186 protein-coding genes, 1 tRNA gene, 2 rRNA genes and 1 pseudogene are annotated in these 191,030 nt (G+C 43.5%); 108 read left to right on the top strand and 82 right to left on the bottom strand.

Annotated elements, in window-relative coordinates; genetic code table 11:
- Positions 1-283 (top strand): 23S ribosomal RNA (locus Q4519_RS02030); the annotation flags it as partial.
- 122 nt (positions 284-405) lie between these two features.
- Positions 406-521 (top strand): 5S ribosomal RNA (rrf, locus tag Q4519_RS02025).
- 128 nt (positions 522-649) lie between these two features.
- On the opposite strand, the gene Q4519_RS02020 is transcribed toward rrf, so the two are convergent.
- The gene (locus Q4519_RS02020) at positions 650-1,201 is read right to left on the bottom strand and encodes a DUF4124 domain-containing protein (RefSeq protein ID WP_232801538.1); all 552 of its coding nucleotides are present in this window, start codon (positions 1,199-1,201) and stop codon (positions 650-652) included.
- A gap of 55 nt (positions 1,202-1,256) precedes the next feature.
- Here Q4519_RS02020 and Q4519_RS02015 point away from each other — a divergent pair, with 55 nt between their 5' ends.
- Positions 1,257-1,499, top strand: a complete 243-nt coding sequence (locus tag Q4519_RS02015; RefSeq protein ID WP_232801537.1) for a DUF3624 domain-containing protein — start codon at positions 1,257-1,259, stop codon at positions 1,497-1,499.
- On the opposite strand, the gene Q4519_RS02010 is transcribed toward Q4519_RS02015, so the two are convergent.
- The 3 genes from Q4519_RS02010 to Q4519_RS02000 are packed head-to-tail and all read right to left on the bottom strand — an operon-like array spanning position 1,496 to position 4,685.
- Positions 1,496-2,608, bottom strand: coding sequence for an anhydro-N-acetylmuramic acid kinase (locus Q4519_RS02010; RefSeq protein WP_303508937.1), 1,113 nt, complete (start codon positions 2,606-2,608; stop codon positions 1,496-1,498). The genes Q4519_RS02015 and Q4519_RS02010 overlap by 4 nt on opposite strands.
- Positions 2,608-3,231 carry a response regulator transcription factor gene (locus Q4519_RS02005; RefSeq protein ID WP_232801535.1) on the bottom strand — a complete coding sequence of 208 codons (624 nt, stop codon included), beginning with the start codon at positions 3,229-3,231 and terminating at the stop codon, positions 2,608-2,610. The genes Q4519_RS02010 and Q4519_RS02005 overlap by 1 nt, the downstream gene beginning before the upstream one ends.
- Entirely contained in the window at positions 3,231-4,685 is a 1,455-nt protein-coding gene (locus Q4519_RS02000; protein WP_303508934.1) for an ATP-binding protein, read from the bottom strand. The genes Q4519_RS02005 and Q4519_RS02000 overlap by 1 nt, the downstream gene beginning before the upstream one ends.
- A 101-nt stretch (positions 4,686-4,786) precedes the next feature.
- Here Q4519_RS02000 and Q4519_RS01995 point away from each other — a divergent pair, with 101 nt between their 5' ends.
- Positions 4,787-5,143: a hypothetical protein gene (locus Q4519_RS01995; RefSeq protein ID WP_232801533.1), complete on the top strand. Its 357-nt coding sequence runs from the start codon at positions 4,787-4,789 to the stop codon at positions 5,141-5,143.
- Between the two features lie 91 nt (positions 5,144-5,234).
- Positions 5,235-6,890: a DUF2813 domain-containing protein gene (locus Q4519_RS01990; RefSeq protein ID WP_303508931.1), complete on the top strand. Its 1,656-nt coding sequence runs from the start codon at positions 5,235-5,237 to the stop codon at positions 6,888-6,890.
- Between the two features lie 37 nt (positions 6,891-6,927).
- On the opposite strand, the gene Q4519_RS01985 is transcribed toward Q4519_RS01990, so the two are convergent.
- Both Q4519_RS01985 and Q4519_RS01980 read right to left on the bottom strand, forming a co-directional pair.
- Entirely contained in the window at positions 6,928-7,347 is a 420-nt protein-coding gene (locus Q4519_RS01985; protein ID WP_303508929.1) for an META domain-containing protein, read from the bottom strand.
- A 97-nt stretch (positions 7,348-7,444) separates the two neighbouring features.
- Positions 7,445-8,338: a patatin-like phospholipase family protein gene (locus tag Q4519_RS01980; RefSeq protein WP_232801530.1), complete on the bottom strand. Its 894-nt coding sequence runs from the start codon at positions 8,336-8,338 to the stop codon at positions 7,445-7,447.
- Positions 8,339-8,448: 110 nt separating this feature from the next.
- Between Q4519_RS01980 and Q4519_RS01975 the strand changes: the two genes are divergently transcribed.
- Positions 8,449-9,204, top strand: coding sequence for a S1C family serine protease (locus Q4519_RS01975; RefSeq protein ID WP_303508926.1), 756 nt, complete (start codon positions 8,449-8,451; stop codon positions 9,202-9,204).
- A 124-nt stretch (positions 9,205-9,328) separates the two neighbouring features.
- Here Q4519_RS01975 and hslU read toward each other — a convergent pair whose 3' ends face one another.
- From hslU to priA, 5 genes are all read right to left on the bottom strand, one after another.
- Complete coding sequence (gene hslU / locus Q4519_RS01970; RefSeq protein WP_232801528.1) at positions 9,329-10,663, bottom strand: HslU--HslV peptidase ATPase subunit; 1,335 nt, start codon at positions 10,661-10,663, stop codon at positions 9,329-9,331.
- A 42-nt stretch (positions 10,664-10,705) separates the two neighbouring features.
- Entirely contained in the window at positions 10,706-11,230 is a 525-nt protein-coding gene (gene hslV, locus Q4519_RS01965) for an ATP-dependent protease subunit HslV (RefSeq protein ID WP_232801527.1), read from the bottom strand.
- A 140-nt stretch (positions 11,231-11,370) separates the two neighbouring features.
- Positions 11,371-11,949, bottom strand: coding sequence for an SPOR domain-containing protein (locus Q4519_RS01960; RefSeq protein WP_232801526.1), 579 nt, complete (start codon positions 11,947-11,949; stop codon positions 11,371-11,373).
- Complete coding sequence (gene argS, locus Q4519_RS01955; protein WP_303508921.1) at positions 11,949-13,697, bottom strand: arginine--tRNA ligase; 1,749 nt, start codon at positions 13,695-13,697, stop codon at positions 11,949-11,951. Before argS ends, Q4519_RS01960 begins: the two co-directional genes overlap by 1 nt.
- Before the next feature lie 120 nt (positions 13,698-13,817).
- Positions 13,818-16,013: a primosomal protein N' gene (gene priA / locus Q4519_RS01950; protein WP_303508919.1), complete on the bottom strand. Its 2,196-nt coding sequence runs from the start codon at positions 16,011-16,013 to the stop codon at positions 13,818-13,820.
- Between the two features lie 211 nt (positions 16,014-16,224).
- Between priA and rpmE the strand changes: the two genes are divergently transcribed.
- The gene (gene rpmE, locus Q4519_RS01945) at positions 16,225-16,437 is read left to right on the top strand and encodes a 50S ribosomal protein L31 (RefSeq protein WP_232801523.1); all 213 of its coding nucleotides are present in this window, start codon (positions 16,225-16,227) and stop codon (positions 16,435-16,437) included.
- Between the two features lie 212 nt (positions 16,438-16,649).
- A complete protein-coding gene (locus Q4519_RS01940) occupies positions 16,650-17,891 on the top strand; it encodes a malic enzyme-like NAD(P)-binding protein (RefSeq protein WP_233052501.1) in 1,242 nt (413 codons plus the stop codon).
- An 80-nt stretch (positions 17,892-17,971) separates the two neighbouring features.
- Here the strand turns inward: Q4519_RS01940 and Q4519_RS01935 are convergent, their stop codons facing one another.
- Positions 17,972-18,592, bottom strand: a complete 621-nt coding sequence (locus tag Q4519_RS01935; RefSeq protein ID WP_303508914.1) for a DUF1566 domain-containing protein — start codon at positions 18,590-18,592, stop codon at positions 17,972-17,974.
- A gap of 17 nt (positions 18,593-18,609) precedes the next feature.
- The gene (locus Q4519_RS01930; protein WP_303508911.1) at positions 18,610-20,049 is read right to left on the bottom strand and encodes a DUF1566 domain-containing protein; all 1,440 of its coding nucleotides are present in this window, start codon (positions 20,047-20,049) and stop codon (positions 18,610-18,612) included.
- A gap of 195 nt (positions 20,050-20,244) precedes the next feature.
- Here Q4519_RS01930 and oxyR point away from each other — a divergent pair, with 195 nt between their 5' ends.
- Positions 20,245-21,141, top strand: coding sequence for a DNA-binding transcriptional regulator OxyR (oxyR, locus tag Q4519_RS01925; RefSeq protein ID WP_232801519.1), 897 nt, complete (start codon positions 20,245-20,247; stop codon positions 21,139-21,141).
- 32 nt (positions 21,142-21,173) lie between these two features.
- Here oxyR and Q4519_RS01920 read toward each other — a convergent pair whose 3' ends face one another.
- Entirely contained in the window at positions 21,174-23,777 is a 2,604-nt protein-coding gene (locus Q4519_RS01920) for a penicillin-binding protein 1A (RefSeq protein WP_303508904.1), read from the bottom strand.
- Between the two features lie 176 nt (positions 23,778-23,953).
- On the opposite strand from Q4519_RS01920, the gene Q4519_RS01915 reads away from it, so the two are divergent.
- From Q4519_RS01915 to Q4519_RS01875, 9 genes are all read left to right on the top strand, one after another.
- Positions 23,954-25,024 (top strand): pilus assembly protein PilM, encoded by a 1,071-nt coding sequence (locus tag Q4519_RS01915; RefSeq protein ID WP_238481378.1) that lies wholly within the window; start codon positions 23,954-23,956, stop codon positions 25,022-25,024.
- Entirely contained in the window at positions 25,012-25,587 is a 576-nt protein-coding gene (locus Q4519_RS01910) for a PilN domain-containing protein (protein WP_303508895.1), read from the top strand. Before Q4519_RS01915 ends, Q4519_RS01910 begins: the two co-directional genes overlap by 13 nt.
- Positions 25,587-26,159, top strand: a complete 573-nt coding sequence (locus Q4519_RS01905) for a type 4a pilus biogenesis protein PilO (protein WP_303508893.1) — start codon at positions 25,587-25,589, stop codon at positions 26,157-26,159. Before Q4519_RS01910 ends, Q4519_RS01905 begins: the two co-directional genes overlap by 1 nt.
- Positions 26,156-26,677 (top strand): pilus assembly protein PilP, encoded by a 522-nt coding sequence (locus Q4519_RS01900; RefSeq protein WP_303508890.1) that lies wholly within the window; start codon positions 26,156-26,158, stop codon positions 26,675-26,677. The genes Q4519_RS01905 and Q4519_RS01900 overlap by 4 nt, the downstream gene beginning before the upstream one ends.
- Before the next feature lie 20 nt (positions 26,678-26,697).
- Positions 26,698-29,022, top strand: a complete 2,325-nt coding sequence (gene pilQ / locus Q4519_RS01895) for a type IV pilus secretin PilQ family protein (protein ID WP_303508887.1) — start codon at positions 26,698-26,700, stop codon at positions 29,020-29,022.
- A 175-nt stretch (positions 29,023-29,197) separates the two neighbouring features.
- Positions 29,198-29,713, top strand: a complete 516-nt coding sequence (gene aroK / locus Q4519_RS01890; RefSeq protein WP_232801512.1) for a shikimate kinase AroK — start codon at positions 29,198-29,200, stop codon at positions 29,711-29,713.
- A 6-nt stretch (positions 29,714-29,719) separates the two neighbouring features.
- Entirely contained in the window at positions 29,720-30,793 is a 1,074-nt protein-coding gene (gene aroB, locus Q4519_RS01885) for a 3-dehydroquinate synthase (RefSeq protein ID WP_303508883.1), read from the top strand.
- A 7-nt stretch (positions 30,794-30,800) separates the two neighbouring features.
- A complete protein-coding gene (locus Q4519_RS01880) occupies positions 30,801-32,417 on the top strand; it encodes an AAA family ATPase (protein WP_303508880.1) in 1,617 nt (538 codons plus the stop codon).
- Between the two features lie 12 nt (positions 32,418-32,429).
- The gene (locus tag Q4519_RS01875) at positions 32,430-33,239 is read left to right on the top strand and encodes a Dam family site-specific DNA-(adenine-N6)-methyltransferase (RefSeq protein WP_232801546.1); all 810 of its coding nucleotides are present in this window, start codon (positions 32,430-32,432) and stop codon (positions 33,237-33,239) included.
- A gap of 20 nt (positions 33,240-33,259) precedes the next feature.
- Here the strand turns inward: Q4519_RS01875 and Q4519_RS01870 are convergent, their stop codons facing one another.
- Entirely contained in the window at positions 33,260-33,460 is a 201-nt protein-coding gene (locus Q4519_RS01870) for a DUF2970 domain-containing protein (protein ID WP_232801509.1), read from the bottom strand.
- A 129-nt stretch (positions 33,461-33,589) separates the two neighbouring features.
- Between Q4519_RS01870 and rpe the strand changes: the two genes are divergently transcribed.
- The 4 genes from rpe (at position 33,590) to Q4519_RS01850 (ending at position 38,524) form a co-directional block, all read left to right on the top strand.
- Positions 33,590-34,282 (top strand): ribulose-phosphate 3-epimerase, encoded by a 693-nt coding sequence (rpe, locus tag Q4519_RS01865; RefSeq protein WP_303508877.1) that lies wholly within the window; start codon positions 33,590-33,592, stop codon positions 34,280-34,282.
- Positions 34,279-34,974, top strand: coding sequence for a phosphoglycolate phosphatase (locus Q4519_RS01860; RefSeq protein WP_303508874.1), 696 nt, complete (start codon positions 34,279-34,281; stop codon positions 34,972-34,974). The genes rpe and Q4519_RS01860 overlap by 4 nt, the downstream gene beginning before the upstream one ends.
- A gap of 46 nt (positions 34,975-35,020) precedes the next feature.
- On the top strand, positions 35,021-36,025 hold the full coding sequence (gene trpS / locus Q4519_RS01855; RefSeq protein WP_232801506.1) for a tryptophan--tRNA ligase: 1,005 nt from the start codon (positions 35,021-35,023) through the stop codon (positions 36,023-36,025).
- Between the two features lie 282 nt (positions 36,026-36,307).
- Positions 36,308-38,524 carry a patatin-like phospholipase family protein gene (locus Q4519_RS01850; protein WP_303508870.1) on the top strand — a complete coding sequence of 739 codons (2,217 nt, stop codon included), beginning with the start codon at positions 36,308-36,310 and terminating at the stop codon, positions 38,522-38,524.
- Positions 38,525-38,572: 48 nt separating this feature from the next.
- Here the strand turns inward: Q4519_RS01850 and Q4519_RS01845 are convergent, their stop codons facing one another.
- Positions 38,573-40,030: an NAD-dependent succinate-semialdehyde dehydrogenase gene (locus Q4519_RS01845; protein WP_303508866.1), complete on the bottom strand. Its 1,458-nt coding sequence runs from the start codon at positions 40,028-40,030 to the stop codon at positions 38,573-38,575.
- A 253-nt stretch (positions 40,031-40,283) separates the two neighbouring features.
- On the opposite strand from Q4519_RS01845, the gene acnB reads away from it, so the two are divergent.
- The 3 genes from acnB (at position 40,284) to Q4519_RS01830 (ending at position 44,452) form a co-directional block, all read left to right on the top strand.
- Positions 40,284-42,881 (top strand): bifunctional aconitate hydratase 2/2-methylisocitrate dehydratase, encoded by a 2,598-nt coding sequence (gene acnB / locus Q4519_RS01840; protein ID WP_303508863.1) that lies wholly within the window; start codon positions 40,284-40,286, stop codon positions 42,879-42,881.
- A 213-nt stretch (positions 42,882-43,094) separates the two neighbouring features.
- Positions 43,095-43,916 carry a winged helix-turn-helix domain-containing protein gene (locus Q4519_RS01835; RefSeq protein ID WP_233052519.1) on the top strand — a complete coding sequence of 274 codons (822 nt, stop codon included), beginning with the start codon at positions 43,095-43,097 and terminating at the stop codon, positions 43,914-43,916.
- Positions 43,917-44,080: 164 nt separating this feature from the next.
- Positions 44,081-44,452: a YacL family protein gene (locus Q4519_RS01830; RefSeq protein ID WP_303508859.1), complete on the top strand. Its 372-nt coding sequence runs from the start codon at positions 44,081-44,083 to the stop codon at positions 44,450-44,452.
- Positions 44,453-44,607: 155 nt separating this feature from the next.
- Here the strand turns inward: Q4519_RS01830 and arfB are convergent, their stop codons facing one another.
- Positions 44,608-45,030, bottom strand: a complete 423-nt coding sequence (gene arfB / locus Q4519_RS01825) for an alternative ribosome rescue aminoacyl-tRNA hydrolase ArfB (protein WP_303508857.1) — start codon at positions 45,028-45,030, stop codon at positions 44,608-44,610.
- Positions 45,031-45,278: 248 nt separating this feature from the next.
- Between arfB and glnK the strand changes: the two genes are divergently transcribed.
- From glnK to Q4519_RS01800, 5 genes are all read left to right on the top strand, one after another.
- Positions 45,279-45,617: a P-II family nitrogen regulator gene (glnK, locus tag Q4519_RS01820; protein ID WP_232801499.1), complete on the top strand. Its 339-nt coding sequence runs from the start codon at positions 45,279-45,281 to the stop codon at positions 45,615-45,617.
- 13 nt (positions 45,618-45,630) lie between these two features.
- Positions 45,631-46,863 (top strand): ammonium transporter, encoded by a 1,233-nt coding sequence (locus Q4519_RS01815; RefSeq protein WP_232801498.1) that lies wholly within the window; start codon positions 45,631-45,633, stop codon positions 46,861-46,863.
- Positions 46,864-47,059: 196 nt separating this feature from the next.
- On the top strand, positions 47,060-48,079 hold the full coding sequence (locus Q4519_RS01810; RefSeq protein ID WP_303508852.1) for a Fe(3+) ABC transporter substrate-binding protein: 1,020 nt from the start codon (positions 47,060-47,062) through the stop codon (positions 48,077-48,079).
- A gap of 24 nt (positions 48,080-48,103) precedes the next feature.
- Entirely contained in the window at positions 48,104-49,732 is a 1,629-nt protein-coding gene (locus Q4519_RS01805; protein WP_303508850.1) for an iron ABC transporter permease, read from the top strand.
- A 52-nt stretch (positions 49,733-49,784) separates the two neighbouring features.
- Positions 49,785-50,825, top strand: coding sequence for an ABC transporter ATP-binding protein (locus Q4519_RS01800; protein WP_232801495.1), 1,041 nt, complete (start codon positions 49,785-49,787; stop codon positions 50,823-50,825).
- 6 nt (positions 50,826-50,831) lie between these two features.
- Here Q4519_RS01800 and argR read toward each other — a convergent pair whose 3' ends face one another.
- Positions 50,832-51,299: a transcriptional regulator ArgR gene (gene argR, locus Q4519_RS01795; protein ID WP_232801545.1), complete on the bottom strand. Its 468-nt coding sequence runs from the start codon at positions 51,297-51,299 to the stop codon at positions 50,832-50,834.
- 302 nt (positions 51,300-51,601) lie between these two features.
- On the opposite strand from argR, the gene Q4519_RS01790 reads away from it, so the two are divergent.
- The 12 genes from Q4519_RS01790 (at position 51,602) to Q4519_RS01735 (ending at position 62,884) form a co-directional block, all read left to right on the top strand.
- Positions 51,602-52,333, top strand: a complete 732-nt coding sequence (locus tag Q4519_RS01790; protein WP_303508844.1) for a transporter substrate-binding domain-containing protein — start codon at positions 51,602-51,604, stop codon at positions 52,331-52,333.
- A 207-nt stretch (positions 52,334-52,540) separates the two neighbouring features.
- Positions 52,541-53,473, top strand: a complete 933-nt coding sequence (mdh, locus tag Q4519_RS01785) for a malate dehydrogenase (protein ID WP_233052527.1) — start codon at positions 52,541-52,543, stop codon at positions 53,471-53,473.
- Between the two features lie 247 nt (positions 53,474-53,720).
- On the top strand, positions 53,721-54,491 hold the full coding sequence (gene agaR, locus Q4519_RS01780; RefSeq protein ID WP_303508838.1) for a transcriptional repressor AgaR: 771 nt from the start codon (positions 53,721-53,723) through the stop codon (positions 54,489-54,491).
- A 444-nt stretch (positions 54,492-54,935) separates the two neighbouring features.
- Positions 54,936-55,712 (top strand): transcriptional repressor AgaR, encoded by a 777-nt coding sequence (agaR, locus tag Q4519_RS01775; protein WP_303508835.1) that lies wholly within the window; start codon positions 54,936-54,938, stop codon positions 55,710-55,712.
- A gap of 8 nt (positions 55,713-55,720) precedes the next feature.
- The gene (locus Q4519_RS01770; RefSeq protein WP_303508833.1) at positions 55,721-57,028 is read left to right on the top strand and encodes a D-tagatose-bisphosphate aldolase, class II, non-catalytic subunit; all 1,308 of its coding nucleotides are present in this window, start codon (positions 55,721-55,723) and stop codon (positions 57,026-57,028) included.
- Entirely contained in the window at positions 57,029-58,195 is a 1,167-nt protein-coding gene (locus Q4519_RS01765; protein ID WP_303508831.1) for an SIS domain-containing protein, read from the top strand.
- A gap of 12 nt (positions 58,196-58,207) precedes the next feature.
- A complete protein-coding gene (gene agaV, locus Q4519_RS01760) occupies positions 58,208-58,681 on the top strand; it encodes a PTS N-acetylgalactosamine transporter subunit IIB (RefSeq protein ID WP_303508829.1) in 474 nt (157 codons plus the stop codon).
- Positions 58,682-58,695: 14 nt separating this feature from the next.
- Complete coding sequence (agaW, locus tag Q4519_RS01755; RefSeq protein ID WP_303508828.1) at positions 58,696-59,475, top strand: PTS N-acetylgalactosamine transporter subunit IIC; 780 nt, start codon at positions 58,696-58,698, stop codon at positions 59,473-59,475.
- Positions 59,465-60,349 carry a PTS N-acetylgalactosamine transporter subunit IID gene (gene agaE, locus Q4519_RS01750; protein WP_303508827.1) on the top strand — a complete coding sequence of 295 codons (885 nt, stop codon included), beginning with the start codon at positions 59,465-59,467 and terminating at the stop codon, positions 60,347-60,349. Before agaW ends, agaE begins: the two co-directional genes overlap by 11 nt.
- A 66-nt stretch (positions 60,350-60,415) precedes the next feature.
- Positions 60,416-60,856 carry a PTS galactosamine/N-acetylgalactosamine transporter subunit IIA gene (agaF, locus tag Q4519_RS01745; protein ID WP_303508825.1) on the top strand — a complete coding sequence of 147 codons (441 nt, stop codon included), beginning with the start codon at positions 60,416-60,418 and terminating at the stop codon, positions 60,854-60,856.
- Positions 60,846-62,039, top strand: coding sequence for an N-acetylglucosamine-6-phosphate deacetylase (gene nagA, locus Q4519_RS01740; protein WP_303508824.1), 1,194 nt, complete (start codon positions 60,846-60,848; stop codon positions 62,037-62,039). Before agaF ends, nagA begins: the two co-directional genes overlap by 11 nt.
- The gene (locus Q4519_RS01735; RefSeq protein WP_303508823.1) at positions 62,030-62,884 is read left to right on the top strand and encodes a tagatose bisphosphate family class II aldolase; all 855 of its coding nucleotides are present in this window, start codon (positions 62,030-62,032) and stop codon (positions 62,882-62,884) included. The genes nagA and Q4519_RS01735 overlap by 10 nt, the downstream gene beginning before the upstream one ends.
- A gap of 149 nt (positions 62,885-63,033) precedes the next feature.
- Here the strand turns inward: Q4519_RS01735 and Q4519_RS01730 are convergent, their stop codons facing one another.
- From Q4519_RS01730 to Q4519_RS01720, 3 genes are all read right to left on the bottom strand, one after another.
- On the bottom strand, positions 63,034-63,864 hold the full coding sequence (locus Q4519_RS01730) for a DMT family transporter (RefSeq protein WP_303508946.1): 831 nt from the start codon (positions 63,862-63,864) through the stop codon (positions 63,034-63,036).
- 141 nt (positions 63,865-64,005) lie between these two features.
- Positions 64,006-64,488 carry a C40 family peptidase gene (locus Q4519_RS01725; protein ID WP_232801491.1) on the bottom strand — a complete coding sequence of 161 codons (483 nt, stop codon included), beginning with the start codon at positions 64,486-64,488 and terminating at the stop codon, positions 64,006-64,008.
- A 152-nt stretch (positions 64,489-64,640) separates the two neighbouring features.
- The gene (locus Q4519_RS01720; RefSeq protein WP_303508822.1) at positions 64,641-66,188 is read right to left on the bottom strand and encodes an FAD-dependent oxidoreductase; all 1,548 of its coding nucleotides are present in this window, start codon (positions 66,186-66,188) and stop codon (positions 64,641-64,643) included.
- Between the two features lie 347 nt (positions 66,189-66,535).
- Between Q4519_RS01720 and Q4519_RS01715 the strand changes: the two genes are divergently transcribed.
- The 7 genes from Q4519_RS01715 (at position 66,536) to Q4519_RS01685 (ending at position 76,270) form a co-directional block, all read left to right on the top strand.
- Positions 66,536-70,987, top strand: a complete 4,452-nt coding sequence (locus Q4519_RS01715; RefSeq protein WP_303508820.1) for a DUF2339 domain-containing protein — start codon at positions 66,536-66,538, stop codon at positions 70,985-70,987.
- 125 nt (positions 70,988-71,112) lie between these two features.
- Positions 71,113-71,940 carry a DUF3450 domain-containing protein gene (locus tag Q4519_RS01710; protein ID WP_303508818.1) on the top strand — a complete coding sequence of 276 codons (828 nt, stop codon included), beginning with the start codon at positions 71,113-71,115 and terminating at the stop codon, positions 71,938-71,940.
- Positions 71,937-73,325, top strand: coding sequence for a MotA/TolQ/ExbB proton channel family protein (locus Q4519_RS01705; RefSeq protein ID WP_303508815.1), 1,389 nt, complete (start codon positions 71,937-71,939; stop codon positions 73,323-73,325). Before Q4519_RS01710 ends, Q4519_RS01705 begins: the two co-directional genes overlap by 4 nt.
- A 1-nt stretch (position 73,326) precedes the next feature.
- Positions 73,327-73,857 carry a MotA/TolQ/ExbB proton channel family protein gene (locus tag Q4519_RS01700; RefSeq protein WP_232801486.1) on the top strand — a complete coding sequence of 177 codons (531 nt, stop codon included), beginning with the start codon at positions 73,327-73,329 and terminating at the stop codon, positions 73,855-73,857.
- A 3-nt stretch (positions 73,858-73,860) separates the two neighbouring features.
- Positions 73,861-74,262, top strand: coding sequence for a biopolymer transporter ExbD (locus Q4519_RS01695; protein ID WP_232801485.1), 402 nt, complete (start codon positions 73,861-73,863; stop codon positions 74,260-74,262).
- A complete protein-coding gene (locus Q4519_RS01690; RefSeq protein ID WP_303508810.1) occupies positions 74,263-74,922 on the top strand; it encodes an energy transducer TonB in 660 nt (219 codons plus the stop codon).
- Between the two features lie 142 nt (positions 74,923-75,064).
- Complete coding sequence (locus Q4519_RS01685) at positions 75,065-76,270, top strand: lipopolysaccharide assembly protein LapB (protein ID WP_303508808.1); 1,206 nt, start codon at positions 75,065-75,067, stop codon at positions 76,268-76,270.
- A 23-nt stretch (positions 76,271-76,293) separates the two neighbouring features.
- Here Q4519_RS01685 and Q4519_RS01680 read toward each other — a convergent pair whose 3' ends face one another.
- Positions 76,294-76,953, bottom strand: a complete 660-nt coding sequence (locus Q4519_RS01680) for a hypothetical protein (RefSeq protein WP_303508806.1) — start codon at positions 76,951-76,953, stop codon at positions 76,294-76,296.
- A 143-nt stretch (positions 76,954-77,096) separates the two neighbouring features.
- On the opposite strand from Q4519_RS01680, the gene Q4519_RS01675 reads away from it, so the two are divergent.
- A complete protein-coding gene (locus Q4519_RS01675) occupies positions 77,097-78,359 on the top strand; it encodes a prolyl oligopeptidase family serine peptidase (RefSeq protein ID WP_303508804.1) in 1,263 nt (420 codons plus the stop codon).
- A gap of 97 nt (positions 78,360-78,456) precedes the next feature.
- Here the strand turns inward: Q4519_RS01675 and Q4519_RS01670 are convergent, their stop codons facing one another.
- The 3 genes from Q4519_RS01670 to Q4519_RS01660 are packed head-to-tail and all read right to left on the bottom strand — an operon-like array spanning position 78,457 to position 81,102.
- The gene (locus Q4519_RS01670) at positions 78,457-79,377 is read right to left on the bottom strand and encodes a lipopolysaccharide assembly protein LapB (RefSeq protein WP_232801480.1); all 921 of its coding nucleotides are present in this window, start codon (positions 79,375-79,377) and stop codon (positions 78,457-78,459) included.
- Positions 79,370-79,786 carry a hypothetical protein gene (locus Q4519_RS01665; RefSeq protein ID WP_233052549.1) on the bottom strand — a complete coding sequence of 139 codons (417 nt, stop codon included), beginning with the start codon at positions 79,784-79,786 and terminating at the stop codon, positions 79,370-79,372. The genes Q4519_RS01670 and Q4519_RS01665 overlap by 8 nt, the downstream gene beginning before the upstream one ends.
- Positions 79,787-79,794: 8 nt before the next feature.
- Complete coding sequence (locus Q4519_RS01660; RefSeq protein ID WP_303508799.1) at positions 79,795-81,102, bottom strand: 26S protease regulatory subunit; 1,308 nt, start codon at positions 81,100-81,102, stop codon at positions 79,795-79,797.
- A gap of 415 nt (positions 81,103-81,517) precedes the next feature.
- On the opposite strand from Q4519_RS01660, the gene yeiP reads away from it, so the two are divergent.
- Positions 81,518-82,084: an elongation factor P-like protein YeiP gene (gene yeiP, locus Q4519_RS01655; protein WP_232801477.1), complete on the top strand. Its 567-nt coding sequence runs from the start codon at positions 81,518-81,520 to the stop codon at positions 82,082-82,084.
- Between the two features lie 57 nt (positions 82,085-82,141).
- Here the strand turns inward: yeiP and ykgO are convergent, their stop codons facing one another.
- Positions 82,142-82,288 (bottom strand): type B 50S ribosomal protein L36, encoded by a 147-nt coding sequence (gene ykgO, locus Q4519_RS01650; RefSeq protein ID WP_232801476.1) that lies wholly within the window; start codon positions 82,286-82,288, stop codon positions 82,142-82,144.
- The gene (locus Q4519_RS01645) at positions 82,288-82,554 is read right to left on the bottom strand and encodes a type B 50S ribosomal protein L31 (protein ID WP_232801475.1); all 267 of its coding nucleotides are present in this window, start codon (positions 82,552-82,554) and stop codon (positions 82,288-82,290) included. Before Q4519_RS01645 ends, ykgO begins: the two co-directional genes overlap by 1 nt.
- 206 nt (positions 82,555-82,760) lie before the next feature.
- On the opposite strand from Q4519_RS01645, the gene Q4519_RS01640 reads away from it, so the two are divergent.
- The 4 genes from Q4519_RS01640 (at position 82,761) to Q4519_RS01625 (ending at position 87,357) form a co-directional block, all read left to right on the top strand.
- The gene (locus Q4519_RS01640) at positions 82,761-83,375 is read left to right on the top strand and encodes a tetratricopeptide repeat protein (RefSeq protein ID WP_232801474.1); all 615 of its coding nucleotides are present in this window, start codon (positions 82,761-82,763) and stop codon (positions 83,373-83,375) included.
- Between the two features lie 230 nt (positions 83,376-83,605).
- Positions 83,606-86,104, top strand: coding sequence for a ribonuclease R (gene rnr / locus Q4519_RS01635; protein WP_303508795.1), 2,499 nt, complete (start codon positions 83,606-83,608; stop codon positions 86,102-86,104).
- The gene (gene rlmB / locus Q4519_RS01630; RefSeq protein WP_232801472.1) at positions 86,101-86,856 is read left to right on the top strand and encodes a 23S rRNA (guanosine(2251)-2'-O)-methyltransferase RlmB; all 756 of its coding nucleotides are present in this window, start codon (positions 86,101-86,103) and stop codon (positions 86,854-86,856) included. Before rnr ends, rlmB begins: the two co-directional genes overlap by 4 nt.
- Positions 86,857-86,865: 9 nt before the next feature.
- Complete coding sequence (locus Q4519_RS01625; RefSeq protein ID WP_303508788.1) at positions 86,866-87,357, top strand: GNAT family N-acetyltransferase; 492 nt, start codon at positions 86,866-86,868, stop codon at positions 87,355-87,357.
- A gap of 18 nt (positions 87,358-87,375) precedes the next feature.
- Here the strand turns inward: Q4519_RS01625 and Q4519_RS01620 are convergent, their stop codons facing one another.
- A complete protein-coding gene (locus Q4519_RS01620; protein WP_303508786.1) occupies positions 87,376-88,062 on the bottom strand; it encodes an MOSC domain-containing protein in 687 nt (228 codons plus the stop codon).
- A gap of 177 nt (positions 88,063-88,239) precedes the next feature.
- Here Q4519_RS01620 and Q4519_RS01615 point away from each other — a divergent pair, with 177 nt between their 5' ends.
- Positions 88,240-88,827, top strand: coding sequence for a MarR family winged helix-turn-helix transcriptional regulator (locus Q4519_RS01615; RefSeq protein ID WP_232801469.1), 588 nt, complete (start codon positions 88,240-88,242; stop codon positions 88,825-88,827).
- Between the two features lie 48 nt (positions 88,828-88,875).
- Here the strand turns inward: Q4519_RS01615 and Q4519_RS01610 are convergent, their stop codons facing one another.
- The 4 genes from Q4519_RS01610 to Q4519_RS01595 form a co-directional block, all read right to left on the bottom strand.
- Positions 88,876-89,136 (bottom strand): DUF2024 family protein, encoded by a 261-nt coding sequence (locus Q4519_RS01610; RefSeq protein WP_232801468.1) that lies wholly within the window; start codon positions 89,134-89,136, stop codon positions 88,876-88,878.
- A gap of 10 nt (positions 89,137-89,146) precedes the next feature.
- Positions 89,147-89,887 carry a hypothetical protein gene (locus Q4519_RS01605; protein ID WP_303508782.1) on the bottom strand — a complete coding sequence of 247 codons (741 nt, stop codon included), beginning with the start codon at positions 89,885-89,887 and terminating at the stop codon, positions 89,147-89,149.
- A 55-nt stretch (positions 89,888-89,942) separates the two neighbouring features.
- Positions 89,943-90,164: a hypothetical protein gene (locus Q4519_RS01600; RefSeq protein WP_233052565.1), complete on the bottom strand. Its 222-nt coding sequence runs from the start codon at positions 90,162-90,164 to the stop codon at positions 89,943-89,945.
- Between the two features lie 370 nt (positions 90,165-90,534).
- Entirely contained in the window at positions 90,535-91,266 is a 732-nt protein-coding gene (locus Q4519_RS01595) for a YdiY family protein (protein ID WP_232801465.1), read from the bottom strand.
- 213 nt (positions 91,267-91,479) lie between these two features.
- On the opposite strand from Q4519_RS01595, the gene rpsF reads away from it, so the two are divergent.
- Genes rpsF through rplI form a run of 4 tightly spaced genes read left to right on the top strand, consistent with a single transcriptional unit; the run spans position 91,480 to position 92,913 of the window.
- Positions 91,480-91,896 carry a 30S ribosomal protein S6 gene (rpsF, locus tag Q4519_RS01590; RefSeq protein ID WP_232801464.1) on the top strand — a complete coding sequence of 139 codons (417 nt, stop codon included), beginning with the start codon at positions 91,480-91,482 and terminating at the stop codon, positions 91,894-91,896.
- 3 nt (positions 91,897-91,899) lie between these two features.
- Positions 91,900-92,208 carry a primosomal replication protein N gene (gene priB / locus Q4519_RS01585; protein WP_232801463.1) on the top strand — a complete coding sequence of 103 codons (309 nt, stop codon included), beginning with the start codon at positions 91,900-91,902 and terminating at the stop codon, positions 92,206-92,208.
- An 11-nt stretch (positions 92,209-92,219) separates the two neighbouring features.
- Positions 92,220-92,447: a 30S ribosomal protein S18 gene (rpsR, locus tag Q4519_RS01580; RefSeq protein ID WP_119910532.1), complete on the top strand. Its 228-nt coding sequence runs from the start codon at positions 92,220-92,222 to the stop codon at positions 92,445-92,447.
- 13 nt (positions 92,448-92,460) lie between these two features.
- Positions 92,461-92,913 (top strand): 50S ribosomal protein L9, encoded by a 453-nt coding sequence (rplI, locus tag Q4519_RS01575; RefSeq protein WP_232801462.1) that lies wholly within the window; start codon positions 92,461-92,463, stop codon positions 92,911-92,913.
- 162 nt (positions 92,914-93,075) lie between these two features.
- Here rplI and crp read toward each other — a convergent pair whose 3' ends face one another.
- A complete protein-coding gene (gene crp, locus Q4519_RS01570; protein WP_232801461.1) occupies positions 93,076-93,714 on the bottom strand; it encodes a cAMP-activated global transcriptional regulator CRP in 639 nt (212 codons plus the stop codon).
- A gap of 267 nt (positions 93,715-93,981) precedes the next feature.
- Between crp and Q4519_RS01565 the strand changes: the two genes are divergently transcribed.
- Entirely contained in the window at positions 93,982-94,386 is a 405-nt protein-coding gene (locus Q4519_RS01565) for an OsmC family protein (protein WP_303508775.1), read from the top strand.
- 36 nt (positions 94,387-94,422) lie between these two features.
- Here the strand turns inward: Q4519_RS01565 and Q4519_RS01560 are convergent, their stop codons facing one another.
- The 5 genes from Q4519_RS01560 to Q4519_RS01540 form a co-directional block, all read right to left on the bottom strand.
- Positions 94,423-95,292 carry a phosphoribulokinase gene (locus Q4519_RS01560; protein ID WP_232801459.1) on the bottom strand — a complete coding sequence of 290 codons (870 nt, stop codon included), beginning with the start codon at positions 95,290-95,292 and terminating at the stop codon, positions 94,423-94,425.
- Positions 95,293-95,365: 73 nt separating this feature from the next.
- Positions 95,366-95,605, bottom strand: coding sequence for a YheU family protein (locus tag Q4519_RS01555; protein ID WP_232801458.1), 240 nt, complete (start codon positions 95,603-95,605; stop codon positions 95,366-95,368).
- On the bottom strand, positions 95,602-96,576 hold the full coding sequence (locus Q4519_RS01550; RefSeq protein ID WP_303508773.1) for a hydrolase: 975 nt from the start codon (positions 96,574-96,576) through the stop codon (positions 95,602-95,604). Before Q4519_RS01550 ends, Q4519_RS01555 begins: the two co-directional genes overlap by 4 nt.
- A 4-nt stretch (positions 96,577-96,580) precedes the next feature.
- Complete coding sequence (locus tag Q4519_RS01545; protein WP_303508771.1) at positions 96,581-96,850, bottom strand: GrxA family glutaredoxin; 270 nt, start codon at positions 96,848-96,850, stop codon at positions 96,581-96,583.
- Positions 96,851-96,971: 121 nt separating this feature from the next.
- Positions 96,972-97,913, bottom strand: a complete 942-nt coding sequence (locus tag Q4519_RS01540; protein ID WP_232801455.1) for a hypothetical protein — start codon at positions 97,911-97,913, stop codon at positions 96,972-96,974.
- Between the two features lie 157 nt (positions 97,914-98,070).
- On the opposite strand from Q4519_RS01540, the gene Q4519_RS01535 reads away from it, so the two are divergent.
- The 5 genes from Q4519_RS01535 (at position 98,071) to Q4519_RS01515 (ending at position 100,757) form a co-directional block, all read left to right on the top strand.
- Positions 98,071-98,271, top strand: a complete 201-nt coding sequence (locus Q4519_RS01535; RefSeq protein ID WP_232801454.1) for a hypothetical protein — start codon at positions 98,071-98,073, stop codon at positions 98,269-98,271.
- A gap of 81 nt (positions 98,272-98,352) precedes the next feature.
- Complete coding sequence (gene can, locus Q4519_RS01530; RefSeq protein WP_303508943.1) at positions 98,353-98,988, top strand: carbonate dehydratase; 636 nt, start codon at positions 98,353-98,355, stop codon at positions 98,986-98,988.
- Positions 98,989-99,232: 244 nt separating this feature from the next.
- Positions 99,233-99,541: a cytochrome c gene (locus Q4519_RS01525; RefSeq protein ID WP_232801453.1), complete on the top strand. Its 309-nt coding sequence runs from the start codon at positions 99,233-99,235 to the stop codon at positions 99,539-99,541.
- Between the two features lie 89 nt (positions 99,542-99,630).
- The gene (locus Q4519_RS01520) at positions 99,631-100,488 is read left to right on the top strand and encodes a DMT family transporter (RefSeq protein WP_232801452.1); all 858 of its coding nucleotides are present in this window, start codon (positions 99,631-99,633) and stop codon (positions 100,486-100,488) included.
- A 74-nt stretch (positions 100,489-100,562) separates the two neighbouring features.
- Entirely contained in the window at positions 100,563-100,757 is a 195-nt protein-coding gene (locus Q4519_RS01515) for a DUF4250 domain-containing protein (protein WP_232801451.1), read from the top strand.
- A 64-nt stretch (positions 100,758-100,821) separates the two neighbouring features.
- Here the strand turns inward: Q4519_RS01515 and Q4519_RS01510 are convergent, their stop codons facing one another.
- Both Q4519_RS01510 and Q4519_RS01505 read right to left on the bottom strand, forming a co-directional pair.
- Complete coding sequence (locus Q4519_RS01510) at positions 100,822-101,472, bottom strand: DsbA family protein (protein ID WP_232801450.1); 651 nt, start codon at positions 101,470-101,472, stop codon at positions 100,822-100,824.
- A 69-nt stretch (positions 101,473-101,541) separates the two neighbouring features.
- A complete protein-coding gene (locus tag Q4519_RS01505) occupies positions 101,542-101,736 on the bottom strand; it encodes a hypothetical protein (protein ID WP_232801449.1) in 195 nt (64 codons plus the stop codon).
- A gap of 258 nt (positions 101,737-101,994) precedes the next feature.
- On the opposite strand from Q4519_RS01505, the gene Q4519_RS01500 reads away from it, so the two are divergent.
- The 4 genes from Q4519_RS01500 (at position 101,995) to Q4519_RS01485 (ending at position 105,679) form a co-directional block, all read left to right on the top strand.
- On the top strand, positions 101,995-102,327 hold the full coding sequence (locus tag Q4519_RS01500) for an HI1450 family dsDNA-mimic protein (protein ID WP_232801448.1): 333 nt from the start codon (positions 101,995-101,997) through the stop codon (positions 102,325-102,327).
- A 288-nt stretch (positions 102,328-102,615) separates the two neighbouring features.
- Positions 102,616-104,736 (top strand): anaerobic ribonucleoside-triphosphate reductase, encoded by a 2,121-nt coding sequence (gene nrdD / locus Q4519_RS01495; RefSeq protein ID WP_303508763.1) that lies wholly within the window; start codon positions 102,616-102,618, stop codon positions 104,734-104,736.
- Between the two features lie 9 nt (positions 104,737-104,745).
- On the top strand, positions 104,746-105,213 hold the full coding sequence (gene nrdG, locus Q4519_RS01490; protein ID WP_303508760.1) for an anaerobic ribonucleoside-triphosphate reductase-activating protein: 468 nt from the start codon (positions 104,746-104,748) through the stop codon (positions 105,211-105,213).
- Between the two features lie 181 nt (positions 105,214-105,394).
- A complete protein-coding gene (locus Q4519_RS01485) occupies positions 105,395-105,679 on the top strand; it encodes a GFA family protein (protein WP_303508942.1) in 285 nt (94 codons plus the stop codon).
- Between the two features lie 67 nt (positions 105,680-105,746).
- Here the strand turns inward: Q4519_RS01485 and Q4519_RS01480 are convergent, their stop codons facing one another.
- Entirely contained in the window at positions 105,747-106,391 is a 645-nt protein-coding gene (locus Q4519_RS01480) for a hypothetical protein (protein WP_303508755.1), read from the bottom strand.
- A 223-nt stretch (positions 106,392-106,614) separates the two neighbouring features.
- Positions 106,615-106,977 carry a cupin domain-containing protein gene (locus Q4519_RS01475; RefSeq protein WP_303508752.1) on the bottom strand — a complete coding sequence of 121 codons (363 nt, stop codon included), beginning with the start codon at positions 106,975-106,977 and terminating at the stop codon, positions 106,615-106,617.
- Positions 106,978-107,063: 86 nt separating this feature from the next.
- On the opposite strand from Q4519_RS01475, the pseudogene Q4519_RS22385 reads away from it, so the two are divergent.
- The 3 genes and pseudogenes from Q4519_RS22385 to Q4519_RS01455 all read left to right on the top strand — a co-directional run.
- A pseudogene (locus Q4519_RS22385) lies at positions 107,064-107,287 on the top strand (DUF4202 family protein); the annotation flags it as partial.
- A 212-nt stretch (positions 107,288-107,499) separates the two neighbouring features.
- Positions 107,500-107,946 (top strand): MerR family transcriptional regulator, encoded by a 447-nt coding sequence (locus tag Q4519_RS01460; protein WP_303508744.1) that lies wholly within the window; start codon positions 107,500-107,502, stop codon positions 107,944-107,946.
- Positions 107,936-110,722, top strand: coding sequence for a copper-translocating P-type ATPase (locus Q4519_RS01455; RefSeq protein ID WP_303508741.1), 2,787 nt, complete (start codon positions 107,936-107,938; stop codon positions 110,720-110,722). Before Q4519_RS01460 ends, Q4519_RS01455 begins: the two co-directional genes overlap by 11 nt.
- 326 nt (positions 110,723-111,048) lie before the next feature.
- Here the strand turns inward: Q4519_RS01455 and Q4519_RS01450 are convergent, their stop codons facing one another.
- Positions 111,049-111,369, bottom strand: a complete 321-nt coding sequence (locus Q4519_RS01450; RefSeq protein WP_303508737.1) for a hypothetical protein — start codon at positions 111,367-111,369, stop codon at positions 111,049-111,051.
- Positions 111,370-112,211: 842 nt separating this feature from the next.
- Between Q4519_RS01450 and Q4519_RS01445 the strand changes: the two genes are divergently transcribed.
- A complete protein-coding gene (locus Q4519_RS01445; RefSeq protein ID WP_232801439.1) occupies positions 112,212-113,186 on the top strand; it encodes a DUF1852 domain-containing protein in 975 nt (324 codons plus the stop codon).
- Between the two features lie 28 nt (positions 113,187-113,214).
- The gene (locus Q4519_RS01440) at positions 113,215-114,246 is read left to right on the top strand and encodes a methionine synthase (RefSeq protein WP_303508734.1); all 1,032 of its coding nucleotides are present in this window, start codon (positions 113,215-113,217) and stop codon (positions 114,244-114,246) included.
- A gap of 108 nt (positions 114,247-114,354) precedes the next feature.
- Here the strand turns inward: Q4519_RS01440 and Q4519_RS01435 are convergent, their stop codons facing one another.
- Positions 114,355-115,185 (bottom strand): sulfite exporter TauE/SafE family protein, encoded by an 831-nt coding sequence (locus Q4519_RS01435; protein ID WP_303508731.1) that lies wholly within the window; start codon positions 115,183-115,185, stop codon positions 114,355-114,357.
- 402 nt (positions 115,186-115,587) lie between these two features.
- Here Q4519_RS01435 and Q4519_RS01430 point away from each other — a divergent pair, with 402 nt between their 5' ends.
- Together Q4519_RS01430 and chrA are read left to right on the top strand one after the other, a co-directional pair.
- Complete coding sequence (locus Q4519_RS01430; protein ID WP_232801436.1) at positions 115,588-116,181, top strand: DUF4202 domain-containing protein; 594 nt, start codon at positions 115,588-115,590, stop codon at positions 116,179-116,181.
- Positions 116,182-116,544: 363 nt separating this feature from the next.
- Entirely contained in the window at positions 116,545-117,696 is a 1,152-nt protein-coding gene (gene chrA, locus Q4519_RS01425) for a chromate efflux transporter (RefSeq protein ID WP_303508940.1), read from the top strand.
- 56 nt (positions 117,697-117,752) lie between these two features.
- Here the strand turns inward: chrA and ilvN are convergent, their stop codons facing one another.
- The 5 genes from ilvN to Q4519_RS01400 form a co-directional block, all read right to left on the bottom strand.
- Positions 117,753-118,040 carry an acetolactate synthase small subunit gene (ilvN, locus tag Q4519_RS01420; RefSeq protein ID WP_232801435.1) on the bottom strand — a complete coding sequence of 96 codons (288 nt, stop codon included), beginning with the start codon at positions 118,038-118,040 and terminating at the stop codon, positions 117,753-117,755.
- Positions 118,037-119,707, bottom strand: coding sequence for a biosynthetic-type acetolactate synthase large subunit (gene ilvB, locus Q4519_RS01415; RefSeq protein ID WP_303508724.1), 1,671 nt, complete (start codon positions 119,705-119,707; stop codon positions 118,037-118,039). The genes ilvN and ilvB overlap by 4 nt, the downstream gene beginning before the upstream one ends.
- A gap of 417 nt (positions 119,708-120,124) precedes the next feature.
- Positions 120,125-120,772 (bottom strand): hypothetical protein, encoded by a 648-nt coding sequence (locus Q4519_RS01410; protein WP_303508721.1) that lies wholly within the window; start codon positions 120,770-120,772, stop codon positions 120,125-120,127.
- A gap of 86 nt (positions 120,773-120,858) precedes the next feature.
- Positions 120,859-121,419, bottom strand: a complete 561-nt coding sequence (locus Q4519_RS01405) for a GNAT family N-acetyltransferase (protein ID WP_303508718.1) — start codon at positions 121,417-121,419, stop codon at positions 120,859-120,861.
- Positions 121,420-121,490: 71 nt separating this feature from the next.
- Positions 121,491-122,384, bottom strand: coding sequence for a LysR substrate-binding domain-containing protein (locus tag Q4519_RS01400; RefSeq protein WP_232801431.1), 894 nt, complete (start codon positions 122,382-122,384; stop codon positions 121,491-121,493).
- Between the two features lie 277 nt (positions 122,385-122,661).
- Here Q4519_RS01400 and dnaB point away from each other — a divergent pair, with 277 nt between their 5' ends.
- The 3 genes from dnaB (at position 122,662) to Q4519_RS01385 (ending at position 126,045) form a co-directional block, all read left to right on the top strand.
- Positions 122,662-124,086: a replicative DNA helicase gene (dnaB, locus tag Q4519_RS01395; RefSeq protein WP_232801430.1), complete on the top strand. Its 1,425-nt coding sequence runs from the start codon at positions 122,662-122,664 to the stop codon at positions 124,084-124,086.
- Positions 124,087-124,144: 58 nt separating this feature from the next.
- The gene (alr, locus tag Q4519_RS01390) at positions 124,145-125,221 is read left to right on the top strand and encodes an alanine racemase (RefSeq protein WP_232801429.1); all 1,077 of its coding nucleotides are present in this window, start codon (positions 124,145-124,147) and stop codon (positions 125,219-125,221) included.
- A gap of 221 nt (positions 125,222-125,442) precedes the next feature.
- Positions 125,443-126,045, top strand: a complete 603-nt coding sequence (locus Q4519_RS01385) for a peroxiredoxin C (RefSeq protein ID WP_232801428.1) — start codon at positions 125,443-125,445, stop codon at positions 126,043-126,045.
- 106 nt (positions 126,046-126,151) lie between these two features.
- Here Q4519_RS01385 and Q4519_RS01380 read toward each other — a convergent pair whose 3' ends face one another.
- The 3 genes from Q4519_RS01380 to Q4519_RS01370 all read right to left on the bottom strand — a co-directional run bounded on the left by Q4519_RS01380 (position 126,152) and on the right by Q4519_RS01370 (position 129,639).
- Positions 126,152-126,616 carry a chemotaxis protein CheX gene (locus Q4519_RS01380; RefSeq protein ID WP_232801427.1) on the bottom strand — a complete coding sequence of 155 codons (465 nt, stop codon included), beginning with the start codon at positions 126,614-126,616 and terminating at the stop codon, positions 126,152-126,154.
- Positions 126,617-126,646: 30 nt separating this feature from the next.
- On the bottom strand, positions 126,647-127,099 hold the full coding sequence (gene zur, locus Q4519_RS01375; protein WP_232801426.1) for a zinc uptake transcriptional repressor Zur: 453 nt from the start codon (positions 127,097-127,099) through the stop codon (positions 126,647-126,649).
- Between the two features lie 629 nt (positions 127,100-127,728).
- Positions 127,729-129,639 carry an EAL domain-containing protein gene (locus Q4519_RS01370; protein ID WP_232801425.1) on the bottom strand — a complete coding sequence of 637 codons (1,911 nt, stop codon included), beginning with the start codon at positions 129,637-129,639 and terminating at the stop codon, positions 127,729-127,731.
- A 981-nt stretch (positions 129,640-130,620) separates the two neighbouring features.
- On the opposite strand from Q4519_RS01370, the gene Q4519_RS01365 reads away from it, so the two are divergent.
- The 6 genes from Q4519_RS01365 (at position 130,621) to Q4519_RS01340 (ending at position 138,112) form a co-directional block, all read left to right on the top strand.
- Entirely contained in the window at positions 130,621-132,021 is a 1,401-nt protein-coding gene (locus Q4519_RS01365) for an undecaprenyl-phosphate glucose phosphotransferase (protein WP_232801424.1), read from the top strand.
- 79 nt (positions 132,022-132,100) lie between these two features.
- The gene (locus tag Q4519_RS01360) at positions 132,101-133,234 is read left to right on the top strand and encodes an outer membrane beta-barrel protein (RefSeq protein ID WP_303508707.1); all 1,134 of its coding nucleotides are present in this window, start codon (positions 132,101-132,103) and stop codon (positions 133,232-133,234) included.
- A gap of 44 nt (positions 133,235-133,278) precedes the next feature.
- Positions 133,279-133,776, top strand: a complete 498-nt coding sequence (locus Q4519_RS01355) for a polysaccharide biosynthesis/export family protein (RefSeq protein WP_303508705.1) — start codon at positions 133,279-133,281, stop codon at positions 133,774-133,776.
- A 20-nt stretch (positions 133,777-133,796) separates the two neighbouring features.
- On the top strand, positions 133,797-136,046 hold the full coding sequence (locus tag Q4519_RS01350) for a polysaccharide biosynthesis tyrosine autokinase (RefSeq protein WP_303508703.1): 2,250 nt from the start codon (positions 133,797-133,799) through the stop codon (positions 136,044-136,046).
- Positions 136,047-136,117: 71 nt separating this feature from the next.
- Positions 136,118-136,951 (top strand): UTP--glucose-1-phosphate uridylyltransferase GalU, encoded by an 834-nt coding sequence (galU, locus tag Q4519_RS01345; protein ID WP_232801420.1) that lies wholly within the window; start codon positions 136,118-136,120, stop codon positions 136,949-136,951.
- Between the two features lie 456 nt (positions 136,952-137,407).
- A complete protein-coding gene (locus Q4519_RS01340) occupies positions 137,408-138,112 on the top strand; it encodes a tyrosine-protein phosphatase (RefSeq protein WP_303508701.1) in 705 nt (234 codons plus the stop codon).
- Here the strand turns inward: Q4519_RS01340 and Q4519_RS01335 are convergent.
- The gene (locus Q4519_RS01335; protein WP_232801418.1) at positions 138,107-139,015 is read right to left on the bottom strand and encodes a chemotaxis protein; all 909 of its coding nucleotides are present in this window, start codon (positions 139,013-139,015) and stop codon (positions 138,107-138,109) included. The two genes, Q4519_RS01340 and Q4519_RS01335, sit on opposite strands and share 6 nt — an antisense overlap.
- A 345-nt stretch (positions 139,016-139,360) precedes the next feature.
- On the opposite strand from Q4519_RS01335, the gene Q4519_RS01330 reads away from it, so the two are divergent.
- Complete coding sequence (locus Q4519_RS01330; protein ID WP_303508696.1) at positions 139,361-140,071, top strand: DUF3581 domain-containing protein; 711 nt, start codon at positions 139,361-139,363, stop codon at positions 140,069-140,071.
- 249 nt (positions 140,072-140,320) lie between these two features.
- The gene (locus tag Q4519_RS01325; RefSeq protein WP_232801416.1) at positions 140,321-141,502 is read left to right on the top strand and encodes a cystathionine beta-lyase; all 1,182 of its coding nucleotides are present in this window, start codon (positions 140,321-140,323) and stop codon (positions 141,500-141,502) included.
- Positions 141,503-141,826: 324 nt separating this feature from the next.
- Here Q4519_RS01325 and aroG read toward each other — a convergent pair whose 3' ends face one another.
- Both aroG and Q4519_RS01315 read right to left on the bottom strand, forming a co-directional pair.
- The gene (gene aroG, locus Q4519_RS01320) at positions 141,827-142,882 is read right to left on the bottom strand and encodes a 3-deoxy-7-phosphoheptulonate synthase AroG (protein ID WP_303508692.1); all 1,056 of its coding nucleotides are present in this window, start codon (positions 142,880-142,882) and stop codon (positions 141,827-141,829) included.
- Between the two features lie 143 nt (positions 142,883-143,025).
- Positions 143,026-143,511: a hypothetical protein gene (locus tag Q4519_RS01315; protein WP_232801414.1), complete on the bottom strand. Its 486-nt coding sequence runs from the start codon at positions 143,509-143,511 to the stop codon at positions 143,026-143,028.
- Positions 143,512-143,775: 264 nt separating this feature from the next.
- Here Q4519_RS01315 and Q4519_RS01310 point away from each other — a divergent pair, with 264 nt between their 5' ends.
- Entirely contained in the window at positions 143,776-144,234 is a 459-nt protein-coding gene (locus tag Q4519_RS01310; RefSeq protein WP_232801413.1) for a methylglyoxal synthase, read from the top strand.
- Between the two features lie 68 nt (positions 144,235-144,302).
- A complete protein-coding gene (locus Q4519_RS01305; protein ID WP_303508687.1) occupies positions 144,303-146,231 on the top strand; it encodes a hybrid-cluster NAD(P)-dependent oxidoreductase in 1,929 nt (642 codons plus the stop codon).
- Positions 146,232-146,363: 132 nt separating this feature from the next.
- Here Q4519_RS01305 and Q4519_RS01300 read toward each other — a convergent pair whose 3' ends face one another.
- The 3 genes from Q4519_RS01300 to Q4519_RS01290 all read right to left on the bottom strand — a co-directional run bounded on the left by Q4519_RS01300 (position 146,364) and on the right by Q4519_RS01290 (position 149,382).
- Complete coding sequence (locus tag Q4519_RS01300; protein WP_232801411.1) at positions 146,364-146,957, bottom strand: superinfection exclusion B family protein; 594 nt, start codon at positions 146,955-146,957, stop codon at positions 146,364-146,366.
- 428 nt (positions 146,958-147,385) lie between these two features.
- Positions 147,386-148,321, bottom strand: coding sequence for a formimidoylglutamase (gene hutG, locus Q4519_RS01295; RefSeq protein WP_232801410.1), 936 nt, complete (start codon positions 148,319-148,321; stop codon positions 147,386-147,388).
- Between the two features lie 128 nt (positions 148,322-148,449).
- Positions 148,450-149,382 (bottom strand): DNA/RNA non-specific endonuclease, encoded by a 933-nt coding sequence (locus Q4519_RS01290; RefSeq protein WP_303508685.1) that lies wholly within the window; start codon positions 149,380-149,382, stop codon positions 148,450-148,452.
- A 149-nt stretch (positions 149,383-149,531) separates the two neighbouring features.
- On the opposite strand from Q4519_RS01290, the gene Q4519_RS01285 reads away from it, so the two are divergent.
- Both Q4519_RS01285 and Q4519_RS01280 read left to right on the top strand, forming a co-directional pair.
- The gene (locus Q4519_RS01285) at positions 149,532-150,611 is read left to right on the top strand and encodes a beta-N-acetylglucosaminidase domain-containing protein (protein ID WP_303508683.1); all 1,080 of its coding nucleotides are present in this window, start codon (positions 149,532-149,534) and stop codon (positions 150,609-150,611) included.
- A gap of 179 nt (positions 150,612-150,790) precedes the next feature.
- Entirely contained in the window at positions 150,791-150,961 is a 171-nt protein-coding gene (locus tag Q4519_RS01280; RefSeq protein ID WP_232801407.1) for a hypothetical protein, read from the top strand.
- 43 nt (positions 150,962-151,004) lie between these two features.
- Here Q4519_RS01280 and Q4519_RS01275 read toward each other — a convergent pair whose 3' ends face one another.
- The 4 genes from Q4519_RS01275 to rluA form a co-directional block, all read right to left on the bottom strand.
- Positions 151,005-151,367: a DUF2799 domain-containing protein gene (locus tag Q4519_RS01275; protein ID WP_303508680.1), complete on the bottom strand. Its 363-nt coding sequence runs from the start codon at positions 151,365-151,367 to the stop codon at positions 151,005-151,007.
- Positions 151,368-151,625: 258 nt separating this feature from the next.
- Positions 151,626-152,276, bottom strand: a complete 651-nt coding sequence (locus Q4519_RS01270) for a YkgJ family cysteine cluster protein (RefSeq protein WP_303508678.1) — start codon at positions 152,274-152,276, stop codon at positions 151,626-151,628.
- Between the two features lie 98 nt (positions 152,277-152,374).
- On the bottom strand, positions 152,375-153,154 hold the full coding sequence (locus Q4519_RS01265) for an ABC transporter substrate-binding protein (protein ID WP_303508677.1): 780 nt from the start codon (positions 153,152-153,154) through the stop codon (positions 152,375-152,377).
- Positions 153,155-153,541: 387 nt separating this feature from the next.
- Positions 153,542-154,198 (bottom strand): bifunctional tRNA pseudouridine(32) synthase/23S rRNA pseudouridine(746) synthase RluA, encoded by a 657-nt coding sequence (gene rluA, locus Q4519_RS01260; RefSeq protein ID WP_232801403.1) that lies wholly within the window; start codon positions 154,196-154,198, stop codon positions 153,542-153,544.
- A gap of 284 nt (positions 154,199-154,482) precedes the next feature.
- On the opposite strand from rluA, the gene Q4519_RS01255 reads away from it, so the two are divergent.
- Both Q4519_RS01255 and Q4519_RS01250 read left to right on the top strand, forming a co-directional pair.
- Complete coding sequence (locus Q4519_RS01255; protein ID WP_303508672.1) at positions 154,483-154,989, top strand: DUF3087 family protein; 507 nt, start codon at positions 154,483-154,485, stop codon at positions 154,987-154,989.
- 23 nt (positions 154,990-155,012) lie between these two features.
- Positions 155,013-155,669, top strand: a complete 657-nt coding sequence (locus tag Q4519_RS01250) for a flagellar brake protein (protein ID WP_303508670.1) — start codon at positions 155,013-155,015, stop codon at positions 155,667-155,669.
- A gap of 51 nt (positions 155,670-155,720) precedes the next feature.
- On the opposite strand, the gene Q4519_RS01245 is transcribed toward Q4519_RS01250, so the two are convergent.
- Positions 155,721-156,041, bottom strand: a complete 321-nt coding sequence (locus Q4519_RS01245) for a hypothetical protein (protein WP_232801400.1) — start codon at positions 156,039-156,041, stop codon at positions 155,721-155,723.
- Between the two features lie 147 nt (positions 156,042-156,188).
- On the opposite strand from Q4519_RS01245, the gene Q4519_RS01240 reads away from it, so the two are divergent.
- Entirely contained in the window at positions 156,189-156,377 is a 189-nt protein-coding gene (locus tag Q4519_RS01240) for a hypothetical protein (RefSeq protein WP_232801399.1), read from the top strand.
- A gap of 85 nt (positions 156,378-156,462) precedes the next feature.
- Here Q4519_RS01240 and epmB read toward each other — a convergent pair whose 3' ends face one another.
- Positions 156,463-157,485, bottom strand: a complete 1,023-nt coding sequence (epmB, locus tag Q4519_RS01235; protein WP_232801398.1) for an EF-P beta-lysylation protein EpmB — start codon at positions 157,483-157,485, stop codon at positions 156,463-156,465.
- Positions 157,486-157,516: 31 nt separating this feature from the next.
- Here epmB and efp point away from each other — a divergent pair, with 31 nt between their 5' ends.
- Positions 157,517-158,083, top strand: a complete 567-nt coding sequence (gene efp / locus Q4519_RS01230) for an elongation factor P (protein ID WP_232801397.1) — start codon at positions 157,517-157,519, stop codon at positions 158,081-158,083.
- A gap of 73 nt (positions 158,084-158,156) precedes the next feature.
- Here efp and Q4519_RS01225 read toward each other — a convergent pair whose 3' ends face one another.
- The 5 genes from Q4519_RS01225 to frdA all read right to left on the bottom strand — a co-directional run bounded on the left by Q4519_RS01225 (position 158,157) and on the right by frdA (position 162,729).
- Positions 158,157-158,903 carry a GAF domain-containing protein gene (locus Q4519_RS01225; RefSeq protein WP_232801396.1) on the bottom strand — a complete coding sequence of 249 codons (747 nt, stop codon included), beginning with the start codon at positions 158,901-158,903 and terminating at the stop codon, positions 158,157-158,159.
- Between the two features lie 228 nt (positions 158,904-159,131).
- Positions 159,132-159,509, bottom strand: a complete 378-nt coding sequence (gene frdD, locus Q4519_RS01220; RefSeq protein WP_303508661.1) for a fumarate reductase subunit FrdD — start codon at positions 159,507-159,509, stop codon at positions 159,132-159,134.
- Between the two features lie 8 nt (positions 159,510-159,517).
- On the bottom strand, positions 159,518-159,919 hold the full coding sequence (locus Q4519_RS01215) for a fumarate reductase subunit C (RefSeq protein WP_232801394.1): 402 nt from the start codon (positions 159,917-159,919) through the stop codon (positions 159,518-159,520).
- 283 nt (positions 159,920-160,202) lie between these two features.
- Positions 160,203-160,940, bottom strand: coding sequence for a succinate dehydrogenase/fumarate reductase iron-sulfur subunit (locus Q4519_RS01210; protein ID WP_232801392.1), 738 nt, complete (start codon positions 160,938-160,940; stop codon positions 160,203-160,205).
- On the bottom strand, positions 160,933-162,729 hold the full coding sequence (gene frdA, locus Q4519_RS01205; RefSeq protein WP_232801391.1) for a fumarate reductase (quinol) flavoprotein subunit: 1,797 nt from the start codon (positions 162,727-162,729) through the stop codon (positions 160,933-160,935). The genes Q4519_RS01210 and frdA overlap by 8 nt, the downstream gene beginning before the upstream one ends.
- Positions 162,730-163,186: 457 nt before the next feature.
- On the opposite strand from frdA, the gene Q4519_RS01200 reads away from it, so the two are divergent.
- Complete coding sequence (locus tag Q4519_RS01200) at positions 163,187-164,161, top strand: ABC transporter substrate-binding protein (RefSeq protein ID WP_303508655.1); 975 nt, start codon at positions 163,187-163,189, stop codon at positions 164,159-164,161.
- Positions 164,158-165,477, top strand: coding sequence for a diguanylate cyclase (locus tag Q4519_RS01195; RefSeq protein ID WP_303508653.1), 1,320 nt, complete (start codon positions 164,158-164,160; stop codon positions 165,475-165,477). Before Q4519_RS01200 ends, Q4519_RS01195 begins: the two co-directional genes overlap by 4 nt.
- A gap of 17 nt (positions 165,478-165,494) precedes the next feature.
- On the opposite strand, the gene cra is transcribed toward Q4519_RS01195, so the two are convergent.
- The gene (gene cra / locus Q4519_RS01190; RefSeq protein WP_303508650.1) at positions 165,495-166,505 is read right to left on the bottom strand and encodes a catabolite repressor/activator; all 1,011 of its coding nucleotides are present in this window, start codon (positions 166,503-166,505) and stop codon (positions 165,495-165,497) included.
- A 200-nt stretch (positions 166,506-166,705) separates the two neighbouring features.
- On the opposite strand from cra, the gene fruB reads away from it, so the two are divergent.
- The 7 genes from fruB (at position 166,706) to Q4519_RS01155 (ending at position 173,516) form a co-directional block, all read left to right on the top strand.
- Positions 166,706-167,833 carry a fused PTS fructose transporter subunit IIA/HPr protein gene (fruB, locus tag Q4519_RS01185; protein ID WP_251073230.1) on the top strand — a complete coding sequence of 376 codons (1,128 nt, stop codon included), beginning with the start codon at positions 166,706-166,708 and terminating at the stop codon, positions 167,831-167,833.
- On the top strand, positions 167,823-168,785 hold the full coding sequence (gene pfkB, locus Q4519_RS01180) for a 1-phosphofructokinase (RefSeq protein ID WP_303508646.1): 963 nt from the start codon (positions 167,823-167,825) through the stop codon (positions 168,783-168,785). Before fruB ends, pfkB begins: the two co-directional genes overlap by 11 nt.
- Positions 168,786-168,790: 5 nt before the next feature.
- A complete protein-coding gene (fruA, locus tag Q4519_RS01175) occupies positions 168,791-170,527 on the top strand; it encodes a PTS fructose transporter subunit IIBC (protein ID WP_303508643.1) in 1,737 nt (578 codons plus the stop codon).
- A 123-nt stretch (positions 170,528-170,650) separates the two neighbouring features.
- Positions 170,651-171,763, top strand: a complete 1,113-nt coding sequence (locus Q4519_RS01170) for a J domain-containing protein (protein ID WP_303508641.1) — start codon at positions 170,651-170,653, stop codon at positions 171,761-171,763.
- Positions 171,764-171,777: 14 nt separating this feature from the next.
- Positions 171,778-172,275: a hypothetical protein gene (locus Q4519_RS01165; protein WP_303508638.1), complete on the top strand. Its 498-nt coding sequence runs from the start codon at positions 171,778-171,780 to the stop codon at positions 172,273-172,275.
- A gap of 44 nt (positions 172,276-172,319) precedes the next feature.
- Positions 172,320-173,285, top strand: coding sequence for an elongation factor P--(R)-beta-lysine ligase (gene epmA, locus Q4519_RS01160; RefSeq protein ID WP_303508635.1), 966 nt, complete (start codon positions 172,320-172,322; stop codon positions 173,283-173,285).
- A gap of 9 nt (positions 173,286-173,294) precedes the next feature.
- The gene (locus tag Q4519_RS01155; protein ID WP_232801382.1) at positions 173,295-173,516 is read left to right on the top strand and encodes a hypothetical protein; all 222 of its coding nucleotides are present in this window, start codon (positions 173,295-173,297) and stop codon (positions 173,514-173,516) included.
- A 31-nt stretch (positions 173,517-173,547) separates the two neighbouring features.
- Here the strand turns inward: Q4519_RS01155 and Q4519_RS01150 are convergent, their stop codons facing one another.
- Positions 173,548-175,500, bottom strand: coding sequence for a GGDEF domain-containing protein (locus Q4519_RS01150; protein WP_303508631.1), 1,953 nt, complete (start codon positions 175,498-175,500; stop codon positions 173,548-173,550).
- Positions 175,501-175,839: 339 nt separating this feature from the next.
- Here Q4519_RS01150 and Q4519_RS01145 point away from each other — a divergent pair, with 339 nt between their 5' ends.
- Positions 175,840-176,097 carry a DUF4404 family protein gene (locus tag Q4519_RS01145; protein ID WP_232801380.1) on the top strand — a complete coding sequence of 86 codons (258 nt, stop codon included), beginning with the start codon at positions 175,840-175,842 and terminating at the stop codon, positions 176,095-176,097.
- On the opposite strand, the gene Q4519_RS01140 is transcribed toward Q4519_RS01145, so the two are convergent.
- The 11 genes from Q4519_RS01140 to rsgA form a co-directional block, all read right to left on the bottom strand.
- Positions 176,094-176,939, bottom strand: a complete 846-nt coding sequence (locus tag Q4519_RS01140) for a hypothetical protein (protein ID WP_303508627.1) — start codon at positions 176,937-176,939, stop codon at positions 176,094-176,096. The two genes, Q4519_RS01145 and Q4519_RS01140, sit on opposite strands and share 4 nt — an antisense overlap.
- Before the next feature lie 128 nt (positions 176,940-177,067).
- A complete protein-coding gene (locus Q4519_RS01135) occupies positions 177,068-177,559 on the bottom strand; it encodes a response regulator (protein WP_303508624.1) in 492 nt (163 codons plus the stop codon).
- Positions 177,559-179,481 (bottom strand): ATP-binding protein, encoded by a 1,923-nt coding sequence (locus Q4519_RS01130; RefSeq protein ID WP_303508621.1) that lies wholly within the window; start codon positions 179,479-179,481, stop codon positions 177,559-177,561. Before Q4519_RS01130 ends, Q4519_RS01135 begins: the two co-directional genes overlap by 1 nt.
- A 131-nt stretch (positions 179,482-179,612) precedes the next feature.
- Complete coding sequence (locus tag Q4519_RS01125) at positions 179,613-181,481, bottom strand: methyl-accepting chemotaxis protein (protein WP_303508619.1); 1,869 nt, start codon at positions 181,479-181,481, stop codon at positions 179,613-179,615.
- Positions 181,482-181,653: 172 nt separating this feature from the next.
- Positions 181,654-181,788, bottom strand: coding sequence for a hypothetical protein (locus Q4519_RS01120; protein ID WP_303508617.1), 135 nt, complete (start codon positions 181,786-181,788; stop codon positions 181,654-181,656).
- A gap of 248 nt (positions 181,789-182,036) precedes the next feature.
- The gene (locus Q4519_RS01115; protein ID WP_303508615.1) at positions 182,037-182,216 is read right to left on the bottom strand and encodes a hypothetical protein; all 180 of its coding nucleotides are present in this window, start codon (positions 182,214-182,216) and stop codon (positions 182,037-182,039) included.
- Between the two features lie 93 nt (positions 182,217-182,309).
- Positions 182,310-183,716, bottom strand: coding sequence for a DASS family sodium-coupled anion symporter (locus Q4519_RS01110; protein ID WP_232801375.1), 1,407 nt, complete (start codon positions 183,714-183,716; stop codon positions 182,310-182,312).
- A gap of 81 nt (positions 183,717-183,797) precedes the next feature.
- Complete coding sequence (gene mscM / locus Q4519_RS01105) at positions 183,798-187,121, bottom strand: miniconductance mechanosensitive channel MscM (protein ID WP_303508610.1); 3,324 nt, start codon at positions 187,119-187,121, stop codon at positions 183,798-183,800.
- 70 nt (positions 187,122-187,191) lie between these two features.
- Entirely contained in the window at positions 187,192-188,103 is a 912-nt protein-coding gene (locus tag Q4519_RS01100) for a DMT family transporter (RefSeq protein WP_303508607.1), read from the bottom strand.
- Positions 188,087-188,938: an archaetidylserine decarboxylase gene (asd, locus tag Q4519_RS01095; protein ID WP_303508606.1), complete on the bottom strand. Its 852-nt coding sequence runs from the start codon at positions 188,936-188,938 to the stop codon at positions 188,087-188,089. The genes Q4519_RS01100 and asd overlap by 17 nt, the downstream gene beginning before the upstream one ends.
- Before the next feature lie 71 nt (positions 188,939-189,009).
- On the bottom strand, positions 189,010-190,053 hold the full coding sequence (gene rsgA / locus Q4519_RS01090) for a small ribosomal subunit biogenesis GTPase RsgA (RefSeq protein ID WP_232801371.1): 1,044 nt from the start codon (positions 190,051-190,053) through the stop codon (positions 189,010-189,012).
- A gap of 87 nt (positions 190,054-190,140) precedes the next feature.
- Here rsgA and orn point away from each other — a divergent pair, with 87 nt between their 5' ends.
- Both orn and Q4519_RS01080 read left to right on the top strand, forming a co-directional pair.
- Positions 190,141-190,686, top strand: coding sequence for an oligoribonuclease (gene orn, locus Q4519_RS01085; protein ID WP_232801539.1), 546 nt, complete (start codon positions 190,141-190,143; stop codon positions 190,684-190,686).
- Positions 190,687-190,961: 275 nt separating this feature from the next.
- Positions 190,962-191,030 (top strand) — tRNA-Gly (locus Q4519_RS01080).

Here is a 191,030-nt window from a genome sequence, read left to right as displayed (position 1 = left end):
TGGGCGTTTGAGAATTGAGATGGGCTGCTCCTAGTACGAGAGGACCGGAGTGGACGAACCGCTGGTGTTCGGGTTGTCATGCCAATAGCATTGCCCGGTAGCTAAGTTCGGAATCGATAACCGCTGAAAGCATCTAAGCGGGAAGCGAGCATCAAGATGAGTTCTCACTGACCCCTTGAGGGTCCTAAAGGGCCGTTGGAGACTACAACGTTGATAGGCAGGGTGTGTAAGTGCTGTAAGGCATTGAGCTAACCTGTACTAATGACCCGTGAGGCTTAACCATACAACACCTAAGCGGTGTTGTGCCAGATAAGTACGAAAGTACAAAGCAACAAGAATACTTGTGAACAAAGTAAAACAGATTTGCTGAAGAACAACCTATCGCTTTCCAGATTACAATTTATGCTTGGCGGCAATAGCGCTGTGGAACCACCTGAATCCATGCCGAACTCAGAAGTGAAACGCAGCAGCGCCGATGGTAGTGTGGGGTTTCCCCATGTGAGAGTAGGACACCGCCAAGCGCCAAATAAGCTCATAGTGAGCAGTAGAAGCCCGATTCGAAAGAGTCGGGCTTTTTTACGTTTGAAGAAAAAACTCACATCAAACAAAAAACCTCTCGAAAGTGGTTTATCGTTAGTTGGATGATTTTTTAGAAGCGTGATAGGTGTAAATGTTCATCTTCAATAATAATATTCATCTTATTATTGTCTAGTTGAAGAACCTGGGCATCGATATCTCGATTGTTATAGCTTTCAGATTTTTTTCCACGTCGCGTGATCACTTTCTTGTTAACCTTTAATTGCAAAAAGCCTTCTTCGTAATGCCAAGTACCAATAAGATCGACGGCATTTTTAGGGTCATTTAGGGATTGGTAGCTAAATTGTTTATTTGGTTTAAGGATCAATGTTGATTTTCTAATTGATTCTGTCCCAGTAATCCAGTTTCCTGAAATTAAATTATTGGACTTATTATCTGAAATAATAGTTGTAGCTGTTGAGTTATTTTTCGAGTTTGTTATTGGTGGTAAATCTTTCACCGGCGGTGGCGCGACAAACTTGACTTGCTTGGCGTCAACATTCTTTGGCTTATCTTGAGAAAAATGAGCTACACCATTATCATCAACCCAAGTATAAACTTTCTCAGCTTGGGCGCCGCCACTTAAGCAGGCGAGTAATATCCATAGGTTGTGATTCAATTTCATGCCTTGATTCTTTCCTTGAAAATAATTAATTCAATAATAGGATAAAGTTTTTCTTATGAGTTGTCAGCGTTGTAATGACTGGTTTTTAAAGAAGTTAGGCCGATGTCATGCCTGTATGGTACAAACTGCGTTGATATTTTTGTTAAGTTTCGCGACTTGGCTATGGCTTGATGACAAACGTTCTGTTGAAGCCATTGCTGCCACATTTTTTGCTGTGGCAGGAGGAGGGTTATTTATTCTACACATCGTTATTTGGTTGATAACCAAAGGCAAAGGATTAACCATTAAAGATGGTTAAGGCTGATAAACTGCTCCTAAGCACACTTTTTTTTGTGCGCCTGTGACTATGGGGAGATTTCCTGGCTTACCTTCAATTCTTTGTTTCGCTAGCCATGCAAAAGCAATTGCTTCGACAAAGTCTGGGTCAATATTAACTGCTTGAGTTGAGTGAACTACATGCTCAGGTAACAATGTCTTCAAGGTGTTGATGAGAGCGGTGTTATGTACTCCACCACCACATATCAATAGCTCTTTTGCTTTTTCAAAACGTTTAACTTGTTCTGCCACTGAGTGCGCAGTTAGCATTAATAATGTTTGCTGAATATCCTCACTTCTATATTCAGGCTTTAGCTGTAACTTTAACCAAGCTAGATTAAACAACTCTCGGCCCGTGCTCTTAGGTGGTTCAATATTGAAATAGGGTTCAGCTAAAAATGTATCAAGTAATTCCGGTATGATATTCCCAGATGCGGCCCAATCCCCACCACTGTCATATTCTTGCTTAAGTTGTGTTGATATCCAGGCATTTAGTAGCATATTACCGGGGCCTGTATCGTAGCCAAGAGTCGGTTCGTTTGGGAGTAAAACCGTCAGATTAGCAATGCCGCCAATATTAAGCACTATTCGCCCTTGCTTAGGGTGACTAAATAATGCTTGATGAAAGGCGGGCACTAGTGGCGCACCTTGGCCACCATAGGCCATATCCATTCGTCTAAAGTCTGCTACCGTGACTACATCTGTTATTGCCGCGATCAGGTTAGCATCACCAATTTGCATGGTAAATGGATGTTCAGAGTCTGGTTGGTGATAAACGGTCTGGCCGTGGCTGCCAATGGCTTTAATGTCATTTGAGGACAACCCGGCTTCTTGTAGAGCTTGATTGACGCAATTACCGTGAAACAGACCGATTTTATGGTCAAGCTGGCCAAGTTGCGCCAAGGTTAATGATTGCCCTTGGCATATTCCTAAAATATCTTCTTTCATCCAGGTGGGAATAGGAAAGGTTTTGCCATAAAGGGAGTTCACCTTTTGGTCGCTAAAATCAACGATGCAGATATCAAGTCCATCCAAACTGGTACCAGACATAAGACCTATGTAATATTGCTGACTAGTAATTGAGCTAGGCATTATTCATCATCTTGCAATTCGCCGGCGGCCATTAACATCCGCATTAACTGTGCTAAGCTTCGAGCTTTCATTTTACTCATGATGCGCGAGCGATGAATTTCCACCGTTCCTTGGGCAATATTTAAATCGATAGCTATCACTTTATTCGCATGTCCTTGTGCGACTAATTGCATGATCTCTCGCTCGCGTTTTGTGAGTGATTCGATACGCTCTTGGATCTCATGTCGCTTAGTTAAATCTATGCGTTGCTCTTTGTCTTGAGCAATGGCTTTGGTGATTTTTTCTAGGAGCTCAAATTCACGGAATGGCTTTTCCATGAAATCAAATGCACCATTCTGCATTGCCTCCACGGCCATAGCGATATCACCGTGTCCGGTGATGAAAATAATGGGCAGCATCGCATTAAGCTCATTAAGCTTTTCTTGCACTACCATGCCAGACATGCCTGGCATGCGTATATCTAATAAGATACAACCATGTCGCTCTTCAAACTGTTCCAGAAACTCAGCGCCAGTGGCGAAGCTTTTATATTCATGACCGACACTGGCGACCATCATTTCAAGCATCTCTCTAATCGATTCATCATCATCGATGATATATATAATTGGGCAATCTTGGCTCATTAGAGTGAAATTTCCTTGTTTTGGCTTGTGGGTAGTTGAATAGTGAAGCAAGCACCTTGATTGGGCTTACTCGTTACCGTTATCTGACCGCCATGAGCTTCAATAATACTGTGGCAAATAGATAAACCTACACCCATGCCGCTCTCTTTGGTACTTATAAATGGTTTGAATAAGTTTTGCATGACTTTGTCAGCAAGTCCTGGGCCGTTATCAGCAATGTGAAGCAACGCCATATTTTCTTTAACCTCTTGGCTGATAATAATATGGCCATCTGTTTGCTGGCTTAGGGCTTCAATAGCATTACGAATCAAGTTAATAAGTACTTGTTCAAGTTGCACTTTGTCGACTTCAACTTGGGCTGATTCGGTTATGGGTTGATAGCTTACCTGAACTTGATTTTTGCTCGCCATGTCTTGCAGCATGGCAATAGACTCCAGAACCAATGGGCAAATGTTATAGCAACCTCGTTGAGGGGTTCTATCACGTACAAATTCTCTTGTTCGCCTAATGATCTCTGATGCTCTAATGGCTTCACTGGATACCTTTTCCAATGTTTTCTCAACCATTTCATGGTTTATTTTGTCTTGGCTGACTAAGCGTTTACAAATATCTGCAAAGCCAGTAATGCTGGCGAGGGGTTGGTTGAGTTCATGGGCGAGAGAAGTCGCCATTTCGCCCATAGTAAATACGCGATCTAGCTGTGCGAGTTGTTGATTTTGATTGATAATTTTTTCTTGTAGTTCCGCCTTTTCTTGGCTGGCTATCAAGCGGGCATGGTGTGCGTCATGGATCCTTTGTTGCATCGCATTAATGGCTTCGGCTAATTTATCCATGTCGTCTGGAAGATGCTTTGTTGGACGACCTAGCTCTATACTGGTCAGTGATTGTTCAGGGTCTATCTTATCTAAACTTGAAACAATACGGAGTAAATGCCTACCGATTAAACGTTCAATCAGAAACAACATAAACATCACCACGCCAAATGTCTTAATCGCATTAAACAATAATGTCAGAGCCGCAGAGTTAATTAATTGCTGATAAATACTGTGTAAGTCTGCTGTTACTGTAAGGGTACCCAGTTCGCGTCGCTTGCCCTTTTGTTCATGAATAATCGGGAATACGTATGTCTTGGTCCAATCATGCTCTAAAGAGCCAGAATGAAAAGTTTGACCGTCCTTTAATTCTAAATAGGTCTGCTCAATATAAGGCTGGCTAAGCACGCCCTCTAACTGCAGCTGAATAAGCTTATTATCGTAGTCCCACACACTTTCACTTAAGCTATTAAGCAGTGAGTTTTGAATGATTTTTTCTGACTGGCTAAGCTGATCTATATCGCGAGCATACTGAGTATAAAGATGAAAGCTGGTGAGTAATAGCGTGATAATCGAACTACAAAGTACGGTGCCAACAATAAGTTTCTTAGCTAACACGCTGTCTCTATAGTATTTTTTCAAGTTAATGATCCTATTGTGGTATGGGTTATCCCTAATTTTTTGAACCAGCTCCCCTCGTTAAAATACCTGCATCACTTAATAATGAAGTTTCGATATCAACCATGAATCTAGGTTTGCTTGGTTACCAGCATCTGCCTGATGAATTCTCCCATTGGTTAGAGCAATCAAAAATACAGATTAGACATTATAAAACGGCAGACGACTTTCTACTAGACGAACAAAATGCTCAGTTGTCTATGTTGCTATCAACTTATCACTTAGGCGGTAAATCCATCATCGATCTATTAAGAAAAAATCAGGGATTGAAACATAATATCAACGTGGTGGTTACTGAATGTCAAGGGGTCAATGAGGCAGTCCAAGTGATGCAAGCGGGAGCTAAAGTTGCTTTACCAGGTAAAGTTCAAAGTACTAAGCTGATTTCATTGGTTAATCAATATGGTATCGAGCGACCTTAAGTCTTTCGTATCGCAGATTCTGATTTAAAGTGTTACGGTCGAGGGCATTTTCAGCTATAAGAAACATATAAAATACTGAATTGAGGTGCGCTTGCTCAAACATATTGAAATTGTTGGTTTCAGAGGGATTGCACGTCTGTCGCTCGACTTGTCACAAACCCGCGTGTTAATTGGCGAGAATGCATGGGGTAAATCCAGTTTATTGGATGTTTTAAGTTTACTTTTAAACAGCGCCCAGCGCTTATACAAGTTTCACTTAGAAGATTTTCATATTTCTCCTGAAACGGAGTTTCTTAGCCGGCAAATTACCATTGTCCTTACCTTTGAAGAAACTTGCATTGGTCAGCATCAACGGGCTCGTTTTCGTTCAATCGCTCCTCTTTGGATTGGGGGGGGGAAATATAAGAAACGTATTTATTATCAGATTGAAGGGATACTCGATCCCGACAATCAAGTTTCAACCCAGCGAAATTTTCTGAATAGCCAAGGTGAAATTTTACCCCTTGATAATGTGAATGAGCTCGCTAAACAGCTCATGTCGTTTTACCCCGTGCTGCGCATCAGTCAAGAATCCAGTCTACAGCCTTGGATGGTAGATTTACCTGAAACTTCAGAGCGGGTTCAGTCAGAAATGATGATTGAAAAAACAGTACTAAGGTTACACTCCTCTTCGCAACAATTGCCCGAACGTGAATTAAAGCAAGCCGTGATGGCGACTCGTTTTCTATTTGAGCATTATCTTACGCCACGTTTTACGTATGCGGAGCGCCCCACTCAGCCGAGAAAAGTGCGGGAAATGGGACTTAAACCGATCTCTTTTCGCGCTATAGATGATTTTAGTGAGTTATTAAAGGTGACCGCGGGTAAGCACAATCGGGCTGCACTACTGGTGATGTTAGGGGCTTTTTTACGTGCCCGAGGCCCTAGTTTATTGCGCCGAGGTAGCAGCCCAATTTTGTTATTGGAAGATCCAGAAGCCCGCCTTCATCCTATTAACTTACTGACCAGTTGGGCTTTTCTTGAGCAATTACCGGTGCAAAAGTTGGTTACTACTAATTCATCTGATTTGCTCGGTACGTTTAAGCTCAATGATATTGTGCGATTAGTGCGTAATGTTGATAAAACACATGTTTATATTCTTAATGAAAATCACTTTCTCAGTGATGATTTTCGACGCATTGCTTTTCACGTCCGTATTAATCGCCCGGCTAGTTTGTTAGCACGTTGCTGGCTGCTCGTTGAGGGGGAAACAGAGTTATGGTTGCTGACTGAGCTTGCGCGTGTTTGTGGCTATAGCTTTGCTGCTGAAGGTGTGCGCATTGTTGAATTTGCACAGTGCGGTTTAGCGCCATTAATTAAGGTGGCAAAAGATTTTGGTATTGAATGGCATTTGTTAACCGATGGTGATGATGCGGGTAAAAAATACAGTAGCCAGGCAAAGGCTTTATTGGAGCAAGAAGGGCTCCGTGAACGGCTGACCTTTTTACCGGACAAAGACATTGAGCACTTCCTATTTAATAATGGCTTTAGTGACGTTTATTTACGTCAAGCCAAATTAAAAGCCAGTGATCTGGATAAATTGGGCATCACCAAAGTGATAGATAAAGCGATAGGGCGCTCTTCTAAGCCTCGTTTGGCGCTAGCGATAGCAGAAGTTGTTGAGTTAAATGGCCCTGAGTCGGTGCCTTTGTTATTACGTCGTATGTTAAATCGTTTGATTGCGATGGCGAGAAGCCAAGCAGGCTAGGTTTGCCAAACCTTGAGCCTGCAGGTCGAAACATGGGTTATTCTGCTTGCTGATAAACAAGGGTGTGCTCTGCGCCTTGTAAAATAAGTGTATTTTTATCTAATGTTACAGCACTCCAATCGCTGAGTGTTGCTGTTATGTCTTGCTCTATCTCATCCAGTGGTGGTGGACACATCATCATCGTCATGCCCATTTTTTCAATACGTAATTGACCGTCTTGCCATTGGGCCTGACCAAAGAAGTTGTTACAGCCCGCCACGCCAGTTGCTTTGAGGGTGCTATCAATATGGATTTTCGGCAACTTATTCCCCATTGGAGTAACCGCTTGATTGTCAACACTGACTAGTTGCCATTGCTTATTCACTACATCAGCGGTGGTTACTTTCGTGGCTTGGGTATTAGCGCATGCCGTTAATAGCAGTCCTGCGACAGAGAGGCTTACTAGACGTAATTTCATTTATTGCTCCAAAATTCATTTCTGTAAATACAAATATTTCAACACGGTAAGCCTGTATGATGGCTGAACCAAGTGCAATTATGATTATTGTTTTACCTTAAATGGTGTAGGGAATATTATTTGAATCAAGGCCATGGTTTAGTTTTCCTGCTTCTTGCCAAACTTTTATCGGTACGACACTGAGCGCAGTTTCATAGCCAATAGCATAAAGTTTGGTTTTATCTTCCATCGACATACGAAAGTCGACCGGAGAAGTATTACCCGTGTTGACTACTATAGTGCGATGCCAAAACTTTTCATTCACATACTCGCGCGAAATGGTGGTCATAAAGGTGCGTATCAAGAGTGAGATATAGGATGCCAATGGGAAAATTTTATTGGTATTAATTGGTTGGTTATCACCATCGCCGCGCAATCGAAAGCAAATCACAGGCGTGCCATTGTCATCCCAATCTTGATGTAGGGCATCTTCAGACAAAATACTGCCATCGACCATTAGGTGGTTTTCATAAGGTTTAAAAGCAAATATCAGTGGAATAGACATCGAGAACCTAACTGCACGAGACACCTTTTCATTCGGCGTATTAATGGCATCAAATACCACAGGTGTGCCCGAGCGAACATCGGTTGCGACCACATGCAGCTTGATCGGCAGATCTTTAAAGCATTTTCCTTGCAGCTTTTCATCTAACCAAGCCTCAAACTTGTCGCCAGAACAAAGGCCACCATTTCTCAGCAAACTAAGAATAGAAAAACCTTTAAATTGTTCAAAGTCGGTTTCAAGAGCAATTTTCTTGATTGCTGTTAGTGAAAGGCCACTGGCGTAGAGTGAGCTGATAATACTGCCACCCGATACTCCGACGAGATGATCAAAGCGCACATTAAGATCGGTTAATGCTTGAAGTATCCCGATATGAGCGGGCAAGCGTGTACCGCCACCGGCAAAGATAGGCACAAGATAATGTTGATCGCGTAGCTTTGGTTGTTCCATGTGCATAATACTCCTGATACTGCATGATAAAAGTATGGAGTAAATTTCAATTCTTGCTCAGGGCAATCAACTAAACTTAGTCTATTATGTTGGGTAAGCGGGTTATTAGGATGAACATTTTTATCAATGGTAGGCTACTTTTGGCTTTGGTTTTAGCTTGCTATAGTGCGTTTTCTTGGGCAGGTCTTGTCACTACCATTGCCAAAATTAAACCTTCTATTGTGGCTGTCGGTAGCTATCATCCTACTGGTAGTCCGCGTTCGGTGTTTAGTGGTACAGGATTTGTTGTCGGTGACGGATCTCTAGTGGTGACCAACTATCATGTCGTCCCGAGCGATCTCAATCCAACTAAGCGTGAACAACTGGTTATTTTTGTTGGCAAGGGCAGTCAACCTAAAGTTTATGATGCTAAGGTCATTGCCTCAGATCGAGTTCATGATTTAGCGGTGCTTAAAATTGAGGGGATCAAGCTAACGCCATTACGTTTAGGTAATGATAAAGCAATACAAGAAGGACAGAGCATAGCGTTTACTGGCTATCCCATTGGGGCAGTATTAGGGCTATATGCAGCGACACATACTGGGATTATTTCAGCTATTACCCCGATAGCAACGCCACAAATTAGCAGCGCGCAATTAACGCCACAAATGCTGAAGCAGCTGCGCAAGCCCTATCAGGTGTTTCAATTGGACGCGACGGCCTATCCTGGCAACAGTGGCAGCCCTGTATATAATACGGATACGGGGCAGGTGATCGGTGTGATTAACAAAGTGTTTATTCAAGGTTCGCGGGAGGCGGCGATCACTAACCCGAGTGGTATTTCTTACGCGATTCCAATTCGTTATGTCAAGGCGCTGTTGAAGTAGGGGCTGTGTTAATGCTGAATACCCCAGATTCTAGATAAATGAAATAATATGCTGTGGGCGGCTTAAACTGAGTTGGGGTTAACAAATAAGGCGGCAAAGCAGCCTTATTTGTTATGGTTGTTAGTTAGAGAATAAAGCGACTTAAGTCTTCGTTTTCAACTAGATCGTCTAGAGCATTAAATACGTAATCTTTATCGATTACGATACTGTCACCATCACGCTCTGAAGCTTCATACGATAAACTTTCCATTAAGCGTTCCATTACAGTATGTAAGCGACGAGCGCCGATGTTTTCGGTTTTTTCATTAACGCGCCAAGCGGCATCAGCAATGTGGTGAATACCTTCTTCGGTGAACTCTACTTTTACCCCCTCCGTTGCCATTAATGCAACATATTGCGCGGTTAGTGAGGCATGAGGCTCAGTTAAAATGCGGACAAAGTCATTTGCTTTCAAAGCCTCTAACTCAACACGAATCGGTAGTCGGCCTTGTAGCTCAGGAATTAAATCAGACGGTTTAGCCACTTGGAAAGCCCCAGAAGCAATAAACAGAATGTGGTCGGTGCGGATCATACCGTGTTTAGTGCTTACTGTTGAGCCTTCCACTAATGGTAATAAATCGCGCTGCACACCTTCACGTGATACATCTGGGCCAGAGCTTTCACCGCGCTTACAAATTTTGTCGATCTCGTCGATAAACACAATGCCGTTATTCTCGGCGGCATAAATCGCCTTTTCTTTTAGTTCTTCAGGATTAATCAGCTTAGCGGCTTCTTCTTCCACTAGCGCTTTTAATGCTTCTTTCACTTTAAGCTTACGCTTTTTAGTGGTGTTATTGCCTGATAGGTTTTGGAACATGCCTTGTAGCTGATTGGTCATTTCTTCCATGCCAGGAGGTGCCATGATCTCAACACCCACTTGTGGCGCGGTCACATCAATTTCAATTTCTTTATCGTCCAGTTGGCCTTCGCGTAATTTTTTACGGAATACTTGGCGTGCATGGCTATCTTCGGCCTTCTTGTCAGTTTCATCCCACGTGGTTTTAGCGGGCGGCAGCAAGGCATCTAGCACGCGCTCTTCAGCTTGCTCTTGCGCGCGAAATTTTACTTTTTCCATTTCTTGTTCGCGAGTGATCTTGAGTGCCACATCGGCTAAGTCGCGAATAATGGTTTCAACTTCTTTACCTACATAGCCCACTTCGGTGAACTTAGTGGCTTCAACCTTTATAAAGGGAGCGTTTGCTAATTTAGCCAAGCGACGAGCAATCTCGGTTTTACCCACACCGGTGGGGCCGATCATTAAAATATTCTTTGGTGTAACTTCTTGGCGGATATCCGCGTCTAATTGCATACGACGCCAGCGATTACGAAGAGCGATAGAAACGGCGCGCTTAGCTTTATCTTGACCAATAATATGAGCGTCTAGCTCACTCACAATTTCTCTTGGGGTCATTTCAGACATAATATTAATCCTGTCTAGGTGTCAGAGAGCTGACAAAATGGGTTAGTAATCCAGCACTTCAACGGTCTGGTTAGTATTAGTGAAGACGCAGATGTTACCAGCAATAGTAAGGGCTTTTTCTACAATCACATCAGCATCTAACTCGGTATTTTCTAATAAAGCAAGGGCCGCTGATTGTGCGAATGCGCCGCCCGAGCCAATCGCAATTAGGTCATGCTCAGGCTGCACCACGTCGCCATTACCGGTAATGATATAGGATTTGTCTTTATCGGCTACGGCTAGTAGGGCTTCTAACTTACGCAGCATGCGGTCGGTGCGCCAGTCTTTGGCTAGCTCTACCGCGGCGCGCTCTAAATGACCTTGGTGGGCTTGTAGTTTGGCTTCAAAACGTTCTAAAAGCGTGAATGCATCTGCAGTGCCACCGGCGAAGCCAGCCAGTACTTGGCCATTATATAAACGGTGAACTTTACGTGCGTTGCCTTTCATTACGGTATTACCAAGGGATACTTGGCCATCGCCACCTATTACAACTTTATTACCACGGCGAACTGAAACTATCGTAGTCACGGGATACCTCATCAGTATTCAAGCGCAAGTTAACTTGCAAGATAAAACTAAGATGGGGGAGAGGATCACGCTTTTCAAGCACGATGGCTGTTTTTCGGGCTAAAAAAACTAAACCTCACACAAGGTGAGGTTTGTTGGGGTTATTTTGGCAGGGGCCCTTGCCATTGCCAAATTTGACAGTTGCGAATTTTGGCCCGGGTAAGCTTATGAGAGTCGGTTTGCGCTAAGCGTTTGCGTTCATAGGGTCCTAAAACAACTTTATACCAGGTACCGCTGCTGCCTTCTGATTTCCGCACTCGACTTTCTAAACCTTGAAAAGCAATTTGTGCTTTCAATGATTCGGCTTGGTTGAGGGATCTAAATGAGCCACATTGCATTTGATAAGGAATAGCTGGTGGCGGATCGGCGGGCACATCAACCTCTACTTCTTTATTTTCTAGTTGTTCGATGTAATCCCATTTTTCTTTGGGTTTTTCTGGTAGCGGTTTTTCAGCTGGTGTTTTTGCTTTTGGAGCTGGCGTTGCAATCACTTCTATTATCTCTGCATTATCAGCCGAGCCACTAATAGTATAAAGAAAGTAGCCAAAACCTGATAAAGCGATTACAGCGATAACGATTGCCACGATAGGCAAGCGGCTCGTTGGCGCCGATTTTGCGGGACTACGCTTAGCGTTAGTTTTCCGTTTTTGCGGTTGATTGCGCACGTAGTCCCTTGCCATTACATACGCTCCAGCGTGTTAATGCCTAATAAACTTAAACCTTGTTTTAACGTTCTTGCAGTTAGCCAAGCCAATTTCAAACGGCTTTGCTTTTGTGCTTCAGTTTCTGCTTTCAGGATTGGACACGCTTCGTAGAAACTTGAGAATAAACCTGCGAGTTCGTATAGGTAGTTACACAGTAAATGCGGGTAACCTAAACGTGCAACGCTAGTGATCACCTCATTAAACTGCGCCAGCTTACTGGCTAGATCGAGCTCTTTTTCGTGCTCTAATAGGACACTGCCAGTTAGTTCACTTGCGTTCACCTCTGCTTTTTCAAACACACTAGCAACACGGGTGTAAGCGTATAGCAAGTAAGGGGCAGTGTTACCTTCAAAGCTAAGCATTTGGTCAAAGCTGAACATGTAATCACTGGTGCGATTTTTGGATAGATCGGCGTATTTCACCGAGGCGATCCCCACTACGTCAGCAATATTACGCAGATCTTGTTCAGCCATGTCTGGGTTTTTCGACTTCACCAAATCGTAAGCACGGTTTTGCGCTTCGGTCAGCAAATCAGCCAGTTTCGCTACTGTGCCCGAACGAGTTTTAAACGGCTTGCCGTCTTCGCCCATAACAGTACCAAATGGCATATGCTCTAAGCTGGTTGCTGGTTTTACAAAACCGGCGTTACGCGCGACGGTAAAGACTTGTTGGAAGTGTAAGCCTTGGCGCGCATCAACAAAGTACAATACACGGTCAGCATTGAGTTCGCGCTGACGGTAGCGCATCGCGGCTAAATCGGTGGTGGCATATAAAAAGCCGCCATCTTTCTTTTGAATGATGACTGGTAGCGGATCACCGTCTTTATTTTTGAATTCGTCAAGGAACACACATTTGGCGCCTTGGTCTTCTTTTAATAAGCCAGCTTGGTCTAAATCGGCGACTACTTGGTTAAGGTCGTCATTGTAAGCACTTTCACCACGTACATCTGCGCGGGTTAGGCTTACACCTAAACGGTCGTACGTTTCTTGACAGTGTGACAGGCTGACCTCGTTAAACTCGCGCCAAAGCTGGTTACAGTGCTCATCACCGCTTTGCAGCTCAACCACTAAGTTACGTGCACGGGTAGCGAATGCTTCTGATTCATCAAAACGTTGCTTGGCGGCGCGGTAAAACACCTCTAAATTAGATAGGTTTGAATTAATCTCTTGGCCTTTGGCTTGTAGCTCTTCCATGTAGGCTAGCAACATGCCAAATTGTGTGCCCCAGTCGCCAACGTGGTTTTGGCGTACTAGCTTATGGCCTTGGAATTCTAAAGTGCGCGTTACGGCATCGCCAATGATCGATGAACGCAAATGACCTACGTGCATCTCTTTGGCGAGGTTGGGCGATGAATAATCGACCACGATGGTTTGGGGATCAGCTATTGGCTCGATGCCTAAACGTGGGTCGATTAACGCAGCTTCAACTTGTTCAACCAGCCATAGCGGATTAAGAAAAAAGTTGATAAAACCCGGGCCAGCGATGTCGACTTTAGTCACTAAGCTAGACTCAGGTAAATTATCAATAATCAGTTGCGCCAGTTCACGTGGGTTTTTCCCTGCCGATTTTGACAACATCATGGCCAGGTTAGTGGCCAAATCACCGTGAGATTTATCTTTGGTTCGGTCTACTTGAACGCGTGGCTGTGCATCTGCAGGGATTATGCCTTGTTGCTTTAAGGATGCGACTGTTTGCTCGAGTAGTTGTTGAAGTTGCACTTTCATTCAGTATGACCGCCGATATATCTGAGACTATTAAAAATTGAGAGTCAGATTTTAACGTGTCTCGGCCATGAAAACCAGAACGGAAATGGGCTTAGCACGCCGATAACCTCGCCTAACGAACTAAATAAAATCAGTGGGGTCGATATCTAATGACCAGCGCACTTTAATGCCCGATTTTAATTTCTCAACTTGCTCCATACATGAGCTGAGCAGGCCGGCGATTAAGGCGCGATTGGGCGCTTGAATTAACAGTTGAAAGCGATATTTGCCAGCGCGACGCTCCATGATTGCTGGCATTGGGCCGATTAATTCTATTTGCTTATACTGCTCGGTATAGCCACTAAATATTTGCTTCACTTGTTGTAAGAATGTTTCCGGCATATTGGCGTAAGTCGCTTCGGCGCGAAACAAAGCTTGAAATGAAAAGGGCGGTAAGAGTGCATCTTGACGCTCGGAAAGGGCGCTGCGAGCAAAGTCTTGATAGCCATTATTCACTAGATCTTGCAGTAAATAATGATCGGGATGGTGGCTTTGCAAGACTACTTGGCCGGGTTTACTGGCGCGACCCGCTCGTCCTGCCACTTGAGTGAATAATTGCGCGAGTTTTTCTGCGGCGCGAAAATCAGAGCTAAACAGCGAGCTATCCACGTCTAAAATACCGACTAGGGTAACATCAGGAAAGTGATGGCCCTTGGCTAACATCTGCGTGCCGATGAGAATCTGATATTCGCCACTTTGAATGCCATCGAGGTAGTTTTCTAAACTGCCTTTGCGTCTGGTGCTATCACGATCAATTCGCACCGCTTTATATTGGCTAAATACTTCCGCTAAGGTTTCTTCAAGTTGCTCGGTGCCAACGCCTGCGCCAAGTAATTGCGTTGAGCCGCAATCTTCACATTGGTGCGGCACTGGGCGATGGCTATTGCAGTGGTGACAAATCATTGCATTATCACTTTGATGCCAAGTGTAAAAAGCATCGCAGCGCTGACATTTTGCCAGCCAACCACATTCATGGCATAGCAGGGCAGGGGCGTAGCCGCGACGATTTAAAAACAGCATCACTTGATTGCCTTGTTTGAGATGCTTATGCATTAACTCAATCAATTGCGGCGATAGGCCGGAATTTAATCGTACGTTTTTAATATCCTGTAAATAATGCCGGGCATGCTGGGCATTACCCGCCCGCTCTTTTAAGCTCAGGTGATGATATTTATTGCTTAAGGCGTTGTTTAAGCTCTCAAGGGAAGGGGTAGCAGAGCCGAGCACGATGGGAATTTGTTCGCGCATGGCGCGCATCACCGCTAAGTCGCGAGCGTGGTAACGAAAAAAATCTTGTTGTTTAAACGAGGTATCATGCTCTTCATCAATAATGATAATGCCGGGTTTCAGCATGGGGGTAAAAATGGCGCTACGAGTACCAATCACAATGGCGGCACTACCGGCGCGGCCGTGAAGCCAAGTATCAAGGCGCTCGCGATCGGTCAGCTCGGAATGCACCATAAAAATGGGCACATTAAAGCGCGCTTTAAAACGTGAAACCGTTTGTGGTGTCAGCCCTATCTCAGGCACCAGCACTAATGCTTGTTTGCCTTGTTTAAGCACATGCTCTATTAGGTTAAGGTAAACCTCGGTTTTACCACTGCCGGTGACTCCTTCTAACAAATAGCAGCCAAATGCCGATTTATTATTGATGGCGGCCACGGCGATGGCTTGTTCGGTATTGAGTTCAGGTTTTTGTTGCTGCAGGGCAAATTGCTCAGGCCAGTTATTTTGATACTGCGGTTGTTGAGTGATTTTCTCGGCAAAGTTCTTCTTCGCTAATGCATTGAGCGTGGCGGACGTGACGTCTGCTGCGGTGAGCTCTGCGCTGGTAAGAGGTTTACCCTTAAGCAAGGCCCATGCGGCTAATTGCTTTGGGCTGCGGCTAAAGTCTTGTTGTTTTGCCTTCTCTCCTGCAGCCGTGAGTTGCCATGCCGATAACGGTTTAAGGCTATCGGGCTCGCCTTGCTTTAATAAGGTAGGGATAGCTTGAGCAATAACGTCGCCAATGGGGTGATGATAGTAAGCACTGGCCCATTGAAATAATTGCAATAATTGCGGCGTGATGATTGGCGCATCATCCAAAATCCCACTCACCGCTTTGAGCTTGTTTAAATCAAACTCGCTGGTGGTCTTAACGTCAATGATTAAGCCTATTTTGTCGCCACTGCGAAACGGCACTTTAACTCGACAGCCTGTTTGGGTTTGTTGGCCTTCTGGCAGTAAATAGTCAAAGCTGCGACGCAGTGGAACGGGTAAGGCAATAGTACAAATCATGATTAACCAGCCTGAACAACATAAAGGCTTAGTGTAACGGTAAGCGGGATAAAATAAGAGTGTAAATATCGCAAAGCAATGCTTGCTCGTGTGTAACTGATGGATTATTATTCGCCCCCTAAAATTCGCGTGCACTAAATGCACTTTATCCATAACGTGTGGTATCTGAAAAATAGATCAGATGGCGACACGGCCTAAAGAGGTTATCCCTATGAAAGCTGGTATCCACCCAGAATACAAAGAAATTTCTGCAACTTGTTCTTGCGGCAACGTGATCAAAACTAAATCTACAGTTGGTAAAGATCTAACACTAGACGTGTGTGGTGCATGTCACCCATTCTACACTGGTACTCAACGTGTTGTTGATACTGGTGGCCGTGTTGACAAGTTCAAAAAACGTTTTGCAGTACTTGGCAAAAAATAAGCCTGCAAAAAGTTTGATTAAAGGCGCCGATGGCGCCTTTTTTTATGGCCAAAATTTATTTGGCTCGATTATTTTTTAACAATTGTTCACTATTTTAGCGTTTGCTTCACTCGGCATTGTTTTTGCTGGGAATTGGGTCAATACTTGACTATCATCACACTTTCTTCATCAAACTCTTTATTTTTTAAAAATAGGATATTGGACCTATCATCATGACAGATGCGCGCCAGCAAGCTCTTGATTACCACGCTTTGCCAACACCAGGCAAAATCAGTATTGAATTAACTAAGCCCGCTGAAACAGCAAAAGACCTCGCACTGGCTTATAGCCCAGGTGTGGCTGAGCCGGTAAAAGAAATTGCCATGAACCCAGATGAGGTTTATCGCTATACCGGCAAGGGCAATTTAGTGGCGGTAATCACTAACGGCAGTGCTATTTTGGGCTTAGGCAATTTAGGCCCCTTAGCTTCTAAACCAGTAATGGAAGGTAAGGCGCTATTGTTTAAGCGCTTTGCCGGTATCGACTCGATAGATATTGAAGTGAAGCATCGCACCGCAGAAGAGTTTGTGAATACCGTTGCTAATATTGCTGACACCTTTGGTGGTATCAATTTAGAAGATATTAAAGCACCTGAGTGTTTTGAGATTGAAAAAGCGCTGATCCAACGTTGCAGTATCCCAGTATTTCATGACGACCAACATGGCACGGCAATTGTAACTGCGGCGGGGATGATTAACGCGCTTGAAATTCAAGGCAAAGATATTTCGGAATCGACCATAGTGTGTATGGGCGCCGGCGCGGCTGCGATAGCTTGTATGGAATTACTGATTAAATGCGGCGCGGTGCGCGAAAAAATCTACATGCTTGATCGTAAAGGCGTGATCCACACTCGCCGTGAAGATCTCAACGAATATAAAAAACTATTTGCTAATAACACAGATAAACGCACCTTAGAAGACGTGATTGCGGATGCTGATGTGTTTGTGGGTGTATCGGGTCCAGATGTGCTACCTGCTGAGGCGGTGGCATTAATGGCGCCTAACCCGGTGATCTTTGCTTGTTCAAACCCTGATCCTGAAATTAAACCTGAGCTAGCCCACAGCGTACGTGATGATTTAATTATGGCAACAGGTCGCAGTGACTTTCCTAACCAAGTGAATAACGTGCTGTGCTTTCCTTTCATTTTCCGTGGTGCATTGGATGTGCGTGCTAAAGCCATCACCGATGAAATGAAAGTTGCCGCCGTCCATGCTATTCGCGAGCTAGCCAAAGAGCCAGTGCCGCAAGCGGTATTGGACGCCAGTGGTGTTTCTGAATTGAGCTTTGGCCGCGAATATATTATCCCTAAGCCGATGGATGCGAGGTTGTTACCTAAGGTCGCAAGAGCGGTAGCAGAAGCTGCTGTGGCGTCGGGTGTGGCGCAGATTGAATTGCCTGAAAATTATATGCTTTAAGTATTGTAAATCTGTATGTAACGAGGGGGATTTCTTTACCCCGTATTAAAAAAGCCCTTCGGTTGAAGGGCTTTGACGTTTTATTTAGCTTTACAGGCGTCGGTAACTGGCCACTCTCCGCAGCGAACTAGTCTAAGTGAGTATGATTCACGAGTCTGTCCTTCTGGACGAATTGGATTTTCTAGTCCCGTTCTAAAACTAATTATGCGTGATGTGATATGGTCATAATTACTACCGGCAACACTATCATCAGAGCCTTTATATGGCGTGCTTGAATAGTAATTAACAGGATAAGTATTAGGGAATATATCTTGATTAATTGATGGGTTGTAGCAACTTCTATCTACAATCGAGTCTAGCTCTTTGATATTGGGCATGCGCCAATCATTAACCGTCCAAGTTGGATTGGCATTTTCAGCTACCACAGCATCCAGCGCGTTCTTCCATGTTGGGAAAGACGTGGGGGCGTTCTTGCAGATTTCTCTACCGTTTTGATCTAAAGTCCATGTTTGACCAACGCTGCATAAAGACCAAACTAACCCGGTGCGCGTATCTTTGATTGTGCCATTATTCAATGAAACAAAATGCGCCGGCACATAGTCTTTTTTGATGCTGCTATTACAGTAAGTGTCCGCTGCAAAAGATGAGGCGCTTATTGCTGTTACACCTGCAAGCAGGAAGGTATTAATTAAATATTTCATCTGTTTTACTCCTCCTATTAAGGTGCCGGCGTTGGTTCAGCGCTAGGTGTTGGGTTGTTATTGACCAGTGATTTGTCATCTCGCCTGACTAGTAACATTTTATGTGCTTCCTGCTTACTACATATTTGAAGAGCGCCACTTGAAATATCAAAACAAAGCGCGCTAGCAGGTTGTTCCGCTGACGTAGTCGATGTCCAATAAGTGGCATCACCAGAGGTGGTAACACAGTCATTAGATGCACAGTCAAAAAATGTTGGGTCTAGGACATGGGCATTGACACCAGCATTACCGTAATTGAAGATACTTCTTAGTTGTTCAACAGTGGGTAGCGTCCAATCTTTAAAACCGCAAACGCCTTGAAAATTAGCTTCCTCAATATATTGCTCAGTTGAACAATATAACTCAAAGTCTCTGGGGCGCCTTTCGTATGCACAGCTTAAACTCGCAGGTTGATATCCTTCCTCATTTTTAAGCGCGCCGCCATTGATATCTCCCATTTTCCAGCCTGGAAAACCGCCATTTTGGTTAGCATCACTGTTAAGCCAAGCATACTTGAAATTAGATGCATGGAAATTATCTGGTGTTGCAGAAATTACAGTTTGCTTTGTTGGATCATTAGGGTCGGGGACAACTGATAAGTTATTTACTGCGGCTCTACGCTCCCAAACCATACCCGTTATTTCGTCTTTTACGCAGCGCCAATCTGTCGCATTTGCATTAAGTTCTTTTCCAGCAAAGTTCATTTTGCTGTATCTAAAGCCTGCTTGCCCTAAGTAATAAGGGTTACCAGCGCTACGCTCTGAGCCATCTTTATAGTAAGGCGCATCAGCCTTGGCATCATCGACGTTTACGACGTCAAAACCGCGGCTTGCATCTTGTCCTGGGTGTGAGGCTGGTTCAGTAGGCAGGTTGTAATCTGTTTCATCAGAATAGCTGGCCATGCCGGTGTCATTAAGACGTACATCGCCAGATATGATGAAGGTTTGGGTCGCTTCTTGACCTTCGTCGTTAGAGAAACGGATTTTTAGGGTGCGACCGCCTCTTGGCTGGGAAGATTGGTAAGTGGTTAAATTAAGTGTGGCAGTTTTAGACCCGGCAGAAAATATGAGTTCTTGTTTAGGATCAATATCGTAATCTTCCCCCATGACTGCGGTGCCAGTAATTTCCATACTATATTTCGCATCAAAAGAAGGAATTAAGTCCAACGTATATGGAAAAGGAATGGTATTGTTTTTTCTATCTAACTCTAACACTTCCCCTGGGATAGTAAGAGTAACTTTGTTACTTGGAGCATCTGATGGCGATACGGTTGGCTCCGTGCTAGGCCCTGGACTAGGCTCTGTACTTGGAGTTGTTCCACCATCACTACCGCCACCACTTAGATCGGTGCTGCCACCGCCGCCACAGGCACTTAAAAGTATTGCAGATGTTAAAATAGCTAATTTACGCCAACACATCATCTTCTCCCTCAATGTGTTAAAACGTGATGGTCACGTTTTTATAAAAAAAATAATATGGCAGCATGTTACCCACTAAATAAATATTTATAAAGAGATTCGGGTATGTGTACACTGATGAATTGGCAATTTATGCGAGGTCGGTGGGTTTTTTAACGATAAACTCGTCAATGTCTGGCGCTTGGAGTGGGTGAAATGAATATTAGAGATTTAGAGTATCTGGTTGCATTGGAGGAGTTGAAGCATTTTCGTAAAGCGGCAGAGAAGTGTTTTGTTAGTCAGCCAACGCTGAGCGGGCAAATTCGCAAGCTCGAAGATGAGTTGGGCGTGCTACTAATGGAGCGTTCGTCGCGTAAGGTTTTATTCACTCAAGCGGGGTTAGATATTGCAGCTAAAGCGCGTAAAGTACTACTGGAAGTAAAACAAATTAAAGAAGCGGCACGCTCTTATAGTGAGCCCATGAATGGGCCGCTTCATGTGGGATTAATCCCGACGGTGGCGCCCTATTTGTTACCCGCGATTGTGCCGCCAATGCGTCAGGCATTTCCAGATTTAGATGTCTACTTGTATGAAAATCAAACCCATGTATTGTTGCGTCAACTTGAGGAAGGAGAGCTTGATTGTCTTATCCTTGCCTTGCTGCCGGATATGGAAGGCTATGGCCATATTAGCTTGTATCAAGAGTCATTAGAGTTGGTTGTGCCTGCGGGGCATAAATGGCAAGACGCTGAGCAGGTTGATATTGCTGACTTAAAAGGTGAGCGGGTGCTGATGCTTGAAGATGGGCATTGTTTGCGCGATCAAGCAATGGGTTTTTGTTTTGCCGCAGGGGCAGATGAAGATTCAACGTTTAAAGCGACGAGTTTGGAAACGTTAAGACATATGGTGAGCTCCGGTATTGGTATCACGTTATTGCCACGCTTGGCTGTGCCTAAAGGTCGCAGCAAAGATGGACTGTTTTATATACCATTCTTTGACCCGAAACCCGCTCGTGAAATCGTACTTCTATATCGTAAAAACAGTGTCAGAAGACCTTGTTTTAATGAACTAGGTAAGCTTATTAAACAAAAAATAAATAAAAAAGCGCAGTAGGACTGCGCTTTCTAATCTTGAACTAAGTGATATTAGAACAATTCGCTTTCTTCATCGGGATTAGTGAAAATATCATTTTGATTTTCAGGTACGTAACGGGTTGGCTCGGTCCCTTTTTCAAAATATTCCCTACGAGTATTCGTGCCTCCTGAACGACTGAGTAATCCTGTTTCTAGATCAATAGTTTTTGTTACAATATCTTGCGGTACGCGTTTCTTTTGCTCGGGGTGGTCTTCTAAAAACGTTGCCATGTAACTTATCCAAGCTGGCATCGCTGTACGCCCGCCAAACTCGCCACCAGTGACTTGTTGGTTGCCTAAATTGGCATTGTAAGAGGCATAGCCAAGCACGCGGCTATGGTTATCAAAGCCAACCCATGCCGTTGCGACTGAGTAAGGGGTCATGCCGGAAAACCAGGCGTCACGAGATTCGTTGGTGGTACCGGTTTTACCGGCGATATCCCGTCTATTCAAGGCTCTCCCTGCGCGCCAGCCTGTGCCATTCCAGTGTTCACCGTTTTGCGTTCCACCCCAAATTGCACTGCTGAGGGCTTCACGGATCAAAAATGCATTTGCTCCGCTTATCACGCGCTTGGCCATTTTTGATGTGGGGGCCTGGTAAGGTTCAGATGAATTGGCTGTAAGGTTAATTTTTTCAGATTTGTTAGCCGTTCCTTCAGTTTCATTGAGCGTCAGAATTTGTTCGTCAAAAGTAGCTAGCCCTTGGTCTTCATTTAGTGTTTGTTGCTCTGCCCCGCCTTCTATCGCTACTTCTGGGCCACAGGAGCTACATGCCAAATCAGGAGCAGCTTGATAAATTAAATTGCCGTATGCATCTTCTATTCGAGCGATAACATAAGGTGACACTTTAAAACCGCCGTTGGCGATGATGGCGTAAGCTGTTGCTACCTCAAGTGGCGTTAATTCTGCAGCACCTAATGCTAAGGTTTCGTATGGCGGTAAATCTTCTTTGTGAAAGCCAAACTTGCTGAGGTGTTCTATCACAGGTTCAATGCCAACGCTGCGGATCAAACGTACTGATACGACGTTTTTAGATTTAGCTAACGCAACACGAATTCGTATTGGACCATCGTAAACAGCTGGTGAGTTTTTCGGCCGCCAAGCTTTACCCAAGCTAGCGTCCCAGTGATTGATTGGTGAATCGTTGACTAAGGTCGAAAGGGTATAATCATTCTCTAAGGCGGCAGAATAAAGGAAAGGCTTGATATTTGAACCTACTTGGCGCTTGGCCATAGTGGCACGGTTAAATTTGCTTTGTTTGAAGTCGAATCCCCCGACTAACGCTTGAATAGCCCCGTCTTGAGGGTTTAACGCAACTAAAGCGCCTGATGTGTCAGGAAGCTGGGATAATATTAGCTCATCCTCTTCAGTTCTCACCCAAACCATGTCGCCAGCACTAACGATGTCGCTGGCGCGTTTAGGTGGTGGGCCTTGACGTTTGTCATTGACAAAACGACGAGCCCATTTCAATCCATCCCAATTAATAGTGCCAGCTTTGCCGCCTTGAACAAGAACTTCGATTTCTTTTTCATTTACTTGGGTGACGACCGCAGGGCGAAGAACATTATAAAAAGGCTGTTCAGCTAAGTGTTCAAAGATCTTTTGCATTGGCCAAGCGGCTTCGCCTTTACTCTGGTCCCATAGTTTTTCGATAGGGCCTCGAAAGCCGTGACGCAAATCATAATTAATCAAGTTGTTGATCAGGGCATCATTGGCGGCTAATTGGGGCTTTTTCGTTATCGTCGTATAAACATTTAAGCCTTGATTGTAAGCTTGATCTTCACCAAACATAGCCACCAGTTCTTGGCGCGCCATTTCGGCAACAAAAGCAGCATCAAGCTCAATTTCTGCACCATGATAAGAGGCGGTAATAGGTTCAGCATTAGCCTCGTCATATTCAGATCGAGTGATGTACCCTTCTTCTAGCATTCGCATTAATACCACGGCACGCCTCGAACGTGCGTTTTCTGGCGAATAGATAGGGTTTAATTTAGATGGGGCTTTAGGCAAACCGGCAATCACAGCTGTTTGTGCCAAGGTTAGCTCTGCCACTGATTTACCGTAATAGACCTGTGCTGCAGCGCCAACGCCATAAGAGCGGTAGCCCAGAGATATTTTATTTAAATACAGCGCTAAAATTTCTTCTTTTGTAAGTAGTTGCTCAATGTGAAGAGCGATGAAAACTTCTTTAATTTTACGTATTAATGTTTTTTCTCGGGTTAAAAAATAGTTGCGTGCAACTTGCTGAGTAATGGTACTTGCGCCTTGTTTGGCATGGCCACTGGCTATATATACGGTAGCCGCTCGGACGATACCAATAGGATCTATGCCAGGATGCTGATAAAAGCGGCTATCTTCGGTAGCGAGAAAGGCGTCTATCATTTGTTGAGGAATATCTTCAATAGCGAGTGGGATACGGCGTTTTTCACCAAACTGTGAAATGAGTAAACCATCTGCACTGTATACTTTCATGGGAGTTTGCAGCTGAACCTCGGTAATGGTTTTTACGTCAGGGAGCTCTGGCTTGATGTAATAATACATACCCACAATTGCAGCGACGCCAGCAAACCCAAAAAATAGCGTGAGAAGGAGAAGTCGCTTAAACCATTTCCACATGAAAATTCCTACCTAGTTAACAAAAAACACAAAAGAGTGGCTAGTATATCCTGTATATCTTGCAGTTAAACAGTGATTTGTGATTTAAAGCATTGGAACAATATTATATTTGCGCTTATTATAACGGCGAAAATACGCTACTTTTCACTTAGTTATCAAGATAGAACTGGGACGTTATGTTATCAGGATTAAGGAAAAAGCAAACCTACGCTATGATCGGAATCGATTTAGGGTCGCATTCTGTGAAAGCTATTGCACTGTCAAAATCAGGCAAAAGCTATAAAGTTGAAGGTGTTGCAGAAATGAATGTGCCTAAAGGTGCAATGTCTGAACGTCAACTTATTGAAGTTGATAAAGTGGCGCAGGTGATCAAACAGGTCAAACGTAACTTTCCTGCCAAATATAAATTTGCTGCCTCGGCGGTCTCTGGGGCCGATGTTTATACTCGTGTCGTTCAGATGGATGCCGATTTAAATGAAATGGAGCTGGAAGGGCAAATTGAACTTGAGGCTGAACACCTTATTCCATTTCCAATTGATGAGATAAGCATTGATTTTGAAGTATTAAATAAGAATCTAGCTGACCCTTCACGAAATGACGTTCTAATTAGCGCTGCTCGTACCGATACTATTATTACTAAGGCCTCTTGTTTAGAAGATGCGGGCTTAGAGCCAAAAGTGATGGACATCGAGTCCCATGCCTTAGGTCGTGCTTGCCAGTTAGTATTAACGGAAGATGAGCAAGAAAAAGTTGTAGCTGCAATTGACATAGGTGCGTCGATGATGACGTTTGCTATGATGAACAAAGGCGAAACGGTTTACGCGCGGGTACAAAACTATGGCGGTCAAAATTATACTCAAGCCATTGCGAACTTTTACAGCATGAGCTTAGAGCAGGCAGAGAAAGATAAACTCGCTAATACTCTACCTGCCGACTACGATTCAGATGTGTTGGCTCCGTTTATAACTTCTGCAATTCAGCATATACGTCGTAACGTTCAGCTGTTTTGTAGTTCAAGTGGATTTTCTAAAGTTGACAAGCTAGTGCTGACGGGGGGCGGTAGTTTATTACCTGAATTAGTGAGTCAAATAGAATCAGAATTAGAGATACCTTTGATTTTGGCAAATCCTTTTACAGAGTTTAGCTTTGCTAATTCAGCGGATGAAAAACTAATGGCCATGAATGGGCCTAAATACATGATGGCCTTAGGTCTTGCCTTAAGGAGTTTTACACCATGTCAAATATAAATTTATTGCCTTGGCGCGAAGAGCAGCGAAAACGCAAAGAAAAAGATTTTTATGGTTTACTATTTTTAGTCTGCTTGGTCACCGGCGCATTAATGTTTGGCGGTAAAATCTATTTAGACGGTGAAATTGATACCCAAAACCAACGTAATGCTTTTTTAAATAATGAAATATCTGTACTTGATCGACAAATTGAAGAAATAAAAAATATCAAAGAAAAAAAAGCCGCGGTAGAGAAGCGCATCAATTTGATTCAACAATTACAAGAGCGACGTAACTGGCCTACGGACCTATTTAATTCATTGCCTGACATTACACCTAACGGTGTTTTTCTTGAAAGCTTATCTTTTAATGACGTTAAAATTGCTATTAGTGGAAAGGGCGAGTCGCAATCGCGTATTTCACGTATGTTTAGGAATATTGAAGAATCGAGTCGTTTAGGTAACGAATCTTTAGGCGGTATCTATGCTGCAGAAAGTAAACCAATTAAGCTGTTTAAATTTGACATGAACTTTGAAGTGTTGAGCCAAGTAGCCAAGGAACCAGTAGCAGGAGGCACTCAATAATGAATGTCAATGAACTCGACTTTGAAAATATTGGCAGTTGGCCAGCCTTATTCAAAGGTATTTTTTTAGTGATTATTGCGGGGCTTATCGTTGGTGGCTTTTATTATTTTATGTTTAGCGACCAGCTTAAAACCTTGGAGCAAGCTCAACATAAAGAGGTCGAAATTAAACGCCAGTTTGAAGCCAAAGCAGCCCTAGCCTCTAACCTAGAGGCTTATCGTAAGCAAATGGTTGAGATTGAAGGTTTACTAGCAGAGCTAGTTAAAAAGCTACCAAGTAAAAGCGAGGTGTCCACCTTACTTGATAATGTGAACTTTATAGGTAGCGATAATGGCCTGCAATTTAAACGTTTTAAACCATCAGCTGAGATTGAACGGGAGTTTTCGGTTGAGGTGCCTTATGGCATCGAAATGATCGGTACTTATGACCAAATTGGTCAGTTTTCAGCAGATATAGCTAAGTTACCGCGAATTATTATATTGGATAATATCAATATTAAAAAAATTGATAATGAAACCCTTAATGTTGAATTAACGGCTAAGACCTATACTTACAAGGAGGCGAAAAAATGAAGCGCATCCTGTTAGTGGTTCTCGGTGTTTCATTGCTTGGTTGTCAAGCTAATGATGAAGACCTCAATTCCTATGTAGCAAATATTAAGTCAAAAAGTTATCCTATTAATGACAAAATACCAGAAATTAAAGAAATAGAGATAGAGCCTTATGTTGGCGCAGCCAAACGTAAGCCATTCTCTATTCCTAAACCAGAAACAGCATCGGGCAATCCCGGTGCGCCAAGTAGCTGTCCTCAACCCAACCTGTCAAGACAGAAGCAGCCGCTAGAATATTTTTCTGCGGATAACTTATTTATGCGCGGCACGATAGAATTAGATAAGGAGCTTTGGGCGCTGGTACAAGTGAGTGGCGGAGAGTTACATAGAGTGAAAGCGGGTTATTACATGGGTCAAAATCACGGTCGTATTCTATCTGTGAAAAAAGATCAAATTAACTTGTTAGAGTTGGTACCAGATGGTGAAGGTTGTTGGGGTGAACGTGCCACGCAACTCACACTGGTTGGCGAAGAAGAATAAGAGAGAGCAGGGAAGTCTTAATGAGCACCAATAAATTAAAATTTAATATGGCCAAGCTAAGTGCCGCCATTTTAGGGGCTACGCTGTTTTCTGGCCTAAGCTACGCTGAGCCACAATTAAACAAGCTTAACGTAAACTCGTTGATGGCAGGCAAGGTTGAACTTGAACTTGAGTTTAGTGAGCCTGTATTACGCTATACAGATAAATTGCATTATCGGCCTAACCAGTTAGTCATTGATGTAAAAGATGCTTCTTCTGTGTTGAAGCTCAACCCTGTGCCCGTTGATAAAGATGGTGTCGAGTTGGTTAAAGCAGAGCGTACAGCTGATGGCCTTAAGGTCGTTATCGGCTTACGTCAGTTGATGCCTTACCGTTTACAACATGACAACAATAAACTCACCGTACGCTTTGGTGATGTGTCGTCGGCGAAGAAAAAATCAACTACTGTTCAGCAAGATGCTGTGGTTGCAGCCGTTAGCCAAAATGAAACCAAAGCAGCAACGGCTTCAGCTCTAGCTGCTAGTGCAAAATTAGCCAGTGTTACTCCGGCACCTAAATCAGCTGTTGACGTGCCAGCGAGCGCGTCGAATAAAATAGTGGCCGTTAAGCCAACTCCTGCTCCAATTAAAGTTGAACCGGTTAAGCAAACCAAGCCCGCGGCAAAACCGATTGTTCCCGTTGCTAAACCGACGCTGGTGACATCTACCGCAGTAAAAGGAACACCAAAAGGGTTCGTCAACAGTGTTGAATCGATCGACTTTAAACGTGGCGAGGCGGGTAACGGCCAGTTATTAGTTAAGTTAGATAACTCAACCATTGCAGTAGATATCCGTAAGCGTGGTACTAAGTTACTTGCTGAGTTCCAAAGTACTCATATTGGTGATGACTTACTTTACGTGATGGATGTTCTTGACTTTGCTACTCCTGTTAAAACTGTTGAAACCTTTACCGCAAATGGTAAAACGCGTTTTGAAATGGATATCGCGGGTGATTTTGAATACCGTTACGATCAGCTTGATAGCTTGTTTGTCATTGATGTTAAGAAAAAAGAGCGTGATAAGAAGAAAACAGTTTATCAAGGCAAGTTAATTTCATTTAATTTCCAAGACATTTCAGTGCGTACTGTATTACAGATCCTTGCTGATACTAATGGCTTCAACTTAGTAACGACTGATTCAGTTCAAGGCAACATTACCTTACGCTTAGACGAGGTACCTTGGGAGCAGGCGTTAGATATTATCCTAAAAGTGAAAGGCTTAGGTAAGCGCATGGAAGGCAATGTATTAATGGTTGCCTCTGCTACTGAACTTGCCGCGAAGGAAAAAGCGCAACTTGAAAGCCAGAAAGAAGTGAGTGAATTAGCACCGCTTTACTCTGAGTTTTTGCAAATTAATTACGCTAAAGCGGGCGATATCTCACGCATGCTATCGAGTAGCGATGCCAGTTTGTTATCAAGTCGTGGTAGTGTGTCAATTGATGAGCGTACTAATACCTTGTTGATTAAAGACACCGCAGATGTTATCGACAGCGTGAAACGAATGATTGAAATTCTGGATATTCCAGTTAAGCAAGTGCTAATCGAATCACGTATGGTGACGGTGACTGATGGTGTACAGCAGGATCTTGGAGTCCGTTGGGGCTTTACAAAAGCCACTACAAATGGCAGTACGTCTGGTAGCTTAGAAGGAACAGGCTCGGCATCTGGAGTAAATGGTACTCCTTCCGCTCCGAGCTTAGCTGAACGTTTAAATGTGAACCTACCTGTAGCAAGTACCAGTGCAGGTTCAATAGCATTTCAGGTGGCTAAGTTAGCTGATGGTAAGATTTTGGACTTAGAACTTTCCGCATTAGAAAGTGAGAATAAGGCTGAAATTATTGCAAGCCCGCGTATTACTACAGCGAACCAAAAAACGGCTTATATCGAACAAGGTACTGAGATCCCATACGTTGAATCAGCATCAAGTGGTGCAACATCAGTAGCTTTCAAAAAAGCGGTATTAAGCCTAAATGTAACGCCACATATTACGCCTGATAACAAAATTATTTTGGATTTGGTTATTACCCAAGATAGTAAGGGTGAGGTGGTTGCAACAGCAGTAGGACAAGCGGTTTCTATTGACACGCAAGAGATTGGCACACAGGTGTTAGTTGATAATGGTGAAACAATCGTTCTTGGTGGTATCTATCAGCAACAAATTAAAGATACAGTTACAAAAGTACCATTGTTAGGTGACATTCCTTGGGCCGGTGCTCTGTTTAGAAATACGATCCAAGAAAACTCTAAACGAGAATTACTGATTTTCGTGACACCAAAAATTATTACTCAAGACGCATTCTCTGAGTAATATAAGCACTTAAGTGGGGCCACATGATAAAATGTGGCCTCATTTTTTTTCAATGGTTGCAAACCCCCCCCGACAATTGAGATAATCACCGTCTTAATCACAGATTTACAGGTTATACGGGTCAGTCGAATCGTGCTGACGTTTAAACAGCTATATATAGAAAAAACGTAGGACCATGGCAGAGAAACGAAATATTTTTCTGGTCGGCCCAATGGGTGCCGGCAAAAGTACAATTGGCAGACATCTAGCACAGATGTTACATCTTGAATTCTTCGATTCAGACACAGAAATTGAAAAACGTACAGGCGCAGATGTTGCTTGGGTTTTTGATGTGGAAGGCGAAGAAGGATTTCGTAAGCGCGAAGAGGAAGCGATTGACGACCTATCTCAGAGACAAGGCATTGTTCTTGCAACTGGTGGTGGTTCAGTAAAAAATAAAGATAATCGTAACCGTTTATCAGCGCGTGGCATAGTTGTTTACCTAGAAACTACGGTTGATAAACAGTTAGCTCGTACTCAAAGAGATAAACGTAGACCTTTATTACAAGTAGATGACCCACGCGACGTGCTAGAAAACCTAGCTGACGAGCGTAATGCTCTCTATGAAGAAATTGCGGATTACACCGTGAAAACTGACGAGCAAAGCGCCAAAATTGTGGCAAATCAAATTATCAAACTATTGGACTTTTGAGTAGATATGGAAATCCTTAACGTTGATTTAGGCGAACGTAGTTACCCGATTTATATCGGTGCAGGTTTGTTAGCACAAGCGCAATTATTTACTCCTGCTATAAAAGCCAAAAAAGTAATGATTGTGACTAATGACGTGGTAGCGCCCCTTTACTTACAGCAGCTTAAGCAAACGTTAGCTGAGTATTCGATCGATGAAGTTATTTTGCCCGATGGTGAGCAATTTAAAACTTTAGCTTCATTTGAATTGATACTCAATGGGTTACTGTCTAAGCGTCATGCGCGTGATACTAGTGTGATAGCGCTTGGTGGTGGCGTAGTGGGTGATATGGCCGGTTTTGCTGCCGCTTGTTACCAGCGTGGCGTTGGCTTTATCCAAGTTCCAACCACTTTATTGTCCCAAGTTGATTCTTCTGTTGGTGGTAAAACCGCAGTGAATCACCCTTTGGGCAAAAATATGATAGGGGCTTTTTATCAGCCGTCAGTTGTTACCATTGATATTGATTGTTTGAAAACCTTACCTGCCCGTGAATTTGCGGCTGGTATGGCTGAAGTGATCAAATACGGTATTATTTATGACGATGAGTTATTCGCTTGGCTGGAACAAAATCAAGCACAACTGAAAGCATTGGACGCAAATGCTTTAGTGCATGTGATTAAACGATGCTGTGAAATAAAAGCCGAAATTGTGAGTCAAGATGAGCAAGAAAGAGGGGCGAGAGCCTTGCTCAATCTTGGTCACACCTTTGGCCATGCGATTGAAGCTGAACAAGGTTATGGTAATTGGTTACATGGTGAAGCCGTGGCTGCGGGGATGGTTTTAGCCGCAGAGACATCATTAGCACTAGGCTTGCTCAATCAAGACCAAGTGCTGCGTATGCGCAATTTAATTGCAGCCTTTGATTTACCTGTATCAGCGCCTGTTGATATGACCTTTGATACTTTTATGCATCATATGCAGATTGATAAAAAAGTATTAAATGGTCAATTACGTTTAATTTTACCTACTGATATAGGTAAATCAGATATCTTCGCAGATGTTACTGAAGATGTACTGAGAAACGTTATTACAGGTAAATAGATAGCCCATGCTGGATCAACATATCCAACTGGCTGACATCCCCTCTCAGTTGCAGTTGTTAGAGCGACTGCAACATCTTATTCGTTTTAATTCAAACATCACCTTTATATCGGGTGAAAATGGATCTGGAAAAACAATTCTGATCCAACGTTTATTGAGCCTTGATATCGAATCGAATCAGAGTTTACTCTCTTGCTCTCCCGGCATCAGAGCTAACAAAGCACGTGATGGTTTGCTATCACAACTGGTATCTAAGCCGCTCTTTAATCCTGAAGATAATTTAGGTGAAAGCCTATTTCGCATGTTGGGCGATGCGAGCTCCGATATACTGCTGGTCATTGATGATGCACACTTTCTGCCGCAAGATTTGATTAGTGAATTATGGTTACTGTTGTTAGAAAACCGCTTTCAAGGCTTTAATCATAAAATTAACGTGCTGTTGTTTGCTGACCCAACTTGGTGTGAACAGCAAGCTGCACTATTAGTTGGTAAAACAGACACGCCACCGATTGAAATAGATATCCCGTCCTTATCTGAGCAAGAAAGCCACCAATTTGTACGCAGTATACTGCAGCGAGCTGATTATCAAGCTAAAGTTGAAAATAATGCGGCAATCCATCGACAGATTGAAGCATGTGGTGGGCTTCCAGCAAATTTACAACGCTTGGTTGACGTCATTGTTAACGAAACGCCAGTAGAGGTAGGAAAAATGAAAAGTAACTCTCAGTTACTTCTTATTGCGTTAATGATATTGGCGGCGCTACTGATGTCTGGGGCTTTTTATTATTTTATTGTGCCAAGCGCTGGCGACGAAGTTGCAGGTACGCCTTCGGATAATGAATCTTTAGCAATGGCGTTGCTTGATGAGCCGGTCAATTCAATCACGGCTGGTGAGCGAACTGAGCCATCACCTGAGCCAAGTACACCTCCTTTAACGCCTGATGAACTCGTTACCTCTTGGCAAGATGATGCTCCGCTGCCGAGTGAAGTGGAACATTCCGAGTTAGAGTTGGAAAGTCTGGAGGATCCTCGCAAGCGCGTGACAGTACCAGAACAAGTGATTGAAAAGTTAGGTGCCAATAGCATCAGCGATGAGGCTGAGTTGCAACAACAAAGCGCTTTGACTGATGAGCAGATAAGTGCTGATGAGGTGACCGTGCAATCTGTTGAACAGTTAGAGCAAGTGCTGACTCAACCTGCTGAAGACGTGGTGATTACACCCGAAACAGAATTAGCTGCACAATCTAAGCAGGAAACGCCAATAGTGACCGTTGCGCCGCTACCATCAACAACGGTGGCGCCTACCGCTGCGATTAAATCAGGCTTTCGTTTAACTACAACGGCCGAACTTAAAAAAATTCCCAGCCAACATTATAGTTTACAACTGGCTGCGGTTAGTTCACTGCCGGTGTTAAAAGCTTTTGTTAAAGAACATAATATTGAACAAACCGCGACCTATTTTAAAATTAGCCGTAAGGGTAAAACCGCCTATTTAGTGGTTCATGGTGATTATAAGACACGCCGTGCGGCGATGAATGACATTGCTTCATTACCCACTAATTTACGCACTCTCAAGCCTTGGGCCAAAGGCTACAAACAGATCCAGCAAGAAGCGATTGATTAAAGGTCGACCATAATAATGAAAAAAAACCGGGCCTTTTTAAAATGGGCAGGGGGCAAGTTTGGCTTAATTGAAGACATTAAGCGCCACCTCCCACAAGAAGAGCGATTAATAGAACCTTTTGTAGGGGCTGGGTCAGTATTTTTAAATACGGACTACAAGCAGTACCTACTCAATGATATCAACCCAGATCTGATTCACTTGTATCAAATTTTGCAGCAGCAACCAGACGATTATATTAAAGAGTCTGAAAAATTTTTTTCTGCTGACTTTAATGATTCCGATCGTTATTACGATTTGCGCAACCAATTTAACCTATGTTCTGATAAATTCGAACGGGCGTTAATGTTCCTTTACTTTAATCGGCATGGTTACAACGGTTTGTGCCGCTATAACAAAAAGGGCGGTTTTAATGTGCCGTTTGGCCGTTATAAAAAGCCGTATTTTCCTGCTGCTGAATTGTGGTTTTTTGCTGAGAAAGCGCAGCAAGCTGAGTTTGTCTGTGAGTCATACAGTGATACCTTTGCTCGAGCATCATCAGGCGATGTTATTTATTGCGATCCGCCTTATGCGCCTTTGAGTACTAGTGCTAGCTTCACTTCATATGCGGCTAATGGCTTTACCTTGGATGATCAAGCTGTACTCGGGCGATTAAGTCGTGAAACCGCGGCGCGTAATATTCCCGTACTAGTGAGCAATCATGATATTGAATTAACGCGCGAGCTGTATCATGGTGCGCAATTGAATGTTGTCCACGTTAAGCGAACCATCAGTAGCAAAGCTAGTCTGCGTAATAAAGTGGCTGAACTATTGGCGTTGTTTTAATAGAAATGACTTCACCTACATTAACTTAGTACCCACTGCACCACGAGTAATAGCGTACCGAGTAATAAGGCAATCGCAATAACACCCGCCAAAACAAAACGCCAAGGAGAGTGAGACTTAAAGTCTTGCTCGCGTTGCTTGCTGCTTTGAATGCCAAATAACGCGGCCAAAGCACTTTTAAAGCTCTGTTTGATACTGGTTTTTTGTTCGTCAGATGCCATCTTTTTTATTCCTCATTGTGATGATTGGTGGCTAAATCCAGTCAGATTACCTTGCACAAATAATCCGCACTAGCTTGAATCGGCTGCCTTAGGTAAAATGCCCGCGAGCCCTACCATGAGAATAATAAAATGAAAGACTTTTTGATCGCCCCTTCAATTTTATCTGCAAACTTTGCCCGTCTCGGCGAAGAGGTAGACAATGTATTAGCCGCTGGTGCCGACGTTGTTCACTTTGATGTGATGGACAATCACTATGTACCTAATTTAACGATAGGCCCGATGGTGTGCCAAGCGTTACGTGACCACGGTATTACGGCGCCAATCGATGTGCATTTAATGGTTAAGCCAGTTGACCGTATTATCCCTGATTTTGCTAAAGCTGGCGCGTCTATTATAACTTTTCATCCAGAAACGTCAGAGCATATCGATCGCAGTATTCAACTTATTAAAGATCATGGCTGTCAGGCCGGCTTAGTGTTTAACCCTGCGACGCCACTGCATTATCTTGATTATGTGATGGATAAATTAGACGTGATCTTACTGATGTCGGTTAACCCTGGTTTCGGTGGTCAGTCTTTCATTCCTGGCACCCTCGATAAACTGCGCCAAGTACGCGCAAAAATTGATGCCAGTGGTTACGACATTCGCCTTGAAGTTGATGGTGGTGTTAACGTTAACAATATTGGCGAAATCGCCGCAGCAGGCGCAGACATGTTTGTGGCTGGCTCTGCCATTTTCAATCAACCCGATTACAAAGCAGTCATTGATGAAATGCGTGGCGAACTCGCTAAGGTTGGCGAACTCGCTAAGGTTGGTGCATGAGCGCTTATCAAAAAATAAATACCGTATTGTTCGATTTGGATGGCACGCTGCTTGATAGCGCACCAGATCTGGCGCAAGCCGTTAACCAAACCCTAACGGCAATGGGCAAAGCAACCTTCCCTGAAGATCAAGTGAAAGGCTGGGTCGGCAATGGCGCGAACGTGCTACTCAAGCGCGCACTGTCTGGCTCGACTGAACTCACTGCAAACATTTGTGCTGAAGAGTTACAACAAGCACATCAACTTTTTAAGCAGTATTATGCGGCTTGTTTAAGTGAAAAATCGGTATTATACCCCGATGTACGCATGACCTTAATCAGCTTAAAGCAAGTGGGCTACAAACTGGCCATCGTGACCAACAAGCCGGGCCAATACATGGCGCCGATTTTGTCTGCATATGGCTTAACCGGGTTGTTTGAGTTGGTTGTCGCGGGCGACTGTTTGGCGGTGCGTAAGCCTGATCCAGCGCCGCTACTTCATGCCTGTGAAGTGCTAGGTAGCAAGATTGAAGAAACCTTGATGGTAGGTGATTCAAAAAATGATATTCTCGCTGCAAAGGCCGCCAACATGGCAGTGGCAGGCTTAACCTACGGGTATAACTACGGTGAAGATATTCGCATATCTGAGCCTGATTTAGTATTAGATAATATTTCAGAGTTATTGAATTCATTAGCTTGCAAAGTTAACGCTTAATTTAAGCGATGCATCAGCAAGAACAGTAAAAATAAAGGAACGTTTTATGGCAAACCCAGTTGTATTAAGTGGCATTCAGCCAACCGGTGGCATGACAATAGGAAACTATATAGGTGCTATCAACCAGTGGCGAACGTTACAGCAGGACCATGACTGTTTCTTTATGCTTGCCGACTTGCATGCTATCACGGTGCGCCAAGATCCTCAGGCGCTACGCGATCGCGTATTAGATGGCGTTGCCCTTTATACCGCTTGTGGTATTGATCCTGAAAAATCAGCATTATTTGTCCAGTCGCAAGTGCGTGAGCACGCGCAATTGGCTTGGGTGCTTAACTGTTACACCCAAATGGGTGAACTAAGCCGGATGACGCAGTTTAAAGATAAATCAGATAAACATTCTAACAACGTGAATGTGGGCCTATTTAGCTACCCTGTGCTACAAGCTGCAGATATCTTGATTTATCAAGCGGATAAAGTGCCTGTAGGGGAAGACCAAAAGCAGCATCTTGAGCTGACTCGCGATATTGCAACCCGCTTTAACAACCTCTATGGTGAGGTGTTTAAAGTGCCTGATCCGTTTATTCCACAAGTGGGGGCGCGGGTGATGAGCTTACAAGAGCCGACTAAAAAGATGTCGAAGTCGGATGAGAATCCGGGGGGTTACATCATGCTACTTGACGAGCCAAAGCAAATTGAGAAAAAGCTAAAGCGCGCGGTAACGGATTCTGATGAGCAAGCGCGAATCTACTTTGATACTACTGAAAAGCCGGGTGTGTCTAACTTACTCACGCTGCTTTCTGTTGCAACAGGGCGCACTATTGCGGATTTAGTGCCGGACTACGAAGACAAAATGTACGGTCATCTCAAGAAAGATACCGCCGAGGCGATGGTGGCGATGATCGAGCCGATTCAAGCGCGTTTTCATCAAATACGAGAAGATCAAACTGAGCTAGATCGTATTATGAAGCAAGGAGCGGAAAAAGCTTCGGCGCGCACTGAAGTGACCCTAAAAGCCGTATACGACGCAGTAGGGTTTATCCCTCGCCCGTAGTGCCAAGCGTTGATTAAATATAGGCCCGATATAGCTTGCTGTATCGGGCTTTTTAATATTTAAGGCATTTGAAACGTTAACTCTGCAGAGTGCTTAAGCCATTCTTAGTTGGTCGCTAATAGGCTTTATTTTTTGGCCTTGGCCAGTTTAGATAAGCTAAGTGTATCGGGATATATTTAAGGCGTTTTTGTAGGAAAAATAATCACATTGGTTAGGGCATTAATATAGCTGATAGGTATAATTGCCATCGCTCTTTGAACACCATTTCACTTAAGGAAAATCATGCTTCGGTTATTATTTATTTTACTGCTGTCTGGCTCTAGTGCTGTGGTGCTCGCATCTGAGCGGCCAAAAGTAGGTTTGGCATTGGGTGGTGGTGGTGCCAAGGGGGCTGCTCATGTCGGTGTGCTTAAAGTGTTGGAAGAGCTTAATATTCCGGTGGACTATATCGCGGGCACATCAATGGGGGCTTATGTGGCGGGTATGTATGCATCAGGGTTAAGTGCCGCCGAAATAGAACAGCGCATGTTTGCAACCGATTGGAATCAAGGCTTTTCTGACAAGGTTGCTCGCGAAAACTTAAGTTATCGCAAAAAAAAGCAAAATGAGCAGTTTTTACTGCAATCAGACATTGGCTTTGATGGCAGCGGTATCGCGTTACCTCATGGCGTGATCCAAGGTGAAACCATGGCACGCCTGCTGCGAGAGTCGACGTTAAACTTAACTAATATTGATAGTTTCGATGATATGCCCATTCCTTATCGCGCTTTGGCGGTTGACTTGGAAAAAATGGAACCCTATGTACTCAAGCAAGGCAATCTAGTGAATGCGATGCAAGCCAGTATGTCGGTGCCTGGCGTACTAAGACCGATGGAAATAGATGGCCACTACCTTGCAGATGGCGGCATAGTGAATAATTTACCTATCGATGTACTAAAAGAGATGGGGGCTGACATTGTTATTGCGGTAGATATTGGTTCTCCTTTAGTTGGTAAAGTTAAGTTGGATTCTTACCTCACTATTTTAGATCAGCTCAGCAATTACATGACGCAGTCAAGTACTCGAAAGCAGATTGCCTTAATGTCTGACCAAGATATTTTACTCAAACCAGCTATTAGTGAAATTGGAACGGGTGAATTTGAACGTATGGCGGAGATTTTACCATTAGGCGTTGCAGCTGCGCAGGCTAAATTGGGGCAGTTGCAAAGGCTTTCTGTATCGGCGGATGATTATGCTTTATACACTGCTAGAAAGTTGAATATCAGAGCGGGTTTACCGTCAGGTGATATGTTTATTGTTGATCGCGTTGATATTGAAACCGATGCCCAATTATCGGAAGCCACTATTCGGGCACGGTTAAAAGTAAAACCAAATCAGCCTTATGATCAGCTGCGACTAGAAAAAAATATTCAAGGTCTTTATGCCGAAGGTATTTTTGAGCGGGTCGATTATGAGTTTGTAACCGACCAAGGTCAGCGGGTGCTTAAAGTGACGGCAAAAGAGAAGCCTTGGGGACCGGGTTATTTCGATATGTTATTGGGGATAGAGGAAACACAAGCAGAAAACTCAAAAATTGCCTTTGGTCTTTCTTATACCTTAACGGATTTGACTTCACATGGCGCAGAGTGGCGCAACCGCGTCATTATGGGAACGCAAACTTGGCTATCGAGCGAAGTGCATGTTCCGCTAAATGTAACCCAAACTTACTACTGGGATGCTGAGGTTGTGTACCAGCAGGATCAGCGAAACTATTTTTTTCCTGATGCTAATACTAGCGGTGGCACCATCAAATACTGGCAAACGGAATATAGCTCCCTTGGCTTTGATACGTCCCTTGGTCTAAATATCTCACCGCGCTCTATTTTAGAAGCTGGCTGGTCGGTTGAGGAGGGAGATATGGAGTTTATCGGCTCTAGTCTGGACAGTGATTTTACCTTCTATGGCCCTTATATTTTGCTCGGATATGATAGTTTAGATAACGCTTTTTTCCCAAGCCAAGGGAGTGTGTTAGAGACCAAACTGCAATGGATCACCGAGCGTAGCGATGGCGAAAAAGATGACGGTTGGCTAGGACAAATAGATTGGATGAATGTACAAAGTTGGGAACGCCATGTACTAGAGCTAAACGCTATATATGGTGGCGTAAACACTAAGCTTGAGACTCCCGCGGTGATGCAGGATCTAGGTGGTTTTCAAAATCTATCAGGCCTGTTACGCAACGAAATTTCTGGACGTTATAAAGTCTTTGGCTCTGTGGTGTATCGCTATCGCATTCTAGATAATAATTTTGGTGCAGTGCGGTTGCCCATGTATTTCTCGGCTTCGATTGAGCAGGGTAATGTTTGGCAAAGCAGTCGCGACATACGCTTTGACAACATGATTACGGCAGGGAGTTTAGGCGTGTCGGTTGATACGGGTCTTGGGCCTATCACCTTAGCGACAGGGCTTGCTGAAGGTGGTAATAGTAGTATTTATTTCTTCTTAGGTTCGAAAATATAACCTCATCTTAACAGTTTAGCCCCCATGAACAGGGGGCTTTTGACTATATCAACTTAACTGGCCATAACAATGGGCTTTAATATATTGATATTCAGCTAAGCCAGTGTGGCCTCCCTCTCGGCCTAAGCCTGATTGTTTGATGCCGCCAAACGGGCTAACGGCATTTGAAACCATGCCATCGTTTATCCCTATCATGCCGTAATCTAATGCGCCAGCAACCCGCTGACAACGGTGGATATTGTCACTGAAAAAGTAAGCTGCCAGCCCTGCATCGGTGCTGTTAGCACGTGTAATCACCTCGGTCTCTTCATCAAACCATTGCACAGCTAACACCGGACCAAAAATTTCTTTCTGGGCAATAGGCATATTGGGGGTTATGTCGACCAGCAAGGTGACAGGAAAGAAGGGGCTGTTTGATTCATTTAAGTCAGCTTGGTATTCAAGTTTAGCGCCGGCACTGATAGCGCTTGCCACTAAGTCATGTACTTTATCGACAGCGGCTTGGTTTATCAGCGGACCGAGCTGCACATTTTTATCCATGCCATTACCGACAGTGAGCGATGGCAACTTTGCCTTTAGCTTAGTTAAAAATGCCTGCTGTAAATTTTGAGCGACATAAATACGGTTAGCGGCGACGCAAGTTTGACCGTTGTTTCTAAATTTACTGATCATTAAGGCGTCAACAGCAGCGTCAAGATCAGCATCAGCAAAAATAATAAAGGGCGCATTGCCGCCAAGCTCAAGTGATAAACGCTTTAAGCTAGTAGCACTTTGCGCAAATAGCTTTTGTCCAACAGGCGTTGAACCTGTAAAAGAAAGCTTTTTGACTCGTTGATCGTGACACAGTGCATCGCCAATCATAGGTGCGTTTCCGGTAACAAGATTGATAACACCTTTTGGAAAACCGGCACGGTGGGCTAACTCGACTAAGGCGATGGCGGTAAACGGCGTGAGTTCGGAAGGCTTGATAATAATGCTACAGCCTGCGGCAAGAGCGGCAGCGGCTTTGCGGGTGATCATCGCGGCGGGAAAATTCCATGGCGTAATCAATGCCGCCACGCCAATGGCTTGCTTGTGAGTGTGAAACTGCTTGTTATCCACGGGTGAGTTTAAGGTTAAGCCGTAGTCGGCATTGATTTGCTCGGCAAACCACTTAATAAACGAGGCTGCATAAAGTATTTCACCTTTAGCTTCAGCTAATGGCTTGCCTTGCTCTTGAGTCAGTATTTTGGCTAAGTCATCCTGCGCGGAAAGTATCAAATCATACCATTTGAGTAACCACTCACTTCGTTTGTAACTATTTGTTTTTGAATAGGTATCAAATGCTTCTTGTGCCGCTGTAATGGTTTGTTCAAGGGCGAGCTTATCAATCACTGGTATGGTGCCTAGTTCTACCCCGTTAGCTGGGTTGCTAACTGTTATGGATTTGTTACTAACTTGCCACCTCCCATTAAGGTAGTTTGCTTGCTTTATCAATTGATTATCGTTTAATTGCAAAAAATTCATGGAGACATACCTGAGTGGGTTTAAGTTCGCATTTTAATAACTTGATAACATAAATGAAATAATTTACTGACGTATTAAATTTTAATTTTTACTTGAATCTTATATACTCTTGCTGCTTCGAAATGGTCATATTGCCTGCATTTTTGCTTTTAAATCGTTGTTTAAGTCGATCTATCGCATTAACAGCAATGTACCCGTCAAAGGATAAAAATCACCGCAAATAGGTGATATACATTAAAAAGAGGAACGAGTCGTGCTTGAAGCTTATCGTAAACACGTCGCAGAGCGTGCTGCCCAAGGAGTGGTTCCTAAGCCGTTAGATGCTGAACAAACCGCTGCCCTAATCGAACTAATCAAAACGCCACCTGCTGGCGAAGAAGAGTTTATTCTTGAATTACTAGCCGATCGTATACCCCCTGGCGTAGATGAAGCGGCATACGTAAAAGCAGGCTTTTTAGCTGCTGTTGCTAATGGCGAAGCCAACTCTCCTATTTTATCAGCTGCCCGTGCTACTGAGTTACTCGGTACCATGCAAGGGGGCTATAATATTGAGCCTTTGATTGCTCAGCTAGATAATGACGAGTTAGCCCCAATTGCGGCTAAAGCGTTATCTCATACATTACTGATGTTTGATGCTTTCTTCGACGTAGAAGAAAAAGCCAAAGCAGGTAATGCGTATGCACAACAAGTCATGCAGTCTTGGGCGGATGCCGAGTGGTATTTAAAGAAACCGCAAGTGGCAGAAAAAATTACCGGTACCGTATTTAAGGTAACTGGCGAAACCAATACTGATGACTTGTCTCCTGCGCCTGATGCATGGTCTCGTCCAGACATCCCATTACATGCACTTGCGATGTTGAAAAATGCGCGCGAAGGTATTGAACCCGATCAAGCGGGCGAAGTGGGTCCAATTAAGCAAATTGATGCACTTAAAGCTAAAGGTCATCCGTTAATTTATGTGGGTGACGTAGTGGGAACCGGTTCCTCTCGTAAATCAGCCACTAACTCTGTACTTTGGTTTATGGGTGATGACATTCCACACGTGCCTAACAAGCGTGCGGGTGGTGTTTGTATCGGTGGTAAAATTGCCCCTATCTTCTTTAATACTATGGAAGATTCTGGCGCACTACCGATTGAAATGGATGTAAGCGACTTAAACATGGGTGATGTAATTGATATTTACCCACACCTTGGCGTGGTTAAAAATGCCGAAACCGGTGAAGAAATTGCTAAGTTTGAGCTAAAGACCACTATTATTCTTGATGAAGTACGTGCTGGTGGCCGTATTCCATTAATTATTGGCCGCGGCTTAACGGATCGTGCGCGTCAATCTTTAGGTTTAGGCCCAACAGATATCTTCAAGCTACCTGAAGATGTTGCCGCTTCCACTAAGGGCTACACCTTAGCGCAGAAGATGGTTGGTAAAGCCTGTAATGTTGCTGGCGTACGCCCAGGTCAATACTGTGAGCCTAAGATGACCACAGTAGGCTCGCAAGATACTACCGGCCCAATGACGCGTGATGAGCTAAAAGATTTAGCGTGTTTAGGTTTCTCTGCAGATCTAACCATGCAGTCTTTCTGTCACACCGCGGCATACCCGAAACCAATCGATGTAAACACTCATCATACTCTACCTGATTTCATCATGAACCGTGGCGGTGTATCACTGCGTCCGGGTGATGGTGTTATCCACTCTTGGTTAAACCGTATGCTATTACCAGATACCGTTGGTACTGGTGGCGACTCTCATACTCGTTTCCCATTAGGTATTTCTTTCCCTGCTGGTTCTGGCTTAGTGGCGTTTGCTGCTGCAACAGGCGTAATGCCATTGGATATGCCTGAATCAGTATTGGTCCGCTTTAAAGGTGAAATGCAACCAGGTATCACCTTGCGTGACCTAGTTAATGCTATCCCTTATTACGCGATCAAAGATGGTCTATTAACGGTTGCGAAGAAAGGTAAAGTAAACATCTTCTCTGGTCGTGTACTAGAAATTGAAGGTTTACCTGATCTGAAAGTTGAACAAGCATTTGAACTGTCAGATGCATCTGCTGAGCGTAGTGCTGCGGGTTGTTCTATCAAGCTAAATGAAGCGCCGATTATTGAGTATTTAAACTCTAACATCGTGATGCTGAAGTGGATGCTAGCCGAAGGTTACGGTGATGTGCGCACTATCGAGCGTCGTATTACTGCGATGCAAGAGTGGATTGCTAATCCAGAACTAATGGAAGCTGACGCTGACGCTGAATACGCTGCTGTTATCGAAATCGACATGAACGAAGTGAAAGAGCCAATCTTAGCTTGTCCTAACGATCCAGATGACGTGAAACTGTTAAGCGAGCTTTCAGGCACGGATATCGATGAAGTGTTTATCGGTTCATGTATGACTAACATTGGTCATTTCCGCGCCGCAGGTAAACTGCTTAATAACTTCTCTGGTCAATTACCAACTCGTCTTTGGGTAGCTCCGCCAACTAAGATGGATGAAGCACAACTAACCGAAGAAGGTTACTACAGCATCTTTGGTAAAGTAGGCGCACGTACTGAAATGCCAGGTTGTTCTTTATGTATGGGTAACCAAGCGCGTGTGGCTGACAACTCAACGGTTGTATCGACTTCAACTCGTAACTTCCCTAACCGTTTGGGAACCGGTGCCAATGTTTACCTCAGTTCAGCAGAGCTGGCAGCGGTTGCAGCGATTATTGGAAAATTACCAACAGTTGATGAATATATGACATATGCCAAACAATTAGATGCTACTTCGGCAGATACGTATAGATATCTAAACTTTGATCAGCTTCCAAGTTATACTAAGAAGGCTGAGAAGGTAATTTTTACACAAGCCGTTTAAATCGCTTAAAAAGTAAAAAACACCAAAAAAAACCCTCTCAGGAGGGTTTTTTATTGGATAAATATAAGATAGCGATACAAATTAGTTAGATTGCAGGGATTTGATTAAATTAAAGTCAATTAATTTGCATACACGGCTGGATTTTTTTACAAAGTCTTGATAAAACTATGTTGTCAGTCACAATTTTATTTTTTTAATTATATGGGTGTCATTATGCTAGAAAAAAGCCTTGTTGTGGGTGAATACCACATAGATACGAGTCAGAACAGCCTGATCCATAGTAATCGTAAAGTTTACTTAGGACCACTACGTACATCGCTATTGCACTTCTTGTGTAAGAATTTAAACACGGTAGTAACACGTGAAGATCTAGCGCAGCATGTATGGGGCCGTCTGGTAACCGACCACACGATCAACCAACACATTTCACAATTGCGTAAAAGCATTGGTAACCTAAGCATTCATGGCTTGAACATTTCAACCATTCCTAAGCGTGGCTACATTGCTCGTTTAGAAGGCGCTGAAGTTGGTCAACCTACGCCGCTAGTGAATAAACCAGAAGCTGTTACAACTAACCTAAAAGTATTGGTAGTTGAAGGTAATAACGGCGACCGTGATGCTATGGTTGCACAGCTTGAAAACCTAAATGTTGCTTACGTTGAAAGTGCAGCAACTGTTGAAGCTGCAGAGCAGGCTTTTGCTTTACAGGACTTTGACCTACTAGTGATTGACGCATTGTTGAATGACACTGCAGGTATCGAACTAGTAAAACGTATCCGTATGGGGGAAACCTCAGCCGTTGCAGATATTCGTGTTCTAGTGACGCACTTTGATGTTCAACGTGAGCTACTTGGCATTAACAGCTTACTTGATATTCAAGGTCTATTACTAAAACCATTAGAAGACAGTCGCTTGAAGCAAATGTTAATGGTTGCTAGCAAATCAGCTGTGGTACTTAAGCCACAAGCCGCTTATGAGTTGGTTCCAACTCATGTATTAAGCAAAGAAGCAGCATTAAAAACAGCGACAAACTAAAATAAACGCTGACAAAACTTAGACAGTTTTAAATATAATAAATAACACCAGAGCTGACTTAGGACGAGACTTTCTGGTTTACCAGTAGTTAAAAGTTGAGTACTAAGTTCAAGCTCTAAGGTAGAATCCATCATCGAGCACGACTGACAATATGAGGTTCGATTTTGGAGTTTGAATTTAAACGCGACATGTTACATAACACAATAAAAAGTCATTTTTCTATGGGCCATGAAGCCTTGGGAGTTTGGCTAGAGCAAGAGATAAATATGGATCTTGCCTGCATATCTCGTTTACTAAACCAAATTCAGCTGCTCCAAACCCAAGGGGTGGAGCAGTTTGAATTATTAGGAGCGGAGTTTTCCTTGTTTCTTAATCAAGAAGAAGCCAAGGTTGTCGCCAACATCCTGCTATCCGATAACGACGAATTACCCGATGATATGAGCTTTTATGATGAGGAAAGTTTAGCTTTGTGTGGTTTAGAAGATTTCGAGCAGGTATTAATTTCCTATCAAAGATTTATTCAAACTGGCTACTAAGCGTTTTTGATTAGCCTTAATTCGAAAAACTAAACACTCAACCTTTCGTAAAAAACTGGGTGAACTGCCCGCAATAAGCAACTCAATTAACTCAGAAACTAGGTTCTTTTCCCTACTACTCTGTTTTGTAAAATCGAGCCGGTTAAACATGGCCATTAAAAAGTGACCTTAGCGCGCAGTTTCTTCACGTTTCCTTTCACGGTTTTTCCTTGTAAACGGCGGGTCTTGGAGCCTTTCGTAGGTTTAGTGGCAATGCGGCGCTTTTGCACTACGTTGGCGCTTTTAATTAATTCCACTAGCCGTTCTATCGCGTCTTGTTTGTTGAAGTCTTGGCTGCGACTGTTTTGCGCCTTGATAATGATGTCACCACCCTTAGTGATACGATGATCGCTAACTTGTTGCAGACGCTCTTTATAACTATTAGGAAGGGCATTGGACGCTAAGAAGTTAAATCTTAGTTGCACCGCGGTGCTAACTTTATTTACATTTTGTCCACCTGCTCCTTGGGCGCGAACAAAGGTAAATTCTATTTCTTTAAATGGAATAAATACGCGCTCTGATATTTTTATCGTATCCAAACTTAGTCTCTCTAACCTGTCCAAACCTGCAATATTGTAACCTTTTCCAACTTTGATGTCCTTGAATCCTCATTTTGCCCCGATAGAGCGCATTGTTAAAACTATGTTGCTTTAATTTGGTGCGTAAAGGTCAGTTGAATTTATCAATTATATTTAAGCTGTTGAAATTGTTTGGCTTTAATTTCTGGCACGGAGTTTGTAATACCTAGTATAAGAAAATTAAAAATACATGCTTAGGGAGAGTTGTTATGAAAATGATCAGTGCGATTATCAAGCCATTCAAATTGGATGATGTCAGAGAAGCTGTGGCAGAAGTTGGCGTAGATGGTTTGACCGTGACAGAAGTAAAAGGGTTTGGCCGTCAGAAGGGGCATACCGAGCTGTATCGTGGCGCAGAATACAATGTCGATTTTTTGCCTAAGGTGAAGCTTGATATTGCGACGAGTGAAGAAAATGTCGATCGCCTTATTGAGGCTATTACTGGCGCAGCCTATACCGGAAAAATCGGTGACGGCAAAATTTTTGTTTATGAGCTAACTCAAGTGGTACGTATTCGTACTGGTGAGTTAGACAACGAAGCACTGTAAGGGAGATAGGATCATGGAAAACACAGTGATTGAATTGCGCTTTGCGCTAGATACTTTTTATTTTTTAATGTCAGGTGTATTGGTGATGTGGATGGCCGCGGGTTTCGCGATGCTCGAAGCAGGCTTAGTACGTTCAAAAAACACCACCGAAATTTTAACTAAGAACGTCGCGTTATACGCCATTGCTTGTACCATGTACTTGCTAGTGGGTTACAACATTATGTATGTCGATAATGTTGAGGGTGGCATCATTCCTTCTTTTGGTGCCTTGATTGGTGGTCAAGCAGATGGCGCCGACCATTCGCTAGAATCGGATTTCTTTTTCCAAGTGGTATTCGTTGCTACGGCCATGTCGATTGTATCGGGCGCAGTAGCAGAGCGTATGAAACTTTGGTCTTTCCTTGCCTTTAGCGTAGTACTAACAGGTGTTATTTACCCAATTGAAGGTTACTGGACGTGGGGTGGTGGTTTCCTATCTGCTGCGGGTTTCTCTGACTTTGCTGGCTCTGGTATTGTGCATATGGCTGGTGCGGCAGCGGCATTGTCAGCCGTACTACTACTTGGTGCTCGTCGTGGTAAATACGGCAAAAATGGTGAAGTTCATCCGATCCCTGGTTCAAATATGCCACTGGCTACCTTAGGTACATTTATCCTTTGGATGGGTTGGTTCGGTTTTAATGGTGGTTCGCAGTTAATGATTTCTGATGCTGAGAATGCAACAGCAGTAGGCAAAATTTTTGTGAATACCAATGCTGCAGCAGCAACAGGTGCCATCTTTGCGCTAGTAGTAACAAAAATAAAATGGGGTAAGGCTGATTTAACAATGATGTTGAACGGTGCTTTAGCCGGTCTTGTTGCTATCACAGCTGATCCTCTATCGCCAAGCCCATTATTTGCCGCTCTTATTGGTGTGTTTGCTGGAGGCCTTGTGGTGTTTAGTATCGTTGCTTTTGACAAAGTTAAAATTGACGATCCAGTTGGCGCTATCTCTGTTCATGGTGTATGTGGCCTGTTTGGTCTGATGGTTGTGCCTTTCTCAAATGCAGAAACGTCGTTTACTGCCCAGTTATTTGGTGCAGCAGTTATCTTTGGTTTTGTATTTATCGCCTCATTCATTGTTTGGGCTATCTTGAAGCAAACCATGGGTATCCGTGTCACAGAAGACGAAGAAATGACGGGTATGGATATTCATGATTGTGGCGTTGATGCTTACCCAGAATTTGTAACGGTACGTCCAAGCCGTTAATTTGTAGCTTCCGTTGTGTGTTGTCTACCTTTGCCCCGATGATTCGGGGCTTTTTTGTTTTTATTATCTATGCTTATTCCTAAAAGATATTCTAAATAGAAATGATTACTATCCAAATCAGGTGACAGGGATTAAAATTTGTTTATAATAACCTTGATAGTAATCGTTATCATTACACTCAGTTAGGAGTTATCAAGTGAAAAAAAGCTTTATTCTTGCTTCAGTCGTTTTAAGCAGTGTTTTAGCATCAGCCTCTTCTTGGGCAGCAAAAGAAGAAGTGAATGTTTATTCTTACCGCCAATCGTTTTTAATTGAGCCAATTATGGCAAAATTTACCGAAGAAACAGGGGTAAAAGTAAACATAGTATTTGCTAAAGATGGCCTAATTGAGCGTTTAGAGCGTGAGGGCAAGTTAAGCCCTGCTGATTTAGTGTTAACGACCGACATTAGCCGTTCAGTTGAGCTTGTAGAAAAAGACTTAGTTCAACCCGTGCAAAGTGAAGCTCTAGAAGGTAATATTCCTGCCCAATATCGCGACCCAGCTGATCAGTGGTTTGCTTTAACTACTCGTGTTCGTAACGTTTACTCTTCTAAAGATCGCTTAGGTAAACAGCCTGAGTTGAATTACGAAGATTTAGCCGATGCAAAGTTTAAAGGCAAAATTTGTACTCGTAGCGGTAAGCATCCATACAACGTGGCACTGATTTCTTCGATGATAGTTGCTAACGGTGAAGCGGAAACTAAAAAATGGTTAGAAGGGGTTAAGGCTAACTTAGCACGTAAACCACAAGGTAACGATCGCGATCAAGTAAAAGCAATTAAAGAAGGCTTTTGTGATGTTTCACTGGGTAATAACTACTACCTAGGCAAAATGTTAAATGATGAGAAGCAAGTGGCTTGGGCAAATGCCGTTGAAATTAACTTTCCTAACCAAGCTAATCGCGGTACTCATGTAAATATCAGTGGTGTTTCACTGACTAAGTTTGCGCCAAACAAAGACAATGCAGTTAAACTGATGGAGTTTTTGTCTAATGATACTGCACAAAAAATATACGCAGAAGTTAACTTTGAATACCCAGTTAAGCCGGGTGTGGCGGTTTCTGAATTAGTATCTTCTTGGGGTGAATTTAAATCGGACACTATTCCACTGGCTGAAATTGCTAAGCAGCGTCCAGTAGCACTAAAATTATTAGACGAAGTTAAATTCGATTTATAAGGGTTTTGTCCCTTGAGTGAATAGATGTACTCAAGATTATCATTATTTTGGATCACCAGTAGTTGGGCCATTGGCCTGCTACTGGTTTTTCCTGTTATAGCCATTATTTATCAAGGCTTACAACCCGCTGGAGATTTGTTTCAGCATTTGATGGACACCGTGATGTGGGATTATATCCACAACACGGTTTTGTTGATCTTAGGGGTTGGTGTTTTAAGCTTTATGATGGCTATCCCTGCGGCATGGTTTATGGCCATGTGTGATATTCCTGGACGTAAATATTTGCAATGGGCGCTGATGTTGCCCTTGGCGATGCCCGCTTATATTGTGGCCGGTATTTATACCGAGTTACTTGATTTTGCAGGCCCCGTGCAAAGTGTGTTGCGCGATGTTTTTGGTTGGCAAACCGCGCGTGATTATTGGTTTCCTAATATCCGTAGCTTAGGTGGCGCCATTGTTATTATTGCAAGTGTGCTTTTCCCCTATCTTTATTTACTCGCACGGACTTCTTTTTTAGAGCAATCTGTTACCTTAATGCAGTCGGCTCAGCTGCTAGGCAAAACGCCGTTGCAAGCTTTTTGCCGTATTAGTTTACCGTTGGCAAGACCTGCCATTGCAGTCGGGCTATCTTTAATTGCGATGGAAACCTTAGCCGATTTTGCAACCGTGAACTTTTTTGCTGTTAATACGTTAACTCGTGCTGTGTTTGATACTTGGCAAGGTTACGGTAGCCTTCATGCAGCAGCCAAAATATCGACGCTAATGTTAGTAGTAGTGGTAATGTTATTAGCATTGGAACGTTTTAGTCGACGCAAACAAAAAGTTTTTCAAAAAAATATGGGGCAAGAGAGCGCGCATTTGTTGCTTATGAAACCATGGCAGCAGTGGTTGGCGGCATTGTTTTGTTGGTCTTTAGTTACACTCGGCTTTATATTTCCATTTTCGATGTTAGTTTACTTTGCTACGCAATATTTTACTGATTCTTGGACCGCTGAATTTATTGAATTTAGCTTAAATACTTTTTTCATTGCCGGAGTGGTTGCTGTACTTGCTTGTATCATCGCTATTCTGGTCGGTTTATTTCGCCGTTTACATATGCAACGAGGCTCAGATATTCCCGCTCGCTTGAGCTCAATGGGATATGCCGTTCCGGGCACAGTGTTGGCCATTGGTATATTGATCCCTTTTGGTTGGCTTGATCATAGTTTAAATGACTTGGTTGAGCATTTTGGTGGACAAGGGCCTGGGCTATTATTTAGTGGCACTATGCTGGCGTTGATTGCTGGTTATTTGGTGCGTTTTACTGCTATCGCGGTGGGGGCGGTAGAAAGTAGCATCAATAAAATTCCACCTTCACTTGATATGGTGTCGCGTACTTTAGGGCACTCTCCGGTAAAAATGGTGCGAAAAGTTCATATTCCATTGATTAGTAAAGGCTGTTTTACAGCTGTGTTGTTGGTATTTATTGAATCAATGAAAGAATTACCGGCGGCGCTTATTTTGCGGCCATTTAACTTTGAAACATTAGCGACATATGTTTATCAGTTTGTTTCTGATGAGATGATCGAGCATGGCGCATTGGCTGCGATAGTGATTATCTTAGTGGGTTTAGTGCCATTGATCATATTGAGTCGCTCTATTGAGCGGCATTAATAGAGTTTATCACCCCTCTTTTTTAAAAGTTTTTAAAAGGACACCCTTAGCTATGTCAGCATTGGTTATCTCAAACGTTCATTGTAGCTACAACGGCCTCGATATTTTGTCGGATATGAGTGTCACGCTAGAAGAGAATGAGATCCTCTGTCTATTGGGCTCAAGTGGTTGTGGTAAAACCACGTTACTTAAAGCCATCGCCGGATTGCTACCATTGAAATCGGGTGAGGTAATGATCAATGGCAAAGTGGTTAATAAAACAGGTTTCCACTTACCTCCTGAGCAACGCAAAATTGGCATGATTTTCCAAGATTACGCCTTATTTCCGCACATGACGGTGATGGATAACGTGGTGTTTGGTATTGATGAGTTGCCGAAAAAAGAACAGCAGCAGCGTGCCAAGCAAGTACTGGATTTGGTGAACCTTAGCGAATTGAGTGAACGTTATCCACATCAACTTTCAGGTGGTCAGCAACAGCGTGTCGCGATTGCACGAGCGCTAGCATATCAGCCGGATTTAATGCTGCTGGATGAGCCTTTTTCTAATATTGACAGCCAGGTGCGATTGAAACTGATTGCTGAAATTCGACAGATTCTAAAAAAAGCTGGGGTAAGTGCGGTATTTGTTACTCACTCAAAAGAAGAAGCATTTGCTTTTGCTGATAAACTGGCGGTACTAGACCAAGGTAAAATTGTGCAAGTAGGAACGCCGGATCAGTTGTATCTTCGTCCGGCTACTCGTTTTGTTGCTGATTTCCTTGGTGGTGGCAACTATTTACCCGCCACTGTGATTGATGAGCACCACGTCAATACACCTTTGGGTAGAGTGTGTAGTACTGTTGCTCACCATAAATCAGATGCGACCAGCTACGATATTTTTATCAGGCCGCAACAAATAAGCTTAACGGCTAATGATACGGGAGCGGGCGTGGTGAGTGATGTGCAGTTTCTTGGCGCCAGTTCAAAAGTATATGTAAAACTCGCACAGCAAGAGTTTGAGTGTCAGGTTGCGCAGCATTTTACTGCACAGCAAGCTGTGGATTTAGCGGTTATGCCTCATGAGCTTATTTTATTCGATAAGCAAAGCGCCTAATGGTTCTTAGCGCATATCAAACAAGCTTTTGACAGTAAGCACAGTGCGTTGAATTTCTTTCGTATTAGTGGGAGTGATGAAGATTGTATCATCGCCTGCAATGGTCCCTAAAATCCCGTCTGCTTTACTGAGTGAGTCGAGCAATCTTGCAATTAGCTGCGCGGCGCCTGGGCTGGTACGGATCACAACCAATGCGTCATTGTAATCGATGTCACTGACTAAGTTCTTCAACGGGCTACTGGTAGCCGGTACGCCTAATTCAGCTGGTAGACAATAAACCATCTCAGATTTAGCATTGCGAGTGCGCACTGCGCCAAAGCGGTTTAGCATCCGAGATACTTTTGATTGATTGATATTATCAAAGCCTTGCGCTTGCAATGCGCTGACAATTTCACCTTGTGAGCCGAACGTTTCTTCTTTTAAAAGAGATTTAAATGCTTCAATAAGGCGATCTTGCTTGTCGTTGTTTTTCATTAGAAATACATAATCAGTCAAAAATAAACCAATATCTTGCATAAAAAATCATTTTCTAGCAAGTGATATGGTTAGTTGGAAAGGCTAAAAGAGAGCGGTATCACCAAATAAACTTAAAAGACTCAATAGATAGGTTGTTGCAGTTCATATTAAGGCTGAAAAATACATTTAACAGGTAATTGTTCGAAAATTTAGTAATATGTCGAGTTTGATTCTGTTTAAAGTCACCGCTGACTAAAAAACGGGATTCTAAACTAGAATAGAGTCAGGCGCTAGTGGATTTGAAGAAAGGGTGAAGTGTTATGTGGCGAGTGTTGTTATTGTGTTGTTTAAGTTTTCAGAGTGTTGCTGCTAGTCGGATTCAATTTGCTACTGAGGCCAGTTACCCACCTTTCGAATATTTAGATGATGCAGGGCAATTCGCCGGCTTAGATATCGATTTAGCTAACGCGCTTTGCCGCCACTTAAAAGCTGAGTGTGTATTTCATAATAAAGCATTTGATAGTTTGATACCGGCTTTGCAATTTCGTAATTATGATGCCGTAATTGCGGCACTTAATGTCACCGAAGCGCGCAGTGCTTTAGTGGCATTTACGGATATTTATTACGATAGTAGTGCGGTGTTTGTTGCCAAAAAAGGCACATATGACGGAGCGGTTAACGTTAAAAATCAAGCCATTGGTGTACAAAATGGTAGCCAACAACAGCGCTATCTTGTTGAAGAGCCATCCATGCAAGGGGCGCTGACAGTGCCTTATGCCACTTATGCAAAAGCTTTTGCTGACCTTCGCTTGGGTGATATTGATGCAGTATTAGTGGATTTTGCTGTCGCCGATGCTTGGTTACAAGCGCCAACAAATAGCGAGTTTGAGATAGTTGGGAAAAAGATCACTGATGTGGAATATTTTGGTCTTGGTTATGGGATTGCGGTCAACAAGTCGAATAAGCGCCTGCTTAGGGATTTAAATAAAGCATTAAAGCAAATCAAGGCTACAGGGGAATACGATCGGATTATTATGAAGTACTTTCGCTAGCAGAGAAGGCTGGATTGGTTGTTAAAATGGGCTTAAATGCTAACGAGATGTTAAAAAAGCTGTAAGTTATGGTTGGGTTTTTTCTATTTGCTCACAACTTAGGGTTTCAGCTCTGTTAACAGATTGTGTTTTTTAGGTGGATCTCATAGACTTTGCTCGCATAATAAAAGGAATGAATCCTCACCTACACATAACGGAGACAACCACATGAAAGTAGCTGTTTTAGGCGCTGCGGGCGGTATCGGTCAAGCCCTTTCTCTTTTGCTAAAAAATGATTTACCAGCTGGCTCAGAATTATCATTATATGATATTGCACCTGTTACCCCAGGTGTTGCAAAAGACCTTAGCCATATCCCAACTGATGTTGCGATTGAAGGCTTTGCTGGCGAAGATCCAACACCGGCACTTGTTGGTGCTGATTTAGTGCTTATTTCTGCTGGTGTAGCACGTAAGCCTGGTATGGATCGCGCGGACTTATTTAATGTAAACGCGGGTATCGTTAAAAACCTGATTGAAAAAGTAGCGGCTGCTTGTCCAAAAGCATGTATCGGTATCATCACTAACCCTGTTAACACGACCGTTGCGATTGCGCGTGAAGTGCTAAAAAATGCTGGCGTTTACGATAAAAACAAATTATTTGGTATCACTACTTTAGATGTTATCCGCTCTGAAACCTTCATCGCTGAAGCGAAAGGCTTAAAAGCAACGGATATTAAAGTTAACGTTATCGGTGGTCACTCAGGTGTTACTATCCTTCCGCTACTTTCACAAGTTCAAGGTGTTGAATTCTCTGATGAAGAAATCGCTAGCCTAACCACACGCATTCAAAACGCGGGTACTGAAGTAGTTGAAGCGAAGGCCGGTGGCGGCTCTGCAACACTTTCAATGGGTCAAGCGGCAGCGCGTTTTGGTCTGTCAGTAGTGGCAGCGCTAAACGGTAAGCAAGGTGTTGTTGAATGTACTTATGTGGATGCTGGCAGCGAGCATGCAGAGTTCTTCGCACAACCAGTATTACTTGGTAAAAACGGCGTAGAGAAAGTACTGCCTTACGGCGACATCAGCGCATTTGAACAAACAGCATTAACTGAAATGCTAGATACCCTAAAAGGTGACATTCAAAAAGGCGTGGATTTCGTTTAATTCATACTGGTTAATCCCATGTCTGCACTAGCAGCTTGTGGTTAGTGAAAAACCCCAAATATTTAGTTTGGGGTTTTATTTTATCGACACCCAAGCAGCTTGATTTTGCAACGTATAGCTATCTCCAACCACTTGTTGTCAAAGCAATTAATAACACCTCTCAGGCTAAAAATTGATAATTCGGGTTGTTAATTTTCACCACTACTGGGTAGACTCATTGCTAGGTTAACTCTATTGGCGAATTGACATGGCTCTTGATACTGCGCAGCGGCGTAAAGCGATTTTAGAATACATTCAAAAAAATCAACAAGGTGAGGTCAGTTGGTTTGCTGAATTGTACCAAGTCTCTACTGTGACTATTCGTAACGATCTAAATTATTTAGAAAAAAAAGGATGTGTTATCCGTTGTTATGGTGGCGCGTTACTTAACAATCAATTTACCTTCGATAAACCACTGAACGACAAAAAGCAGCTAAACACCAGCATTAAAGCCAAGCTTGGCAAATACGCCGCTTCATTAATTAAAGATGGCGATAAGATCATTCTTGATTCTGGCTCGACCACTGAACAAATTGCTTACCATCTTCACTCTATGCGTCACCTTACTGTGATGACGAATGGAATCAACATCGCTTATCACCTCGCCAATCAACCTGATATAGAAGTCATGCTCACTGGTGGCACTATTCGTAAGCGTTCATATTCTATCAATGGGACTAGTGGTGAAGGCCTGCTGTCTAGCTTTCGCTTCAATACCTTATTTTTAGGGGTAGACGGTTTTGATAAAATAGCCGGGATCACGACACCCCATCAAGGTGAAGCTGATATCAATCGAAAAATGGTTGAAGCCGCGCAACAGGTTATTGCGATCACGGATTCTTCAAAATTTAATCGGCAAAGCTTTTGCTTGATTGCGCGCCCTGAGCAACTTGCCATGCTAATCACCGACAGTGGCATCCCACCTGATTATGTTGAATATTTGACCGCTCTAGGGGTGGATGTAAGAATTGTCGACTAATTCTCTCCTGACTGTTTGCTTCTGCTATTTTTGTTAGCTGCTCTTATCGCGCCTATCCCCTCATTCACCCATGGTTAACCATCTGCCTAATTGGGTTGATGTCGTTGCTTTATTCTGGTCATCAACTTAGCCAAGCTCTGGTTATGTGATCTCGCGCAGATCGCAGTTCGAAATGCTACGGTTTCTCCTCTTTCATGTCCCCCTTTCACTTTTCTGTTTCTAGAAGTCAGTCTTACCGCACTTTCCTCTAATAAATATCTGCTTTCAATTGAAATGTATTTCTTTCACTTTTACTGGATCGAAAGGTTTTTTGCGGAAAAACGAAACCATTTTACTTGTGAACTAGCTTTCACTTTTATTTTTTTGGACCTGATTTAATAGCAATCAAATGAATCGAAACAAATAAATCACGAAAGTGAAATTTAACGAAAGAGGGGCGGAACAATGACTAGTTCAGAGCGAAGACAACTTATCATGGCGCATATTCGCACTCACGGCAGCGGTAAGGTCGATGAGTTTGTGGGCTTGTTTAATGTGTCTGCTGTCACTGTTCGTCATGATCTTAACGTGTTGGAAAAAGAAGGGTGCGTGTTCCGTTGTTATGGCGGCGCTAACCTTAATCCCAATTTTGCTTTCGATCAGCCCCTTTATCGTAAAGATCAACTTAACCGCAGTGCCAAGCAAAGTATCGCACTGGCGGCGGCTAATTTAGTCAAGGATGGCGAAGCCATCATCCTCGATTCAGGTTCAACTATTGGTTTAATGCCGCAATATTTTGCCAATAAAAAACAACTGGTTGTAATGACCAATGCACTCAATACCGCCTACCAACTCAGTCAGTTTGAAAACATCGACTTACATGTAGTAGGTGGGCGTTTACGCCGCGCTTCTTGCTCATTGATAGGTCATCACGGTGAACAGCAAATGCGCTCTTACTTATTCGACAAATTGTTTTTAGGCGTGGATGGCTTTGACCTGCACGCAGGTATTACGACACCGGATAACCATGAAGCTCAAGTTAACCGTGCCATGTGTGCCGTCGCGAGAAAGATTATCGCGGTGACTGACTCGAGCAAATTTGGCCGTAAAAGTTTTTGCATGATCAGAGCCGCTAATCAAATTGATGCGCTGGTGACCGATAGCAATATTCCTCACGAAACACATCAAGCACTGCTTGAGATGGGGGTCGATGTGATCCTCGCTGAGCAAACCGGAAATTAGGAATCATTATGACAACGTTACTTTCACTGATAGGGCAACACAAACAAGGCCGCGCCACGGGGATTTACTCGGTTTGCTCTGCGCACCCATTGGTGCTCGAAGCGGCGATTAAGCAAGCCGCTCACGATCAGCAGTTGGTTTTAATTGAAGCAACCTCGAATCAAGTCAATCAATTTGGCGGTTATACCGGAATGACGCCACAAGATTTTGCTGATCATGTGTTTGCTTTGGCTACGCGTCTCAATTTTCCTGCGCAAAACATCATCTTGGGTGGTGATCACTTAGGTCCTAACTGTTGGCAAAATCTCACCGCCAAACAAGCGATGGCATATTCATCGCAAATGATTAATGACTACGTCTGCGCTGGTTTTAAGAAGATCCACCTTGATTGCTCCATGTCGTGTGCCGATGACACTACACCGTTAAGCGAGGCGGTGATGGCAGCGCGTGCGGCGCAACTTTGTTTAATTGCCGAACAAGCATGGCAAAAGGTAGGTGGTGATGCGCCGCTTTATGTTATCGGCACGGAAGTACCCACCCCAGGTGGTGCTCTTGAATCATTGGAGCAAGAGGGCGTTGAAGTGACCAAACCGGAAGAAGCCTTAGCGACACTCGATGCTCATCATCAAGCTTTTAGTGATATCGGTGTGGGTTATGTTTGGCCTCGCGTCATTGGTTTGGTGGTGCAACCTGGTGTTGAGTTTGATCACCATCATGTACATCATTATAACAGTGAAAAAGCGCAATCACTGAGCCAAATAATTGAGCGTCAGCCACACCTAGTGTTTGAAGCCCACTCTACCGATTACCAGAATGCCCCTGCTTACCACCAGCTGATACAAGATCATTTCGCTATTTTAAAAGTAGGTCCAGCCCTGACTTTTGCATTACGTGAAGCCCTATATGGCCTCGATCGCGCAGAGCAAGAGTGGCTCGGATCGCACCATGCTTCCCATTTACGCGACACCATAGAGCAAGTGATGCATGAACAGCCTGACTATTGGCGTTCGCATTACTCCAGTAAGGGCCACCAGCAGTTTCTTGATTGCAGCTATAGCTTGAGCGATCGCATTCGCTACTACTGGACTCACCCTGAAGTAAAGGCAGCGCAACAAGCACTATTTGACCACCTAACCACTAAGCCTCTACCGGTAACGTTACTTAGCCAGTACTTGCCGAATCAGGCGAAAGCCATTGCGCAACACCAAATTCAAAACGATCCCGCTGACATTGTTATTCACAAGATCATGGAAGTGACCAAAGTCTATTCCCAAGCTTGTTATGCCAATGTAGCGACTTGTCAGGAGACTATTTAAATGAACACGTTTTTAGGTTACTCACAGCCATGGTTAGAACAACGTAATGGCATTCATACCGCAACAGAAATCAGCCAGCAGCCCCGGTTATGGCGTGCGCTGGCGGATATTCTGGTGCAGCAATATGACCCGATTAGCGCGTTCCTTGAACCGCTATTTGAACGCCCAGATCTACGTATCATCTTAACCGGTGCTGGTACCTCAGCCTTTGTTGGCGATGCGGCAACCCCGTTTATTCAGGCGGGTCTGAACTTTCAAGTTGAGTCTATTCCCACCACGGATATTGTCTCTAATCCAGAGCAATTCCTTGATACTACAAGACCCACGCTAATGGTGTCATTTGCGCGTTCAGGTAACAGTCCAGAAAGTGTCGCTGCGGTCACCTTGGTAGACCAACTGGTGCCAAATTGTCATCACCTATTCATCACTTGTAACGGTGATGGTGCCCTCGCGCGTCACGCTGAACAGGCTAATAACGCTTACTGCATGTTGATGCCGGAAGGTTCAAACGACAATAGCTTTGCCATGACGTCCAGTTTCAGCTGCATGTTAATGTCCACATTAACCTTGTTTGGTGAGCAAACTCAGACCCAGTGGTGTGAACAAATTGCAGCCACTGCGGCTTTGTGCGAGAGCAAAATTAACCAATGGCAACAAGCTATTAAACAGCTGGCAGCGCAACCTTACGAGCGGCTAATTGTATTAGGTAGCGGTGGCTTTGCTGGGTTAGCCCGTGAGGCTTCCCTTAAGTCTCTTGAGTTGAGCGCGGGTAAAGTGATGACCAGTTTCGATTCATCACTTGGCTTTCGCCACGGTCCTAAATTTAGCATCAATGATAAAGCGTTAGTGATCCAGCTCATCTCTAGCGACCCTTATACAAGGCGTTACGACTTAGATTTGTTCAATGAGATCCGAGGCGACCAACAAACCTTAGGGCATATCGCCATTACTGAAGCCCCCCTCAACCAAGAAGGTGTGTTTGAACTGGGCCAATTAGGCCTTGGTGACCCATGGCTCTGTTTCCCTTACATCCTATTTTGCCAAATGTTGGCTTTTGAAAAGTCACTGCAGCTTGGTTTTGGTCCAGATAACCCGTGTCCCACTGGCGAGGTCAATCGTGTGGTGCAAGGTGTTGTTATTCATCAGTTTGATAACAAAAAGAATTAACAGGAGTTGAACATGCCAAATATCGTATTAAGTCGCATTGATGAGCGCTTAGTCCACGGCCAAGTCGGTGTGCAATGGGTTGGTTTTGTGGACGCTAACATTGTCATTGTTGTTAATGACGATGTTGCCCAAGACACCATTCAGCAAAACTTAATGGAAATGGTGTTAGCCGATGGCATCGCGATCCGCTTTTGGACCGTGCAAAAGACCATCGACACCATTCATAAAGCCTCAGAACGCCAACGTATTTTGCTGGTTTGTCGTTCACCTAAAGACTTTCGCCAACTGGTGGTTGCTGGCGTACCCATTAGCCATATCAATGTTGGCAACATGCACTACGTGGAAGGAAAAAAACAAATAGCCAAAACCGTTTCGGTCGACGCCGAAGACATTGCGGAATTGGAGCAGCTAAAAGCGTTAGGGGTGAAATGTACGCTGCAAGGTGTACCCACTGAAAGCGCTACCGACCTCTTTACTCTTATCTAATAAGGATACTCGTTATGGAAATAGGATTTATACAGGCGTTGATGCTCGGCATCCTAGCCTTCTTCGCTGGACTGGATTTATTTAACGGTCTAACCCATTTTCACCGCCCGGTGGTACTGGGGCCGCTGGTTGGTTTGGTGTTAGGCGACTTGCAAACCGGTATTCTGGTCGGTGGTACCTTAGAGCTGATTTGGATGGGCTTAGCGCCGCTTGCGGGCGCCCAGCCACCGAATGTGATTATCGGCACTATCGTCGGGACGGCTTTTGCTATTACCACTAAAGTTGAGCCTAACGTTGCGGTAGGGGTCGCGGTTCCTTTTGCTGTGGCGGTGCAAATGGGCATCACGTTACTCTTTTCGGCGATGTCGGCAATGATGTCTAAGTGTGATGAGCTTGCTCGAGCCGCTGACACCGATGGCATTGAACGCGTGAACTATATGGCGCTATCTGTGCTGGGGTCTTTCTACTTTCTATGTGCATTTTTGCCCGTTTACCTTGGCGCAGAGCACGCCGGAAAGATAGTGCAAGTGCTACCCAAAGAGCTTATTGATGGCTTAGGTGTGGCAGGCGGCATCATGCCAGCCATCGGCTTTGCCGTGCTGATGAAGATCATGATGAAAAATGTCTACATTCCTTATTTCATTCTCGGTTTTGTTGCCGCGGCTTGGCTGCAACTCCCTATCTTAGCCATCGCCGCTGCTGCAACGGCAATGGCGATTATCGACTTTATGCGTAAACCAGAACCCACACCTGCAACAGCAACATCAGCAGAGGACTACGAAGATGGAATCTAATATAAGTAAAGATCTACCCCTACACGTGACTGACTCAGCAGTACAGCCTGCTGCTGGCGTGGCCGCGGATGAGTATGAAAATAAAGAAATTGGCGCCGCGCTCACTAAGGCGGATATTAACAAAATGGCATGGCGTTCACTGTTGCTGCAAGCTTCATTTAACTACGAGCGGATGCAGGCTTCTGGTTGGCTTTACGGCTTACTGCCCGCGCTGAAGAAGATCCATACCAATAAAGCAGATCTTGCCAAAGCGATGCAAGGCCACATGGGCTTTTTCAATACCCATCCATTCTTGGTGACATTTGTCATGGGGATCGTGCTGGCGATGGAGCGTTCAAAGCAAAATATCAACAGCATTCAGAGCACTAAAATAGCCGTTGGTGCCCCCATGGGCGGAATTGGCGATGCGATGTTCTGGCTCACCTTGCTACCCATTTGTGGCGGTATTGGTGCTGATCTTGCCCTGCAAGGCTCCATTATGGGGGCGGTGTTCTTTTTCGTGCTGTTCAACGTGGTGCACTTTGGCCTTCGTTTCGGCCTTGCTCATTATGCCTACCGCATGGGGGTCGCCGCTATTCCGGTCATTAAAGCCAATACCAAGAAAGTCGGTCATGCCGCGTCAATGGTGGGGATGACAGTGATAGGCGCCTTGGTTGCGACTTACGTTCGTCTATCTACTACGGCTGAAATAACCGCCGGTGATGCGGTCGTGAAACTGCAAGCTGATGTTATCGATAAGCTCATGCCAGCCTTCTTACCTTTGGTCTACACCTTGGTGATGTATGCCTTAGTGAAACGTGGTTGGAGCCCGCTAAAACTGATTGGTATTACCGTCACGTTGGGTATTGCTGGCCGCTTTATGGGTTTCCTATAAACCTTAAGCAGCGTTTTTAACACGATGAAATGGGGCGGATGTGTTAGCCCCAATAAGGAATGATAAATGATAGCAGTAATTTTATCGGGTCATGGTGGGTTTGCTTCTGGTATTGCCAAAGCGGTTCATCAGGTAATAGGTGAGCAACCTCAGTTTAAATATATCGACTTTCCAGCAGAGTCGACAACCGCGCAGTTAGAAGCGCAAATGCGTGACGCTATTAGTGCGATTGATTCGGGTGACGGTATTGTATTTCTGACTGATTTATTGGGTGGCACACCTTTTCGTACCGCTTCGCTGTTAAGTCAAGGCCGTGATGATATTGAAGTGGTAACCGGCACTAACATGCAAATGACCGCCGAGATGCTACTTGAGCGTGAAGAACTGAACTTGCTCGAATTTTGTGAGCAAGCATTAACGTGCGGTCACCGTGGCATTACTTCCCTTGCCGCTGAAATGGCATTGAAAAACGCACAAAGAGTTGAGGTAGCAGAAGATGGTATTTGATCCCTTTCGCTATCGTGCCCAGCGTTTGCTGCACGGTGACACTTGGCTCAATGATGCGGTGCTCACACTTGATAGTGATGGGGGAATTAGCGCCATTGAAGTGTTTGATTGCGCTAAACATGCAAAGGTCACTGACTTAGGTGCGGTGAGCCTGATGCCGGGAATGATTGATAGTCACGTTCATGGTGCCAAAGGCTGTGATGTGATGGATGCCAGTCATGACAGCCTTAATACCATGTCCCATTTTTTTGCTAGCTTGGGAGTGACCGCCTTTGTTGCCACCACAGTGACAGCGCCAGAGGCAAAAATAGTTGCAGCTTTGCAGCAGGTTGCGCAAAGCAAGCAGCGTGGCGTGATAGGGGCTGAAATTCTCGGCGCCTATTTAGAGGGACCTTACTTCACCGAAAAAAACAAAGGTGCTCATCCCACTGAATGGTTTCGTGAATTGTCGACTAGCGAGCTCGATAATTTGATTTCATACAGTGACAACCAATTGGTAACGGTGGCACTGGCGCCAGAGAAGCGCGGTGCACTTGATGTTATTCGCCACTTAAAGCAACAAGGTATCAAGGTGATGCTGGGCCATACCGATGCTAGCTATGATCAAGTGCAAGCAGCTTTGGATGCCGGCGCCAGTGGCATAGTGCACTGTTACAACGGGATGCGAGGGCTACATCATCGTGATCCCGGTGTTGTGGGGGCAGGGTTAACCCATGCCAATAGCTATGTCGAAATGATTGCTGATGGCCATCATGTGCATCCCGCGGCCATTGATGTTGCGCACCGCTGTTGTGGCTCGCGCATGACACTGATTACCGACGCGATGTGCGCGACGGGCATGCCAGATGGGCAGTACACGCTGGGTGAATACCAAGTTCAAATGCAACAAGGCGTGGTCACGACCGACACTGGCAGTTTAGCGGGCAGCACTCTGACGTTGCTGCAGGCAGTAAAAAATATTCAACGTTGGCTCGATATGCCGCTTGAGCAAGCGTGGCTGATGGCGTCTTTAACGCCAGCCAAATCATTAGGCTTACAACATCAACTGGGCACTTTAGAAGTCGGTAAACGCGCTTCAATGGTGGCCATTCATTCCGATTTATCAATTGCAAAAACTTGGGTTAACGGGCGTCTCGTATTTGATGCTGTTGCAATGCCCAGTCAGGAGGCTTTATGTATCTAATCTCTTCTCGTGAAATGCTTAAACGCGCACTTCAAGGCGGCTACGCAGTTCCTGCTTTTAATGTTCATAACTTAGAAACGGTACAAGTCATTGTCGAAACCGCTTCTGAAATGGGGTCGCCGGTGATCCTTGCTGGTACGCCGGGTACTTATGATTATGCGGGGACTGATTACCTCATCAGTATCTGTAAAGAGGCGGCGCATAAGCATGCTATTCCATTGGTGCTTCATCTTGATCACCACGAAGATTTACAAGATATTCGTTACAAAGTGGAAAGGGGGATCCGCTCGGTGATGATCGATGGCTCGCACCACGCTTTTGACCAAAACATCGATATTGTGCGCTCAGTGGTCCAATACTGTAATCGTTTTGATGCCAGTGTTGAAGCCGAACTGGGCCGTCTTGGCGGTCAAGAGGATGATCTTATTGTGGACAGCGCAGATGCTTTGATGACCGACCCTGCTGCTGCGGCTGAGTTTGTGCGTCGCACTGGTGTTGATTCACTGGCGGTAGCGATAGGGACAGCGCACGGTTTATACAAGGCTGAGCCTAAGTTAGATTTTGGCCGGCTAGAGAAAATTCATTCTGTAGTGGATATTCCCCTTGTTCTGCACGGCGCGTCAGGTGTGCCTGATGAAGTGGTTCGTCGCTGTATTGATCTTGGCGTATGTAAAGTTAATGTGGCGACAGAGCTCAAGATTGCTTTTTCTGATGCGGTGAAACATCACTTTGCAGAGCATCCTGATGCTAATGACCCACGTAAGTATATTACTCCGGGCAAAGCGGCAATGAAAAAAGTAGTCATAGATAAGATCCGCATGTGTGGCAGTGAAGGTAAGTTATAAACTGCTTACTGGTTTATGTGTGTTAGCTCTATACCTTTCTGAGTAAAACCAAGGTGCTGAATAATCAGCACCTTTTTGTTTAAATTAACCCGAGTTCTGGTTAAGCGAAATAGTATGTGTCCCGTGCAAACATTGCTGTTAGAGTCGTGTTACTTCTTCCACCACACATTAATCAGTGCGCCCAGCATAATGAAGCTACCGCCAATCCAACTCCAAATCGACGGCAGTTCGTTAAAGATAAGCCAGCCTAGCAGCATCGAGAATAAGACTTGTATATAAGAGTAAGCGGTCGCTTTACTGGCAGACTCTGATTGCATTGCTTTGGTTAAACCCACTTGCCCTATTTGAGTAAAAATACCGACAAACAGCAATAACACTAAGGCTTCAGGTGGCGGAATGACAAAGTCATCACCCAATAAGACTAGTGATAGCGGCAAGGCGATGAGTGGGAAGTAAAAGATGATCACTGAGCTATCTTCTAACCGGCTTAGTTTACGCACAATGACATAGGCAATGGCACTACCAAAAGCGCCAAGTAGGGCGACGCCGATACTAAACCAAGGTAAACCAGCGGCGGGATCAAGGCCAAGGCCGGGGCTGATCATAATGCCAAGACCTAATAAGCTAAATAAAATACATAGCTTGGTGGAGTGTAGAATGGGCTCTTTTAAAAATATCAGCGCGAGTACTGCGGTAAACACTGGGTGTAAGTATTGTAATAGGGTGGCTTCTGCGAGTGGCAGGGTGCTGATAGAGTAATAAACACAAATAAGCGCTAATGCGCCAACGCCACCGCGAGCAAAAAGCCAGCCTTTATTATTACCCCATATCGAGATCCTCTTGCGTCTGACATCACCATAGCTTAATACCACTGATACCAGCGCCCTTGCGGCAACAATTTCTAACACTGGAATGTGATATTGGCTCACTAATTTAACGCAGGCCGACATAAGTGAGAAGCCAAGGGCTGAAAGTAGCATAAAACGCACGCTGAGCGGCAATTGGGTGAAGGTATTAAGTAGCATGTTGGCCACGGTCATGAAGTAAGACCAATATGGTAACAGGCTATAATGCAAAAAAGCAGCCGAAGCTGCTTTTTGGTCATTCAAAGCAGGTTTTCATCAGCTATCTGATTCGTTATCCGTCATGCGAATTATTTTTAAAAATCGTTTTGGGTAGCCGCTTTTATAATAATTGGTCTCTGATACACCAAAATGTTTCTTTGAGGAAGAGCTGTGTAAAAACATCAACTTACCTTCATCAATTTCGCTAATTATACCAGCATGGCCGGGCTGCCTTATTTTTGCATCGGTGCCGGTAAATACAATCAAGTCGCCTACTTGCGCTTCTTCTAACGGTACTTCACGATCAAATAAGGTGTGGTAAGCACGGGTCACGCGAGGAATACTGATATCGAACTCGTTGTATACATATTTTATATAACCGGAGCAATCGAAGCCTGAGGGACTGGCACCACCCCAAACATACTCGGTACCTTTAAACTGGCGAGCAAAGTCAATAATATCGCTACTTGCATGGACAAAGCTGGTAGGGACGAGTAAAGCAATAATGAGTGGTAATTTCTTCAATGCACTAAATGACATAAACAATCCAAACGTTAAAAATGAACAATATTCGCGGCTAAAAGTAGGGCAAAAAAAAGCGAACTCTGAGTTGAGTCCGCGATTTTAGCAAAAAGTTCATAAAAAGCCGATGTTAATGCAAAAAGTGCAGTCTTGTTGGCGTTTTATCTGGTTTAACTGGCGTTGGCTACTTCCATTCCAACACGTCCTGTGATCGGCTTGGACAATGTTTTTTGTTGCGTAACAACGGCTTTATCCTTACTGGATGTGGCGTGATAGGGTAATGCTAATGCAGCAGGGTAGTTTCTGTGTAACGCAAGCCCTATCGCTAATTGTGTTATTTCAGCCATGCCTAATTGTAATGTGATTGGAAATTGTGCTTCTCGCGATGCTTCGAGCTTGGGGGTGACCAGTTTTAATTGTACGAGCTTGTCCAAGATTTGGTCCGCTGCTGTCAGGGCTGATGACGCCTTAACAATTTCAGCTCGAGCATAATTATGTTGCTCAAATGATACCGCCGCAGCGCGTAAGTTGGCATCATCTCCCGGAATTTGCTGCGCACCAAATAGCGGTTTACCGCCAAATTCAGCTTGGTTAAAGCTAGGTACAAACTGAGATAAATGCTCAATCGCTTGTTCGGTGCGAGACACCAGTACATCTTGAGGCCAATGATTAACAATTTTGTTCACTAACGCATTCGGCAACTTAGGTTGCGAACTAGTGTCATCAGACTGCACTAAACCGTCTTTAAACAAGGTGATATTTTTGGTCATACCGTGCAGCTGAAAATGGCCATCGCAATAAGGCGTTAATTGTGCCATCCCCTTTGGTGTACCACGCTGGCCATGAAATATTACCTCAGGCCAAACCGCGTTTGGCGTTTGCCAGCGGGCGATGTAGGCTGCTTTAAATTCAACAATGCGCTGGCGTTTAAATTTTGCCATGTCGTCTACTTGGCCGGTGCGAAAGCCACAAGCATTAACCAAATAATTAACTCGGTATGTTTGTTGTCCGTGCTGATCTTGGGTTTCAAGTTGCCAGCCTTGGTTATGCTGACTTACAGACAGCACTTTAGTTTGGGTTAATACTTGGGCTTGGTCTAATTTAGCTAAGGCCAAGGTTGCTGTCGCGGCAATGCGTAATGAACTTAAACCATACTCTTGCACTAATACCAGTGGATATTTTAATTGGGAGAGATCCACTTGTTTGGCGATAGGGATCATCCAGTCATCGTTAGATGTTGGAAACTCAGGCGTGGCCAGTTGCGCTAAGCGCTGCATGTCTTCAAACTGATACAGAGTGAAATATTGTTCAGGGTCGCCAAGTAATTGGTTGCGCGGGTCTTGCGCGACAATGCGTTGGTACTCGTCGCGCAGTAAATACAGTCGTGGCATTAAGTCACTTGGTTCACCGGGGTCTTGGTTGGGGACGGCAATAACTGTGGGTCGCTGATTAACGCAATGGGGGTATATTCTTAAAGTATTAATAGATTGATTGAGTAACTTAACACATTGCTCATCGCTGATTTCACGATATAAATTGCCACCAGCATGAAGGTGGCACATTGGTGGGCCATTCACTAGGCCGTCACCTTGTTCAATCAGTAAGGTTTTTATGCCTTGCTCAGCTAAGCGCAGGGCAATAGTCGAACCTGCCACACCCGCACCTATAATACCTACGGTTGCTTGGTTAATGTCTCGTTCAGCGATGCTATTAGCCATAGTGAGTATGCTCTTTACCTATAATCTATTGGATCAGTCACGGTGCATTGAAGGCTTGGGTATTCTACTGTGCTCCAGCTCACATTGAAATACGTGATGATGATCTATATGGATCATATACGCGATAAGAGTCATTAATGTAAGTGAAAACGCCTATCAATCATTGTATTAACTTTGACTTAGGTTAAATTTTACACTGTATTATAAGCGCTTAGTGTTGATGTAATGTTGATTTAATAGTTATTATGCGCCATTCATTCTCTCTTGATAGAGCTATCGGCCATTAAACTAGCCTCAGTTTGGGTTAATTACCTAACTTTGCAAGTGTTGGCCGAGTAAGGTAAGCATTGAAGCATTTAATCACGGCGTTAGAAAACGAGCTGCAAGCCTTGCGGCACAATCAAATTAATTTAGCTGATCGTATCAATCAGGCTGAAACCGAACTCACTAAAATTAAAGCAGAGATGGCAAAAGCGCCCCCTGAGCTGAGTTCCTCTGCAGCGTCTAAAGCGTATAAGTCTTCAGCAGATAAAGAGTTGGCTCCTGAGTCATTATCATCAACGCCAGCCATTAATGCTCACGCAACAGGCGTCAAGCCATCAGAGATTGGCAGCAGCAACTTGCCTACTTATGATGAAACCGAGCATGTTACGCCGCAGCAAGTGGCAACGATGACCGCTAAGGGCGCCGAGGTTAAGGTTGCGTCCCAGCCAAGTCATACTGGCTCAGCTAATACTAGTGAGCAGGCAAGACAAGCAGAGCAAGACCAAGCGGAACAAGATGCGATATTAGCACGATTGGTTGCGCGTAAGGAGCAGGCTGAGCGTAGCGCCGCGGTGAAGTCTGCGGATGCCGAGTCAAAATCAGTCATTCCAGCTTCAGTTCGCAAAGAATCGCTAACCGAGCCTAACGATAGCGCGATAAAGCCCGCTATCAAACCTGTTAGACAAGCGCCTGTTCACCAAGAGCCTGTAGCTCAGCCTCACACTTTATCAGAGCAAGCAGCCAGCCAAGAGCAAGTAGCTCGACTCGTTCCAAAGCCCACGAGGTTAGCGGCAAGCGATAGTGCTGCTGAGGCTATAACTGAACCTGTTGAATCATTGCCACGCAGCATGCATAAAAATGCCATCGAGCAAGCCAGTCATGAATGGCTTGGCTCGCTATTAGGGCCGATTGCGAAAGTATCCAGACAGCTAAAAAGTTTTTACCAGCATTATCAGCAGCGTGGTTTGGGGCCGGTGTTTTTAATGACTTTGGCGGGCATTGCTGCGCTAACCTTAGGGTTTGGTTATTTGCTGCAATATTCATGGAATAATGTATTTAGCGATGGCATGCGTATCGCAGTTGCGGTGTTGTTTGCCAATTCCATTCTTGCGGCAGGCTTATGGGTTTATAAGAAAAAGCCAGACATGTCTGAGTATGGATCTGGACTCGTTGGTCTGGCTATTATTCTTAATTATCTGTGTGGCTATTTTGCTGGACCCTATCTCGGGCTCATCGGTTCCTTCTCGGCGCTCATTTGGTTGGCTATTGTGACGCTAGCAGGCTATGGCTTAGCGCAAAAGTTGGAAACAAAGGTAGTGGCTGTGATTGCTTTGCTCGGCGGCGCGTTTTCGCCGTTAGTGTTTGGCGTTGAGCAGCACTATCCCGCCTTGTATTTACCCTATATTTTATTACAAGCATTGTTTGCTTGGCGGGTTTGTCAGCAACTGCGTTGGCATGGCTTATTAACCTTGGCTAGCATGACACATATCGCCAGTGCCGAAGCCTTTATTCTGCTCGTGGACTTTCATGCGCAACTTGACAACTGGCAAAGTTTATTCGCCTTGTTGTGTCTCAACTTGTTGTTTTTACTGTACGCCTTAACGGGGATTGCCAAGCTACGCAAGCTGAAAGTTGACCAGCACTTGCTCGGTTTACCCATGGCACAGTTGGCCTTTTTTATTTTGGCTATGTTGCAAGTGGATAGCTGGAGTGGGCAATTACTGGCTTTTAATAGTGTGCTGTTTCTTGGCCTTTTTGGTTACTGGCGTAAGCTCGACGAGGTTAAGCATATTTGTCTGGTATTTGCAGGCGTGCTGGCCGGCTTTGCCGCTTTAATACTGGTTTCTAATGAGTTTCAGGGCATTATCTGGTCCCTTGAAGGGGCTTTACTGCTGTGGTTGGGGCTGCGTCATCGTTATGGAATGGTGCGCAGTGAAGCTTATGTGTTGTTATTAATTGGCCTATTCAGCACGGCTTATTCTTGTATCCGCCTATTGCTGGGTTCGAATGAGGCAATTGCGCCATTATTTGTTATTAGTTCATTTGCCGTTAGTGCAGCTTGGCTTAATTTTGCTTTTACATTAGTGATTGTTAGCGGATGTGAGCGATTACTTCGTTTTTATAATACGAGCGCAAACGCTTTAGATATAAGCAAAGCTGAACGAAGTGTTACTTGGGGAATGGCAGAGCTGTTGTCATTGCTAGTGGCGCTGTTTGTCTATTTCAGTTGTTATATTTGGCAGCCTTCTTATTTGATGGTGGCCTCGGCATTAGTCATTCCTTTATTGCTTTGGCGCACCACACGTCAAGTCTTGCCTGTTACAGAAACTTTGTCTTGGCTGGCGTATCTGCCACTGTTGATACAAGTGCTATTGAGTGTGCAGCAAGTAGGGAGTTGGCGTTTTATCGAGCAAGATTTACTGGGCCAGCTCGCGCGCATCAGTTTGTTTACCTTAATGTGGTTAACCTATCGGGTGTATTGTCGCTACTTGCCGAGCTCTTCATTGCTGCCAATTGCGCGGGGGGTAAACTTAATTGTTTATCTGGCTATACCTGCTTATCTCACTATTAAGGTGGGCAAGGTGGCGTTTGAATGGGTAGCGCTGGCGGCTTGGGCGAGTGCTGCGCTGGCATTAACATTAGATTATTGGCGTAAAGCTAAAGCGTTGCGCATTGAAGCTGTCTTACTCTTGGCGCTGGCCGTGTTGCTCTCACTGGCTCAAGGGATTGCGTTCGACTTATGGCAAGGTTGGGCAGGCTTGTTGATTGGCGCATTAGCCTGTGTTGCGATTGTGCAAAATATAGGGCGATGCCGCGCCAGATTACGTTTGTTAGCGCCCCTTAAGCCGCTTAATATCGTGGCCCCTTATTATTTTACCTTAGTGCTCGCTGCAGCATTTTATTATGTTTGTCAGTGGCCTGAATATATTGCGATATCTAGCTGGATCGCGGTGTTTATCACCTTAGCGCTGCATGCTTGGTTGCGTGAGTTGTTGTTGCGCCGTGTTGCTTTGGGATTTATCGCGATTGGTTTACTCAGTGCGTCACTGAGTTTGTGGGCACACCAATGGCAAGGCGCAGTAGGGTTAGTGATGGCTAGCTTACTGTTTACAGCACTGCGCTATTATCAACGGCCGTTGCGTTTATGGCTAAAGCGCTACCCACCGTTTCATCGGGCGCGTTTGGCCAGCGTTTATTATTTTGCATTGTTAGTAGTTATTTTAATGGTGTGGGGCGTGACGCTGCCGCAATGGTCTGTTTTGATCTTTTGGGCCGGGGCTGCATTGGCCTTATTGTTGCACTGGCCGATGCGACATGTGTTGTTTCGTTACCTGATAATTGGACTGGTTTGGCTCGCAAACATTGCCATGGTGATGAGTTTGTTTGACGGTAACGCTAATGGCTGGTGGGCACTTGGCTTGAGTGCGCTGGTATTTAGCGCCTTACAAGCAAGATTGACCCACTGGCGTGGTTGGCTGTTTGCTCATCAACCACTCACTTTATTAAGAAAGAGTGTGCCTTATTACTTTGCCTTATTGGTTGCCATTAGTGTGTATGTGGCAACCAAAGTGCCAGATGTGCTTTGGCTTAGCTTATGGGGTTGTGCTTTATTTGCCTTTCTGCTGCACCTACCAATCCGTCACCTATTATTACGTAGCTTAGGCATGTTGCTGGCATTGATTGCGAGTGCGTTTAATTTTTCTTTAGTCTTTATCGGGCACTTTAATGGTGTACTGGGATTAGCTATTGGACTGGCAGCGCTGATGGTTTACAGCTATTGCTACCCAAGTCGACAGTGTTACCTGCGCCAGTTCAAGCCGTTAGCAATAGTTTATCCATTAAAACCTTATTATATAGCGCTAGCAGGAGCGGCACTCACTTACTATTTTAGCCACTGGATGGCACTTGCGGTATTAGTAGCTACGAGTTGTCTTGTGCTAGATTTAAGCCGTTGGCCTTTACATGCCACTATTCGTGGCAGTTGGCGTTTGGCCCTTGCTGTTATTGTCGCGGCAATGGCGTTATTGATCGGCTTACAAGCATTCACCTTGTTTGATGTGAGAGATAATTTATTAATCTATGCGGCCTTTGATGTACTGGGCTTGTTAGGGTTGGGCTGGTTGCTATTTTATGCGCCATTCAAACGTTTGGTAAGACCACGTTATTTAAGTTGGTTATTACTTTGGCATGGGCTTTTTATTGCGAGCTACCTACTAACGGGTTACGGCTTTGGCACAGAAGTATTTGCGCCATTTAGCTCGGTTGCCCTTGTGGTACATGGCTGTTGGTTGATGATGTTGAGTTTACACCCGCAAAGGCAGCGCTTAATTAAACTGGCCAGTGCGCTGTTTGCCTTTGTTTTCATCAAGGTGATCTTCTGGGACATGGCTGGGTTCGCCTTGGTACAAAAAGTGGTGGCCTTTATGGCGATTGGCGGTGTCCTGTTGTTAGTCTCTTATTTTTACCTCAAGCAGAAGAATAAGCAGTTAGCTGATAAGTCTAGCGCTGAGTCGTTGTCGGAGGTCGAAAGCTAATCGTAGTTTGAAGTGACTTGGCAATCGACCTTGTTCAGAGAAGCCGCTGTTGCGGCTTTTCTGTTTATTTTTTAGCCATGTTTTTTGCTAGAATCAGCTGCGGCAAATTGTCATTGAATAATTAAATGATATTAATTATCATACGCGAATTGTTATCATCCATTTTGCTGGTAGAGGTTGTTTTGTTCCCCAATCGTTTTCTTTCTGCGTTGCTGGTGGTCAGTAGTGCTAGCTTGTTTTCGACAGCTGCACTGGCCGCAAGTGTGACTCAAGTTCAACAACAAGCCCTCAACGACCAGCAGCAAGCTCGTCAATCTCAGCACACTATCGATCAGCTTGATGATAATAAACTTGCGATTATTCAAAAGGTAAAGCAGCTGCAAGCCGAGGCCGAACAACTTGAGCAATACAATGTTTACTTGACTGAGTTGGTGCAAGATCAAGCCAGCGAAGTGGCTTCATACCAGCAGCAAATTATTGATGTTAAAGAAACGCGCCAAGGGTTAGTGCCGTTAATGGTAAAAATGCTGGATAACCTTGCACAGTTTGTGGCGTTGGATGCCCCGTTTTTGCTGGATGAGCGCCAGCAGCGCATCAGTCAGCTGCAACAAATGATGAACAAGGCCGACATTTCTGAAGCAGAAAAATACCGTCGCATTTTAACGGCGTATCAAATTGAAGCGGAATATGGCAGTAAAATGGGCGAATACCAAGGCGAGTTAGCCTTAGATAGCACCACCCGTACTGTGCAGTATTTTTACCTCGGCCGAGTCGCGTTTGTTGCCTTATCTCTTGATGGCAAAGCCGTGTGGTCCTGGGATCGAAATCAGCAACAATGGCTAAGTGTCGATAACGCCTACGCCCAAGATGTCAAACAAGCCATCGCCATCGCCAAAAAAACCGAGATACCTAACTTGATTAAACTGCCGTTGATCGCGGAGGTATCACAATGAAATATATCTTCTTAACCTTTTCACTACTGCTGAGTTCGCTGGCTAGTGCTAATCAACTTGATGATTTATTACAGCAAGTTAAACAGCAACAAGCGAAAAACCAGCAAACTAACAGCCAGCGCGAGTCCGATTTTAAAGGTGATTTAGCTCATTGGCGCAACGAGTTAGCTCAAGCGCAAGCAAGGTTTGATCAAGTTAAAGGCAAGGCGGACCTACTTAACGCGCAGTTTGATCAACAAGAGCTGCAACTCGCGCAATTAGAGCAAGACTTAAGTTTGGCAACGGACAATCTCGGTGAAGTGTTTGGTGTGGTGCGCCAGATGACCGGTGAATTTGCTAGCGATTTTTCTCGCTCCATTATTTCTACTCAGTTTCCTGAGAGGCAAACTTTTGTGGCGGAGTTATCACAACGTAAAGCACTGCCTTCTCTCACGGAGCTAGAGCAGCTTTGGTTTGTGTTGCAACAAGACATGACCGAGTCTGCCAAGGTGGTGGAATTCGAAGCAGCGGTGGCTGACCCATCCGGCATCACGCAACAGCAAACGGTGGTGCGTTTAGGCAGTTTTAACTTGGTGAGTCAGGGCGCCTATTTAGTTCGTGATGAGCAAACAGGCGTGTTGCAGCATTTAACCAAACCCGTTGGCGGTGACGTGGCGAATACCTTGGCAGATTGGCAAGTTAATTCCCCATCGGTGCAAGGCTTCTATTTCGATCCGGCAAAAGGCGATTTGTTGACCATGTTAGCGCGAACGCCCACTATCTCAGAGCGCATTACTCAAGGTGGGGTGATTGGTTACTGCATTTTGGCGGTGTTAGTGCTGGGTTTAATGATAGCGCTGGTACGACTGGTACGATTAAGTCGCGTGTCGCTGCAAATTCATCGCCAAATGAAAACCGCTAACGCTAATAGTAATAATCCATTAGGCCGTATTATGGCGGTTTATCAAGCCTACCAACATCGCTCAACCGAAGTACTTGAGCTGAAGCTTGATGAAGCGGTCTTGCGTGAAGTGCCAGCGCTAGAGCGCGGCAACAGCATTTTAAAAATCCTTGCCGCGATGGCGCCAATGATGGGACTACTGGGCACGGTAACGGGGATGATAGGTACTTTCCAGTCGATTACCGTGTTTGGCACCAGCGACCCTAAGTTGATGGCAGGCGGTATTTCGATGGCGCTGATCACCACAGTGATGGGCTTAGTGGCAGCCTTGCCGTTATTACTTATCCATAGTGTGTTACATGGCCGTGCTAACCGTTTGATTATCTTGTTAGAGCAGCAAAGTATCGGTTTGATCGCTGAGCAGGCCGAGTTACAAGCGCAAGTGGCGGATGTCAGCCCCGCAACTAAAACCATGGCGAAAGCGCCGCAATTACAGGCTAGCTAAGGTGAATGAGGTTGTAAATTCCATCGACCTTGTTGCCGCATTAATGCGTGCTGGTGGTGTGGTGATGTATGCCATTGCTGGCGTGTTAGTGTTGCTTTGGGGCTTGATGCTCGAGCGGACTTATTATTTATGGCTGAGTTTTAAAATAGAGCAGCAAGGTTTATTTGCACGCTGGCAACAACGCAACGAGTGGCAGTCTTGGCAGGCGGTGCATATTCGCCAGTCGTTACTAGGGCAGGCTGAGTTGGCATTGACGCGTCATTTACCGCTGTTATCAGCATTAATCAAAGTCTGTCCGTTGTTAGGATTATTAGGAACTGTATCCGGTATGATCCAGGTATTTGATGTGGTGGCGGTACATGGCACCGGTAATCCCAAGCTATTAGCATCGGGGATTTCAATGGCAACGATTCCGACTTTAGCCGGCTTGGTATGCGCGTTATCAGGACTGTTAGTGTACTCACGCCTAGAGCGGCGTACAAAAGTGTTATTAAGTCAGTTTTCACAGCAGCTGGCCACGGTGAACGAGTAGGTTATGAGAAGAAGACGAATTAGACCGGAAGAAGATGCGCAAATAGACATGACGCCGATGTTAGATGTGGTGTTTATCATGCTGATCTTCTTTATTGTTACCACCTCTTTTGTGCGCGAGTCCGGCGTGGAAGTGAATCGCCCGAAAGCGGCTTCGGCCAGCGAGCAAAAAAATGCCGGTGTGTTTATTGCGGTGAAAGAAAATGGTGAGATTTATTTAGATAGAAAACAGTTGGATGTGCAAAAAGTACATTCAGTGCTGGAGCGGATCATTGCCGAGCGCGGTGAAGTAGGGCTGGTGATCCAAGCAGATGAGCTCGCTCGCCACGGCGTGGTGGTGAAGGTAATGGATGCAGCAAAATCGGCAGGGATCAAACAGATCTCCGTTGCGGCGGAGCAGCCTTAAATGCGTTTTGTGTTAGCGCTGATTGGCGCGCCTATCATGGCTTTTGCCTTGTTTGTATTTATGGCGGGGTTGATCCACAAAGACCTTGGTAGCTTGCCAAAGTCGCAAGACACGCCTTATCTCGATTTGGTGATGACTGATACCGAGGAGCAAAGCGAGCGCAAGACACGGCAAAAACCAACGCCCCCTGAGGTGAAACCATTAGCGCCGCAAGTGCCCGTGCAGCAGCTTAAGTCCGCCACCCCTAATCCGGTAGCGGCTAAATTAACCGCCCCTGCATTAAGCTTATCCAGCAGCGTGAGTGCGATGGCAATTAATATGCCGAGTGTGATGGCAGAATCGGTCAGTGCGCCTGTTGCGGCTCCAGCCGTTGCAAGTAATGGCGATGCCATGGCTGTGCCTTTACACCGAGTTGAGCCCATGTATCCTGCTAAGGCAAAGCGTCGTGGTAAGGAAGGTTATGTCGTGGTGGCTTACGATATTAGTGCAGAAGGTAAAGCCATTAACGTGCGTATTATTGAAGCCGTGCCGAAGCGAACTTTTGAAAAAGCGGTGAAAAAAGTAATGCGACGTTGGAGGTTTAAACCGCTAATGGTCGACGGTAAAGCGCAAATACAAACGCAGCAACAGCAGCGTTTTGAATTTAAGTTAGAGTCTTAAGCAACGCGAATTCTGGATAAGTGAACGAGTATGTTGTCACCACAAAAACGCTGTGAATATGTTCCTATACGTTTTGCATTTTTTGCCGTAAAGGCATTCTCAACCTGGTTTATACCGGCATAACAACAACTGGGGTTAAATGATGAAATGGCTAATGATAGTGCTTGGTTTGTTTTGCTTTCCCGTGTTGGCGAGTGAGCCAAGTTTAAGCGCGGCGCTGGCAAAACAGGTTAAACCGGCTTATCAATTTTACCAGCAAGAGCAATACGGCGAAGCGCTAAGGGTGATCAAAGCCGTTCAGCCCAAGGCGGGTTTTGAGCTGGCTTATATTAAACGTTTTCAAGGCAATCTTCATTGGCTGCTCAATCAGCCAGCGGCAGCGATAACCAGCTTGTCACAAGCGGTGGCAGAAAATGCCTTGCCGAAAGATCAGCAATCACAAACCCAGCGCATGTTGGGTGATTTATATTTATCTGACGCTAAGGCTAAATCGGCTCTTAAACATTATCAGCAAGTGACCGGCGCGCAGCGCGATGCGGCGCTGTATCTCAATATGGCACAGGCTCACTATCAACTTGAGCAATGGCAAGGTGTGGTCAAGGCTGCAGAGCGGGGCATTAAACTCAGCAAAGGGTTTAATAAATCTGCCAGCACCTTATTGCTCACGGGTTACTACCAACAAAAAAATTATGCCAAAGCGGCAACAATACTGACTCAGTTAAGCCAGCATGAACCCAGCAATAAACAATGGTGGCTGCAGCTGTCTTCGGTTTATTTGCAAATGAATGATAAAAAACGCGCTTTAAGCACCTTAGAAATAGCCTATCAAGCGGGCATGTTGAGCTCAGCGGCAGAGTTAAAAAACTTGGCTCGCCTGCGCGCCAATGCCGGTTTGCCCTATCAAGCCGCTGATTTATTTGCCAGCCAATTAAAAAACCAAACTTTGCCCTATAACACCAGTACCCTCAAAGAGTTGGCTGGTTATTGGCAACTAGCACGTGAATATCAACGTGCTGCTACAGTATGGGGACAAGTTGCTAAGCTGACGGGCTCGCCTGAACATTATTTACAACAGGTGGCGTTATACAGTTTGTTACAGCAACCTAAGCAGGCGCTTAGTGTGCTTGAAACCATGCCAACCAACGGTGTGGCCGGTAAGGTAGCGCTAGCGAAAACTCAAGCTTGGTATGATTTAAACCAGTATCAAAAAGCGCTGCAATTTGCGCAAAAAGCCCAGCAACAACAAGCCACCGCCAAACAAGGTGCCAGCTGGGTAGCGATGCTAGAAACGAAACTAGCCGCCAAGCTAGAAACCAATATAGAGAGTGGGCAAGGGCGAGTGTTGTAGCTGATTTGCTGGGCTCTCTAGGCTTAATTGGCGTTAATTTTAAACTTTCCTTCTTCTATAGCAGTGATAATTTTATCTGTATTTTTGTCATCGGGCCGATGATCCTTATAAGTCTTAAGATTAGTCAATGCTTGCTTTATGTTTCCCTGTGTTAGGTAGACCATGCTAAGAGAAAAATACGCATCAGTGTAGCCAAGTGCTACAGCTTTTTTTAAATGAGGTAGAGCCTTAGTCGCTTGTTTGGCGCCAGCTAAAAATATTCCATACAAGTAATGACCCTCGGCGTTATTTGGCTCTAAAGCAAGTAGCTTACTAAAGTCTTTATCTGCCAGTTTTGCAGCTCCTGATATGTCTAAATTGTGACCAATACTATTAACTAAACCCGAACGTTTGAGCAAAGCTGGCTCAGGCTTTGGACTGTTTAGTAAAATTTGTAAAATAGCAGATAGCTTCTTTACATCATTAGTTGCACGTTGCTTATCATTTTCGGAATCAAATTTTGGCGGATAGTTTTTTGCGTGGTATGAGAGGTCGTTAATTATTTCATCTAAAGCTGCTATATCAAGCTGATGTTGCTTGCCTGAAGACACAATAATCGCGCTCGGGTCATGGTAGGCATACTCTTTAGCATAAGAAGTTTTTATAAAAATAAAGAACAATATAATGGGGATAAAGCGTTTCATTACAACTTACCTAATGGTGTATTTAAATTGAAAGTTAGTTTGCTGTTGTATTAGATGTTGGCTATTAATTTACAGTTTTTTGATTAAAATGTCCCACTTAAGATCGGAATGGTCGGTCGATGAGTTAAATGGAATTGATGAAAATGCAAAAAAAGATGCGACATCCATTATTTGTGGTGGTTTTGGTGCTTTTTACCTGCTCAACTTGGGCTGATAATTTACTCGTTGAGCGCGCCGGTCATACCACAGTGTTGAGCAAACAAGAAAAGATAGACGAAGAGATAACCAGGCCACCGTCAGACATCTTCAACATCATTAAATACCGTACCGAGTTAGGCGAGATGCCAGCTTATCTGAGTCAGCCGAAACTGACCGAAAATGAAAAAAGGCCAGCGATTATATGGCTAACGGGCGGTTTCCCGACCAGTTCGCCGGGTGATTATCTATGGACCAAGATCGATGTGGACAATGAACAGTCTGCCAGAGTTTATCGAGATTATGGCATTGTCATGATGTTTCCAACACTGCGAGGTGGTGTTAAAGGAAATCCTGGTGTGGTCGAGCAGTTTTATGGTGAAGTCAACGATGTAATTAGTGCAGGTAAGTATCTTAGAAGTTTAGATTATATTGATCCTGAGCGGGTTTACCTTGGTGGGCACAGTACCGGCGGGACATTGGCATTGTTGGTGGCTGAAGCGACGGATATATTCGCTGGCGTTATTTCACTTGGGCCAACGGCTAATCATTATGGTAAAAAGCGTGCCAATTTTGTTTGGAACGATAAAGAAATTTACTTAAGAAGCCCAAATAACTTCCTGTCTTATATCACTAAACCCACTTATATCATTGAAGGTGAATTCGGTAATGCTGGAAGCATTGAGGACTTTCAACAGCGACTACAAGGGAAGCCGAACAATAAAGTTAAAACCGCTTTAGTGAAGGGCGCCAATCATTTCTCGGTGATCCATCCGGTGAATAGTATTTTTGCCCAAGCGATTGCCGGGGGAGAGCTAAACGTGTTGTCGATTGATGAGAAAAATGAGCTTGAGCCCGCTTATCTGTCTTTTGCCCAACAAGTTCAGCAAACTACCGATCTGCGTATTCTTGCCAATCTGCGTTCGCAAGGGCTGAAGCTTGAGGGTAAGCAGCAAGTGCGTTCTTATTTTTATGCGCGTAATAAAGACTCTTTGGTTGCTGTTGTGGCACAAGCCAAGGCGCAAGGCATGTTGGTGACAGCAATTAGCCAAGAAAAAAGTGAAAATGGCAGTACTTATTTTATGACAAGCCTGTCGAAACAGATAGATATTACAGCATTGCAGTCTTTATTTGAGTTAAGCCACTCATTTAAGCAAATCGCTGATGAAAACGAGCTTTATTACGACTACTGGACCATTGGAAGTAAGTAATTTTTAGACAACCGTGCTCTAGTTTCTGGTTAAACAGCAGTTAGCGCCCAAGGGAGTAGAGAGGATATCCTCTCTACTCCCTTGGGCTTATTCTAGTTTAGTAATCAGGATTGAACTGAAACTTTTCAAGTTCTCTTCTCAGCATCTTATGGTAGTAGGGGATCGCCACCCATGAATAAACCACCAGCCCAAGCCACGTTAAGGAAAGTAAAAAACTGACGGTCGAATAGCCTAAATCTAGCGCGATCTGTGAGAGTAAATTAAAGCTTAAAAAACCAATTATCAATATTAGCCCGGAGGACAGGTTAGACATATTGCTCAAGTAATTATTTAGTTTCCACCATAAGCCAAAAACAGCACTTTTTCGCATTTTAATTTGCGCAAACAAATTAAGTGCTTGGCGGTTTTCTGGGTTTTGCATAATGGCAAATTTAGCATGATAGTCAGCATCTTCAATATTATCTGATGCGAGTGCTATTTCACCCATTAGTAGGTTAGCATCTTGGTCTTGAGCATCTCTGTTAAGGGCTTCTTCTGCGTATTCCTTGGCCGATCTATAATCACCTGTGTCTAGAAAATATTCCCCAAAAGCAATCATGATGCTGATTGAATCAGGCGCTATGTTAGCAGCAGCTTGCAGTGCCGATAATTGCAAGCGGCGCTTTTCTAGTCGACCATAAAGCTCCCCTTTAAGCAGTAAGGCATTATGGTCATTGGGTTCAAGTTGCAATGAGTGATCGCAACTTTCAAGGGCGGCGGTTATTTTCCCTTTAAACAGGAATACCCGCGCGGCGACTAGGTGGAAAAATGCATTAGTAGGATCAAGGTTGAGAGCGAGTTTTAACTCATAGTCAGCAGCATGAATACGGCCCATCGCTAACAAGTTAGCCGCCAATAATCCATGGTAAACAGCTTTCTCAGGTGACTCGCCAAGAAGTTGTTTTAAAAGCGTTACCGAGTGGGCGTGTCTCCCTTGGTTGTAGCTTTGAAGCGCGGTGTCAAAGTAGTAATCATTCATTTGACTGCCCCTGTGTGTAGATGTATTGATGGAGAGCGTAAGGACCAGATTGGATGAATGCGATGTAATATAAGCATAAAAATAATGCCGCTTTGAGCAAGATCCTAAAATATGGAAATACCATTACGCCCATTCCATCTTGTTTTGCGATGGCTCCAAAACCAATGAGTAGCCCTAATAGGGTTAACCCTCCTAGTACGGCGATCAGCAGCTCCTTTTTAATGGTTGGGCTGCCCATGAAAATTCCATTTGCAACCATCCAAACCAAGGGGAACCAATACGTTGCAGCTAAAGGTGGTGACCAAAGTACGGGAATAAAAATGCATAGGAAAAGGATTGCGATGGGGTCAAGTACAAAGGTTGAACCCCAACTAGGTTTAGGTTCATCAATAATGTTATAGCTTTCCATAATCTGTTCTATTTTCCATGCTTTTTAATAAAATCCAGGACATCATTATAGCGGCCTCCATCATTGGCATAGCGAGCATAGTTTCTTGCTGTGGTTAGCCATTCAGTGGTCGTCGCACGGCTTTGTCCGAGTGATTGAATAAAATGTTTCATTGTTATTTCAGTTTCTTCGCCAGTCTCGATGGTTTCGTCAATCGCTTCGTCTGCAGCCATCTCAATCAAATTGGCGAGATCAGCCCCCGAGTAGCCCGATGTTTTCTGCGCGATTGCATTAAACGCAATATCCGCTGTCATAGGACGATCTGTCATATGATGTTTGAGAATGGCTTCTCGGGCGACAGCGTCAGGAGGAGGAATGAAAAACATCCGATCAAAGCGTCCCGGTCTGAGAAAAGCTGAATCGATCGCCCAAGGAACATTCGTTGACGCCAACACCAGTATGCCGTCATTTTGTTGTGAAAAGCCGTCGAGTTCGGTTAGAAATTGGCTGATGGTGTTGCTGGTGGCGTTGTTACGTGCATGCTCTCGCTTTCCGGCCAGTGCTTCTAGTTCGTCAAAAAAGATGACGGCGGGCTTTTCTTGGCGGGCTTTATCAAAAATCGCTTTAAGCTTTTGCTCTGACTCGCCAATATACATATCAAGAATGTCTGCTACTTCAACATTAAAAAATGAGGCATTACATTCACCGGCTGTTGCTCTAGCGAGTAATGTTTTACCGCAGCCAGGAGGTCCGTACAATAATACACCGCCACCTACTTTTTTCTTAAAACGCTGGAAGATGGAGGGCTTTTGAAAAGGTAAAATGATTCTCTTGTTAATTTGTTTTTTAATCGCTTCAAGGCCAACAACATCACTAAAATTGGTTGTTGGTTGACGATGGTGTGTTAGCGATAGCACCTCGGCCGTATTGGGTGTATCGATCACTCTGAGTTTAATTTTTTCATCGACCAATTGGAAATGCTGATCACGCGCTGCTGTTTTCAACTCAGGGTGTGATAATCGCAGAGATTGGTAGATGTTTTTTGCTAAATAACCGTGTTCGGATTGCTCAAGGGTATCTAAATAAACTTGAAAGCGATGATTGTCGAGCTTGTCCGCTACCTTGCTAAGGTGTTCAATATCTTTATCTTGCGCGAATGCTGTGCACAGTGAAATTAACGTTGTTTCAGCTAAATTTGTATCAATATCTCCAAGGTAGAGTTTTGCTTGCTCTAGCTGAGCGCTTTCGATGTAGCTTTTAACTAAAATGTTAGCTAATTCAGAAGAGGGGGCTGCAGTATAAGCTGCAGCTAAGCTATCCAGTGTTTGAGGATCCATTGCTTTCTCTCATTGCCAATAATGAGTGGCTAAGAATACATTAAAGTGACTTTTATGGGTTAGTTAAGATAGCTAGAGCATAAGAATTGAGAGCTTGACCAATAATGATGTCGAGTTGGCTTATATCGACTAAGGTTATTTTTCTGACGATCCCTTGTACTGTGTTGATTAGTCGAGTACTTCACAGCGTCAGCGCTAAACTGCTTACAGCGCGGAATATTCAGTGTCGAATGCTGTTAGTATGTGGTTGACTCTTTCTACCGTCACACTGGCTAATAGAGTTTTAGCGCGAGTAAATGATGTGTTTTGTCATCTAACGATGAAAAATCACCACAAAGCTTGCACAAATTTATACCCACAAAGCAAAATCCTGATTAATATATCCGCCAAATTACAATCCTAGGAGTTGGGTAAAATGCCTAAAGCGAGTGAAATCAAAAAAAATATGGCCATTGAGTTTAATGGCGATGCTTATATTGTGCGTGATATCGAGCGCTCTGTGCCTCAAGGGCGCGCCGGCGGTAGTATTTATCGTATGCGTATGTACAGCGTGGGGACTAACCATAAGCTTGATCAGTCGTTTAAAGATTCAGAAATGTTGACGTTAGCCGATTTAACACGCCGTCCGGTGATGTTTTCTTATGCTGATGGTAACGAGTATGTATTTATGGATAACGAAGATTACTCATCTTACAGCTTCAATAAAGAAAACATTGAAGATGAACTGTTGTTCATTGATGAAGAAACGAAAGGGTTGCAAGCCATCATAGTGAACGACGCGCCAGTTGCGATTGATTTGCCAAGTAGCGTTGAGTTAGTGATTGCTGAAACAGAGCCTTCATTAAAAGGTGGCTCTGCAACCGCTCGTACTAAGCCTGCCACGTTAACAACTGGCTTAGTGGTGCAAGTGCCTGAACACATTGCGCAAGGCGACAAAATTAAGATTAACGTTGAAGAGCGTAAGTTCAGCAGCCGCGCTTGATTTCTTCAGTTAACGCTTGGTTTACCGCTTCGTGATGCGGTAAACCTATTGATTATATTAACCTTTACGTTTTTTGGTGCCGCCCTGCACTGCTTTAAATCTTGGGTTACTCTTACAAATGACATACAAACGTCCGCGTCGTTTGACTATCTGACAGTCTCGGTGGCGTTGTTTGGCTGATTTTAATGAGCTAAGTACCTGCATTATTTTTCCTTACCTGTTGATTTTGTAAAACCAAAACGATGGTTGAATTTGGCAATACGCCCTTCAGACTTAACTAAGCTTTGCTTGCCTGTGTAGAAAGGATGAGATTCACTGGAAGTATCTAGGTAACAAACTGGATAGTGCTTGCCATCGTGCCACTGCATGGTTTGATCGCTTTTGTAAGTTGAGCGGATCAAAAATGAGTGATTTGCGGAAGTATCGTGAAAGATAACATAGTCGTAGTCGGGGTGGATATTTGCTTGCATTGTCTCTTACTTATGTTGTGATGTTATATTGTAACAATAATGCAAATGATATCTATTATCAATAAGTTTTTGTTGGCTTATTACTTGCATTAGTTACTTGTGACGTGTTTGCAGTCAGCTCTACTGAACGCATGCTATTGCCGTTTTAAGGTTAAGATTACCAAGGCGGTGCCGATATACTTGACTGAGGACGTAAGGATTAATTTATGTATAAGTATTTATTAGGGTTGTTTTGCTGTAGTATTTTTACCCTGCAAGCCGCGCAAGATTATGAAGTAGTGCAATTGTACACCCAAGATGAGTTGGTAGTGTTGATTAATAAAAATCAGCATTTAGCTCGGGTAAAGAAAGATGAGTGCCAATTGGTGCAAGATATTGAAGCTCATGCGACTAAGGTGCAAGAGCCTAGTTATCAATTTCTTTGGGGCGATATGCTGGCGTGGGGCGTGTGTGTCGACAAAGATCCAGAGCTTGGCGTTTATTTTATGTGGCAAGCGGCCAATCAAGGTTTACCTGCGGCACTAGAGCAGCTTGGTCGATATTATGTCAAAGGCACATTAGTGCAGCGCGATATTGCTAAGGCGATGCCATTGTTACGAGAGTCTGCTGGTTTAGGTTTTTTGCCGGCGCAGCTGCAATGGGCTGATTTATTAGTAAAAGGTAATGGTAGCCCGAAAGATTATGAAGAGGCTTATCGTTTACTACATCATGCAATTATTGGTGATAAGAAAACCTACCAGCAGGCAGCTAAAATTCTCAAGCAGTTGAGTCAGAAAATGCCCGCTAACATAGTAGCAAGAGCGAAACGAATAGCACCGTAATTTGCTTCAGGTTACTTAAATAAAGAACAAAAAAATAGGGAGCGTCCTGCTCCCTCAATAAGGAATATAATGCTTTACCCTATTAAGATTAGCTGTTGGTAAAGGTTTTATCCTGAAATAAACTTACTATATTTTCTTGCCTTTTATTCATTTCTGTTTTCGCGTATTTTTCATTCAAAAAACAAGGGATTCGGATATACTGGCAGGTATTCCTTCGAGGAGAAGAGCACATGTCACAAGACCCATTTGAAGCGCGCGAAGCGCAGAAATACGATAAACCCATTCCTAGCCGTGAATTTATTTTGAACCTGCTTGAAAAGCTTGGCAAACCGGCCACTCGAGATGAGTTATTTAAAACATTAGAATTAAGCACCGATGATGATTACATTGCATTGCGCCGCCGTTTAAAGGCGATGGAGCGCGATGGTCAATTGGTCTATTGTCGCAATGCGAGTTATGCCTTACCGGACAAATTAGAACTGGTAAAGGGTAAAGTAATTGGCCACAAAGATGGCTTTGGTTTTGTTAAACCAGAAGAAGGCGGGGTTGATTTATTCTTACCGCCAAAACAAATGATGTCGCTATTTCATGGCGATTACGTGCTGGTTCAACCAGTAAAAGTCGACGCTCGCGGTCGCACCGAAGCGCGTTTAATTCGTGTGTTGGATGACACTCCGATACAAGTAGTAGGGCGCTTCTTCTTGGAAGATGGTGTCGGCTTTGTGGTACCTGACGACAGCCGTATTGCGCAAGATATTATTGTCCCTACCGAGGTGCGAAATGGCGCTCGTCACGGCCAAGTGGTAGTGACTGAAATCACCACTCGCCCACGTCCTCGTGTTAATGCTATTGGTAAGGTAATTGAAATTCTTGGCCAAAATATGGCGCCAGGGATGGAAGTAGAAATTGCTTTGCGCACTCATGATATTCCGCACAGCTGGCCAGATGGTATTGATAAAGAGCTAAACGTATTTGGTGATGCTGTGCCTGAGCATGCCAAAGTTGGTCGCGTCGATCTGCGTGATTTACCGCTAGTCACCATAGACGGTGAAGATGCCCGTGACTTTGACGATGCGGTTTATTGTGAGAAAAAACCATCGGGCGGTTGGCGTTTATGGGTCGCCATTGCTGATGTTAGCTATTATGTGCGCCATGGCAGTATTTTAGATAAAGAAGCGTTAAATCGCGGTAACTCGGTTTATTTCCCTGACCAGGTTATTCCTATGTTGCCGGAAAAGCTCTCCAACGGTTTATGTTCACTTAACCCTCAAGTTGATCGTTTGTGTATGGTATGTGAAATGACCATTTCTGCGGCAGGTCGTTTGTCGGGTTACAAGTTTTACGAAGCGGTGATGAACTCCCATGCGCGTTTTACTTACACCAAAGTGGCAAATATTTTAGACGGCGATGAAGCCTTACGTGAGCAGTATTCAAGCCATGTAAAACACTTGCACGAGCTACACGCGATGTATCAAGCACTGAAAAGTGCGCGTCATATTCGTGGTGGCATGGAGTTTGAAACCCAAGAAACCCGTTTCATTTTTAACTCGCAACGCAAAATTGAACAGATAGTGCCTTTGCACCGCAATGATGCCCATAAGATCATCGAAGAATGTATGATCCAAGCCAACGTCTCGGCGGCGCGTTACATTGAAAAAATGGAAGCTCACGCGTTATTTCGGGTACATGAAACGCCGGGTGAAGAAAAGCTGACCGGCTTTAGAAGCTTTTTAAGTGAGCTGGGTTTAGAGCTACGTGGTGGCCTAGAGCCGCAGCCGCGTGACTATGCTGATTTGGCAGATAAAATTAAAGAGCGCCCTGATGCTGAGCTGATCCAAACCATGCTGCTACGCTCAATGAAGCAAGCCGTGTATCAAGATGAAAACGTCGGCCACTTTGGCTTGGCACTTAAAGAATACGCGCACTTTACCTCGCCTATTCGTCGCTACCCTGATTTGATCTTACATCGCGCCATTAAGTTCCAATTGGCGAAAGAGGTGAAAAACCCTGGCCATCGTTGGACCGATACTGGCGGTTACCATTACCTTGAAGAAGATATGCCAATCTTGGGTGAGCAATGTTCAATGACCGAGCGCCGTGCTGACGATGCTACCCGCGATGTAGCGGACTTCTTGAAATGTGAGTACATGCAAGATCACGTTGGTGATGAAATGCAAGGCACCATCGCGGCGGTGACTAACTTTGGCTTCTTTGTTCGTTTAAATGACTTGCACATCGACGGCCTTGTTCACGTTACTTCTTTACCGGGAGATTATTATCAGTATGATGCCGGTCGACAAGTGATGCAGGGTGAGCGCACCGGTCGCGTGTTCCGTATCGGTGATACCTTGTCGGTTAAGGTGCTGTCAGTCAATTTAGACGATAAGAAAATTGATTTTGAATTAGCAGGTGAAGAAGGCGGACGTCGTCGCTCTGGCCGTAAACCCAAAGCCACTAAAGGCGACGACAATACAGCCAAGCCGAGCGGTAGAAAACCTCGTGGCGGCAGTAAGCGCGGGGGCGATAGACAGCAAAACAGTGCAGGGCAAGATAGGCCTGCCAGCGAGCAAGCTACGACTGAAAAGACAACCGATAAACCTATCAGGCGCAAAGGTAAAGGCAAGGGTCATAGCATTGAGCTAGCATCCGGTAAGCCGAAAAAGAAAAAGACAGTTAAAAAGTCTAAGCGTGTGGCTAAAAACAAAAATAAAGCGAAGAAAACGAAATGAGCAAATCTGAATTAATCTACGGCATTCATGCCGTAGAGGCGACACTAGAAAATAACCCTGAGCGTATCATTGAAGTGTACGCTCTAAAAGGCCGCCAAGACGAACGTATGTTACCGATTATTCAAGGTTTACAACGCTTGGGTGTGTCGGTGCAATTCATGCAGCGTAAAGCATTGGATGATAAAACCGATGGTGGTCAGCATCAGGGCATTATTGCACGCGTGAAAGCAGCGCCGGTGCTCAACGAAGGTGATTTAGATGACATCCTGAAAGCTAATGATGGCTCTGCCTTTTTATTGATTTTAGATGGGGTTACCGACCCTCATAATCTAGGCGCTTGTTTGCGTAGTGCGGATGCTGCGGGCGTGCATGCCGTCGTCGTACCAAAGGATAAATCAGCAAGCTTAACACCCACGGTGCGCAAAGTAGCATGTGGTGCAGCGGAAAGTATTCCACTTATTCAGGTTACCAATCTTGCGCGAACGTTGCGTGAGTTAAAAGAAGCCGGTGTATGGTTATATGGCGCGGCGGGTGAAGCAACACAAACTTTATACGAAACCAAACTTACTGGCCCTGTTGGCCTAGTAATGGGCGCCGAAGGTGCGGGTTTACGCCGACTAACACGTGAACATTGTGATGAGCTAATTAGCTTGCCAATGGCGGGCTCGGTATCAAGCTTAAACGTGTCGGTGGCGACCGGTATTTGTTTGTTTGAAGTGGTGCGCCAGCGCGCGGGTTATCAAGCTAAGTAAACCGGTCTTATGAATAAGGGCTTATCACACCAAATAAAGTGGCAGCTTAGCCACTTTTCACAATTTACTGCCTCCCAGTGGTATCAAGTTGCAGCACTGCGGATGGCGATATTCGTGGTTGAGCAAGATTGCCCTTATCAAGACTTAGATGGGCTAGATTGTCATCCAGATACGTTGCATTTATCCGCGTGGCAAGGTGATGAGGTGGTCGGGTATTTACGTATTTTGCCGCCCCATACTGCCTATCCGCAAGCCTCTATTGGTAGAGTGATTGTGGCGATGCCCGCGAGAAATATCGGCTTAGGTCATCAATTGATGGCGCGAGGCGTGACGGCTGCAAAGGCTCACTTTAATCTGCCTTTTTATCTTAGCGCACAGACCCACTTACAAGGTTTTTACCTGCAGCACGGTTTTCAGATAGTCGGTGAGCCTTATCTAGAAGACGGCATCCCTCACATCGGTATGATGCTTGATTCGCCAAAAAACGCATCGGCAACATAGCTTAATGAAGCCTGCTGGTTAACCTAAGTTGAAGCCGAACAAACGGCTGTTCCAGTCTTCCACTTTACTTGTTTCTAAGCGCTGCTGTGCTTTAACCTTCCAGCTTTCTGAAAGCGCACTGCACGCTACTAGTTGCTGTAGAAAAGCCTCATTCAATGGGTCATTAAAGAACCGCCACGCGACTTCTTTCACGGTCAACTCGGGAAAGGCTCTCGAAATTAAGCTCAGTTGTGTATTTGGCGCGATGTTTCCAGGCTGTAAAACGCGCAGTAAATAACCCGCTAAGCCATTTACTTGAAGTAATAAAGCCATATTAGGAATGGCAAAGCGGTGATTCAACTTAAAACAAGGCGATCGCGGTTGGCTGACCTCTATCACTGCGTCGCCTAATTGAAACACGTCGCCGATGCAGACCTCTGTTTCAGTCAGCCCTTGCGCCGATAAATTTTCACCGAACGCTCCAGCTTTAAAGCAATTTCGTTCTGGATAGCTGCGCTGCCATGACAAGTAATGCTCTACAGGGTAGAGGTGTAACGCTCTATCAACACCGCCGTGATGCTTAGTGTCTGCTTGCTGATCGTTGGCGAGTCCCAATTCAGACAACCAAGTTGGCTCTATAATTGGTGCTTTCTTGATCGCACTGGTTAAGCTTGTTGTTAATGGCTGGATAGTGCCAGACAGCACAGTTACGTTAGTTGTTAGCATTTATGTGGGGTTCCAAAAATCAGACCTTTACCTGAATAGTTACAAGGAAAAGAATCAATAACATGACGACATTCCTTTCATTGACGGGCTTAGTTCAGATGCAAATTGGTGTCAATAACCATCATGGTGCTATACTAACGGAGTATTGTTTCGATTAAAAACTTAAAACAGGTATCCATGGCAAATACGATTAAAACTTGTGATTTATTAGAGCGGTTAAGTACTTTATTTCGCAATGAAGTTAGGCAGGCTGGATTAAGTCATGGCTTACATCCTGTGCACTTGGAAGTGCTTTACTACTTGAGTCGTTGTAACTTATTTAGTGATACACCAGCTGCGGTCAAAGATTTCTTGGGTACCACCAAAGGAACCACATCACAATCGATTACATTACTCGAAAATAAAGGTTATTTAACTAAGACGAAAGACGCACAAGATAAACGGGTTTATCACTTAAGCTTGACCGATGCCGGTAAGGACATTGCTGACCAAACTATGCCTCCTCCGAGTTTACGACACGCTCTTGAACGTTGCTCAAATGATCAAAGTAGTACGTTAGAGCAACAATTAGAAGCCTTGTTGATAGATATTCAAAACGAAACAAGAAATGTTAGCTTTGGGCTGTGTAAAACATGTATTCACCATGCCCCTAAAAACCAAACCCTTTTTCTGTGTCAGCTGACCCAAAAAGAATTACCGCGTAAATTTGGTGAATTAATTTGTCGCGAGCACCAGTTAAAAGTTGTTAGTGACAATGGGGCTTAACCCCCATTGTCACTTTACTCGCTTTATTATTATAAAGCGTCACACCTGTTAAGCTGGACAACCTTCTAGTTTATAGATGGCGTAACCTTGTTTTTTAATGGTGTCATCGTATTCAGGTAGTGAAGCAGCGCTATGGCAAAACGAGCAACCACCACTGCGAATTTCAGCGCCTTCTTCACCTATTTCAGACAACCATTTTTGTGCGATAGTTAATGCTAATTCCGCATCTCGTGTAGGCAGCAGCACATCAAAATGCAAACGCTTGCCTGCGGCGGTATAAGCATAAGTATCAAATACGTGAACGGACATTAACTATCCCTTACTTTTTAGTAACCACTTTGCCCGGTAATGATAAATCACCCGAGGCTACGTCGTTCACTGCTGTGACACACAATAGCGGGTTATGTACACTATCGTTCACTTGCAATACCGCTGTTACCGCATCAAACTGGAAGTCTTCTTGGAAAGAAAGATCTTTCGTTGGTACTTCTACCGATACTTCATTTTTGACAAACTCAGGTGTGTAACCAGGGCTATCAATGTAAATCGGCAAACCTGGCCAAGTCGCAGGCAACGCAGGTGTTTGACCTTCAGGAATATCTTTCACTTTCAGGCCGCCGCCACAAGACTCATCTTTGGTTAAAACTACCCAGTGTGAATGCCATTCGTTGCCATCATTGGCTTTATCGCCATCTAAGTTTTCATCAAACTTTGGTGTATCATCAAAGTCTGGGTGCGCGGTTACTGCTAACGCTAAGATCCCTTGACCTTTCTCAAAGCCTACCGCTTCTGAATCCAGATTGGTTGGCCATACATAGCTGTAAACTTCTGAGCCACCCAATTTACCGATTGCTTTCGGTTTGGTTTGGCCCAGTTTATCTGTTACTTCCGCTTGGAAAGTTAATGAGGCCGCGTTTTTAATGATTTTTGCGTGTGTCAGGTCAAATTCACTCGCTATTTTAGCATCGGATTTGCTCATAATATGACCTTGATGATCACCGTCAGCAAAGACCGCTGCGCTTAATACCAATCCCATGGCTGTCACTAGGTATTTTTTCATTGTCGCTTTCCCTCTTTTAATAAAAAAGGGCAGCAAACTGCTGCCCAATGGCCCATTAAGCTTTGAGATCTGCCAGTGAAGCACCGAAGTTAATGTGGAAGACACCACCATTAAGCAGCACTGCTGGTACAGATTTAATACCTGCTGCTTCCGCTTCAGATAAACGCTCAGGCTGTTCGCCTAAGTGAACAATTTCAGCATTCAATGCTTTGGCTACTTGTTGTTCAGCTTCAACACAAATCGTACAACCAGCATGGTAAAAAATAGGTTTGGTCATGGTCTGTCCTCATTTAAGTTATTTGTAATTTTGTTTCGTTTCGAAACATTTATTACTATAGGTGGCTAAAGTTTTTTGTCAAATTGTTTCGAATAAAAACTTTTTATTCTTTAGCGGGGGATAGTTGAGAAGTGTCAAAATATAAGTTAGCCAGCCTAATCCTTACTTTGCGCAAGGTAGCTTGTGGTTCACTGCACGTTATATTGGCCTTAGCCGCCTGTGTACATCAATGCACTAGCTTTTTGTATTGCTCTGCTCAAGAGCATGGTTTTACTGTGTTGGGAGAGCTTTGCTTTGAGGTGGCATTCCTCATATAGGTATAATGCTTGCTAGATCGATTGGCTTTATTTGTTGAGACAGTGAATTGACATCAAAATAGATAACGAACATTAATTTTGTTGGTGAATTCGTTGTTAACTGCGCCAACTGGTACGTTTTTGGTATAGGTATTGCTGAAGCTAAATACCAAGGATAGGTCGTTTAATATTTTATTCTCTAATTTTGCATCAATATTGGAGATGGTATTTTTGTTGCCGGTTTCGAGTGATGTATCAAGATAAAACTTGATGCTCTCAGTGAAAGAGCGTTGGTACTTTATAACGCTGCGAACAATCCCTTCTTTCTTTTTAGTTTGGTCTTGTAGTGTTTTTTGTGGCTCTGAGTATCGATAACCAGGACCAATTTCTAGGCTAAGTTTGTGCTCATTTTCGTCAAGGAAAGTTTTACCGTATCCACTGGAGTAAGTTTGTTCTTTGGCGAAGCTGGCAAATTTATGCTTTTTAAGATCAACGCGTAAAAATATATAATCTTCATCAGAGAGGGCGTAATCACCTTGTAGTTGTATTCGACCTCTTTTGGTGTAAGGCACGCCGTCATCGCTTGCGTAGTCAAAGTTGTATTCAATATGTCCGGTTAAATCGCTATCGGCATCGTAATCTATGATGAGCACGCTGTTTAATGCGTGAGTGGTTTTGTTGCCTTTGTCATACATCCAGCCAAATTCAATAGATGATTGCCAAGGCTCGATGGGATCATCATATTCGGGAGGAACAATCGCAAGCGAAGAGAAACTGCAAAAAAATAAAACGAAAAGCGCGCGCATTGATTACCATGAAATCGAAAGTTTTACCTATTTTAGAAGGCTTTATCTGCAAAAAAAAGCTTTTATACAAGGCGTTTATTTCCCTTGTGTATCTGCCTGTTGCTCTGTATAATTTGCGACCTTAAATCAGTCATCACCCTTTTGTTCCTTGCTTCTGACGGTACCAGACTGAGCCGCACACAGAGGCTGATTAAACCCGTAAGGATCAAGTAAATGCGTCATTACGAAATCGTATTTATGGTTCACCCTGATCAGAGTGAACAAGTTAACGGCATGATCGAGCGCTACAGCGCGATGATCACCGACAATGGCGGTACTATTCACCGTCTAGAAGATTGGGGCCGTCGTCAATTGGCTTACCCAATCAACAAGCTACACAAAGCACACTACGTTCTATTAAACGTAGAAGCTGAGCAAGCTGTAATCGACGAACTGGAAACTGCTTTCCGTTTCAACGATGCTGTGATCCGTAACATGATCATGCGTACTAAAGCTGCTATCACTGAAGTTTCTCCAATGGCTAAAGCTAAAGAAGAGCGTCAATCACGCGATTCTCGTCCAGCTTTTGATTCTGCTGCTCCACAAGCGCAAGCGGAAGAAGCTCCTCAAGAGGCTGCCAGCGAAGAGTAATTTGTGTCAGAAAACTGTTTGCAACTAAGCGGTGAGTTAATTAGCTCTCCTAAGTTGACTAAAAGTCCGGCAGGCATTGTTCATTGTAAGTTTAAAATGAAACATGAATCGCGGCAGACAGAAGCCAACTTAATTCGCCAATGCTTTTGCATTATGCCCATAGTAGTGGCGGGCGAGATGGCAACACAGGTTTCAAATCAAATAGAGAAGGGCAGTAAAATTAAGGTGAGTGGATTTCTCGCTAGCCATAAAAACCAAAGTGGTAATGGTGAATTGGTTTTACATGCTCAGTACATTGAGAAAATTATTTAAGGATCAGGCAAATGGCACGTTATTTCCGTCGTCGTAAGTTCTGTCGCTTTACTGCTGAAGGCGTAAGCGAAATCGATTACAAAGATGTAGTGACTTTAAAAAACTACGTTACTGAAAGTGGTAAAATTGTACCTAGCCGTATTACTGGCACACGTGCAAAATACCAACGCCAGCTAGCTCGTGCAATCAAGCGCGCACGCTACCTGTCTCTTTTACCATACACTGACTTACATCAGTAAGAGGGGAAGTGACATGGAAATTATTTTATTAGACAAAGTTGCTAACCTAGGTACGCTAGGTGATCAAGTTTCTGTTAAAGCTGGTTATGCTCGTAACTTCCTTTTCCCACAGGGTAAAGCGGTTCCTGCAAACAAAGCAAACACAGAGAAATTCGAAGCACGCCGTGCTGAGCTAGAAGCTAAAATTGCTGCAGACCTATCAGCTGCTGAGCAACGTGGCGAGAAGCTAAACGCACTAGAAGCGGTTGTTATCGCTTCTAAAGCGGGTGAAGAAGGCAAATTATTTGGTTCTATCGGTACTCGTGATATCGCTGATGCAATTACTGCAGCTGGCGTACAAGTAGTGAAGAGCGAAGTTCGTCTACCAGAAGGTGTTCTACGTAACACTGGCGAATACGACATCGCAATCCAAGTACACAGCGACGTAACTGCAACTGTTAAAGTTTCAGTAGTAGCTGCAGAGTAAGTTTTACACTTACTTCTTAAAAACCGGCTTAGGCCGGTTTTTTTATGCCTGAAATTTGCCAAAAAGCGAACAACGTGAATGCCAGACATAAAAAAACGAGGCTTAAGCCTCGTTTTATACCACCTTGCTAGTATTGGCTAACCCAAGTTAATGGGTGCCGAATTAACGGGTACCGAATACCACAATGGTTTTACCGTGAGCTGAAATGAGGTTCTGCTCTTCCAGCATTTTCAGAATGCGACCGACAGTTTCACGAGAACAACCCACGATTTGGCCGATTTCTTGACGGGTAATTTTAATTTGCATGCCATCTGGATGGGTCATTGCATCAGGCTGTTTAGCTAGGCTTAACAGAGTTTGTGCAATACGACCAGTTACATCTAGGAAAGCCAAGTCGCCTACTTTTTGACTGGTTTCCTGTAGGCGAGAGCCCATTTGGCTAGAAAGGCGCATTAGAATTTCAGGGTTTACCTGAATCAACTGACGGAATTTCTTGTAAGAAATTTCAGCCACTTCACATGGAGATTTTGCGCGGATCCAAGCGGTACGAATTGGGTTTTCTGATTCATCAAACAAACCTAACTCACCCATAAAGTCTCCCTGGTTAAGGTAAGACAGGATCATTTCTTTGCCTTCTTCATCCTTGATTAACACAGCAACCGAGCCTTTTACGATATAGTAAAGAGTTTCAGCTTTTTCGCCAGCATGGATCAATGTGCTTTTAGAAGGATACTTGTGGATATGGCAGTGCGACAAAAACCATTCTAATGTCGGATCTGCTTGAGGTTTACCAAGTACCATATGTGTTCCTCTATTCTTATATTTACCGCTTCAATCTGGTTGCACCTGCAGCAAGACATCATTAGCAGTGAGCTATTTTAGTTAACGCATGATAGCATAAAAGCCTTGTAATCATGCTGCAAGTCTTGATTGATAAAGTTATAAAATTAGCGCTGGATCAGCTTTTTAGATTGATTTTGATCTAATTGTCGATTTGAACTAGCTCAATGTTTAAGAAAAAAACCAAGCTTAATCATCCTATTGTCACAATAAGTAAATGAGAAATATATGCAAATTAAAGTGGAGTGGTCGCAGGCCTTAAAATTTGTTGGTCAATCGTCGAAGGGACATCAAGTTTTAATGGATGGCAACAGCGGCACCGACGGAGCCAGCCCAATGGAGTTAGTACTAATGGCGATTGCTGGCTGTAGCTCTGTAGATATCGTTTCAGATTTAAAGGACGCGAAGCAGAAAATCCAAGGTTGCGAAGTTGGTGTGACAGCCGAGCGAGCTGAATCGGCACCGAGGGTTTTCACTAAAATTGATTTGTTATACACGGTAACGGGTACTGACGTTGACGCGAGTATAGTCGACAAAGCGATTAACGCCTCAATGGAAAAGTATTGCTCGGTTGCTAAAATGCTTGAACCAACAGTAGAGATCAATGCTCGCTTTGAAGTTAAAACCGCGTAAATAGGTAGTGGGCTCGTCTAAGATGAGCCCGTTAATTTAGGCGATTTTACCCGTTGCCATTAGTTGACGGATTAACGGCGTTAGTATTAGCTCCATGGCAAAGCCCATTTTCCCGCCTGGTACGACTATGGTATTCATACGTGACATATACGCATCATCAATCATCGAGAGCAGGTAAGGAAAGTCCATGTTCTTAATACCGCGAAAGCGGATCACCAGCAAACTTTCATCCAGTGATGGGATGTTCTTAGCACTAAAGGGGTTAGAGGTGTCCACCAAGGGCACGCGCTGAAAGTTAATGTGTGTGCGTGAAAACTGCGGTGTAATAAAATTAATGTAGTCATCCATTGAACGAACAATTGAGTCTGTTACGGCTTCTCTAGAATGGCCGCGCTCAGATGTATCGCGCACTAATTTTTGGATCCACTCCAAATTTACAATTGGCACCATCCCTATCAGAAAGTCCACATGCTGAGCGACATCTGTATTACCATCGCAGACTGCGCCGTGTAAGCCTTCGTAGAATAATAAGTCAGTGTTGTCTTCGAGTTCTTGCCATGGGGTAAAGGTGCCTGGCATTTGATTGTAAGGCACAGCTTCATCAAATGTGTGTAGATAGCGACGAAATCGACCTGTGCCCGTTTCGCCGTATTCCTTCATGAAATGTTCTAGTTGTTCAAAGTCATTCGCTTGTGGGCCAAAATAACTTATATGCTTACCTTGTTCACGGGCTTTACGGATTGCAACATCCATTTCAGGGCGGGTATAGCGGTGGAAGCTATCCCCTTCCACAAAAGCGGCCTTGATGCCAAGCTGACGAAAAATTTGGGCGAAGGCTAAGGTTGTGGTGGAAGTGCCTGCGCCTGATGAACCGGTAATGGCAATAATGGGATGCGTGGCTGACATGGGAGAACCTTATCCAATAATGAGATAACAAATAGATAAGCAGTGTATGTAAAAAAAACGTGTCAGGAAATGGTTAACTTAACATTGCTGAATTTTCTTCACTAACTTGGTCTTTTGGTACGATATTTACGGACTCGTGTAATTCGGAATAAACGATGACGACTCGGCCTGATTCAAGCTGTGCTCTCACTTGCAGAACTTTCTCGGCCAAACTAATATCTTGTTCACCGTACTCCGTGCCCTCTTGTAGGACAAAATGTTCAATCAATTGCTCTAATGTTTCGGCGCTGATATCTTGGTAGGGAATGATCATATTGTGCTCTTGCTGAATTGGCTTAACCATGTCGGAATGGTTTGTTCTAGCCAGAATGTGGGGCGTTGGATGTTACCTTGAACAAAGCCAACATGACCACCTTTTTTACTGATCGCCAGTTCAACTAAAGCGGAAACTTGATCTGGCCGTGGAATAACTTCGGGCGTCATGAAGGGGTCATCTTTAGAATGGATAAGTAAGCATGGTGTGTTGATGTCCGTTAACTTATCAAATGCACTGCATTTTTGATAATACTCTGCGGCGCTGGCAAAGCCGTGTAATGGTGCCGTAATGGTTTCATCAAAAGCGTGGAACGTTGTCAGCTGAGCAGTATTGGGGACGGGAAACTCGGCCAAGGCGCCTGTACTAACTTTATTATTTAAATTTTTCTTCATGCGACTTAATAAATGATGCTGGTAAACACGCGAGAACCCTTGTTGCAGTCTCGCTGAGCATAAATCAAGCCGCAGTGGCGCCGAAACGGATACTGCCGCTATCAGGCCAGATGCTTGGGGCTCTGCCAGTAGGTTTAGCAGCATGTTGCCGCCAAGGGAATAACCTATCGCCATTAAAGGATGGGCTGGATATTGTTGTTGCAGCCAATTGATTAAAAAACGAGCGTCAGCGGTTTCTCCGCTGTGATAACTGCGGGCGCGTAAATTTGGCCGACCACTGCAGCCTCGGAAGTGCATCAGCAAGCCTATCCAACCTGCTTTCTTGAGTGCACTCATCATCCCTTGCGCATAAGGTGAATTGATTGACCCCTCTAAACCATGAAAAATAATCACAATCGGCTTATTAAAGTCCGCCTGAGGACGCTCGGTCCAGATCAGGTCTAAAAAATCATGATCGGGCGTGGTTAAGGTTTGATGTTGCAAAGGCAAACGAAACTGCCGATTGAGAAACGTCGGCAATAACGTTTGTAAGTGTGCATTAGCACACCAAAGCGGCGCTTGGAAGGTATCAACCACTCGATTAATCTTCTTGATAAAGGCCTAGGTTTTCTTTTGCGTAGGCTTCAAATTCGGTGCAACCGCCGATATGGCTTTGATCTAAAAATATCTGTGGTACGGTTTCTACTGGTTTACCTACGGTTTTTTCCAAGTCCGCTTTACTGATGCCTTCAGCATGAATATCAACATAACGGAATTTAAAATCATCTCGTGATTCGGTGAGTGTTTCAGCAATCTCTTTTGCACGTACGCAATAAGGGCAACCTGGGCGACCAAAAATAACAGCTAACATAAAATTTCCTCTCAATGTTTATTAACTTAGCTATAGCATAGAGGAAAATGGGATAGGCTTACATTGGTTTATTTCAGTTAGTTCAATAGGTATTAACTATTGAACTAACTGCTGTGCAGACCTAGATGTTGTTAAACAGCACCTCTAACCTTAGGGTGATAGAAACTTCATCGTGTCGTTCTAGTTCTTCTTCTTTGGGCCACTCAACGGCAGGGGTGAGCTCATAAAAAAACCACTTTCGGAAAATACTTTGTCGATACCTAACCGCCAGTCGTTGGTTAGAAAGGTAGTGATAAGGTTTCGTTTTACCTTGAACACTTGCCTCATAGCTGAGAGCTTGAGTGTCAGAGATAAATTGATAGAGAGTTAAGCCTGAGCCTAATTCTGCGCCATTAAAGCTGGTTTCTACCTTGGCGAAATTAGTCCAGCGCAGTAAAAAAGTGTCATTGATTTTGTGATCTAAATCGAGGTCAGTCTTGCTGCCTGTATCGCTTTTTTTCTGGTAAATTTTTTGTGTAATACGGCCATAAGTATCAGCGGTGAATGGGTAAGTGTAGCGATAACGTGCTTCAATACCTGGGTGTAAGCTGACTTTAAAATTCAAACTGGAGCGTTCTTTAACAAACCAGTCATAGCGTAAACCGAACGTATTTTTTGTGTCGTCACTGCTATTAGGAAAGAGATCGGCAACTTTATCGTCAGCATCGCTTTCAAATACTAACTTTAATCGTTTAGTGGCTTTGGGAATGTGTACTCGAGCAGAGAGTCGTGTCTTATATGTAAAGCCTTCGCCTTCGGTTTGCTTAAAGTCATTATACCAGCGCACCATAGTGCCCGCTCTAGAGTCTTGTGTTACGCGCTCATCAACAAAGAAATCATCGAACCAAAGAGCTGGTTCACAAAGCTTTGAATTTAGGTAGTCATAGGTTTTGTCCAGCATGGTGCTTTCTTGGCTTTCATACAGACAAGGACTTTTTTCTTCTACACTGAGGTCGTCAGCTAACGTCAAGTAACTGACAGGGGCTAATAGTATGATGCTGAGCATGCGGGTTAAATTACACAAAGGACTTCCTTGGTCTTATTTGTTCTTCTATCAAGTATAACACTGCCTCAAGTAGGGTTTTTAATATTTAATTGCGATGGAATAAGCAACTTGGAATAGTTCATGCTTTTTAAATTGTAGTATTTACAAAAAGCTGGTGATGGCTGCGGAGGATAATATGTCTCATCTAAACTGTCAGCGCTTAAACGAACACTTTAATCGAACCCTTATTGCCGGTTTAACTCTGATTAGCATTTTATTGGATGGATGGTTTGCTGATGCCATGACAATGGCCGCGGTACTGCTGTGGCTTTGGTTGCCAGAATGGCAAACATGGTTTAAAAATCATTCCATTAAAACGAGTAGTCTTAAGCTGTGATTTATTATTTGCTTTGTATCAGTGTTTGGTTACTCTAGGTGCGCTAAATTGGCCGAAGAAAGTAGAGATGAGGAACGAAATGTGGATTTATTAGGGCATCTGCTTGAAAATAATGAAGATTGGGCTGAGAGAATTAAGGCTGAAGATCCTGCTTTTTTTGAAACGTTAGCTGCGCAACAAGCGCCAGAGTACTTATGGATTGGCTGCTCTGATAGTCGTGTTCCGGCTAATCAGTTATTGGGGTTGCTTCCTGGCGACATTTTTGTTCATCGTAACATTGCTAATCTAGTGGTACATACGGACTTAAATTGTATGTCTGTGATCCAATATGCAGTGGATGTACTTAAAGTTAAACACATTATTGTCACAGGCCATTATGGCTGCGGAGGCATTAAAACGGCACTGGAAAATACTTCTCACGGTTTGATTGATTATTGGCTGCGTAATATTAAAGATACTTATCAAAAGCATCGTCGTAAATTCAATTCTCAGATGACTCAAGAGCAACGCGTCGACTATTTATGCGAACTGAATGTGATTGAGCAAGTAGAAAATATCTGCCACACCAGTATCGTGCAGCAAGCATGGCAAAGAGAGCAAGAGTTAACCGTGCATGGCTGGGTTTATTCCATTAAAGATGGCTTACTGAGAGATTTAGATGTCGCCGTATCGAACAAAAAACAACTAGAGAAAATCTATCGTATTGAGGACGTTTAACTTCTTCCTTCGCTTTAATTTGCTGCTGAATTTACTCGTTTTGATGCTATCGACTAGCACAAGTTGCGGCTAAGCTTGGCTAAGTGAGGTCAGCTTGGTCAAACATCACCTTAGCAACGTACTGACTAGACTGGATGAGCGTAGTCTAAGTTTATTTGATCTTAGTCCGTATCGCTTATATATAAACTGCTAATATGATTAAATATTTGGCCGTAAATACCAGAGCAATGTGAAGGAAAATAAAATGAAAAAACTACTAATCGGGCTTTCTTTATTGGCGTGTGTGCCAACGCTTGCGACAGCAGGAGATGCCGAAGCCGGTAAAGCCAAATCAGCAACGTGTGTTGCTTGCCATGGTGCAGAGGGGATTGCTGCCGTACCTGTGTACCCAAATTTAGCGGGGCAAAATGAGGCTTATCTTGTTTCGTCTCTGAAAGCTTATAAGTCTAAAGAGCGCAATGGCGGCATGGCTGCGGTGATGCAAGCTAATGCGGCAGCGTTATCCGATGAAGATATTGCTGATTTAGCGGCATACTATTCTTCTTTAAAGTAACAGGGTATGTATCAGTAAGCTCCTTTACTGTTTATCTCTTTGTTAACGGGCTATGATGGCTTTTTTGCTTAAGTTCATAGCCCTTTTTTATGCCTTCCTCGATTCAAATAAAATTCTTACTTCAGCTACTACTAACTTTAACCTTGTTTGCTGCTAACTCCATTTTTTGTCGTTTTGCCCTTGCTAGTGGTGAAATTGCTGCCGCTGAATTTACTGTGTTACGCCTTATTTCAGGGGCTTTCACTTTATGGGGGTTAAGTTTCTTATTTGCTTCATTAGGCAAGGAACAAGCCTCAGGAAGCTGGGGAGGAGCGGTGGCATTATTATTTTATGCGGCTGGCTTTTCATTTGCCTATGTTCAGCTAGATGCCGGTGTCGGTGCGCTAATTTTATTTGCCCTGGTTCAGCTGACGCTATTCTTAATTAATTTTCGCCAAGGTTATATTGCCAATCTCTTTGAACTGGCTGGGATGTTATTAGCTATGGTGGGGCTCGCTTATTTGTTATTGCCCAGTTCATCAGCGCCAAGTCTTTCCGCTGCCTTACTGATGGCTTTGGCTGGTATTGCTTGGGGTGTTTACACCTGGCTAGGCAAAGGCGTAAAGCACCCGGTAGTAATGACAAGGCAAAATTTCAGTCGGGCAGCGCTTCTGAGTTTAAGTTTGCTACCTTGGTTTAATTGGACCGAAATGTTATCGATTAACGGCATGGTGTTGGCCTGTTTATCTGGCGGGTTGGCTTCAGGGTTAGGATATACATTATGGTATCTGTTGTTACCGAGTATTCCAGCAGCGCAAGCGGGCTTGTATCAGCTTAGTGTGCCCATTATTACTGCAATACTTGGTATCGTGTTATTGGATGAATCATGGACATTACCCTTGACCATCTCTAGCTTGTTGGTGATTGGCGGTATTGCGATTGCGATGTTAAAACGTGGCACTGATTAGGCAATGGCTATTTTATCGCTTTTTCTAATTTAAGCTAAACTCAAAGTAGCGCTATAGAAAGAGGAGGTAAAGTGATGGATTTAAGTCGATTTCATAATATGGATAGTCACATTCTACTTAGCATTGTAAATGAACAGCTACGCATCGAATGTGAAGATTTAGAAGATTTGGTCGGGTTGTTTGATATTCCTCGCGATGGCTTAGAGCAGAAACTCTCATCAATTGGCTATCAGTATGATTTTTTAAGTAATCAGTTTAAGGCAAAATAAGACTGATAGCGTTTATTGTGATAAGACCAAAGGGGCTGTTAGCCCCTTTGTTGTTTTGCAGATTTTATTCTGTTTTGTCATCTGCTTTTTCGTTCTTTAAGCCTTGCTCAATATTTTCAATACCTTCGCGAATGGCATCGGCAGTGGCATAACCTTGTGCCAGTAAAATCATTCTATCCTCGGTTGAGTACACTAAGGTCGGGTAGCTAAACACTTGCCATTGGCGAGACAGTTCAAAGTCCTGTTGTGTTGCTTCAATCATGGCGGGGCTATTGAATAACTCTAAAAAGAAGTCTTGCTCTAACCAAGGGCTAGCTAACTCTGCCAGTACCTCGGCCTGGGTAATGTCCTTATTATCTTGATAGAAAGCTGTTTGTACCGCAAGTAGATAGTCAAATTGGTGGGCTGGGCTGGCTTCACCTAATAAAGTGACTGCGCGGCAAGCAGGCTCGGTATCGTAAACAAATTGATCAACCCGATTAAGTATTTCAGGGTTAATTTTTTGTCCTGTTAACTGCTCAACTTTTTGCCAGTGATGAGAAAGCATTTCGGCGAGGGAGGCGTCTAGTGGTTGCGCGTCTTCACCTGTGCGCAAACCGCCCATGACAAGTTCAAATGGATAGTGAGGTAGCTGTTGTTTTAACTGCTGCAGCTGAGTGCTAAAACCAAAGCACCAGCTGCACATAGGGTCGGCAATATAAATAATTTTGTTCATGGTTTGTCAGTATTAATGGACACAGATAGCGCAGCATAACACTGCCTGCATTGAGTCTCCACCGTCAGCTCAGCTTGCTATAGATGGCTCAGTTTCGGTCTCTTCTGGTTGAATGAGTTTTATTTGAAAACCCCAGCCATTCCAGATGTTGCCATCAAAATCTCGGATCGTCACTTCATCGGTTTTCTGGTTGAAAAACGTAATAATTCCAGCGTGTTGTATAGATTGACCCACCAGTGAATAAGCTGCTATTTTACCTATCATAATAACCTCCTGTGTGACGAACTAAGATTAGTATAGGCGAGAAAGCCAAATAAAATAGACAACAAATTGACCATAAATGCCAAACTGACGCTAAGTGTTTTTGCCCCTCTCGCGACAAGCTTGTGGGCTCTGGTCTGACAGAAATTCAAGTAAAAAAAATTATTTTTAAAAATTTTTTCGCCACCATTTCGACGTGGTATTTTTGTTTCTTTGCAATCCTTGTCATGGTCTAATGCGCCTTTATTGAAGGGGATTAATATGACAGACAAAAACCAACTAACGCCAGATGAGCTGATTGATGCCGCCTACGAAATTTTCTTAGATTTAGCCTGTGACAATTTAGACCCTGCTGACATGATCTTACTGGCGGCACAATTTGAAGAGCAAGGTGCAGCCGATTTAGTAGCCGTTGGCTTTGACTGGGATGAGCATGTTGGTTTTGAAGTAGACGAAGATAATTATGCAGAAGTAGTTGTTGGTTTGGTGGATGAAGACGATGCCCTAACCGATATTTATGCACGTTTGCTTATTAGTAAAGACCAAGATGAAAAGTTCTGTCATATCTTATGGAAACAAACTGAACAGGAATAGGTAAAATTATAGCGTAAAAAGAATACGCTAAATCAGCATAATTTTGCTTGATATTTTGCGAAGCCAAGAGCGAAAAGCCTTGGCATCAATGCAAGACAAAAAACAAAAACAATTGTCAAACTTGACGTTAATCTCAAATAGTAAAAAGCCAGAAATATCCTCTTTTTCAGTTGATCTAGATCAACACGCTAAACAGCAATTTTACGCCTAATACACAATATCTAGTGTTTCTTAAATACATCTTGCCCACATTTAGTGTGAGGCCTTCTCTTGTTAGGAGTTTCCGCCTTGAAACCTGTCGTCATAAAGCGCGATGGCGCGCGCGTGCCATTTGATCTAAATCGTATTAAAGCTGCGGTGCTGTGCGCCATGGAAAACGTGTTAGAGCCCGATGAACATTATGCTCAAACCATCGCAGAAAATGTCGAGCAAGAATTGGCACAGCGCTATGAAGTGGACATTCATGAACTGCAAGACACGGTTGAAAACCAGTTAATGGCCAGTGACTATAAAGAAGTGGCGCGCCATTACATTGAATACCGCCACGATCGTGATTCAGTACGTGAGAAAAAAGGTCGCCTAGCAACAGAAATCCGCGGCTTGATTGAGCAAAGTGATGCATCGATCCTCAATGAAAATGCCAATAAAGACAGCAAGGTAATCCCAACACAACGTGATTTATTGGCTGGTATTGTGGCAAAGCACTACGCCACGCAGCATATGTTGCCCAAAGAAATCGTCAAAGCGCATCAAAGTGGTGAAATTCATTATCACGATTTAGACTACGCGCCATTTTTCCCGATGTTTAACTGCATGCTAATCGACTTAAAAGGCATGCTGACTCACGGCTTTAAAATGGGTAATGCAGAAATTGAAACACCTAAGTCTATTGCGACCGCAACTGCAGTCACTGCGCAAATTATTGCGCAAGTGGCCAGCCATATTTATGGTGGCACTACTATCAATCGCATTGATGAAGTCTTAGCGCCGTATGTTGAGGCCAGCTATGAGAAAAACGTCGCGTTAGCGCAGCAATGGCAAATACCTGATGCTGAAGGCTTTGCTCGTAGTCGCACCGAAAAAGAATGTTACGATGCGTTCCAGTCATTGGAATATGAAGTGAACACCTTACATACCGCTAATGGCCAAACGCCGTTTGTCACCTTCGGTTTTGGTTTGGGCACCAGCTGGGCAGCGCGCTTAATTCAAATTTCTATCTTAAAAAATCGCATTGCTGGCTTAGGTAAAAACAAAAAGACGGCTATTTTTCCAAAGTTAGTGTTCGCCATTAAAGGCGGCTTGAACCATCAAGCGGGGGATCCTAATTACGATATTAAGCAACTGGCATTAGAGTCTGCCTCAAAACGCATGTATCCTGATATCTTAAATTACGAGCAAATAGTGCGTGTAACTGGGTCGTTCAAAACACCAATGGGTTGCCGTAGTTTTCTAGGTGTTTATGAAGAAGATGGTGAAATGATCCATGATGGGCGCAATAACTTAGGTGTGGTTAGCTTAAACCTGCCACGCATTGCTATTGAAGCGAAAGGCAGCGAGCGTCGTTTTTATAAGATTCTAGACCAGCGTCTAGCCATTGCCAAAGCGGCATTAGACTCGCGCATTAGCCGCTTAGAAGGGGTAAAAGCCCGCGTGGCACCGATCCTTTATATGGAAGGAGCTTGTGGTGTGAGGTTAAAGCCTGATGATGATATTAGTGAGATTTTTAAACATGGCCGCGCTTCTATTTCATTAGGCTACATTGGCTTACATGAGACAGTGCAAGGGTTATACGGCAGCGACACTCATGTCTACGATGATGAAGTACTGCGGGAAAAAGCCCTGAATATAGTGAGAACCCTGCGCGCTGCAACGGATCAATGGAAAAATGAATCAGGCTATGGTTTTAGCTTATATAGCACACCAAGTGAAAACCTATGCAGTCGCTTTTGTAAGTTAGACACCAAAACCTTTGGTGTGATTGAAGGCGTGACCGATAAAGGCTATTACACCAATAGCTTCCACTTAGACGTGGAAAAAAAGGTTAACCCATTTGATAAGCTCGATTTTGAGTTGGCTTACCCCGATATCGCCAATGGTGGTTTTATCTGTTACGGCGAATACCCGAACATGCAGCATAATTTAGAAGCGTTAGAAGACGTATGGGATTATGCCTTTGAACGCGTGCCTTATTACGGTACCAATACACCGATAGATGAATGTTACGAGTGCGGCTTCAATGGCGAATTTGACTGTACCAGTAAAGGTTTTACTTGTCCGTCTTGCGGTAATCATAACCCCGCAACGGTATCTGTGACGCGCCGTGTTTGTGGTTACTTAGGTAGCCCTGACGCAAGGCCATTTAATGACGGCAAGCAAGAAGAAGTGCAACGTCGCGTTAAGCACCTTTAAGCTAAGCTGATGCATTATCAAAAGTATTACAGCGTGGATGTTGTGAATGGGCCTGGTACCCGTTGTACCTTGTTTGTGTCGGGTTGCGAGCATGCCTGCAAGGGCTGCTACAACCAAGCGACTTGGCGCTGTGATGCTGGGCAGCCTTTTGAGCAAGCCATGGTGGAAACGATCATTAATGATCTTAACGATCCTAGGATCAAACGCCGTGGCTTGTCCCTTTCCGGCGGCGACCCGTTGCACCCGAATAACCTTGATGCGATTTTAGATCTGGTGCAGCAAGTAAAAGCGCGTACCCAAGGCAAAGATATTTGGTGCTGGACGGGCTATACCTTAAGCAACTTAAGCCCAGCGCAGCAAAAAGTAGTGGAGCTGGTGGACGTGCTGATAGACGGCCCGTTTGAGCAAGAGCTGGCCGACCCGAGCTTAAAATGGCGCGGCAGCAGTAATCAGATCATTCATACTTTGAGTGAGTAGGCTGAGTTGGAAGGTGAACTTGTCGCTAGCAGCCGCCTGTAGGTTTTGTCTCATAACTTTGCTTATGTTAAGTTCGTTACTTAATTATAAAAAAGTCAAAGCTGAGAGAGAGTTATGCAGGGAAGTTTCCATTGTCAGGATGTGAAATTTGAGCTGTTGGGCGAGGTAAAAAAGGTAGTCAATTGCCACTGTAACCTATGCCGTCAGTCTAGCTAAAGACTTCAAACTGCTCCGCGGTCAATTAAAAGCTATCACGCTGACGGATAAAGCCACTAAGTTTGTGTGCAGCCAATGCTGTAGCCCGATTTACAATAAAAACCAGCGCTTCAACGGGCTAAATATGCTGTACCTTGGCGCGTTAGACCAAGCAGAGGCGCTACCCGCCGAGGTTAATCTCTACACGTCCACCAAGCTAACTTGGCTTGATGGTTTGAATGAGATGCCGAGTTTAGAAGGGCGCACTTAGTCGGCTTGCCCAACGAGGCTTTGGAGATAATCCGAGCATTGTTTACAATTTAATGTGAAGTGTCATGTTATTTTTTGTGAATAAGGTTCAAGAACACTTTGATTGCTTCTATTGTATCCGTGACGTAACCAGATTCGATGATTATATGGCTACCTCTTAAGCTCAATCCTTCTTCTTTCTTACCTTCAATACTAGAAGCCTTGATTTTTGTGAACTTGCTAATATCCCCTTCTGCATGAGCAAAACAGTTTCGTAACTTGTTCAAAAACGAAAGTTTATCCCAACTTTTTTTCAGCTCTCGGTTAGCTGTAAAACAAAATAAATCGAACGACTCTAGGTACTTCTTACATCTTTCAATCCCGCTACCGTTTAAATCTTCTACTGATACCGGCAAGTTCAGTTCTCTTGCAAAGTTATCGCATATAGTGACCAAGCTGCTCTCCAAAATTGAGTAAGATAGGAGTAAAATTGACATACGTTGCATATGTAAGTAATGGTCTATAAAGTGAAGCTCTATTCCCGTTAGTTCATAGTCACTAGAGCCTTCAATCATACGATCTAATTCGGCATTTAATCTGATTTTCTCTTTAGCTTGGAATGCTTCTACACTTTCGAATAAAAGTCCAAGTGCAGTAAGTTTGTTTTGAAATGTTTGAGTTTTCCCTGAGTTTCCAAACATATTGAATGGATCATCGGCTCTCTTACTGAACATTCATTCTCCTTGATAATAAAACGGTTTCCTAGCTCTCGAAATGAGGTGATAAAAAGTCCCCAAAAAGCTACAAAAATAGCTTAAATATTCACACTGTTTGTATCTAGGGTAAATAGTCGTTTAACCATTTTGTCAGATATCTTTGTTATACCAACGAAGACAGTTTAAGATTTTAATATTAATTTAATCAACTATTTAGTTAATATTCCTCTCAAATGTCAGTTCAAGGTTTGTCTGGTGGTGGATTTATAATCACCCTATCCTCATGACTGGGCGGAGTAGAAGTAACGATAAAATGTAAATCATCTTGGCTTAGGTTGCTTAACTGATGAGGCGTATTACAGGGTACATGCAGCCCTTGTTGGGCGGTTAGTTGATGTGTTTCACCGTTAACTTCTAACGTTGCACAACCCGACAGCACATAGAAAAACTGCTCGGCATGTTGATGTAGATGGCGTATTTCACGGCCGCCGGGCGGCACGCGCTCTTGGATAACGCTTAAAGCTTGGGATTTAACAAGATGCCAGCCATCACATTCTTCACCCCAGTTATAATGCTCGGCTTTTTCTTTTGAAATGGCGGTCAAGTTTCCCCCCTAGGCATTACAGCAAACTAGTTTAATCTTGGCTAGCTGCATAAAATACCGAGAATATTAGATAAATGGAATACCTTATGTTTAGCCAAGTGATTGAGTTAATTGATCAAGCTAATAGCCAAGACCCTAACCAAGAAGAGTTCACCGGAAAAGTTGGCCGAAAGAGCTGCTGTATTCTCAGCGTATGACCGACATGCTGGCGCGCTTTGCCCCTGACACCGATGAGTTAATGCAAATTGCAGTACGGGCGCAGCATATTAAACGCTGGTGCTCACCGCACAGTGATTTCCCGATGAACAAGTAAAGTTATCATAAGAAAGATTTCACGGCGTTTTGTATCAGAAGATGTTACCTATCAGGTTACTTTGTTTAAGCGCTTTTCGCTTGAATTCAAAGCCACTCTTTTCTGAAAAACCAGATATCATATCTCCATATAAAATATCTCCTTGACCTATGTGTTACACCTAGGTTGTATGCTTATATCTTCTTGTATTAGCTAGGTGGAGATACATCATGCTTACCAATGAAATTGCCCGAGCGGCCGGAGTCACGGCAGAAACCGTGCGCTTCTATACCCGTAAGGGATTACTCAGTGCCACTAAAGATCCGAGCAATGGTTATAAGCGTTACGATCAGGCGGCGTTAGAGCGGCTTATTTTTATCAACCATGCGCGCAACATAGGTTTTAGTCTGCAGGAGATTGCAGACATTATTGAACACTCGCAACGTGAGGATTCGCCTTGTCCTAAAGTCAGGCAAATGCTCAGTGATAAAATTGCTGACACTAAAGACAAAATAGCGCAGTTGCAGCGCCATCTTGAGTTAATGGAAACCACGTTCGCCGATTGGGCCACTAAGTCTGATATGGCGCCTAACGGCCAAGCGATTTGTTGCTTAATTGCCAATTGGTCGCAGCAGGGCGTAGCACTAGATGTAAAGGAGCAAGATCATGACAAATAATCCCATAGCCATTACGCTAGCGGGCGTTAATTGCATGAAATGCGTGAACAAAATTCGCAGCGCCCTCACTGAGCGTGACGCGAATGTAGAGCTCACAGTTGATGAGACTAAGACCTTTGCCGTGGTGGGCTCGGTATTAAGCCCAGCCGATGTGATCCAAATCATTAACGGTGTGGGCTATCAAGCTCAGCTAGCTACGCCGCAGCATTATGAAACAAACACGGCTAAGGTGTCGTGCCAGTCTTGTGTCAATAAAATTACCAAGCGGATCTTACAAGACGATCCATTGGCTCAGGTTAAGTTAGATATTGCGGCGCAGCATTTAACCCTTGAGAGCCGCTTAAGTGAAAGTTATATAGAGCAGATCCTAGTCGAGCTGGGTTATCAGCAGCAAAATCAAGCACCGCAAGGGGAAGCCAGCAAAGCGGTTTGCAGCGCCAAGCCAGCAATCAAGGAAGAAGAATCCGAAAAAGTAACACCTGAACCTTCGGTTGAGGAAAAAGTGGCTAATACTCTAGCGGGTTACGCCCAAACCGTTAATTTGTCATTAATCGGCGTAACCTGTGCCAGCTGCGTCAATACCATAGAAAAAGCCCTGCATGCCTTACCTGAGGTAGAGTCGGACTCCGTTAGCATTAACTTTGCCAACCGTACCGCCAGTATTAGCTCCCTTTATGATGCCAGCACCTTGATCAAAGCCATCCAAGGCGCAGGCTATGACGGTAAAGAAATCTTTGATAGTGAAGTGGCCGAACAAGAAAAAGAGGCCCGTGAGGCAAAAGAATATCGCAGTAAAATCAAGCAAAGCTGGATAGGGCTAGGGCTAGGTATCCCGCTGATGCTGTATGGTTTACTGGGTGGCTCAATGCAGGTAAACACTACCAGCGAGCAGCTTAGCTGGCTGGTGGTAGGCGTGGTAACTGGCTTGATCTTATGGCACAGCGGCAAGCATTTTTTTACCGGCGCTTGGCGTGCGTTTACTGCGCGTAATGCCACCATGGATACCTTAATTGCGCTGGGCACCGGTACGGCGTGGTTGTATTCGATGCTGGTGGTGTTAGCGCCCGAGTGGTTGCCAAGCAGTGGACGTCATTTGTACTTTGAAGCGACGGCGATGATCTTAGGTTTGATTAATCTAGGGCAAGCCTTAGAGCTCAAGGCGAGGGGGCGCACCTCACAGGCGATTAAACGCTTATTGGATTTACGGGTAAAAACCGCTCGGGTGATCCGCAATGGTGAAGAAGTTTCACTCCCGGTAGAGCACGTTGTTATTGGTGATCTCGTGCGAGTGCGCTCTGGCGAAAAGCTGCCCGTAGATGGCGTTGTGATTGAGGGTGAAACTAGTATAGATGAGGCCATGTTGACGGGAGAGCCGATCCCCGTTGTGAAACAAGTAGGGGATAATGTTTCTGCTGGTACGGTGAATGGATCGGGCAGTATTGTGCTTGAAGCCAAGCAAGTGGGCAGTGAAACCGTGCTGGCACAAATCATCAATATGGTGAGCCGAGCGCAAAATTCTAAGCCGCCCATTAGTCATTTGGCTGATCGCGTGTCGGCTATCTTTGTGCCCAGCGTGATGATTATTGCCATCATTACTGCATTGGCTTGGTACAATTTTGGCCCTGCACCCAGTTTGGTCTATATGCTAGTGACTGCAACGGCGGTGCTGATCATCGCTTGCCCTTGTGCGCTGGGGTTAGCGACCCCCATCTCGACCATGATAGGTGTGGGCAAAGCGGCGGAATTTGGCGGTTTAATCCGCCATGGTGATGCCTTGCAGCGTGCTAGCGAAATCAATGTGATGGTGTTGGATAAGACCGGCACCATTACCCAAGGAAAGCCTAAGGTCATGGCGTACCACACGTTTTCTCAAGATAAGCCGCTATTAGAAATTGTTACCGCTGTGGAGCAAGGGGCGAATCATCCCTTGGCGCAGGCCTTGTTGGAGTATGCGGATAAAGCAAAAATCAAGGCTGACGCGGTTACCGTCACCGACTTTACCTCATTAACGGGCCTTGGCGTGCAAGCGAGCTTTCAAGGCCAGCGGGTGTTATTGGGCAATGAGCAACTGATGGCGCAATTTGATATTGATTGCCGTGAAGCCTTGGCGCAGCTTGAGGAGCAACAGGCCAGCACCTTGGTCTTTTTAGCCTTAGGCGATCAAGTAGAAGCTATTTTTGCTATTAATGATCCTATTCGTGAGGATGCGAAGTCGGCAATCGTGCGTTTTCATCAGCAGGGCATTGAAGTGGTGATGTTAACCGGTGATAACGCGGCCACGGCCGAGCAAGTTGCCCAGCAAACGGGGATTGATGCCTTTCATGCTAATCAGCTACCCGAGGATAAGCTTGAATGGATCAAGCGCTTGCAAGCCCAAGGCAAGGTGGTTGGCATGGTGGGCGATGGTATTAATGATGCGCCCGCACTGGCGCAGGCCGATGTCGGTTTTGCCATTGGCGCTGGTACTGATGTGGCCATTGAAAGCGCCGATATCACCTTAATGCGCAGCTCGTTGCATGGCATTTCCGATGTGATTGCTATCAGCAGTGCCACCATGACCAATATTAAGCAAAATCTTTGGGGTGCCTTTATTTATAACTCTCTCGGCATTCCCATTGCGGCGGGCTTGCTGTTTCCCTTTACCGGTTGGTTACTCAGCCCCATCATAGCTGGCGCGGCGATGTCCTTATCGTCGGTGACGGTAGTGAGTAATGCCAACCGACTACGCTGGTTTTCACCTAAAGCAAAACAACTCGTACAACAAGAGGATCGCTAATATGTGGGTTAATTTGATAGGATTTGCGCTGATTATTTTGATTGTCTGGTGGTTTTGGGCCAAGTAATGGCGGAAAGCGCATTGATGCCGTACTTATAGATAAGTTGCATTTTCTGATACGAAACGCAGTGAAGCCTTCCTCAAAGGCTGTTGATGGCTTAACTGCCGCTTTCCTGCGGCAGATATTTGTATCAGAAATTGCGACTTATCGCGCAGAAAAAGCTTGGACATTCACCTAAATACTTCGTTTAGAAACTGGAGAATGTGGGCTAGCGAAAAAATGATTACATCCTCTTACTCTCGTGGTATCGTTCTTGCCTGTTGTATTACTGCTTTATCAACTTATATTTGAAACCAGCCATCACTGCGTCCATGTTTTCACCATCAAATTCAGTCAGAGTAATTTTTGCGTAGCCAAGATCGATCACACCTGGCGATACCTTGTATGAATCTGGGGCAACTTTCATACCGTCCAAATTTTGAATAAATTGATTGCCCTGAAATTGCCATAACGTATTATCGTTATCGGGTTCATTTTGAAAATGGCTAACCAGCCAGTCACCTTGCAAAGCCGACTCAGACAGCTCTGCTGCAAAAGCCGAAAAGCTTAATAAAGCACCCAGTGTAAGTAATCCTAGTTTTTTCATATTGCACTCCTTGTGAGTGTGGTTGAATATTACAACGGGGGCCCATAATTTAAGTGGGTTATACCGTATAGCGAAGCAGATCATAACCCACTGTTGTAGTCTCGTTAAATGCCTTTTTAAGCTATTTGTTCTGGGCTATACGCCACAACACACCACACCACTAGGGTCAATCACGCAAAACCCTAGCATTCCCCGTGGCTGCTCAACCAATTCAGTAACCTTGGAGCCAAACTCTTCTGTAAGATTCAGTTTTTGTATGTGCTCGGACCAACTTTGAGCATTCAAAGTCCTTTGCAGGAACAAAGGACTTTATTTCGACTTTTCCATTTCTTACTCCAATTCCTTTCTACGACTAGTAGCTTAACAGTGTTTTACACGGTTTTCCGTATAGGTCCCGCATGTCACCTTTTTAAGCTAACTCGTCACTTACAGGAAAACAACGCGAACCTGTATTTACCGAGGCCCAATTTGTCCCCGTAATATCTCAATGAAATAACAATCTGATGTGAACAAAGCGAGGCTTTTGCATTTTATTTACCGCGCCAACAACAGGCAGAGCGAATAAATTTCATTACAACTTTATAAATAACCAGCATTAGCAGCCACAATTAAAATGCCAAGCTAAAGGCAGACAACTGCAGCACATTCAAGCGCACCGTCTTTATCATGAATTTATCTCACTTTAATTCTGAAATTAAATCGTTTTTATTCATGCATGTTTACACGTATAAATCACTTATCAAATATTGATGTAAGTCAATTTTGGGCTGACTCGCAAGTGAGGCCAAACGAACTAAACACGGATTGCCCGTGCAAAGGGCGCAAACGGGACACGAAAAACGATGAACAAAGACTTCACTTTTACCATTAAAAGCATTCGCCTTGATGAGCATTATTGCCCATCTAACAATACGCGCATCACCACCAACTTTGCCAATTTAGCGCGCGGTGAGCACCGCCAACAAAATTTACGCAGTGCCTTGGCGATGATCAATAACACCTTTAATGCCTTGGCCCATTGGGATAACCCCAAGGGTGAACGCTATAGCGTTGAGCTGGACATTATTTCTGTTGATATTGATGTGGCAGGTAGCGGTGAACACTTTCCGTCTATTGAAGTGCTCAAAACCAGCATAGTGGATCATCAAACCGATACCCGTATTGAAGGCATCGTGGGCAACAATTTTTCATCTTATGTGCGTGATTATGACTTTAGTGTGCGCTTGCTTGAACATAATAAAGAGCGCAATGGCTTTAGCGTGCCGGATGATTTTGGTGAGCTGCACGGTAAGTTGTTTCAGCACTTTGTTCGCTCTAACACCTATCAGCAACACTTTAACAAGCCGCCGGTGATCTGCCTGAGTGTGTCGGATACAAAAATCTACCGCCGAAGCGAAAACCAGCACCCGGTTTTAGGCTTTGAATATGTTGCCAATGAATCGTCATTAACCGAGCAATACTTTAAAAAGATGGGCTTGCAGGTGCGCTATTTTATGCCACCCAACAGTGTCGCGCCGTTTGCGTTTTATTTTGTCGGCGATCTACTAAACGATTACACCAACTTAGAGCTCATTAGCACCATTAGCACCATGGCGACGTTTCAAAGAATTTATCGCCCTGAAATTTACAATGCCAATGCCGTTGCGGGTAAGTGTTATCAGCCTAACTTAAACAATCCAGATCATTCATTGACGCAAATTGTTTATGACCGCGTAGAGCGCAGCCAGTTGGCAAAGCAGCAGGGTAAATTTGCTGAGCAGTACTTTATTAAACCATATCAAAACATTCTTGAGCAATGGTCGGCTAATTACGCCTAACTTCTCACTTAATCAGGCAGCAAAAATTATGAAAACATTATTACCTACCTCTACCGCCGGCAGTTTGCCAAAACCCACTTGGTTAGCACAGCCTGAAACATTATGGTCACCTTGGAAATTGCAAGGTGATGAATTAATTAGCGGCAAGCAAGATGCGCTGCGTTTATCGCTGCAAGAGCAACAACACGCTGGCGTTGATATTGTTAGCGATGGCGAGCAAACGCGCCAACATTTTGTCACCACCTTTATTGAGCACCTCGATGGGGTGGATTTTGAAAATCGCCATACCGTCACCATTCGCAATCGCTATAAAGCCAGTGTGCCTACTGTGGTAGGGCCTGTGTCTCGGCCCAAATCTGTGTTTGTGGAAGACGCCAAGTTTTTACGCCAGCAAACCAGTCAGCCAATCAAGTGGGCACTGCCTGGGCCGATGACCATGATAGACACCTTGTATGATGCCCATTATCAAAGCCGAGAAAAGCTGGCATGGGAGTTTGCTAAAATTCTTAACCAAGAAGCGAAAGAGCTCGAAGCCGCTGGCGTGGATATTATCCAATTTGATGAGCCCGCATTTAACGTGTTTTTTGATGATGTTAACGATTGGGGTATCGCCTGCCTAGAGCGTGCCATTGAAGGCTTAAAATGTGAAACCGCTGTGCATATTTGCTACGGTTACGGCATTAAAGCGAACACGGATTGGAAGAAAACCTTGGGCACCGAGTGGCGTCAATACGAAGCCGTGTTTCCGAAATTGCAGCAATCTAATATCGACATTATCTCCCTTGAGTGTCACAACTCCCATGTACCGATGGAGTTACTTGAGTTGATCCGCGGTAAAAAAGTCATGGTGGGTGCGATTGATGTGGCTCGCAATGAGATAGAAACCCCAGAAGAGGTGGCCAACACCTTAAGAAAAGCATTGCAGTTTGTTGATGCCGACAAGCTCTATCCTTGTACCAACTGCGGCATGGCACCGTTATCACGCCAAGTTGCCTCAGCTAAACTCAAGGCGTTAAGTGCTGGCGCCGCGATTGTGCGCAATGAGCTTATCAATAAGTAAAGCAAAATTAAGGGTTACTATTTGTCCCAGCTGGTAACCCATCCAATCCCTTTAACCGTCACCCATGCTTTAAGGGATTGGATCTTTTTTAGTAAGAGCGGATTTTAGTTAGATCATTAACTGCGCCATCATTCTGCCCCCAGTTACTAGCAGCACCAAAGCAAAGATTTTTTTCAATTTAGCCCCATCTAAATTAGCCGCCAACGACGCCCCTAGCGGCGCAAACAACACGGTGAGAGGCACGATGCAAATAAAGCCAATCAGATTAACCAAGCCAAAAGTTCCCACTGGCGCATCAGTTGGCGCTGTGCCCAAGGTTAACAAGGTCATCGCGCCGGGCAAAGAGATAATCAAACCTATTGCTGCGGCTGTGCCAACAGCTTTATGAGCCGGGTAGTTATATAAGGTGAGTAGTGGTACCGAGATAGTTCCGCCGCCGATGCCGACCATAGCGCTAAAAAAGCCGATAGCTGCGCCCATCACGGTTTGCCCCGCTTTACTCGGCAACTGGGTAAACAAAGCCGATTTACCAGTGCGAAATAACATATTCAGGGCAGCTAAGATCGCAATCACACCAAATAATAGCGCCAGTAGTTCGCCATTCACTCGGGTAACTAGCCAGCTGCCCGCTAACACGCCAAGCAAAATAAACGCCGACCAACGTTTGAGCAGCTCAATATCGACATTACCTTTGTTTAGATGTGAGCGTATCGAGCTAATCGAAGTGGGGACTATGGTGGCCAAGGACGTAGCGGTTGCGATAAGCATTGCTGATTCGGGCGATACACCAAAACCTTGGAACAAGAAAAAAAGCACAGGCACAATAACGATACCGCCGCCAATCCCGAGTAAACCTGCTAGCACGCCCGCAAAAATGCCTGTGGCCACCAGCGCAATGAAGGTGTAAAGATGATTTGACACAAATTCAATAAGATACATTAACTACTTCTCTTTTTATTTAGCGATAACAGTGCACAGAAGTTTAATGGGAGCGGATTAATGAACAAAAGTGATATAAATTCAATTTTAAGTTGAATTTAGTTCATTTAAAAACTTGATAGCTACCCGTAGTTAGGATTGGAAGTCGTTATTAAACTATTTTTCGTGTTACTGAAGAAAGCAGAGATAGTTGTTGTAGTTATACACAAATAGTGTGAGGAGCTGTATCAGTTCAAACATTAGCCTGGTTCAGCCCAGTATGATAAAAAGTGATGGCCGCTGCTAACTTTAACTCTCCTTTGTATTGGGTGTAAATTCTGCCTCTTAAATATATCTAGCAAGCTAGCTTAATTTTGGCTAGCTGCATAAAATACCTAGAATTGTAGATAAATGAGATGCCCTATGTTTAGCCAAGTGATTGAGTTAATTGATCAAGCCAATAGCCAAGATCCTAATCAAGAAGAATCAGCTGGGAAAAGTTGGCCGAAAGAGCTGCTGTACTCGCAGCGTATGACCGAGATGCTGGCGCGCTTTGCCCCTGACACCGATGAGTTAATGCAAATTGCGGTACGGGCGCAACACATTAAACGCTGGTGTTCACCGCGCAGTGATTTTCCGATGAATAAGCAAGGGTATCATCAATGGCGCAGTGCCTTGTATCTGTTTCACGCCGACTCGGTGACGCAGCTGATGCAGCAAGTGGGCTATGATGACGCGGCACGTGAGCGTGTTTATGCTGCCGTGGCGAAGAAACAAATCAAGAAAAATCCCGATAGCCAGCTGGTGGAAGATGTTGCTAGCTTGGTATTTATTGAACATTACATGCTCGCGTTTGCTGCGACTAAGCCAGATTATGATGAGCAAAAATGGATTGGTATTTTGCAACGCACGTGGAAAAAAATGTCGCCAGAAGCACATGCCTTTGTGTTGGCGGGTAAGATCACTTTGCCTACGCCGTTAGTGCCTTTGATTGAGAAGGCGTTAGCGGGGGAGTAGCTTTACAATAGTTCGAATTCGATATGGGTGCTAAATGAATAATCCACCTGTTTCGCAGTAAAACATCTTTTTCAGGGATGAAAAAATTGAGCTTACAGGGATGTACTTGCAGCGATTTTACGGAGAAATAGGTGGATTGTGAAAGTGATGAGTTTGACTCCGAGCCCTCTTTTTCGCGGTATAAATACCGCTCCTTGTATGTTGAGCTAGTTGATTGGTGTTTTTGTAGGACATGAGCTTGCTCAGGGAATTTGTGATATTCGCAGAGCAAGCTCTGCTCCTACTTGGCTTGTTATTGATTTGTCATAAAACTGTCTTATTATGCGACTGTTAACTTTATAGGCAGTCGTTATCATGAAATCCATCTTTGACATTTTCACCTCATTTTTCCTGCTCGGCCTTCACTCTTTTGGTGGCCCTGCGGCGCATATTGGCTATTTTAAAAAAGCCTTTGTCGATGAAAAAAAATGGCTCAGCGAGCAAGATTATCAAGGGTTGGTGGCGCTCAGTCAGATATTGCCGGGACCGGGGTCGAGCCAAGTGGGCTTTGCCCTTGGTTTAAAACGAGCGGGTTTACTGGGCGGCATTGCAGCGTTTGTCGGCTTTACCTTACCTTCATTTTGCTTGTTATTTGGCTTGGCATTGTTTAGTCAAGGCCAGCAACCTGATTGGCTAAATGCTTTGATACACGCATTAAAACTGCTAGCGGTGGTGGTGGTGGTTGACGCCGTGCTGAATATGTATCGCAGCTTTTGTGCAACGCGTTTATTAACTGCAATGGCGGTATTGAGCGCTGCTGCATTATTGTTATTTCCCAGCGTAGTAACGCAATTTGTGGTGTTTATTGCCGCTGCGTTAATCTGTTTTAAATGGCATAAGCTAGAAGGGAGGGGGGATAATAAAGTGACGAGTCAGCGGGTGGCAGTGAAGTGGCTGCCATTGGGGTTATTCGCTGTGCTGTTTTCGGTGTTGCCATGGCTCAGTGGTTATGGCTCGGTTTTGTCATTGCTGAATGATTTTTATCAAGCGGGCTGCTTAGTATTTGGTGGCGGCCATGTGGTGTTACCGCTACTTGAGCAAGGCTTGCAAGGCCAAATCAGCCAAGACACTTTTCTATTTGGCTATGCCGCGGCGCAAGCGGTGCCGGGACCGATGTTTAGCTTGGCGGCTTTTCTTGGTGCTTATTTAAATGCTTCGCCTTTGTTGGGCGCGGTACTGGCTACTTTAGCTATTTTTCTTCCTGGCTTTTTATTGGTACTGGCATTTATGCAAAGCTGGCAGCAGCTATCGCAACAAGCTTGGTTCGCCGCTGCTAGTGCGGGGATCAATGCTTCCGTTGTCGGGTTGTTATTGGCGGCCTTGTATCAGCCTGTATTTACTAGTGCTGTGGTGATGCCACTTGATATGGTGGCGGTGATCATCGGTTTATTTGCATTGCGTGTGCTGAAGTTAAAAGTGATGTGGCTGGTGCTAGGAGCACTGATTTGGGGCTTGGGTCTACATCTTTTTGTTTGAGTAAAAAGTAAATAAGTACAGCACGGACACCCCGTGCTGTACTGGAGTCTGAATCGTTATTCGACAAATTCCATCATTTGCGCAAACACCGGATGGCTTGATGAGTGCTGGCTAATTTCCAGTACGTCTTCAAGCTTTAGGGTTTGTTGAGTGAGCTGATCAAGGCGTTGATCTTCTCCCACTAATAACCAAATTTTACTGTGCTTTTTGTCCTGCATCGGCATACATAAAATGCCTTCTACGTTAAATGCACGGCGGGCAAATAAGCCGCAGACATGAGACATTACACCAGGGTGGTTGTTTACTTTAAGCTCTAGAATGGCACATTGGCTAAAATCACTCATGCTTTACGCTCCTCAATTAAATCTTTGTTGGCTGCGCCTGGTGGTACCATGGGGAATACCATTTCATCTTCTGAGATTGGTACGTTAATCAGTACGGGCCCAGGGGTGTTTAATGCTTCGGTTAACATGGCTAACGGATCGGTCGCTTTGCCTAAATCAAAACCATTTGCGCCCATGGCTTGCGCCATTAAGGCAAAATCAGCGGTACGTTTGTTATTCACTGCGGCAAAGTTTTCCTGATAGAACAATGCTTGTTGCTGGCGAACTAGGCCAAGGCGTGAGTTGTTAATTACCACTACCTTTACGTTCAAGTTGTGCTCTACTGCCGTGTCAATTTCTTGAATGTTCATCATGATGCTGCCATCGCCACTGATACATAGTGCCATGCGATCAGGATCCGCTAGGGCAGCGCCAATCGCGGCTGGTAGGCCATATCCCATCGTGCCTAGGCCACCAGAGCTACTCCACTGGCGATCGCGTACAAACGGATACACTTGTGCGGTCCACATTTGATGTTGGCCCACATCCGTATGGACGTTGGTGTTGTCACCGACAATTTCAGCCACTGTTTTGATTAGGCTGTAAGGGTTAGATAAGTCTTGTTTAGTTGGCAGTGGAATACCATGGTTTTCATTTAACCACTTGATCCGGCTAACCCATTCTACACGCTGTTGCGGCTCGCAGTTAGTAAGTAGTGCTTTAATGCAAGCGCCAACGTCAGCATGAACGGCAAGAGTGGGGGTTTTTAGTTTACCGATTTCACTGCGGTCAATTTCAATGTGTAACACGGCGGCTTGTGGACAGAACTCACTGATTTTTCCGGTGGCGCGATCGTCAAAACGAACGCCAGCACCAATTAGTAAATCACATTCTTCAAGGGCGATGTTGTTGCCTTTTGAACCGTGCATACCCAGCATGCCAAGGTGTAATTCATGACCGTGGGGGAATACACTCAAACCTAAAAATGTGGATACGGCAGGGATGTTGAGTTTTTCAGCTAGCGCTACTACGGCTTCGCTGCTGTTTGATTGGATTACGCCAGCACCCACCATCAGCATTGGTCGCTCTGCTTTTGCGATCATGGCTTCCATTTCTTTTAGCTGCGCTAAGGTCGGCTGTGGTAAGGGCATTGCCTCACCTGGTGCTGGAAACTCATCTATTTCGATAATTTGGTTTTGCACGTCTTTAGGGATGTCGATAGCAACTGGCCCAGGGCGGCCTGAAGTGGCAATGCGAAAGGCTGCTGGGATCACTTCTAACAATTCTTCAGCAGAGCGCACTAGCCAGTTATGTTTAGTAATAGGTGCCATTAAGCCAAAGGTGTCAATTTCTTGAAAGGCATCGGTGCCTAACATGCTACTTGGCACTTGACCGGTAATTGCAATAACCGGAATAGAGTCTAAGTGAGCGTCAGCGATGGCGGTGACTAAGTTAGTGGCACCAGGACCTGAGCTAGCAAAACAAACAGCCGCTTTGCCTGTAACGCGGGCCATGCCTTCGGCAATAAAGCCTGCACCTTGTTCATGGCGGGTTAACACGTGCTTAATGTTACTCCCGGGTAGTGCATCATAGAGTGGCAGAGCTGCACCGCCGGGAAGTCCGGCAATTTGCGTAATGCCTTGACGTTCTAATAGTTTTATTACGAGCTGTGCGCCGCTGATCTTCATCTGTTGCCTCTCTTGCTATCAATTCTTTATGGCATAAAAAAACCCCCTTGGGCCTGCGCCGAAGGGGGTTTAAATTGTTAAAACCCGCTACGGCAAAATGCTAACCACGACGACAACCACGACGCTAACGACGTGTTGTAGAGTGTTGATTAGGTTTGCTGTAGTAGCCAGTTTCATTGATTTTTCCTTACGAATATGCCGCTAAAGTTAACAAAGGAACAAGGTTGGCGCAAATGCATAGCAAGAAGAATTAGGTTAATACTGCCTTTTGTCTAGTTTTTTTTGCTGATAAATCAGTAACTGTAGTTTATTGAACTGCTTTTTTCTTTTTAAATAGTGGCTAGATAAGTTCATTACAATAAAAGCAGTTGATCTGTTCTTTTTTATCATGGCATAAAAAACTGTGATCGAAGCGATTTATTCAGGTCTTACCTTGGCCACGGTTTCTAAGGCACTATTAAGTTGAAACAGCCATAGTTTCTGTTCAATGGCATCAAGGGTATCCAGTGTTAGCTCTGCTTGGTTGAGTCGCAACTTGTTAGGCTTTATTTCAACGATCTGTTGCTTGGCCAGCATGTCACGTGCTTGTAAGTAATCCGCTTCTATTAGTGCAGGGAGGTTCAGTTGCTTAATTCGCCAGCGACCAGACTCTCTTACTAGCTTAACCAGTGCGGATAGGTAGTGCTTATTGGCTGGCGCATTATTTTGATCTATAGAAGAAAACTTAACTGCTACGCTAACTTCGTTTGTTGTGAAATAAGGTAGCCAGTAAGTTTCTTGTTTCGCTTCAATTAGGTAGGCTTGGTTCATTGCTAAGTTAAAATGTTTTTGCAGTGCGGTTTCTAAGGCAAAAAGGTGTTCGAATTCCTGCTCTTGGTCTTGCACGTTTGCACTTAGGTAATGCTCAACTTGGTTGTATTTCATGCTGGCAATTGCATTAAAATAATCTTTGGTTACCTGCTCTGAACGGGCGTTTTCGCCCATGATGCTGGCGCAGAGTAATAAGCTTAAAATGACCAAAGCGATGACAATCAATGGTGTTGGGAGTTTTTTGTTTTTAGTCATGGAGTGTATTTCTCGCGGTCAAATTTTACGGCAAGTTAGCACTTCTGTGCCATAGGTACAATATTGCGTGGTTAGGGTCGCAATACTCAGTGATGCTGTGGGTTGATCAAGGCATACAATTTATGATCTTGCCATTGCCCAGCAATTTTTAAGTATTTTTTTGCTAACCCTTCATACTCGAAGCCTAATTTTAGCAGTAAGCGTTCACTTCGGTGGTTGTCTAGTATATGTGCTGCCATGATTCGGTGTAGGTTTTGTTGGTCGAACATGTAGTTAATACAAACTTGGCAAATAGCTTGCATTTTTCCTTGCCCTTGATGGGCTTGATCGATGGAATAGCCTAAGTAACAAGCTTGAAATACACCACGCATGACGGCAGAAAAGTTAATACTTGCTATCATTTCACCACTTTTTTCATCTATTGCTGCAAAATGAAAAGCGTTTCCCCGTTGCCAATTTTCTTGATTAGCTGTTAGTACTTTCTGCCATGTTGCTAGTTCAAAAAAGCTTCGACTACGGCTCGGATCCCAAGGGGCAAGGTGGCGTCGATTTCGCACCTGATAGGCGTGAATTAAGTGTGCATCTTCACACGTTAAAGGGGTGATTAAGCAATTAGCCGCGCTTAAAATAACTCGGTTGTTGTCCATGAAAATTAACTTTAGTAACGGTAACCGCGGCTATATTACCAGTTTATTTCAGGTAACGCAGTTCCTGCCTGTTATGCTGAAACGGCACTTAGCTTATTTGATCTCGAGTAATTTACTAGTACTTCTCGTAACCATTGATGGCTGTTGTCGTGTTTACGTAAGGCTAGCCAAGTGAGATAAATATCAATATTTTTCTTACTAAAAGGGGTATATTGCCAGTTAATTAAACGTTTGGTTTCGCTGTTGTCGAGACAAGATTTAGGCACTAAAGTAAGTAGATTAGTTTGCGCAACCAAAGATAGCGCCGCTTGATATGAGTTTATTTGATATTTGACTTTCATCTGATCGTTATTACTCAGCCCTAGTTCAGGATCGACGATGGCAAAGTCTTCCTCTAATATGGCCGCTAAGCTCATCCCTTTTTGCATTCTCGGGTGAGCGTTGCTGTGAGCTAATACGAGAGGCTCAGTGGCTAACAGTTCGCTGTACAGGTCATCGCCTTGGTATTGCTGAGTCGCAACGATAAAGTCTAAGCGGTTATATTTAAGGGCTTCTAAGTCAATGTTATATTGATTTTTAAGTCGAACATTGGGGGATTCATGCTGCAGCTGTACCAATACTTTGGTCAACAGTAACGACTCCAAAGCGGGTTGCATGGCTAAGTTGAACTCAAGTGCGGCTTGGTTATCGCTGAGATTATCTTGCGGTAGAGCATGGCCGATGGTTTTTAATGCGTCATTAATCGGTTGGTACAAGCTTTTTGCCAATGTAGTTGGCTGCATCACACCTCCGCTACGATAGAATAAGTCGTCGTTAAATTTTTTGCGCAGGCGGTTTAAGCCTAGGCTCATGGCTGGCTGTGACATATTCAATTTTTTGGCTGCTTTTGAAACGTTTTGCTGCTCCATCACCGTGACAAATAACGTTAATAAGTTCAAATCTAAATTACGAAGTTGTAGCTGCATAGTTAAGCCTTATCACAATAAGTGAGAGTTTGAATATTCCTTTACACGAAAGATAGCGGGCATTCCTTGTCGTTATGCTGTTAGCCTAACCTTGCACAGCTGAACCTAAGCTGAATAGCTATACTGCAAATAAATTAACAACAGTAAGATAATTAGTACGATTTACTTTTTCTCGTTACTGCATGGTGGATAAATATGAAGAAGATGGCAGCTATGCTTTCATCCTTAATGCTTTTTTTAGATAATGCAGTTCCTCAATAATGGCCTTGATCGACTTATGACAAAATCACGCACTCCTTTTGAAAAAAATAAATTTGACAGAAAATCCAGTGGCCAAGCTCAGGTTGACTCTCTAAAGGTACCGCCCCATTCATTTGAGGCTGAGCAGTCAGTACTTGGTGGCGTTATGCTCGATAACCAAGCTTGGGACCGAGTGGCCGAGGCGGTGGTGGACAAAGACTTCTATTCGAGGCCCCATCGACTTATTTTTCAAGCAATGGAAAAGTTAACTAATGCCAGTATGCCGATTGATTTGATCACGGTTTCTGAGTTATTGGAGCGTGATCAACAGCTAGACAACGTGGGTGGATTTGCTTATTTAGCTGAGATTGCAAAGAACACGCCTAGCGCTGCGAATATTTCCGCTTACGCTCACATTGTGCGCGAGCGTGCGGTGGTTCGTGAATTAATTGGTGTAGCCAATGAAATTGCGGAAGCGGGTTACGATCCTGAAGGCCGTGGTAGTGATGAGTTACTCGATTTTGCCGAAAGTAAGGTATTTAAAATTGCCGAATCAAGGGCCAACGAAAGTGAGGGTCCGCAAGGCATAAACAGTATTCTAGAAAAAACGGTCGATAAAATAGAGGAGTTATTTAAAAACCCGCAAGATGGGGTGACAGGGGTTTCAAGCGGTTATGCTGATTTAGATAAAATGACCGCAGGCTTTCAATCCTCTGATTTGATTATTGTCGCGGCGCGCCCGTCGATGGGTAAAACTACCTTTGCCATGAACTTGGCAGAGCATGCTGCGATGACGCAAGACAAACCAGCAATAATTTTTTCGTTAGAGATGCCTTCAGAACAAATTATGATGCGTATGTTGGCCTCTCTAGGGCGTATTAATCAAGGTAGCATACGAACTGGTCAGCTTAATGATGATGATTGGGCGCGCTTATCTGGCACCATGGGCTTATTACTCGAAAAATGTAATATGTTTGTTGATGATAGCTCAGGATTGACGCCGACAGAATTACGCTCACGGGCGCGGCGAATTGCTAAAGATCATGGCGGCGTTTCAATGATCATGGTGGATTACTTGCAATTAATGCGGGTACCTTCATTAAGCGATAACCGTACTTTGGAAATTGCTGAAATATCAAAATCGTTAAAAGCCTTAGCGAAAGAATTAAAATGTCCCGTTATTGCTCTTTCTCAGCTCAACCGTAGTTTGGAACAACGTGCGGATAAACGCCCAATCAACTCAGATTTACGTGAATCAGGCTCTATCGAGCAGGATGCCGACTTAATTATGTTCATCTATCGTGATGAGGTTTATAACGAAGACAGCTCCGAAAAAGGGGTGGCGGAAATAATTATTGGTAAGCAGCGTAATGGCCCCATTGGTAAAGTACGATTAACGTTCCAGGGGCAATTTTCTCGTTTTGATAATTATGCTGGACCAGCCTTTGATGATGACTATTAAGCGAAACAGGTTACCCCTCTCGATGAAATGGCTGGTAATGGTAACAGGATATTAAAGAATGAAAGCGGCGACAGCAGTAATTGATCTTTGTGCCTTACGTAACAATTTGGTACAGCTAAAGAAAATGGCTCCCCATGCTAAGGTGTTGGCGGTGGTTAAGGCAAATGCATATGGCCATGGCTTAGTGCAAATTGCCCATGCCGTTGCTAATGCGGATGCATTTGGTGTGGCGCGTATTGAAGAAGCGTTAGCGCTACGCTCGGGCGGGATTGTTAAGCCTATTGTATTGTTAGAAGGCTTTTTCAATGCCAGTGACTTACCTGTGTTGGTGGCGAATAATATTCAAACCGCGGTGCATAATGACGAGCAGTTAGCTGCGTTGGAGCAAGCTGAATTAGAATCACCAGTGAAGGTTTGGTTGAAAATTGATACTGGGATGCACCGTCTGGGCGTACATCCGGAAGAGTTTGAAGCCAGCTTATTACGTTTAAGTCACTGTGAGCAAGTATCACAACCGGTCAATGTGATGACACATTTTAGCTGTGCTGATGAGCTTGAAAGACCTGAAACCAAACAACAAATAGCTCTGTTTAATGAATTAACTAAAGACGTTGTTGGTTACAAATCGATGGCAAATTCTGCCGGGGTGATGGCTTGGCCAAAAGCCCATAGTGATTTGATCCGACCCGGCATTGCTTTGTATGGCGTATCGCCATTTGATCAAGGCGATGCTAGTGCCTATGGCTTACGTCCAGTGATGACATTAACGTCTAGCTTGATTGCTGTGCGTAACCATCAAGCCGGCGAGCCCGTTGGCTATGGTGGAATATGGCGAGCTAAGCAAGATACTAAACTTGGCGTTGTGGCAATTGGTTATGGTGATGGTTACCCAAGAAATGCCCCCGCAGGCACGCCAGTTTGGGTTAATGGTCGCATCGCACCGGTGGTTGGACGGGTTTCCATGGATATGCTGACTGTAGACTTAGGGCCAGACGCAACAGACAAGATGGGTGATGAAGTGATCCTATGGGGAGATGAGCTCCCTGTTGAAAGAGTCGCTCGTGCGATAGGCACTATTGCTTATGAGTTGGTCACTAAGCTTACTCCGCGTGTATCACTCAGCTTTAAAGGATAATTTCAGCACAAACTGTAAAGCTGGTCTAAATTTGATGAGACTATTGACAGCTCGGTCAAATTTATTGATTATCAATAGTGTTGATGACAGTTTAAAGTGGTTTTTGATAGTTTTTAGCTATTGATCTAATTGCTTTAAACGATTCGCAAAATCCCGCGGTGTGAGTCATCATTTGCGGTGTATTTCATTGATAATCCAAACTTTTAAAAGAGGAAATAAAAATGGTATTAGTAGGAAGAGAAGCACCTGATTTTACAGCTGCAGCAGTACTAGGTAATGGCGAAATCGTAGATAGCTTTAACCTAAAAGAATTCACTAAAGGTAAAGCTGCCGTTATCTTCTTTTACCCATTGGATTTCACGTTTGTTTGTCCTTCTGAGCTAATCGCTTTCGACAAACGTTTCCAAGATTTCCAAGACAAAGGCGTAGAAGTAATTGGTGTTTCAATTGACTCACAGTTCTCTCACAACGCATGGCGTAATACTGCTATTGCAGATGGCGGCATCGGTGCAGTTAAATATCCACTAGTAGCTGACGTTAAACACGAAATCTGTAAGGCGTACGATGTTGAGCATCCTGAAGCTGGTGTTGCATTCCGTGGTTCTTTCTTAATCGATACTAACGGTGTTGTTCGTCACCAAGTAGTGAACGACCTTCCACTAGGTCGTAACATTGACGAAATGCTACGTATGGTTGATGCACTAAACTTCCACGAAAAACACGGTGAAGTTTGTCCTGCACAGTGGGAAGAAGGCAAAGAAGGTATGCAGGCGTCTCCAGAAGGCGTAGCTAAGTACCTATCTGCACACTCTGACGATCTATAAGCTAAACGGGCCAAGTTTATTGGCTGTTAGTTAACAAAAAAGCCGCTATTTTTTAGCGGCTTTTTTTATTGCTTACATTTTTGTTTAAGGCTAATCAATGGAGCCGTTATTTATCAAAACAAATTTCTAAGGTGGCGTTACCGTATTCGGTAGTAAACGGCATCAGTACTTTTTTACCATCGGTTTTGTGAGAAATAGTATGAGCTTTACCAGATACAACGATTGGTGTTGCCATGTTGAAATCATAGCCTTTTTCCGCGAGTAAGCGTTTTGCCCCTCCAGTTACCATATTGGTTATTTCGCCAACCATGTCCGAAACTTCACTGTCGATTGCAGCAGGCGCTTCGCCGAGCATACGCTTCATTATTTCAAGAGCTAAAGGCTCATCAAAGCTAATCGAAAATGAACCCGTAGTTTCGGGGCTGACCATACCAATTAGTCCAGACACATCACCGCGAGCGATATTGTCTTGCTTTAGTTTTGGCTTACCTGGCTTTAACTCAAGCTGAGCCATCGTTTGTAATACGTTCATCAAAGAGCTAAGAAAAGGGTTTACAAAATCTACATTCATAATTGCGTTCTTATTAATTGGTGTTAATCGTTAAGCTATCTCGTTACTTTGGCAGTCACTGCAGTTGCCATGCGCTTCTAAAGTTGTATTAGTAATACTAAACCCGTGAGACGTCGCTTGCTCAGAGAAAGCATCATCAATCTTCTCGTCATGTAATTCGATGACCACACCACATTGATCGCAGATTAATAGCTGCATCGGATGATGAGTGCCAAAGTGTGGACATAAAATATAAGCATTAATAGATTCAATTTTATGAATAAAACCATGCTCAAGCAGAAAGTCTAGCGCACGATAGATAGTCGGTGGCTTGGCACTTTTCTCTGTCTCGCGTAATTTGTCTAATAAATCATAGGCACTAATTGAGCCGGGCTGCTCGGCCATAATGCTAAACACTTTCTGACGGATCGGAGTAAACCTTACACTGCGTTTTTGGCAGATAAGCTCAGCGCGCTTTAGTAAATCTATGGGGTTATTATGCATATGCTTATTAAGTTGAGTAGCTAGATTGAGATACTAACATTATTTTATTCCTTATGAAGCTCCCGCTTGTGTAGACGTTAACCGAGTAACATCGATTAGTGCTTATTCTTGTCCATTTCGTTGCCCCTTAAGCCCACATTTCACTCACTGCTTATGGGTACAGCTTAGCTTAAAGTTGTGAAACAGCCTGCTATTCGCCAAGGTTGTCATCATATTCTAGTAAATCCTTCAGTTTATACTAGTTTAAATTGATGAATTCATAGTGCTTTTCTTATGTTTTTCAGCTCTATATTTGTGACAAACTAGGCTGCGATATTGCTATAGTTAAGATAAAGGGAGGGCCGTAAGTAGTCGTTGGGCTTGCAGAGGGGGCCAGCTAAAATCACTATTATTGCCAGCTTTAAGAGCAACTGTCGCTGTGCTGCTGTTGCGATAATACGCGAGCTAAATATTATGGCAGACACATAACATCCAGCCCAGATATTGCGTGTGCGTGCCCAAGGTTTAACTGATACTTGTATTGCTGAGGCAAGAGAATGTACAGCCTTGTTGCAATTGTCCTTAAGTAACAAATTTAGCAATATGGTTTTAGAGCCTGACCAATAGGATCCCAAGGCTTTTAGCCATCATTAATTCGTCAATGCTCCCGGTTTAGCTACTAGGTAGCCCTGGAAGCCATCAACTAACAGCTCTTGCGCTGTATCCAATTCTGCTTGAGTTTCAATGTGTTCCGCAACTACCTTAGTGTCAATACCGTGGGCTATTTGAACTAAGGTTTTCAAAAAGAACTGATTATCTTTATGTTGCTCTAATTGGCGAATATAGCTGCCGTCAATTTTGAGATAGTCAGGCTTGAGGGACTGAATATAACTAAACGAGGTGAAGCTAGTACCAAACCGATCAATTGAGAGCGCAGCTCCTGACTGCTTCAGGCCGACAACTAATGCTTTTAGGGCAACAAGAAAGTGATTGGCACTGGTTTCGCTGACTTCCATTATTAGCCTGCTTGCCAACTTAGCTTCTTGTTTTAGTTCATTAAAAATAAACTCTTGAAAGCCTTCATCGGCTAGTGAACTACCAGCTAGATTAATAGAAAGGCTGACTTGGCTAGATTGCTTTAATGTGTTTAGTACTTGAAGAAAAATGGCTTTATCTAGCGCCATGGTTTTATTAATACGATTAGCCGCTGAGAAAACATCACCGGTATTGAGTGGTTTGCCTTGCTCATCAACAAAACGCGTCAAAGTTTCGTAATAAAGTACTTGTTTGTTTTTATCAATAATGGGCTGGAAAACGAGATGAATACGTTGATGAGCTAAGATGTTTTCAATAACACCTCGCCAATCTGTTCGTTGGGTTGCTTGACGTTCGTCACTGGCTACGCTGATCTGGCAGCCATTTTGTAGTGAGTGACTGATTTGATTGTCTAGCTGAGCCAATACTTCACCGCATTGTTGACCTTCTTGATAGCGCACAAAAGCGCCTGCCACTTTGGTATTGGCTTGTTTTAAAGCCTGGTTGAGTAGCGGTTGAATTTGCTCCAAAATGCCAATATCAGTGTTGGGCATAATCACTGCAAATTCCGCCCCTTGCAAACGGAAAAAAGATGAGTGTGGATACTCACTGAAGCTCTGCTTTAATTTCATTGATAGGGCTTTTAGGTGGCGATCGGCTTCTTGGTAACCGTGTTGTTCATTTAGTGCTTGCAAACCCTGTAGCTGAAAGAGTCCTACTAGGCCGCTGTTGCCGCTCTTTTTTGATTCTAACTCCAGTGCCAGCTTTGACATAAAGCTACGTTTGTTACCAAATCCAGTCAAAATGTCCATAAATGCTTGTTGGCGCATTTTTTCTGCGTAGGTCGAAACTTCATCAAAGTTACGTTTCAATGCTGCAGCCATGCGATTAAATGCATCTACCACTACGCGCAATTCTCGCGCTTTGGGTAGCATCGAGATAGGGCTAAAGTCTTTGTCGGCAATTGCATTGGCTTTTGCTTCCATGGCGTTTAAAGGACGTAAAATGATACGCAGTAAAAACCAGCCCGTAATGAGCGCCAAAACAAAGATGATACCGGATGAAATAAAAGTATTACTGGCCATTTGCCATAACTGATAGTAAGCCAAACCTGGGTTACTTTGAATTTTCATGGTGGCGACAATACGCCAACCATCATTGATTTCAGTTTGATTGGTTGGTGGGTTTAATGGAAAGAGTGAAATAAACCAGTTTGGGATGCCTTCCACTTGAGTCGGATACTCTCTGATCACCAGTGGTGTGCCATCAATTTTGTACAGCTTAATGGAATGATAGTAACCAGAATCAAAGATACTATTAACAGTGGTCTCTAGCATGGCAATATCTTCAAGCCCAATGATATTGCTTAAAGACAGCCCCAGTGACGTTGCTGCATCTTGGCTGTGTGAGTCTAATTGCTCTTCAAGGTAATTTTGGCTTTCTTGAATGTTAGTAATTAAATTGCTCAAAAAGCACATTAATATAACACCAAATAGCATGCCGTTAAGGCGGGCAAATAAGCTCATATTTATTCTCTATTGACCTTGTTCAATCCGTTTAATAAGTTTCACCCAAGGGGCTAATCCTTTACTTTGTTTGACCTAGTTCCCGAAACCTTGTGCTTTGTCATTCATCAACCTTGGTCATTAAAAGTTAGGGATTGGTTTTAGGTGCAGACGTTGCTTTGTACCTACGATATCACGATTTATATTATCTAGCATCAAAGGGGGCTTACCTAGGCTTGGAATGTAAGTGACCACCATATTAGCTTGATTATATTCGAGAGCTTTGGCGTACATCATAGGTCTGTTATTTTGAGTGATGCTCAGCCTGTTGAGCGGGGGATATTTCGCAATAGAAACATTCTCACCATCAACACACTCTAGGGATACGTGGCTCATTGCCATCTTTTTCTAATGCTTAATATCGTCAGCAAGTTTTATATGCTTGTAAAAAATATGTAACAATCTGACTTACCCTATCTTATCTTATTGTTATATTTGACTTTATTTGGTCTTTTTTAGATTTTTGACACATAGTTCAGCTTCGTTATCATGATGGCTATTAATTTCTTGAAGCAGAATCGGTGTAAATAAGCTGGTTGATATCTATGGCAGGTCATGCCACTTCAGTAAATATGGTGATGCTCAGCATTTGCAAAATGTGTGGGATAGCATGAATCGATTAACGTTAATAACATCTAATTGGCAAGCGAATTTATCATAATTGACTGATTGTGTTACTAGAGGTTTAAAGTGTGTCATGCATAAGTATAAAATTTGTGAATTTATAACAAAAACGCCTTGAGCAATGCTGTCAAGTTGATTAGTATAGCGGTTTCAAAAAATGCTAACAAAACCATATTTTGATTGGAAAGTTAGAACGAAAAATAAATGCACCTCACAAAGCACTGCAACAAAAAAGACAACTTATTGCTGTACGCTCTCTCAAGAATATGAATTTTTTTCACGTGTTGTGAAGGTATCTTGTTATAAAGGATTATAAAAATGGGCGCACAAGGCCATATACGAACACTTGGTAAATCATCTAGTTTTTTTTATCGTCTGGTTGATATCGTGGTGATTTCCCTCGCCTTGATTATTTCTTTATCTCTACATGAACAGGGGTTTAATGTTCATTATGTTGCGGTGGCGCTTTTAGCAACAGTTGGATTTACAATTACGTCTGAAAGCGTTGATTTATATCGTTCATGGCGAGGCAGTAACTTTAGCTACCTAGCGATGCTCACTACACTCAGTTGGGCGATTGTTTGCTCCTTACTTATGTTGCTGGCTTACTTCTCTAAGTTAGGCATCGACTACTCACGCTTAGTTATTGGCTGGTGGTTTTTAATTACGTGGAGTGGTTTGCTTACATGGCGAGTGGTGTTGCGTTTCTATCGCGCGCAAATTCGCCGTAAAGGTTTAAACGTTCGTAATGCTGTGGTGATAGGCGTTACCCCTCAAGCTATTTCTTTGGTTCATAATCTGCAACGCCATCCTGAAATAGGCGTTAAAGTGTTGGGCTTCTATGACGATAGGGATACCAGTAGGTTAGATAAAGAGCTACCTGCTCGTCTACGCGGCAATGCCGAAAGAGCTTTAAAGCTGGCGAAAAAAGGTACCATTGAGCGAGTGTATATTGCATTACCTATGCACGCTAAAGACCGAATTGCGCATCTCTTATCAGAATTTGCCGATACCACTGCTTGTACATATTTAGTGCCTGACTTCTTTACCTATAACCTGTTGCACTCGCGTTGGGATTCTGTTGGTGATATTCACACTCTCAGTGTATTTGATACTCCGTTTAACGGTTTAACTAGTTGGATAAAACGTCTTGAAGACATTGTTCTCTCAAGTATGATTTTAGCCTTAATTTCACCTTTATTGGTTGCTATTGCTGCTGCGGTAAAGATAACGTCACCCGGCCCAATCATCTTCAAGCAATATCGCTATGGTTTAGATGGTCGGAAAATTAAAGTTTGGAAGTTTCGTTCTATGTCAACTATGGACAATGGCGAAAAAGTTGTACAAGCAACTAAAAATGACCCTCGCGTAACACCTCTGGGAAGCTTTCTTCGCCGTACTTCTTTGGACGAACTGCCACAGTTTATTAATGTATTACAGGGCTCTATGTCAATTGTGGGGCCAAGGCCGCATGCCGTTGCCCATAATGAAGAATATCGTGTTTTGGTTGAGCGCTATATGCTGCGTCATAAGGTGAAGCCGGGTATCACTGGTTGGGCGCAAATTAATGGTTGGCGTGGTGAGACGGATACGTTAGATAAAATGGAGAAACGAGTTCAATTTGACCTTGACTATATCCATCGTTGGTCACTGTGGTTGGATATTAAAATTGTGTTTTTAACTATTTTTAAAGGATTTGTAAGCAAAACAGCTTACTAAAAATATGATGAAATTACATCCGATAGTAAAAATGTCATCGGTTTGCTTTAGCTTAGCAGCCTTGACTTCAGCATCTGTCATGGCAGAGGTAACTCCAAATCCTTATGTAACGGAAAGCGGAATTGAGGTGTTGCCTTTTGTTAATGTTGAGTTAAAGCACGATGATAACGTAGCTAATGTGGGGCGTAATGAAAAAAGCTCCTGGGCTAACGTGATTGATCCTGGTGTAATGGTTAAAATGAACCCTGGCAATAATGAATATATTTTGCTTTATCGCTTAAGCCAAGGTAACTATTTCAGTTCGCATAATGATGATTACACCGACCACTTATTACGTTTAAGTGGTAATTGGGAGTTTAACGAGCGAAACCGTGCTGGCTTGCTTTACAACTTTAACGCTACGCATGAAGAGCGTGGTACGGGGATCTCAGATGGTGCTGGTAACGCACTTGATGAGGTTATTCGTTACAAGACTAATTATGCCAATGCCCATTATGGTTTTGGCGGCATGGATGCGACCGGGCGTTTGCAGTTTAACTTAGGCTATTTTGACAAAAGCTACAGCAACTTCCGCGGTATCACACAGTTTCGTGATTTTGATGAGATGCGCTACGGCGGTGCTTTTTATTACCGCGTAGCCCCTAAAACTAGTTTGATATTTGAGTTGTTGAAAAATGATAAACGTTATGATGCTGTTGATACTACAGGCATCTCTCGGGACTCTGATGACCATTTCGCGTATATTGGAACGACTTGGGATACGACAGCAACGATAACGGGTGTAGCTAAAGTTGGTTACCAAAACAAAGATTTTAAAACGTCGAACCGTGAGTCTTTTGATGGTTTTAGTTGGGATGTTGGCCTAACTTGGCAAGCCAAAGAGTATTCTAAGTTTGATTTTGCTACACGTTATAAAGCGAAAGATCCCGATCAATTTGGTGATTACATTGAAGAGCTATATTATCTAGCCGCTTGGCAACATTACTGGTTAGAGCGTCTATCGAGTAACGTGAGCTGGTCATTCATTCAGGATGATTATAGTGGTTCAGCTCGCAAAGATGATACTGATGAATATCAAATTTCGCTTAACTACGACCTTCGCCGTTGGCTACAGATCGGCTTAGGCTATCGAGTTACCCAGAAAGATTCAACCGCAGCTAATATCGGTTATGACAAGAACGTGTTCTCTATTTCTGTAAATATGGTGATGTAACAATAATGAAAGTATTCTTTTCGTTTTTTCTATCGGGGCTGGTAATGCTTTTTGCTTTACAGGCGCAAGCAAACAACTTTGATGCAACATACAAGCTGGGGGCGGGAGATACTATTTCTATTCTCGTTTACGGTGAAGAAGAGCTTACTATGGAAACCTTGTTAAGTGATAGTGGCCGGATTAACTACCCTTTCTTAGGGCAAATTACGGTTAAAGGTTTAACGATAGAAAAGCTAAAAGATATTATTCAAAAGGGATTAGAAGGGGATTACCTCATTAACCCTAGTGTACATGTCAGTATTGTTGAATATCGCCCATTTTTTATCAATGGTGAAGTAAAACAACCGGGAGGCTATGCTTTTCAGCCGGGATTAACGGTCAATAAAGCTGTTGCTTTGGCTGGTGGTTTTACTCCGCGAGCATCGAAAAGTAATATTTATGTTTCTAGCAGTGACTTACCTGATCAAAAGCCTAAACCCGTCGAGTTAGATACCAACATCATGCCTGGTGACATTGTTACCATAGAACAAAGCTTCTTTTAAATTTAAGCAGGTCAAATCAAATGGAACAGAAAGTATCTGCTGCGGCAGACAAGCCTCAAATGGAACAGTTGATCGATATTAAACAAATTTGGTTAACGTTGTTAAAGTATAAATGGAGTATTTTGTTTTTTTCACTCATTGTGACGGTTGCTGCTAGTTTTGTTGCGAAGTCTAAACCTTCGATTTATACCGCAACGGCAACGTTATTAATTGAATCGAAACAAGCAAAAGCTGTGTCCGTTGAAGAAGTATATGGCTTAGATACGCGGATTAATGAATACTTTTATACTCAGTTTGAAATTTTAAAATCAGACAGTATTGCTTTAGCTGTGATTAGAAAGATGGATCTTATTAATCATCCTGAGTTTAACCCCGAGTTGGCGGAAAAAGAAAAGCAATTCGATTTTTCGGCAGCAATATCTAATTTGCTGCCATTCTTAAATAAAGCGCCAAACACAGTGAATGAGTTATCCACTGAAGAAAATATATATCGTTTAGAGCAACGAGTATTGGGGCAATTTAAGCAAAAGCTCTCTATTGCGCCAGTACGTAAAACGCAGTTAGTGGATATCACCTTTAATAGTTATAGCCCTGAATTGGCAGCTCAGATTGCTAATGAAGTAGGTAATGTTTATATAGAAAGTAATTTAGATGCAACGTTGCAAGTTGCCAATAAAGCTTCTGGTTGGCTGAATGACCGTCTTGCTACGTTAAAAGCTGAATTACAGGCGTCAGAATCTAAATTACAAAACTTCTTAAAACAGGAGGGGTTAGTTGATATTGCTGGTGTTGGCGGGCTTGCATCTCAAGAATTGAATGAGCTCACTTCACAGTTAAATATTGCGAGAGATCGCCGTGTTGCCGCTGAATCTTTATATAATTTAGCGCAAAGCAGCACACGAAATGTTACGCAAGTATCAGCGATTCCTGAAATTAGCAATCATCCTGTCATTCGTGATGTCAAATTGGCGGTTTCAGAGGCTGAGCGTAAAATTTCAGACTTGACGAAGCGTTATGGTCCGAAGCATCCGAAAATGAAAGCTGCAGAGGCTGAATTGGCAAGTGCTAAAGTCAACTTGGATCGTGAATTACGCCAGTTGGTTAAAGGGATCGGTTCGGAAGTGACCGCGGCTAGACAGGCTGAAAATAGCATTCGCAGTGAAATTGAAAGCCGTAAAGCAGAGTTTCAAGACCTGACGGTTAAAACTGCCAAATACTCAGAGTTTCAGCGCGAAGTTGACTCAAATAAACAGCTGTATGATCTATTTCTAAATCGCTATAAAGAGACATCGGCTTCTAGTGATTTTGGCTCAACCATTGCGCGATTTACTGATGAGGCTCACCCTCCTTTATTTCCAAGTGCTCCAAATCGAAAGTTAATTATTGTTATGGCTTTTGTCGTGTCTTTTGGTTTTGCTTGTGTCGTGGCTTTTGTCTTAGAAGCGTTAAATGATACGTTTGTTAGTGCTAAGCAAGTTGAAAGCACTTTAGGGGTCAGCCTACTGGGCGTATTACCGTTGGTGAAAGCGAAGAAAAACAAGGTTTCTACCTACCTGTATTATGATGAAAAGCAACGTGCGTTTTCTGAAGGGGTGCGTACCATTCGAACCAGCTATATGTTGTCGAATATGAATAATGATAATCAGTCTGTGATTGTGACCTCGTCGGAGCCAAATGAAGGTAAAACGACTTCGGCCATTAACTTAGCTTTTGGTTTAGCGCAACTGGAAAAAACCATTCTTATTGATTGTGATTTACGTAGACCTACGATTGGTCGCCGTTTTGAGCTATCGGCTGCGCAGCCAGGGTTGGCTAACTTGATAGCTGGAACTCATACATTTGAAGAGTGTTTGGTTAAAGATGAGGTTTCTGGGTTGGATATATTGTCCGCTGGTTTAGTGCCATCAAACCCACAAGAACTACTCGCATCTGAGCGTTTTACTATGCTACTCGATAAGCTCAAGCAACGTTATTCAAAAATAGTGTTAGACACCCCCCCTTGTTTGGCGGTAAGTGATGCTTATTTGCTGTCACAAAAGGTGGATTCTTGTATTTTAGTAACACGTGCAGAGCACACTCGTACTGGTGTGGTTAAGCAAACTTTGGCTAAGCTTGTGCAGCAAGGAATCAAAATTGATGGTGTTATTCTTAATCGCCTAAATCTTAAAAAAGCAGCTAAGTACGGCGGTCATGGTAACTATCATGAATATTACGGTTATGCCGAAAAGACCAAGTTAAGTCCAGTTAAGCAAAAGCCGCAAACTGTTTAATAAATTTATGCCCTTAGCAATGATTAAGGGCCAGCTTTTTAATTCTGAATTGTAATATTAGGGATAATTTAATGAAGTCTACTATCAATAAGTGTCTATTTCCTGCGGCTGGCTATGGCACGCGCTTTCTACCTGCCACAAAATCAATGCCAAAAGAAATGATGCCTATCGTGAACAAACCTTTGATCGAATATGGTGTTGATGAAGCCATTGCAGCGGGTATTGAAGGTATGTGTATCGTAACGGGTCGTGGTAAACACTCGTTAATGGATCACTTTGACATGAACTATGAACTTGAGCATCAGATCAAAGGCACTAGCAAAGAGAATATGCTGGTAGATATCCGCAATATTATTGACACAGCTAAGTTTACCTTTATTCGTCAAAGTGAAATGAAAGGCTTAGGCCATGCTATTTTAACCGGTAAAGAATTAGTCGGTGACGAACCTTTTGCTGTCGTGCTCGCAGATGATTTATGCATCAATGAAGGTGATGGCGTGTTGGCGCAAATGGTTGCTTTGTACAAGCAGTTCCGTTGCAGTATTGTCGCTGTAGAAGAAGTGCCTGCCGACGAAATTCACAAGTACGGTGTGATTTCTGGTGAAATGATTAAAGATGACCTATACCGTGTAGATGACATGGTAGAAAAGCCTGAGCCGGGTACAGCGCCAAGCAATCTTGCGATTATTGGCCGTTATATTTTGACTCCAGATATCTTTGATATTCTTGAAAACCAAGAGCCTGGTAAAGGTGGTGAAATTCAAATTACCGATGCGTTGCTCAAGCAAGCTAAATCAGGTTGCGTGTTGGCTTACAAATTTAAAGGTCGTCGTTTTGATTGTGGTAGCGTACCTGGTTTTATTGAAGCGACCAACTATTGCTACGAAAACTTCTATAAAGGTTAATCGTAAACGGCTTTAACTGCCGATATACAGATGCGCAAAATTTAGTGATGAATATCCCCAAAGCCTGATAGCATTGTTCGCGATCAGGCTTATTTTTTATATGTTTTATTGCGAATGTGTATGGCAAATATGTCGAGCTTGAATGATAAAACAGGTCGCTGCTCTTTGTGTTGGTTTTTTCAGCGATTTGTTGAGTATTTAGACAAAACGTTCGTTGTGGCCAGCACCTTTGTGGCATAGTAAACTACGCGAAAAGGCGCTAACGCAGTAGAAATGACCAACAAGCGTTGTCCTACGGATTCGGCTAAAAGCGTTTTGCCATCGTTGAGCAGCATTTACTTAGAATGCTAAGCTACACACTGCTCGCCTTGCTCAAAACGTTTTTAGACAAGGTGTCCCCTCTCGAACAAAAATTAACCACCGAAGATCAACAGATCCTAGAAGTAAGGGTTGAGCATGATTGATTTACATTGTCATATTTTGCCGGGAATAGATGATGGCGCACCTAATGTGATCACCAGTTTAGCGATGCTAGAGATGGCCAAACAAGATGGAATTACTCATAGTGTAATGACTCCACATATAGAGCCGGGCCGTTTCGAAAATGATATTGCCAGCATTAAGGCTGCTGCTGACCAGTTAGCTTCGGCGTCTAACTCGTTTTCTTTTTCGTTAGCCGCTGAAGTGCGACTTGATCCGCAGATTATGATCTGGGCTAAGCAAGGTAAATTGCCCTTTATTGGTCAATACCAAGGTAAATCTGTCTTGCTGTTAGAATTTCCTCATGCCCATATCCCACCTGGCAGTGACAATCTAACGGCTTGGCTACTTAGTAATAATATTATTCCGATGATTGCGCATCCGGAACGAAATCGTGTCGTCTGGGAGCAGCCCAATAAACTACAGCCTTTTATCGAGCAAGGCTGTCTAATGCAAATTACCGCTGGCTCGTTACTCGGGGTATTTGGTGAGCGCAGCTTAGCACGTGGTAAAGCCTTATTAGTCGAAGGGAGCGCCACTGTTATTGCCACTGACGCCCACAATTTGTCTAACCGCCCTCCTGTGCTATCAGGGGGATATCAAAAAGCTAAAGAATGGTTAGGGGAAGCAGCGGCGACTAAATTAGTATTGGATACCCCTGCTGAAATAATTGGTTTATAGCTGTTTGCGAGCTTGATTTTTTTCTGCACCGCGTAAAATGGCATGAATGAGTTCGTCGGCATCAAACTTGGTTAAGGCTTCATCTGCGCCAATTTGGTGGGCTCTGTCAACACTGATTTCGCTTGATAGTGAGGTATGTAAAATGATGTAGGAATCGGCTATTTTGGGTTCACTGCGTACTTCAAAAGCGAGTTCATAGCCATCTAGGCCCGGCATTTCGATGTCACTAACCAGAATATCGATGGGCTCCCCTTTATCAGCTCGGGCTTTCATTTGTTCAAACGCATCATGGCCATTCTCATTAACAAAATAATGTACCCCCATTTCATCTAACGCGCTAGCAAGTTGTCTTCTAGCAACGGACGAGTCATCGACCACTAAAATATTTTGTGCTTTTAGTAGGGCTTGCTCTTTTGGTGAAAGGCTAGGTAAATCTTCATTGTCTTTATGCGGATAAATTTGATCAAGTAGCAGCTCGACATCCATTAATTGGACAAGCTTATCTGCCACTTTAGTGACTCCGGTAACATAAGTATGCTTGCCGAGAGATTTGTTAGGAGGGGCTATCTTCTTCCAATCACATTCAATAATTTTATCAATACTGCGCACTAGAAAACCAACCAGTTGACGGCTGCAATCAGTAATGATAATAACGCAGTCTTGTCGATCTTCTTTGGCGATAGCAGGGTAGCCAATCGCTTTTGCCATATCAATGACTGCGATGGTTTTACCCCTGAAATTGGCCGCACCTAATACACTTGAGTGGGAGTTAGGTATGCTCGTTAGTTTTGTATAAGGTACAATTTCTTGTACCTTCAAGGTGCCAATAGCAAAGCTTTGCAGTTGAGTTAAATGAAATAGCAATAACCCTTGTGATTGATTAGCGCCGCTTTTTGTTTTCATTTTTATCTCACCTTAGTTAAATCTCACTCGATATTCTACGGCTATTTAAGCAGATAGCTATTAACTATAGATTAGCAGTGAAAGTGGATCACAGAAATAGAGGATATTGGCTATGTGACTAAGCAAAGCAAAATAATACGCTATTTATACCATGCCAGTTAGGCAACCGTGGCTCAGGTCTGCAAGATTAAGCTTAACGGCAAAAAAAGCAATATTAGTGGCGCGAGCAAGGGGTTTTATTTATTTTTGCTTAACAGTTGGCCGAAGAATTGGTATAAATCCGCCTTCGTTAATAGTTTGACTATTATTTTTTGTTTTTTACCAGTACAAGGCAGTGTCATTTCGATGTTTTTATCCGAATTTTTTACCGAGAACAACAAACAAGTTTTGATCACACCTGAACAGGCTAGTCATTTTGCCAAAGGCGTTGCTGGTGATTTTAATCCTCTGCACGACCCGAGTAACAAGCGTTTTTGTGTGCCTGGCGATTTGCTGTTTTCGATGGTATTAGCGAAATACGGATTAAGCCAGCGTATGGCGTTTAACTTTGCGGGTATGGTTGGCAAAGATGTTTGGTTAAATTTTCCTGACACAACTGAAAATCTGTTTAACGTGACCGATGATAAAGATAAGGTTTACCTAGGCGTTGAGCGCGAAGGGGCGATTAATAACGACGCTGCTGTGATTGAAGCGATGGCACGAAACTATGTTGAATTTTCTGGTCATAACTTCCCTCATATATTGGTACCTTTAATGGCCGAGCACAATGTTATGCTTAACCCCGAGCGGCCATTGGTTATTTATGAGAGCATGGAATTTAACCTATCACATGTTAATTTTTCGCAACCGCCGCAATTAGAGCTAGCTGAGAGTAAGTTAGAAGTTAATGGTAAGCGTGGAGTTGCCTATCTTATTTTCGATGTGAAATCCGGTGACGAAGTGGTCGGTACAGGGTCAAAGAAAATGGTATTAAGTGGTCTGCGTGAGTTTGATAAAGCGGCCATTGACGCATTTTGTGTCGAATATTTGGCCAGTCGTGAAAACTACGAAATCTAACTGGCTGGCTCAACTGATACTGTGCTGTTGAGCCATTATTCCCATCCGAACATTTCATCAATAATGCCTTGCCCTGAGCGCGTGTATCCCTTTGCTGAAATCAAGCATCTCTAGGTTGATCGGGTATATATCCTTTTTCTGTTTAGTTTACCTAGCTGATATTGATTGCCAGCTGTTATCGTGAACTTTGCCAGTTGAGTATAAAAAATGCGAGAATAGTTTTTATTTCTCGAAGGATTGGCAAAGTTAATGAAAAAAGATACCAAGATAGTCTCTGCCGGCAGAGCCAAAAAATGGACTAAAGGGGTGGTGAACCCGCCACTAGTACGCGCTTCTACAGTTGTATTTGATTCTGTTGCTGAAATGAAGCATGCGACTCGCAATCGTGCGAACCAAGTGATGTTTTATGGCCGTCGTGGCACTGACACTTCTTTTGCTTTCCAAGAGGCAATGGTTGAAATGGAAGGCGGTGTTGGTTGCGCTTTATATCCATCGGGTACTGCCGCTATCAGTAATGCTATTTTGTCTTTTGTTAAATCGGGCGATCATATTTTAATGGTCGACACTGCGTATGAGCCAACCCGTGATTTTTGTGGCAAGATGCTGGCTAACTTGGGTGTAAGTACTACCTACTACGATCCTATGATTGGCGAAGGTATTCGCGATCTAATTCAACCTAACACCCGCATATTATTTTTAGAATCACCCGGGTCTTTGACCATGGAAGTGCAAGACGTGCCAACCCTTGCTCGTATCGCCCATGAAAGTGACATCACAGTGATGCTCGATAACACTTGGGCTTCTCCGCTCAACTTTGACCCCTTTGCTCATGGTGTTGATATCAGCATTCAAGCTGCCACTAAGTACATCGTTGGTCACTCTGACGTGATGATGGGAACAGCAACAGCCAACGCTGCTCATTGGCCACAGCTTCGTGAAAATAGCTATATTATGGGGCAGTGTACCTCGCCTGATGATATCTACTTGGCAATGCGAGGATTACGCACTATTGGCGTGCGCATGCGTCAGCATCAAGAAAACGCACTTAAGGTGGCTAATTGGTTAGCGCAGCGTGAAGAAGTGGATCATGTGCGCCATCCCGCCTTTGCTACATGCCCCGGCCATGAATTTTTTAAACGCGATTTTACCGGCAGTAATGGTCTATTCTCGTTTGTTTTAAATCGCGGTAATGATGAAGCCCTAACCGCATTGTTAGATGGCATGCATCATTTCAAAATGGGTTATTCATGGGGGGGATTTGAAAGTTTAATTCTCGCGGTGAATAACGTGCAGGGCTTACGTAGTGCTACCCAGTGGCAAGCCGCTGGCCCGTTAATGCGAGTGCATGTTGGCTTGGAAGATCCTGATGACTTGATTGCGGATTTAGAGCAAGGGTTTACTCGTCTAAATCAAATATTAGCGAAAGGCTAGTCTAGCAAAACAGCCTTGTTGCTATGTACAGCAAGGTTGCTTAAAGTCGCTTTAAAAACCGCCAAAGTAGCCAAATACTGAAACTGGTGGCGCCAACAAAACCTATTTGCAGGCACAGAAAAAACAAATTTAAGCTTTGCATATCGTCTCCTGAAGGATTGTGGGAGACGCTATTATGATTAATGGTCGCCAAACGTACCATTGGGGATTTCCTAGATATATCTATTTGAGCGGTTTTTGTTTTCCGTTATAACTCCAATTAACTAAAAAAGCCAGTTAAGGTAAACTCAACTGGCTTTTTTGTGTGACTAAATAGGATGATATTTAGGCGTTACGACGGGTTGCAACAGCATCCGCTAATTGGCGTAATACGGTTTCTGTGTCGTCCCAGCCAATACAAGCATCAGTAATGCTTTGGCCATAGGTTGCGGCCTTGCCGTCAACGAGATCTTGGCGACCTTCGACCAAATGGCTTTCAATCATCACGCCAAATATTGCTTTATTACCTGCTGCTATTTGGCCTGCAACGTCGCTAGATACCTCAAGTTGCTTTTTATATTGCTTGCTTGAGTTTGCATGGCTGAAGTCGATCATGGCTTTTTCTGGTAACCCTGCTTTCGCTAAGTCATTGCAGATAGCTTCAACATGCTGGGCGCTGTAGTTAGGCTCTTTACCACCGCGTAAAATAATATGGCAATCAGGGTTACCTGTCGTGGAGACAATCGCTGAGTGGCCAAACTTAGTAACAGACAAAAAGTGATGAGGTGCACTGGCTGAACCAATTGCATCAATTGCCACTTTTATCGTACCGTCGGTACCGTTTTTGAAACCGACTGGACAAGATAAACCAGAAGACAGTTCGCGGTGCACTTGCGATTCTGTGGTGCGCGCGCCAATTGCGCCCCAAGACATTAAATCGCCGACATATTGTGGTGAAATCATGTCTAAAAACTCACTTGCCGTTGGCATGCCAAGCTCGTTTAAATCAAGTAGTAATTTACGGCCAATGCGTAAACCGTCATTGATTTGGAAGCTGTCGTTCATATATGGGTCGTTGATTAGCCCTTTCCAGCCAACTGTGGTGCGTGGCTTTTCAAAATAAACGCGCATAACAATTTCTAAATTGTCTTTTAATTCTTCGCGTAATGTTAGTAGCTTTTTGCCATATTCAACTGCCGCTTGGGTATCATGAATTGAACAAGGGCCAATAACAACAACTAAGCGATCGTCTTGACCGTTGAGAATATTTTGAATGGCAGCTCGTCCTTGAAATACCGTTGCAGACACTTTTTCTGTTGCTGGGTATTTCTCTAATACGGCAATGGGGGGTAGAAGCTCTTTAGTTTCGCGAATGCGAAGGTCATCCGTTTGGTACTGCATATTATTCACTCGTTAGTTTTAGCCGAGTACATCGGCTACTCTGATCCCTTTGGCTAGATAATGTACCAGCCTTCACCTATCTGGCGCAAATTTTGCTGAAATTTTACTGATAAGTTTAAAGACTGTTTATGCGGGTTTTTAGCTTAAATAGTCATATCTGAACGTTCGAGCAAATTGTTTAGTATTTGACTGGCTTGTTTTCGCGCTAATGCTAAATCCTGTGCTTCTAATGTGGCATCAAATTCGCCTAATTCAGGAAACAATTTATACATCATCGGGTCTGGATACATGTTGACGACATCGATAGTGATGCTTTTTGGCACTTCAAAAAATACAAACCGCTCTGGATCGATAAAACTTTTCAACTTTTCCGCTAGGCGTGATGCGGTCAAGGCTTCAATGAAAAATTCTTCGCTGTTGTCAGTGTTGTCCCATTCTCCAATGGCAAGTTGCGCGCGATAGGGCAACTCTTCGGAAATATCATCTTTTTCTAGATATAACGCATGAAGTAAGTGGGGGGTTTTGCTTTCATCTATCCACAACCCCATTAGTTTGATCTCAGGGTTGGCGATAAACAACTGAGGTAGCTGCTCTAAGGTTTGCACTAATAGCTGGTTACTTTTTATCATTGCATACTCTAAACACGGTTAGTGGATTGGCATTTTGCGATAATCACATCAAAGAAAAATTGTTTTAGCACAATTTGAGCGAACTTAGCGTGACAAGCACTAGAAGTTTTTACTATTCACGGGTAAATTGATTTGTATCAAGCAAATATAAAGAGCTCTCTTGTTGGTAGCTGGTCACTTTAACGCTACTAACAGAAACTCAATGATGAATATAACTAAGCAGCTAAATTTTCTTAATTGTTAGGCTGTCTCAAGGAGTTAACGGTGAACTATACCACTCGAACTATGGCGAGTAATAAACGCATTGCTCTTGTCGCTCATGACCACAAAAAAGCGGACTTATTAGCATGGGCCAGTGACAAGGCTGAGCAGCTGAAATTACATCACTTATTTGCCACCGGCACGACAGGGACATTGTTAAGTAAGGAAGTGGGCCTACCAGTGAAATGTTTATTGTCAGGTCCGATGGGCGGCGATCAGCAATTAGGCGCGCTTATTGCTGAGGGAGAGATTGATGTGATGATCTTTTTTTGGGATCCCCTCAATGCAGTGCCACATGACCCGGATGTTAAAGCACTATTGCGATTAGCTGCGGTATGGAATATTCCCTGTGCAACCAATAAATCTAGCGCCAATTTTTTAATGAATTCAGAGTTTATGAATAAGCCGTGTGAGATTGAAATTCCAGATTATGCTGGCTACTTAGCAGAGCGCACTCAGTAACCAAGCTTTAACTAAGCCAGTTTTACTGGCTTAGCCTCCCGCCTTAAAATTTGACAAAGGAAGGTCTGATGACTTCTCAAACTCTCACTACGACACCGCAACTCAGTCAGATAACCATATTCCCAATAAAATCGACTGCAGGTATTCATTTAAATCACTCTTTTGTTGAAGAAAAAGGTCTTATTTTTGATCGGCGCTTTGTGCTAGTAGACAACAAAGGGAAGTTTATCACCGCACGCACTCATCCGCGGTTAGCCTTAGTTCATAGTGCTATTAGTGAAAATGGATTTCATGTGCGAGCCCCTGACATGCCAGCACTTGAAATAAACAAAAATGAGTTTGGTCATTTGTACACAGAGGTGGAAATATGGGGCACAAAAGTACAAGGGCAGTGGTGCCATAAAAATTACGATACTTGGTTTAGCGATTATCTCGGCATGCCTTGTCGGTTATTATTTTTTGGCGAGCAAAGTGAGCGTTTGGTTTCAGGTCATCAAACGCAAGTTAGTTTTGCTGATGGCTATCCGTTATTACTGATTTCAGAAGCGTCGTTGGCCGATTTGAATGAACGGGCAGATGAAACTGTGCTGATGGATCAGTTTCGGCCTAATTTAGTCATAAAAGGTTGCAGCGCATTTGCTGAAGATAGTTGGAAAACTATCCAGATTGGTGAAGTGAAGTTTGCGTTAGTGAAACCTTGTTCTCGCTGTGTTTTTACCACCTTAGATCCCCTCACTGGAGAAAAAAGCCCTGTTAATGAGCCTTTAAACACGTTACAAAAATACCGTAAAGGGGATGATGGGCAGGTGTATTTTGGGCAAAATTTACTGGCGCTTAACAGTGGTAAAATTTCGGTGTTTGATACCGTAGAAGTGCTGGAATATCATCAGCCCGTTGAATATGTTAATCATGCGCCTAAAGTGCGTGAAATTAGCAGTGTTGATAGTCGTTTAGATTGGCCAAAGCAACAGGCTAAACCCTTGTTATGTGTTGCTGTAACAGAAGAAAGTCATGACGTAAAAACCTTCCGTTTCAGCTGTCCAACATTGCCAAGGTTTAGTTATTTAGCGGGTCAGTACATTAACATTGAGGTGTTGATTGATAATAAACCTTATAAGCGCACTTACACATTGTCGTCAACGCCTACGCGTCCCGATTTGTTGAGTATCACAGTGAAAAAGCTATCTGGTGGAAAGGTTTCATCATGGCTCCATGAGCATTTAACGGTGGGTCATTCTATTACAGCTTTCGCACCCGCAGGTAGTTTTCACCTACAAAAGGCTTTGCCTGAAGCGCCTCTACTATTGATTTCGGCTGGCGTGGGGATAACGCCTATATTGGCCATGCTCAGAGCAATCACTGATCAGCATCAAGCGCGGGATATCGTGTTTATCCATGGCGCGAAAACGGTAAAAGACTTAATTGCTTACCAAGAGCTTAATTTCTTTAGCTCGCTGCTTCCTAAACTCTCTATTCATTACTTTTTGAGCCGTGAGACTCAACACGATTCCCATCAAGAAATAGTAGGATCGAAAGCTGAACTGCATTACGGACACATTAATCAAGCTGCATTAGCCACTGTCTCCGCTCTATCTGAGCGTACGACCTTTGTTTGCGGCCCCAATATGTTTATGGAGCAAATAAAACAATCATTACTGCAGTTAGGTTTACCCGAAGCGCAGTATTTTGATGAAAGCTTCGGTCAGAAAGCCAGTTTTGGTGGTAGCAAAAAACAGGTCAATATTTTGTTTGATAGTTGGGATACGTATGTTGAGGGCGATAATCAACTGACATTATTAGAGCAGGCAGAGCAAGCGGGATTGAGCTTACCTTTTTCTTGTCGCGGCGGTATGTGTGGGGCTTGTAAAGTGCAGCTACATTCAGGGGAAGTTAGGCGGCTAAGTGATTCAGCTTTGACCCCTGATGAAGTTGAATCGGGTGTCGTTCTCGCTTGTAGCTGTGTACCGCAATCGGATCTCGTTATTGGGCAGGCTTGATACTGTTTTTGTATGTGAGCTTGGTTTTGTAGGTGGCTTAATCAACTTGCTATGGCTTTGGCCTGATATGCTATTGTCAAAAAGGCGTCGCAATTGGCGCCTTTTTGACTAACTCACAGAGGAAGAGTTAATTTAGCTACGCATACCGATAAAATTTTGACGGGCATATTCAGGGCGTGCCGATTTCAACAGCTCTACCTCAGCCTCAGTCATTTTACCTTGTGGTAATCCAAGTAGTTTATGAGTTAACAAAGGTCGGGCGGCCAAGTTAATTGATAATTTAACAATGCGGCGTTCACCGTTGATTTCTTGGGTTGATAAGGCAGGTACTAATACACCCGCCTCCAATAAATTTGCCACCGCTGGCTCGTTTAATGGCAATGACAACATATTCTTCCGTTGGATAATATATTCCCGCAGAACGGCCTTTTCTTCAAAGTCTAAGCGCTTAATCATACTCATCATTCGCTTATTTTGCTCTTCTTGTTCGGTTTTGTTAGTTAGTTTGAAGTGTATGAATAGCAATAACTTAGCAATGAAGTATGAGGCGCTAACAATAATAGCGATGCTTAAATAGGGACTAAGTTGGCTACGCAGTGTCAGCATATTCAATGACTGAGCTAAACCGTCTGGTAGTAACACAATAAATATGCTGGCCAGTAATAACCAAGCCATTAACAAGCTAATTTGTACGTTCATTGAAAATTGTGTGATGATTTGTTTCATGTGACATCCCCTGTTTACCCTATGAGCGTTAACACAAGTGTGAATAGCTCTTTCTATTACTGAATAATACCAAGCAAAAACGATGCCAAGGTTATGTAGAGGATGATTAAGCTAAGAAAAACGGCAGCGATAGCGATTGCTATCAGTGCCGTTTGTGCTTGAAAGGAGTCTTTATTGTTTTTCCAGAACGATATTACAACAATGAAATAAGGTGTAATTGGCCGCGCCAACATTCACCGGAGAAGTCCCTGATTGAAACTAATCCAGATCGGATATCATAACTGATTACTACGCCTTCACTGAAATCTAGATTCCGTCTGGGATATGAAACCAATTTTCCAACCCACATAAGCTAAGTTCGCTAAGTCTAAATTAAGCTTCCTTATTTTAAGTGGGCTATATGACACTATTTTTACATTTGCAGTTATTTATTTTGCGAGTTGGCTAATTAAGCGTGCCGCTACATTTGCTGTGCGGTTATCTTGATCAAAATTTGGGTTATATTCACATATATCAGCCAGTTTCAATTTACTGCGGGCATTTTTCTTGATCGTAATTAGCAGGTGCTCAAGTAACTCTAAAGGCATGCCATAGGCTGCGGGAGCGCTGACACCAGGCGCTATGTAGGCGGGTAGCACGGCTAAGTCGATACTAACATAAATGGCATCCACTTCACTGATAAATGAACGCAGCCCTGCTTTAATGGTATCGATATTATTCCAATGTAAATCGGTATCGTATTTGTATTGCACGCCAAACTCTCTCGCACGAGCAAAAAGAGCTTGGCTGTTACTTATTTTGCTCACACCTAAGCAAAGATAACTCAAATGGCGTTGTTGTTGGTTAGCCCGTTTCATTATTTGAAAAAATTGGCTACCAGATGAGCCACCATCTTGATCGCTGCGAATATCAAAATGGGTATCGAAGTTAATCACGCCAATTTTTTGTCCTGCATCAAGGTGTTGTTCTAGTCCTTGATAGCCGCCAAACGCAAGCTCTTGTCCACCTCCTAAAATGATGGGGAAGTGTCCTTGTTTGAGGATATTGTTCACCATAATGCCCAAATCTTGCTGCGCTTTTGCTAGTTCAAACCACTCACAATCTAGATTGCCTGCATCGTAGACGGGGGTGTCTAAGTGCCAAGCAAGATTGGCAAGGACTCGGCGTATCGCCTCTGGGCCTTTTGCTGCGCCATGGCGACCTTTGCTTTTGCGAACGCCTAGATCACAAGGGAAGCCAACTAAGCAGGTGCCTGGTGTATCGTCTACAGCTAGTTTAGTCACCTTGTTGTGCCAGCGAATTGCCAGCTCACTTTCTTCGCGGTCTTGCTTACCGAGCCAAAGGGGAGAGGATAAGTTTGTCATTGTTATATGTCTCAATATGTTAGCAGATTTCAGTTTGGCACATTTAGGTCAAACTGAAACCTTGAATGCCGCCCTAAATGAACAAAAATAATACAATTGTGAACTGCTCCAAATGTTTACTCGCTTGTTTAAAAGCAGAGTGACTCACAGGCCAAGCCATCGTTGTCATTATCAAGTCGATCAATGCCGCAGCTATTGAGGTAAAACTGCGCTTCTTGGCAGCTTGTCATTTCGTTGCAGTAATACTTATCTTGGCAGCTAAAAGCTTGATGATCAGGTGCGGCCTTGTTGGTTAGTTGGCATAAGCTAAGCAGGGTATTTTTATTGGTATTGAATGGTTGAAATAGGGACAAATTAGATAGCTGCTCTAATTGATACATAGTGACCTGAAACTGGTTAATTTCAGATAGATCAAAGCGCTGATGAGGGATAATAAATGCCATGTTAGTGTTTGCTGCTTGTGGTGCTAAATAGGCTTTAAAGTAGGCCGAGGGAATGCGCACTTTGTTATTCATCCACTGATTGTCTTGCTTGCTGTATAACGGGCCGGTGACAACTTTTAGCGCGCCGACTTGCTGAGTACATTGGCGCTCCCAAGTTTCTAATTCAGCCCAGCCTTGGCGGTTAAATTCGGCCAGTTGCGGAGCAATATTACTCATTAAAAAAGATTGCTTGGCAGAGGCAACTGTAAAGTCCATTGAAGCGGCTGGGGCTAAGTGTCCACGGTCATAGCCTGATCCGATGTAATCTGCGGGCGTAACCTGTGCCGAAACTGGCAAGGAAGCATCGCTACTAAAAGATTCGATACTTACAAAGCCAGAGATACGCTCAGGGGTTAAGGTGTAACTAACCCAATCTGCAACTCTATTTAGGTAGTTAAAGCCTACGGTATAACCATCGCGGCAGATAGTTTGGTCTGATTGACTAGGAATATCTATTTTTGAACAAGTGAGGGGTGAGCTGGGATCATTATCTGTGGCTTGCTGCATCTCTATGGCGTTATTACTGGATTGGCAGGCAAGTAATGCAAAGGAACAAGTGATGACGAGTAATTTTCGCATAAATGTTAATTTTATTGGTTTTTTGATTATTAACTTAGGCGTAAGTTCAGGTTCATGCCAATCAATAAGGGTAACCTGTGAGCTAGCCCCTTAGTTTTTCATTAGTTTTTGTTTTATGCTGAAGGAAACGAATAGCGAAGGATAGGATAATGCAACAAGGGTTTAACCTCGGCGTGATCGAAGGTTTTTATGGTAAGCCTTGGTCTTGGCAAACGCGTGAGCAATATAGTGATTTTTTATTGGAGCAAGGTTACGGCGCTTATATTTACGGTCCTAAGTTTGATCTAAAGTTGCGCGAAGAGTGGCAGAAACCTTGGACCGTTCAGGAGTTTAATCACTTAAAGCAACTTGCCACTTGTTATCAACAAGCGGGGCTTAAATTTGGTATTGCGTTGAGCCCGTATGAGGTTTACCAGCGCTGGAATCAAAACACGCGTCAAGCGCTCACTATCAAGATGGCCGAAATTAATGCTATCGGTGCGGATATTCTGTGTATTTTATTTGATGATATGCGTGGTGACGTGCCTGAGTTGGCTATTAATCAAGGTGAAATTTGTGATTTCATTGCCCAGCAGAGCCAGGCACAGGAAATCATCATGTGCCCAACCTACTACTCTGACGATCCTGTTCTAGAACGAATTTTTGGTGCAAAACCGGATGACTATTTAGAAGATCTTGGCCAGCAACTAGATGCAAAATTTGATGTGTTTTGGACTGGCCCCAGCGTGTGGTCGGTATCGTATCCGCCAGAGCATCTAATACGAGTTGCTGATCAATTAGGCAGAAAACCCGTGATTTGGGACAACTACCCAGTTAATGACATGAAAAATTGGCATTTTTTATTTTTGCGTGCCTTTCAGGACCGATTAGCCAGTATGCCAGACTTAACGCGAGGGCATTTTGTTAACCCAATGAATCAGCCCCAATTATCTAAAGTTGCCCTACATACCTTGCCGCGTTTATACGCAGAGGGAGATCAATATGAGCCTAATTTAGCTTTGCGCCAAGCTTTATCAGAATTAGCGCCAACAGAGTTAGCTAAGCAGTTACTTAACGATGTTGCGACATTTGCCGATAGAGGCTTTAAGCAGTTATCAGATGCAGAAGTTACCGCATTGAAAGCACGATATGACCAATTTAATCATCCGATGGCGCAAGAAGTGCTAGGGTGGTTGAATAAAGAATTTGAATTTGATGCCAATAAAACTCAACTTTGGAGCCAGGATTGATATGTTAATGGTTTGATTATTATTAGTTTTTGTTATTTTTTATTAATGGTTTAGGCGCTAATTAAGGCCAATCATTTTGGGTTAAAAAATATTTTTCATCAGGATGAAAAATATTCACTTTATTTCATTGCAGGCTAACGTTATTTATTGCCCTGCAATTGATATTGGAGCCTTAGGTAATGGGTAAAACATTCATTAACGACGACGATTACGATGATGATTATGACGATGCAGAATTTCACGATGCTGCAGATCATAAACGTAAAAAGAAAGAAAAAATTCAAGCTAATCTAGAGCGCGAAAAAAGGCGGCAAAAGAAATATGCCGAGAGTGACGACAACTCATTTTAACAAAAAGCCAGTTTAAACTGGCTTTTTATTCATTAATGAAAAATTACCTCACACCTGCCGCTGTTGAATGCCTGCCACTGATCCAATTTTCGCGAAATTTCCAACCATTAGGCCGATCTTCACACACACCTTGATAATATTGTCTTGTCACGCCAAGAATATAAGCATTGGATAACTCACAATAACTATCCAGCCCTTCTTGGTAGCCTTTTTTATAGTCAGCTAAATTGATCTCTCCTGAGCTAGCCAACTTTTTTAGGTCATTAGATGATTTTTCTAGGTGACCTTGCTGTCCGTCTATCGTACCGACTTGATACCAATTATTCTCAGTAGCAAAATTTTGCTGCTCGGTGTTGGCACAGGCGCTAAGTAAGCCGATGGTAAATAGTGTAATAAGTAATCTCATTTTATCCTCCTCGGGAGAGCAAGTGTTTTGTTCCAGTTTTACTTTAGGCTCAACTGATGACTAAAACAATAATTGATAACCAAGACGAGGCGGATTTATCGTTTCTCGGATCTGCCTTACCTGATCTGCATTTCGAAGTTGTTTAGGCATAATAAACTATACGCTTGAACGATAAAATTGGATTACAGTCAGCCCTCTTTAGTCAGGTGATTGTCTAGCAACTCACTACATACTTGAAAAATGGCCGTATCATTGATGTTATGGTGTGAAAACTTTTCTGCCTTTACGCCATTTATTGATCAAAGTTGGCGACGCCAATAGCTTTCCTAAGGAACTAATCAGTTCTACTTTGTGTAATGGCTCTTTATTGTGATGCAGTACTTGATAAGTCGCCTGGGTCAAACGCTCCTGCGCGATTTGAATCTCTCTGACTTGGGGGATAAAGCCAGTTAAGTCTGTCGGATCGGAGTAAGATTTTTGGCATTGAGAGAGGGATGTTGAATGGTAGCCTGCGCAAGCAAGAGATCTTACCGGGTAAACTGAACAGGCGTCATTGAACAATAAGGGGCATTCGATATTGGTTGTGTCATGTTGCTCGGTTGTCATGTTTTTGAGCATTGCTGCAGTTGATTTTATTCGGGTAATGAGGGCTTCACTTTGCTCGCGACTAAGCTCTGTTTTGATGTAAAAATATATCGCTATGACTTCATGTGGGAAAGCAAGAACTCTTATATTACAGCATGTTGAACAGCCTTTTTTACAAGCTATTTCAGCTTGTTGAGACATCTTCTCACTCAGTTGCGCAGTTTGTAACGCAGCTAACTTGGCTAGCTGGTTAGTGTTAGATTTAGCCTGCGAGTAGCAAGATTGGAGAGCGATGACATGATCTCGGTATAAAGCAGCGTTCATTTTAACCTACAACTTATTACAACAGATTAATTGAACACCCTTTTTAACCTTTAAAATTTGTCTTTAAAATGCGGATATTACGATGCATTATTTCGGTTTTAATTGCTGAACTCAAACATGCCGTTGTTTAGTTGTAATTCCTGCCCTAGTTTTTTGCTCCAGTTTTGTTGAATCTGTTGTAATTCAGGGCTAAATTTTTGCTCCTCAAAAGCGTCACGCCATTGCGTTAAGACTGTGGCTTGTGTGTTATGGGATAGCGCCAGGTAGCTGTAGGCGGTGTTAACATAAAACACTGTCACTAAAGAGCGATATTCAGGGTGATGGGAGAGCATATAAGCGTGCTCGATATCGCCTGTTAGCACTAAGTCTAAGCGCTCAGACATCAGCATTTTGTAAGCCTGTTCTAAATTACTCACGGGGTAGTAGTTAGTAAAACCTTGTGCTTTCAGCCAGGTTTCGCGGTTATCAGCGCGTAATACGCCAATGCTATCAACATGTTTGTATTGTTCCAGCTGTTGATATGGAAAAGATGTTGCATTGCGTGCGATAAAGTACCAACGTTTTGCCATTACCGGACCTATCCAATAGAAGTGTTCTTCTCGCTGCGCATTGCGCTCTGCACTAAAAATTAATGTATTCGGCTGCTGCATTCCCGCTTCAAGCACTCTGGCCCAAGGGGCTATTTGAATTTCATTTTTGATATCCATATGCTGCATTAACAGCTTTACATAATCGGTGATAATGCCGTTTATGTCGCCATCTTGTTCAAAATTCATCGGAGGTTCATGGGAGGTTAGTATGGTGAGCTCTGTCTGCGCCCAAAGGGGAAAGCTGCAGAAGATGAACACGGATTGGCATAGCCACTTAATTATTTTCATAACTGAACCTATAAGAGCACAAGAGTAAATTATATCGGAAAAAGCGTTTGCTAACAGGAGTATATAATTATTATTCAGCAGGTAAAACGTAGTGCTTAACTGAAATTAATTACTTAAATTAGTTAACAAAATAATGAAATAGCTTTGTCGTATTAATCTGAAACACAACTCAAAAAAGCGCGATGGCTATTTATCTTCTTTCTTTGTTCTGAAGCAACATATGAATTTTTTGTGTTTCTGATAAGGTTTCAAAGGATTTTTCAAAATGCAGTGGCGAAGAAGTTTGGAGCGCTATTTAAGCCCTGAAACGCCATTGTAGCTTATTCTTCGTGCGGCACAGCCGCACAGCTAAGGTTATTTTATAAAGGCTTAAATTTAAGGTTTATCTTAAAACCCATGTTCGCAGCTGAACTCCATGCTTTGGTGCGTTCTTGGGTGTTTTATTTTAAGCCATGTGGCATGTAGCAACAGCCGATCAGACATGTCTAAGGCTTCAGGTGTCGCGTAAAAATAATCGCCTAAAATAGGGTGGCCAATCGCTTGCATATGTACTCGAAGTTGGTGAGTGCGTCCGGTGATTGGTGTCAACTTGACTAAGCTGCTGTGCTGATCTTCGCTTTCAACTTCAAAGTAGGTTTTAGATGCCTTACCGTTTTCGTAGCAGACAATTTGTTTTGGCCGATTTGGCCAGTCGCAAATTAAAGGTAAATCAACTTCGCCTGACTTCTCTGTTAGGTGTCCCCAAACCCTCGCATAATAAACCTTTTCTGTTTCTCGGTTCATAAACTGCATTTTTAAGTTTCGCTCAGCTTCTTTGTGCATGGCTAACACCATCACACCTGATGTTGCCATATCTAAACGATGTACAATTTGTGCGTCAGGAAACTGCTCTTGTACCCTGCGCCAAGTGCTATCACTATGATTAGGATCGCGTCCAGGAACAGATAACAGTCCACTTGGCTTATTCACCACTATGATATCGCGATCTTGAAATAAAATTTCTAACCAAGGGTCGGTAGGAGGGGTATAGTGCAGCATTGCCATAATGGTAAAGGGTTCCAAAAAAAAGTGGCGCTAGCATAACCTTTCATTATCAATTGCGCAAAAAAGCCCGTTAATTTTCCCTGATGTTGGTTCAATAAGCCTGCATTCGTAGCTAATGTTTCCCGCGTTGTTATGTTAGGCATATTATTGCGAGTGGGCTGTAAATTGAATGAGTTGGTTTTAAGTGAGGATGGTGAACCTGATGCGCATCTAGTAGTGGGTTAAGCTTGTTGCTTGCTCTCTCTCCCTTTAAAATGATGGCGTTGAAACCTAAGGAATGAATAATGAAATTAATGGATATCGATAAAGCTCAATATCGCCATCGACTCAATCGGGTGATCCTCGCGTGTATTGCGGTGCTTACCGTATCAGCTTTGTCTATTTCGACTGTGTTAATTTACTTTTTTTCCGACGGCTCTGAAACCCACTTCATGCTAAATCTAATTGGGGTTGTGTTAGGCGGGGGGCTCGTTCTGCAACTACTTCGCCATTTTCGAACCCATCCTTATATGCATGAAATCATGTATGTTTGGGACTTAAAGCACGAGCTTAATTTAATTAACCGACGCTTACGTAAAGTGCAACAAGCGGCGCAGCAAGGGAATTATAAAGCGATGTTGGCGCTGCATTTTTCCTATCAAGGTTCACAGCAGCTTTGGCAATTGGATGACAATACTATTACCTTGGATGATTTACGTCCTCTAATGAATGAGCTTGATAAGTTAGCACAGCAATTCAATGTTGAGCTCAAGACCGAAGCATATTCAAGAGACATGCTAAAAGAGTTTTAAGCCTTATATGATGGAATCATGGCATGACGCAAATTGATGATCTCGCTTTTCTTCGCCCCGGAATGATGCTCCATGTTGAAGCGGTAACACCAGCAGGCGTTCGCTCAAAAATGAAGCTGCCACTAATTGGTTTTCAAGCGGGTGATTTTTTGTTATTGCAATACCCTGATCCTAGTCGCTGGGGAGATAAATATGATGTGCTTAGAGAAGGGTATGAATTAATCGTACGGGTATTAGCGGAAGATGATCTTGGCTCTGTGGTGGCCTTTAAATGTCAAATATTACCCACAGTGACTCGGCCTATTAAAATGCTGGTGGCGTCTTACCCTAAAGTAGTACAGCAGCAACCACTGCGAGCTGAACGGCGTATGGCAACAAAGTTGTTAGCGAAGGTTCGTTGTGGTACGCAAATGATGGCGGGTCAACTGCTCGATATTTCGGTGCATGGCTGTCGAGTAAGGCTGGTAGATCCTGTACAAAATGCGGCTTTTAAAGGGCAGCAAATGACCATTATGGTTGAGAATGCCAATAAGAGTGAATTGTTCAAGCTGTTGGGTGTGGTCTGTAATCAAAAAGAAGAGTCTGGTTTATGGTCGGTAGGGATCAAGCTAGACCAAACAGCTAGCCAGAATATAGAGAAGTTATTCGAAAAAATGCTGGTTACCTTAGATGATAGGTGACAATCACAAATAAGGGTTATTAGCGCCTTGTGTAACAAGGCGCAATCCACTTTACCCTCGCAAGCCTTGCTTAAAGCCCTGTAGTGTTTTGAACATTAGCTCAATTTTTTTCACTAAACGTGGTAAGTCTCGTTCAAATTCAGCATCTGAGCGACTTTGTTGCAGTGCCAATAAATCGGCTGCTAGCTCTTCTACATGTACTAAAAACAATGCAGACCGCGTGGTAAATGGCGTGTTGTCGCCAAATATTGCTGTAAACTTGGCTTTATCCTGCTCTTTAAGTGCCTCGATAGACTGGTCCGCATCCACGGATTGGCGATAAATTAGCTGAATATTCTCTTTTATACTGTTTAAAATTTGTTCGTGTGTCATAATCTATATTAAGCCGTGAGTAATGGCATTAGTATATACTTAAGTTACAACAAGCTGAATGAGCATCTAAATTGACTGAATGGTTTTAATATACAATCGTAACTATTTAGATCAGCTAGCAAATTCGCATAGTAATGGGGAGGCGACATGCAAGTATCAGGAAATTCTGGTTTAGGCCAAGAAGCATGGCAGGCAGCCATTGGTAAAAAGCAACAGCAAGCCGAAGGGCAGCAGGCGTTGCAGCTTATCCAGTCAGCAACCGCTGAGTCATCAGGCTCAGCACCCAAACCGGATCCGTCAAGTTCGATTGGTCAGAATATTAATATTCAGGTTTAGTTAATGCTGTTGGATTCAGGCTTCATTAAAAAACGCGCTTTATTAGCGCGTTTTTTATAAAACTTTCCTAAGAAATGTGCTTATATTAAGGATGAAACAAATCTAACGGCGTTTTACTTTTTTCCCCTGCTACCTCTCGCACTAACTTCGGTACCAAAAAACCTGGCAGTTCATTTAACATCATTTTTACCAGTTGCTTGGCTTTATCTTCATGCACCTCAAAATGCGCCGCACCAGCTACTTTATCTAATTGGTGTAAGTAATAAGGGAGCACATCAGCGGTGAATAAAGCTTCACTTAAGTTAATTAAGTCGGCGCTAGTGTCATTGATGCCTTTTAACAGCACACTTTGGTTCAGCAAGGTGATGCCATAACGCCGTGTACGCTGTAGCATTCGGGTTAGCTCTTGGTCTAATTCGTTAGCATGGTTAATGTGTAACACCATGACCGCCTTTAAAGGGCTTTGCTGTAGTCGGCTTAGTAATGCATCGGTTAAACGGCTAGGAATAACCACGGGCAGGCGAGTGTGTAACCTAACTCGAGTAAGGTGTGGGATCTGCTCTAACTGAGTTAACAACCAATCAATATGCTCGTCTTTGGCCATGAGGGGATCGCCGCCACTGAGTATGACTTCATTAATTTCAGTATGCTGGCGAATGTAATCGATCGCAGTGTGCCACTCAGTTTTATTCGGGCTGTTGTCTTGGTATGGAAAGTGGCGACGAAAGCAATAACGGCAATTCACAGCGCAGCCGCCTTTTACAATAAACAATACCCTGCTCTTGTACTTATGCAGCAATCCAGGCACTGCGGTATTGTGTTCTTCAAGGGGATCGGGGCCAAAGCCTTCAACCTCGAGTAATTCTTCTTTAAGGGGCAGTACCTGCCGCAAGAGGGGATCCTGTTTATCCCCCACTTGCATTTTTTTGACGAAGGGCATAGGCACTAACATTGGGAAAGATTGGCGTGCAATAAAGCCCTCAATAAAATCCTTTTCGTTCAAATTTAGGATTTTGATCAATTCAGAGGGGGTTTTGATCGCATTTGCCAGTTCTTTTTGCCAATGCCCCTGCACAGGGAGGTCATTTCGGGTTATTATTTGCGGCATTTGCGTAACTCGATTTTGCTAAGAGGAAAAAATGGCAACATATAGTACCAGTGATTTTCGCAGCGGCCTAAAAATAATGCTCGATAACGAGCCATGTGCCATCATCGAAAACGAATTTGTAAAGCCGGGTAAAGGCCAAGCCTTCAACCGCGTTCGTATCCGTCGTTTACTGTCAGGTAAAGTATTAGAAAAAACCTTTAAATCAGGCGAGTCAGTTGAAGCGGCTGACGTGATGGATTATGACCTAGCTTACTTATACAACGATGGTGAGTTTTGGCATTTCATGAACAATGACACGTTTGAGCAAGTCGCTGCAGATGCGAAAGCGGTAGGTGATCAAGGGAAATGGTTAATAGAGCAAGACATCTGCACTATTACCACGTGGAATGATAACCCGATTGCGGTGACCCCACCTAACTTCGTTGAGATTGAAGTTACCGAAACCGACCCTGGCCTAAAAGGCGATACAGCTGGAACGGGTGGTAAGCCTGCAACACTTGCTACTGGCGCAGTGGTGCGTGTTCCTTTATTCATTCAGATTGGTGAAGTGATTAAAGTTGATACACGTTCAGCTGAATATGTAGGTCGCGTTAAGTAATTTCTTGGCGACAACAAAAAAGCGGAATGTTTTCCGCTTTTTTTATTGCCTATTGATTGCTTTATGGCGAGCGTTAATGCGTTACTTTTTCCTTCATTGCTCTCGGGCTCGTTTCTGCCTTTTGAAAGGCTTCTAATTTCACCGCTTTTTTGCTGATATGTTTTATTTCATCTATTTGCCAATCAATTAGATCTTCAAGCTGCTCAACATAAGCGTTGTGTGATGTTTGTGCCAATTGATAGCCTAGGACCGCTGACAGCTGATTACCTGCGTAGTTTAAAAACTCTAAATCCTCATTTTTATATAGTTTTGCAGGGTCGTAACTCTGTAGCACTAACACACCTAGTAATTCATCTTGAAATACTAAAGGCAAACCTAGCCAGCTCTCGCTTTGCGTGCCTCGAAAGGTGATAGCACCGGATTCTTTCAGTCTTTGTAGTTTTTCACTATCCGCTAGAAAAGCTTGCTTGCGGCGAAAAATATAGCCAACCAAGGTCGATTCAATAAACTCTCTCGCGGGTATCAAACCGGTAAATTCGCTATTTTCGTCAGCCTGATCAACGAAATAGGGTATATGGATATGACTACGTTCAGAATTATACAGTGCTAATAACATGTTATCGGCATAAAGGGCTTTTTTTAGGGCTTGATGGAAAGCGTGAAAAACCTGATTTAATGGCAACACAGTTTTACCAAGTTCAGAGATTTCATATAGCGCACTTAAGCGTTTAGTCATTTGAGAATGCGGTTGTGCAAGGGGATCCTGCCCAGTGTCTGCCTTAACGTTAAAAGTAAAAACATTAGCTTGAGAATCATTCATAATTTCATTACTACTTATTGGCCACTCTCAATAGCATATACCCTAAAAACAAAGTTGCTTAGTTTTTAGCGCAAAAAAACTTACCTATAGAGATTAAATTAAATTAATGTTTGAAAACTATATTTTAAACAGTTGGTTATAGTTTATTTTTGACATGATAAGTACGGCAGTAAAGCCCAAAGCCTTGGACTTTACTGTGTAAAAGGAGGTAATTGAGCTTTGTGTTAATTAAAGCATCTGAAGTAGCAAGGTAAAGACAAAAACTGAGATAGCAAAAGCGGCGCCATAACAGATCACTTGTTGCCAATCTCGCCCCCGTTTAACACCAATATCGTGTAAGCCGTGAAAAATACGATGTAAGGTATGCCAGAGTGGTAGTGCGATCAGTACCAATAAAATAGCCGCACCGTACCAAGAGGTAGCAAAACCATGTACACGCTCATAGTTAAGTGCTTCTGGGCTAATAATAGCCAATGGCACTAAAATACCGGTAATTAGTATCATTACTGGCGTTAAAAAGGCGGTGAGCATGCCACCAGCGCCAAATAATCCCCAAAATACGGGCTCGTGAGAGCGCTTTAATTTAGTTGAATCGGTATGACTCATAACGCCTCCTATAGCGTAATAATTATCAGAGCGGCCAAGGTTGCTAAGACAAAGCCTACGTAATGGCCGATGACGATGAATTTATCATCTAGCTTCTTTCCTTTGAGCCAAATATCGGCGGCTTTTGGAGCTAAATCAAACCAAGTTACCGTGTGATATAGAGCGAATGCTAAAGCGAGAATATGAAACAGGACGGCAATAGGGTGCTGTAGAGCATTAAGCCATCCTTGCCAAGCCTCAGGCCCTTGGGATAGTCGTAATAAACCCCATGCCAAGATACAGCTGTAAATAGTGATGGCGATACTGGTTCCTTCACGAATCATATATTTAGTATAGAAAGCATGTTTCAACCACCAATCCACGGGCAGTTCACGCTGATAGGGTTTACGTTTACTTGCTGGATTATTCATATACTGTATTCCTTAGTTGAGACGGACTAACCGAACTAACAGCGGCTAACTCACGCTGATAGGGTTTACTTTTACTCATTGTATTACCCATATACAGTGCTCCTTACTCTAAGCATACTAACGAACTAACAACGGCTAACTCACGCTGATAGGGTTTACTTTTACTCATTGTATTACCCATATACAGTGCTCCTTGCTCTAAGGATACTAACCGAACTAACAACGGCTAACTCGCGCTGATAGGGTTTACGTTTGTTTGAAGTGCGCTTCATGTCACCACCCTTTAATCTGGTTTAAACATACCAATCAGGTAATCTTTGGCACTTTCGACTTTAAATAGCTGGATGGCGGCCGCCGGATCGACACCTTTTGGACACACTTGCGAGCAGTAACCAACGAAGGTACAACCCCAAACGCCTTCTTCCGCATTCACTATTTCCATGCGCTGGGCGCTGCCGGCATCGCGTGAATCACGGTTGTAACGTGCCAATAAAGCTAACGCCGCTGGTCCCGTGAATTCAGTGTTAAGGGCATACTGCGGGCAAGCCGAGTAACATAATCCGCAGTTAATACACATGGAAAACTGCTTATATTTAGCCATCTGCTCTGGGGTTTGAATGTATTCACCATCATCAATGGATTTCTCTTGGGCTGGAATGATATATGGCTTAATACTTTCAAGTTTTTTAATAAAATCATCCATCACCACGACTAAATCCCGCTCAATGGGAAAGTTGGCCAGTGGTTCAAGTTTGATTTTATTAGGGTAATAGTCACGTAAAAAAGCTTTACAACCCAGCTTAGGTACGCCATCGATCATCATGCCGCAGCTACCGCAAATTGCCATCCGACAAGACCAGCGAAAGCTAATGCTGCCATCAAGTTCATCTTTAATATATTGCAAGGCTTCCAAGATCGACATTTCTTCGTCGTATGGAATGCTATAAGTTTGGATAAACGGCGTCGTATCTTGCTCTGGCCGATAACGTAAAATGTCAATTTCGATTATTGGGTTAGTCATGCTTCACCTCTGCTGCTTTAGCTGCATCTTGCGCGTCTGAGGCGGCGCCATAAACTCGCTCAGCTGGTTGGCTTTTTGTGATGGTGACACTGGCATAGTCAATAGTGGGGGCTTTATCTGGGTTATAAAAAGCCAGTGAATGGGTCAGATAGTTTTCATCATCGCGTTTTTCATAACCGTCAATACGTTGATGAGAGCCACGGGATTCTTTGCGTAAAATAGCGCTATGAGCCATAGCTTCAGCAGTATCAAGTAGGTAGCCTAGCTCAATGGCGTATAACAGCTCGGTATTAAAGACACTAGACTTGTCGCTGATCTTAATGTTTTTATACCGCTGTTTTAGTTCCGCTAATTTGTCTATTGCTTGTTGCATCGATGTTTCAGTGCGATAAATACCGACACCCGCCTCCATGCAATCGCCCATTTCTCGACGGATATTGGCTATGCTCTCAGTCCCCTCGCTGTGTAATAAGGCTTCTGCTTTATCAATAACTGCTTTTGCCGCATCCCGCACTTTAGCTATTGCACTGTGCTTATTTTCTTGCGCGAATTTAGCGGCCTGTTGGCCTGCGACTTCACCAAACACAACCAGTTCTGTTAATGAGTTTGAGCCCAAACGATTGGCACCATGTAAGCCGCTGGAGGCGCATTCACCAACAGCATATAAGCCCGGTAAGCGGGTTGCAGTTTTAGCATCGGTTTCAATACCGCCCATGGTGTAATGCACAGTAGGACGAACAGGAATGGGCTCATGAACAGGATCAACACCGACATAGGCTTTTGCTAATTCACGGATGAAAGGTAAGCGTTCGTTAATTTTTTCTTCGCCAAGATGGCGTAAATCAAGGTGAACGACATCGCCACGCTTAGTTGATATAACACGGCCTTGTTGCTGTTCTTGCCAAAAGCATTGGCTAAGGCGATCGCGCGGGCCAAGCTCCATGTGTTTATTCTTAGTTTTACCTACGGGTATTTCCGGCCCTAAGCCGTAATCTTGTAAGTAGCGATAGCCGTCTTTATTGACCAAAATGCCGCCTTCGCCGCGACAGCCTTCCGTCATTAAAATGCCTGAGCCAGGTAATCCGGTAGGATGATACTGCACAAACTCCATATCACGTAGTGGGACGCCGTGACGGTAACACATGCTCATGCCATCACCCGTAACTATGCCACCATTGGTGTTATATGTGTAAACGCGGCCTGCACCGCCGGTGGCAACAATCACGGTTTTAGCATGGATCACACGGGTAATCCCTTCTGCAATATCAAGTAGTACAGCCCCTTGTACCTTGCCATCAAATACTAATAAATCGAGACAAAAATGCTCATCAAATCGCTTGATTGAGGGATACTTTATTGAAGTTTGAAATAAGGTGTGAAGCATGTGGAAGCCAGACTTGTCGGCAGCAAACCAAGTGCGCTCAATTTTCATTCCGCCAAAGGCACGAACATTGATTTTACCATCTTCCTTACGACTCCAAGGACAACCCCAATGCTCTAGCTGAGTAAGCTGTCGAGTGGCATTTTCGACAAAGTATTCGACAGTATCTTGATCACAAAGCCAATCGCCGCCAGAGACGGTATCGTTAAAGTGGTTGTCGAGAGAATCGTGCTCTTGAACTACGCCTGCGGCCCCTCCTTCGGCGGCGACAGTATGGCTGCGCATTGGGTAAACTTTAGAAATCAAAGCAATTTCTAATTCTGGATTCGCTTCTGCCGCGGCAATGGCGGCGCGTAAACCACCTCCTCCTGCACCAATAATTGCAACGTCCGTTTTTATGATTTCCACATTGACCTCCTAAGGAGTGATTACTTTATATTTGTTGATGATCCTCTCTTCCTTGCGCTAAGAGATGATCTTGATCAAAAACTGTTTCTGAAATGAACGAAATTGATGAATTTTTCTTATTTCAAAACAATTGATTAAAGTTTTTTTATCGGGGCTCTCAGAATCAAAGAAAACAAAATAAAGTTAGTTGAAATCAACATAACTTGAATCATGAATCGGCCTTTAGTGATTAAACTATCTTTACTCTGTGATCTGTGTGACGGTTTGTTGTTGGTGCATTTATGAACAAGGTCGAGGCAGAGAATGTGCGTTGACATAGAACTTGTGGTTGATAATTTCAATTAATAGTTCTATCAAGGGGAACATAAAGGGAATTCTGACTACACTCTAGTTTATTGATGAATCAAGACAGAATTTACGGATGATAAAAGTCGCCACAACATTGTTGGGAATCGTTTTGCTTGCAGCGCTATTGTGGTGGTTAGTTGATGGGCGTGCTATTGGCTCTGATTCGCTTCGTGAACCTTCTAATGCGCCAATTATTCGTATTGCCGTTTCACAAACGCCGCTTTCTTCACCTTTTTTTATTGCACAGAGTAAGCGTTTATTTTCACAACAAGATTTAGCGGTCGTTTTAGTGCCCTGTTTTGGTGGTCATAAATGCATGGAAATGTTACTTAATCACGAAGTAGACTTTGCGACAGCATCCGAAACGGTATTTATGTTTAATAGCTTCACTCAGCCTGAACTTAGGTTGATTTCTTCATTTGTTGAATCAGACAATGATGTAAAACTGCTTACTTTAAAGGGGGGAGGGATTGTAAATTTAACCTCACTTGAAGGTCAAAAAGTGGGGGTGGTTAAAGCCAGTGCTAGTGAATTTTTTCTTGATAGCTTACTCATTTTAAACGGTATCGATTCGAGTTCGGTGGAGCGTGTTTATTATAAACCAACCCAGTTAGTGGAGGCGTTGCTACTGACTGAGGTGGATGCCATTGCGGTGTGGGAGCCGTATGGTTATGAGCTTACCAATACGGTGCCAGAGCAAGTTGAGCAGCTGCCAAGTCGTGGCGTTTATAACTTATCTTTTAATCTCATTGGTTTAGCTGGTAAGCATAGAAAGCCAGAAGCAATCTCAGGCATTCTAGCGGCGCTTGAGCAGGCGAACCTTTATCTCATCACGCATCCTAAGCAAAGCCAAACGCTCGTCAGTGAAACATTAGGTATTTCTTTTCGTCAGTTAAATTGGTCTTGGCAAGACTATTTATTTCGTTTGTCTTTAGGCAATTCTCTGCTATCAAATCTTCATACTCAAGCTCGCTGGGCACTAGATCGGCAACTAATTACGGGCGCTGAAGTGCCAAATTTTCGTGCTATGTTTTTAGACGGCAAGTCATTAGCGTTATTAGATGAGCCATTGGAGCACAAGTGAATTTAATCATCTCTCGGCGTTTATTAATTTTATCCCTACTCTCTATGGGTTTGATTTTTGCTGTCATTTTTTCTTTGTTTCGACTCCATTCACATCAAACTGAAGTAAATAAAGAGCTGCAACATATTATGCAGTTACAGTTAAATCTAGATATTTTGCGTAGCCACCTTTGGCAGTTTCATGAATACGAAGATCAATCTGGTTTTGAGCAGGCGCAACGTACCCAGCAAGCGCTAGCTGAAAAGCTAGTACTAACTCATATCCAGTCAGATTTACAGCCATTGGAGTTACTTAATTTACAACGAATGAATGCCACTATAGGAGCGTTATTAGAAATGAACGTGGCAAGCTCTCGGTTGGGGCGATCACTAGAGCAACCTCATGCTAAAAGTATGCTTCAAGCTAGATTTAATATGACCATTCAAGGGATGACTGAAGATTTGTACCGTTTACACCAAAAAGCCATTAATGAGGCGCAGCGGGTCACCTTGCAGTTACTTTATTTGAATGGCATTACATTGTTAATAATAGCTATCGTTCTAGCGGTATTTGCATACGCTACATTAAGACGATTCAAAGTGGGCTTTACTATGCTGCATCATGGTATGAACGATTTAGCAAAAGGGGATTTAAGTAGTCGCTTGTGCCCAAGCCAAAAAGATGAATTTACTCAGTTGGCTGAATATTTCAATCAAATGAAAGGTTCATTAGAAAAAACCACGATAAAACGAGACTTACTACAATATGAGGTTGAGCAGCAAACTAGCCAGCTTAGATCTCAACACATGAGATTACGTTTTTTAGCGGAGCATGATGATCTCACTGGACTTTACAATCGCAGAGCATTTGAAAACCAAGTTAAGATTGCGTTAGCACGGGATCGTCGCACCGATTCAATGGCAGGGATGCTATTTATCGATCTCGATAAATTTAAAGAAATTAATGATACCCACGGCCATGATGTTGGCGACTTTATATTGACGGTGACCGCTGAACGATTGAAAGGACTGATTAGGGAGTCTGACTTACTTGGCAGACTCGGTGGTGATGAATTTGTGGTTTGGTTGGATTTGATATCTAAGAAAGAAGAAGTTGGAAATAAAGCTCAAGGTATCATGGAAGCACTGACGCAACCGATTGAGTATTTAGGGCAACCACTGGCTGTCGGCTGCAGCATTGGCATCAGTATTTTTCCCTATGACGGCAAGCAGTTTACTGAACTACTTAAAGCAGCAGATCAAGCTATGTATAGTGCTAAACCGCAGCAGCAATCCGCATATTGCTTCTACCGAGGACAAAACTTGTCAGAAACTTAATTTCGTGTAATCAGCGTTTAGTTTAGCTTGTTTGGGATTTCCCCCCGCGTAATCAACCGCCGAGGGACAATTTCAATACCTACTTGATAATAGTTTTTACTGGCTTGCATCGCTAAATAAAGCGCTTTTTCGGCAATTATTTCTAACTGTAATGGTAAGGACTGAATTTTCATTGGCAGAAAATCTAATAATCTATGATCGCCGAAGGTCGCAAAGCGAGTGTTTGCCAATATTTCTGGATAGGCAGACACGCAATCCAGCACGCCTTCAAACAGGGTATAAGAGGTGACTAATATTGCATCGGGGATTTGCTGTTGATCGATCCATGTTTGCATTAATAATTTGCCCTGCTCAATGCTAAAATGATCGCCATAGGAATATTGCACCTTAATCTTTTGTGGGCATTGCTTAATGGCACTATCAAAACCCTGTTGTCGCTCTTTTGATACGACTAATTCAGGCACGGCACCAATTAAGCCGATTGAGCGAGTATGGGGTGTTAGTAAGGTCTGACAAAGGGATAACGCGCCTTCTAAGTCTTCACTAATTACACTGGCAAATACCTCGTCATCCATGGCTCTGTCTAAGGCAACGATGGGAATTCCTTTGTTGAGAGCTTGACGGTAGAAGGGATGCTCCGCAGGCAGTGAACTGGCGACTAAGAGCACATCAATACGTCTACTTAGTAGGTTTTCTGCCACCTGTATTTCTGTTTCGATATCATCATCTGAGCACGAAATAATAAGCTGGTAACCAAGCTTTCGTGCATCTCGTTCAAGTAACTTGGCTAGCTTGGCATAGCTGGCATTTTCTAGGTCAGGAATAATGAGCCCAAACGTACGGCTATTCCCTGCTCGTAGTGAGCTCGCTGCGTAGTTAGGTGTGTAGTTATGTTGATTAACGACAGCCATGACTTTTTGTTGGGTTTTTTCGCTGATCCTATACTGCTGTGCTTTGCCATTAATGACATAACTGGCGGTAGTACGTGATACACCCGCTAATTTTGCGATTTGCTCTAACTTCATCATGAACACATCCCAACGGGAATCAAAAAATAAACATGTTTTTTGATTCTATAATAAAAAGTGGTTGCAATTGTCGCTGAATCGTTTCAGTATGTCAACTGAACCGATTCAGCTGATGGTAAAATAATACCAGCTGAATTATTTTTTCCCTATTTGCTGAATCGTTTCACCTTTATCAGCAAATACGACAAGGTAGGTGGACAATGCTATCTATTCGCCAAAAAGACATAGTGATGGCGCAGCAAGCTGACAATAAACAGCAAGCGATCACGGCCATAGCAAAAGGGCTCATAGCGCAGGGCTATGTCGCTGAGGGTTACATTGAAGGCATGCTAGCGCGTGAGCGACAAAGCTCGACATTTTTGGGTAGTGGTATTGCGATCCCACATGGCACGACAGATACCCGCGACCAGGTTAAGCAAACGGGCGTTTTACTTCATCACTTTCCTGATGGTGTTGACTGGGGAGATGGCAACACAGTCTACTTAGCCATCGGTATTGCTGCTCAGTCTGATCAGCATCTGGCGATCTTAAAACAGCTCACTAAGGTGTTAAGCGCTGATGGTGTTGAGGCTGCATTACAACAAGCTAAAGATGAGAGTGCGCTGGTTCAGCTGCTAAGTGGGCAGCAACAATTGCAAACTCATGTTGAAGTAGATCTGATTAAGCTAAAATTTAACGCTGCGGATTTATTGCAGCTTAGCGCAGTCGCTGCCGGTTTACTCAAGAACAAACACTATGTGGATAAAGCTTTTGTTGCAGAGGTCATCACTAACGAGCCTACTTATTTAGGACAGGGGTTATGGCTGAGCAGTGCTAAGGCTGGCGTGGCTGAAACGGCGATATCATTTGTTACACCGCAGGCGCCCTTAATCGAAGCTGAAAAGCCTTTGTTAGGTTTACTTTGTATTGCCAGTTGCAATGATTTACATGCTAACAATTTATCTTTGTTAATTAATTTAATCGCCTCGCGCTCCCTAGAGTCACTGCTGAATGGCTCAGAATCAGAAATTATTCAATTGCTTACTCAAGCACCAGCTAAAGGTATCAGTGAAACCTTTACCGTTAAGAACCCACATGGTTTACATGCTCGTCCGGGGGCGCTGCTAGTAAGCGTGGCGAAAAAATTTAATGCCACCATCCAAATTACTAATCTGGATAGTGAAGGTAAAAGTGCAAACGCCAAAAGTTTAATGAAGCTAATGACGTTAGGGGTTAAGTGCGGTCATCGTTTAACTTTTACCGCTGACGGTGATGATGCTGAAGCAGCACTGGCTGCGTTAGGTGAAGCCATCGAGCAAGGGTTAGGGGAGAGCATGCATGAACACTAATTTATCTGTTGTAACTGTTACTTTGAACCCGGCTCTGGATTTAACCGGCTCACTTGCAGAGCTAAAACTTGGCCAAGTCAATTTAGTTAAGCAAGCCACGCTTCACCCTGCTGGCAAAGGCGTTAATGTGGCTAAGGTGTTGGCTGAGCTAGGTGCGCAAGTTACAGTGACTGGCTTTTTGGGGAAAGAAAATGATGCCCCTTTCGCTGACTTGTTTCTACGCAGTGGGATTGAAGATGCGTTTATTCGAGTACCAGGTGCAACTCGAATCAACGTAAAGCTGGTTGAGCAAGATGGTCAGGTAAGCGATGTTAACTTCCCTGGTATGCAAATTGATGATGCCGCGTTTGCAGTATTAGTCGCGAAACTGATCAAGCTGGCTGACAGCCATCGGATTTTTGTTATTTCAGGCAGTCTACCTCAAGGGGTTTCGCCAAGTCAGTGTGGCAGCTTAGTAGCTCGATTAAACCAATTAGGCTGTAAAGTATTTTTCGATAGTAGTCAGCAAGCTCTGGCACAAGGGATCCAAGCTCAACCCTTTTTAGTCAAACCGAATGAGACTGAGTTACGAGAGCTCACTCAACTCCCTTTAATCGATATAGCCAGTTTGTCTGAAGCGGGTCAAGCTTTGCAGCAACAAGGCTGTCGCAATGTGGTGGTGTCTCTCGGTGAGCAAGGCCTATTGTGGTTTGACGAACAAGGCTGTTTAGCCGCATTACCGCCTAAGGTTGAGCTAGTCAGCACTGTGGGAGCAGGCGATACCTTAGTTGCCGGGCTATGCTGGGGTGAGCTAAATGCTTGGCCAAAATCGCAAACCTTATCTTTTTCTACTGCGTTAGCCGCGCTCGCCGTTAGTCAAGTGGGGGTTGGGATTGATGATTTATCACAATTAATGCCATTACTAGAACAAGTTAAATTGGTTGATCCGATGGATCTGGTCATAGAAGGATAATAAATATGAATATTGCAATTATTACCGCTTGCCATAATGGTATCGCCAACAGCTTTATCGCGGCAGGACTGTTAGAGCAAGCTGCCAAAACTCTTAATTGGTCAGTCAGTGTAGAGTGCCATAGCCAAGTCAGTGAGGTTGCTCCGCTTACTCAAGCACAGATAGCGGCAGCTGATTTAGTGATTGTTGCGGCGAGCGTTGAGCTCGATTTAACTCGCTTCGTTGGTAAAAATGTTTATCAATCCAGTGTTGAGGCTTGTTTTGAAGATCCCAACGCTTACTTAGCCCTTGCTAAAGAGCAAGCCAAGCCGCTAGCACAATCGCAAATTGTGGTGTCAAACAACGACACAGCAAAGACATCGATGAATAATCAGGCTCGTATTGTTGCGATCACGGCTTGTCCTACAGGCGTCGCTCATACTTTTATGGCGGCAGAGGCCTTACTTGCTGAAGGCCAAAAGCAAGGTCATCAGATTAAAGTTGAAACCCGCGGCTCGGTGGGGGCAAAAAATCAACTGACAGAAGACGATATTACCCAAGCTGATTTCGTGATTATTGCTGCCGACATTGAAGTGGACTTGGCTCGATTCCAAGGTAAAAAACTATATAAGACCAGCACTGGTCTGGCGTTGAAAAAAACCGAGCAAGAAATTAAAAAAGCTTTTACAGCTGATGTATACCAACATCAAGCTGGCGCTAGCTCTTCTCAAAGTAACAGTAATAATGAAAAGTCCAGTGTTTATAAGCATTTAATGACAGGTGTATCACACATGCTACCGCTGGTGGTTGCGGGGGGGTTACTGATTGCTCTTTCGTTTGTGTTTGGCATTGAGGCATTCAAAGAAGAAGGGACATTGGCCGCAGCGTTAATGACTATCGGTGGTGGTTCGGCGTTTGCGTTAATGATCCCCGTTTTGGCTGGCTTTATTGCCTTTTCTATTGCTGATCGCCCAGGCTTGGCACCAGGTTTGATTGGTGGCATGTTGGCCAGCAGTATTGGGGCCGGCTTTTTAGGCGGGATCGTGGCTGGCTTTTTAGCGGGTTATTGTGCCAAATTTTTAGCGGAAAAAATTTCGTTACCAGATTCGATGGCAGCATTGAAACCGATTTTAATTATTCCTTTAGTAGCGACGCTAGTTACTGGCTTAGTAATGATTTATGTGGTCGGTGGACCTGTTGCCGCCATGATGTCGGGATTAACTGAGTTTTTGAATAATATGGGCTCAACTAATGCCGTTCTATTAGGTGTGTTATTGGGGGCGATGATGTGCTTTGACTTAGGTGGACCCGTTAATAAAGCGGCTTATACCTTTGGTGTCGGCTTATTGGCTTCGCAAACTTATTTACCGATGGCTGCGATTATGGCGGCGGGCATGGTCCCTGCACTTGGCATGGGCTTAGCCACTTTTATAGCGAGATCGAAATTTGTTGATAACGAACTACAAGCCGGTAAAGCTTCTTTTGTTTTGGGCTTGTGCTTTATCTCTGAGGGGGCGATTCCGTTTGCAGCTAAAGATCCAATGCGGGTGATCCCTTGTTGCATGGCTGGTGGCGCATTAACGGGGGCGTTATCTATGTTGTTTGGCGCAAAATTAATGGCGCCTCATGGTGGTTTGTTTGTGTTGTTGATCCCAGGTGCAATTAGTCCAGCCTTATTATACTTGGTCGCGATAGCAGCGGGCACCTTAGTGACAGGTTTAGGTTATGCCATGTTAAAACGCAGTGATCGTGTTGTTGCCTAAGTTATCTAATTTACACCGCCACTTATCAGTGGCGGCGCTTCTTTAATTGCTCTAAGCTTTTGTCTTACCTAGTTCTCCGTTACCATTACGTACCTTTTCTCAGCAAGTTAAGCCCAGTTTACTATGCCCAATGTTGTGGATCCTCAAGCCCCTGCCTCCCTTTCGATACCTGAAAATAGCACTGAATTGGTCGGTTTTAGTGATCCCGAAGTGCCATTGCTACTTCAGCAAGTATCTGAAATTGCTCAACACCAGCAGCAATTAGGGCAAGATGCCGATTTGATTTATCAAGGCTTTATGGAGGAACTGGGGCCCGCTGAGCAAGCTTTGTTGCAACTAAAGTGTCAGCAACTCACCCATTTAATTGGTTTTGTTGCCGACAAAAGCTTAGTAGACCAAGAGCACCAGACGCTAGTTACTTGGCTAATACAAGATATCACGACATTGGGTGAGCATGTATTTATTCCTCAAGATCAAGAGCAACAGTTATGGCGAGAGCTTACTGAAACGTTTTTGGGATATTGTCAGCGTAAAGGTGGCATTCCAGATGGTCAGACCTTAGCTAATTTGCAGCAATTACTCGTAAAGCTAACGGGTGTTGAGACACGATTTGATACCGGCTTACTACTGGAATTAATGGCGCAACCCGATGGCTTGCAAGCAGTTTTAGATGACTGCAACCAAGGAGAGGAAGCTGAAGGCTCCCATGACAGTGAAAGCCAAGACACAGCAAATAAACAGGATGACACTGAGCTGGCGGACAGATTGTTTAAAAATAAAAAAATCGCCAAAATCTATAAGCGCTTAGCTAGCTTATTACACCCTGATAAAGAGCCAAATGAAACAGACAAGCAAGTCAAACAAGTGTTAATGCAACAATTAGCTGACGCGAAAAAAAACCGCGATGTACTCACATTGTTACGCTTGTATCAGTCACATGGCGATACTCAAACCACCCTTGATCAAGTTACGTCTAACGACCTTGCTACATGGCTAAAACAACAAGGTGTGCAATTAAGTCAGATTTACCAGCAGACATTGATAGCGGATACTCCTAAAATGTGGGCTTGGCGACGATTTGGCCATAGTAATACACCTGTTGAACAACAGCTAAAGCAACAGCTTAAACAACTTGAAAAAACTAAAGTACAATTAAAGCAGTTTGTTGATCAGGTGACGGGCCCCGCACAATTGCGCGTGGCCTTACAGCAGCGCAATATTGCGGAAAAAAAATAGAATGAGGAACCAAAATGGCAGCATGGCAGGAATTTTTTGATTCAATGGGAGACGGCTCGAGCGTTTCACAAGAGCTGATTTTTGGTGTCGGTAAGGCATTTTTAGCAGAGCAGCTAGCGGCTTATTTGATTAAAGAAGGTAAAGCATCAGGCTCTTTTGAACATGATATCCAGCAAGCGGCTAAGTTGAATGATGCAGAAACAGGCTATCGTTTTTGGTCAGTGTTACAGCATTTTGAGCAACAGTCTTGGCGTGTGCGTCAAGGGTTGCAAGTAAAGGGATTGCGCTTTGTTAATACCATTGAAGAGCTGCAACAATATAGTGGCAGCCAAGTGTTACCCACTTCTACCCTTAAGCTGAAACGTAAGCAACGTTTAGCGTTAGCCTATGCTTTGACTTGGGAGCACTTGCGCTATTTGGCTGGCGCAGAAGATGAGCAAAGCCCAAGTGCTGAGTTATTTACGCGATTTGGTGTCAGCCTAGATGAACACGAACATGAGCACGCACATTAGTTTGACGATCGGATTTGGCGTTCATATATATATAAGGATAAAGGATGAACTGGTTTCCAACTACATCGATGTCGGCGTTGGCACAGCGGGCGCAGATAATGGCTCAAATCCGCCAGTTTTTTGCTGAGCGAGATGTACTTGAAGTCGATACGCCAGCCATGAGTCAAGCAAGCATTACAGACGTCAATTTATTTCCTTTTACAAGTCAATATGTTGGTCCAGGAGCGGCCGTAGGCGAAACCTTGTATTTGCAAACATCTCCCGAGTTTCATATGAAACGATTATTAGCAGCGGGAGCTGGCCCAATTTACCAAATTTGTAAGGCATTTCGAAATGAAGAATCGGGGCGTTTTCATAACCCTGAATTCACTATGTTGGAATGGTACCGGCCTGGTTTTGACGACCTTGAACTGATGGATGAAGTTGAGCAACTATTACGCCTCGTTTTACACTGTGATGTTGCTACGCGTTTAACTTATCAGCAAGTTTTTGAGCAATGTTTACAGTTTGACCCCTTAGCAGCTGACTTGGCTGAGCTAAAACAAGTGGCGAGTGAACAAGGTTTTAGCGAGATTGCTGCCAATGAAAACAGTCGTGACACCTTGTTACAATTACTGTTTTGTATGGTGATTGAGCCACAGATTGGCCAAGATGAACCTTGTTTTATTTATCAATTTCCCGCTTCTCAAGCCGCGCTAGCAAGACTGCATGAGCCTGATAACCGGGTAGCAGAGCGTTTTGAGGTTTATTATAAGGGGATTGAACTTGCTAACGGTTTTCATGAGTTAACTGACGCAAAAGAGCAATTGTCGCGTTTCAAGGGGGATAATGCACTGCGCCGAATAACAGGTAAGCCTGAAATGCCAATTGATTATTTATTGTTAGCGGGTTTAGAGCATGGCTTGCCTCCTTGTGCTGGGGTGGCGATGGGGGTTGATCGTTTAATTATGCTTGCTTTAGGTGCTGAGCATATTGAGCAAGTGATAGCGTTCCCTGTTGAGCGTGCATAGGAAGGTGTTATGCGATTAAGAAAAGTAACAGACTCTCACTTCGGACAAGTTTTACGCATTGCTTACTGGCTAGCGGTATTAGTCATTATTTATGCTGGACAAGGCTTTATTTCAGATCCTGAGTTAGATTGGCTTGCTACTGCAGGAGTCATGATTATTGCATTCCCTCTTTATATTTGGGGGATTCAAAAAATAAAGGGCCAACAAGTCGATGATGAGCATATCGAATAAAAGTAGCCTGTTATCCTTTGCTTGTATCTGATTAGCGGATAATAACCTGATTTTTACCCGCTTGTTTCGCTTGGTACATGGCCTCGTCGGCCAGCTTCAGTTGCTGGTTGATGTCCATATGCAAGGTATCACGGGTTACAAAGAATATACCTATACTTGCAGATACAGAAAACTCAGCCTTTCCTTTACGACAAGGTTGGGTGAGTGCGGTCAAAAGTTTTTGTGCTAGCTTTTGTAACACTTCAATACTATGACAATGTTTTAATACCAGTACAAATTCATCGCCTGCTAGTCGTGCGGCAAGATCGGTTTGCCTAATATTGTCACGCAGGCGTTTGGCAGTTTGTTGCAGTAACAAGTCACCCGCATCATGACCATAGGTATCATTAACTTGTTTGAAGCCATCTAAATCTAAAAAGGCGACAGCGTAGTTTTGCTGTTTATGTTGATGGTTTATTTGAGTGCGCTCTAAGCTTTGCATCAAGTGAGCGCGATTAGGTAGGCCAGTTAGTTCATCATGTAAGGCTAGCTTCTCTAGTCGCTCTATTTGATAGCTATCTCGCAGATCGATAAGTTGTAAAATGCTGTACTCTTTTTCCCCTCTTTTATCAAAAATCGCGGTGTAGTTAATTTCGAATGGAATTTTCACATTATTGATAGTTAACATTTCTTTGCTCTGCCAATTTTTCGGTTGGCTGAGAATATTGTTTAGTATCTTTAATTGGAGCGGATCAGGGATAATTTGTTGTAGCTCTCCTCTGATCTCTTGGTTCGTTTTTTTATTCTGCAGCTGAAGTAATTTGAGCATGGCTGGGTTGCTCATTTGCACAAAATTACGGCGGTCTAAAATCAATACGGCGTTGCGATTCGCTTGGAACATTTTTGCGGCTAACTGAGTTTGTCTCGCGGATGTTATTTCGCTGGTAATGTCTTCTAATGCTAGCAGTAATTGGCTGGCATGGCCTATTTGATTGAGGCGGGTAGCTGTAAAGCGAATATGTTTTGTTTTGTTGTTGACGGTCAGCGTCAACTGGTTGCTGTATTGATTGTGTTCACCACTAAAGATGAGCTCGAGATCATTTTTTTGTTCCAAAATTTGCGGGATGAACTCAGGCAAGAATAGATCGATAATATCATCTTCTTGATCTTCAATTAAATTATAGAAAGCTTGGTTAGCGCGTTTGATACATAAAGTCTTATCCAGTACCACTAAGCTATGTTGCACCGTTTCTATGATTGTTTCAGCAAAGGCTTTACGCTTCTCTAATTGAGCCACGGTTTCATTTTGATACATTTCTCTGGTTTTAACTTCTTGTAATAATGCTTCAAAATCCTGTTGAAACATTTCCAGTGGGTAGTATTTGTGTGCTTTTGGGTGGGTGCCAGCATTAGGTTTAAACTCTCGCATCAGGAAAGCCAACTGTTGAACAAATTGGCGATAGAAGCGTTGATGACAGGAAATAAAAAACATGCTTAAGAAAGTAAATAATAAACTAAGCACAAAACCAAAGTAGAGGCTCTTCTGAGCATGAAATAATGCATCCTCAAAAGAAATTTGCGTGTATAGATAGCCTTTTATCCTGCCATTAAAAACAATATCTTGTTTTAGCCAGTAGTCTTTTTGCAGCAATGACGTATCTTGGTTTAAGTTTGGCGGCGGTGTTTTTTGACTAAAAGGCCAAGAATGGATTTGATTGAGTTGTTGATCAAAAATAACCATCTTGGTAATGCGTTTATCTTGGACTAGGTTATTGGTTTGGTTAACAGCATTACCGACATTACCTTGCTCTAAGTCGACACTTAAGCGTTGCGCCATTGCATTATTTTGAAATTGGTAGTTTTGTATTTGTAAGGTTTTATTGTAGTTAAGCTGATATATCGAGAAAAACAGGCTAAGTAATAGCATGAGTCCGAGGATCACCAGTGGCGTTAACCACTTTACAAAGTGGGGACGATCTGCAGATGGTTTTGATGTCAGGCTCACTTTAGTGCTCTCTTCTGGACTCATCGAACAAAGTAAAGGGAAAGCCAAGTTCTCCCTCAGGTAAGAACCTACTATTTTTGATTATTTTCAAACAAATAAACAATGTTTTTTGACCTATATTGATAGTTTTATTTATGGCGATTGATCAAATGAAGCTAATTAAAGGGTATATGATAGCGTTTCTAGCTAATATTTAAGCATGAGTTAGAGCATAAATGTGTGGGCATTACCGCACTCTGTCTTGTTAGTTGAGGTGAATCCTATTATTGTGAATAGTCGCAGACTTTTATTCTATTTGACAGCTATGATAGAAACAATATCTGGTTGAGGAGTTAGAAGATGAAACAAAAACTAACGCAAGATCTAGAGCAGTTGGATCAAGCTATTAAGCAGGCTTTTCCAGCCGATGAGTGCACAGCAGCTAATTTACGGCAAGTAGCGGATGAAATATCCCTCGCCATTCAAACGGGTCATTCACCTCAGCAACAAGTTGAAGAGCAGCTAGAAGTAGAGTTACTTAACTTTGAGCAAGCTCATCCCCAGCTTAGTCAAGCAATTCGTAATCTAATGAACACTTTAAGTGGAATGGGTATTTAATCTACTGCCACTGTGTGCCGTTGCAAATTAGCTAAGGTGGTATTGTACTGTAGCGGTGAAAACTGCTGCAGTAAATAAGACGATAAGCGCTGCGATAGCTGGCGATCATTTGTTTCTAAGCTGAGAAAGCTAGACTCTTCCTCTGGGCTTAAATGCAAAGTAAAGTACTGCTTACCATTAAGCCCATTCACTGAATAGCCCATTGGTTCAAATAACCAATCATTCAGGTGATAATTTGCTGCAAATTGCTTTAATCCTAATTTGTGTTGTAGCTCTGATTTGTTAAACAGGCCTTTCTGAATAGCGGCAATATGTGGCCCTTTTAGTTTAGATAACTGTAGTTTCTCGCTGGTTGCTGTTGAGTGTGCTGCTGTCGCTGTGAAATATCTAAATTTTCTATTTTGACTATGGCCTGCTCCACCTAGCTTGGCATACAGTTGCTGGGCGTCTTGTACAAATTGGCTTAGTTGATATTGTGGTTGCTGCTCTTGTTGGCGTTCAAAGTCTAGGATAGTGATGTTTTCAACGCCAAAATATTCAATCAGGGCGGTAGCCGTCTGCACTAATGGACAATTTCCACATGTCACCAATATTAGCCGATGTGGAAAAACGAATAAGCTCGATTCCGATAAGACATAAGCATGACAGTGTGGATTTTTTAGCTGAGTAAGAATTGTTGCGCCACAATGATTAAGCTGATGTTGCCAGAAATCATCTGCGTATTGCAATAAATTAACTTTTTCAGCTGTGTTAGTAGTTGTCTTTAAATGTAGTTCTAATCGCTTTTCTGCGGCTTCAAAAAAGAACGGGATACTCATCTTCATACTTAATTCGCTGGACATATCCGCGCTATCATACCTTTTATCAGCCGAATTCAACAATTTGATTGTTGAGCATTGGCAGAAGTTAACTGATTACAATTTAAGCCATTTTTAGGGGGCCTTTTTGGTTCCCTGCTGCTAAACGGTAGTTATAGGCTCTGGCGCCTAGCATGGATTGCACTAAATATTTTTTCAGCGTCAAGGCCGCGGGCGTAGCGCATCAGGTCAGGCTCATTTTCTAATATAAAATCAGTAAGTAACTCTTGTACATGGGCAACTAACTCATCTCCTTGCCAAGGTTTGGCGATGTAAAAATCTAAGCCGCCATGGTTGACAGCTTCTACTGTGGCTTCAAGCCCTGCTTGGCCGGTAAGCAGTAATTTTTTAGCTGCCTTATGAGTTTTATCTTGGTTAAGCTCAACAAGAAAGTCGACCCCTTGAGTGCCGGGCATCATATGGTCACAGAGTATTAATGCTAATTGTTGTTGGTTCTGTTGCATTTCAGTTAATAGCTCTCTTGCTTCTTCGACACTTTGCGCGGCTTCAATATCGAACAAGTCACCTAAGGTATCAAGGTCGGCTAATACACTGTCGAGCACTTCGCGCTCGTCGTCAACACATAGTAAAACGTACTTATTCATCACGCCTCCTGCTCATTTTCTGCTCTGGAACGCTGCTTAATATCGGGGTTGATTACGGGTAAATACACTTCAAACCGAGTGAAGTGAGATTGTTCCTCATTGTTGCTAATGACCTTTATCTCGCCATGATGGCGTTTTACAATTTGCTGACAAACGGTAAGGCCAATGCCTAGGCCAAAATTACCTTCTCGTTTGGTGGTGTAATTAAGCTCAAATATTCGCGCCTTTTTATCTTCAGGAATGCCAATACCATTGTCTTCAATGCTGATACACACAAAATCTTTTTGCTGTTTGCTTATGGTGTAGCTGTGAAGTTTGATCTCCCCCTCGCCTTGAGTGGCGTCGATAGCATTGGCGATCAAATTAGTCCAAATTTGTTGTAATTCGATCGGGTGACATTGAACCTGAGGTAGCTCACCATATTCTTTAATCACTTGATAAGATTTTAGCCTGTTTTCAAAGATCACTAAGGTTTCTTCTAACCCTTCATGTAAATCGGAAAAGACGGCTTGCTCGATATCTTGACCAGCATAATGTTTAAGCCCTTTTACTAGGTCTGCGATTCTTTTAGCGCAAACATCAATACTACGGAGAAAGTTACCAACTAAATAATAGGTATCGAGTTGTTGGATGGTTGCTGCTAACTCAGACCCAAGGGGGGCGAAATGTTGAGCAAATTGCTCGGGGCTGTCGAGTTGCATTTGCACCGCTTTGCGCGCCAAGGCATTTGAGCCAAACAGCGGAATGGCTGCTTTAGTTTTTTGTCTAGTAATGGCCGTTGATAAGGGCGTTATTTTCATTGCATTGTTTAACGTAGCCGCGCCGAGCTGACGTAAGTTGGCGCTAATTTCTTGTGAGACTAAGTTGGGGACTTTTAGTTTTAAGGTGTCGGCACCACGCAGTATTGCGGCGACGGGATTATTCAGTTCGTGGGCGATACCTGCTACTAGTTGCCCAAGTACAGCCATTTTTTCGGTTTCAACTAGCTGTGCATGAGCGGCATCAAGTGACAGCAGGGTGGATTGTAATTTTAACTTGGTAATGATGCTACTTTGTAAGCGGCGATTAAAGTTTCTGAGTAATAAGTGGGTGAATGGCCCAAGTAGTTCACTGTTCGATTTCATTAGGGTTGCGAATTGGCTTTTTTCTAGTTTGATCACTTCGGTTCCCGTTAAAGTGATACTGGTAGTAAAAGCGGGCTCACCGGTAATAAAGGACATGCCGCCGACCATAGAGCCTGCGCGCATGATGGTGACTTCTTGCTCTTGCCCTGCCGCAATATGTTTTTTTAACTGCACTTCGCCATCAGCGATGAACCAAAGGGCATTGTTATGCTCACCTTCTCGGGTAAGCAAATGGTTCTTGCTGTATCTCCGACAAACATGGTGTTCATCATTGTTACTAAATACTTTGTATAGGGCGTTGATGACTAAGTTAGATAACTCACTATCTGAATACAGGCTGTAATCTAAAAATTGCCCTTGCAGTGGAATAGAAGCCGATTTTAGCTGAGTGGTATCTAACACATCAGCGTAATGAGCCAGCATTTCATCTTTCTGTTGCAAAAATTGGCTTAGTTGTCGTTTAACTGTTTCCAGGTTTACTTGATCGGCAGTGAGAACCTGGTCGACTCTGCCTTGATTTATAAGGTTAATCAATAATGCGGGATCATTAGGGTTATATACCAAGCATTTTGGTGGGGAATGCAATTGCGTTTGAGCGACTAAAAAAGCCTGTGTTTGTAGGCTGAGTTCACTGATCAGCATTGCAATAGGCTGATCTTTTGTTAAATGAGTACTCGCTTGCTGCACGTCACGAAACAGTAAGATATGAAAATGCGATGCTAAGCTGCTTAAGCTAAGTTGCATATTGAGCAGTAGGTTCGCATCGCTGTGAATACATACTATGGCGTAATGTCTCATAACATACTTTAATTGCTTGATGTATGTTGAGTATATAAACAGTGAACTCGGTTTAATTTGAGCTAGGTGGGAGTTTGTAAAACTTTTCTAAGTGGCGGCATTAAAATGCTCGCCACTCAGTGATAACCAGATTAAACCTTAAAACTGCCTACTTGAGTATTTAAATGAGTTGAAATTTGATTAAGCTCTTGAGCACGAGCTAGAGAGGTTTCTGCTTCATGGCTTAATTGATCAGAGACATCCTTAATGGCTTGGGTATTGCGACTTACTTCTTCTGTTACAGAGCTTTGCTCCTCGGCTGCACTAGCAATTTGAATCGCCATATCACTGATATGTGTAATGCTTTCGGTAATTCGCTCTAATGCTTTAGTTGCTGCATGAGCATCTTCAACGCCCATTTTAGCTAAGCCCTCGTTTTCATTCATGGTGGTTACTGCGTTTTGAGTGTTGCGCTGCAGGGTTTCAATCATATTGCGAATTTCAACAGTGGAGCTGTGGGTGCGCTGTGATAACACTCGTACTTCATCGGCTACAACAGCAAAGCCTCTGCCTTGTTCACCAGCTCGTGCAGCTTCAATCGCAGCGTTAAGGGCTAATAAGTTGGTTTGTTCGGCTATGCCTTGAATCGTCGATAGAATGACGTTGATATCTTGAGTGTTTTTTTCAAGCTCTTGAATAATACCTGCTGCATCCTCAACATTTGCTGCTAAGCTTTCAATTGAGCTTTGGTTACGTGCGATGATGTGTTTTCCCTCATCACAGCTATCTGCTGAACTTTTCGCTGCACTGGCGGTTTGTTCTGCGTTCGAAGCGACTTCAGTGGCGGTAGCAGACATTTCATGAACCGCCGCCGCTATTTGTGATATCTCGCTTTGTTGTACCGACAGCTCTTTACTAGAGACTTGGGCCGCGGTGCTTGCTGCTTTCGCTTCGGTCGCTAAGTGTTCCGAGGTGCCAACGATGTCGGTGACCATTACGTGTAAGCGGTCGACAAATGCATCAACACTTTTACCTAACATGCCTATTTCATCATTACGGGCAAAGGCTATTCGCTTAGTCAAGTCTGCATCACCAGAAGCTAAATCTTCAAGGGCGCTTACAAGTTGTCCTAAAGGTTGTAATAACTTGTTTAATAGGAACAGGGCAAGGGCACCGATGACTAATACTTGAATGATGCTGGTGATCATTGAATCAAATATCAGCTTACCTACTGCTTGTAATGCATGTTCTTTTTCTGAAATAACAATGAAGTACCAATCTGAATCAGCGATTGCTTGGACATTGATAAAGTTTTCTTGGCCGTTAATTAATACTGGGCTCAGTGTGGTTTCGCTAGCAATTCGCGCTAGCTCACTTTGAGACAGTTTTGGGTTTAAGTTAGTGATATTTTTTAGGGTTAGGCTTTTGTCAGGGTGGGCAACGATAACCCCTTCTTTATTGGTCAGCATGGCAAAGCTACCAACCTGCTTAAGCCCTTCAATGTTTTTCACTACTTCGTCTATTGAAACATCCGCTGCGATAACGCCATTAGTAAATGCTTTTGATAGTGAAATAACCAGCTCACCGCTGCTGGCATCTTCATAAGGCTGGGTCACGATCGTTTGGCTGGCAGCTTGCGCTTGTTTATACCAATCACGTGTTCGAGGATCATACCCTTCGGGTAGCGTCTCCTCTGGATTACTCATTATCATCTCACCTTGGACAGTGGCTAAATAGGCAAGAGATAAATCGCCGGCTTGGGCGGCATTTTGTAATTGAGGTAAGGGGTTTTGGCCTTGTGCTATGGTGTTGGCTGCTGCTTCTAAAATTCGTTTTTTAGTGTTTAGCCAGAATGCAATGCCATTGGCTTCTGATTCACTTAAACTGGTTTGATGGCTTTTTAGTGAAGTCAGTGTTTGATTGGTCATTTGACTACTAAGTAACCAAATCTGTAAGCCCGTTATAGCCAAAATGATGGCCGTAACGGCAATCAGCAATTTTTGTTTTATTGATAATGCCATAAACCTAAAATCCTTCTATTTATTTTTATTTAAAGGTTTTAACTAAGTTAATGATTCTGCGAATATTGAGTGAGTTAAGATTTATATATAGTAGATTTAGAATAATACGATGTCTAACATGAGTGTGTTGCCTTGTTCATGTATTTGGCATTTTTATGCGGCTTATTATGCTTTACTTAACAAGTTGTTGTAATTCTCTAATTGTTTGCTCAATTATCAGCTGGTTACGTTTGACTACTTCAATATCTGGGTGTTGCGGTTGAAAGCTGGCAAATAATTGTGTTTCGGCTCGGATCATCTCTTCCATGTTTGCTTGCTGTTGCGTGGTTAGCTCTGTTTGTTGGGTGTTCTCTTCAATGTAAGGTGCGGCAAAAGCACTCAGCTTTTCTCTATGTAAGTGATAGCTAAGCCAAGCACTTGCTATGCTGTGACCAGTATTTAACCAAGTGGGTATATCTGTAAAACCGTGTTGTGTGGCTACTTGTTGTTCGATACCGAGCTGGCGTGTGTATTCAGCTAGGTGTGTTGTGGTGGTGATACTGCCATTGACTGGTACTAGAGTAAGAACTCGGTTTTGCGCCCCTTTACCAGAGGTGCTAAGCCATGAAGACTTTGACTAAAGGTTTTAATGTCTTGATCAACTAGTGCGGCGAAGCCTTGCTGGGTGTTAAATAGCAGAAATAAACAGACAATTTTGGTTAAGGTAAAGGATTTGGTTAACCATAGATACAACATAGTAAGTGACCACTTAGTGACCCAAACAACGGTAAAATATATGTGGCTAGAGTTGCTTGGGTATAGCTGTAAGTAAGGGGAAAACCGCGTGCGCTAAAAGAATAAATATAGACCAAGATACATTAATCCTAGCCCGATTATACCTACAATGCCGCCGCTTTTGAGTAAATCTTTGGTTTCAATAAATCCGGTTGAATAAGCTAGGGCGTTTGGTGGTGTACTAACGGGTAAAATCATACCCAGCGAGGAAGAAAATGCCACTACCATTAACAGCTGTGTTATGCCGCCACCTTGGGCTGCTGCTGGCAGGGTGGTCGCTACCGCAGCGGCAATGGGCATAATTAAGTTGGCGGTAGCAGTGTTAGACATAAAGTTCGCCATCATATAACAAGTTACTGATAAACTTATAATTACTAACCAAGTGCTCATACTGGCAAAGTCGATGCTGCTGGCTAATTTAACGGCTAAGCCACTTGTGTCAAGGGCCATGCCCATGGCGATCCCGCCCGCTACAAGCCAGAGCACGTCCCAGTTAATCAGCTTTAAATCTTGCTTGTTAATAACGCCAGTTAAAGTAAACACTGCGAGGGGAATAATGGCAACGACGTATGCATTCATGCCATGTAGTTGCGTCGTTAACCACAATAAAATCGTGCAGCCAAATGTGAGGTAGACCACCCAAGCGCGCGGCGTTTGTAAAAATGTGCCCTCTAGTTTTAGTGGAAGTTCTTTTTCTTTAGCTGGGTACATGTAACGCAGTAGAAACCACGCGAGTGTGAGTTGGATCAGAACAAAAGGTAAGCCTACCATCATCCATTGAGCAAAGGTAACCGCGCCTTCGGGTAAATATTGCAGCGCAATGGCATTCGGAGGTGTGCCGATTGGTGTGGCAATTCCGCCGGTATTCGCCGCAATGGGAATAGCAAGTACTAACCCTTTTGCGCCTAAGTCGCCAACTGGTGCGGTTGCAACAATAGGCCCTAGAATGGCTAACATCATGACAGTCGTGGCGGTATTACTCATAAACATGGAGAAGATGGCTGTGATGAGCATTAAGCCAAGCATGACAAAATGTATTTGACGGCCAAAGGGCTTAAGTAATACACGGGCTAAGTTGGTGTCTAAATCAAATTTTGAGGCGGCAATAGCGAGAGCAAAGCCGCCCATGAACAAGATGATAATAGGTGATGAAAAGCTAGCAAAAATACTGTTGTAGCTGAGTAACTCACCAAGGGGGGTGGTGGCTGAATCATGGCTGAAAAAGTTGAGCCCTTTATCTGAAACCATGACGACTTCTAAGGTAATAATCAAAATAGAAGTGGCGAACACAGGCACAGGCTCTAAGATCCACAGCAAAGCGGCAAGCACAAAAATCGCGATAATGCGGTGTTGTACCAAGGTGAGCTCAGGCAAGGGCATTAGCTCACTGGGTAGCGCTAAAATAAGTAATGGAACGCTGAAACAAACTAGCGTGTTGATTAACTTCTTCGATAGTTTCATATGCAGACCTTAATTATAGTAGCTCAGGGATAAACTCTACCAATTATTAGGTAGGCTTAGCTTGCTGTGCTGCACATTTCTTTAGCTAAACATTGGTTTATTTTTTTGGTCAAAATCGGGCATGCCATCCTTAATATGAATGTCGAGTTGCGGGTAATCAATAATGATACCAGCGGCCTTAAAGCGAGTGTTTATCGCGCTATATAATTCATGGGCCATGGGCATTCGATGTGCCATTTCATTAACGTAAACACGCGTTTCAAAGTTTAATGTGCTGTCACCAAAACCGACAAAGAAAACTTCTGGTGCGGGCGTTTCAAGCACTAAAGTACAGTCATTTATTGCGGCATAAAGCTCTCGTGTTACTTGTTGGGTGTTTGACCCATAAGCGACGCCTACTTTAGTGATCACTCGAGTAATAGGGTCGGAAAGTGACCAGTTAATAAATTGCTCAGTGATAAAGGCCTTGTTAGGCACAATAATTTCTTTTCGATCCCAGTCGATAATCGTTGTGGCTCGGGTTTTAATCTTGGCGATGGTGCCGGTTAAGTCGCGGATGGTAACGGTATCGCCGATGCGAATGGGTTTTTCAAACAGGATGATTAAGCCAGAAACAAAATTGGCGAAAATTTCCTGTAAACCAAAGCCTAAGCCAACGGTTAATGCAGCAACCAGCCACTGGGTTTTCGACCAATCAACACCGAGAAAGGCACAGCCGACCAACACTCCAACGAGAATAACAATGTATTTGGTAAGAGTGGTAATGGCAAAGCCGGTACCAGGGGCTAAATCAAAATGTTGTAGGACTAATAACTCTAAGGCGCCGGGTAAATTTTTCACCACTACAAACATAATTGAAATAGAAAATACTGCAAAAATAACATCCTGCAGGTTGACTGGATTGAGCGTGTCGATGCCATTAATGCTGGAAGATGAGCTCCAAATCGTTACTCCCTCTAAAAATGAAAAAGCAGAATAAATCTGTGCCCAAAGATATATAAGCAGTAGGGTGTAGCTGAGGGTTAATACGGTGCGTAATAGGCCTAAAGATTGTGCACTAATGGTTTCAAGATCGATCACTGTATCTTCAATGTTTTCCAATATGCCTTCATTCTTGCCTGAATCGCCTTGATCTTCTTTTTCGCGTTGGGCCAGTATTTCTGCTCGTTTGGCTTTTGCTCGATCAAAGGCTAAGCGGCGTTTTTGAATGAACATCCAACGATGAATTAAAAAATAGCTAAGTAAAAATACCATGCCAACAAGCACTGAAAATTGTACTTGTTTTAGCAGTGCATGGGCTGTGTAGAAATAGCCCATTAACGTGGCTAGTACGTTTACTATTGGGCTTATAGCTAAAATAGGCCAAAGCACGTGATGCAATAAATGAGGATCTTTGCGGTTTTTATTTTTATAAGTTAATGGCAACTTTTCTTGATAGATTTGCCAATAAAACCAAGCTAGAGAGAGGTTTAAAGTAATGAATGCTAGACGGCCTAAGCTGGAATAAACCACCAGCTCTTCAAAGCCGGTGGTGAAGTTATAAAATCCTAAGCAGGGTAGGGCAATAAATGCCATTGTTCTGATGTAGCTAAAGTTTTGTTCAACTCGTTGTGGTGCCCATTTAAAATGAGCAATAAACAAGCCGTTTTTTCTTGCCATATTTTTTACCAGCAAAAAACACCACAGACCAATAGCAAAAGGATAAAGCGCATAACCGATATTTTGCGCAAAAGGATACTGCCAGCTAGAGTCGAGTAAAAAAGCCATGCTACCAATGAGTAGCGGTACTGGAAGTGCTAATAAAGCTGAAAGTAAGACGTTGTTAAAGGTATAGCTGAACTTATCCCTTGTTACTTTACCTACTTGATCGGCACTGCTCTTTAGGTAAGGACGGAAAAAGCGATTGGATAAGTACCAGCAATATAGTAGTAGTGAAAAACCAACTATGTACAACAGCCAGTATTCGCTTACCGCTTCTTGGATAGCAAATGGTATTTGTTGCGTGTTGTTAGTCGCGAATAGCCAAGCGATTGATGCCAGCGTATCGGCAATAAAATTAATATTGATGGCTTTAGTGTTGGGGGTCCAAAATAGGTATTGACTTGCGATATCGCGAATTTGGCCTAGTTTAGAGCTCATTTGGCTATAGGCGACTTTTAATTTAGCTTGTTCATAAATGTAGTTTTCGCTTACTGATAGCAGTTGTGTTAACAGTTGTTTACGCACGCCGAGTAGGGCATGAAGATCGTTTTGTTCGGTGCTACTGAGGGTTTCTTTGCTATCTTCGAGAAAAGTGCTGGCTGCTTCGTTTAAATGTTGTAGAGGGTCCAAAGCTTGCTGATAGGCATATTTGGCTAGTCGCGCTTCTACAATTGTTTGTTCGGCTGCCTCTAATGGAGGAGGGTTCGGCAATTGTGTAAGACGTGCTCTAAGATTCTCACCAAAGGCATTAGACACCTTTAGCCACTCAACCTGTTCACGAATATTGCTGACAGCATTGTTAATTTCCTCCATCTGCTTAGCCACTTGGGTTTGTGTTTGTAAGGTAACCTCCATGTCTTGAGTTAGAGCATTGAGCTGCTCGCTATAGCCTTGGTTCTCCTCAAGTAACATTTGCAATAGTGGTGAGGTAATTTGTGTATTTTGGGCGATTTTTTCGCCCTTTGCGATGGCATCTTCGGTAGCTTGTTTGCGTATGTTGCTAAGGCCTTGCTGTAGTGTGATGCTGTATTCTTGAAGCGCGGTAATTTTTTGGTTGAGTAAAGTACTTTCTAAGCGATATAGCTCATTACGGTTACTGGCACTAAGCTGGCCTAATTCAAGAGCTAAAATTTGATTTGATAAAGCCGCCTCATGAACCTGACTCTGTACCAGTAAAGCTTGTGAGATAGGATCGTCTTGCGCGCTGAATTTTTGAATATCTAGCTTGTGTTGTAAGCTGACTAATTCATTTCGCAGCGTATCTATTTTAGGTTGAAAACCTGATAGTTGATGCTCGATTTCTTCCGCTTGTAGTTGCTTGTCTAGTTGTTTGCGTTTTAAGCCTGATAATTGCGAGGTGCGCATTGCCAATTCTTCTTCAAGTGCGGTTTTTGACCAATTGCTTGGGTCTGCATATTGCTCAGGCTTGAATTCATCGATCTGTTTTTGTAGCAAGTTTGATTGATATGGAAAATCATCCATGACTTTCTGGTATTGACGCGCTTTACTCGAAAATGTTTCCGCTTGTTCAAGGTAATCAATGGTTTTTTGATAAGCGTCTTGCAAGCTTAACTTTTCACTTGATTCCGGCTCACTTGCTAAGGCGTCAAGCTTATCTTGCAATAACGCCTTATCGGGGGAAGCGGCAAAAGCGTTAGAAATTAGAGTCAGACAAAGTAGTAATGAGACGAAGAGTGATTTCAAACCTAATTCCTTTTCATTTTTGGCAACCTGATAATAGACCAGCTAATTATTGCTTTAAAGTGAGAGTGGGTTAGCGGTTACGATTTTTTAGTGTTTCATAAAGGGCGCCCGAAAGAATGAGGGCGCCGCCGAACAATGTTTGCGAAGTTGGCATTTGCGCTAAAATAAGTGCAGCTAAGATCATGCCATATAGAGGTTGCAAACAAGAGATAAGTGCCACACTTGATGCAGTTAAGTAGCGTAAAGACGTAACTAGCAGCGTATGAGGTAAGGCGGTAAATAGGGTCCCTAACAGCAATAGTAACAGCAGACTAGATGATGTTGGTAGGCTCCAATTCATTCCTTGATTATTAACAAGTAGTAAAGGTAACAGCAGTATGCAGCCAACTAATACTTGATAGAGCATGGTCTGAGGGCCGTTATACTGCGAAAATTTGTGCTTGTAGAGTAAATTGCGAGCGGCAAATAGCATCGCCGAAAACACACCCAATAAAATGCCCAGACCTGCGTCACTGAGTGGATTTTGCAGTGGCAGCATCAGTATTATGCCCAGCAACACGATCAAGGCGCAAATAACATCATTTAGCTTGGGTTTTTGTCGTAACAGCAACGGCTCGATGAGGACGGTAATAACGGGGTAAGTGTAAAGGGCGATCATGCCTGCGGCCACACTTGACCATTGCATAGCATAAAAATAGGTTACCCAGTGGAAGCTGACTAACACACCCAAAATTATTGCGGTTTGATAGTCTTTGCTATTTCTTAAACGAAATCGTTGCCCGGTGAAACTTAATACTAAGGCTAAAAATACGAAAGCCACGAGGCAGCGATAGAAAGTGATATCAAGAGCAGGTAGGGGCACCAGTTGTGAAAATAGCCCGGTGCCTGCAAGTAAAATGACTGCTATGTGTACCGATAACAATCCTTTACTTGGCACTGTGTTTTCCTGCTCGGTTAGCTTTGAGTTATTGATAGTTTGCAAACACTTCACCCAAGCGCGTTGGTGCGCCCGGCGTCAAGTGCTCTGAAAACGTTACTGTATCTTTCGGGAATAGAGCAACAATGGTGCTACCGAGCTTAAAGCGGCCCATTTCTTCACCTTTTTCTAAGGTAATGTTTTGTTCACTGTAATCCCAAACTTGTACTTGCTTACCGTTAGCGGGAGCCACAGTGCCTGCCCACACGGTTTCAATACTGGCAACAATGGTTGCGCCGACTAGCACCATGGCTAGTGGCCCTTTGTCGGTAGAAAATATTGCGACCACGCGTTCATTGCGCGCGAATAAATTAGGTATATTCTCAGCGGTTAGAGGATTAACCGAAAATAGGTCGCCGGGTACAAACAGCATTTTTTCGAGCTTCCCTGCCACCGGCATATGAATGCGGTGGTAGTCTTTTGGGGCTAAATAGATATTTGCAAAGCAGCCTTCATCAAATGGCGCAACGTCAATATCAAAACCTCCAAGCAGCTCGCGAGCACTAAAGTCATGGCCTTTCGCTTGGAAGATACGGCCCTGAGTAATTTGACCTACTTGACTCACCTTACCATCGACAGGCATCGATAACTGGTTTTCATTGGCCAGAATGGGGCGAGCGTCTTCTTTTAACGCACGGGTGAAGAAATCGTTAAAGGTTTTGTAATTACTTGGGTTGCTATCTAAGGCTTCAGCCATATTTACTTGGTATTTTTTGATGAAAGCTTCAATCAAAAAGGTGGTTAAACCGCCCGCTTCGGCGCTAGCAAGTTTGCCGAGTAAGCGCGACAGTAAATGCTTAGGTAAAAGGTATTGGCCGGCAATTTTTAGCTGATCTAACACTGGATAGTCCTACTTCTAATTCAAATAATGAGTGTGGCGATGCGTGTTTGCGCCGCTGCCACCGATTTATTTTAACGTTTATGCTCTGGGATCACGCGAGTTGGCTTATTCTCAGCCATGGCATCGGTGATGCGTAAATAACTTTGATAGCGCATGGGGTGGATCTTACCACTTTCTGCCGCGGCGACAACGGCGCAGCCGGGGTCGGTTTTATGCTTGCAGTCACGAAATTTGCATAAGCCATTAAGGGCTCGTAACTCAACAAAACCATCAAAAATTTGTTGTGGCTCTAAATGCCAAAGGGCGAATTCACGTATTCCTGGGCTATCAATTAAATCGCCGCCGCTAGGGAAGTGATACAAGCGTGCTGTAGTAGTTGTGTGTTGGCCTAAACCTGAGTTCTCTGATACATCACCAATGGTGGCCGCTACTTCAGGCATTAGTGCATTGACCAATGATGATTTTCCGACGCCAGATTGACCTACAAAAATGGTAGTTTTGTCTTTAAGTAAGCCTTGAATATTGTCTAATCCTGACTTTTCATGAGCTGAGCTAAGGAATACGTCATAGCCTAAATCACGATAAATTTGCAGTGTTTTATCTAGTTCAGCAAAAGCGTCATCGTCAAGTAGGTCGACCTTGTTTAACAGGATAACAGGTTCGATACCTGTTTCTTCACAGGCGACTAAATAACGGTCGATGATGTTAGTTGAGAACTCAGGGAGAACTGCCGAGACAATAATTATTTGATCAATATTGGCGGCAATGGCTTTAATGCCATCGTATACATCAGGCCTTGTGAGAACGGTTTCTCGTGGATGCACCGCTTCGATGATGCCATTTAAGCCTTGGTGTTGTTCATTACCTGGACGCCAAACCACTTTGTCGCCCGTCACCAAAGATTTAATAGAACGACGTAAATTACAACGCTGAATGTTACCGTGCTCATCTTCAATATCAGCATGTTGACCAAAACGACTAACAACCACGCCTTGAATCGGTTGACCAAGGAGCGACTCGTCCAACTGTTCGATTTCAGTGGTTTTTAAGCGCTTGGTTTGGTTAGCTCTGACTCGTCTTGCTTGGTTATTGCTTAAGCGTTTTTTTTTGGTCACTTGATACCTTTGGTTTGTCTCGAAACTGAAAGGGCGTATGATACAGATATTATGATTAAATTACTGCATTTATACAGGTAGACAATGATGAGCACGAATGAAAATAACCTTGTTTGGATCGATTTAGAAATGACGGGTTTAGATCCCGAGCAACACAAGGTGATTGAAATTGCTTCTATTGTCACTGATAGTGAGTTGAATATTCTGGCTGAAGGTCCGGTGATTGCTATTCATCAATCTGAAGCTGAACTGAATAAAATGGATGATTGGTGTACTAACACGCATACAGGTTCAGGCTTAGTTAAACGAGTACAGGAAAGTACATTGAGCGAAACGGATGCGGTTGCGATGACGTTAGACTTTCTAAAAGATTGGGTTCCTGCTGGTAGCTCACCGATGTGTGGCAACAGTATTGGCCAAGATCGCCGCTTTATGGTTAAACATATGGCCGATTTAGAAGCGTTTTTCCATTACCGCAATATCGACGTGAGTACAATTAAAGAGCTAGGGCGCCGCTGGGCTCCTGACATGGTTAAAAGCTTTAAAAAACAAGGTACTCATTTAGCCCTTGATGATATTCGTGAATCTATTGCTGAATTAGTGCATTACAAGAAACACTTTTTTACGTTTTAGGCTGTGCTTTGATTGTTTTGTGAGCGAACGGTTTTTGTAGTAAAAAAAATACTTGCATTGATTTCAAAGCTCCTTATAATCCGCTCCCCGTAAGCACTTCAACAAAGCGCTTACGTTATGATGCAGTAGTGACTCAGCTGCCTCGTAGAGAGACGCAACCTTGGTTGTGACTTTCTAAAAGTATGAGTTAATTGTGATGCGGTACTAGCTCAGCTGCTTCACAGAGAGACGCAACCTTGGTTGTGACTTTCTAAAATATGAGTTAATTGTGATGCGGTACTAGCTCAGCTGGTAGAGCGCAACCTTGCCAAGGTTGAGGTCACGAGTTCGAGCCTCGTGTACCG

The organism is Motilimonas sp. 1_MG-2023 (assembly GCF_030547455.1).
In the GTDB taxonomy this organism is placed as follows: Bacteria; Pseudomonadota; Gammaproteobacteria; order Enterobacterales; family CBDFNC01; genus Motilimonas.
This window is presented reverse-complemented; position numbering and strand designations above follow the sequence as displayed.

Excerpts from the sequence above, each read along its gene's own strand:
- Q4519_RS02020 (WP_232801538.1), bottom strand. The coding sequence starts at position 1,201 with ATGAAATTGAATCACAACCTATGGATATTACTCGCCTGCTTAAGTGGC.
- Q4519_RS02015 (WP_232801537.1), top strand. The coding sequence starts at position 1,257 with ATGAGTTGTCAGCGTTGTAATGACTGGTTTTTAAAGAAGTTAGGCCGA.
- Q4519_RS02010 (WP_303508937.1), bottom strand. The coding sequence starts at position 2,608 with ATGCCTAGCTCAATTACTAGTCAGCAATATTACATAGGTCTTATGTCT.
- Q4519_RS02005 (WP_232801535.1), bottom strand. The coding sequence starts at position 3,231 with ATGAGCCAAGATTGCCCAATTATATATATCATCGATGATGATGAATCG.
- Q4519_RS01995 (WP_232801533.1), top strand. The coding sequence starts at position 4,787 with ATGAATCTAGGTTTGCTTGGTTACCAGCATCTGCCTGATGAATTCTCC.
- Q4519_RS01985 (WP_303508929.1), bottom strand. The coding sequence starts at position 7,347 with ATGAAATTACGTCTAGTAAGCCTCTCTGTCGCAGGACTGCTATTAACG.
- Q4519_RS01980 (WP_232801530.1), bottom strand. The coding sequence starts at position 8,338 with ATGGAACAACCAAAGCTACGCGATCAACATTATCTTGTGCCTATCTTT.
- Q4519_RS01975 (WP_303508926.1), top strand. The coding sequence starts at position 8,449 with ATGAACATTTTTATCAATGGTAGGCTACTTTTGGCTTTGGTTTTAGCT.
- hslU (WP_232801528.1), bottom strand. The coding sequence starts at position 10,663 with ATGTCTGAAATGACCCCAAGAGAAATTGTGAGTGAGCTAGACGCTCAT.
- Q4519_RS01960 (WP_232801526.1), bottom strand. The coding sequence starts at position 11,949 with ATGGCAAGGGACTACGTGCGCAATCAACCGCAAAAACGGAAAACTAAC.
- argS (WP_303508921.1), bottom strand. The coding sequence starts at position 13,697 with ATGAAAGTGCAACTTCAACAACTACTCGAGCAAACAGTCGCATCCTTA.
- priA (WP_303508919.1), bottom strand. The coding sequence starts at position 16,013 with ATGATTTGTACTATTGCCTTACCCGTTCCACTGCGTCGCAGCTTTGAC.
- rpmE (WP_232801523.1), top strand. The coding sequence starts at position 16,225 with ATGAAAGCTGGTATCCACCCAGAATACAAAGAAATTTCTGCAACTTGT.
- Q4519_RS01940 (WP_233052501.1), top strand. The coding sequence starts at position 16,650 with ATGACAGATGCGCGCCAGCAAGCTCTTGATTACCACGCTTTGCCAACA.
- Q4519_RS01935 (WP_303508914.1), bottom strand. The coding sequence starts at position 18,592 with ATGAAATATTTAATTAATACCTTCCTGCTTGCAGGTGTAACAGCAATA.
- Q4519_RS01930 (WP_303508911.1), bottom strand. The coding sequence starts at position 20,049 with ATGTGTTGGCGTAAATTAGCTATTTTAACATCTGCAATACTTTTAAGT.
- oxyR (WP_232801519.1), top strand. The coding sequence starts at position 20,245 with ATGAATATTAGAGATTTAGAGTATCTGGTTGCATTGGAGGAGTTGAAG.
- Q4519_RS01920 (WP_303508904.1), bottom strand. The coding sequence starts at position 23,777 with ATGTGGAAATGGTTTAAGCGACTTCTCCTTCTCACGCTATTTTTTGGG.
- Q4519_RS01915 (WP_238481378.1), top strand. The coding sequence starts at position 23,954 with ATGTTATCAGGATTAAGGAAAAAGCAAACCTACGCTATGATCGGAATC.
- Q4519_RS01910 (WP_303508895.1), top strand. The coding sequence starts at position 25,012 with ATGTCAAATATAAATTTATTGCCTTGGCGCGAAGAGCAGCGAAAACGC.
- Q4519_RS01905 (WP_303508893.1), top strand. The coding sequence starts at position 25,587 with ATGAATGTCAATGAACTCGACTTTGAAAATATTGGCAGTTGGCCAGCC.
- Q4519_RS01900 (WP_303508890.1), top strand. The coding sequence starts at position 26,156 with ATGAAGCGCATCCTGTTAGTGGTTCTCGGTGTTTCATTGCTTGGTTGT.
- pilQ (WP_303508887.1), top strand. The coding sequence starts at position 26,698 with ATGAGCACCAATAAATTAAAATTTAATATGGCCAAGCTAAGTGCCGCC.
- aroK (WP_232801512.1), top strand. The coding sequence starts at position 29,198 with ATGGCAGAGAAACGAAATATTTTTCTGGTCGGCCCAATGGGTGCCGGC.
- aroB (WP_303508883.1), top strand. The coding sequence starts at position 29,720 with ATGGAAATCCTTAACGTTGATTTAGGCGAACGTAGTTACCCGATTTAT.
- Q4519_RS01880 (WP_303508880.1), top strand. The coding sequence starts at position 30,801 with ATGCTGGATCAACATATCCAACTGGCTGACATCCCCTCTCAGTTGCAG.
- Q4519_RS01870 (WP_232801509.1), bottom strand. The coding sequence starts at position 33,460 with ATGGCATCTGACGAACAAAAAACCAGTATCAAACAGAGCTTTAAAAGT.
- rpe (WP_303508877.1), top strand. The coding sequence starts at position 33,590 with ATGAAAGACTTTTTGATCGCCCCTTCAATTTTATCTGCAAACTTTGCC.
- Q4519_RS01860 (WP_303508874.1), top strand. The coding sequence starts at position 34,279 with ATGAGCGCTTATCAAAAAATAAATACCGTATTGTTCGATTTGGATGGC.
- trpS (WP_232801506.1), top strand. The coding sequence starts at position 35,021 with ATGGCAAACCCAGTTGTATTAAGTGGCATTCAGCCAACCGGTGGCATG.
- Q4519_RS01850 (WP_303508870.1), top strand. The coding sequence starts at position 36,308 with ATGCTTCGGTTATTATTTATTTTACTGCTGTCTGGCTCTAGTGCTGTG.
- Q4519_RS01845 (WP_303508866.1), bottom strand. The coding sequence starts at position 40,030 with ATGAATTTTTTGCAATTAAACGATAATCAATTGATAAAGCAAGCAAAC.
- Q4519_RS01835 (WP_233052519.1), top strand. The coding sequence starts at position 43,095 with ATGCTAGAAAAAAGCCTTGTTGTGGGTGAATACCACATAGATACGAGT.
- glnK (WP_232801499.1), top strand. The coding sequence starts at position 45,279 with ATGAAAATGATCAGTGCGATTATCAAGCCATTCAAATTGGATGATGTC.
- Q4519_RS01815 (WP_232801498.1), top strand. The coding sequence starts at position 45,631 with ATGGAAAACACAGTGATTGAATTGCGCTTTGCGCTAGATACTTTTTAT.
- Q4519_RS01805 (WP_303508850.1), top strand. The coding sequence starts at position 48,104 with ATGTACTCAAGATTATCATTATTTTGGATCACCAGTAGTTGGGCCATT.
- Q4519_RS01800 (WP_232801495.1), top strand. The coding sequence starts at position 49,785 with ATGTCAGCATTGGTTATCTCAAACGTTCATTGTAGCTACAACGGCCTC.
- argR (WP_232801545.1), bottom strand. The coding sequence starts at position 51,299 with ATGAAAAACAACGACAAGCAAGATCGCCTTATTGAAGCATTTAAATCT.
- Q4519_RS01790 (WP_303508844.1), top strand. The coding sequence starts at position 51,602 with ATGTGGCGAGTGTTGTTATTGTGTTGTTTAAGTTTTCAGAGTGTTGCT.
- mdh (WP_233052527.1), top strand. The coding sequence starts at position 52,541 with ATGAAAGTAGCTGTTTTAGGCGCTGCGGGCGGTATCGGTCAAGCCCTT.
- agaR (WP_303508838.1), top strand. The coding sequence starts at position 53,721 with ATGGCTCTTGATACTGCGCAGCGGCGTAAAGCGATTTTAGAATACATT.
- agaR (WP_303508835.1), top strand. The coding sequence starts at position 54,936 with ATGACTAGTTCAGAGCGAAGACAACTTATCATGGCGCATATTCGCACT.
- Q4519_RS01770 (WP_303508833.1), top strand. The coding sequence starts at position 55,721 with ATGACAACGTTACTTTCACTGATAGGGCAACACAAACAAGGCCGCGCC.
- Q4519_RS01765 (WP_303508831.1), top strand. The coding sequence starts at position 57,029 with ATGAACACGTTTTTAGGTTACTCACAGCCATGGTTAGAACAACGTAAT.
- agaV (WP_303508829.1), top strand. The coding sequence starts at position 58,208 with ATGCCAAATATCGTATTAAGTCGCATTGATGAGCGCTTAGTCCACGGC.
- agaW (WP_303508828.1), top strand. The coding sequence starts at position 58,696 with ATGGAAATAGGATTTATACAGGCGTTGATGCTCGGCATCCTAGCCTTC.
- agaE (WP_303508827.1), top strand. The coding sequence starts at position 59,465 with ATGGAATCTAATATAAGTAAAGATCTACCCCTACACGTGACTGACTCA.
- agaF (WP_303508825.1), top strand. The coding sequence starts at position 60,416 with ATGATAGCAGTAATTTTATCGGGTCATGGTGGGTTTGCTTCTGGTATT.
- nagA (WP_303508824.1), top strand. The coding sequence starts at position 60,846 with ATGGTATTTGATCCCTTTCGCTATCGTGCCCAGCGTTTGCTGCACGGT.
- Q4519_RS01735 (WP_303508823.1), top strand. The coding sequence starts at position 62,030 with ATGTATCTAATCTCTTCTCGTGAAATGCTTAAACGCGCACTTCAAGGC.
- Q4519_RS01730 (WP_303508946.1), bottom strand. The coding sequence starts at position 63,864 with ATGCTACTTTCAGCCCTTGGCTTCTCACTTATGTCGGCCTGCGTTAAA.
- Q4519_RS01725 (WP_232801491.1), bottom strand. The coding sequence starts at position 64,488 with ATGTCATTTAGTGCATTGAAGAAATTACCACTCATTATTGCTTTACTC.
- Q4519_RS01720 (WP_303508822.1), bottom strand. The coding sequence starts at position 66,188 with ATGGCTAATAGCATCGCTGAACGAGACATTAACCAAGCAACCGTAGGT.
- Q4519_RS01710 (WP_303508818.1), top strand. The coding sequence starts at position 71,113 with ATGATATTAATTATCATACGCGAATTGTTATCATCCATTTTGCTGGTA.
- Q4519_RS01705 (WP_303508815.1), top strand. The coding sequence starts at position 71,937 with ATGAAATATATCTTCTTAACCTTTTCACTACTGCTGAGTTCGCTGGCT.
- Q4519_RS01695 (WP_232801485.1), top strand. The coding sequence starts at position 73,861 with ATGAGAAGAAGACGAATTAGACCGGAAGAAGATGCGCAAATAGACATG.
- Q4519_RS01690 (WP_303508810.1), top strand. The coding sequence starts at position 74,263 with ATGCGTTTTGTGTTAGCGCTGATTGGCGCGCCTATCATGGCTTTTGCC.
- Q4519_RS01685 (WP_303508808.1), top strand. The coding sequence starts at position 75,065 with ATGAAATGGCTAATGATAGTGCTTGGTTTGTTTTGCTTTCCCGTGTTG.
- Q4519_RS01680 (WP_303508806.1), bottom strand. The coding sequence starts at position 76,953 with ATGAAACGCTTTATCCCCATTATATTGTTCTTTATTTTTATAAAAACT.
- Q4519_RS01675 (WP_303508804.1), top strand. The coding sequence starts at position 77,097 with ATGCAAAAAAAGATGCGACATCCATTATTTGTGGTGGTTTTGGTGCTT.
- Q4519_RS01670 (WP_232801480.1), bottom strand. The coding sequence starts at position 79,377 with ATGAATGATTACTACTTTGACACCGCGCTTCAAAGCTACAACCAAGGG.
- Q4519_RS01665 (WP_233052549.1), bottom strand. The coding sequence starts at position 79,786 with ATGGAAAGCTATAACATTATTGATGAACCTAAACCTAGTTGGGGTTCA.
- Q4519_RS01660 (WP_303508799.1), bottom strand. The coding sequence starts at position 81,102 with ATGGATCCTCAAACACTGGATAGCTTAGCTGCAGCTTATACTGCAGCC.
- yeiP (WP_232801477.1), top strand. The coding sequence starts at position 81,518 with ATGCCTAAAGCGAGTGAAATCAAAAAAAATATGGCCATTGAGTTTAAT.
- ykgO (WP_232801476.1), bottom strand. The coding sequence starts at position 82,288 with ATGCAGGTACTTAGCTCATTAAAATCAGCCAAACAACGCCACCGAGAC.
- Q4519_RS01645 (WP_232801475.1), bottom strand. The coding sequence starts at position 82,554 with ATGCAAGCAAATATCCACCCCGACTACGACTATGTTATCTTTCACGAT.
- Q4519_RS01640 (WP_232801474.1), top strand. The coding sequence starts at position 82,761 with ATGTATAAGTATTTATTAGGGTTGTTTTGCTGTAGTATTTTTACCCTG.
- rnr (WP_303508795.1), top strand. The coding sequence starts at position 83,606 with ATGTCACAAGACCCATTTGAAGCGCGCGAAGCGCAGAAATACGATAAA.
- rlmB (WP_232801472.1), top strand. The coding sequence starts at position 86,101 with ATGAGCAAATCTGAATTAATCTACGGCATTCATGCCGTAGAGGCGACA.
- Q4519_RS01625 (WP_303508788.1), top strand. The coding sequence starts at position 86,866 with ATGAATAAGGGCTTATCACACCAAATAAAGTGGCAGCTTAGCCACTTT.
- Q4519_RS01620 (WP_303508786.1), bottom strand. The coding sequence starts at position 88,062 with ATGCTAACAACTAACGTAACTGTGCTGTCTGGCACTATCCAGCCATTA.
- Q4519_RS01615 (WP_232801469.1), top strand. The coding sequence starts at position 88,240 with ATGGCAAATACGATTAAAACTTGTGATTTATTAGAGCGGTTAAGTACT.
- Q4519_RS01610 (WP_232801468.1), bottom strand. The coding sequence starts at position 89,136 with ATGTCCGTTCACGTATTTGATACTTATGCTTATACCGCCGCAGGCAAG.
- Q4519_RS01605 (WP_303508782.1), bottom strand. The coding sequence starts at position 89,887 with ATGAAAAAATACCTAGTGACAGCCATGGGATTGGTATTAAGCGCAGCG.
- Q4519_RS01600 (WP_233052565.1), bottom strand. The coding sequence starts at position 90,164 with ATGACCAAACCTATTTTTTACCATGCTGGTTGTACGATTTGTGTTGAA.
- Q4519_RS01595 (WP_232801465.1), bottom strand. The coding sequence starts at position 91,266 with ATGCGCGCGCTTTTCGTTTTATTTTTTTGCAGTTTCTCTTCGCTTGCG.
- rpsF (WP_232801464.1), top strand. The coding sequence starts at position 91,480 with ATGCGTCATTACGAAATCGTATTTATGGTTCACCCTGATCAGAGTGAA.
- rpsR (WP_119910532.1), top strand. The coding sequence starts at position 92,220 with ATGGCACGTTATTTCCGTCGTCGTAAGTTCTGTCGCTTTACTGCTGAA.
- rplI (WP_232801462.1), top strand. The coding sequence starts at position 92,461 with ATGGAAATTATTTTATTAGACAAAGTTGCTAACCTAGGTACGCTAGGT.
- crp (WP_232801461.1), bottom strand. The coding sequence starts at position 93,714 with ATGGTACTTGGTAAACCTCAAGCAGATCCGACATTAGAATGGTTTTTG.
- Q4519_RS01565 (WP_303508775.1), top strand. The coding sequence starts at position 93,982 with ATGCAAATTAAAGTGGAGTGGTCGCAGGCCTTAAAATTTGTTGGTCAA.
- Q4519_RS01560 (WP_232801459.1), bottom strand. The coding sequence starts at position 95,292 with ATGTCAGCCACGCATCCCATTATTGCCATTACCGGTTCATCAGGCGCA.
- Q4519_RS01555 (WP_232801458.1), bottom strand. The coding sequence starts at position 95,605 with ATGATCATTCCCTACCAAGATATCAGCGCCGAAACATTAGAGCAATTG.
- Q4519_RS01545 (WP_303508771.1), bottom strand. The coding sequence starts at position 96,850 with ATGTTAGCTGTTATTTTTGGTCGCCCAGGTTGCCCTTATTGCGTACGT.
- Q4519_RS01535 (WP_232801454.1), top strand. The coding sequence starts at position 98,071 with ATGTCTCATCTAAACTGTCAGCGCTTAAACGAACACTTTAATCGAACC.
- Q4519_RS01525 (WP_232801453.1), top strand. The coding sequence starts at position 99,233 with ATGAAAAAACTACTAATCGGGCTTTCTTTATTGGCGTGTGTGCCAACG.
- Q4519_RS01520 (WP_232801452.1), top strand. The coding sequence starts at position 99,631 with ATGCCTTCCTCGATTCAAATAAAATTCTTACTTCAGCTACTACTAACT.
- Q4519_RS01515 (WP_232801451.1), top strand. The coding sequence starts at position 100,563 with ATGGATTTAAGTCGATTTCATAATATGGATAGTCACATTCTACTTAGC.
- Q4519_RS01510 (WP_232801450.1), bottom strand. The coding sequence starts at position 101,472 with ATGAACAAAATTATTTATATTGCCGACCCTATGTGCAGCTGGTGCTTT.
- Q4519_RS01505 (WP_232801449.1), bottom strand. The coding sequence starts at position 101,736 with ATGATAGGTAAAATAGCAGCTTATTCACTGGTGGGTCAATCTATACAA.
- Q4519_RS01500 (WP_232801448.1), top strand. The coding sequence starts at position 101,995 with ATGACAGACAAAAACCAACTAACGCCAGATGAGCTGATTGATGCCGCC.
- nrdG (WP_303508760.1), top strand. The coding sequence starts at position 104,746 with ATGCATTATCAAAAGTATTACAGCGTGGATGTTGTGAATGGGCCTGGT.
- Q4519_RS01480 (WP_303508755.1), bottom strand. The coding sequence starts at position 106,391 with ATGTTCAGTAAGAGAGCCGATGATCCATTCAATATGTTTGGAAACTCA.
- Q4519_RS01460 (WP_303508744.1), top strand. The coding sequence starts at position 107,500 with ATGCTTACCAATGAAATTGCCCGAGCGGCCGGAGTCACGGCAGAAACC.
- Q4519_RS01455 (WP_303508741.1), top strand. The coding sequence starts at position 107,936 with ATGACAAATAATCCCATAGCCATTACGCTAGCGGGCGTTAATTGCATG.
- Q4519_RS01450 (WP_303508737.1), bottom strand. The coding sequence starts at position 111,369 with ATGAAAAAACTAGGATTACTTACACTGGGTGCTTTATTAAGCTTTTCG.
- Q4519_RS01445 (WP_232801439.1), top strand. The coding sequence starts at position 112,212 with ATGAACAAAGACTTCACTTTTACCATTAAAAGCATTCGCCTTGATGAG.
- Q4519_RS01440 (WP_303508734.1), top strand. The coding sequence starts at position 113,215 with ATGAAAACATTATTACCTACCTCTACCGCCGGCAGTTTGCCAAAACCC.
- Q4519_RS01435 (WP_303508731.1), bottom strand. The coding sequence starts at position 115,185 with ATGTATCTTATTGAATTTGTGTCAAATCATCTTTACACCTTCATTGCG.
- Q4519_RS01430 (WP_232801436.1), top strand. The coding sequence starts at position 115,588 with ATGTTTAGCCAAGTGATTGAGTTAATTGATCAAGCCAATAGCCAAGAT.
- ilvN (WP_232801435.1), bottom strand. The coding sequence starts at position 118,040 with ATGAGTGATTTTAGCCAATGTGCCATTCTAGAGCTTAAAGTAAACAAC.
- ilvB (WP_303508724.1), bottom strand. The coding sequence starts at position 119,707 with ATGAAGATCAGCGGCGCACAGCTCGTAATAAAACTATTAGAACGTCAA.
- Q4519_RS01410 (WP_303508721.1), bottom strand. The coding sequence starts at position 120,772 with ATGACTAAAAACAAAAAACTCCCAACACCATTGATTGTCATCGCTTTG.
- Q4519_RS01405 (WP_303508718.1), bottom strand. The coding sequence starts at position 121,419 with ATGGACAACAACCGAGTTATTTTAAGCGCGGCTAATTGCTTAATCACC.
- Q4519_RS01400 (WP_232801431.1), bottom strand. The coding sequence starts at position 122,384 with ATGCAGCTACAACTTCGTAATTTAGATTTGAACTTATTAACGTTATTT.
- dnaB (WP_232801430.1), top strand. The coding sequence starts at position 122,662 with ATGACAAAATCACGCACTCCTTTTGAAAAAAATAAATTTGACAGAAAA.
- alr (WP_232801429.1), top strand. The coding sequence starts at position 124,145 with ATGAAAGCGGCGACAGCAGTAATTGATCTTTGTGCCTTACGTAACAAT.
- Q4519_RS01385 (WP_232801428.1), top strand. The coding sequence starts at position 125,443 with ATGGTATTAGTAGGAAGAGAAGCACCTGATTTTACAGCTGCAGCAGTA.
- Q4519_RS01380 (WP_232801427.1), bottom strand. The coding sequence starts at position 126,616 with ATGAATGTAGATTTTGTAAACCCTTTTCTTAGCTCTTTGATGAACGTA.
- zur (WP_232801426.1), bottom strand. The coding sequence starts at position 127,099 with ATGCATAATAACCCCATAGATTTACTAAAGCGCGCTGAGCTTATCTGC.
- Q4519_RS01370 (WP_232801425.1), bottom strand. The coding sequence starts at position 129,639 with ATGAGCTTATTTGCCCGCCTTAACGGCATGCTATTTGGTGTTATATTA.
- Q4519_RS01365 (WP_232801424.1), top strand. The coding sequence starts at position 130,621 with ATGGGCGCACAAGGCCATATACGAACACTTGGTAAATCATCTAGTTTT.
- Q4519_RS01360 (WP_303508707.1), top strand. The coding sequence starts at position 132,101 with ATGGCAGAGGTAACTCCAAATCCTTATGTAACGGAAAGCGGAATTGAG.
- Q4519_RS01355 (WP_303508705.1), top strand. The coding sequence starts at position 133,279 with ATGCTTTTTGCTTTACAGGCGCAAGCAAACAACTTTGATGCAACATAC.
- Q4519_RS01350 (WP_303508703.1), top strand. The coding sequence starts at position 133,797 with ATGGAACAGAAAGTATCTGCTGCGGCAGACAAGCCTCAAATGGAACAG.
- galU (WP_232801420.1), top strand. The coding sequence starts at position 136,118 with ATGAAGTCTACTATCAATAAGTGTCTATTTCCTGCGGCTGGCTATGGC.
- Q4519_RS01340 (WP_303508701.1), top strand. The coding sequence starts at position 137,408 with ATGATTGATTTACATTGTCATATTTTGCCGGGAATAGATGATGGCGCA.
- Q4519_RS01335 (WP_232801418.1), bottom strand. The coding sequence starts at position 139,015 with ATGAAAACAAAAAGCGGCGCTAATCAATCACAAGGGTTATTGCTATTT.
- Q4519_RS01330 (WP_303508696.1), top strand. The coding sequence starts at position 139,361 with ATGTTTTTATCCGAATTTTTTACCGAGAACAACAAACAAGTTTTGATC.
- Q4519_RS01325 (WP_232801416.1), top strand. The coding sequence starts at position 140,321 with ATGAAAAAAGATACCAAGATAGTCTCTGCCGGCAGAGCCAAAAAATGG.
- aroG (WP_303508692.1), bottom strand. The coding sequence starts at position 142,882 with ATGCAGTACCAAACGGATGACCTTCGCATTCGCGAAACTAAAGAGCTT.
- Q4519_RS01315 (WP_232801414.1), bottom strand. The coding sequence starts at position 143,511 with ATGATAAAAAGTAACCAGCTATTAGTGCAAACCTTAGAGCAGCTACCT.
- Q4519_RS01305 (WP_303508687.1), top strand. The coding sequence starts at position 144,303 with ATGACTTCTCAAACTCTCACTACGACACCGCAACTCAGTCAGATAACC.
- Q4519_RS01300 (WP_232801411.1), bottom strand. The coding sequence starts at position 146,957 with ATGAAACAAATCATCACACAATTTTCAATGAACGTACAAATTAGCTTG.
- hutG (WP_232801410.1), bottom strand. The coding sequence starts at position 148,321 with ATGACAAACTTATCCTCTCCCCTTTGGCTCGGTAAGCAAGACCGCGAA.
- Q4519_RS01290 (WP_303508685.1), bottom strand. The coding sequence starts at position 149,382 with ATGCGAAAATTACTCGTCATCACTTGTTCCTTTGCATTACTTGCCTGC.
- Q4519_RS01285 (WP_303508683.1), top strand. The coding sequence starts at position 149,532 with ATGCAACAAGGGTTTAACCTCGGCGTGATCGAAGGTTTTTATGGTAAG.
- Q4519_RS01280 (WP_232801407.1), top strand. The coding sequence starts at position 150,791 with ATGGGTAAAACATTCATTAACGACGACGATTACGATGATGATTATGAC.
- Q4519_RS01275 (WP_303508680.1), bottom strand. The coding sequence starts at position 151,367 with ATGAGATTACTTATTACACTATTTACCATCGGCTTACTTAGCGCCTGT.
- Q4519_RS01270 (WP_303508678.1), bottom strand. The coding sequence starts at position 152,276 with ATGAACGCTGCTTTATACCGAGATCATGTCATCGCTCTCCAATCTTGC.
- Q4519_RS01265 (WP_303508677.1), bottom strand. The coding sequence starts at position 153,154 with ATGAAAATAATTAAGTGGCTATGCCAATCCGTGTTCATCTTCTGCAGC.
- rluA (WP_232801403.1), bottom strand. The coding sequence starts at position 154,198 with ATGGCAATGCTGCACTATACCCCTCCTACCGACCCTTGGTTAGAAATT.
- Q4519_RS01255 (WP_303508672.1), top strand. The coding sequence starts at position 154,483 with ATGAAATTAATGGATATCGATAAAGCTCAATATCGCCATCGACTCAAT.
- Q4519_RS01250 (WP_303508670.1), top strand. The coding sequence starts at position 155,013 with ATGACGCAAATTGATGATCTCGCTTTTCTTCGCCCCGGAATGATGCTC.
- Q4519_RS01245 (WP_232801400.1), bottom strand. The coding sequence starts at position 156,041 with ATGACACACGAACAAATTTTAAACAGTATAAAAGAGAATATTCAGCTA.
- Q4519_RS01240 (WP_232801399.1), top strand. The coding sequence starts at position 156,189 with ATGCAAGTATCAGGAAATTCTGGTTTAGGCCAAGAAGCATGGCAGGCA.
- epmB (WP_232801398.1), bottom strand. The coding sequence starts at position 157,485 with ATGCCGCAAATAATAACCCGAAATGACCTCCCTGTGCAGGGGCATTGG.
- efp (WP_232801397.1), top strand. The coding sequence starts at position 157,517 with ATGGCAACATATAGTACCAGTGATTTTCGCAGCGGCCTAAAAATAATG.
- Q4519_RS01225 (WP_232801396.1), bottom strand. The coding sequence starts at position 158,903 with ATGAATGATTCTCAAGCTAATGTTTTTACTTTTAACGTTAAGGCAGAC.
- frdD (WP_303508661.1), bottom strand. The coding sequence starts at position 159,509 with ATGAGTCATACCGATTCAACTAAATTAAAGCGCTCTCACGAGCCCGTA.
- Q4519_RS01215 (WP_232801394.1), bottom strand. The coding sequence starts at position 159,919 with ATGAATAATCCAGCAAGTAAACGTAAACCCTATCAGCGTGAACTGCCC.
- Q4519_RS01210 (WP_232801392.1), bottom strand. The coding sequence starts at position 160,940 with ATGACTAACCCAATAATCGAAATTGACATTTTACGTTATCGGCCAGAG.
- cra (WP_303508650.1), bottom strand. The coding sequence starts at position 166,505 with ATGATGAAGTTAGAGCAAATCGCAAAATTAGCGGGTGTATCACGTACT.
- fruB (WP_251073230.1), top strand. The coding sequence starts at position 166,706 with ATGCTATCTATTCGCCAAAAAGACATAGTGATGGCGCAGCAAGCTGAC.
- pfkB (WP_303508646.1), top strand. The coding sequence starts at position 167,823 with ATGAACACTAATTTATCTGTTGTAACTGTTACTTTGAACCCGGCTCTG.
- fruA (WP_303508643.1), top strand. The coding sequence starts at position 168,791 with ATGAATATTGCAATTATTACCGCTTGCCATAATGGTATCGCCAACAGC.
- Q4519_RS01170 (WP_303508641.1), top strand. The coding sequence starts at position 170,651 with ATGCCCAATGTTGTGGATCCTCAAGCCCCTGCCTCCCTTTCGATACCT.
- Q4519_RS01165 (WP_303508638.1), top strand. The coding sequence starts at position 171,778 with ATGGCAGCATGGCAGGAATTTTTTGATTCAATGGGAGACGGCTCGAGC.
- epmA (WP_303508635.1), top strand. The coding sequence starts at position 172,320 with ATGAACTGGTTTCCAACTACATCGATGTCGGCGTTGGCACAGCGGGCG.
- Q4519_RS01155 (WP_232801382.1), top strand. The coding sequence starts at position 173,295 with ATGCGATTAAGAAAAGTAACAGACTCTCACTTCGGACAAGTTTTACGC.
- Q4519_RS01145 (WP_232801380.1), top strand. The coding sequence starts at position 175,840 with ATGAAACAAAAACTAACGCAAGATCTAGAGCAGTTGGATCAAGCTATT.
- Q4519_RS01140 (WP_303508627.1), bottom strand. The coding sequence starts at position 176,939 with ATGTCCAGCGAATTAAGTATGAAGATGAGTATCCCGTTCTTTTTTGAA.
- Q4519_RS01135 (WP_303508624.1), bottom strand. The coding sequence starts at position 177,559 with ATGAATAAGTACGTTTTACTATGTGTTGACGACGAGCGCGAAGTGCTC.
- Q4519_RS01130 (WP_303508621.1), bottom strand. The coding sequence starts at position 179,481 with ATGAGACATTACGCCATAGTATGTATTCACAGCGATGCGAACCTACTG.
- Q4519_RS01125 (WP_303508619.1), bottom strand. The coding sequence starts at position 181,481 with ATGGCATTATCAATAAAACAAAAATTGCTGATTGCCGTTACGGCCATC.
- Q4519_RS01120 (WP_303508617.1), bottom strand. The coding sequence starts at position 181,788 with ATGGAAGAGATGATCCGAGCCGAAACACAATTATTTGCCAGCTTTCAA.
- Q4519_RS01115 (WP_303508615.1), bottom strand. The coding sequence starts at position 182,216 with ATGTTGTATCTATGGTTAACCAAATCCTTTACCTTAACCAAAATTGTC.
- Q4519_RS01110 (WP_232801375.1), bottom strand. The coding sequence starts at position 183,716 with ATGAAACTATCGAAGAAGTTAATCAACACGCTAGTTTGTTTCAGCGTT.
- orn (WP_232801539.1), top strand. The coding sequence starts at position 190,141 with ATGAGCACGAATGAAAATAACCTTGTTTGGATCGATTTAGAAATGACG.